This is a genomic window from Occallatibacter gabretensis (assembly GCF_001449115.1).
Classification (GTDB): Bacteria; Acidobacteriota; Terriglobia; order Terriglobales; family Acidobacteriaceae; genus Telmatobacter; species Telmatobacter gabretensis.
Window position 1 is genome coordinate 1 of sequence record NZ_LAIJ01000009.1, and the last position, 230686, is coordinate 230686.

Below are 230686 nucleotides of genomic sequence, written 5' to 3' on the forward strand. Positions count from 1 at the left end.
CGTCTTGCCATGATCAATATGACCAATCGTTCCCACGTTCACATGAGGCTTCGAACGATCAAACTTTTCCTTCGCCATTACCCTGTCCGTTCCTTCCGTTTAACTTTCAAATTTAGCTACCGGCTTTTAACCGTCAGCTCTTAAATCTCATCCGGCTCATGCGTAATACGCGTAAGCCTTGAAATACTTCTGCCGCAGATCTCCCGGCACCTTTTCCACCAACCGAAGATACCGCTCGCGCGTCAATCCCTGGTCGCTCACCGGCAGCGCGTTGTAGAGCGCCGGAGCATCTTTACCCAGCCAGCCCCGATTCAGCACTTCTTCAAAACTGCGAATCGAGAACTTCGACTTCGCCGCGCGGCTCAGAAGAACGTCCACATCTCGCGCATCGAACGCCGCATCCAGTAGCGAATGCAGCTTCGCGTAAGTCTTTTCGTCCTGTACCGCGATCGTCGCCTGCTCGAACATTTTTTCCGAACCCTCGTACAGCTTTTAAAACCCCGAGCTTTTAAAACCTGGAGCGGGAGACGGGACTCGAACCCGCGACCAACAGCTTGGAAGGCTGTGACTCTACCACTGAGTTACTCCCGCAAAAACAGTTCTCAGTGGATCGTTGTCAGTGATTCGATTTCATGCCCAGCCTCAGCAATCTAACCACGAACCACTATCCACTGATCACTTGCATTTCTGGAGCTGATGACCGGGATTGAACCGGTGACCTCTCCCTTACCAAGGGAGTGCTCTACCATCTGAGCTACATCAGCCCTACTAAAACCTACTTGCTACTGCCCCGCCGTACCCGATCCGCCTGCATGGCGATATATGTCCGAAAGGCAAACGTTCCCAAAATAAAGACCGGAATCCATCGAATCCCAATCTGCCTTCCAAACACCGCCACCGTACCGCCGCCAATCGTCCACCACGCCAGCACAGCCAGAACCGTGTACAGCAAAAGCGCCAACCAGTATTTCCGGTCTAATTCAGCACCGGCACTATGAAAACGCGCCCACCTGCGCTTTTGGGCAAGATAAATCGAAGTCTCCCACCACCAGCGCATCGTCCAACCCTCAACAAATCATGGTGCACAGGGGAGGATTCGAACCTCCGTAACTCGTTGAGTGGCAGATTTACAGTCTGCTGCCATTAACCGCTCGGCCACCTGTGCATCTGTCACCCTGCCGGTCAAAAATCAACCGTCAGGGGCCTGACCTTCCTGCTCTTACGCCTCAAACCCGGCTTTCCGCGCACCAGCGTTCCACCGGAGCCATTCCGGCTTGTCGCTGCATGGCCGTCAGTGGGATCACCGCTTCAGGACAGGCCCGGCGCCTGAAACCTCACACGCCGGTTTAATCTTCCTTGCCGTTCAGCTCCGAAATACCCCTAGAGTGGAGCTGGCGAAGGGATTTGAACCCCCGACCCTCTGATTACAAATCAGATGCTCTACCAGCTGAGCTACGCCAGCCCTACCAGACGGTCTTCACTGCTTCTCCAACCGCCCAAACCACTCCGGAAAAACTGCTCCGGAAACCTTGAAATCCGCGGACACACTGCCTCTCCGCGCACATCACGGCACAGAAATCAAGGTTAGCATAGCGCGCTCAACGGAGCAACATGTCGCATGGCAGAAAAACACCCTCGCAGAGTCCTACGGATTTATCTTGACAGACCGCCAAAATACAGCGGAACCTGCTTGTGCTGGAATCTTGCGCAATCAGGCGTTTTCTGGGGATTCTTCATACTTACCGCGCCATTTTTCCAGCCCATTTCGGCGCCTGTTCCGCCGTACGCTGCGCAAACCGTAGCCGTGGCCTCTGATGACCGCCGAAAATTAACGCTGCAGCCTCGCGGAACACCATACCCTGAGGCCATCTTGTCCTCCGAAATTTCTCCGTTTCAAAGTTTCTCCGTTGACAAAGTTTCTCTGTTTAAAGGAAGAGCCATGACGAAAACCCTGAAGTTTCTCTCTCCATTCTCTGCCGTCCTTCTACTCATAGCGGCATCCATCCCCGCATCCGCGCAACGCAAGCCACGCATCGCCGTCCTCGACTTCGATTACGGCACCGTCCGCAGCTACGTTCAAGCTTACTTCGGTACAGACGTCGACCTCGGCAAAGGCATCACGCAGATGCTCGTCACCAATCTCGTCAAAGACGGCAGTTACACCATGATTGATCGTGCGGCCATGGACAAGATCCTCGCCGAGCAGAACTTCTCCAACTCCAATCGCGCCGATCCCTCCAGCGCCGCCAAAATCGGCAAGCTCCTCGGCGTCGACGCCATCATCGTCGGCACCATCACCGAATTCGGCAATGAGACCAAGAACCAGGGTCTCGCCGGCGGCGGCGGCAGCGGCTGGACCGGAGCCCTCGCCGGCATCCATCACTCCAAATCCAGCACCAACGTCGGCCTCAACGCGCGCATCATCAATGTCGATACCGGCGAAATCATGGGCGTAGCCGAAGGCACTGGCACATCTTCACGCTCCAGCACCGGCCTCGGCGGTGGTGGCGGCAACTGGAACGGCCACGGCGGCGGAGCCGTCGACTTCGGCTCCAGCAACTTCCAGAACACCATCATCGGCGAAGCCACCAAGGCTGCCGTCGAGAAGCTCACCACAGACGTCATTGCCGACGCGCCCAAGGTCTCCGTGCGCAGCATTTCCGTCGAAGGCGTCGTCGCCGCCGTTGACAGCGGCCAGATCATCCTCAACATCGGCAAGAAATCCGGCGTTAAAGTCGGAGATCAGTTCACCGTCCTGCGCGTCACCAAGGAGATTAAAGACCCCTCCACCGGCGCTGTCCTCCGCAAGCTCACCACTAACGTCGGCGTTATCAAAGCCACCGATGTGGATGACATCTCTGCCGTCTGCAGCCCCGTCTCCGGCACAGACTTCAAGGTCGGCGACACCATCAAGACCGTCATGCAGTAAAAACAGAGATAAAGGGACAAAGAAAAAGCCGCGGATCGAAGCCTGTGCACTCAGGCCGGATTCGCGGCTTTCTTGTGGATTCAGCTTCTCAGGCCGCCATCTGATCTTCATGTAGATGTAGTCGAGGTGGCGGGAAATCTTCAGAAACTATGGATGAACTTTGTTTGTAAGATCTCGTCGGGATGAGCGACTGCATTGTAAGGAAGAAAGCTGAATTTGGAGCGGCATGGTTGAGCTGGAGAAGATCATCAAAGTCCATGCCCCGATGGTGCACCGCATTGCGACCGTTTACGAACGCTATCCGGACAGAGTCGACGACCTGGTACAGGATGTTTGGATCGCTATATGGCAAGCCCTGCCGCGTTTGCATGATCAAACGATGCTGAAAAGTTATATTGCGCGCATTACGCAGAATATCTGCGTCACGCATGTGCGGCGTGCCCTCGTGCGGCAGACGCACCCACTGACCGACACTTTGCCAGATCCGGCTCCCCCTCTTGATGAAGCAGCGGCCCATGCGGTACAGCTGGCTCGTCTGATTGAAGCGGTGCGAAGTTTGCCGGAAAATCTCAAGGCAGTGGCGAGTCTCTATTTAGAGGACATGACGATCAAGGAGATTGCCCTTGCGTTGCAGATTAGTGAAAGCAACGTCTCTGTGCGACTGCACCGCGCAAAGGCCGCCATAAGGCTTAGTTTTGGAGAACCTTCATGACTTCCATGCCCCCAAACGATCCGCTCGTCTCTCTCTGGCAAACCGCTCCAAGGCCCGACACACAACACCTTGTACAGGATTTGCAGCGGCTGAACCGGCTGCATCAGCGGCACAACCGGAGTGTGCTGACGATCGTGTGCGGCATTGCCGTACTGCTTGTTTTTGAGGAGGCGACAGGACGACTCGCGTCGCATGGGATTCTGAGCGGGATTTGGATTGCCGGGGTTGTAGCCGGCCTTATTTGGCAAAGGCGGGCTCGATGCAACCAGCTGGATGCGTTGACTTTGGATACAGTCAGACTGTTGAAGGCCATGATTGCGCGCGCAAAGAGGGATCTGTTTGAGGCGCGATGCCTGTATGCGGGAGTACCTCTTGGCGCTGCAGTGGGCTTCGCAGTGTCAAGCTTCGTAGGCATTCGTGCATCGGAGTCAGGCATAGCAGCGCATCCGCATCTTGAAATAGCGCAGACGGGGGCCGGGGTCGCCGCATTGATCGCCATGATAGCGGCCGGTGCCATCCTCGCACGTTCAAGGAGAATTCAGGTTCGGGAGCTTAGCGAAAAGCTGAAAGCGATTGAGACCGAACTGTAAGATTTGCGGCGATGGTGCGACTGGAGTACTGACGCGTGTCCACAATGACAATACGATCCGCTTCTTCAGGGGGAACCATGCTGAACAAATCGACTCAAAATATCGTCTTTGCTCTGTTTGCCAGTGCCGCTCTCGTCGGGCTGGCCTTCTATCAACGCTATGGAAGCCCGATTCACATATCGGAAGCCACGTTTTTCATCTTCGCCGCCCTCATCTGCGTATCGCCAGTGGTCTATCGCGTACTTCGCTGCAGGAGCTGCGGGAACAAGACGTCGAACGTCGGCTGAAGGCTGATTTCGTAACAATCCGCAATTTGGGAAGCAGTGGGTACTGAAGCAGATATGTCTTTAGTGCCCCAGGAACGCCTCCAGCTTCGCAACTTCCCTCTCAGCCTGTGCGATGTATTCATTCGCCGTGCTCAGATCCCTCGCATTCAGCGACTGCCGCGCCTCGGCCAGATTACTATCCATCCGGCTCATCGAGGACACAATATCCGTGCGCAGATCTAGCCCCTGCGCCTGCTGCTGCGTGCGCAACGCCTGCACTCCGCCTCGCGCCGCATCCGCCCGCGCGGAAAGATTCATCAGCTTGTCTTTCACTTCGCGAATCTGCTCAGGTGAAGGCACAGCCGGTGCAGGCGGAGCATTCGCGGACTGCGGCACATACGGCTGACGGACCGCCGGCGCATTAGTCCGTTGTCCAGATGAAGCAGAACCAGCCGAACCAGAACCGGCTTGGCCTGAACCAGCTGCTCCATTCGCAGCTGGTCTGGGAGCAGCCGGATTGGCATTCGCCGCAGGCGCGCCCGCAGCCAGCGATGACCCAACCGATCCACTCGCCGGTTGCACTGGAGTCGCCGACGCCATCTCGGCGGAAGATGGGGTAGAAGCCGGCGGAGTTGCCGGGGCTGGCGTAGCTTCCGGCTGCGCCGGGTTTGTGGCTGGCGCGGAGCTACGCTTCGCCATCAGCATCGGATAGAACCGCGGCCCAAGCGTGGCCACTGCCGCAATCGCCAGCACCGCCGCAATCGCGCCCAGCGTAATCCACAATCCCCGATTGCCCTTGCTCTTTTGCGCCGCTGGAACCACCTGCGGAACCGGAGTAAATTTCGGGGCCTCATTCGGCTGCGGCGCTGACGCCGTTGAAGGTACAGGCACGGGACCAGGCACACCAGAAGCCGCTACTGCCGCCAAAGGCACAGCCCCCGCAACCGCTGTCGCAGACGCTGCAGCCATCGCCGGCGCAGCCACTGCTGGAGCGGAGACCGGAGTAGGAGCCGCAGCCTGCGGCTCGCGCACCGAACGCAGCGCATTCCGGAACGCATCCGCGCTCTGAAACCGCGCCGCCGGGTCCTTTGCCATCGCCGTCAACACGATCTCGTTCAGCGCCACCGGCAGGCTAGGATTCACCTCGATCAGCGGCACAGGATTCTCATTGATCTGCGCATTCAAAACCGTGTACGAGCTCTCCGAGACAAACGGCTTCTTACCTGTAAACAACTCATACAGCGTCACGCCAAACGAGTAAATATCGCTCCGCGCATCAATCGGGCCGCCCTGCACCTGCTCCGGCGACATGTAGTACACCGAGCCCATCGTCGTCCCCGGCCGCGTCAGCTGCACGTCTTCGGTGCCCTTCGCAATCCCGAAATCCATCAGCTTCGCCACGCCATGCGAAGTAATCATGATGTTCGCCGGCTTGATGTCCCTGTGCGTCACCCCGTGGCTGTGCGCATAGCTCAGACCAGCCAGTGTCTGCGAAGCATAATCCAGCATCTGTTCCAGCGGAATCGGTCCCGGCGAAGCCAGCTTTTCCAGAGTCGCGCCCTCCACATACTCCATCACCATCACAAAGTGGTTCTGGTATTGGAAGGCCGTCCTCAGCTGCGCGATATTCGGATGCTCCAGCGTGCCCAGCGTGCGAATCTCCGCCAGAAAACGCGCCGCCAGTTCAGGCTGTGCCGCAAAGTCCGGAAGAAGAACTTTCATCGCCTCTTCACGGTTAGAAATCACATTGCGGACTTTGAAGACGCGGCCCATGCCGCCCGCGCCAATGGGCGCAATAATCTCATAGTCGCCAATTCGCTGATTTGCATCCGATGCCATGGGACCTCCGGAGAAGATTGTTGACCGAATATGGGTGGTGAAACTCGGCAGGGGCCCGTTACAGATCGCCGCAAGTTTATCCCACCGCAACTCCCTAAGCCCACAAAATTCGGAGAGTTCCTTCAAACACTTAGGCCGCAAATCCATCGGATTTGCGGCCTATGCTCCAATAACCAACCACTAGCCACTAACAACTACTTCGGAAACACATCCAGCGGCTCTCTCGCCTTCTGCTCCTCCGCCGGATTCGGCAGCGGCTTGCGCGGCAGCATCTGGTCCCTCTGCGCCGCGTTGTAGAGGAAGATCGCCTCCACCGTCGCAATCTGCTTTAGATCCGCCGGCTGCAGCCGCTCATACGTGTCCTGGTTCGAGTGATGCGTCCGCGTCTCGTAATCCAGCTCATCCTGAATGTACTGGAAACCCGGAATCCCCACCGCGTCAAAGCTCAGGTGATCCGTTCCGCCGGTGTTCTGGTTCGTAATCGTCGTCACGCCCAGGTCCTTCAGCGGCTCAATCCACTGCGCAAAGATCGGCGCAATTGCGCTGTTTCCCTGCGTATAAATTCCGCGAATCTTGCCCGAGCCGTTATCCACATTGAAGTAAGCAGAGATCAGTTTCTGCTCCGGCTTCAACTCCAGCGGCCCAGTCGCGCGCCGCATGAAGTCCGGCAACTGCCGCTGGTCCGGCGCATCCGAAAGCTTCGCCGAGCCATAATGCTGCACGCAGTATCCGCGCGAGCCAAACAATCCTTCTTCCTCGCCCGTCCACAGCGCAATGCGAATCGTCCGCCGCGGCTTCACTCCCAGCGCCTTCAGGATCCGCACCGCCTCCATCGCCACAATCGTGCCCGCGCCGTTATCCGTCGCGCCCGTGCCCGCAATCCAGCTGTCCAGGTGTCCGCCCACCATCACTACCTGGTCCTTCAGCGCAGGATCAGTCCCCGGAATCTCCGCCACCGTATCGAACCCATGCTCATGCTCGCCGGTAAACTTCGTCAGCACGTTAATCTCCACGCTCACCGGAGCCTTGGCCTGCGTCAGCCGGTACAGCCGCCCATAGCTCTCAATCGCCGCTACCACCACCGGCACGGTCACCTTCGTATCCGCGTGATATGGCGTCCGTCCCAGCGTCGCGCCGTTGTCGTCAAAGAACGTTCCGCCCGATCCTCCGCCATTCGAAGCATCGCGGCTCGGCTCAATCACCGCCGCCACCTTCTCGTCCGTAAAGAACTTCACAATCTTGTCGATCAGTTGCAGCCTGGCCATCCGTTCCCGCAGCCGCGCCTGCATATCTGGCGGCAATCCGCCACCACCGCCCGCGCTCACCGGAAACTCCGCAATCTCCTCCAGTTCCTTCTCCGTGTAGCGAGAAAACAGCGCCTTATCCACCGGGGGAACCTCGCGCATCGCGCCAAACAGAACTACCTTGCCCGCGAGCTGGCCCTTGTACTTGTCGAAATCCGCTTCGCTCTGGATGCTCACAAACACCACATCGCCCGTCACCGGCCCTGAAGTCGAAGGCGACCACGGCGTAGCCTGCACAATCAGCACCGCCGTATCCGGCGTCGTCATCCGCGCCCACGTATTCAGCTGCTGCCAGCCCAGTCCGAACTCGCCCCAGTCCTCCAGATGCGCATTCTCCAGGCCAATCTTCGTCAGCGTATCCCGTGTCCACTCATTTGCTTTCTTCGCATTTGGCGAACCCGTCAGTCGCGGCCCAATCCCATCCATCAGCGCCGTCCCAAACTCCATCACATGCGAGTGGTTCAGCCCCTCGTTGCGAATCCGCTGATACATCGCCAGGTCCAGCTTTTCCATCGCCGGCTGAACTTCGGCATACGGATCGGTAGCAGCGGGCGCAGCCGCAGCCTTCGGCTTATCAGCTCCATACACAAACGGCGCACACACCGTCACTGCCACGCCCAACACAGCCGCGGCCGGAATACGAAAATGCTTCACTGGCATGGGAAATCAAACTCCAGAATGTCTAAGAATTATCGTGCAAGATACTTGCGGTGAATTGTAAAGGCCCAGCCCACCTTCCGAGTAAACCTGCTGGCGCCTGACCACGTCTGAAGTTATAAGGAAATTGCCGCGCTGGCAAATTGTGAAGGAGATGACATGAAAGCTCTTGATCCTCGTAGGCTACGCATGGTTCTGTATTTCTTTCTTGTGGCACTGTTTGTGGCCGCATTGTTCGTGGCAACTCATCTGAAGGCCGGCATGGCAGCTGTGTTGCCATGCGTCTTAGGGGCGGCCCTCTTTTTACTTTTAGGACTCCGCGCTGCCTATCATCTGACCTCCGATTCCAACTGAGATACTACCGGATGCCTCTGAAGGCTACGGGCTTTAGCCCGTACATCCATGCAGCGGAAGAGTCGAGAGGCTTTAGCCTCTGAGCCCGGGAACTCCGACTACGCAGCTTTTTCCGCTTGTCGCATGAGTACACCCAGCAGGATAGCTACGATGAACAGTGCAGACACATCCCCAATCAGGTGGCCTTTTTCCATGGGGTCCCTGAAAGCCTGCACAGCCATAATGCCCCCATGCACCACGCTGGACCACACAGTAAACCAGATGAGGCTTCTATTGGCTTGTGGATTGCGCGAAGCCAGCAGCAGAAACACCCCAAGTGTGGCGTAAACGCCAATGATCATATGCAGGTAGTGAGAATGGCCATGCCCCCAAATCCAGCCGGAAGGCCATACGGTACCCAGCACATAGATACCGAAAACGAAAATCAGCCCGACGACAATTAAGGCAATCCGAAGCAAGCGATCAGCATTCATGCTGTTCTCCCTTCTGGCTAGCTATCTTACCCCTGTTTCGCTTGGCCGGTAACTATGAAAAATGTGCGCAACTTCGGCGCTTCCACCAGGGTCGTTCAGCGTCTTCCCCGAAAATCTGGCAAAATCAACTTTCAGCAAAAGAGGTCAGCATGAAACGCGAACGCATCTTGCAAATCTTCCTGGTAGCGATCGGACTTTTGTTTACTGCCTTCGTCTACTTCCTCTACACCGATCTGTGGCAAGCCAAGTGGCTCGTAAAAACGCACAATGAAACCGATCCCATGTTCCTGAGTTTCTTCATCGTACTCGGCCCGTTTCTGCTCCTGGCAGCCAGAAACCCCTCGGCACATCGCTCCCTGATCGTATTCACCGCATGGTGGAATCTCGGCCACGCCGCCGTAATGACCATCGAAACCATCCAGTCCTGGAATCGCGGAATCCACCGTGACTTCAAAGACGTAATCATCTTCGCCGTCATTGGATTGGTTCTACTGGCGCTCTTACCCCCTCGCAGCGGTCAGGGCACAGCCGTCGCGCATTGATCGCGCATAAAAACAAAGGCCGCGAACCCCACCGGGCTCGCGGCTTCTTTCGTCCTTAGTCACTCGTCCCTAGTTCCCTTTATCCATCCCAGCCGGCAGATCCAGCGCCACCATCGCAAACACTGTCTTGCCGTCTTCCTTCTTGTCCTGCACGCTCACAATGTGCTGGTGCCGCTTCGATCCCGCCTTCAGCTCAATCCCTTCATGAATGTTGAAATGCGTCCCTTTGTTCTTGTCATCATCGTCATTCACATTTACATTCACGCCCTTGTTGCTGTCGTCCGCGCAGCTCAGCCCCTCGGCCGTCACTATGGGAGTACCCACCGGCTGCTTGTTCTTGCAGGTCAGCACGTCGCCATACCGGCCCAGCGCCTTCTTGTAAAACTCAGCAACCTTGTCCCCATCGTCCGGCGTTCCGTAGCTCACGGCGCGAATCCGCAGCTGCCACTCACCAAAGCCCATATGCACATCGGCCGACTTGTGCTTTTCGTCATTCGCCACCAGCGTCGCGCCCGGATACAGCGGCAGTCCCAGGTCTGAGGCCGTCGTCTGGTCGGTATTCACATGGATGCCCCCAAACGGCGTATCCACCTGAACCTTCTTCTCTTCGCCATTCGCTCCCTTGTCCACATTGATCCGGCATCCAGCCAGCACCACCGCAGCCAAACCCGCCGCAATCCAGAATCCACGCATTCCCATCGCACGCTCTCCTCTTCCATCGCAGAATACGCTTCGCATCCAGCTCCGGTTCCCTCAAGATAACTCCCCGCGCCAACGAATTCCTTACGACTTTGCTTCACGAGCCGGGTTACGATCCTCAGGAAAGGCATATTCCATATACCCAGCCTTCCGAGTCTGCACCAGCACTCGTCCAAATCAACCAGGCTCCCGGCTCTTTAAATCGTTCTATCCATAGACAGACCGTTGCCGGTTTGTAAGTTAATCAGCAACCCGTAGGAAAGGAAACTACTTCATGCATTTCTTTCTCTCTGCTTCAAGAAAATTGCCTTCCACACGCTGGCTTCTGTTAGCAGCCGCTGTCATCGTGGCCACCGCTCAACACGTAAGCGCTCAAGCCCCCGGCACCGTCGTCAATGGGCCTTTTGTCTGGGACGGTCAACAGTGGCATCCAGTCCCGCCTCCTGCGCCACCGCCGCCATCACCCGATCAAGTCGCAATCTACGCCGACGATCCCCCGCCCCCGCTGCCCGTCTATGACCAGCCGCCCTGCCCTCAGCCGAACCTCCTTTGGACGCCCGGCTACTGGAACTTCGGCCTTCTCGGCTACTACTGGGTTCCCGGAGCATGGGTTCCAGCTCCTTACGTCGGCGCGCTCTGGACTCCCGGTTACTGGGGCTGGGCTGGCGGCCGGTACGGCTTCCATGATGGCTACTGGGGACCGCACATCGGCTTCTACGGCGGCGTCAATTATGGCGGCGGCTTCATGGGCATCGGCTTTGCCGGCGGCGCGTGGAATGGCAGCGTCTTCGCCTACAACACCGCAGTTGTCCGCGTGAACACCACGGTCATCACCAACGTCTACGTCAACCGAACCATTGTCGAACAGACCACCATCATCAACAACAACCACCTGGCCTTCAACGGCGGACCCAACGGCATCCAGCATCAGCCCACGTCCGACGAGCAAACGGCCATGCACGAGACGCACCAGGCGCCTACATCCTTCCAGCAGCAGCACATCGCCGCCGCCAAAGCCGACACCAGCAACCTGGTCAAGAACAACGGCGGCCGTCCAACCAAACTCGCCGACACCAGGCCGCTGCAATCAGAAAACCGTCCCGCCCCCGCCGGCTTCAAGCTCCCGCCACAGAGGCCCGTCACGGAGCTGGCCAAGGTACAGGCCCCGCCTGCCGCCATAGCCGCCGCAAAGACAGCAACCACAAAGACAACCGCTGTAGCTGCCGTCAAACCGGAAGCCAAGCCCGCCGCCCCCGCACCGACCCCCAAAATGGCAGCCAAGCCCGAAGCCAAGCCAGCAACGGAGCCCGCTCCAAAGATGGCGCCCAAGCCAGCAACTGGGCCTGCTCCCAAGCCCGCAGCTAAACCGGAAACCCGGCCCGCAACAGAGCCTGCTCCAAAGGTAGCGCCCCGCCCCGCAACCCCGGCAGAGAAGGAACCCGCAGCCAAGCCGGCTCCAAAGGAAAAGAGCAAACCCAAACCGCAGGAAAAGAAGCCCGAAGAAAAGAAACCCGAATAGCAACCCTGCATGAAACAAAAACAAGGGCCGCCGCGAACTCAATCGCAGCGGCCCTTCTTTACTCGAACCACTAAGAACTAGCCACAAGCCACCACTCAGTGCCCGTGCTCTTTGTATCCATCTTCCTTTGAACTGGTCGCAAACAGAATCATCACAATAAACACCACAGCAATCACCGGAACCACAAAAAACGGCGAAGTAATAAAGCTCATCTTCCCCTCCAATCACAGCCTACCAGAACAGATAAGCCACTTCCGCCACAACATTCGGCTGCCCCACTCATGCGCGGATTTTCGCGCATGGGTGGAACAGCACTCCTGACCGTTCTCTCACTATCGAGCCAGGCTAATAATCAACGCGTACCGTCAAAATCTCATACGGCTTGATCACAGCCTTCACCACATCCCCCGCAACCGTCAGCGCCTTACCCTCCGGCGCCTCCATCAGGTTCGTCACCGTGGCAGCCTTGGCCCCCTTCGGCACATGGAACTCCACCGTAGAAGACTTCCCCGCCCACTCATACACGCGGAATATAAGCCCATTCGCATCCTCAGCCTTCTTCACCGCCGTCAGCACCACATTCTCCGGCGTTACAGAAGCAAACGAGTGCTCCGCCGGCAGCGGACCCGCATGAGCAGTCGTCACCACAGCCTCCAGCGGATAGTCATACTCCCACCCATGCCGAACCGTCAGCGCATCCTTCCACGTCCCCGCATGAGGATAGATCGCATAGTGGAAGTGATGATGCCCCATATCGGCATCCGGGTCAGGCCACTTCGGCGAGCGCAGCAGCGTAATCCGCAACTGGTTCCCCACCGCGTCATACGCATACTTGTCCTGGTTCAGAATCGAAAGCCCATGCTTTCCATCCCCCAGATCAGCCCACCGCATCGCCGGAACCTCAAACTGCGCCTTCTCCCAGCTATTCGTCCGCAAAGTCGTCCGGTCAATCGATCCATAAGGAATCTCATAAGTAGCAAACTCACTCGTAGCCTGCACCGGGAACGAAGCCTTCAGCAAAACATGCGCCTCATGCCAGTCGATGTCGTTCTCAACATCAACCTGATCACCCTCAAGCCGGATAGTCTGCACAAACTTGGAGCTCTGCCAGTGACGAGTCACGCGGATTGTCTGGTCGTGATCAGGCCCAGAGTAGTAGGTGATCTTATCCACTTTTTCAATCACTGCTGGAGGTTGGTCCAAAGTCCCTGGATCGACGTTCCATGCGTCGTATTCTTTCGGCGTGTCCTTGAAGAACTGCAACTGATTACCGCAACCGCCAGGAGCTATTGATTCGACTCCGGACTTCACATCCACAAGGCTCGTGATACAACCACTTGAGTTATCTACCTTGAGACGAATCTTGCCATTTTCAAGCGTGTATGAATGGTTGTTCGGCTTGAAATCATCATCATGCATCAATATCGTATCGTCGAGTGTATGGCAAGCCATTTCGTTACAGCCCGGTGTGATTCGCAACGTCTTGTACCCAAACGCTGGTACGTCGGCGACATGAATCGCAAAGTTCCCTGAATCCGTTCCGCCAACTTCAAGCAGCTTGTAGCTGATGAAATGAGCCCCAGTGCTCGCATCATCCACCGTAAAGCCCTTCGGATAGCCCGAAATGTGAGCAACTACTGTTCCTGAGCGTTTCCACCCAAGCGGGTTGAAGACCACTAATGCCTGCTGATTCGATGTTTTACCGGATGTGTTGATCTGTTCAGCGACTGTGGTGAGCGAACCAACAGCAATCGCATCCGTCGACAACCGCACATAGTCATAATCCTTCTGCGCATCCTTATAGATCACCCCAATCCCCGACCCCGCAGCCAGATCATGGAACTGGTTAAACAGCACCTTCTTCCAATCCTCAGTCAGCTCATTCCCCGGATACTCTTTCCCATCCAGCCACGCCAGCGAAGCCCACTTCTCCGCATTCAGGACTTCCTCTTCCGAAGTCCGCATATTGTGCTTATGCATAGCCTGCGAAGTCATCACGCCGCGATGGTACTCAAAGTAAAGCTCGCTCTTCCACGTAGGAATCGAGACCTTACCCTCCACCTCTTTGGGCGCCACATACCCATGCGCAATGTTCTGGTAATTCCACACCGGACTCATCGGCGCAATCTTCTGCTCCACATCCGAAAAGAAGCTCTGCGCCAGCCCAAACGGCATCTGCGGCACCACATGCGGAGGCATCGCCGGACTCGACCAATGCACGCCCTGATCCAGAATCGCCCGCGTAGGCCCACCGCCATGATCGCCCACGCCATACAGGTCCATCATGTTCGTCAGCCCCGGCGAACGCTCCCGCGCCTGCTTCAAATCCGCAGCCAGCCGCACCGGGCTCAGGTTGCCATTCGCATAATCATGCGGAAAATAGCTCAACACCTTCGACCCATCCGGCGACTCCCACCAGAACAGCTTGAACGGCAACTGATTCGTGTCATTCCAAGTCATCTTCTGCGTCACAAAATAGTCAATGCCGCTCTTCTTATAGATCTGCGGCAACTGCCATGTATACCCAAACGAATCCGGATTCCACCCAATCCGCACATCCACGCCATACGCCTGCTTGTACCAGCGCTTGCCCACCAGAAGCTGCCGCACCAGGCTCTCGCCATCCGGCATATTCAGATCAGGCTCAACCCACATCCCGCCCACAATCTCCCAGCGCCCTTCCTGAATGCGCTGCTTGATCTCCGCATTCATATCCGGATACTTCTGCGCCATCCAGTCGTTATAAGCCGCTGCCGATTGCGTGTACGTGTACTGCGGATACTCATACATAAGCTGCAGCGCCGTACCAAACGTCCGCTTCACCACATCCACAGTCTCAGTCCACGGCCACAACCACGCCGCATCAATATGCGAGTTCCCCGTCAAATGAAACTTCGCCGTCTCCATCAGTGGCAGCAGCGCCTCAAGCTTCGCATGAGAAGCCTTCAAACTCGCATCAAACTTCGCCTGGTCCTTCGCATCCAGCGCCGTCAAATCAACCGTAGTGATCGCATCATTGAGAATCTGCAGCTTCGCGGCGTCCTTAGGCGCAAGCGAAGGCACCAGCAGCGCGCCAACAAGAAATTCTTCGCGCAAATCCTCCGGATTAGGCCGCCCATCGGCGTAGTTGATCTCAAGCGTCGCATTCTGAAAGTTCTTCTGGTCCACGGTATGCTGCAGCTTCACCGCCACCGTCACCTTCTCACCCGGCTTGGCCTTATCAATGAGCACAATCGGCTCCAGATCGTCGCCCAGCGCCACCCGCCGCCCATTGAAGTAGATAATCTCCGGCATCGGCCCATTGGCATACGCATTGAACTGGAACCAGATGCGCGCCCCCGTCAGGTCATACCCATTCAGCGTCTCCGGAACCGTATACGTCTGCCGAAACCACACCGCCTCATTCGGCGCCTTGGAATTATGCGCAATCGGCTTCCAGTCGCCCTCATTCAGATCCACAGCCTCGCCATGCGCCAGATCGCCCGAATGCATCTTCCAATCCCCATCCGGCAGCTCCCGCAGCATCGTAAGCCGCGCAATCACATTCTTCGACTGCTCCGGCAAATTCCCCGCCACGCGGTTCACCTCCGCCGCCACCCGTGCAGCCTCCACAACGGTCTGCGCAACAGCATGAACAGCAGACAAGCAAACAACCATGAGGAACGCAAACGACACCCTGCGAACTGACTGATTCCAAAGACGCATGAAAACATCCTTTCCCCGGTCATAGTAAGGCATTAGGCGTCATGTAGCGTTAACCGCGTTTCTCGCACTGAAAAAACGATAGCCGTCTCACCTGCATCTCACCTCCGATGAGCGAGGTCATCCGTACCCACATTCCCGCCCGCCTTGACCGCCTTCCCTTCTCGCGCTGGCATTGGTTCATCGTCACCGGCCTGGGCATCACCTGGGTCCTCGATGGCCTTGAAGTCACACTCGCCGGAACCATCGGCGGCGTCATCAAATCCAGCCTCCACATGTCTGACTCCCAGGTCGGCGACTCCGCCACCTTTTATCTCATCGGCGCAGTCCTCGGCGCGCTCTTCTTCGGCTGGCTCACAGACCGTCTCGGCCGCAAAAAGCTTTTCATGGTCACGCTCGCCGTGTACCTGCTCGCCACCGCGGCCACGGCCTTCTCCTGGAACTTCGCCAGCTATGGGTTCTTCCGTTTCTTCACCGGCTTCGGCATCGGCGGCGAGTACGCCGCCATCAACTCCGCCATCGACGAGCTCATCCCCGCGCGGGTTCGCGGCCGCGCCGATCTCATCATCAACTCCACCTACTGGCTCGGCGCAGCCGTCGGATCGGGCGCCACCATCTTCCTTCTCAACGGAGCCGTCGCCAATCTCAATATGGCCTGGCGCTACGCCTTCGGTTCCGGCGCGCTCCTCGGAGTCATCATTCTCGTCCTGCGAAAGTGGGTGCCGGAAAGCCCGCGCTGGCTCGTCATTCACGGGCACAACGACGAGGCCGAAAAAATCGTCTGCGAAGTCGAAGACCACGTTGCCAAAATCACGGGCGAACGTCTCCCCACACCCACAGAAGACCCAGTAGAGATCCACACCCGCACCCACACCACGCTCGCCGAAATCTGGCATTCCATGATGGGAGAGAACCGCTCGCGCAGCCTGCTCGGCCTCACTCTCATGGCCGCACAGGCATTCTTTTACAACGCCATCTTCTTCACCTACGCGCTCGTGCTCGAAAAGTTCTACAACATACCGCCCATCAAAGCCGGCTACTACATTCTTCCCTTCGCTCTTGGCAACGTGCTCGGCCCCGTCCTCATCGGCCATCTCTTTGACACCATCGGCCGCAAGAAGATGATCTCTCTCACCTACGCGCTCAGCGGCATCCTGCTCGCCATCACCGGCTGGCTCTTCGCCGCCAATCTGCTCACCGCCGTCACGCAAACCATCTGCTGGACGGTCATCTTCTTCATCGCCTCCACCGCCGCCAGCTCCGCTTACCTTACCGTCAGCGAAGTCTTCCCACTCGAAGTCCGCGCCATGGCCATCAGCATCTTCTACGCCATCGGCACACTCATCGGCGGAGCAGGCGCACCCGCTCTCTTCGGTGCACTCATTGAGAGCAACTCCAGAATCCACCTCGTCTGGGGCTACTTCGCCGCAGCCATCTTCATGGTCGTAGCCGCCATCACCGAAGCCATCCTCGGCGTAGCAGCCGAAGGCCAGTCCCTTGAAAGCATCAGCAAGCCGCTTTCATCGAAATGATGGCCACACAGGAAATCAGGCCGCGTCTGGTGAATCGGCTCTGGTCTGCTTCGTAACAGGGCACGACTTCAGTCGTGCCGCAAATGGCAGAAAAATGATTTGGGCTTTAGCCCCTGTAGGATGTCTTTGTAGCGTTAAGCGGAAAAGCATTCGCTAGATACCACTTTGCCCATCGCAGAGTGAAAGCCCGCCGACACCAGGACGGCACACACAAACGCTCGCGACGAAATAAGATAGGCACCCGACAAGCCGATCTATTTCGCGTCCTTAATTCGCAATTCATCTGGAAGCCGCAGAGCAGCGGCCGCAGGATCGTCTTTAAAGGTAAATATCAGATAATCATCGTCCGCACTGGCATCTTTTGGTTCGTAGGAAACGCTCGAAATTGTCCAGCCGAGAGCAAGTTGTTGCTCGAAAGGATTGGGGCGCCCTCCCACCGTCCAGTTTTCGAACTCTTTCACCGTCAATCTGCCTGCCATGAGCTCTTGGAGAGCCCGTCCTGAAATTCTGACCGTCATGGATTGCTTTCCTATCGACATACTAGTGGGAAGATACCGCCCTCGCGCTTGTGCAGAAAACATGCCTTGTTCGTGCCAAGATCGTGCCTCGTACCCGCTCAGATAGGGAGCCGGAAGGATATCTCGTAAATGCATAAGACAACTCAGGTCGAGATTCTTCTGAGATTTCTGTTCAAAGACGTAGAGATGCCAGATACGCGGATTCTTTGAAGAGTCCCGTGAGCCTGTCATCGCACGTTTCACGGAGAAGACGGCGACAAAATCGATTGTGCTTTCATCGGCTAGAAATGTCTCGATGACCTGCTGGCCGGAGAATGTATTGTTAACTCGGTCCACCCGGTAGATATCGTTAAACAACTGGCAGCCTGCATCTCCAAGAAAAACTCCGCGATGAGCACCATTGGAAACATTCTGTAACTGGTCCGACTTTGATTTTAGGACCTGGTAAAGTGGGTTCTCACGAAGGTCATAAGCTAAGGACGGCATTGTGCAGAATGTGTTTGACTGAGGATGCACATAGTCACGCCAACTGATCGTAACTTTGATGTCTTTGCCTGCCCAATGTAACGGATGGTCGGTGCTCCTGTTCTTAAGCCACGCTGCCAAGGCAAGGCGTAGCTGTGGATCCATCTGGAAAGACTTCGTAATCAATCTTCGCCGGTCGAACCGAGTTCTTCCAAATTCATCGCGGACATACCCACTGCGCTCTTGAAAAGTGTAGTGAAGATGGGCAGAGGAACCCGTTAGAATTTCGTCGCAAGTCCGATTGATAATTTTTGCCGCTCGGCGCATAAAGGCCTGACCAGAGAGAAGGGCATCCGAAATGGCGGCAACATCAACCGAGACTGGGGCACTGGACAGAAGATCGGGTGAATAAATATCAGGAGTTCTATTTCCCATCGGGCGATCGATTTCGAGCCGCGCAACTTTGGTCAGCGCCCAACTAAGGGCAAGTTCGAACTCCGCGGGTATAGCTTGATCAGCGCTAACGTTTTCCAAACGCTTCAGCAAATCGGTCGCTTTACTCCGAACAAGCCAAGGTCCAAGCTCATTGAGCATTTGCTGTAGTTGTCGTCGTCCGAAGATCGGCATCGTTCGTGAGACACACCTTTTGGGTCGCACTACTCATTGTAGGGGGAACTGATCTTCCGCTCCGAGTTCGACGACTTTCCGCCTTCACAGTATCTCCGCCGGGTGCGCCAGTCCTTCCGTGATAGCTAAAAAGGTTCCCCCTTCGCAATTTCTCGCAAAGGGGGAACTTGTACTGAAGCAACGTCAAGCCCGGCGTGGCCGGGACGATCCGGTTAGTACCTGTTAGCTGGACCGTGGCAGGTGCCGACGCCCTTGTCGCTGAAAGTAGCCGGACCGGTTGGCTGTGCAGGATCCTTCAACGCCGATTCATAATCCCACGCGTAGCCGTTCTCATTCAGCGTCAGTCCCATCACGCCCCAGAATTGCCCGGTTCCCGCCTCGAGATTCTCTGCATTGAACTTCGGGTTGCCGGTAGGATCAGCGGTTGTCGTGTCACTTGTGACGATTGGATCGAGTGTCTCGCCACCGGTGCCCACGACGAATTCCCGAATGCCCCTCTTCGGATCGGATTTCCCGGAGGGATCAAGCGGGCGGTAGCGGCCATAGAGGTGGTCATGTCCGTTCAGGACCAGGTCGGCTCCATGCTCATACAGTAGCTGCCAGAAGGCCACAGCGGTTGGTCCCTCGGGTACGGCGATGCCGTTGGTAGGACTGAACACGGGCTGGTGCCAGTAGGCAAGTGTGCAGGCGGAGTGATTCTCCTCAAGGTCCTTTTTCAGCCATTCAAGTTCCGCGGCAAACCATGAGCCTGAGCTCGAACATCCGCCTGGCTGCGTCTCGCACTCAATATTGAGCGAGATAAGATGCCACGCGCCCATATTGTAGGAGTACCAGCCATTTCCGACGCCCACTGGGCCGCCTGACGCGTTGGTTCCAAGTCCGCCCGTTTGCGCAAAGTGCCCCGCCTGTCCATCCGAATATGGAACGGGCTGGGTGAATGTTCCGGCGGTATCAGGGTTGCCGGAGATGGTCGCAGTCATCGGGGTTCCATCGGTATTGTGCTGCACTCCATTGAAGTAGGAGAAGTAGCCGTAGCCGGCAACGCCTACCGCGCCGTGCTCGGTATAAAACTCGTGGTTTCCGGGCGCGGGCCGCGTGATCATTTTGAAAGCGCCATAAGTCGTCTCGTACGAGTTCTCAAAGTCCGAGTATTGTCCCACTTGGTATTGCTCATCTCCAAGGAGCGCGACGCGATCAGGTTTCATATTCTCGATCTGCTGCGCGGTAGCTGCCTGGGATGCCAACAGGCTCTGAGCGGAGTCTCCGGCGCAGTTTTCACCCGCCTTTTCACCACTGGGTTCCGTCTCGCCCGGCTGGCAGGCAACATCGCCAACAACCGCCAGCACTGGCGATTTCTGCAGTGTGTTGTACGGCCAGGGATTGTCGTTCGGAACCCAATTGTCGAAGGACCAGCCCTTGAGGTTCCACCATGGATTGTCATTGGGCCTTTGATTTTGTGCGCTTGCCCCCGTTGCAAATGTCAGCACCGCGCCCGCCGCGCCCATGAGCATTGCCGCGCGGAAGCCGTCCTTGATCGTATGCATGCAGTCTCTCCCGTTAGAAATTTCTGTCGATTCTTTCCAATCGGGGACTCTATCCCTCGAATGTTTCGCGTGTGTGAAAAATTTCTAAAGGAAAAATAAGCAACGAGGAAAAGTATTCAACCGACTAACGTGGCCGTTGTTCATGCGTAGCGAAACAGCGCCATGAAACCAAAATCCATGTGCTGCTGCATGTGACAGTGAAAGAGCGTAAGTCCCGGCTGGTCGGCAACCATATCCACCGTGGCGCGCCCAAATGCAGGAACCATCACCGTGTCTTTCTTAATGCCCGCAGTCGGCTTGCCGTTGAGTTCCACAAGCTCAAACAGATGCCGGTGCATATGCAGAGGGTGCGAATCGTCACTGCGATTGCGAAACACCAGCCGGTAACGGCCTCCCTGCCGCAACAAGAATTCCCCTTCATGCGGATATTCCTTGCCGTTGATCAGCCAATGATTAATCCCACCCGGCCCGCCAGGAATTTTCTCAAAGATCATCTCGATCGTCTGGTCCGGAGCCGGGTGCGTCCCCGTCGCGCCAAAGCCCGTCGTGCCGAAGATGGTGTAGTCCCACCGCGCCTTCTGAGGTGCAATCCACTGCGCGCGCTGCTGCTGGTTGGCGTATTCCACCACCACACCCATGCCGGATTGCCGCGCAAGATCGCCGATCTCTCCTAAAATCCACACACCGGGGTTATTCATCTCCACAATGGCATCCACGCGCTCCCCCGGCGCAATCTCAATCACCTCCACCGCTTGAGGCGTCGGCACAGGATTGCCGTCCAGCGCGATCACCTGGAACTTATGGCCGGCAAGAGCCACGCGATGAATCTGCGCAGCGCTCGCGTTGAGCAAATGCATCAGAATGCGCTGACCCGTTTGCACGCGCAGCGGATCACCCGCTCCAAGCATCTTGTCATTGATCGAATAGAGAGGAGCATTGACCTCGAGTCCGTTCTGTCGCAGGTCCAGCTTTGTTGGTTTTTCGGGCTTCGGATCATTGCGATCGGCTGGCATCTCGTCCTGATCCATCGTGGAAAGAAAATATTGCCATTCCCGCAGCGCCAGAAAGACTTCCTGATCGTAGTGCCCGGGATCATTCCCCGAATCGATCATGAAAAAACCGAACTGACCGGTATACGAGCCCCGATGCAGATCCAGCATGGCTGTAGTGTGCGAGTGGTACCACCTCGAGCCCGCCGGATTGGCCACGAATTGGTAGCGCCGTCGCCCGTGCGGCGGCACCGGCGGCGCGCCTTCCTCTTCCACCCCATCCATCTCCGGCGGAACGAGCAGGCCGTGCCAGTGCACAAACTCCGGAACATCCGTTTCATTCGTAACGTCGATCGTGACGGTTTTGCCCTCGCGCACCCGCAGCAGTGGACCCGGAACTTTGTTGTTGTAGCCAATGGTGCTGATCACAACCTGCGGGGCCAGTTCCACCAGCATGGGCGCAATCTGCAGGCTGAAATCCGCTCCAGGCTCCATGGTCTTCGGCTCCAACGGCGAAGCCATCCCATGCTGTTGCGGCGCGCCCATCGACTCCCCAAGCGCGGACCCTGGCTTACCTGCCCCGGCTGCGATCATGGTGGCACATCCAAGCCGTACAAAATCCCTTCGCCTCATGCGATCCTCATCCCCGCTGCAAATAAATTAGGTTGGCGCACACCCGATTACGCACACGTAAGGATGCACAAGCCAGAACGCAGCACAGAGGGCAAAAGCGAATAATTTCCCGTCGTGGACTTCGTTCTACAGAAAGTTTCTCAGAATGCCATCAAAGCAATGTAAAGCCGGGTGCCTCATTCATGCGCGGCAGTATCGCGCATGGGTGGGGTAGCACAATCAAACTGAGCCACCACCGCTCTTTCCCATCATCTTCACAAAATAAAACGTCATCCGCGTCGTCCCTGTATTCCGCACGCCGTGCAGAACATTCGCTTCGGCAAACACCATATCGCCCGTCTTCACCTGCGTCGCAACGCCATTGATGGAAAACTCTCCAGTTCCCTCACCCACAATCATGATCTCTTCTTCGGGATGCCTGTGCGGCGGATGAGGCTGCGCCCCAGGTTCCAGCGTGACTAATCCCGTGGCAAGCGCGGCAAGCTGCATCGTCGGGCCATTGAAAGGCACATAAGCTTTAGCGCCCGGCGCAGCACCCTCTGCTCGAATGCCGTCGATCTTGACCACTCTGCTCTCAAGCGGCGAGCCATCTGTTTTCGTCTCCACATGGGTAATCTGCGACCCGGATTGCGCACCCGCTTCTGGCAACAGGGCCGCAGCCGAAAGCCCTGACAACGATGTCAGAAATCTTCTTCTATCCATGGATCCCCGCTTTCACCGGCAAGTGTATAAGATATGCAACTTCAGTTCCGGCCAGAGAAGCAACAACAACTACTTAATTCCAATCGCCACGGATTCCGCGCCGACCAGCGGTTCCGCGTGTACTTCGCGGAAGCCTGCTTCCTTCATCCAGCCGATGCAATCTGCCAGGGTGTAATCGAAACCACCTTTAGTTTCGATCAACATGTTGAGGCTCATCATCAGGCCGAAGGCGTTCTTCGAGCGGTCGTCATCAATCATGGCGTCGTAGACAACGAAGGCTCCGCCCTCTGGAAGCGCGGCGTAGGCCTTGGCGATCAGCAACTTCTTCTGCTTCAGGTCCCAGTCATGCAGAATGTGACCCATTGTGATTACATCGACCTTCGGCAAATCTTCAACGAAGAAGTCGCCGGGCTGGAAGCGCACACGATCGCTGAGGTTGTTGGCCGCGACGTACTCCTCAAAGATCGGTGCGGTAACGGCAAGGTCATAGCCGATGCCGTTGAGGTGCGGGTTGGCCAGCGCAATTTGCACAGCGAGATCGCCTTGTGCACTGCCGACGTCGGCATAGGTCTTGTACTTCGCCCATGGGATCTTGTGCGCAATTTCTATGTTCGCGCCGTGGCTTATACCTGACATGGCTGAGAGAAAGTCGCGCAGACGTTCTGGATCGGCATAGAGCTTATGAAAAAACGAGTCGTCTGGATTCTCACGTGCCTCGTTCTGCATCTGGCCCGTGCGAAGAGCCTCGGTGAGATTTCCCCAAAAGCGATAAAGCCGGTTGTTCGCCATCTCGAGGATACCGCCGATGTAGCTGGGCTTCTGCCGGTCGAGAAAGAGATCGGTCTCCGGCGTATTGGCGTAAGTGCTGCCGATACGGGTGAGAAAGTCCAGCGCGACCAGCGCGTCGAGAAAGTCGCGTGCGGCGCGCGGGTGCAGACCGAGACGGCCGGCGAGGGGTTCAAACTCCTCCGGCCCCCCGGCGAGCTCTGTGAAGAGACGCATCTCGATAGCGCTTAGCAGTATCTTCGAGGGCCAGAAAGCGAATCCCGTTTGCAAAATTTTTTCAGGGGTGATGCCCACAGTTCGCGACATGAGGTCGCTCCTTATCTTTCACGATCAGCGTGGAAACTGAATTTTGGGAGACAGGGCAATTCTATCTGTTTGGCGGGTGGCCGCAATCTCTGGTGAGGATTATTAAATTGCGGGTGCCTCCGGTCCCTCGCATTTGGGGACCGGAGATGGCGGGTGACTTGGACGTTGCTCCCGGCGTCCCACACGACAGGCCTCCGTCTAAGTCGCCGGGTCCCCCATTCATGCGGGGCATTATCGCGCATGGGTGGGGTAGCACAATCAAACTGAGCCACCACCGTTCTTCCCCATCATCTTCACAAAATAAAACGTCATCCGCTAAGCCTTAGCGCCCGGCGCAGCACCCTCCGCTCGAACGCCGTCAATCCTGACCACCCCGCTCTCAAGCGGCAAGCCATCTTTCTTCGTCTCCACATGAGTAATCTGCGACCCCGCCTGAGCCCCCGCCTCCGGCAACAAAGCCACAGCCGACACCCCCGACAACGATGTCAGAAATCTTCTTCGATCCATAGATCCCCGCTTTCACCGGCAAGTGTATAAGATTTGCGGCTTCAGCTCCGCCATGCGCGTTTATCGGAAGTGGTCTGGCGTGAACGCTGTATAGTGTAACCGTGCCCGCCGAACTTCCACCGTCGATCGCGTTCATGCTGGACGAGTTCCGGGGTAGTCAATTAGAGCTGTCCGAGATTAGTAAAAGGCTCAACGATAGGTCGTTTATTAAAGATTTCTTCGATCAGTGCAGGGCAGGGATCAGTGCTTTCAAGTATGCCGATCGCCTCCGGGCGCGACCCAGCAAGTTTGATATCTATGCAGGAAGCGGGCTAAACCCTCTCTCCTCCGCCGGAAAGTGTCAAGAGTCTCAGTGCGTAATTGACTATGCGCACCACTTTGCACGGACCGCTTGCTTTTATTCGGATCGGGTTGTTATACCAGACCCATTCAGCTTCACATATATCGAAGCTACAGCCGAAGAAATACTCTGTTCTCTAAGTGTGCTAAAGGTCCTAAAGCCCTTGCTTGAGGCCGGCGTTATCGTTTTCGGCCCAGCCGCCTTCCTGTCGTGTCCCAATTGCGCAAAAGTGATGGAATCGGAGCGAAAGCAGGTCACAAGCCAGCTTTGGCGCGAGTTCACAAATTCGTCTCCGGACGTATTCAGATACAAAGACGGCAGAAGATGGCGGATGTCTTTTGGTTCGCCGCTGTTCACGAACAGCGGCGTCCAGTTCCGATTTACAACTCCAGCGACTAAGGAAGCGATCGCTGCGACAAGGCCGGACGCATTATTGACAGGCAAAAATGCGATGAATCTCGTTCGGCAGTATCGCGATGTTATACAGAAGCATTGTGCTCATTGCGCGCATGATGTGGTGTTCGATAGCCTTACCGCCAGTCGCTGTAATACTACCGTGGTCACCAGCACGCCAGAAGAGGCCGCAGGATACCGTCTACTGGATGGGCGCAAAGTCGGCGGAACGTTACCAGACTGGTCAATGTTGCGGACCATCCGGCTGCCTGCCCTGGAGCGCCTCACCGCATCGCAAGCGTTGCAGGTGCGGGAGGAAGCACACAAAGCATTGCCCGCGTTTCGGGCGAAGGTGCAGCGAGAGCTCATGTCGCTAAAAGATGTCTCGGATGAAGGGGAAGAAAAACGTGCCTTAGCAGCAGCGGCCGACCTCCGGGTAGCTGCGCAGGAGCTGCGGGGCCAGCTCGCGAGTCTCAGCCTACCCTCCGTTCGCAGGAGAGAGAAGCTATTTGGAGGTCTGGCGGTCGCTTTTCAGATTGTTGCACTGGGCAGCCATGACCCTGCCGTCACAATTGCGGCGATCGGCACGTTTGCCGGGCTGATGGTTGCGGCGCATAAGAGTGAGAGTGACCGCCAAGAAAAGCATGAAGTACTTGTTCATCAACCTGCCTATGTTCTGCTTACAGCCGAACGCATCCACGAGGCAAGCCATTAAAGTCCGCGGATAATTTCAAGGACCACTTGCCGTCTATCTACAGAATGCGCATCCACCAAATACTCGAAGAGAGCCGATTGGTCGTCAGAAGTCGGTTTCTCGAAAGCGATAGATAGAGAACGGCACTCCTCCCACAGCAGCCTCTTCACGCCACTTCGCCATCCCACAAAGCCGCCCCAACGCCCCACAGAAATAGTTCTCAAAAACCGATCATTTACCATATTATGGAACGCCGTACCACGAAGAAGAGTACATACTTATAGATAGCTTGCAATGCGGGAAATGCCTTCTCGACGCGCTTTCCCCCTGTTTGCAACGCCCACTAGACTGTTCAGACAGTGGTTCAGGCCGCAGTGGGCCAGATAACAGGTTTATGGGAACAAATCGGTCTGAATTCGCCGTGAGCTCGCTTCGGCCAGAGAACCGGCAAGTTCTTATGCAGCAAGAGTTTTAAGCAGGAAATACAGATAGATCAGGATTGATACCAAGGGGGAACTCCATGAAAGCTCGCTATCCCGGAATCCGCATTACCGCCAACGGCAACCAGCTCGTCTCCTACCATACTGAGACCCGCATTGCCGACGCCGGCGTTTTCTACCCCATTACGCCTTCCACCGAGGGCGGCGAGCTCTTCCAGCAGGCCTACGCCGAAGGCCACCTGAACGTCTTTGGCGGCAACACCATCGCCATTGAAACCGAAGGCGAGCACGCGGCCCAGGGCGGCGCAATCGCCCACTCCGTCTGCGGCAAGCGCGTGGTCAACTTCACCTCCGGCCAGGGCATCGTCTACGGTGTCGAGCAGTATTACCACGCCCCCGGCAAGGGTTCCACCATGGTCCTCGAAGTCGGCGCTCGCGCCCTCACCAAGCACGCCCTGAACGTGCACTGCGGCCATGACGACATCTACGGCGCGCTCGACACCGGCTGGATCATGCTCTTTGGCAAGGACGCGCAGCAGGCCGCCGACCAGGCCCTCATCCTCCGCCGCGTCACCGAGCTTTCGCTCACCCCCGGCATGAACATCATGGATGGCTTCCTCACCAGCCACCTCGAGCGCACCTTCTACAAGCATGAATCCGACCTGATCCGCGAGTACCTCGGCCGCCCCGATGACGTCATCGACTGCCCCACAGAAGCGCAGCGCGTCCTCTTTGGACCCACCCGCCGCCGCGTCCCCAAGATGATGGATCTCGCCAACCCCATCCTCCTCGGCCCCGTCCAGAACCAGGAACACTACATGCAGGGCATCGTCGCCCGCCGCAACAACTTCGCCGAGCCCATCCTGGAGTTCCTCGAAGCCGCCTACAAAGACTTCGGCGACCTCACCGGCCGCTACTACGGCCTCGTCACCAAGTACAAGACCGAAGACGCTGACACCGTATTCGTCTCTCTCGGCTCCGCCGCGGAAAACATTGAAGCCGCCGTCGATTACATGCGCCAGACGCGCAACGCCAGCGTCGGCTCCATCCACGTAAACGTGATCCGCCCCTTCCCGGAAGCCGCAGTAGTCGAAGCCCTCCGTGGCAAGAAGAACGTCATCATTCTCGAGCGCACAGACGAAGCCCTCTCCGGCGACAATCCCCTGGGCCGCGACATCCGCACCGCGCTTTCAAAGGCCGTCCAAGGCACCGCCGGCATCCCCAAAATCGAGCTCGCCGAAGTCCCTCGCATCTACGCCGGCACCTACGGCCTCGGCTCCCGCGACTTCCGCCCCGAGCACATCATCGGCGCATACCAGTTCGCCGTCGAAGGCCGCGCCCGCAAGGACGGCAAGACCGCAGCCGACAACGAAAGCTTCATCGTCCTCGGCATTGACCATCCCTACTCCGTAGTCGCCGACGAAATGCCTTCCCTTCTCCCCGAAGGCGCAGTCGCCGTCCGCTTCCACTCCATCGGCGGCTGGGGCGCCATCACCACCGGCAAAAACCTCGGCGCAATCATCGGCGACCTCAACGACCTCCTCTACGAGCGCGATAAAGTCGTCGATGAGTTCGGCAATCCCAAGGAAATCATCCACGTCAGCGCCAATCCCAAGTACGGCTCGGAGAAAAAGGGCGCGCCCACCAGCTACTTCATGGTCGCCGCCAAGGACCGCATCCGCGTCAACTGCGATCTCCGCCACGTAACCACCGTCCTCTGCTGCGACCCCAAGGCCTTCACCCACACCAATCCCCTCGACGGCATTCAGGAGGGCGGCGCTTTGGTATGGGAATCTGACGTAGACGGCGAGCGCGCATGGGAGAACCTCCCCATCTGGGCCCGCAAGCAGATCATCGAGAAAAACATCCGCGTCTTCACCCTCCCCGGCTTTGAAATCGCCCGCAAAGCCACCGACCGCGCCGACCTCCAGCTCCGCATGCAGGGCAACGCCTTCCTCGGTGCATTCTTCGCCGTCTCCAGCCTGCTCACGGAGTTCGGCATCACGCAGGAGCAGTACCGCGACGTCGTCCGCAAGCAGTACGTCAAGAAGTTCGGCAAGCTCGGCGAAGCCGTCGTCAACTCCAACATGGAAGTCATGACGCAGGGCTTCGAGCATGTGCAGGAGATCAAGGTCGGCGAGCTCGCTGCTGCCGATCGCTCCACCCTCCGCGGCCAGGCTCTGCTGCCCATCCTGGAAGCCGTCCCCGCATTCGCGACACACTCGGAAGGCAGCGCAGGAGGCGGATGCACCACCGGCGGCTGCCGCAGCACACCGCCGCCAGAAGGCCAGGCCGCCCGCACGCCCATCTCATCCATTGACGCCTTTGACGCCGAGTTCCGCTCGCACTTCGGCTACGATCAGCCGGCCACGCCGCTCTCAGCCATGGGCGTCATCGCCGCGGCCACCGGCGACACGGCCAGCAAGTACGTAGCCCGCCGCGAAACCCCGCTCTACATTCCCGAAAACTGCACCCAGTGCATGGAATGCATCTCGGTCTGCCCCGACACAGCGCTTCCCAACACCTCGCAGGATCTTGGCACGCTGCTCACCACTGCCGTCACTCGCTACATCACCGACGACGGCGAGCGCCGCAAGTTCATCACCGCCCTGCCTGAGATCGAAAAGCAGACCCGCGCGCGCATGCTCACCGACATCAAGCAAGGCACGCCGCTTCCGACGATCCTGAAGGAAGTCACAGAAGGCGTAAACGGCTTCAGCGCCGAATCCAAAGCGCAGTTCTACACCATCATCGACAAGGTCCCGATGGCCTACCAGAAGGTCAACGCCATCTTCTCCTCACCCGAGCGCAAGTCGCCCGGCTCCGGCGGCATCTTCTCCATCTTCGTCAGCGATCTCTGCAAAGGCTGCGCAGCCTGCGTAACCGCCTGCGGCGATCACATGGCCCTCAAGATGGTGGCTGAAACCGAAGAGGTCAACACCGAGCACGAAACCGGCACAGCCTTCCTCAATCTCCTGCCCGACACATCGCAGAAGTACCTCGGCCTCTTCAACGCCGCCAACCCGGCCGACTCGAAGACCGCCACCCTGCGCAACATGCTCATGGTCCGCACCAACTACGACGCTCTCGTCTCCGGCGACGGCGCCTGCGCCGGCTGCGGTGAAAAGTCAGTCCTGCGCTCCATCGCCGCAGTGACGGAAGCCTACATGCGCCCCGTCTACCATGCCAAGTCCGACCGCTTCGTTTCGAAAGCCGGCCAGCTTGAAAAGGAAGGCGCAACCAAGTTAGCGGCACTCAAGGAATCCGACCCCGCCGCGTACGCCCTGCTCAAGCAGGGAGTACAGCACCTCATCCTCGGCCTCGGCGGCGAGGACGACAAGGACACCAAGGGCCGCATCGCAGCCTACGAGAAGCAAAACGGCGAAACCACTGACGCGCAGCTCATCGAAGCCCTTGCGGCAGTCCTTCTCACCGAAGCCTTCAACCACAAGAGCCTCCAGCCCGTCGATGGCCGCCTCGCCAACGGCATGAACGTCATGGCCATGGCCGCGCATACCGGCTGCAACACGGTCTACGGCTCCACCACGCCCAACAATCCGCACCCCTATCCGTGGATGAACTCACTCTTCCAGGACGGCATCACCATCGGCTGGCTCATGGGCGAAAGCTTCATCGTCGACCACGCCCGCCGCTCCGTCCTCCCCGAGCGCCTGACGGACACCATCCTCACCGGCCAGGGCCTCACCGCGGAAACCTACTACCACTTCACGCACTTCACTGACGCCCTCATGACCGACCAGGAAATCGTCGAACTCCCCAAGGTCTGGGTCGTCGGCGGAGACGGCGGCATGGGCGACATCGGCTACCAGAACATGTCCAAGGTCATCCTGCAGAACCGCCCCAACGTCAAGGCGCTCATGCTTGACACGCAGGTCTACTCCAACACCGGCGGCCAGAACTCAGACTCAACCCCCATGCTCGGCGGCGGCGATATGAACACCTTCGGCGCAGCCACGCAGGGCAAAAACACTGAGAAGAAGACCGTCGCGGAAACCTTCCTCGCCGGCCACGGCTCGCCGTTCATCGCACAGGTCTCCATGGCCAACGCGCCCAAGCTCTACCGAGCGATTCTCGACGGCCTTGAGTACCGCGGCACCATGTTCCTGCAGGCCTTCACCACCTGCCAGCCGGAGCACGGCGTAGCAGACGACATGGCGCTCCACCAGGCCCAGCGCGTCCGCGACTCACGCGGCGCACCGGAGTTCGTCTTCGATCCGCGCAAGGGCGAGAGCTATCAGGAAGCGCTCGACATCACCGGCAACCCCGCCAAGGATCTCGACTGGTACGAGACCAAGGACAAGGCCACCGGCGAAACCCGCCGCTACACCGTAGCCCACTGGTGCACCACAGAAGCCCGCTTCCGCAACCACCTGCGCAAGGTCAAGCCCGAACAAGCCGAGAAGCTCATCACCCTCGACAACATGCTCGTCCGCATCACGCAGCAGGACGTCGTCTACCGCCGCTACCTGATCCAGGGCCACCGCTCCTTCATCCCCGACTTCGGCGTATACCTCACGGTAGAAAACGAAGGCAAAAAGACCTACTACGCCCTCAGCCGTCAGTTAGTCATGTTCTGCGTAGAACGCCGCAAAGCATGGCGCATGCTCCAGTCCAAAGCCGGCGTAGTCAACCGCGAGTACATCGCCCAAAAGGCAATCCTAGCCGACGTAGACGCAGGTAAGATCAGCACGGAAGACTTCTTCGCCCACGCCAACGAAATGGTCCAGGAGAAACTAGGCAACCTCGTCCCCGCCAAGGCTTAAACAAAATCAATCACTAAAGCAAAACGGCGGGCCAATGGCCCGCCGTTTTGCTTTGGCTACGTCGACGTCTAAAATTCTGATGTGTTGGTATCGAAACAATTACTCAGAAGCAGGGGCTACTAAATTCTATTTTCCGCGTGTATCTGAGGTTGCTGCTACTTCATCGTATGTCCACTCAAACTGTCCCTGCTGGATCATCAACTGAACCTCACGCCGATAACCTCGTGCACTGTATGCTGGCACATTATCGATCGTAAAATCGGCGGTATCCAAAATATCTTCGACATGCTTTTTTCTGTAAGCTGTGATGCGGATTTTGACATCTTTTAAGTCATAGCTGCAAGAATTAGATATTTTCCCAGTTACGATCCAGATCGGACGCATGTCTCCACTTAACCTAAACGCAGTGGATCGTTCGATGGTAGCCAGATCATTTCGACCGGTGCACAAATCAATTTCCTCTTTAGTTAGAGCCCGAACGGAAGATTGTGCAGTTGGCTGATTTGCAACATGAGCAGAAGCAGGATTCGCGCTATTAGTCGAAATCCCCTCACAACCCATTAAATTTATAGCTACAGCGGAGACGGATATGAATAAGACTTCCTTGAACAGTCGCATATCGGCCTCCTATTGAACATTAGTCTTTAAGTACGTTCGCGACATTTGGTCTTTTTAGGTTTGAAGCCAACAGCGTCGACAAGAAACTTGGCATCATACCAGCCCATATTGATTTTCTTGCCAAGCTTGAGTTCTTTGTTCCACCTTATGCCTAACTCAATTTCATCGGCACCATTTGCACCAAGAGCCAGAATCACTATCAGCCCATCAATGGGAAGCCGCTCAGACACCTGATAATTGTGCAAGTGTCTAGATGGTCCATCCGATGCGATGAAATTCACGGATTCGAGCTTTCTCGAATATTGATCGACTTGTGGTTCGGCTGCTAATTGATAGTATTTCCTCATTCCAAACCCTCCACTTATTACCATAGTAACATACTATGGTTACCTAGGTTTTAAATACAAGAAGATGGGCGGGGGGCCAGCCATAATCTGGGCGGCGCGATACAGCCACAATTTGGGTGGCGGGTGGCCCAGGTCTTTAGGAAGCTTGTTCCACCCACACCGATGGGTGCCCCAGGTCCTTGCAGTTGAGGACCTGGGATACCACAAACCTCAACCTGCCGGTCTTTTCCTCTCCAACCAATCCGGTAACTCCCCACCCCTTCCCGCAGCCGTCCAGAAGGATTCAATCTCAACCCTTCCGCTCTCTCCAGTCATATAGTGTCGAAAACTCGACCACAACCAGTCTTCCGGTTTCTCCACCAGTCCGCGTCTGACGGGATTCTGATGGATATACTGCAGCTTTTCCGCCCGCTTCTCCTCGCTATGTACATTGAAATCGTAGTACCTCGTCTGCCAGAAGGGCCGTTCCTCACGTTGCACAGAAACGGATAGCTTCAGCGCCTGCACACTCCTTGCCAGCAATCCCTTTTGTGGCTCGCTCACCAGCAGATGAACATGCTCCGGCATCACCACATACCCCGCAACAACAAATCGATACCGCCCCCGAATCGACTCCAGGCTCCGCTCGAAAATCTCCCTCGCCTCCACGGAATCCAGATATGGAAGCCGATGAAAACAACTGAAGGTCAGGAAATGGAAATTTCCTGTCTCATGAAAGCGGACAAGTTCGTTAGGCATTTGCGCAAGAATATACTTCTCTTTCTCAGACCGTCATCCCTTGTTGCACTCATGTGTTTTTTGAAGTGCGTTCCACCTCTACAAATGGGTGCCCCAGGTCCTTGCAGTTAAGGACCTGGGATACCACAAACCTTAATCTCCCGGCCTTTTCCTTTCCAACCAATCCGGTAACTCCCCACCCCTCCGCGGCAGGTCGCCCAGGTCTTAGGAGGCTAGTTCCACCTACACCGATGGGTGCCCCAGGTCCCTGGTTCTGGGACATGGGATAGCACGAACCCTTCCCAGCCGCACATCCCATCCCACCAATTTCGCGCTATCCTGTTTGCAGGAACCGATGCCGTGAACCGCGAAGAGATCATCAACCGTCTGAAAGAGCACGAGAGCCTGCTGCGAGCGCGCGGCGTAGCCCACGCCGCGCTCTTCGGCTCTCGTGCGCGTGGCACCCAGCGAGCAGACAGCGACACCGACATCCTCATCGAGCTCGACCCCGCGGCCCATCTCACTGTCTTCGACTACGCCGGTCTCAAGTCCGAGATTGCAGCCCTTTTTGACGGCCCCATCGATGTGGTCAACGGCGCTGCTCTCAAATCGCGCATCCGGCCTCAGGCAGCAAAAGACGCGGTTTATGCCTTCTGACGTCGCGGACGTGCTTGCGGATATTGAGCGCCACATCGGCCTCGCGCTCGAATTCAGCGCCGGATACGAATTCGAGACTTTCCGCACCGACGCCCGTACTTTGTATGCTGTCACGCGCTGCCTGGAAATCATCTCCGAGGCATCCCGCCGTCTTCCGGAAGACCTCAAAGCGCGTCACCCGCATATCCCATGGAAAAACATAGCGGGCGCGGGCAATATCTATCGCCACGAGTACGAAGATGTGGACGCAAGGCTGATCTGGGATACAGTTCAACTGGCTTTGCCACCATTGCAAGCGGTGATCGCTGAGGAGATCGAGCGCATTCTCAAATCGATCTCGTAAAACAGCGCTTGCAGCGAGCCATCGAAATCGATCGGGAGCAGGAGGCCTGAAAATGCCGAAGAAGGAACTGGATTACGTGGTCAGCAGCGGAAACGTCTTCGCCGATCTCGGCCTGCCCAATCCCGAGGAGCTGCTCGCCAAAGCAGAACTCGTCAGCAAGATTGCAACGCTGATCCGCAAACGCGGCCTGACGCAGGCCAAGGCCGCAAAGCTTCTTGGAATCGACCAGCCAAAGGTTTCGCTCCTTCTCCGCGGCCATCTCACCGGCTTTTCGATTGAGCGCCTGATGCGTTTCCTCCTGCTCCTCGGTCAGGACATCAAAATCACGGTAGAAGCCGCTCCAAAAAGCCGGTCGCACGCCCGCGTCCTCGTTGCATAAGGAGGAAGTCCATGGACAGAATGATGCACAACCCAGCCCACCCCGGCGAGATTCTGCGCGAATACATCGGCGCTCTGCCCGTAGGCGAGGCCGCAAAGCACCTCCGTGTCGCGCGTTCCACTCTCTCTCGTTTGTTAAACGGTCACGCCTCCTTTACAGCTGCAATGGCTCTCCGTCTCTCCGATGCCTTCGGAACCGAACCCGGCCTCTGGCTCGACCTGCAACAGCAGTACGACCTGTGGCACGCCAGCCGCCGCAAGAGGCCAAAGATAGAGAAGTTCCCGCGCGCCGCTTGATTCAAATCGGCCCAGCATCGCTACAAAGAATTGGCCAAGGAGCTACACCGATGAAAGAAGAATCCTTCGACAATGTATGGGATGCCATTGAACCTGATCCGGTCAAAAGGGAGAACCTGAAACTGCGCTCGGAGTTGATGTTCAGGCTCACAAATCACATCAAGCACGAGAAATGGACCCAGGCCGAAGCCGCAAAACGTCTCGGCGTAACCCAGCCCCGCATCTCGAACCTCATGCGCGGCAAAATCAACGCCTTCGGCCTCGATATGCTGGTGAAAATGGCCACCGCCGCCGGACTCCGCATCACCCTGCGCGTGAAAAAAGCTGCTTAAGCGCCCTACGCCGGGATCATCCGGCGCGTAGCCGCTCCCTCCTCACAGAAGTGTCATCCTGAGCGAACGGGACCCCAAACGTTTTCTTCAGTTTGGGGGTGGTGAGTCGAAGGATCTGCTTTTGCTTTTTCCAAACCCTAGTCCAGCCTAAAAATCTCTCAAATAGTTTGCGTAGAATTAACCCCATTTGTGCTTCACTAATAATGAGCAGAAAAAGAAGGCCCGATTCCCACGGAATCGGGCCTTTTCTTTTCCATCCAGAACACCCCCCAGGAGCAAACCATGCGCAACATCACCATCCAGGTCACAGATGACGTCTATCACCACGCCCGCGTCACCGCAGCAAGCCGCAACATGTCGGTCTCTGCCCTCTTTCGTACACTCATCCTCACCCTTGAAAAGCAGCCCGATCCCAGTCGGCCCGACAATAAAAAATTCATGGAGATGTTCCCTGCCCTCCCCGACTCCTATCTCCAGGAAAGAGCCGAGCGCGAGGCCGACAAGTATCACTGCGAACACGATTACGGCATGAGAGAAAATTCCTGATACCACCCGAATCTGTGGTTCTGTGGTGTTTCATATCTACCCCCACCCCCCTCCCTACCACCAGAATCTGTGGTTCTGTGGGCCAAACCCTAAAATAGCCATGTGCCCCTGCTGTTATCCATTCCGTCTCCCGTAGCCCACGCCGACTACACCGCCCTCGAATGGCAGCCTCTCCTCGCCCTGATCGCCGGCTACGCCTCTTCCTCCGTGGGCCGCGAAGGCATCCTCGCCCTGGTCCCCTCCACAAGCGAAGAATGGATCACCCGCGAGCACGGCCTCGTCGCCGAACTCCGCCTGCTCCTCGAAGAACAAGTCTCAGTCCCGCTCGGCGGTCTCTTCGACCCCACACAGTTAGCCGCAAAAGCCCAGATCCCAGACGCCGCCCTCGAAGCCCCTGAGTTCCAATCCATCGCCCGCCTGGCCTACAGCATCGCAGCATGGCAAGGCCTGCTGCGCGAGCCCTCAGCCCGCCTCGCAGGCAGGCTCCCCGGACTGACAGAGCTCTCCTCCGGCCTCACCATGAACCTGAAGCCACTGGCCGAATCCATCGAACGCAAGTTCATGCCTGACGGCACCCTGACCGACGACGCCTCGCCGGAACTGAACCGCATCCGTCGCGAGCAGGAGCACCAGCAGCGCGTAATCGAGCAAAGCCTGCGCGCCGCCCTCCGCAAGCTCTCCGCCGACGGTTCAACGCAAGACGACGTCATCACCATCCGCGGTGACCGCTTCGTCATTCCCGTCCGCAGCGAACTCAAGCGCCGCGTCTCAGGCGTAGTCCACGGCGCAAGCTCCTCCGGCCAGACCGTCTACGTCGAGCCACTCGAAACCATCGAGCAGAACAACGAACTCGTCCGCCTCCTCGAAGAGGAGCAAGCCGAAATCCATCGCATCCTCGTCGCCCTCACCCGCCAGGTCGGCACATACGCTTACCCCCTGACAGAAGGCGCCCGCGTCCTCGCCCGCATAGACACGCTGCAGGCCCGCGCCCGCTTCGCCCGCGACTTTGAGTGCATCGCGCCCACATTCAACCCCGACCGCCTGCATCTTGAATCCGCACGTCACCCGCTCCTGGAAAAACGCCTCCGCACCAACCAAGGCTCCATCGTCCCGCTCACGCTCGAGCTAACCGGCAAAGCGCGTCAGCTCATCATCAGCGGCCCCAACACCGGTGGCAAGACAGTAACGCTCAAAACGACAGCCCTGCTTGCCATGATGGCGCAAGCGGGAATTCCTGTTCCCGCAGCAACCGCCAGCTTCCCCATCCTCACCGCCTTCCTGGCCGACATCGGCGACGCGCAATCCATCGAAGCTGCCCTCTCAACCTTCTCCGCACACATCACCAACCTCGATCGCCTCGCGCGTCTCGCCAACTCACACTCCCTCGTCCTGCTCGATGAGCTCGGCTCAGCCACCGACCCCGAAGAAGGCTCCGCCCTGGCCGTAGCCATCGCGCGCTTCTTCCTCGACGCGCAAACGTGGACACTAATCTCGACCCACCACACCTCACTCAAGGTCTACGGCGCAAACACACCCGGCGTCCTGAATGCAGCGGCTGGAGTAGATGAGCGCACTCTAGTGCCGACGTATCAATTGCGTCTTGGCGTACCCGGTGCCTCGGCGGGCATCGCCACAGCAGAGCGCCTCGGCCTCGACTCCCGCATCGTCGCAGCAGCACGCGAGCGGCTCGGCTCGCAGCAGGTTGATCTGGGCCGCTTCCTCGACAAGCTGCACAACGAGCTGGCGCAACTCGAAGTCGAGCGCAAGGCAGCTCGCGAGCAGCAATACGCGCTGAACCAGGAGCGAAAGCGCCTGGAGCGCGAAGCAGACATCGAGATCCGCAAGCAGACACGAGAGCTGGAGCAGAAGCTGGCGTCCCTGCTGAAGGAATTCGAGTTCCAGATGCGCGAGAATGTACGCGCTATTGAAGACCGCGCAGCGCAACAGAAGCTCTCAAAAGAAGCCGAGCGGCGCATGACTCGGTTGCGGCGCGAGTTTCAGGAGAGCTTTAACCAGACCGTTGTGGCGCATCGCACCGGCGCGGATGAGGGCGATGCGAATGCGCAGCCGCATCTGTTACGGCATATCGCGCCCGGCGATAAGGTGCTACTCAAGTCCATGAACAAGGTTGCCGTGGTGCAGCGCGAAGTGGAGAAAGACGTCTTCGAGGTTGCGCTGGGACCGATCAAGATGCGCGTCAAACGAGATGAGCTGACCGAACCAAAAGCTTCTGAAAAGGCTCCCTCGCAGACCCCACTGGAAGCAGTGCGGAAGCAGAAGAATGTCGTTGTCACCGTCACAAACGCGAATACAGATGACATGCGAATGGAGATCAACCTCATTGGTCGCACGGTAGATGAAGCGACTGAGGAGCTGGAGAAGTATCTGGACCGCGCGTTCCTGGCCGGCCTGCCGCGCGTCCGCATAATTCATGGGCATGGCGCGGGGATTCTGCGGCGTGGCGTGCGCGATTTCCTCAAGGGCCATCCACATGTGGCGACGATTGCGGAAGCGGAGCAGATTGAGGGCGGCCAGGGAGCTACTATTGTCGAACTGCGCCAGTAATTAGGCAAAACTGATGCCTTTACGTTGCGACGCTGAAGCGGTTTTTCGACATTTTGATGACAGTCTAACCACATGCTGCATGATAATAATCCGTATATTGACCGCGGAGGTCCCATGAGAAAACTAGCGTTGATGTTCGCGCTGTGCGCTGCCTCAGTTGCACTCCCTGCGCAGCAGAAAAGCATTTACAACTTCAACTTGAAATCCATTGACAACGAGCCCGTCAGCCTTGAGAGCTACAAAGGCAAGGTAGTACTACTGGTCAACGTCGCCAGCCAATGCGGCTATACCCCGCAATATAAGGGCCTCGAGGCCGTGTACGAAAAGTACAAGGACAAGGGCCTGGTCATTGTCGGCATTCCCGCCAACAACTTCGCACAGCAGGAACCCGGCACAAACGAAGAGATCAAGACCTTCTGCTCACGCAAGTACAGCGTCACCTTTCCCATGATGTCCAAGGTCTCCGTCAAAGGCGACGACCAGATCGCGCTCTACCATTTCCTTACTGATGCCTCCACGGACCCTCAGTTCGCCGGCGACATCAAGTGGAACTTCACCAAGTTCCTCTTCGACCGTAACGGCAAGCCGGTAGCGCGCTTCGAGCCCGCCACCACGCCTGACTCGCCTCAGGTCACCTCCGCCATTGAAGCCGCTCTCGCTCGCTAGCTTCTCTACTCCAAAGGAAATCGCAAAAAACAGGCTCCGCAGAGATGCGGAGCCTGTTTGGCGTGCGGAAGTTTCTCAAGAGCCATGCGCATGTGGCGACGATTACGAGAAGCCGAGCAGATCGAAGGCGGGCAAGGAGCGACGATTGTCGAGCTGCTGCAGTAGTTGCAACGTAGCTACATTGTAGCTATGATTTATAGTGCGTCCTCAGGAAAGACAGAAGCATGAACAACAGGCATTTCGATTGGGATGACGCGAATATCGCCCATCTTGCCGGGCATGATGTAAACCCGAAGAGGCGGAACGGGTTATATTTAACCGCCCCGTGGATTTAGGTTCCGAGATTCGTAATGGCGAGAAACGGTTGGCACAGATCGGTGAAACAGATGTCGGACGAATCCTCATCATTGTTTCTACAATGCGTGGTGATCGGCTACGCGTTGTCACCGGCTGGCTAGCAAACAAAAATTATCGGCGCTACTTCTCATCGCAGAAAAGGAACGGCAATGTTGGAAGAACTCAAAAATAAGACATTCGCAAGCGAAGCCGAAGAGGCTGTCTGGTGGAAGTCACACGAAGATGAGCTTCTTGAGGAATTCAAGAAGGCTACAAAAGAAGGCCGCGTGGGAATCGGCACGGCAGCGAAACACATAGCCTCGCGCTCAACTTCGATGCGTATCCCTAACAACGATATTGCAATAGCTGAGAAGCAGGCGGCGGAACGCGGACTGCGCTACCAGACTTATCTGAAGATGATTATTCACGAGGCTTTGCTGGCAGAGGAAAAGCGTAAGTCGAAGGTTGCGTGAGGTTCGTGCTATCCCAGGTCTCAAAATCGAGACCTGGGGCACCCGGCGTTAATCCGCTTCTCACGCCATGGCCTCACGGCTCATGGGTTCGAAGTGAAGCTGGTTGGTCTTGCGGTCAACGTCGATTCTGACGTGCGCGCCGTGGAGGATTTCGCCGTCGAGGATCTTGATCGCCAGCGGGTCCTGGATCATGCGCTGCAGCGCACGCTTCAAGGGCCTTGCGCCGTAGGCTGCGTCTGATCCGGCGGCGAGGATCAACTGCCGCGCGGGTTCGGTCAGCTCGAAGCTGATCTGACGGCTTTCGAGAAGCTTCTGCAGATCATCGAGGCGGAGGTCGAGAATTGCGCTGACCTGCGCGTGACCCAGCGGCCGGTAGATGACGATGTCATCGACGCGGTTGAGGAACTCCGGACGGAAGTGCTCGCGGAGCACGCGCATTACGGATTCGCGCGCCATGTCGAAGTCTTGTTCCGACTTGAGCGCGTCTCCTGTAAGCATCGCAGCACCGAGGTTCGAGGTCATAATGAGCACGGCGTTCTTGAAGTCCACGGTGCGGCCTTTGGAGTCAGTCAGCCTTCCATCATCCATGACCTGCAGCAGCACGTTGAAGACATCCGGGTGCGCCTTCTCGATCTCATCGAGCAGGATTACGGCGTAAGGGCGGCGGCGGACCGCCTCAGTAAGCTGGCCGCCTTCGTCATAGCCGATGTAGCCGGGAGGCGCGCCAATAAGGCGAGCTACGGCGTGCTTCTCCATGTACTCGCTCATGTCAATGCGCACCATTGCCTGCTCGTCGTCGAATAAAAACTCGGCGAGAGCACGCGCGGTCTCGGTTTTGCCCACACCTGTCGGTCCGAGGAAGATGAACGAGCCGATGGGTTTCTTCGGATCGCTCAGGCCCGCGCGAGAGCGACGAATGGCGTTTGCCACGACGGTCAGAGCCGCTTCCTGGCCGATGACGCGATCGCGCAGACGCTCTTCCATGTGGACGAGCTTCTTGACTTCGCCTTCGAGCATGCGGGTGACGGGAATGCCGGTCCACTTGCTGACGATTTTGGCGATGTCTTCCTCGTCGACTTCTTCCTTCAACATGCGTGCGGTGGATTCGGATGCTGCGCCATCCTGAACGGCGTTCAGCTTCTTCAGCTCGGCTTCGAGTTTGGGCAGGTCGCCATACTGAATCTGCGCGGCGCGGTCGAGCTGGCCCTTGCGGGTCTGCTCTTCAGCTTCAAACCGAAGTGATTCGATTTGCTTTTTGAGATCGCTGAGACGCGTGATGGCGTCACGCTCCGTGGTCCAGCGGGCGCGAAGCGCGGTGATCTTTTCCTTGTTCTCAGCGACTTCCTTCTCGACCTCATTGAGGCGGACGCGACTGTTTTCGTCGGTTTCACGGCGCAGCGCGGTGGCCTCGATTTCAAGCGAGGTGGTTTCACGCTCAAGCTGGTCAATTTCTGTCGGAACAGAGCCGATCTGGATGGCAAGCGATGCGGCAGCTTCATCGACGAGATCAATGGCCTTGTCCGGCAGGAAGCGATCGCTGATGTAGCGGTGCGAGAGCGTAGCCGCGGCAACGATTGCGGAGTCCTTGATGCGGACGTTGTGATGCGACTCGTAGCGCTCTTTCAATCCGCGCAGAATGGCGATGGTGTCCTCCACGTTGGGCTCACCGACGTAGACGATCTGGAAGCGGCGCTCGAGCGCAGCATCCTTTTCGATGTACTTGCGGTACTCATTGAGCGTCGTCGCGCCAATGGCACGCAGCTCGCCGCGCGCGAGGGCCGGCTTGAGCATGTTGCTCGCGTCGATGGCGCCTTCAGCAGCACCCGCGCCGACGATCGTGTGCAGCTCGTCGATGAAGAGGATGACTTCGCCATTCGATTCTTCGATCTCCTTAAGGACGGCCTTAAGGCGGTCTTCAAATTCGCCGCGATACTTTGCGCCGGCGAGCATGGAGCCGAGATCGAGCGAGATGACGCGCTTGTTCTTGAGAATCTCCGGCACATCGCCAGAAGCAACGCGTCGCGCAAGACCTTCTACGATGGCGGTTTTGCCTACGCCGGGCTCGCCGATGAGCACCGGATTGTTCTTAGTACGGCGGCTCAAGACCTGGATGACGCGGCGAATCTCTTCATCACGGCCAATGACGGGGTCAAGCTTGCCGCGGCGGGCGAGCTCGGTGAGATCTTTCGCGTATTTCTCAAGCGCCTGGAACTTGCCTTCGGGATTCTGGTCCGTCACTCGCTGCGAACCACGCACGGCGGTGAGCGCCTTCAGGATGGCGTCATGCGTTGCGCCTGCGGCGGCGAGCTCGTCGCGTGCTGCGTCGTTCTTCTGGCGCGCAATGGAGAGAAGCATGTGCTCGGTGGAAAGATATTCGTCCTTGAAGTCGTCGGCATCTTTGAAGGCCTGATCGAGCACGTGATTGAGCGCGTGGCTGATGCTCGGCTGCGTGTTGGAACCGGAGACGCGCGGCAGTTTTTCTTCCACCTGATGCAGGTCACTGGTGAGGCGCTCAATGGGCACACCGATCTTTTCCAGCACCGCCGGCACCACGCCTTCGCGGTCTTCGACAAGCGCGAGCAAGAGATGTGCCGGCAGAATCTCCGGATTGCCAAGATCGGCGGCGCGGTTCTGCGCCTGCTGCATTGCCTGCTGCGACTTGACAGTAAATTTGTCCCAACGGATGGCCATGAAAACTCCAGTAGTCAGTGGTCTGTGGTCAGAGATCAGGGATCAATGGCCGGTATCGCTACCCGAACACAGATCTTGGTAACGAAGTACAGGTAGATCGTCAGCTTCGCGAACGCCCAACTCTCTTCGTGCCGAGATGATTATCGCGTTGTGCAGTTTTGCAAGTTGCAACCGGGCTTCGGAATCGTATTGAACCGTTCCTTTTTGAATTCCGACCAGCAAATTGTTGGCGTATTGAAGATAGTCCGAGGTCGCTCTCGATAGCGCTCCATGTATTGCGAGGTCTGCGACAGTATGCGCTCTCTGGTAGGCAGAACCGCAATCTACTGATTCTTTGAGAGCCTTAGCCCTCATGCCCTTGAGATACAGACTTGCATCCTCGGTAAGGACTCCAGTTGGAGTCATAAATGCGTCGCCGAACCTGTTCACCGCCATGTCAAAGTCAGCCAGAGCTCGGATCACATCGAAAACAACATCACGCTTCAATTCCCATTGTTTTTGCCTGTCCCAAATGTCGTCGGAGATCTTGGCCTTGATCTCTTCTTGCGCCCTTGTGATTTGAGCAATGTCCTCTTTTGTCGCAAGGTTCTCGCCTTTTTGCTTGAGGTATGCGCCGAAGTAGCCGCCGATGCCGGCGGCAATTAGAGAAATTGCGGGCACTCCCAAATACGAAACCAAGGATAAGTCGAACATACCGTGCAAGACCCCCGAACCGATGCGCTCTTCATAAATCTACAGCCGGGAGAGACGGACGCGCTCCCCCGGCCGAGCTTACTGATCAACTGATCACTAGTCTTACGCCGCCAGCGATTTGCCCACGTTCACCTTGATCTGCTTCGGCTGGGCCTCGGGCTTCTTCTTGAGCTCCAGCTTGAGCACACCGGCATTGTACTTCGCGTCGACATTCTCCGCGTCCACACTGGTGGGCAAGGTAAACGAGCGATGGAAGCTGCCATAGCGGCGCTCGATGCGCTGGAAGTTTTCTTCCTTCTCCTCTTTCTCGAAGCTGCGCTTGCCCTTGACGGTGAGGGTGTTTTTTTCCACGCGCACGTCCAGGTCCTTCTCTTCGACGCCTGGGACTTCGAGCTTGAGGACGACCTTTTCGGCATCCTCATAGATATCGACAGCGGGCACGAAACCGGCAGTCAACGCTGCGCCCTGGTCAAAACCGCGGAAGAGCGGCTTGAAGCGGCTTTCGAGAGTGAAGACTTCGCGATAGGGATCCCAACGATTGATGGCCATGATGTGTTCTCCAGATGGATTAAGTGGGCTGGGAAGGTTTCTCACCAGCCTTCATAACATCTGATGAAACTATAGCACTAGAGATTCATAAAACATGAGCGCAATACGCTCATGTTTTGAAAAAATTCACTCCTGGGATTGCGAATCTGTAAGGGAAATCGGTTCACTGAAATTCTATCTGGTTATTTATCAGACGCTTAGACTACTACTAGCTTACAGATTTACAGAATTACAGATTCTGTATCGAGCGAAAATCATGCTTTTTCTGATTTTAGTCCGGCATAAAGTATTTATTTTAAAACACTTACTTCCATTTTTGCGCATAAAAAAGGGTGCGAAAATGCGGTCAAAATGCGGTGAAAACGGCACTTTTGCGCTCCAATTCATGCTGAAATGCTGTCGAAGACCATTTTGCCGCAGGAAAATACGAAGGCCCGGTCATGGATGACCGGGCCTTTTTCACTTCAAAAGAGTATGGCACAGATGCAGGTAATTTTATGCAAACTATCTTTGCAAAAGAGGATTGGACCGCCGCTGCGTCTCCCAGGGTTAGAAACTCCGCCAAAAATACATCGGGCCTACCGGCGAGTAGCGCGGCAGGCCCGGATGCGTTACGCCTCTGAGAGGCACTGACTTACTTCTTCTCAGACGGCTGATTGGCGACCTGGAGCTCATTGTCGACGCTGAAGACGCCGGGGACGGTGTTGGCGCGGATGCCGGCAGCATTCTTGTCCGCCTGGCTGTCCACGACGCCGTAGAGGGTGACGTGGCCGCCGGAGACCTGGATGCGAATCGTCTTGGCCGGGTCAATGGCGTACTTGTTCAGCATGGGGAAGCCATAGACGGAGCGAAACGTGGCTTGCCGGATACGGTCGTCCATGGGCGAGGGCGGATTGACTGTGATGTTGTCGATCACGTCCTTGACGCCCTTGGTGTTCTCCACAAGACCCACTGCCGAGGCAGCGTCTGTGGGACCGTAGGCGTAACCGCCCAATGTGACTACGCCATTCTGCACTCCGACTGAGATGGAGTTGAAGGCTGTAGTGCCGTAGCCCACGCGATCCCAGGAGACGGCCTTGACGAGCTTGTCTTGAAGCTGCGCGTCAGGAATATCTTCGCCGCCGACCTGAATCTCGTTGCGGACGCCCTGAATGCCTTTGACGTGGGTGGCTTTCTTATCAGCTCTGGACTTGGCATCGTACAAGTCGACGCTGCCGGTCAGTGTTGCCATGCCGTTTTGCACGGAAACCTGCACACCCTTGAAGCTTGAGTTGCTGAGAGCCTTCTGCACGGAGGCCTGAAGGTCAGCGTCGCTCTGCTGCGCGAAAGCGGCTGGAACGGAGAGAACCGCGGTCAAAACTGCCGCGTAAAAGAATCGAGAGAAAAGCTTCATTTTTGCAATCTCCTTACTGTTAACTTCGATGCTGTTTTCAGCGAAAAGGCTGTCTCGGGCGCTCCAAATGCGGCCGCGCTCCACTATAGCAAAACACGCAATTTTAAGCGAAGTTTTGTGAACGCAGGGTAATAACGGCAGCGGGTCTGTGAAGGCAGGGCGTTACATTGCCGCGGCCGGTCCGCACCAAGTGGTCAAAGCATCGCCGAGCCCCTGCTGGGTCCCGTCCCCCACCCATGCCACGTACCCGTCGGGCCGAATCAAAACGGCCGTCGGAAGAGTGACCTCCCCGAATGCCGGAAGTTCTAAGGCGCCCTCGTGCCTGGCGTCTATCAACTTGACCCGGCTTGCCCATCGCGCGATGTCGATGCCGCCTGGCTCACCGAGGTTGAGCAGTACCGGGCGGGCATCGTGCAGCAAAGTGAAGACCCGCAGCGGACCTTCGCTACCGACCAGATCGAGGTCAGGCATGCGGCGTCCGAGCAGCGGATGCCCGTTGCCGAAGTCATAGTGGATGTCCAGACCAGACGTCATCGCCACGTATTGTTTGCGGCTTTCGTCCTTTTGCAGCAGCTCGGACATCATTTCGCGCAAAGCCTCGATACGATCGTCGCTGTTATCGAGCGCGGTCAGCGCCATCGTGTTGCGCAATACGCGGGCGCCGACCGGATGCCGCTCGGCATGGTACGTATCGAGGAGGCTTTCCGGCGATGTCCCCGAGACCACCTGCGCTAGCTTCCACCCCAGATTGACTGCATCCTGGACCCCGAGGTTGAGTCCCTGCCCACCTTTTGGAGAATGCACGTGCGCTGCGTCGCCGGCCAGGAGCACGCGTCCCGTTCGATAGCAAGCTGCTTGCCGGGTCATATCCGTAAACCGGGAGATATAGCTGGCAGTGCGAAGGCCATAATCCGTCCCATAGACAGCGACAAGCGCCTCCCGAACGTCGAGTACGGTCGGCTTACCGTTTTGGCCGACGTGCTGTTCCGTCAACACGACGCGCGCCCCATTGCCGTCGTCTCCACCCGGCTCGAGTTTGACGATAGCGTTGATGCCTCTTTCATTCCGGTGCATGCCCCACTTTGGCTCCTGGGCTGTCGCGATCTCGGCAATCAAGTAGCTGGTGGATGGATCCCACCCTGGGAAATCGATACCAGCTTTCTTGCGGATCAGGCTGCGGCCACCGTCGCACCCGACGAGATATTCTGCTCGCATCGACCGGCCGTCGGAGAGCTCGATGTCGACGCCGCTGTCGCTCTGTGTGAAATCCGCCACCTCGCGTCCGCGATAGATGGGTACATTCATCTCGCCGACCCAGTCGGCCAGGATGCGCTCGGTGTGGCTCTGCCAGAGTGCGAGAAAGTAGCTGTGGCGAGTCGGGAGGTCGCTGCTGTCGAGAGTGGTGCCCGCGAACGGCACGCGGCGAATCATCTGTCCTTGCGAAATGAAGCGATCGGCGATTCCCCGCTGATCAAGCACCTCGATGGTGCGCGTGTGCAGCCCGCCTGCGCGCAAGCCGTCAAGATCCTGACCTTCGCGCCGCTCGACAATGGCGACGTCGACGCCGGCCAGGGCCAACTCACCCGCTAACATCAAACCCGTCGGACCTCCTCCCGCAATCACTACCGCGTGTCCTGTCATCGCACCTCCCATTTCCGTAGCTTCTTTGCTCCAGTTGGCGATAATGCGGCATGATCCGGGGCTTCCCGCAAGCTCCCTGGTGAGCGATACACTGTAGATGGGGGAAGCGAAATTCTCCTTCGTTTGTCCGGTTTGGCTGGGCAATCCCCTCACGAAGCACCGGCGCGGCGCCCGCTGCATTGTCGGTTTCCGCTTTCAGGCCAATGGGCTCAGACACCCTTGTTTGTAGATGTGGTTTGTGGCGGCAAATTCCTCCAGAAATAGATGAACACCGGATATGCTCATTGCTACGGGAGCTCACATGGGCAAGCTGGCGGATTATGAGTACCTTACCTTTGCCGTAACGCTGGTCGTTCTGTGGCTCGCGGTGGAGGCAGGCGCGTGGATTGCACGGCGGGCGGAACCGGCGAGGAAATTCGAGCGCGGATCCCTGGGACAGGTTACAGGTGCAAGTATCACGATCCTGGCGCTGATTATCGGCTTCAGCTTCTCAGCCGCAATGGACCGGTATAACCAGCGCAAGAACTGCGAAGAAGAAGAGGCCAGCGCCATCAGCTCAGAGTATTCGCTGGCGGGGCTGCTGCCGGAGGCCGATGCGGCGCAAGTGCGCGCGCTGCTGGGTCGCTACATTCAGTTGCGTATTGCATTCCATGAAACGGACGACCGGATGGAGCGAGCCTCGATCCGCGCCGAGCGGCTGAAGCTGGAAAGCGAGCTTTGGCCGATTGTGGAACGCAATGCCGGTACCAGGCCAACCCCGGTCATGGCGCAGGTAGTGGCGGGCCTGAATGCGGTGACCAGCCGATCGGGCTACTCGCAGGCTGCTGCACTGGACCGCATTCCCGATGGGACGTGGACTCTGATGGCAATGCTGGCCGTGATCTGCTGCTTGCTGATGGGCTACGGCGCGCCGGGACGGCAGTCGCTTGTGCTGCGCCTGGTGCTGCCGCTGATGGTGGCGCTGGCCTTCTTCATGATCTCGTCACTCGATGCGCAGCGGCGAGGCGTTATCCGCGTGCTTCCGGAGAACCTGCTGCGGCTGCAGGAGGACTTGAAGGCTGGGCAGAGGCAGTAGCCGGAACTGCGCCGACGATTTTGGTGACCTGCGTGGGCAGAGAAAACTCTGCGCCTGCGGACTCGACGACGCCGAGGATTTTGAGGAGCAGGGCCTCCTGCGCCTCGTAGAAGCGGACGGGGTTTTCGGCAAAGATGTAGGCGGAGATTTCGATATCGTCTGAGAACGACCGGATAGCAATGAAGTTGACGCGGGCGGTGGGGGTTTCGACGCCGGGGTCATCTTCGAAAAGTCTGCGAATGCCGCCGAGGACGGCTTGCATCTGTGCGGCGGTGGTGTCATAACGCAGCGTGAGTACGTGGTAGAAGCGATATTTGTCGCGCAGGGTAAAGTTCTCCACGTTCATGATGGAGAGCTGGCCGTTGGGGATAGTCACAATGGTGCGCTCGGGGGTGCGGATGCGCGTGGAGCGCAAACCGATGTCGAGGACATTGCCTTCAACGAGGCCGATTTTGCACTGATCGCCGATGCGGATGGGGCGATCCGAGATGATCATGATGCCGCCAAAGAGGTTTTCAAGGGTCTTCTGCGCGGCAAAGGCGACGGCCAGGCCACCGATGCCGAGGCCGGTGAGCACGGCAGTGAGATTGATGCCGCGCATATCAAGCAGCACAAGCGCGCCAATGATTACCGCGCCGATCTGTGAAAGGCGACCGATGAGACCAGCAAGGGCGATCTTGTCGGTGGACTGAAGGCGCTTGAGCCTGGCCACATAGAGTTGTGTGAAGCCACCGATGATGCGCGTGAAGAACCAGGTGACGCCGATGACGATGACGACGAGACCGACGTTACGCCATATGGCGCGAGAGAGCACTGAAGGCAGATAAGTCCCGAAGATAAACAGGACAATACCGATGAGAAGCAGGCGAAGCGGTGGGTGGATGCTTTGCACATGCTCGGCGACCTTATCGCCTGCGACGCGCCTAGCAAACTTCATGAAGATGGGGTGAAAGAGCTTATTGAGCCAGGAAGCAATGAACAGAACAAGGGGGATGGCGGCGATCAGGACAAGCCATCGCCAGATGGGGACGGTCAGGAAACGAGCCTGCAGCCATCCAGGGAGCTTCTGTTCCGTCGGCGAGAGATCGGTAAGGTTGTCATGGGCGTCGGGAATCTGCGCTAGGGTGGCGGCGGAGAAAAGCCAGACGGGAGGCTCATCGCCCAGTTTGACGCGGGTCAGCCGGATGGGAAGGTTGCCGGTGGCGGCGGATGTGGAGCCTACATGCTCCTCGTTTAGCTTTTCGGGATTGGCCTGACTTCCCTCGGGCTTGCGGCTGAGCCTGGCCAGGTCAATCGAGGCATCGCGATCGAGAACTTCTTTGAGCTGTTGGGCAAGTTTGCGGGCCAGCTGGCCATGCTGCCTGGTGTCGAGATATTGCACGGCGGTGTCGTAGTCGTCGCTGGAGGCTGCCTTGATGAAACCGAGCACGGTGCCGCGTGGCGTGGAGCGGCCGAAGGGGTCGTCGTTGCTCTGCTCATGCACGGCGGGCGCCGCGGCTTGCGACGGAACACTTAAGCCGGGAATGACAGGTGAGACCGGAGCTTTGGCGGTTCCGGGCGCGGCCGGGACCTGCGCCGAAGCAATCTGGGCGAGCAGTAGCACCGGAAGCAGGGCCGGAAACATCCAGCGCGTGATGAAAGAGGATAGCCGCATTGTGCGTCAGTGTAGCGGAAAGCAGGCAACAGGGAATAGGGATCAGCGAACAGAGAAGACTTAGTCTTCGCTGCCGTAGGCGGTGAGGCGCGATTCACTCAGATCCAGTTCTCGCTCGATTCTGCGCAGTACGGCGTCATTGATGCGGCCTTCATTGCGCAGGCCGATGGCAGTGTCACGCTCGATGCGCAGGGTTTCCAGAGAGAGCTCGGTGTAGTCGACGTGCTTTTTCGTAGCCTCCTGATTGTCTAGGTCGAGGCTCGCCAGATGGTTCTGGTAGTGGTCGATGAGATCGTCATAGAGATCCTCATTGCGTATGTTGTCGCGCTCGCGCGCCCCGGTGAGATGGGTGAGCGCAGCGCCTGCTACGATGCGGCGGGCCTCCAGTTCCTCGCAGTTCGGCCCATCTGTGCCGGACAGACCGAGCCAGCGGACAAGCGGAGGCAGGGTAAGCCCCTGTAGCACCAGCGTGACGAAAATAACGCAGAAAGTGAGCAGCACAATGGCATTGCGGTAAGGGAAGGGCGAGCCGTCCATGAGCACGATCGGCAGGGCAAGTGCGCCGGCCAGGGAGATGACGCCACGCATACCGGTCCAGCCCACCACGAAGACCTCTCGTGGACGGGGAGGGGGCAGGCGGCGATTGAGCACGCGCGTATTGAACCAGAAGGCGAGGTGCGAGCCGGGAAGGACCCACGCCAGCCGCAAGGCAATCAGGATAAGGCTGAAGAGAGCGCCGTCGAGAATGATTTTCCCAAGGCCGTACTCATGGATTGAGCCGCGAATCTGCGGGAACTGCAACCCGATGAGGACGAAGACCACGCCGTTGAGGATGAAGGTGAGCGATTCCCAGACGGACCAGAGCTTGAGCCGCGTGGCAGGCGAGAGGAACGTTGCCGATTTGACGCTTAAATAAAGCCCCGCGGTGACGACGGCAAGAACACCTGAGGCATGAAGCTCTTCTGCCGCGAGATAGATCACATAGGGGGCAAGAATGCTGAGGGTGATCTCGATGGTGGCGTCTTCCAGGCGCCGCTCGATCTGCTCAATGACCCAGCCAATGGCGAGACCTACAAGGATGCCGCCGACGGTGAGCCAGAGAAGCTTCAGCAGGCCTTCCGAGACGGTGGGAATGCGTTCCTGGACGATGATTTGGCGGGCGAACTCGAGAGCAAGCAGGCCGGTAGCATCGTTGATCAGGCTCTCGCCTTCAAGGATGTCCACGATGCGCTCCGGCAGGCCGATGCGGCGCGCAATGGCGCTGGCGGCGATAGCGTCCGTGGGCGCAACAACCGCGCCGAGGAGCATGCCGAGACGCCAGTCGAAGCCGGGAAAGACGAAGGGCGCGAGCAGGCCGACGCCGGCGACGGTAAAGACGACCAGGCCGAAGGCAAGAAGCAGGATGGTGACAAGATTGGCCTTGAAGTCGCGCCAGGAGGTGTTCCATGCCGAGGAATAGAGCAGCGGCGGCAGGAAGATGAGGAAGACCAGGTCCGGGTTGAGCTCAATATGTGGAATGCCGGGCACGAAGCTGAGCGCCAGGCCGCCCAGGACCATGACGATGGGATACGGGGTGGAAAGCTTGCGCGCAAAGATGCCGAAGATCACGACAAAGCACAGCAGCAGAAGAAAGGCTATCTCTACGGCATGAATCTCGCTCATGGGTGTGCTCCGGTTAGGCGGTACTTTCCTTGCTTGTGAGCATAGCTGAAAGCTGCTCCGGTATCATCAACTTCATGCTTCGAGTAAAACGTCTGGATGAGGGCGCCCAGCTGCCAGTGGTGGCGCACCCGGGAGAAGACCTGGGCTACGATGTCTTTGCGCTGGAAGGCGTAACACTTGCTCCGCACGCCACAGTGCGCGTCCGCACGGGGATTGCCGTAGAGGCCAGACACCCGGAAACCGGCGCGGCGCTGGGGCTGCTGGTGCGGGACCGGTCTTCCATGGCCTCTCGGGGAATTGCCGCGACCGGCGGGGTGATTGACGCCGGATATCGCGGGGAAATCCAGATTCTGCTGACAAACCTCGGCCTGGCTGACGTTGAGCTGAAGGCAGGGGAAAAGATCGCGCAGATGATTCCGGTTCCGGTGCTGACAGGGGTGGTTGAGGAAACGGAAGCGCTGGAAGCCTCGTCGCGGGCGGAAAAAGGGTTCGGAAGCTCGGGGCGGTAAAACTGCGCGCATGAAGGGAGATCGCGCATGAAAAAGAAGAACATTGGATCCACGTTTGATAGCTGGCTTCGGGAAGAAGGCATCTACGAAGAGGTAAGCGCGAATGCCATCAAGCGCGTCGTAGCTCGGCAGATTGCATCCGCAATGGACCAAAAAGGGCTGACTAAAGCCGAAATGGCCCGGCGGATGAATACCAGCAGAGCTTCTCTCGACCGGCTTCTTGACCCTGAGAACAATTCCATCACTTTGACCACACTGCACAAGGCGGCGAGTGTTGTTGGCAGGGAAATTCGTCTGGAACTCGTTTAACGCAATTTCCCCCGGGATGGCAACCATTTTGGAACCAAACACCCCAAAAGGCCGTATCCTGATTGAGACGATTCTTTTCAGCTGCAATCAAGCCAGGCGCGTGCGCACCCGGCGGAGAGTTCCAGAGAGCGAACGATGCAATGGATTGAAGCATTTCGACTGGCAATGCAATCGCTGTGGGCCAACAAGCTGCGCTCGATTCTGACGCTGCTTGGGGTCATCATCGGCGTCGCGTCGGTAATTACCGTTGTCACGCTGACCAATGGCGCAAAGCAGTTTGTCACCTCCAAGCTGAACACTTACGGCGCGGCGACAGTCACCGTAAACAAGATGCCTGACAACTTCATGACCATGGAAGAGTACCTGGAATTCCAGAAGCGCAAGGACGTGCTCTACGACGATTACAGGGCGATTCTTGAGGAATGCTCGCTCTGTGCATCGGTGGGCGCGCAGCGTACCTCCGTGGGCAAGGTTGTATACGGCAAGGAGAGCACGACGGACACGTCGATTCGCGGCTGGACGTGGACGATGCCCGCGATCTCGAACCAGAACATTACGGTAGGCCGCATTTTTACGCAGTCTGAAGACGAGCATGCTGCGCATGTAGCCATTGTGGGCGCGGATATTGTGGACAACATGCTCGGTGCGGGCGATCCGCTTGGCAAGGAGATTCGCGTGGACGGCTCGCCATACACGGTGATCGGCGTGGGCGAGGCGCAGGGCAAGATGTTCGGCAGCAGCATGGATAACTGGGTAGCGGTTCCGCTGACGGCTTATCTGCATGAGTACGGCACGCATGCCACCATGACTGTCTATGTGGATGCGGGTGGGGGCGGTTCGGTCATGGACAACGTGATGGATCAGCTCCGAACGATCATGCGCACGCAGCGGCACCTGGCTCCGGGGACAAAAGACGCTTTCACGATTGACACGAGTTCGACGTTCCAGGATCTGCTGGGCAATATTCTGAACAACTTTGGCGCAGTCGTAGCGGCAATCGCATCCATCTCACTGGTGGTAGGCGGCATTGTGATCATGAACATCATGCTGGTGGCCGTTACGGAGCGCACACGCGAGATTGGCGTGCGCAAAGCGCTGGGCGCCAAGCGTAACGACATTCTGCGGCAGTTCCTGATCGAGTCATCGATGCTTTCCGCTATGGGGGGAATCATGGGGATTCTTCTAGGCATTGCCGTGGCCAAGGGAATCACATTGGCGATTTCCTTCCCGTCGTCAGTTGAGTTGTGGTCAGTCATCCTGAGCCTTTTTGTGGCGACGGCCGTGGGCCTGTTCTTCGGCATTTATCCGGCTTACAAGGCAGCCCAGCTCGACCCGATTACCGCGCTGAGGGCAGAGTTATGAAATTTGCTGATACTCAGGAGTCCATCAAGCTGGCCTTTGACACGCTGCGCAAGAACAAGCTGCGCTCGGGGCTGACCATTCTCGGCATCAGTATCGGCATCTGTACTGTGATTCTGATTTCATCGGCCATTAACGGGCTGAATACAAATATCGACGACTTTGTAAAGCGGCTGGGCACCAATGCGCTTTGGGTCTTCCACTTTGAGCCGTTCGGCCAGCGGCCCACCACGGAAGAGCTCAATCGCAAGAGGCTTACGTATGACGACGCGATAGCCATCCGCAGCCTGCCTTACGTAGCGGCAGTGGATCCTGAGCTGACGGACCAGAACTTTCAAACTGGTCTGGGAGGACTCTCAGTCAAGGCTGGATCGCACCGCATCTCCAACACGATTGTCTCCGGCGTTACCTCGCAGATCACCGAGGTCAATGACATCAAGCTGACGGAAGGCCGCATCTTCACGGATTCTGAAGAAGAGCGCGCTGCAAAGGTTGCCGTACTGGGCCACGACGCGGCTGGGGATCTCTTCCCCGACAAGTCAGCCATTGGCCAGGATGTGGATGTGCATGGAACCATCTATACCGTGATCGGTGTGCTGGACAAGCAGCCACAGCCTTTTGGCAGCGGCCGCAACCAGCAGGACAACTCCGTCTATCTGCCGCTTGAAACCTTCCGCCAGATTCATCCAGAGGTCAAGGACTACTGGCTGGTGGTGAAGTACGACGACCCCAAGCATAAGGACGCTGTCATTGAAGAAGTGCGCGAGCTGCTGCGCGTGCGCCGCGGCCTGCGCGTGCAGCAGGACGACAACTTCGCCATCTTTGGCCCCGACTCTCTGAGCCGGCTGTGGAACTCGCTGACGGGATCGCTGTTCCTGTTCATGATTGCCGTATCGAGCGTAGGCCTGATGGTGGGCGGCGTGGGCGTGATGAACATCATGCTTGTCTCTGTCACGGAGCGCACGCGAGAGATCGGCATCCGCAAGGCAATTGGCGCGACGAAGAAAAATATTCTCCTGCAGTTCACCCTGGAAGCAGTGGCGCTGTGCGCCGTGGGAGGCATTATCGGCATCCTGGCGGGCGCACTGTTCACGCTGATCCTGCACTTTGCGGTGCCGTTCCTGCATGCGGCGCTCTCAACCACCTGGGTTGTGGTTGCCTTCTGCGTGTCGGCGCTGATCGGACTGGTCTTCGGCATCTATCCCGCATGGAAGGCGGCAAGCCTGGACCCTATTGAGGCTCTGCGGTACGAGTAAGCAGGGAGATCGAAAACAAAAGGCGTAATCCGCGAGCGCGGGTTGCGCCTTTTCTATTGCTTATAGGTTTTCTGACTACTGCTTCTTCTGACTGTGCGCGTGCACATGCTTGTGCGCTACGCCGTGGGCCGGCCTGGGCGGCGGAGGCGGTAGCGGCGGCAGACCGGAGACGGTAAGCAGAAGATTGTTGGCGGCGTAGAAGAGATTGACGTGCTGGACGGGCGCGCCTTGCCCGGGTGTTGCAGGTTTAGGCTGGGCGGGCTTGGACCGGTTTGGTTTGGGTCTGCTGGGACCATCCGTGGCGGCAAAGAAGATGGCCGCGTTGCGCGCATGGTTGATCGCGATATAGGTTACAAAACCGGCGCCGCCGCCGGTCTTTTCGACGATGTGCGAAGGGCTGCTGGGTGGCAGCAGATGCATCCATCCCAGGCCAAGGCCGGTTGGTTCACCTGCGCGATCGAGTCCCTGCTGACGGACAAGGTTCGACGCCTGGATATAGACGCCTTGGGCCGCGGGATCCTGTGCGGGCGCGCCTGTTCCGAGCAAGTATTTCAGCCAGATTTCCATATCGCTCGCTGTGGAGTAGAGGCCGGAGCTGCCCGCGGATTCTTCGGTAGAGGTGCACGGGCCGTCGTCACGCGAGCCGCTGTGGAGCAGACGATTGCATTGAGCCGCAGTTGGGAAATAAGTAGTGTTGTACATGCGGAGCGGCTTGAGCGTGCGCGCGGTAAGCAGGGCCGCATACTGCTGGTGAGCGGCGGACTGCAAGGCATCGCCCAGAAAATCGTACGCGACATTGGAATAAAGAGCGGCGGTGCCGGGAGTGGCGCTGAGATGCTGATCTGGCAGCCAGCGCCAGCGCGTAGCGTAATCCGGAAATGTAAAGTGCGGCGTGTTGCGGGGAGCGCCGCTGACCTCGCGCGGCAGACCGGAAGTATGAGTGGCAAGGTCAGAGAGCATGATGGCTCTTACGCGCTTGGGTACGATCGTATGCGGCGGAGCAAAACGCTGCAGCGGGTCCGTGAGCTTCACAGTTTTGCCGGCAACCAGCTTGGTGAGAAGATCTGCCGTGAAGATTTTCGTGAGCGAGCAGATCCGCACCACTGAATCCCGCGTGGGGATCTGGTGAGAGCCGGGAGCGGTTTCACCGTATCCGTGAAAGAAGACCTGGTTGTCATGGACGATGACGAGAACCAGGCCGGTGGCGCCGGAGTCCCGAAAGAGCTCGTCGCCGAGTGTGGTCATGGTTTGCGGATCGTAGAGCGGCGCGGGAACCTGCGCGAAGACAGGTACAAACGAAAAGACAAGCAGCGGGGTCAGAATTTTGAAGAAAGATTTCATGCGTGCTGAAAATAGATTAAAGCTTTCACTGCTCCTGGATCCTTACTGCCCCTGGATTTCGTAGGGAACGGCAAAGCGGCCGATCTGGATGATGGAGTGCTCCGACGGCGGCCAGATGTGCAGGCTTTCTACAGCCTGCGTTCCGGTCATGTGCTTGGCTTCCGCCGTACCCACCAGCACTCCTGTCTCCGCAACGTGAAAATGCACACTGAGCGCCTCGCCGGAATCATCCCGCGTCCAGCCGAATGCGTACTCGCCGGGCTTGAGCGTCACGCCGCCAATTTTGATGGGTGCCTGTACAACGAGGTAATGCGAGTACTTCCCTTCCGCGGAATAACCCGCAGTGAGCAACACCACCCCGGCGATAAAGCGTCCGTGAGAGTCCACAATGCCAGTGGCAGTGCGCATCTCGGTTTCAATGTGTTCCTTCTCCACCGTGGCGCGCGCGGGCAGAAGCGATGCAAGCTCGGATTCCGAGGCCTGCCGCCAGCCGCCGTGCTGCGCGGAGACGCCAACGCTCAGCGATACAAGAAGCAGGGCCGCCGGAATCCATCGTCGGAAAAATATCACTGGCGCTGCCTCGGCAGGGATTCGAGCGGAATAATGCCGCGTTGAATGGCAGCCGTGGCCGCCTGCGTGCGGTCGCTTACACCGAGCTTCGAGAGCAGACTGTTGATGTGAGTCTTCACGGTGGCCTCAGAGATCAGCAACTCCACCGCAATCTCCTTGTTGCTCTTGCCGTGCACAATCTGTTCGAGCACATCGAACTCGCGCTGGGTGAGCTCTTCCGTGCCCACGCGTTCGGCAAGCCGCTGCGCCACGGCAGGAGGAATATGCTGCCTGCCCGCGTGCACTGTGCGAATGGCGGCAATGAGTTCTTCGCTGGTCATGCCTTTGAGCAGATAGGAGCGCGCGCCGGCCTGCAGAGCGCGATAGATGTCCTCGTCGCCGTCGTATGTGGTGAGCACGATGAAGCGCGCGCCGGGCGACTCCATGCGAATGCGTTCGATGACGTCAACGCCGGAGAGCCGCGGCAGGCGCAGGTCAATGAGCGTAATGGCCGGCTGATGCTTGCGGAACTGCGTGATGGCCTCAACACCGTCGGCGGCCTGGCCGACAACCTCAAGTCCATCGGCAACGCTGAGCAGCGCCACAAGGCCCTGGCGCACCACGTGGTGATCTTCTACGACTAAAACTCGAATGGGTTCCGCTGTCATGACTTCTCCTTCGCATCCCTGGGCACATCCATAAGCGCGTCCTTCCGCACCGGAATTCGCAAGCGAACCGCGGTGCCTTCACCCGGCGAGCTCTCAACCTCCAGCACACCGCCAATGCCTTCGGCGCGCTCGCGCATGCCGGTCAATCCATAGTGCCCCGGAGGCGACTCGACGCGCCCGTCTGCCACCGGCGGCACAAAGCCCTGCCCATCGTCGCGCACTTCAAGCGCCGCTTCGCCGGGGATGTAATCCAGCCGCACCCACAGATGCGGCGCGCGAGCATGGCTCTTTCCATTATGGATGGCTTCCTGCGCGATGCGGAGAATCTCCTGCTCGGTGGCCGTGTCGAAAGCGCGATATGCGCCGTGAATATTGAAGCGCGCATCCAGCCCGTTGCCGCTTGCCTGCTCCACGATGCGCCGCAGACGCACGGGCAGCGTAGTCTCGCCGGCATCCTGCGAGCGCAGCGCCCAGATGGACTGGCGCGCATCGGCAAGGCCCTCCCGCACGGTTTCGCGCGTGGAATCAAGCTGCGTCTGCGCGGCGTCAAGACGATTACGGCGCAGCAGCTCGCTGAGCACCTCAAGCTGAACGCTGACGCCGACGTATCCCTGCGCCAGGGTGTCATGAATCTCGCGCGCAATGCGGCTGCGCTCAGCAAGAACTGCGCCAAACTCGCGCTCCGCGCGGCGCAGGCGATACCGCAGCGCGAGAATGATGAGCAGAATGAGCGCGAGACCGAGCAGAACGTAGAACCAGATGGTTTGATAGAAACGCGGACGCAGCTCAAAACGCAGCGCAGCGCCAGTCGTGTTCCATACGCCGTCATTGTTGGCGGCCTGCACGCGAAAGGTGTATGTGCCGGGCGGAATGTTGGTGTAATATGCGGTGCGGCGCGAGCCGGCATCCGTCCATGCCTTGTCAAAGCCCTCCAGCATATAGCGGTAGCGTACTTTTTGCGGAGCCGTAAAACTCATGGCCGCGTAGTCGAACTCGAAATGGACTCTTCCCGACTCCACACTCAACAAAGAGTCTGCCGCGTGCAACGCTTGGTCCGCGTCATCAATCGTGAAGCGCTCAATACTCACAGGCGGCGGCACTGTATTGACGGGAAAATGCGCGGGATCAACCGCAATGAGGCCCTTCGGCGTAGCGAACCAGAGTCTCCCATCGGCAGAGCGCCATGCAGCCGGATGCCCGTTGGTAGACATTCCGCGGCTGCGGAGCCCATCCGCAATCCCGAACTCGATCCAGTTGGGGCAGGCATTCGTGCTGAGTCCAGCCGCATCGCAGCGCGCGATGCCATTGCCTGTGGCGAACCAGAGATGCCCCACGCCATCATCGAGAATGGCATGAATGGCAGCGTGATCCGAACCTCCCTGCACGGGATGGAAACCTCGCTTGTCCCAGAGATTCCATCCGCGGTCCTCGGTGCCGATGAGCAGAGTGCCATCACCACGTGGATGCAGAGCCGTGATCACGTTGCTTGAAAGTCCGTCTGCCGTGGTGTAGTTCGTGATCTTTCCGCCGCTCAGGCGCGAGAGCCCGGCAAGCGTGGCAATCCAAAGATCGCCGTGCGTGTCACGAGCGAGCGCACCGACAAGATCGTTGCCGAGACCATCAGCGTGCGTAAAGGTTTTGCGGCGCACAACGGTACGCCCATCCGGCGAGAAGTTCCAGTGCGCCAGCCCGTGCCGCGTGCCAACCCACAGCGAGCCGTCGCGATCCACAAGCAGCGAGCGAATGAAATCATCCGGCAGGCCATCTGCTGAAGTGAACGAGTCCACCGCGCTGCCGCGAACGCGGTTCAGGCCATCCGGCGTGCCCACCCACAGCGCAGGAATGTCGTCAGGGCCACGTGCCGGAGCGAGCGAAAGAATCACCTTGCTGAGCAGCACATCGGGCACAACATAGGATGTGGCGAGGCCGGCGCTGTTGCCCCAGTCTTCTTTTGTGATCCGCAGCGCATTCAGGCCCCCGCCGTTGGTGCCGATCCATAGCTTGCCCGCGCCGTCTTCTACAAGAGCGGTTGTCTCGTCCGAGCTCAGGCCCTCGGGCGCGCCGATGCTCAGGAATCGCTGATCGCGCAGCACATGCAGGCCACTGGTTTCCGTGCCAATCCAGATGTTGCCTTCGCGGTCTTCAAACAAGCTAACGATGGAGGCGCTTGCCAGCGGATCCGTGACCGGCAGCTTGTCGACTTTAAATTCAGGCTTGCCGTCTACGATGCGTGCGAGGCCACGATTCGTGCCGATCCAGAGCGCGCCTTCGCGGTCCGCAAGCAACGTCTGAATGCGTGAGCCGGGAAGCTCAATATCGGTGGAGAATTGCGCAACCTTGTGTCCGTTGCGCAAAAGTTCAAGCCTGCCGAGACTTGCACTGGCAAATTCCCCGTTGGACAGCAAAACAGTGAGGTTTGCGGCATCCTCTACGACCGGCATATCTTCCATGGGCGGCAGTATCTTGCCGCCGCGAATGCCCACCGTGCCGGCCACAGTTTCAATGATGGCCATATCATTTCCAGACATCACAAGCCCGTGGATTGCATTTGCGGGCAGTCCATTGGCGGTGGTGTAGACAGTGACCGTGCCATGATCCAGCCGCGCCAGCCCGTCGGCAGTACCAATCCACAGCGCGCCATCCGAGGCAGCCAGCAGGCAGCGAACATCGTTGTCCGGCAGAGCAGGCTTTGAGGCGCGATCAAAGACAGCGAACTGCACGCCGTCAAAGCGGACCAGGCCGGCCTCCGTGCCCAGCCATAGATAGCCATCCGACGTCTGCGCAATAGCATGAACCGTATTTTGCGGCAGGCCGTTTTCCATGGCCCAGCTCTGGCGGTTCATGCTGCTGAGCGGAGTAGCGGGAACCAACGCGCATGCAGCCGCGGCCAGCAGGAACATGACAGCACAGAGCGAAGCGCAAAGACGCAGGATGGGCCACAGCGAATCAGCTCGGAACGAATTGGTCCGGAAATGGCTCAATGTGCTGCCACAAGGGTATCGCTTTGACACCCGATTGGGGCGTGCCATTGCGAATAACTCCTTGTATTTACGCGCTGATTTCGCGTTTGCAAGGTCAACCTTTGGGTGGACCCTGGCCTCACTCGTGCGGCCCATGACGCCGTTCAGGACAGGGGCTAATCTTGGGTTGTCTCCTGAAAGCCTCACACACATTTGGTGAGTCTTATTTTGGGCGGCAGCCTCAGTGCTGCCGCCCTTTCATTTTGCTGAGACGACTCCTCAGTTCTTCTCCGCGATCTGCTTCTCCGGCTTGAGCGGCAGCGTGGCTTCCAATACACCAGTGCGGTTGGTGGTCATGTCGCGCACGGCAACGCGGATATACGTGGCGCTCTCGGGAACTTCAAGCTCCTGTTCGGCGCGGAAAATCGCTCCCTGCTTCTTTCCATTTGCATCTGTGGTTGTGCCGGCGCCGGCGGGAGTGCCCTGGTTCAACACGCAGTTCAACGTCGATCCCTCTTTGTTAAATGCCGATACTGCAAACTCAATGGTGGGCGCTGTGCCGGGAACGGACTCGATGCGCCGAAGCTCGGGATCGATGACGCCATAATCGATGCGGTATCTCTGCAGATGAACAGCAGGCGGCGGCCTAAGCGGCTTGCTGGTGGGCTTGCGCGTGCGGAAGAACGCGGGCGAGTCCTGCAGCGCCAGCATCTCGGCATCTGAGGCCATGTGCAATTTGCCCACAGTCGAGAGATGCGCGCTGAAGAGCAGATCATGCACCATGGGCGCGCCGTGCTCCATGTTCGCATAGAGCGTGTCCGCAGCCTTGGCCTTCAGGAACCGCTCCTGCACAACATCTTTCTTGTGCAGCGTGTCCAGGTCCTTGTCATCATCGGCCACAGCGTAATAGAGCGTACGATAGGTGATCTTTAAATCGGAATGATTGCCCACAAGCTTTACCTGGATATGACGCGCGTCGCCGTTGAAGTCCTTCTCCGGCGCATAGGTCAGCGTGTAGTAGCTCTCTCCATGCACTACAGCCTTGTCGATCAATTCACTGGTGTGATTGTCGCTATAGTAAGCGCGGCCTCCGGTGGACTGGGCAATCATATCCATCTGGTCAAACTTCACGAGATTTCCTGTCGAGCCACCCAGATCAACAGGATAGAGAGCGACCTGGCTCTTCATCATGTTCGAGTAAGTAGTCTTCATGGTGTCCGCCAGCAGACCGGAAAGGTCAAGCATCTGTGGCCCGCCTCCGCCGGCGCTGGAGTTGGCAGGCGCGCCGCCTTGCGCCATCACATTGGACCCCACCAGCGAGGGCGAAACAGGAATAGGAAACTCCGACGATAGCCAGATCAGATTCTTGCGCCCCGGAATGCCGCTCATGTACTCAGCAATCCAGTTCAGGTTGCCCAGGGCGGAGCGCGCGTCCCACCGTCCGTAGTTGTTGCCCGAGGTGAAAACCTGCGGCACATGCGGCCCGGGCCCATTGCCCAGAAGTGCCTGTTTGATCAGATCGTGGTCCGTAGTAAAGCCCTGCAGGATATGCATCCGGTCCGTATTCACAATCAGCATCATCCGCGTGTCTGGCTGCGCGTTGTCCACAAAACTGAACAGCTGCTTGTGAAAGCTCATCTGCTCCTCCGGCGTCGTGTTTACAACGTCGTAGTACAGGATGTAGAGCGGGCCGCGCTCTGGCGTATCCGGAATATTGACAAAGGTATTGGCAGGCAGTGTGGGCAGCTTGGGCGGAGTGTAGGTGGGTCCGGAGCTATCCGTGACGTCGAAGGACTTGATTGCCTGCACCTCGCCGCCTTCTTTCACCTCAAAGTCCGCCGCGGTAAGCCCCTTCACCGGATTGCCCTGCTTATCGAGCACGACAACGTCAACGGGAATACGCCGCACTTCGAGGCGCAGAATAGGCTCCTGCTCGGCCGCGCCGGAGGAAGCCGGCGCAGGCGCGGTCTGAGAGAGGATAGGCAGTGCTGATACTGCAAGAAGAACCGAGGCAACGGTGATTGCTGCTCTTGAACGCATTCACAACTCCTAATTGGTCAAACCCGGAATGGGTCAATCCCGGATGAAAGGCCTGCTATATGCCCGACGTTTGGACTGGATGTTTGGACTCATTCCCGGGCCAGACTCCGGGATCGACAAAGCACGATTTTTGAGGCTTTCTTCCGTGCTCGCATTTTAGTATGAACCCCATGGAACGAAAGAGGTTGCGGAGAATGCTGCAATCCTTTACACAACTGAAATATGCGGGGGGTACGCCACGGTGGATACTGAATCCAATGTTTTCATCCCCGGTTTACCGTTACCTTTTCATCGCTTCGATTGCAGCAGCCGCGCTGACGTCCGTAATCGCACCGGCTCAGACTGCCACTGCTGTTCTTCCCAACGGACGCGAGATTCGCCCGGCGGGCAAGTGGATTCAGCTCGCACCGTACCCGTTTGCGCTGGCCGTGCGGCCAGATGGCGGCCAGATTGCGATTCCCTCGATCGGGTTTCCGTTTGCGCTGAACGTGGTGGATGCGCCGCAGTCCGCGAGCCTCACTGCCATGCGGATGCCAAAGGGCGAAAACAACAAGCCGGAGATTGAGGTCCATGCGGGGCTTGCCTACTCGCCGGATGGAAAGCTGCTGTACGTGGCCACGGGCGATTCGGGTAAAGTCGCCGTCTATCGCACGGCCAATTGGACCAAGGCCGGAGAACTCTCGCTGGACGGGACAATCGGGAACAAAGCCTACAAAAACAGCTTCGCGGCCACGCTTGTAGCTTCTGCGGACGGAAAGACGCTCTTTGTTCTCGATCAGGGAAACTGGCGCGTAGTGATTCTGAGCGTCGCAGGCGAGGATGGCGCGCGGCTTGCGCGGATTACATCCGTTCCCACAGGCCGCTATCCGTATGCGCTGGCGCTGTCTCCAGATGGCAAGCGGCTTTATGTGACCAACACCGGGCTCTTCGAGTACACATCGATCAAAAATTCAGATGGAAGTCCGCGCGATGCGCAGCATGATCCCGGTCTGCGCTTTCCGCCCTTTGGATACCCCTCGAAAGCCGCGCGCGAAGGCACAACGGTGGAAGGCAAGAAGGTTCCAGGTCTCGGCGATGAGAACTCCGCCGAAGGCAGCTCTCTGTGGACTTACGAGATCAGCAATCCGGCCAGCCCGGCGATTACGGCGAAGCTGCGCCTGGGCACGAAGATTACCGAAGAACGCGGCGCGACAATCGGCGGAGCAGCGCCAACCGGCTTGGCAGCCGATGCAACAGCGGTGTATGTAGCGCTGGCGCACCAGGACGCGGTGGCAAAGGTCAGCATAGACGGCAAAACGCTTCTCGCGCAGACCGAGCTGTCGCCGTTTACCGCGCCTGAGTTCAAGGATGGCAATGGCCGTCCACTGCGCGGCGTGATGCCGAGCGGCATTGCCGTCCAGGGTGGCCGCGTGTATGTGGCTGAGTCCGGCATCAACGCGGTCGGCGTTCTCGCGCCGGCGGATCCCGACGCGGCCAATCCGGATGAAACGAATCTCCGCGTGATCGAGCACATACCCGTCGGCTGGAACCCTTCAGCCCTCGCCTTTTCGCCGGACGGAAAATTCCTCTACGTGACCAACGCGAAGGGCAAAGGCGCGGGGCCAAATGGCGGCAAAAACTACGATTTGTTTTTGCCGACATATGTTGGCTCGCTCGACTACGGCAGTCTTTCGATTCTTGAACTAAGCGCACTGCCCGGCGCGGAGTCCCTGACCAAGACCGTTCTCGACGCAAACCTGGTTGCATCCCGCGAGCGCGCGCAGCTTCCGCATCTCAAGCATTGCTTCCTGATTGTGCGCGAGAACCGCACCTACGATGAAGTCCTCGGCGACGTTGCCGGCGCTAACGGAGACCCCAGCATCGCGCGCTTTGGCATGGACGGCTGGACGGCGGAGAACAGGCAGGTGCGGCATCTCAAGGTCACGCCGAACCTGCACGCGATTGCCGCGCGATTTGCCATCAGCGACAACTTCTACGTGGATTCCGATGTCTCGGCCGACGGGCATCGCTGGGTCATGGGCGCGAACCCGACGCCGTTCTTCAACACGGCATGGAGCTCCGGTTACGGCGACCGGCGCAAAGGCGGCGGCGAGGAGCCAGGACGACGCGCGATCTTTGGCGGCGCGGATTCCCCCATGCCGGAAGATGAACCGCAGTTCGGCACCCTCTGGGAGCACATCGCTAACTCCTACAAATCCGGCAAGGGCATTTTGAACTACGGCGAGAGCCTTGAAGTCGAAGGCGGCGACGAGCGTGACGGAACCTTCCCCGAAGGCCAGCGGCTCTATCTCAACGCTCCGATTCCGCGCCCGGTCTTTGAGGCAACCGACCGCAATTTCCCCACCTTCAACCTCGGCATTCCCGACCAGCTTCGCTTTGAGGAGTTCAAGAAAGATTTCTCCGCGCGCCTCGCCAAAAACGAAATCCCCGCACTGATCGTGATCCGGCTTCCCAATGACCACACCACGCGCGCCCGTCCTGAGGATGGCTACCCGTATCGCGCCTCCTACGTGGCGGACAACGACCTGGCGCTCGGCAAGATTGTGGAGTATCTCTCCACCACATCCATCTGGCGCGACTCGGCACTCTTTGTGACCGAAGACGACGCGCAGGACGGCATAGACCACGTGGATGCCCATCGCAGCATTCTGGGCATTGCCAGCCCGTGGCTCAAGCCCGGCTCCATTTCGCATTCCCATACGGATTTCGGCTCCATCACGCGCACCATGGACGGACTTCTCGGGCTTGGCCCCATGAATCTTGAAGACGCGCTGGCCGGCTCCATGACCGGCATCTTCGATAGCGTGCCGCACATGGAGCCGTTTTCCGCTGTCGCCTCCGATCCGCGGATCTTTGTCCCGGCGAACGCCAAAATCGCCAAGCCAAAGACCAAGCGCGAAGCAGCCGAGCTGCTGGATATGGACGATGCGGATGAGATCAGCAAACACCTGAATCGCACCCGGTCCACTCTTCGCAAGCCGGATAACGACTGAGGGCGTATTATTCCAAGTCATGGAAGCCCGGTTACGGAAACGTAGCCTGGGAATCGTTTTTATAACGCCGGGATTTGCACAGAAATGGCAGGGATATGGCTGCCCCCCGGTGTTGCGGGCCTGCGTTCACACGCCGCTCACGTGGAATTCATGTCGTCGTAATCAACTTTCATTACGCTGATTCCAGTTCATCAGGCTCATTCTGATCCAACTGCACTACTCCTACACTCCCTTCCACAGGGATATCTAAACGTTGCGTATCGGCCTGGCTTCGTTTCCCCAGACGTGCAAGGGCCCAAATCTACAACCTACTAACGAAACACGGTCATTCTTTTGAGGAGGCAGTAATCCATGTCTGAAAAGAAATCCACCTTGATGCGATCCGGTGCGAGATTGTTCTTCTCGTTCGGTCTGCTGATAGCTCTCGTGCTCGCATGTCCATCCGCGCGCTCGCAGGCGACGCAAGGCTCCGTCATCGGCGTAGTAAAAGACGCAAAGGGAGCGGTCATTCCGGGCGCAGTCGTTACGCTCACCAACACCGACCTCGGCGCCGTCCGTACTACTAAATCCGCCGGCAACGGAGACTACTCCTTCACCGATGCCGTCTCCGGTCACTACACGCTGACCGCTGAGTTCCCCGGATTCGAGAAGTTCGAAATCACCAATCTCACCCTTGAAGTCCGCCAGCAGCTCCGCCTCGACGCCCAGCTCTCCGTCGGCGCAGTGCAGCAGCAGGTGCAGGTTTCCGGCGACGCCGTCTCCGCCATTCAGACGGACACACCCACCATCAGTGGTACCTTTACCGCCGATGACGCCAACGGTCTCCCCGTCAACACTCGCGCCAGCTCCAGCGGCACCTCGGCCGCGGCCATTCTCGGCAGCCTGCCCGGCGCGCAGGCTGACCCGTCCGGCGTATCGCTCCAAGGCGCGCTGCCCTTCGCTATGGACGTGACCGTTGACGGCGTGACGACAAAGAACGCCGGCGGCGGCACCTACATCAACGACGCCTTCCCCTCCACTGAGGGCATCAATGAAATCCGCGCCGACGGCGTCATGTCCAACGCGGAATTCGGCGATCCGGCGCAGGTCGTCGTCACCACCAAGGGCGGCACCAACAAATTTCACGGTTCGGCCTTCGTCTACTATCAGGACAACAACTGGAACGCCTCCCCTTACAGCTTCACTCCCTACACCAAGCCTTCCTACCACGGCACCACCTTCGGCGGCTCCTTCGGCGGCCCCGTCATCCTGCCCCACTATAACGGCCACGGCAAGAGCTTCTTCTTTGTGGATTACGAAGGCTGGCGTTTCCCCGCACAGAATGTTCTGTCGGAGGTCGTGCCCTCCACCGGCATGATTCAGGGCGACTTCTCCGGCTACTCGGACGCGAACGGCAAACCCATCACCCTCCGCGATCCCAACACCGGCGCCAACTGCGGAACCAACCTTGCCAATTGCGGTCTGAGCATCAATCCCATTGCCGCCGCCACTCTCAAGCAGTTCTACCCCGCTCCCAACATCGGTAACCCCGCCATCTATGTCGATAACGACGTGCCCAACTGGACGCACAACGTCGATGCCAGCGCGCACTCCGACCAGTTCGACGTCCGTGGCGACAAGTACTTCGGCTCCAACCAGAAGTTTCTTCTCTGGGGCCGATACAGCCAGAAGAACTTCCCCGTCAATTCGGCGGAACAGCTCCTGGTTCCGTCCTCGCAGAACGTCAACACCAACAAGGTGCTCCGCGTCGATACGAACTGGACCATCTCGCCCAACCTGATCAACGAAGGCGGCTACGCCTTCACCCGCGTCTGGACCGGTAAGACCAATCCGTTCAATGGAAATGCGTGGACCAACGGAGAGGGCTTCATAGGCCTGCAGAACCTCTACTTCAACGGCATCCCTGAGATGGACTTCAACAACATCCAGACCCTCGGAGTGGATCGCCTCACCAACCTCAGCAACTCGCTCACCGGCATCTACAGCGACACGCTGATCTGGACCAAGGGTCGCCATACCATGAAGTTCGGCGTCGATATCCAGACCCTCGAAGCCAAGAGCGCCCTCGGCTTCAACGGCGCAGACAACTACGGCACCTATTACTTCAACGGTGGCGGCAATAGCGTGGGCGTTTACACCGGTATCGACTTTGCCGACTTCCTCACCGGCATTCCCAACTCCACCTTCTACGACATCGTCTCCCAGGACAACGATGGCGTCTCACAGCATTACCACGCCTTTGCCCAGGACGACTGGCGCGTCAGCGAAAACCTCACCCTCTCTTACGGCATCCGGTATGAGCTGCACCCTGGCTATCACGACAAGGGCGGCGACATCGGCAACTTCGATCCTTCCCTCCCGCTCGCAGGCCGCTCCATTTATATGAAGGGCTTCCAGAGCCTGCTCGCGCAGCCCTTCCTCCAATCGGCCAATGCCTGCGATCCCGACGGCGTGAATAACACCAACAGCGCTGTGGTCAACGGCGCGCCCTGCATGCCTGTGCTGAATAACGAGGCTGCCGGTTACCCCATCGGCCTCAAGAAGTATCCTCATCTGCGCTTCATGCCCCGCTTCGGCGTAGCGTATCGCCCATTTGGCAATGACAAGACCGCCATCCGCGCGGGCTTCGGCATGTACAACATCAACTTGCTCGGCTCCAACTTCTACTCCCTCACAGGAACTCTCCAGGCGTACACCCAGCAGTACAACAACAACCCCACTGCCTCCTGCGGCGGCGCGCCCTGCAAGCCTACCTGGACCTGGCCTACGGTGTATGCCGGCTCGGGCGGCGCGGCAGGCGTTGGCTCCTACGGCACGGGCTATTTCGGCACCGCCAACTCTGCAAACTGGAAGGATCCCTACACTGAGCAGTGGTCGCTTAGCATCGACCGCGATCTCGGCCAGGGCTATGCTGTGCGCGCATCCTACATCGGTTCGGAGACCCATCAGCTCATCTGGGCTCCCGACGAAAACTCGCTTCCCTTCTCGACCACCCTCTCGGCCTACAATGCCGATTACTCGCAGCGCCTCTTCCCCAACTGGGGTCGCATTAACAACCGCATGACGGGCGCAAATGAAAGCTACCACTCGGCCCAGCTCGCGGCTACACATCGCCTCCAGCACGGCCTCGAGTACAACTCAACCTTCACATGGGCCAAGGCGCTGGCCGATAACCAGGGTCCGAGCAACAACGGCTTCGCAGGGGAAAGCGGCGGCAGCCGTGCCACCTCCGTCATTGACCGCGCGGCCGATTTCGGCGATGTCTTCGGCACCCGCCGCCTGCGCTGGAACACCACCGGCCTCTACGACCTGCCCATCGGTCGCGGCAAGCAAATCGGCGGTGGAATGTCCCGCATCGCCGATACCTTCATCGGCGGCTGGCGCCTCACCAACATCTTCACCTGGCAGAGCGGCAACTACAACATGCCCTACTTTCCGGATGGTCAGGGTGACCCCTCCGGCACCGGCTCCGGCCTCGACGACTCGCTCGAAGGCTGGGATCCCTCCCACCGTACCCAGTACGCCGATCAGGTATCGGGAGTCAGCTGGAAAACCGGCGCAAGGAAACGCAACCAATGGGTCAACCCCTCGGCATTCACTTGCCCGGGCGATCCCTCCTGGACCCCCGGCCACGGCTGCTATACCGGCGCCGGCTTCAACGCAGACGGGTCTCAGCGCCAGGCCTTTGGCCCCGGCTCAGAGCATCCACTGCCCATCGGCCGCTTCGGCAACGCCCGCAACGGCGTCGTTGAAGGTCCCGGACTCGTCAATCTCTCGAGCGGACTCAACAAGTCCTTCGCCATCACCGAAAGGTTCCGCCTCAAGATCGAAGGAACCTTCACCAACGTCCTTAACCATGCCAACCTCGGCGATCCGAACTTGAATCTCAGCTCCGGCAGCTTCGGCGTCATCAGCGGCACACTCGGCTCTGACTTCGGCGGCGCACGTACCACCCAGGTAGCGGCAAGGTTCGAGTTCTAAGACCGTAACGCATCACAACAATGCGGCGTGGACCTTCTGGTCCACGCCGCTGTTTTTTGCCGTCATAAGTCATTTCAACTACCCAACAAAGGCCGTCATCCTGACCATAGCCGTTTTTCAGGCGGAGGGAAGGACCCACTTTTGCTTTTTCTTTGGACACCCACAAAAGCCGGGTGCCCCAGGTCTCGATTTTGAGACCTGGGATAGCACTCCCCTCAACCAGCCACCCAAAGGTCGTCATCCTGACCATAGCCGTCTTTCAGGCGGAGGACCGGGGTTCCCGGCAAGCGATCTTTGTTTGCTGGGGTGGAAAGCGAAGGACCTGCTTTGGCTTTTGCTTTTTCTGTAACCTGTCATCTTCAACCTGTCACCTGCACTCATTACCAAAGTCCAATGCCCTTTCGTAACCCAAAACTCCTCCAAATACTTTGCATAAAATTACCCCCATATATGCTCTACTCATAATCAGAGAAGAAGAACGAAGGCCCGAATCTATAGATTCGGGCCTTAATTCTTCCAATCAGTTCCGCACAAAAAAAGGAAAGAATTTGCTTTTTTTCTTAATTTGCACTAAAGTAATCGAAATTGTTTAGCACTTAGTAAACACTGCATTTGCGGCTTATATAGCTAGAAACAATAAACTTACATAGAATTCTGCCCTGAGTCTCGCAAAACCAAACGCTGCCTAAGACAAAAGCGCAACTCAGCTCTCCAGATACTCCCAGAACGAGTCCATCAGCTCCGCCCCATGCTCGTTCAAAATCCGCCGCGCCGCCCGCTCAATCTCCTCGATCATTCCATGCAGGTAATCCCGCGAACGCGAGATGGCCGCAATGCCGATAGTCGCCGACTGCCAGGTGATGTCCTCATCCATCTCCGCAACGGACGCATTGAAGCCCTGCCGCAACTGATCCTTCAGCGAGCGCACCACCTGCCGCCGGTCCTTGAGCGACCGCGAATGTTCAATACGAATCTCGAGCGTGAGCTGGGCGACGGGCATAAAATCAATCCGCAAGCTGGGCCAGTTGTTTCTCCGTAGGCTTAGGCGTGAACAAGCTTACGACAATCATCAGCACCACAGCCACGATCAGCGCAGGAAAGATCGCATCCCGCTGCGCAATGACAGCAGGCAGATTGTCGTGCACGGCTCTCAAATCCCAGGTAAGCGTCACCAGCGTGCCCCCGGCAATTGCAGCCACCGCACCCCACGCCGTAACGCGCTTGGAATAAAACGCCGCCAGCACCACAGGCGTCAGCGCCGCGGAATAAATGGTGTACGCCCAAAGCATCTTCTGCAGAATGCTCTCCGCATACACGGCCTGGTAGAGCGCCCAGCAGCCCAACAGCACCACAGCCAGCCGCGAAATGATCAGCACGCGCTTGTCGGTAGCTCCCGGCGAGATGTAGCGCACAAAAACGTCGTTGATGAGATTTGTCGCCGGCGAAAACAGATAATTCGAAGCCGTCGAGATCACCTTGGCGAAGACCGCACCCAGCAGCAGCGCACCAAGCACCGCGGGCAACCCATGACGCGCAGTGTATGGAATGATCTCGCGCGGATGCAGAGCAACTTCTCCAGTGGGATAAAGCGCACGGCCAAAGACGGCGATCGCCACAATCAGTGTCTCCAGAACCAGCGTGCCCACAATCCATCCGGCAACGGAGATCTTAGCGTCGCGCTCGGATTTGGCCGAAAAGAACTTCTGGTACATCACCTGGTTGCCCAGCATGAGCAGAAGCGTAGGCACGAGAAATTCAAGGCCCTTGATCACGCCAAAGACCACCGGCTGCTCCACCCCGTGCGAGTCGATGCGGAAGTTCCCAAGCCAAGTGAAGTACGCAGGCGGCAGCGATGTGTGCAGCGCCGCCCAACCGCCGGCCTGCATCAGCAGATAGGGCGCGGCAATCACGCAGATAACCGTCACCAGCGAGCCGATCGCCACATCCATATAGGCCACAGAGGACATTCCGGCCAGCGCTGTGGAGATAATGACGAATGCAGCAATCAGATACGTACCCAACTGCGCGGAGATGGTCTCCGGAAAGATGAGGTGCAGCACGTCGCCGCCGCCCTTGAACTGGTAGCTGGTAATGCCCACGTAAGCAAACAGGATGGCGAAGGTTCCCAGCACGCGCGCCGTCTGGTTGTAACGCGCCTCCAGCAGGTCTGGCAGCGTGAACTGCGCGAACTTTCGCGCACGTGGAGCGATGAAATAAATAAGAAGCAGCCCAAGCCACCCCCCGGCAGGCTGCCACAACGCGGCAAAGCCATTCTTATAGGCGTTCTCTGCCCCGGCAAAGAGCGAACCTGCTCCGATCCACGATGTAAGCAGCGTGAGCACCAGCACGATTGCAGGCAGCGAGCGCCCGGCCACCAGGTAATCGGCCTTGGTTTTTACACGCGAAGTGCGATAAAGCGCAACGGCCATCAGCGAGACGGAAATAATCGCCAGAACCACAACGTACAGAACAGACATGCAGGAGCCCCCACAGGCAGAATTCGCAAGTATACGTATCTCGATGCAGTGTACCGAATCGAAAAGACCGCCTGTGAACCTGGGCGCAGCGGGCACGTAGATCGCCACGCATTGACCCAGGCTGTAAAGCCTTGTTAAACTAACTCTGCGGGGTGGAGCAGCCCGGTAGCTCGTTGGGCTCATAACCCAAAGGTCGTAGGTTCAAATCCTACCCCCGCAACCAAAATAAAATCAATAACTTACGATTATTTTTTAGATTAAATAAACTACTTTCAAATCCTTAGCAACCCACTCTGATTCGGAAAATACCGCTGACTTTACCTCCCAGTAAACCGCGTGGGTAAGCACAATCTACGCAACAGCGCTGCATTTTACCGTTTGCAGGGTTGGAAGGAGCACTCCTTATCCCAGACGGGAACATCGTTCCATGATCTACTAGTCATTTTCTCGACCTCACCCGCGCCGTTATCTGGCGTGTAGTCAAGCCGAAACTCAATAGAAGAAAGTAGACTATTGGGAGCTCCACACAATTAGTAGAGAAAGGCCCAACCGACGGTTCATGAGCAAAAATACCAGTAAACATCTGGATGGATTTTTGAGAAAAATCGTCCCCTCTGTTTCCCTCCTCACTCATAATTTTTTCTTCAAGTGTTTTGCAAATATGGCAGATTTGCCGACGAAGATAATTGTTCCGGAGTTTAGGAATCTTCCTCCGAATCATTTGCGGATACGGATTGGTGTGGGAAATCGCATTTTTTCCAACCAAATGAGGTACCTCAATACATACTCTTTCTGGATGTATTGCTTGTCAGAGGGGTATATCACCCTGAACTCGTCCATCATCGACATCGGATGTGGTTGTGGACGTTATGCGCATCCGCTCCGCGACTACGAATTCAAACAAAGCAGGTTTACCGGGCGCTACCTCGGCGTAGATATCGATCAAGAACAACTCAAGTGGTGCTCGGAGAACTTTGATGCGCAGCGTTTTCGCTTTGTCCACTCCACGCATGCCAGCAAATCGTATAACACAACCGGATCCAGCCAAAGCATGACACTTCCGAAAGAGGATCAAAGTGTTGACTTTGTATTCTCCAGCTCGCTTTTGACTCATCTCCTCGAGACGGAATTACGCAATTATCTTCAGGAGACGTTCCGTGTATTGAAGCCTGGCGGACATATGTTGATGACCTGTTTCTGTCTAGACTATCCTCCGGCCACAATGGGGTCGCGTCATACGTTCAGCCACGCCATAGGAAATTCCCGGGTAGAAACTCTCGAAGTTCCGGAGGCTGCAGTTGCCTATACGGAGGCTTTTTTTCTGGAGACAGCAAAGAACATCGGTTTCAAGTCGGCGAGGATCATCGGAGTGGTTCCAAATACTGACGAAATTCAGTCCATCTTCTTAGCAGAAAAGTAAGCGCCAGTGAAAACGATTTGAAGGCGAGCCAAAGACGAGCACTGCCATGTGTGCTTCGATCTCCCCCAATTGATTTTATCGTCGAGGGTCGAGGCACACGGGACTAATGATGCACTGCAAGACTTGCCACAGAAATAAGCCGCGGAAGCGATCACGGGGTCGATGAGCAGCCGCGAGGTTCGATCGACCGCATGAACACAACCACACAGCGAAGCGGTGGTTCACTGAAATGCTCCGCTCACAACCTCCGAAAATGACCAACACCGACGCTTGTAAAGGCAGAGCACCATACTGACAACCTTCCATTGGCTTATCTTTTTGACTCCGGCATGCCCGTCCATGCACGTTCATCATGGGCTGAATCGAGGCATGAACCGTGAGTTTCTGTTGGACATTTACCAATCATTTTCAAATTAAATATAAAGTGGCGACATCTAGTCGACATATGCATTGAGCTTGCGTTCTGGTCGGTCTGCAAATCAGAAGCTGCGCACGTTGTTTCTGAATTTCGGACTCGACTGTCTGTCAAGTATTGAGCTGTTTTGCCAGCTTGATACCTTCCTTCCAGTGGCGAACCCGGGAGCTATCACCGCGTCGCAACATGGCTGCGACGCGGTAATAGCTCAAATATGCAAAGCTTAGAACAGCCGAGTGGAGAGCTCCGCAGTGTTTATGGATGTAAAGCGCATGGTTGCGAACGGCATAGTAACGCTGAAATGGTGAGTTCAACCCTGTCAGACTGCTAACCTTGTGCCATAACTTAGCTCTTGGGGCTAGAAACATCCGGAGACCGGCTCGGAGGGCGCGGACCGCAAAATCAGCGTCCTCCCAGTACGTAAAAAACGTTTCATCTAGCAGTCCGACGCGGGCAAACACATCCCGGCGCGCAAGAATAGCAGAGCCAGGGGCAAACTCGATCCTTTGATCTCTGTCAAATTGTTCCCGGTGAAACTTGCTCATCCCCAGATGGACAGGACGGTATCCAAAGAGACGCTGTAACCGTCCCCCTGCTGCCCAGATGACATTAGGTGGATCGAAATAATACGTCAGCGGAGCTATGAGGTCCGCATTGTTACCAACGAGACTTTTTACCAACTCTGCGAAGAACTCTGGCGAGAACGAGACATCGTTGTTCAGTAACAAGATATATTCGCATCCATCGGCAATCGCTTGCCTTATTCCCTGGTTTGTAGCAGCAGCGAACCCCAGATTCTCTTCGTTTCTCGTTACCACCATGTTTGCGCCAAAGCTGGCGCAAACCACTCCTGATTGGTCCTTTGAGGCATTGTCAACTGCATACACGGTGAAGCCGTTATAGGTTTGCTTTTTGAGCGACTCCAGGAAGTCAGGGAGAACCCGTTCACTGTTGAACAGAACGGTGGCCACGCCTATTCTGCCAGGCTCATGCACCTGACTACGTTCACAACTTTGAAATGGATAGGAATCCGATGAGCGATTGTGCAAAGTATCCAATCTTATGCAGCGCAGTAGGGCTGAGTGAACTGGCGCAGGAGAACACAAAGTCGAATAGCGGCTCGTTGCAGCCTATTTCTTCCACTGGCCTAGATTCCTGCAGGGGCGGCGCGGGAATCAGCTTCAGTGTTCTTCAAGCCGGACTATCCGCCCCCTGATATGATCCTATTCCAGCTTCTAGATTGACGGGGGAATGAACCTGCCGTCAAGCATACCCTCTGCCTTCAAACCAGAACTGGCCGCTCATCGAAGTCTGCCGAAGGTTGACAATAATAACTAATTCATACTGAATGAGTTGCACTAATCGTATGCTGATTTTCAAGACAACAGCCTTACGTTAGGATTCCGCCTCCAGAAATTCATCCATCCAAGGCACCAGTGGAGCTAGGCCAGTACTCTCCATATGCGTAGATAGAGTGGGCATGGGAGACCACAGGCGGTATCTACGGGTGAACAGGATATTGCGCCATCCCCAAAGCCAGGTCTTAGCCCATATTTTTAGCCGCACCGTGTCTGCCGCGTGTACCTTGAGGCTCATCAGTTCTGTCTTCTGTGTGAGCGCTAACCATAGCGAGTAGTCCATATTGCCATGGGAGTAACTGCGCATCAGTGGCTCTGTCGCTCGAAGTACCTCGCGGCTGGTCATGAAGGTAAGGCATGTTGAACTAGCTTCGCGCCAGTGCCGCTTTCCTGACGCTATTACCCGGTGCCGTTCATACACGGAGCTGGTGTAGTAACTATCCGGATGATCGTAGGGGGTGATGAAATCCACATCGGATCGACTTCTAGCAAATTCCACCATCTCAGCAAGAGCGTCGGGGCGATAGAAGTAGTCGTCTTCTGCAAACATGACGAGGTCAGCCTCCTCTTGCTCTAGCAGAAGGTCAATCTGGCGTCCCCAGGTGTGCAGGTTCCCGATTCTGTGAGTCTCCATAATTTCCAACTCATCCGGCGAAAAGATGCTGCGAAAGAGATCAACATACTCGGATGGACATCCATCCAAGAGTGCCCACACTTTGAAGCGGAGCCCTCCAAGGGCGCGGCGAAATGACCGAAGGCATAGTCGCGAAAGCTCTAATTTGCTATCAGAATGAAACGCAGGAACCTTCGATATTCCCGGATAGATACGGTAAGCAATCGCAATATCTTTCATGATGTCGATTAATCCCCTGCTGCGTAGAAGACGTAGTGATGCATATGCGAATACTATAGAATCTTCCAATACAGACACAATTTTGACGTTCCCTCAAATAGCGGGACGCGATGAAATCGCAATTGGACTGCCGCATATTTTGTACCGGCGTGTGAGCCAGTGTAGCGCAGTGTGTTTGCGCGATATGCAATCCTTTCGCTAAAAGACATCGACGATGGTCTAAGGAAACTCCAAGTGGATTGAAAACAGGATCAGATGCTAAACTGGCTCTGAAATAGCCGACGGAGCCCCTCAATAATGCAATCGACGACGGATTACAACGAGTCCATTAAGTTTCCTTACGAGCTAAAGGAAAGCCGACTCAAAAAATGCGAACGCATCATAAGCAAATTATCTCCTGGAGATTGGTTGCTCAGTGGGGGACTGGGCTGCGCACTGGATCGAGAAGGGCTGGCGAGGTAGTGGCGTAGACATTGATGATGAACACATCGCAATTTCGCGTGGACGCGGCATCGAGGCGAAGCGCTGTGACCTGAATAAAGACCGTTTGCCCTTCGCAAATGAGAGTTTTGATTTGATTTTTGCTGGGGAGGTAATTGAACACCTTATCGACACCGATGCATTTCTCGACGAACTTTACCGCTGTCTCAGAACTAATGGTCGGGTTATCATAACGAACCCAAACCTTGTGTCATTCGAAAATCGTTTGCGCGTCATGTTGGGTATCTATCCAGTGTGGGTTAACTATAATCTTTCAGGACCTGGTCATGTCAGGGCATATAGCGCTAGTGTTCTAAAGAAGCAACTGCGAGAGCATGGCTTCAAGATTTTACTTCACAGGGGGAATTGGGTGCCATTTGTGCCGCAAAAATTTTTGAACGATATTCAATTTCCGCCATTACCCACCATGCGAGACTGGTTCCCAAATCTTTCGATGGATATCATCATGGCTACACAGCGGTTATAAGAGACACTCCATAAGGTGGCGGTTATTGCATGAACCTTTGCGTCTGCCAAAACGGCGCGGCTTCTTCTTCATTCTCCCCCGCGCTGCGGATTTGGTTCTGGTTCTATTGTCCCGCACACCAAGGTTTCCCCATCAACGCTTGGACTGCGGTATCGTCGGATCAACGCTTTTGACGCCGCTTATCCAATTCACAATGGGGACGGCCTCCTATCGCAGCCTAGACGTCATGATTGATAGGCACTGATAAAAACATCCTGAAATCCGCCGCTCTCAGCCGCCCTGTCAATCTTTGCTTCAAGATGGTATTCGAACCCTGCCTCTTCCAGCACTGCAAGGAAGCCTGAGAGACAGGACGGCTCATTTCCAATTTTGTGATGATACTCGATGTACATTCTTGATATCCGGCCAATTTTACCGCTGGCAATCAGCTCACGAATCACGGCAAACTCGCTGCCTTCCACGTCCAGTTTGAGCAAGTCGACGGGACCGTCTATATAGTCTGAGAGCCTTCCTGCCTTCACACTAATCTCTCGAGCTTCTGAGCCGAAACGGGAAGAAGTAGCGCTCATCATCAAGCTGCCCGGGGTCTCCAACGGAATATAGAATTTTTCTATTCCTTCATGGTCCGAGAGCAACAAATTCGTGACAATGATATTGTCAAGGTGATTCCTCTCGATATTCAACCGAAGCACCTCAAATGTTGCAGGATCAGCCTCGAACGAGTGAATACGCGCCTTCGGGTACAGCCTCTTTAGAAAAAGCGTGGCTAACCCTATATTTGCACCGCAATCGAAAATAATCGGCGCGTCATGAGTTGCTTGAAAGTAATATTCGCCTCTGACAAACACTTCAGATGCCACAATTTTGAACGAAGCGGCATCAAGATATTTGACCTCATACCCAGCCAGACGTATGTCGTGCTTACTTCGGCCGAACCCAATTGCTCTCACAATGCTCACGATCTCCATCGGACTGTAATGCAGGTGTGATATCTCGGTTCCGCTGACCAGCAGTCTTGCTACCTTCTGAATGCTTTTCGCCAGAAAAGACGCAGGAGCTTTATCGGACACGTGAATTAACACCTTTCATTGAGTCTTGTTCGACCGCTTATTTTCATGTCCATCGTACTATAAAATAAGCAGTTGATGCTTCCACGACCGACGACTGCGCAAGACTAAATCATAAACTCGCAATATGAATTTAACCGCCACCTTATAGAAGGTGTTTGTCGCTTTTTGCCGAAAACTGAGAGGGGGGAAGAATTCTATTGTTTTATCGATAAACTTAAAACCTCGCTATTTCGGTACCTTTTCAATCCAGGGCAACCGAATCTCTGGTGGTCGCTAGCAGGCTGCCTCAATTCGTTATACAGAAAATAATGCTCTCCCCTTTGCGCAGCACAAGCGCATAGGACGCGATCTATGAATGGATTGGAGGTATAGCTGAGGAGTTGGCGATTTTCGCCAAATAGAGAAACTGCAACGCGAAAAGACCCGGAGCCAACTCGCTCGTGAAACGATCGATCCGGATCCCCAACTTACCAATCAATGGCCGAAGCGGTTTGATCAGTGGAAATTGGCCATCACACCTGCGCATCACAATTTCGTATCCAGATTCGCGGAGCAATTCGGCCGATGAGTAGAGATCGAAGAATCGAAAGTGCGTACGGTCTAGTATGCCCCAATCGGTGTACCGCCATCTGCCCAACATAAACTGAATGCGCTGCCACCAAAAGACCACATTTGGCAACGCCACTACAATTACCCCATTTGGTTTCAAGATGCTCCTGACTTGCATCAGAAATTCATCCGGACGATACAGGTGTTCGAGCACATGGCTCATCACGACGCAGTCGAATCGTCCAAGCACAGTCAGGTCGAAGTTATTGAGATCGGCACAGTAGACCGCAGAAAGACGTTTCTCGGCCAGGGTAGCTTCTTCACTGGAATACGTAATGCCGACCACCTCCCGCTCGCGCTCATTCCGCAAGACTTCACCAAAGCCGCCTGTACCACAGCCTACGTCGAGAATGCGATTCGCCGAAATAGGGACGTAGGAAAGAAGCGCATCATTGACGCCGCTGTAGATGGTGAGAGGTTGACCCATTTAAATTCTATCCTCCGGTCCGACTGTTTTCGCTCTATAAGCTCGACACTGGGTCAAAGCACGGTTTGCTGTGGGATGCCACATCACTTAAGCACCTTACTTCGAGCGAGGGAGCATAGCTTTCTTCTCTCGCTCGAAGTCATTCCCATCCTCCAGAGGATAAGGATGGTTGCAACTCCTGCTATGCTGACGAGCGTAGCTCTCAGCCACGGCTGCGGAAAGTCGCTCAAATTGTTCCATGCCAAAGCACATAGAATGGCTGGTATCCCACAGGCAAGCGGACCAAGCAATGAACGGTAGAGGTAGTGCATCGGTCTGAGGTCTACGCTCTTGCTTCGAGGAATGGTGTAAACAAGGTGGCCTCCGAGACTGATGAAAGAACCTATCAAGGTTCCCCATGCCACGCCGGCTGCTCCCAGCCAGTGCACAAGCAGCACACTCGCGCTGAGATTCACAACTCCTTCGATGAGGGGAACCAGAATTATCTTGCGCTGTTCGCCGGTCCCAATCATTGCAATGATGTAGGGACTTACGCAGATCCGGATTATATTCGCGGCAACTAGAATCTGAAGCAGTGACGCGGCATGGAGCGCATATGCCGGACCGACCCAGATGCGCAGAAGGGGTCTGGCCGCAATCATCATGAAAATACCTACCGCAAGAAGCGCGAGCATTAAAACCCGTGTCGATGTGGCTACCATCTCGCCGAGGCCTGTCCGGTCATTGCGCGCATGAAGAACCGCTGCAGGAGAGCCCAGGGCCCCATATAATGCACCAAAAAGCCCGTTAAAAAACGTTACGAGAGTAGCTGCAACAGCGTAGTATGCGACCTCGTTAAAGCGATATATACCAACAATGGTGAGGTCCAGGCCAGTGACGAACAACATGCCAATAGACCACACACTCAGACTCGTACAATAGTCGAGAATCTCCCGCACGCTGGGCCACGATAGTTGCGATAGTGAGATTGTTACCGCCGGCAGCAGTCTGCGAGTCATTACGAACAGGGTCACCATAGCTGCCACATTAACTGCAGCCGTGACAGCCCCCATCGAAACCAGATTTCCCCCGAGCCGCACGGCAAACACGACGAGAGCGGCACTCAACAGGCGCGATATTCCAATTACCGCGGCTGGAACTTCATTGCGTTGCAGTCCTACAAATGTACTGGAAAATGCCGAGCCGGGCAGGCCAAATGCCAATGATCCGCCTACGAGCAAGAGCGTTACACGCGTCTGGAGGATGAGTTGCTCATTGAGCTGATGGAACAGATTGGGAAGCAGCGCGATTACTATACAGATAGTAAGAGCCGCCAGGATTGCCAGCGCGGAAAGCATAACAAATGCCGAACTGACAATACGGTTCCGCTGAATCAGATCACCGCGTTCTGTCGAATGCGCAACAAATCGGCCGATTGCGGTCTGGATTCCGAAGTCGAAATATCCAACGTATGCGCCTAGTTGCAGAACCAAGGACCAGGCACCGAATGCTTCGCTCGACATGGACCGTGTGAGGAATGGAGGGAGAAACACTGCTACGATCGAAGCTGCACTGCCACGTGCGATATTGGCGATCGCATTCTTCACCACAATGAGTCGCTCGTGAGTCCTCGTTCTTGTGGAAGAGCCAACCGTCATTTGTCTCTAAATTCTCATCTCAATTTTAGCAAACAGAGTTTGTGGTGATCGCGCACTGCAGCTATTCATTTTGCGCCGACGGTTCTCCATGTTAGAAGTGCTCTTCAGAATTCACCTTCGAATAGAAATGAACACGAAGGCTTCAAGCAGAAGGATAGACCTCCATTACATAATGGTAAATTTGAACTACAAGCAGATTCAAGAAGATGCCGACGGAAGCCCGCATAAACACTTCACATTGATAGCGTGAGCGTTTCCAAGAAGGTTAATATAGCCTAGATGACAGCTGGGTAGAGATCCCCAACGGAAGGACAAGATCATTGGCGATCACTGTGTTTTTGATATCGACCATGTTTTTGCTTCTGGTCGCTGCCATTCGCAGAATTCCCCTGCTGTCACCCTATGGCATCTTCCTTGCTTTTCAGCTTCTCTACAATTTAGCTCCCTGGCTAACCGCAGTCTTGGGCATCGGCACTCCTATGTTCACTCTCCTTGGCGATATGCACCTAGCGAATGTCCAGCTCTACTTATCGGCAAGCGCAAATATCTGTTTCGGCGTGCCCTTCCTTCTGTTCTATAAAAGAGTTCGCCTCCAGTGGCCGCCAAACAACGACCACCGCGAAAAAGCAATTCTTTTCTGGATCATCTTCCCTTTATTCCTGGTAACGCTGGCGCTTGTACATTTTTACGGTTGGAACAAGATCACGTTTTTGACCATGGGGTCGGATGAGACGGTTGCTGGAGGAATGTTTACAATCACGTCCTATATGAAGTATGCGTTTGTATCCAGCTATCTTTATTATCTATACCGATTTGGTTTCGATAAATTTGCCGGTTTGTTGATTGTTGAACATATCATCGTCATGCTGGTCGATGGTGCACGAACCACGTTCCTTCCCATTGCCCTGCTTACAGTATTTATAGCCGGAGATACTGCTCAGAATCAAAAACGTAATATGCGTCTGTATGCTATCGCCTCAATTAGCATATTACTTTCGCTCATCACGCGCGCCCTCATTCTCGGTGGAAGCTCTACGTTTGTAGAGAAAGTGTTTGCTCCCGTAATGATAGAAGGAACCATGGGAGATTATTCCGCGCTTCAGTCTCTGGACTCGATCATGAACGGAGGTAAGTCATACCTGCACTTCACCTACGGCCTTTCCTACCTGATCGATCCAATTTCATGGTTTCTCCCTACTGGCGATCTACGCAATAATTTTTCTTTCTTTCAACACTGGGTGGATGGCATCACACCCTATCTGCAGGAAGCCTATTCTCCAATGGGCGGCTTTTACTATGCAGCAGAAGCAACCGCCGCGTTTTCATATGCCGGACCAGCAATAGTTACCCTATGTTTTGGGCTCTGGCTTGTGTGGATGGAACGAAACAAAAATCGCTTCCGAATGCTTTATATAGCGTCCTTGCCAACATTAGGATTGCTTTTTGTAAAAGCGATCTTTGGCAATCTGGTGAAGATCTTCATCATCCAATTCATGATGATTCTCTCCGTTATGCTGATATCCCGGTTCGCTCAATTATTTACCACCAAACCTCGATCCAGCACTGAAATCAGCCTCGCCTCACCAAACTATATGGACTAATTGAATCTCCTCATCAGCCTCGTCCTTTCAGCGAGGATCGTATCGATGCCAGGACGGAATGTATGAAAGGCTCTCTCTTGAGAACCATAATCAAAGCCTCGCCTGACGTCCACAGCACACCAATTATGAAAGACAGCGCGCCGATGGCAAGCCCAATCAAAAGCCGATGTGGCCCGGACTTGCGCTCGGAGGGAACTGCATTATCGACCACTTGAATTAAAGGCGCCGTCCTTGCCTCATCGATTTTTGCGGCCTCAAACTGTTTGACCAGCAACTCATAAACATCTTCCTGGAGTTTTAATTCGCGAAGCTTGCGCGTGTATTCCAGCGCGGATTGCGGTAGCTTTGACGTGGGAATTTCAATGTCACCCGGCGTGGAAGGCCTGTCACTGTTTTCCAACAAGCCAAGCTGCTTTTGCAAACCCGCAATCTGCGATTGCAGCCGTTGATATTCTGGATTGTCAGGGGTTGCATAGGACCCCAGAACGTTCAGTTGAGCCGACTCCCCAATAATCTGTGCTCGAACCGCCGCGATGTTGCGCGCAACCAAATCAACCTGGCCATTGGGCTGAATTATACCAACCCTCTTCTGCGTCTCCTGAAAATCAGTTTCAGCTTTTGCAACAAGTTCTTTTTCCTGCGCTAGCTGTTGTTCAAAGAAAGCCCGTCGCTGAGATGAGTCGGTAAGCGCCAGTGTGGTATTTAATCGGTGAAGCTCGTCGACGTAAGCATTTGCCAGTTGACTGGAAAACACGGGATCATGTGCCGTTACCGTAATGCTGATTAGGTTGTTCTTTGCAATATCAATTTCAGTGTGCTTGATAAGCTCCTTAATCGCGTCTTGCTCATACTTCTTGTGATATATAGCTTTCAAGTTGAACTGATCTACCAGGTGGCTTGTCATCGTTCTGCTGCGCAGCAAACCAACCCAAATTTCGTTTGGATTCTTCAAATTGAGTGCAGCGCCCACTCCAGAGCTTCCACCTCCCAGCGCAGCAAGCGATCCAAGCTGCCCCGAAAGTAGCGAACTTATGGATTGTTCTTGCTTAGGAGGCATAATGACCGCCGTTGCCTCATAGTTGTTCTTAAAGAAAAAAGATACGAGGAATGCAATAAGCGCGAGGGTGAGACTCACCGCCGCAATGACACGCAACCTCCCGATTAGTGGAAGTAGAATATCAAGAGCTTGGATCTGAAAATTCCTTCTGGGATCTTGGTTTACGGTCGGAGAAGAATTTTCCTTATTTACGTCTGCATCTGGCATATTCGATGTACCTTAACTGGCGACTGAAAGAGGTTAGAGCGATGCTCTTAACGAAGCATAATACACTGCACTCGGCAGAATTTAGGTCCGTTGAACCATGACGACAGCATAGCCAAAATCTTTATCCAATACAATGCTGGCAAGCACATAGATACTCCCTTGCTCCAGTTCCTTGCGATCCTCAGAAGTGGCTGAGAATCGTGGGCAGGACACAGTAACTAAAAGAAGAGTATGGTCGCAGCCAACATCAAGTTGCTTTGCAGACTCTCCGGGAGTACCTTAGAGGCCGGCTCCCAGGAATCGGCATTCTCAGCTTCCACATAAATCGGATGCTTTCCGGCTACGGCAACGTATCCGCTCGCATGCCCGCCCATGATGCGAATTATGAGATTATTAGCCGAGCAGCCCGGAGTGGAAGGACACGCAGCACGCCAGTGAAGACGGGTTTCCAGTACAGGGTGGCATAGTAAACTAATAGTCGTATGTTTCGCGTGATCGTGCCTACCTTGAATGCCGCGGGAGACTGGCCGCGATTCTCACAGTCGCTACTGGAAAATGTCGAAGCTAATCAAGTGTTAGTACTGGATTCTGAGTCTACTGACGGGACACAGAATTTGGTGCTCAATGCGGGTATGGAGTTGCGCACGATCAAACGTGCGGAGTTCAATCATGGAGCAACCCGGCAATACGGAGCCGAAGTTGCAAGCGATGCGGAGGTTCTGGTTTATCTCACGCAGGACGCTGTGCTCGCATCGCCTGACGCGATCCGTAGATTGCTAGCCGTTTTTCAAGATTCCGAAGTGGGAGCCGTTTATGGCAGGCAGTTGCCGCGGCCCGGCGCCGGGGCGATTGAGGCTCATGCGCGTGAGTTTAATTATCCCCGAATATCGAATATGCGTACGCTGGAAAGTAGGAGACATTTAGGATTAAAAGCTGCTTTTCTATCCAATTCTATGGCTGCGTACAGACGGTCGGTGTTAATAAGCACTGGAGGATTTCCGTCCAGCGTAATCTTCGGGGAAGATATGTGCGTTGCAGCACGGATGTTATTGTCCGGGAAAAAGATTGCTTATGTTGCAGATGCGTGCGCATACCACAGTCACAACTACACTTCGACGCAAGAGTTTAAGCGGTATTTCGATATTGGTGTTCTACATAGTCGTGAGGCATGGCTTCTGAAAGAGTTTGGCTCGGTGCAGGGCGAAGGGAAACGATTTGTGTTTTCCGAGCTGCATTATTTACTAAAAAAGAACCCTGCGCAGATACCGGCAGCGCTGTTGCGTGCTGGGAGTAAGCTGCTTGGTTACCGTCTGGGACAGATGGAAGCGAAGCTCCCGCAGAGTGCAAAACGGGCCATGAGCATGCATTCGAAATACTGGACTTAGCACTGGATATACTGGAATATAAGATAAAACTATCTCAAAATTACGAGTGCGAGATTGCCGACTTTTCCTGAATGCCAATACCCCAAATTTTTGCAAGTGCTACTTGAAGCGCATATCGCATCCGCTGTGGAGAATAGCTTTGAGCAACTGAAATGCCTCTATCTATTCGCTCTTGAGAATAGTAAGGCAGGGCGTCGAATGCTGCGCACCAGGATTCTGCGCTCCTAAGTCGCACAAACAGCGGAATGTCGCCATACAGTTCATGAGAGAGTTGCGTGTCGGAAACAATGACAGGGCGACCACAAGCCATAGCCTCGAGCGGCGGCAGTCCGAAGCCCTCAATGAGCGAGGGGAAGACTAAGGCCTCACACTTTTGGTACAAGGTCCGCAGTTCGTCAAGCGGAACACCCGACAAGAATTGAACATGATCGGTAATTCTAAGCTTCATGGCAAGTTGCCGTAATAGCTCAGAGTATTGACCTTCGCCTGCAACAATCTTCAGTTGATATTTCGAAATCCAACAGCGATGCATTTCAAGCAGCTCAGTTATATTTTTATGCTTCCAGGAGCTGCCAACGGTGAGGAGGAAAGGCTTACATGTGGATGCCGTGCGCCGAGCAGGAAAAAAGTAAGTAGTATCTACCACATTGGGGACGACGTGGATACGTTCCGGATTGATACCATAAACTTTGGAGAGCAGGCCTTTGCTGGTCTCGGAGACCGTCAGAATTCCATTGCATTTTTTTAGTGCTTTAGGCAAGAATGTTCGCCAATAAAATGCTTGCACAGGGTTATCAGGATAGTAATATGGGCGGACATCATGCACTGTGACGATTTGTTGTTTGTGCAGAGGCAGCACATGGTGCGTGGATGCTAGGATGCGCTCGGCGCGCATTGTGCGTAGGTCGATGAGACTGTAGAGCCCCCAAAGGATCGGGCGGAGCGGCGATACGCGGGTGGAACTGGCCAGCCATGAAGGAACTTCTTCCTGTTTGATATTGACTCTTAATGTAACCCCGCTTGGCACGACAACGGATACTCCGGGATAATCTTCGATACATCGAGTCAGAGCTTCAGTGAAGGCTCTTAGCCCCCCTACATCGCCGATGCGAGCCGCATTGATGAGCAACCGGGACCTATTCGAGCGGGTATATTTCATGTTCACTGTCACGATCTATGTGCATGGCTTCAGCGCCGCATAGCCAAGGTTAAGATAAGAAGTATCACAGCACATCCCATAAACGCCATCGAGATACCGGGTATGGAGATGGCGAAAAACCTTGATAGTATAAGTAGATTTCTTGGAGTGTGTCTCATTGGAGCCAGCCTCTTGCGGCGAGCAGAGCTACCTACGTAAGGAATGCTGTCGCATGACGCTTTCTTTGGCATGAAGCTATGTTCGCTACCGACCACTCCTGCAGAAACCATTCCCCCTGACAATGTGCGCCGTTCCTGCGCAATGGGTGCTGGATTTCATTTGAGACACAAACCTCATTGACGGAGAATACCGGCAGCCCATGCTCTGACTCATGGCATTTAGCCAGGAGTACTACCGCTGGCGGGGAATCTCCTGGAATGGGAGTCTTCATCTAATTGAAAACAAATCGGAGCCGGATGATCAAGATCCGGCCTAAGACTCTCACCGGTGGCTTCATTGAGCTTGGTGCCGCCGGAGACTGGTCAGCCATTCCGGCGCCAGGGCCTTCATGACTGTCCAGCGGCCTTTGAACTCATCAATTATGTAGATTTAGAGAATATGTAGATTTAGAGAGCTTGGCGAGCAGGTTCTATAATTCGTGAGCCAGGCCTATAGCAAACCAGCTCGACAAGTATGGGAGAACTACGCGGGGCGGCTGTAGGCCAGTTTCACGATCTTGTCGATTGCTTCGGCGTATGTGTAGCCGGCTTTTTTAGCTGCCATTGCGAACTCGGCTGTGCTTGCAAGCCATGGATTTGGGTTTGCTTCAATTACGTAAACCTCGCCCTTATCATTCAGGCGCATGTCAATGCGGCCATAGTCACGCAGTTTGAGCGCGCGATAAGCGGCCAGCGCAATGTCCTGAAGACGTTGGGTAGTCTCCTCGTCAAGATCCTCCACTGGAGCGGACTTTGTCATCTTGTACGCTTCTGTCTCGCGAAAAAACTTTACGTCCTGGCCTGCGATCCGGGGAGTTCCCTTGGGAAGCTTTGAAAGGTCAAGTTCAATCAGCGGCAGCACTTCAGGGCTTTCATTGCCGAGAATTGCGGCATAGATTTCGCGGCCTTCAATATACTCCTCGATGAGCGCTGGACTATCGAACTCCTCGTGGATGTAGTGAATGCGCTCCATGAGGTCTTTCACGCTTTCTACTACCGAACCACTGTCGATGCCAATGGAACCATCTTCGGAGACTGGCTTGATTATCAGTGGAAACTTAATGTCATGCGAGTGATCGGTGCGGCCTTTATAGGAGACTGCGAAGTCCGGCGTCTTGATCTTATGAAAGTCGAATATCTTTTTCGCAATCGCTTTGTCCTGCGCGAGATAAAGTGCCTGCGGTCCACCGCCGGTATACGGAAGATGCAGCATTTCAAGAAACGCGGCAATGTTCTTATCCATCGTGTCATCGCCGGCATAGGACTCTGTGAGGTTGAAAATGAGATCAGCACTGCATTTTGCCAGTGAGAGCAGAGTCTGGTTCCTGCCATCCAGAACATGATATGCAGGCTCGTACCCCAGCTTTGTCAGCGCATTGAAGATCTCTTCTCGCTCGTGGAGCGGATCTTTTTTCTTCCGTACGGGTTTGATCTTTTTGCCGCGTGATGGCTTGGCCAGCTCAGGTTCCGGCTCAGGCTCGGGAAGCGCATCTTCCCAGAGGTCGTACAGGATCGTGACTTTCAGTGTTTCCATAAAATGCCCTGCGCCTTTTCCGACTCACTCGAATCTTCACCCGCTTCTGCTATCAACGGCAACCGGGAAGCGCCTATCTGTACCCAATGAATCACGGCAGGATGAACTTGCCGCGCGCAATATAGGTCATTGCCAGCGCAGTTGCATACACACTGATCTCCGTCAGATACTCTCGCTCACATTGTTTGTCGGCACGCAAGCCAAGCTCGTTAACCTTCGCCTCAATACTTTCCACAAGCTTTTTCACCAGCGGACGCTGCACGCCTGTCCAGTAATTCACCTTGTCAATAAGAACCTTGCGATTCTCACGCAGCAGCTCACCGGCCGGCCGAACATTCTGCGTACGTCGCTTCGATACGTTGAAGATGTCGCGCAGATCGGTATCAAGCGGAAGGTCGCCGGGGCTGAGCTGCTGATCGAGCGCATGCTCATAAAATTCCCCAACTGTGAGATCCATTTCGTCCACAGTAATATCGGTGTTCCCGTGCGCCACCACAGGATCCGTACTGCCAAGCTCGTGGCCTATTCGATCCATATAGAGTAGCTTCCGCATCGCGCCCCAGCCCTGGTACCGCTTGCGCCAGTTGGAGCGGGGTGTGAGCCAGACCGCAAACGTCTCAGCAAAATCTTCATCAGGATGCTTCTGCGCGTACCATCCCTCCATATGCCGCACAAATTGTCGTGAGAATGGAACAGGCTTGTAGTTATCCCGGTAAGCTCTGCGAAATGGCCCGAAGAGCTCGCGCCACTCCTGTGTTTTGAAAAGCGCGTATGCGTAGTTGAAGGCGTGGCCAGCCTCATGGCGCATGTACATCATGATCTGCCGAGCGTCTTCAATGTCATTCATCGCTGCTTCCAACCGCTGCAGCTTCGGGTCAGCAAGATAAAATGGAATGCCGATTACGGGCTCCATACTTGGGCAGCCCCACTCGTCACTCAGATAGCACCGCGGACGAAATTTGGTGAGTCCTTTGGCATCCAGCTCTTTGTAAAGTTGCCGCACAAAGCGTTCGAGTGGACCGCCTTCCAGTTTCAGCCCAAGCTGCTGAATCGGCTTGGAGAGAATCTCCCGGACTTCGGCCGGCGCTTTTTCAAAGTTCGCCACAATTCTTCAGAGACTAGCACGCGTGAAGCTGGGTTCGACAGAGTCGGCTGCTCCTGCTTTCGCGCAATTGCCGAAATGGGCTGCATCGAGCCGGGAGAATATTCAGATCGGTCAACCTCAGAAGCGATACCCCGGCTTCATTTCGCACCGGTAAACGGTGGACTTTTTTTCATCTCCAGTCGTTCTGGATGTACACGTGGCCCAGCTCAGATAAAGCTCCGGCCCCAGCGGAAAGATCATCGGCTGGCCATTGACATCCGCCTCAATGCTTAACCCCTCTTTGCTTTCCGGAAGCGTAAAGTTAAGCGCGCGGTCGTAGATCACCGGGTAAGACCGGCGCACACTGGAGGCCAGGGCGGTATGAAAGACCTCTGCCTCCACAAGAAACGTAGCCGTATCCGACCAGTTCAGCGCCGAAGCAATAATAATGCGGCCTCCCTGCACAAATCCGCTTGAATCTATACGCGTAAATGGACATGGCCCGGCAATGCACGAAGCGCGAACATTGCGAAATTCATTATCCTGCCCGGCATCCAGCTTCACCGAGTCGGTTGTCGCCTTCCATTCGCCATCCGGGGAGCATGGAGCTTGCCGCCTACAGGGGATGTCACCACGATTCATCACCTGAAACGTCTTGGCCACGCTGCCAATATTGTCCGCCTGCTGCGAGTGCACGGTATAGCGGATTCGAATGTTCGATACTACGGTGAGCGGACCGCCTGATTCAGTCCTGGCCGACTGAGGAATCGGCTCCATGGCTGCGATCACCAGCCTTCTCATAGTGGAGCGGTAGGCCATCTGAAGATGCATATCAAGCGGTTCATAATCATCATTTCGAAATGTCAGATCGACCGTCTGCCCAGGCCAAATAGGCTCAGGAAACCTCAACTCGAAATATCCGGAGGCATCTGTACGCCCACTAACAGTCATTGTGCCGCGTGCCCCTGTCACGACCACATCGGCAATGGGAAGCTCCTTGCTCACATCCGCATCGTGGCGTATCACCGCGCCTCGAATGACGGAAAGATGCGGGTGCCAGATGTGCATACGCCACACAAAATACGCGGCAACTGCCCCAGCCACCGCCAGAGCGGCAACGACAAGCATGATTTTTTTGCCTCGGCTCACTCTCTCATCCTGTATGCATCTAAAGCTTGGACGCTCCGGCGGCTGATTTTGCTGCCCGGCTAGCTTACCAGGAGCTGCATTTCTGAATCTAAGCTTCTGGCCCACAATGTTTTCAGGCCATGTGTAAGTATGCTCGCAAATTCTATATGGTTATATGGACGAATGAAACTGCCAGAATTTGACGAAAAACGATTGAAAGAAAGCCTGGATTTCTCGCGCCGCAGACTATTGCGGCAGATGGCAGGCCTGTCGCTTGTTCCGTCACTCGCCCAGATAACAGCGATAGACGCGCTGGCTCAGCGGGCAGGCCGGCATGAAAAACAGCCTCCTACGCCGCCGGTGCAGTCTCCCTTCACGGCGGAGGAAGAACATTTCCTCGACGATTTGGAGCACGCAAATTTTCTTTTCTTCTGGGAGCAGGGCAATCCGACGACGGGTCTGATAAAGGACCGCTGCAACGTGCGCACCACGGATAAGAGCGTCGCTGCCAGCATTGCCTCCACTGGCTTTGGTCTCACAGCCATCTGCATTGCAGAAAAGCGTGGCTTCATCAGCCACGCCGATGCGCGCCTGCGCGTGCTTCACACGCTGTCTTTTCTCTGGCACAAGCTTCCCACACATCGCGGTTTCTTCTACCACTTTGCCAATATCAACACCGGCGAAAGAATCTGGGATTCGGAAGCTTCATCCGTCGATACAGCCATCCTCTTGTGCGGAATCCTTACTTGCGGCCAGCATTTTGAAGACAAAGACATCCGCGAACTGGCCCACGCGATCTTTGATCGCGTTGACTGGACATGGCTTTCCGAAGATACAACCCTGCTTTCGCATGGATGGACACCGGAAATGGGCTTCATCCCTTCGCGCTGGGATCTGTATAGCGAGCTGATGATGATGTACCTGCTCGGAATGGGTTCCACCACGCATCCGCTTCACAGTGAAGCATGGTTTGCCTGGAAGCGCACCACGTTTGAATATGACGGCATGCGTTATGTCGGCTCTTTTGCGCCGCTCTTTGTACACCAGTATTCGCAGGCCTGGTTTGATTTTCGCAACAAGCGCGATCAATACGCGGACTACTTTCAGAACTCGGTCATCGCCACCGATGTACATCGGCGGTTCTGCGTTGAACTGAATGTGGATTTTCCGGACTACAGCAATGCGCTTTGGGGAATTACGGCCTCTGACTCCCCGCACGGCTACGTCGCATGGGGTGGTCCGCCCGCAACTGGCCCCATTGACGGAACCATCGTTCCATCTGCCGCAGGCGGATCTCTTCCGTTTATGCCCCATGAAACCCTGCGTGTGCTGCGAACCATCCATGATCACTACCCCAATGCCTGGAGCCGCTATGGCTTTGTCAATGCATTCAACCCGCTGACTGGCTGGTATGACACGGACGTCATCGGCATCGACACCGGCATCACAATGCTTATGGCCGAGAATACCCGGACCGGGTTTGTTTGGGAGACATTCATGAAGAACCCCGAAGCGCAGCGTGGTATGACTACTGCCGGTTTTAATCCCTACACGCCGGAGTCTTCTCAAAAGCCCTCTTGACCGACCGGGACGGAAAAACAACATTCCGTGGATAAACCGCATCATACGTGCCATCACAGGGAATTTGGCGCAGACAGTGCAGAATTGCGCCACAGGTGCCCCTGTGCGAACGAATCCACAGAAACACGCGCCATACATAAAAAATTGGACGCGCGGAGTGACGAGGGGTCGTTTTACAACTATGAGTCGCGCTACACAAGTTAGTTCAGACAGTCAGACTGACAAAAAAAGCTCTCAGCGCCAAGGCGGCGCCTGGGCTGATCGTCTGGCTGCTCTCAAGAATATTCCTCCCGTGCTTCACTTCGTCTGGGAGTCTGGCCCTTACGTCGTCTTCTGGAATATTTCCATCCGTATCCTGGTTGCGTTCCTGCCTGTCGGCATTGGCATCATCGGCCGTTTCATTATCGACGGCGTGAGCCATGTATTACTACAGCACCAGCTGCTGCCGCAGCATTTCTGGTGGCTGGTAATCGCGGAGATGGTTTTAGCTGTGCTGACAGGTATGCTTTCGCGTTCTGTGGATTACTTCGACAACCTGCTCGCGGATCGCTATACGCATCACGTCAGCGTCGAAGTTATGCGAAAGGCCGCCGCTCTCGACGTAACGGCATACGAAGATCCGATCTTTTACGATCGCCTGGAACGTGCCCGTGTGCAAGCGACGGACAGGCTGGCGATGATCCAGCAGATGGGCCGGCTCATTCAGCAGACCGTTACTGCGCTGGCATTTTCGGCGGTTCTCGTTCGTTACTCACCTGTCCTGTTGCTTCTTCTAATCGCCGGAATCATTCCGGCATTTGTCGGCGAAAGCCATTTCGCATTTCTGACCTACGCGAAAAACTTTCGTCAGACACCGTTACGCCGGCAGATGGACTATCTGCGCCAGGTGGGTGGAAGCAAAGAGGCATCAAAGGAGCTAAAGCTCTTTAATCTGAGTAATTACCTCACGGAACGTTTCACCGGACTCTCGCAGCAAATCTACGAGGAGAATGTGCGCCTCAACCGTAGGCGCCTTTTCTGGGGGGGAGTGCTGTCCATTCTTGGTCAGCTTGGCTACTACGGAGCATATGCCTACTGTATTTTTCGCACCATCCAGGGACACTACACCATCGGCGACCTGACGCTGATCACCACAGCTATTTTGCAGGCAATGGGCAATATTCAGCAGGCATTCTCAACCGCATCCGGCGTTGCCGATCAGGCTCTCTTCCTTACCGACCTGCTCGCATTCTTCGAGATGAAGCCGCGTGTCGCTTCCAAACCGAATGCATTACCCGCGCCGCGTTCGATTACTCGGGGTTTTGAGTTTCGTAACGTCTCGTTCACTTACCCCGGTACTGACCGGAGAATTCTGAGCAACTTCAACTTTACCCTTTCACCCGGCGAGCGCATCGCTCTGATCGGTGAAAACGGGCAGGGTAAGACAACCGTCGTCAAACTCATCACGCGCCTCTATGATCCGACAGAAGGCGAGATTCTTCTCGATGGCGTAGACCTGCGCGAATACGATCTTGCATCGCTTCATGCCGAGATCGGCGTGATCTTTCAGGATTTCATGCGCTATGAAATGACAGCTCGTGAAAACATTGCAGTTGGCCGCATCGAAAAGCCGCACACGCAGGACGAGATCGAGTTCGCCGCGCACCGCAGCCTTGCGAGCGACGTCGTCTCCAAACTGCACTCCGGCTACGACCAGATGCTGGGCAGGCGCTTTGAAGGCGGAGTCGATCTCTCCGGAGGCGAATGGCAAAAGCTCGCCCTTGCTCGCGCCTATCTTCGCGATGCGCAACTGCTGATCCTGGATGAACCGACAGCGGCGCTTGATGCAAAAAGCGAACTTGAGGTTTTTGAGCGGTTCGCTGAGCTAACCCAGGGCAAGATGGCCCTGCTCATCTCACATCGCTTCTCTACAGTGCGGATGGCCGACCGAATCGTTGTGCTGGAAGGCGGACGCATTGTGGAGCAGGGAACGCACACGCAATTGATTGCACTCACCGGACGATACGCGGAGATGTTCGAGATGCAAGCCGCTAGTTATCGATGAGGAATTATGATTTCGCAGGACTATTCTATTAAGCCACAAATTATGACTTCAGAAACCGATGATCGATTTCTTACTGAGGCTCGAGCAGTTGCCTCCCTTGAACCTATTCTGCGTCCGTCAACTCCCTGCACATTTTTCGCGCGTGTCGATACGGCTCGGCATTCCCTTAAGCGCCTTGAGAAAGATCTTGCGGACTCCCCGGCTGCCAAGGCACTGATGGACGGGCAACAGGGAGACGAACGCGGTGCATTTCTTGAATTGCGCGCAAACTACCGCTACCTGCGTTCTGCGCTCTTCGCCATCTCCGATGCGCGTTCGCGTCTGGTCAGGCTTCCGCGCGCGGTTCTGAATTCCGGGTCTGGCACTCCACGCGTTGCTGTACTGACAGACCACTACCTTCGCGCCGTCGATTACGTCTTCACCGGGGAATCCTTTCGGACCTTTATCGAGACTGTTCAGGCGCAGGAGCCTCTCACTCTGAAAGAGCTGTGGGCGATTCCACTCTTTATCCGTTTCTCGCTTCTCGATGTCATCCTGGGCGATGCACAAGCCCTTTTGCTCGCGCAGGGATCGGCACAGGATTCCTTCTCGGCCTCTTCTATCCTGGCCCAGGTCAAGGGCCTGAAGGCAATGACAAACACCGACTGGCAGTTCCTGATTGAACCATTAATTGAATTTGACAAAGTACTACGCCAGGATCCTGCCGGGGCATACTCCGTCATGGATTTCACGACACGCGAGATGTACCGCAAGCGCGTGGCATTGGTTGCATATCATTCCGACTGCAACGAGTCTCAAGTGGCGTATGAAGCTCTTCTTCTTGCGCGGCAGGGAGAAGAAGAGACAGCTTCTGACCCGCGTATTCACATGCGCCATGTTCATGTTGGTTATTACCTTCTTGATGAAGGATTTTCGGCGCTGGCAGAGCGCGTAAACTTCCATCCCCCCGTTCCATGGCGCCTCCGGGAGTTTGTTCGGGCAAACGCCGATGATTTTTATATCAACGGGATCCTCATTCTTACCGTCTTTATCATTGCTGCGGCACTGTTTCCCGTACTTGTTCATTTTTCCGGCATGGCCGCGGTAGTCACCGCAGTCGTATTTCTTTTACTTCCCGCCGCGCAGGCCGCAGTAGATCTGGCGAATCGTACAATTACCGCTTTTTACGAGCCTCAGACACTTCCAAAGCTCAACTTTGACAAAGGAATTCCCGGCGAATTTTCCACGCTCGTCGCAGTTCCGTCACTTCTACTTAACGAAAAGCAGGTTCGCAAGCTAGCCAACGATCTTGAAGTGCGTTATCTCGCCAACCGCGATCGCAGTCTGCATTTCGCTTTACTTTCAGATCTCGGCGATTCCACGAGCAAACCAAATGAAAACGATTCTCATCCGCTCGTTGAGCTTGCCGTGCAGTTGATAGACAATCTGAATGACAAATACCGCTCCTCCGGAGAGAAACCCTTTCTCCTGCTCCACCGTCACCGCCGTTTTAACGTCCGGGAAGAAGTATGGATGGGATGGGAGCGCAAGCGTGGAAAGCTTCTCGACCTGAACAAGCTTCTGGCAGGCGTATACGATGCCTTTCCGATTAAGGCCGGCCCGCTCAATGTGCTGCATCAGGTACGCTATGTCCTCACCCTGGATTCTGACACACAGCTTCCGCGCGGCGCTGCGGCGCAGCTCGTTGGAGCCATGGCTCACCCCTTGAATCAGGCAGTCATTGATCCTGAGCAGCGCGTTGTCACTTCGGGCTACGGCATACTGCAGCCCCGCATCAGCATCACGGTACGATCAGCTACGCGTTCGCGCCTCGCCGCCATCTTCTCCGGACAGAACGGGTTCGACATCTACACGCGCGCGACATCCGACGCATATCAGGACCTCTTCGGCGAAGGCATCTTTACCGGCAAGGGCATCTATGAGGTGGCGACGCTTCATGCCGTGCTCAACAATCGCTTTCCACGGAATGCGCTCCTGAGCCATGACCTGATTGAAGGCGCTTATGCACGCGCCGGCCTCGTAACCGATGTCGAATTGATTGAAGATTATCCTTCGCACTATAGCGCCTATAGCCGCCGTGAACACCGTTGGGTGCGCGGAGACTGGCAGATTGCGCAATGGATGTTTTCACGCGTTCCCGACGAGTCGGGCCGCAGTGTCTCTAATCCTGTCTCTGCCATCAACCGCTGGAAGATCTTCGATAATCTGCGGCGTTCGCTACTTGACACATTTGTCCTGGTGCTGATTGTTGCCGGGTGGCTAGGCCTTCCAGGCGGAGCCATCTACTGGACAGTTCTTTCGGTCTTGCTGTTCATCTTCCCATCAGTGGTTGAACTCGCATTCGGCCTGATCCGGGCAATGACAACGGAACACAAGGGCGAGCTGGGAGAAACCATATCCAGCTTCTGGCACTCACTGCTCGTTTCCCTGCTCCATCTTGTGCTTCTTCCGCATAAAGCGTTGTCTGCTTTTGACGCCATTGTGCGCTCCCTTATCCGGCGGTTCATCACTGGCAAGCGGATGCTTGAGTGGGAAACGGCGGCACAGGCCGAGTCGGAAGGTGGCACCGGAAGTACGCCTGTCGATCGCTATCTCGCATTGGTTCCTCTGTTCACCATCGGCATCACCGCTTTGGTCTGGTTCTTTTCACCGCACCATAGAGCTATTCTTGTTGCGGCTCCTCTGCTTGCCTTGTGGCTCATTGGAGTTCAGGTTGCGGCGTGGCTGAACCGTCCTCCTCATCCTGACAAACAGCTGACAGGAGACGACAAAGAGTTCCTGCAGGCCCACGCGCTCCGTATATGGCGTTACTTTCATCAGTTCGGCGCCGAAGGACACAATTACCTGATTCCTGACAACGTCGAAGAAGAAGGCGAAGTAGAAGCGGCTCGTGTCTCACCCACAAACATCGGCCTTCTTCTCAACGCGCGTCAGGCTGCGTATGATCTCGGTTTCATCACAGCACCTGAGTTTGCCGATCTTACCGCACGCAGCCTCACCACCATCGCGCGTCTCGAAAAGTTCCGCGGACATCTGTTTAACTGGTATGACACCAAAACTCTTCAGCCGCTCGGCGACGCTCAATTTGTGTCTACGGTCGATAGCGGCAACTTTGTAGCCTCGCTCTACACGCTGCACGCCGGTACGCTCGATGTCATGGAGCGTCCGTTGATCGAACCACGACTCTGGAGCGGTCTGCATATACATTGGCGCATGTTGCGCTCACTTGACGCCATGCCGCCGACGCTTGCAAAACTCGGTATTCCGAATCCGAGAACCTTCACAACAGATTGGGCAGCATGGCTGCTCTCTGCTCAAACCGCCATCGTGGGCACGCCTTCTGCAAAGAAGGGAAAGCCCGGCGCGGGATGGTGGCTGGCTGAAACGCAAAACAGGATTGCGCAGCTTCGTACCATCTTCCGCGACTATCTGCCCTGGATGCTTCCGGAATATAAATCCCTTCGCTCGCTCTCAGGATTCCAATGGAATGAAGAATCTGGAACGGTCTCCATCCAGGCTGCGTTGGTGTTTGCGGAAGCTCTCAGTGCACGTCTCCCCGACTCCGCCGAGAAGTTCGCTTCCGATACCGTCCTCGCGCGGCTCTCTGAGCAGCTGCAGGCTGCACTGCGCGCAGCGGTCGGCAATCTTCGTTCCTTAGCAGACAGCCTGCACGCTGTTGCGCGCGAAGCCGAACGCTTCGCTGAAGAAACTGAGTTCGCATTTCTCGTCGATCCCGATCGTCAGATCCTCTCCATCGGCTATGAGATGTCCAAGCAGCAGAGGCATACGGCCTGCTATGACATGATCGCCTCTGAAGCGCGCATCTCCACCTTTCTGGCCATTGCCCGCGGTGATATGTCACAGCAAAGCTGGTTTAAACTCTCCCGCGATCATGTCCATGCTTTTGGCCGCTTCCTTCTGCTCTCATGGAGCGGAACCATGTTTGAGTACCTGATGCCTGCGCTATGGACGCGCAGCTTTCCAGGCACGCTCCTTGCCAATACGCAATCAGCAGTCGTACATGTGCAACGCGCTTTTGCTGAAAAGCAGGGTCTTCCGTGGGGCATCTCTGAATCCGGTGGCGCAACCAGAAACGATTCAGGCCATTATCACTATCACGCCTATGGCATCCCGCAAATTTCAGCCTGGGGCGAGGCTACCGCAGGGCCTGTCATCTCGCCATACTCCACATTCCTCGCGCTGAACATCGACACGTCGGCAGCGATTCAGAATCTCCGCAAGATGGAATCCTCTAAATGGCTCGGTGCCTTCGGACTCTACGAAGCCGTCGACTATACTGCCTCGCGCCGCTCGCCCGCTCTGGTAAAGGAGTGGATGGCGCATCATCAGGGAATGTCACTGCTCGCGATTACAAATCTTCTTTGTGACAACGTTGTGCAGAAGTGGTTTCACGCAAATCCTCTCGTGCAGGCCACGGAGTTGCTTCTGCATGAGACGCCGGTCCGAAAGTCCACACTACGAGCCCGCATGAAAGAGCTTGCTCCTCTCGGCGCAGGCAGCTGAGCCCATGAACGCTCCAGATCTTTCCATGAATGAATTCACGGCTGAGTTTTTATCAGCACCAGCGCATTCGGCATCAGCATCAGCTTAAGTCTTCCCGCCTGCAGTCGAGTCTCCTCCGGCGCGGCAAGAGCCGTTGCGCGATTCAACAGCTCTACCTGTGCAGACGTAGGAGCAAGTGGACTCCCCATCGCCTTATATGCTTTCAACACATTGCCATGATCGTCATCGACTCTTTGAATGTAGACGCGAGCATCTGCAGGCAATCCTCGAAAGTCCAGTTCCACCGTCTTCGTTTTGCCCGTCTGTCCAGGATCGACAAGGTTCCACGCGGCTATCGCTAGCCCTCCGCTCTGCGTGCGCGTTACAAGCACATCGTTCGATGCAGCAGGAAGGCGCTCCGTGCCCAGTTGATGCAGTAATCCATAGCCGTAATAGCTCGGCTTGTTAATGCCGCCCTCAGCCCGCAGGCCAAACATGCCGATGAATGGCTTCGAAATCGGACCTCCCTCTTCAAACACATCGGAGAAGGTCCAGAAGGACATCATCTCGACCTGTCCATCGCATTGACGAATCGTATTCGCAAGCGCCGGCCCCACAAACGTCGTGTCGCGCGACTCGTTCATTCCCTGCACATTCCACTCAGTCCAGAAGAGTGGAAGATTTGGCTGCGTTGAAGCGCGAATCTCGTTCCTTACCTTCGTCACAGCCTTGCATACGCGCTCATCCATCGGTACATCTTCCTTTGTGCCAAAGAGGTCCTCCGCCGTATCGTCTGCGTACCCATGCGTCGTCACAAAATCCACCGGAACATGATTCTCAGCAGTGTATTGCAAAAACTCCGGAACCCAGTGCGCCGCGGCCGTCGCTGGGCCGCCCACACGCAACCTGCTGTTGACTGCCTTCAGATCGCGCGCCGTATGCGCATATAGCTCAAAGTACGACTTGTCTCTCGGAATCCCATTCCAGAAATCAATGTTTGGCTCGTTCCAGACTTCAAAGTACCACTGCGCCACTTCATCCATGCCATAACGATCAACAAGATGCTGCGCGAAGTGCCGCATCAAATCATCCCATCGCTCCATGCTCTTTGGCGGCGAAACGTTCTGCTTGTACCAGAACGGATGCAGCGCATCCGGATTGAAGGCCAGCTTCTTTGGCATAAAGCTGATCTCCACAAAGGGGCGCACACCATCCTTCAGCAGGCCATCATAAATCTGATCCACATATGCAAAGTTATAAACCGGCTCGCCATGTTCATCTTCGTTGTAAACGCCCACCTCATCATGCAAAATCGCATGAAAGCGGACATAGCGAAAATCGGCAACCTGCTTCACCGCACGCAAATCTTCGCGGTAGCTCTCCCGAAGAGACAGAATGGCGCGCCCGGAGCCAAACATCTCTTCCCAGAAGTGCGGAAACGGTTTTGCTGCAGCCGTCGCATCGATCTCAATCGTCTCTTGCGCGCATGCGGCAAGCCCTGCAGTGGCCAGCAGCACAACCGCAATCATGGCACAGCGCAATCTACTCCATTGAATCATTTACAACCCCTTCAAACGAATCGCCGTATTTCCACTCATGCGGAATAATCATAGACAAAAATGCGGAGGACCGCAGACCGGCCCTCCGCATTCGAATGCATTCCGTTTAAAAGCTGAAGCGGGCCTGGAAATCGATGACTCTCGCTCCCAATGCCCCTGATGCCTGTCCCAGGTTACTGCTGGTAACGCTGGTTGAAATAGTGCTGGGGTTGATGTTCAGTAGATTGAACGCATTCAGCATATTCGCTTTGATCTCAATCTTCGCGTTTTCACCCAGCACACGCATCTTCGGTAAGCCAAAGGATTTGGCAAAATTCAGATCGATATCGCGGTAGCGCGGACCGGGAAATGTATTGCGGCCAAGTCCCGGCGGAGGAATAAATGCAGTTGCAAACTGTCCTGGTTGGTCTGCAACCGCATTCGCGTAGTTGGGAACGAAGAAGTAATTGTTCTCGAACTGATCTGGAGCAGGATTGGAACCGCCTGGGTTCGAGAAGTTATTGCCAGTCTCGAACGCTTTGTTGCCAGTATCGCTGCCGGCTCCGCCACGATAGTGCGGACGCAGGTTCTGGTACCCATAGTTACACTCATTGCAATAGATCTGATGCGGCAAGTTATAAACCGGGGTCCAGCCAAACCCGGAGTGAAGTGTCATGATGCCGCTGAGCGTCCATCCGCCAACAACCTTCTCGGCCCAGTTATGGTCTCCGCGAAAGATTGTTGGCTGCCAGATACCGAAGAGCTTGAAATTATCCGTGATATCGAAATCCGATCTCCCATACGTGTAACCAGTGTTGTACAGGTAGGCATCTCGAAAGTATGGGCCTGAGTTGGTATCGAAGCTATGTGCCCATGTGTACTGCGCTTCTGCCGAGAAGGTTTGCGAGAACTGATGCTTGATGCCGGACAACATCATGTTGTTGTTTGATTTTCCCTGTGCGCCGAAAGTGTTGATGCTGCTAATCAGCGGGTTTAGAGGCGCTCCGTTTATGGTTCCGTATGCATTTGCATCGTAGTTGTATACCAGGTGTCGGCTTGTACTACCCACGTAGCCCAGGTTCGCTACCCACCTGTGCCCTAAGTCAACCTGGGCTTCAAGCGAATAATGATACGTATACTGGGTGGGCATGTTGCCGGGTAGCCCACCTAGATTTGCGCCGCCCACAGTCGGCAAACCGGCAGAGTTAAAGGTAGTGATCGCAGCCGGGTTCGGCGGGTAGGTAAGCGCATATGGATTGCTCGAAGGCTCATAGAAAATATTTGGATTGATGTTCGTCGGACCTGTACTGGTGCCCGGTACAGAGCTGGTTCCCGGCGGATTGCCATCATAATTATTCGCAGTAGCAATCTGTAACTGATTGAAATTCAGGCCAAAACCTCCACGTAAATCCACCTTGTTTTTGAGAGAAGCAGGACTCCAGTTAAATCCCAGCTGCGGTCCAAAATTAAGCTTTTGCGCATTCCACGCATCGATTCCGGTACGTATCGAAATTCCCGTTAGCAGGTCACTCCCACTGCCAAACCTCAGAACTCCCATATTGCTGTCCTTGTCCGTCAGCGGACCAAAATAGTTGTAACGAAGGCCAGCATTAACGGTAAGGCTTGGGCTAACCTTCCAGTCATCCTGGTAGAAGATGGCCCACATATTTTCACGATTGTCGTTCCTGTAACCGCCAGGAAGTCCCGTTGTTGCCTGGAATGATCCGCCTTCCGCTTCCGGGGCGTCATTCAAAAAATCCCAGATGTTGTAAAAGGTATAGTTCGGCGCTCCAATCGGGTCATTCAGATAGTAAAGCCGGGTAAAGTCGAAGCCGAACTTCATTGTCTGACGACCTACGATCTTGGTGGCAACATCCTTATAGCCATAAGTCCATTGATCCAGAACACCGGGGGTTGGAACACCAAACGCCCCAATGCTGATGCTGCCAATCTGTCCGGGACCAGACGTATAGAGTTGATCTTCCGGCAAACCAAACGGAGCCTGCGGGTTACTTGCAAGCTCGTTATAGCGCCAACCCGCAGCGTTGGCGCGGGCTTCATTCAAAAACGTTGGCGAGAAAGTATGGTTCCAGATCACAGAGAAAGCGTTGTTCGTCTGTGAGTGATTGAAGAGTTGATACGCATACGCTCCGTTATAGTGCGTTGTAGATGTTGGCACCCAGTAGATCGCAAAAGCCGCGTGATCCTTGGCAGTTACATCGGCGTCAAGGCGTCCATTGTATTGTTTAAAGTCGCTGCTCGTCGGGTCAACTATCGTGTATTGGGTAATATCGGCAACATTGGAGAGTCCGCCGCCGACACCGGGAATCGCCGAGTTCTGATAAGTCAGATCCTGCGTACCCAGTCTCGTGGCCAGCGGTGAGCCAATGTTCAAGCCTTGTCCGGCAATGGTGACGCAGCTTGAAGCGTCCAGGCCGGCTTGCTGGCAAGTGACCGAAGAAATCGGCGTGCCGGAGACAGCCGATCCCTTGAAACCGAGATATTGAGAAGCAATGCTGTTCGCTGGCGCCAGACCGGCAAACGCAGAGGTCGGATACCATTCCAGGCTCGTCGCCGGGATCGTCTGGCTCTGCCCTTCATAGGCGAAGAAGGCAAAGACTCTGTTCTTCCAGATTGGACCGCCCACACTGCCGCCAAGCTGGTTATAGCGGTCTTCGTCGCGCAGCACGCCACGCTCGGCGGGCGTCCCGCTTGTCTCTGATTGAATGCCATTCCAGCGCTGATAGGCATTCAGTCCGGGGCGGGTCATCTGGAAGAAGAAACTTCCGTGCACGTTATTGCTTCCGCTCTTGGACGTAATCTCAGTCAACGCGCCTGTGAAACGGCCATTTTCAGCGTCATAGGCATTGGTGAGAATCTGCACGTTCCCAATCGAATCTTCGCTCGGCGTAATGACCGTTGCGCCACCCCAGACGGCGCTCTCCGTGCTGATGCCGTCCACCGTGTAGCCGTTGGTGTCGAACCGGCCGCCATTCGCGCTTGCAGACGCGCCATTTTCCGTGGCAAAGATACTGCTCGAGTGCCCGAGATTACCGCCGCCGCCTGATGACACATTAGCCTGCGTTCCCGGAGCCTGGAACCCACCTCCGCCAGCCGCTTGAGCGCCATCCGCCAGCACTCCCGGAGCCAATCGAATGAGACTGGTGGCGTCGCGTTCGTATACCGGCATGTGCTGGACCTCATTGTCAGAGATTGTCCGGCCGAGTGTTGCACTCTCGGTGTCAATAAGTGGAGCCTGGGAGGCATCCACGGTCACAGTCTGCGTAGTTCCTGCCACTTCAAGCTGAACATTCAGTGCATTGGCCTGCTCTGGAATGATCTGCACATTGTTGAGGACCTTGGTCTGGAAGCCCTTCATCGTAACCGTCAAAGTAAACGTCTCCGCCGGAAGCGCGTTGAAGTTAAACACGCCGGTCCCATCACTGGTTCTGACCTGCTTCTCATTGGTGGAGTTATTGACGAGCGTAAGTTGAGCTCCTGGAATAACTCCGCCCTGCGTGTCCGTTACCACGCCCTGAATGGAAGCGCGATATTGCGCGCTGGCAAAGGGCACAAATGTCAGAAGAGTAAGAGCGGCCAGCACGAGATACGTTCTCACCGTCTTCAGAATGGAATAGGGAAATTGGTTAGCCTCGAAAGGTACTTGCAGGGGGAGGAACATCTTATTTTCTCCTTGTCATTGCTCGCTTGCGTCACATTGCTTGCAATTCCTAAGACCCGCTCCATACCGTGACTGCGGGTAGAACCGGAATAGTTCTTCTTCGCATACGACGACTTACCGAGCTACTTACGCTCACAGTCAAGCCACGCTCCGATTGATTGTTACCACCGATTTATTTGCACTGTCAATTCAGTGAGATATCGGCGGAATCTTTCTAATAAGGCCATTTCGAACTGCCAACCAACCCGCCAAACTAAATCTGAATCTTAGTATCTAATTGTGAGTTATAGGTCTACATCTAATTCATAATTCAGCGTGACAGATTGAGATATTTACAAAACGCCCTGCACTGACGTTGCCCGCCCGGCAGCATCTGCAAAAATAACAAAGCCGCAGACCCCGAAGGGGTCTGCGGCTTAATTTTTAGAACCGAACTCTGTGGTTTACATTCCCGCCGGCCGCGGGTCCTTCGGATCATATTGCGCCACTTTAATCTTCCGCGCCAGACCCAGCTTCGAGAGAAGCCAGATTCCCCAAAAATTCGGATCAATCTCATACCACCTGAGCCCGTGCCTTGCGCTTACAGGATGCGCGTGATGGTTGTTGTGCCAACCCTCGCCGCCGGTCAGCAAAGCTACCCACCAGCTATTGCGCGAGTCATCTTTCGTCGGGAAGCGCCGGCTGCCCCACATGTGCGTTGCAGAGTTCACCAGCCACGTCGCGTGAAGCCCCAGCGTCACGCGAAGTCCCACGCCCCACAACACCATTGCAATCCCGTTCAGCAGCCCGCCAAAGTACCATCCACCGGCCAGGAGAAGCACGCCGCTGGCTACGAGGGGTACCCAGTGATACTTGCTCAGCCACATGTGAAACTTGTCTTTCCGCAGGTCCGGCGAGTAACGAGCCAGTGCCTCGGGCTGCGAGTGCAGGCTCTGTCCGAAAAGAAGCCAGCCCGCATGCGCCCACCATCCGCCCTCATGCGGCGTATGCGGATCGCCTTCATGATCGCTCATCTGATGATGCACGCGATGGGTAGAAACCCAGAAAATCGGTCCGCCCTCAAGCGACAACGTCGCGCACACCGTCATCACGTACTCCAGCCACTTCGGCACATGATAGCCACGGTGCGTCAGCAGGCGGTGATAGCACATGCCGATGCCCACGTTGATCGCCAGAATGTAGAGAATCGCGGAAACAGCCAGCCGCTGCCATGAAAAGAAGAACAGTGCCGCCAGCGCAGCCACATGAAACGCGGCCATTGCAATCAGGGTGCCCCAGTTCACTCCCGCGTCTGCCGCGGCATTCTTGCCCATCTTCACCTGCTCGCGCGCCGGCACAACGTGCACCACAACGGATGCGGAAGATCCTGGCGCCTTGTGCAACGGTGTGGCAGGAACAATCGTGGTGGTTTCTTCGACGGTAGAAGGGGCAGGTACGACGGTTGCCATTCGGTAGGGTGTCCTCACGCGAGTGGAATAAATATTCCACTCTTGTCTAAATTGTATCTGAGCAAAAGGTGAAGCGCCGCGGCGTAAGCCCCTATTTTTTGCTGCTCATAAGCGCCAGTACCGTTCCGGGCAAAGTTTTGCTTCTAGCACTTTTTTTCTTAATCCCCGCTTATTGAGCCGTATGCGCTGCCGCTCGTCACAAAAATCTGCTCCGTCACTCCCCGCGCCACGCGATACAGCGCAAACTGCCGCTGCGTGGCCCCTCGCAACTCAAAGAGCAGCTCCCCGCGGTTATCCGCAAGCGCGTCCACAGCATCCACCAGAATCATCCGCGGCGTCTCATCCAGATGCGCTGAATCCGTTACGCTTTTGAACAAAACCCTAAGTCCGCCATACAGATCCGGCTGCCCAATCAGCGTGACATACCGCTCCTTGCCGGGCCCATTCGATACTCGCGCCGAAAACACCAGCGTCGCACCCGATCCATACGCCAGCTCGAAGACCCGAAATTGTTCAGCCTCCAGCGCCACAGGCGTCGGAGCCGGCTTCGTCGTTTTCTTCGCAGTCGTGCTCGTCCCGGCTCCCGTCCCGCTGCGCTTCACGGTGCTGCTTGGACTCGTTTTTGAACCCGCGCTGCTCGACGCGCCTGAAGTTTTGGCCGAACTCTGCGCCTGCCCCGGCAGCTGCAGCGCAATCCGCGCCTGGTCCTCCAGCGCCTCCTTCATCTTCTCTTCGTCATCCGGATTAGCCCACGTAAATCCCCAGGGATGATCAGGCTTGTCTTTCTGGTCGGAGACTCCCACCACCTGTCTCATATCCGACGGCATCCCCATCAGGCTGGGCAACACCTTCAGGCTCTGCGAGTTATCCTTGCCCCGCTGCAATCGCGGCCTGTCCGGGTCACTTACACCTGGCAGCGCATCCGCGTGCCCGATGTCCTCATCATCCGGGTTCTTCGCTTTCTTCATCACCGGCCGGTCGCTGCCGGATTGCCCGGAATTGCTTCCAGAGCCGGTTCCAGACCCGCTCGTCGCCGAATCGTCCGAATTCTTCTTATGCAGCCGCGGCCTGTCGGAATCGTCCCCAGATCCCGAAGTCGTACCCGAACCAGAACCGGCGCTACCCGTGCTGTCCTTCGCGCTCCCCTGCCCCGCACCCGATCCAGTACCCGCCCCGCCGCTCTGCGAATCATCCGCATGCTTCTTCCGGTGCAGTACTGGCTTATCGTCATCCGCGCTATCGTCATCCAGCTTCGCAGTCGCCGCAAAAGCCGGCCGCGCCGCTACCGGAGCCTTCCACTCGCCGTATCCCACCCATGAGCCCATCTCCTGGCCCGCATTCTTTACGTCAAACCGCCCTACCGTGGCCCCGTTCTTCGTCAGCAGGTATTCAATCTCGCCCGCTAGAGCCAGTGGCTGCGGCCGCGCCAGGTAGAAACCCGCATCCTCCAGCTTTTCCCCGTTATAAATCGAAATCGGAATTAGCCGGCTTGTCTTGATCTTCCCCGGCACGCCCGGCTTCGCCTCTTCGCCCGTCCACTCCATTACCGCCACCGCGCGCAGCGGCGGCGCGTCCTTTGCCTTCTTAGCCGCCTGGCCTGCTGCCTGATTCGCCCCCGAGCCTCCGTATTGCGCCCACGTGCACACGCCCATCAGCAGCGCCGCCCATGACACAGCAAGGCCGGTTCGTAAATAATGGGCTCGGAAAGAATGCAAACTGTACCTCACGTTCTTCATCCTACTCGAGGGGTTGCGCCATGGAACTGAATCAGAAAGTCGCAAACTTCACTCTACAGACCGACGAGGATAAAACCGTCAGTCTCTCCGATTATGCGGGCTCCCCAGTTGTTCTCTTCTTTTATCCTCGCGCCGATACGCCCGGCTGCACCATTGAAGCCTGCGGGTTCCGCGACCAGTTCAAGAAACTCCAGTCCGCCGGGGCCGTCGTCCTCGGCATCAGCCGCGACACCGTCAAGGCACAGGCCAAATTCAAGGCCAAATACGATCTCCCTTACACACTCCTTGCTGATTCAGACGAGAAATTGATCAATCGGTTTGGTCTCATCCGCGATGCAACCATGTACGGCAAGCCAGTCAAGAAGGTCGCGCGGACCACTTACTTGATCGCCCCGGACGGCACACTGGTCCACATCTTTGAGAATGTTAAGCCCGAAGGCCACGCCGAAGAAGTCCTCGCGCTCCTTAAAGATTGGAAGAAATCTCACAAGGCCTAGCCATGCCACGCACAAAACAGGGCGTCCCATCCATGCAGCGCACTTTGCTGCACGGGTGGGATCAACTGACTCCGTTCCCGCGCAGTTTCTACGAACACCCTCCCGAGCTCGTAGCGCCGCGCCTGCTCGGCAAACTCCTCGTCCATCGCGTCCGGGGCAAAATCCTTGCCGGCCGCATCGTCGAGGTTGAAGCCTACCTCGGTCCGCACAACAATCCACCGGATCCCGCAGCCCACACTTATCGCGGTCCCACGCCGCGCAACGTCGTTCTCTTCGGTCCTCCGGGTTACGCGTACGTTTACTCCATCTACGGCCAGTACTACTGCCTCAACGTCTCCTGTGAGCCCGATGGCGTGGCCGGTGGAATCCTCTTCCGCGCGCTCGAACCAGTGGCTGGCCTTGACGCGATGGCGCGCAACCGCGGTCTTGCGCCGGATGGTAAGCCCAGCCTGCTCACCTCGGGTCCTTCGCGTCTTTGCCAGGCCCTCGGCCTTACGCGTGCACAACACAATGGGCTCGACTTCACCAGCCAAGGCTCGCCGCTGCAGATCGTTGACGACGGATTCCCAGTTCCCGAGCCACACGCCGAGTTGCATACCAGCCCGCGCATCGGCATCAAGCACGCCATCGACTGGCCACTTCGCTTCAGCCTCGCCGGCCATGATTGTGTCTCCGGCCCTCGTCGCGGCAATGGCGTAAAAAAATAAGCCTCTGCCTGCGAAGCAGAATTTAGCGGCTGCATAAAAGTCTTTTGGCTGGACAAAATATCGAAACTCATCGCGTAAAATTTCGTCAGCTAGACTAGCGACTCACTTCACGAGGGATTCTTCTATCTTGAAACGTACAGCCTTTGCCCTTTCCGCATCGGTCGCAGTGGTTGCGGCTGCTATTGTCTCCGCCTCAGCCTTCAGCCCGGTGAACGCCGCTCAGCAGCCCGCCACTCAAGCACCTGCTGCGCAGGCGACCGCGCCGCACGTCCATCCCCCGAATCCAACGCCCACCAATCTCCAGGTCCTGCCCAAGAACCTTACCGGCGACCAGGTTCATGAGATCATGCACAAGTGGGAAGCGGACCTTGGCGGAAGCTGCTCCACCTGCCATGCCGCCGATCCCAAGAACATTGGCCCCAACGGACGCCCACGTCTGAACTTCGCCGATGACTCCAAGCCTGAGAAAGCCACCGCTCGGCTTATGTACAAGATGACCGAGGAGATCAACACCCAATACATCAGCAAGGTGGACAACTCTGGCGATCCGGTCACCTGCGGCACCTGCCATCGCGGCCATCTCGGCCCGCAGCCCTTCAAAGCGACCGAAGATCATGATCACGATCATCCCGCCACTCCGAAGCAGTAAGTGCAGCTTTTAGCTCCTAGCTTCTAGCCACTGGCTTACGTTGCCGGTGCAAGTCACGGTTCTTTACAAACCGGCTAGAAGCTAGGAGCTGCGTTTCCACTCCCCAGATTTCCCGCCCGTCTTCGCTTCCAGCCGCACCTCGCGGATCACAATCCGCTTATCCAGCGCCTTGGTCATGTCGTAGACCGTCAGCGCCGCAACGCTCGCTGCCGTCAGCGCCTCCATCTCCACGCCTGTCACGCCCACCGTTGCCGCCGTAGATGTAATGCGCACCCCGCCAGGCACTATCTCCGCCTGCACATCCACATGCGTCAGCGCAATCGGATGGCACATGGGGATCAGCTCGCTCGTCCGCTTCGCCGCCTGAATTCCCGCAAAGCGCGCAACCTCCAGCGGATTCCCCTTTGGATTCGCAGCCATAGCTGCCAGCACCGCATCTGAGATCTCCACAAAAGCAGAAGCTGTGGCAGTTCTCCGCGTCGCCGCTTTGCCGCTTACGTCCACCATCTTCGCTTCGCCGCTTTCGTCGTAGTGCGAAAGTCTTCGCGCGTCTGTCTCCGCCATAACCTTCCTCAAAACTGCAGAGTCCTTACCATCTCACCTGCTTCCAGCCACTTCGCGCTCTCCGGAACCATCAGAAAACAGTTGGCCCGTGCAAAAGCCGCAATATCCCCGGACCCGTGCGTCTCCACTGACTGCACTCCTCCACCGGCCTCGCAATGCGCCGGAACAAACCGTGTCAACCCTGGGTTGCCCTTCACTCCGCGCTCCAGATGCGCCAGCACCCAGCGCGGCAATGAGCCCCTTCGCCCCGCCAGAGCTGCCAGAACCGGAGCAGCAAAAAGCAGAAACGTCGCCGTCGAAGAGATAGGATTTCCCGGCAGCCCAAAGACCGGCTGCGAAACATCGCCGCGCGGAATCTCCCCAAAAACTACCGGCTTTCCCGGCTGAATTCGCGCTCCGGTGAAATGAAACTTCGCTCCCAGCCGCTCCAGCGCCGGTTCCACCAGGTCAAACCGCCCCGCCGAAATTCCGCCGGAAAAAATTACCATATCCGCAGCAGCCGTCACATACAGAGCCTTGTCCAACGCCTCCGCCGAATCCCCAATCGCCGGCATCGTCACCGCGTGCCCGCCAAACTGCTCCACCAACGCGGTCAGCATTGGCGCGTTCGAGTTGCGAATCTGCCCCGGCCCTGGCTTCTCTGTCACAGCAACCAACTCATCCCCGGTGGTCAGAATCATCACCCTGGGCTTGCAAAAGACCTCAAGCTCGGCATACCCGCATGCTGCTGCCGCACCAATTTGCGCTGCGCCCATCCATGTGCCCGCAGGCACAATCTCGTCGCCCGTGCGCGCCTCCGCACCTGCGAGAACGATATTTTCCCCTACCTCAAGCTTTCTCGGAGACACCAGCCGAATCACATCCGCCTCAGCCTCCACGTGCTCCAGCATTGCCACGGCGTCTGCGCCCGGTGGAACCGCCGCACCGGTCATAATCTCCCACGCAGTTCCCTTGATAAGCGACTCTGGCGCTGGAGCGTCCCCGGTCCGCGTCGATCCGGCCACCTCCATCCATTCATACCGATTCGCATCTTCCGCCCGCACCGCATAGCCATCCCGCGTTGATCGCGCAAACGGCGGCATTTCATGGTCCGTCCGGATCGGGACAGCAAGAATCCGCCCGGCAGCCTCATGCAATCCCACGCGCTCAGTCTGCGCAACGCACGCCAGTTCCGCCGCGCGCGCCGACACAATCGCTGCCGCTTCCTCGTAGCTGGGCAATGAAGCAAGTGCTGAACTCATGCAGGAAATTCTACGTCTCAAAAACAACTTCGGCTCTCCGGCACAACGCCGAAGAGCCGAAGTTGAAAAACTAGAAGCTAAAAGCTAGCAGCTAGAGGCTATCTTTACGACTTCTTCCCTGCCTTGTATGTGCTCTGGATCTTCTGCCCGGCCGAATCCAGAATGCTCTTCGCATCGACGGCATACGTTCCAGTCGGCGCAAGCTCCAGGTACTTCTGGTAAGCCTCCGCGCAGCCAGGAGGCAGCACGATCTTGTTCGTCTTCGGGTCTACCGTCGCGTTACCCACCAGCCCCTGGCCCTTCAGGTAATAGAGCAATGGATTGGTCGGGTCGGCGGCAATCGCCTTATCCGCCGCTGCCACCTGCGCCGCCGCGTTGCCCGTCTGGTAGTAAATCACCGTCTGATTCTTCAGGTACACCGCCGCGGACTTGGGGTTGGCCGTTGCCGCAGCGTCATACGCAGCCGTTGCCTGGTCCACCTTGCCCGTGCGCGCATACAGTTCGCCCAGTCCGCTCTGCGACAGGCCCTGCACTTCCAGATTCGGCTTCTTCGATCCCGCTTCCATCTCCAGCGCCTTCTTGAACGCAGCCTCGGCCTCGTCGTACTTCTTCAGGCCCAGCTTTGCCTGGCCCAACCGCGCAAAAATAATGGAAACGTCAGTCCGCGTTCCGGCCGCGGTTGCGTCCTTCTGCATGATCGTTTCCACGTCGGTGAACTTCGCCGTTTTGATCTCGCCTACTTTGGCGTCAATTGCCTGCTTGGTAGCGCCTGCGCCCAGCTCCTGGGCCGCCGTCGCCGACGCCGCATCGGCGTCCTTGATGTCCTGCACCACCGCGGCCAGATCAGCATTGAGCTGCTTGGTCAGCGTGTTGGCTGCCATTGCCGAAGAGTTTTTCTGCTTCAGCTCCTGAAGCTGCTTCTGCTGTTCCGGAGACAGCTTTTTAATGTAGTCCGGACGGCTCAGGTCGAAATCCTGCACTATGGACTGACCTGCCTCAATCTTTATGTTGTCAAACTGGTCGACAATCTTGTCCTTCGGCGTAGTCTGATCACGATAGAGCACGCTGTATGTGCCCGGAGCCGCGTCACCCGTATAGTCGCCGTTAGCATCCACCGGGAAGGTGTACTTATCGCCCGAGCTGTCGACCCTGAGGCTCACCGTACCGTTGCCCTGCGCAGTGCCCACTGGATTGGTAATGTGTCCGTGAATCTTGCCCGCTGGGCTGGCATTCTGCGCCACCACTGGCGTTAAAGCCAAGCCGAGCAGGCCGAGGCCCAGTATAAGAATCCGCTTCATAGTATTTCTCCTTGGCAGGCAGCGGCGTCAGCGCCACTCACCCAGATATCGAAACCGGTATCCGCTCCGCGCTCTTCCGTTCCTCGCAGTTGCGGCCGGCGCATCCTGATATAGATGCGCCTGTAGCACTGCCCAAGGTAAATCAATCCCCGCGCCCACTACAAGAGCGCGCAGTATTCCGTGTCTCGCATCACGCCATAAAATAGCTGCATGGCCGAAATCACCATCCGTCCAGCCCGCCGCGAAGATGTCGCGCTCATCCTGCGCTTCATCCGTGCACTGGCCGTCTATGAGCGCGAGCCGGACGCCGTTGTCGCGACCGAAGAGACTCTCCTCGCCCACGGCTTCGGCCCCAATCCCTACTTTCACTGCATCCTCGCGGAGCTCGATGGCTCGCCCGCCGGCTTCGCCTTCTACTTCTTCGATTACTCCACTTGGCTTGGGGCACCGGGGCTCTACCTCGAAGACCTATTCGTTGATCCCGCCTTCCGGGGACTGGGCCTGGGTCGCGCGCTGCTCGAACGCCTTGCCCAGATTGCCATCGAACGCGGCTGCGCCCGCATGAAGTGGGAGGTCCTGGACTGGAACACCCCCGCCGTCGACTTCTACGACGCCATGGGCGCCGAATTCCTCGACACATGGCGTAACGTCCGCCTGAGCGGCGACGCTCTCAAGCGTCTGGCAGGTCAGGAGACTTCAGCACAATGAAAATCCGTGTCATTGGGGGCGGACTCGCCGGCCCTGAAGCTGCCCTCACCGCCGCGCGCCTTGGCTGCGAAGTTGATCTCTACGAAATGCGCCGGATGGTCAATGGCACGCCGCATCTCACTCCCGCGCACCAGACCACCGAATTCGGGGAGCTCGTCTGCTCCAACTCCCTCAAAAGTGAGTCTCCCAACACCGCGCCCTGGCTCCTCAAAGAGGAGATGCGCCGCTTCGGCTCGGTCCTGCTGAAAATCGCCGACGAAACCGCCGTTCCAGCAGGCCACGCCCTCGCCGTCGATCGCGTCGAGTTTTCCCGCCGCATCGAAGCCGCTATCGAGGCCGAGCCGCGCATCCGCGTCTTTCGCAAAGAAGTCACCTCACTCGATTCCGATGAGTGCACGATCGTTGCCTCCGGCCCGCTCACCTCGAACGCGCTCAGCCAGGAGATTCTTCGCATCACCGGCTCCCAGCATCTCGCCTTCTACGACTCCATCTCGCCCATCGTCGAGGCCGATTCCATCGAAATGGAGCGCGTTTACTTTGCCGCCCGCTGGGACAAAGGCACCGCCGACTACATCAACTGCCCCTTCACCCGCGAAGAATACGATCGCTTCCTCGACGCGCTTCTGAGCGCTGAAGCGGCGCAGGAAAAGGAATGGGAAAAGCTCGACTACTTCGAGAGCTGCCTGCCCATCGAAGTCCTCGCCAGCCGTGGCCGCGATACTCTCCGCTTCGGCCCCATGAAGCCCGTCGGCCTCACCGATCCGAGAACCGGCAAATGGCCTTACGCAGCCGTCCAACTCCGCAAAGAAAATCTTCGCGCCGACTCCTACAACCTCGTCGGCTTCCAGAACCACCTCAAGTACGGCGAGCAGGCCCGCATCCTCCGCCTCATCCCCGGCCTTGAGAACGCCAAATTCCTCCGCTACGGCCAGATTCATCGCAACACCTACATCTGCGCCCCGGCGCTGCTGGATGAGTCCCTCCGGCTTCGTCAGCAACCCAACATCCTGTTCGCGGGGCAGATCTCCGGCGTTGAAGGCTACACCGAATCCATCGCCAGCGGTATGCTTGCCGGTCTATACGCAGCGCGCCTTGCTGCCGGAGCCGAGCCCATACCGGTTCCACGCTCCACCGCCCTCGGCTCGCTGGTGCATTACATCACCCACTCCGACGCCAAGGACTTCCAGCCCGCCAACATCACCTTTGACCTGCTGGAGCCGCTCGAAGAAGACCTCCGCAAGAAAATCCGCGACAAAAAGGAGCGCCGCCGCATCCAGTGCGAACGCACTCTCGCCGCCTTTGACGCGTGGAATGCCGCGCAGCTTCAAAATGCCTGACGGATCGCCGGGAACCTTTCCAGCCTCCGCAGTGTCCAACGTAGAAGGCAGCTCCCTGCCCCACGCTGTACCCTTAAGGTTGGAGTTCTTCATGCGTTTCCTTGCCATACTCGCCTGCGCTGCCACATTCACCGCTGCCCAGGCACAATCCACGCCGAAGGCCCAATCGCCAGTACCGCCGGCTGCAAATGCAGCCCCGCAATCGCCCGAGAAACCGCTGTTGCCTGGCGCCTTTGCCGGTTGGGTGACCAATGAGGCTCCCAAGACCGTCTCCGATCCCGCCCAGATTGATGCCGCCAACGCCGCGCCGCTCAAGGAGTACGGCTTTGAGAGCGGCATGACGGCCACCTACAAGCGCGATGATGAAACTCTTACCATCAAGGCTCTGCGGTTTCCTGACGTCAGCGGCTCCTTTGGCGCGTATGGGTTTTATCGCGACGCCAAGTGGCCGAAGGAGCAGATCGGCTCCGGCGCGGTTTCGAATGGCAACCGCGTCGTTTTCTGGCGCGGAGCCACTGTCATCGACGCAACCTTCTCCAAGGTCCATCCCGAATCCGCTTCCGAACTGCGCGAGCTCGCCGACACGCTTCCCTCGCCTTCCGGCAACAAGGCGCTGCCTCCGCCCATCCTGTCCCTGCTGCCCAAGTCCGACCGCGAGGACCAAACCGCGCACTACGTCAAAGGGCCGGATGGCTTCGCGCTCATCCCCAGCAAGGGCCTGGAAGGACTGAGCCCCCATTACGCGCTTGGGCCCGCAGGTTACGCAGGCTCCGGCGGCGTGCTTCCTGCAAGTCTCGTGGGCTTTGACCGGGATGCGGAAGCCGTGACCGCGAGTTACGCGCTCTCCTCTGGCCCTGCCACGCTTACGCTTATTTCGTACCCCACTGCGCAGATAGCCACTGCTGCAGAAACCCAGATTCGCGCCTATATCCAGTCCGGCGGCAAAGGGCAGACCCCGTTCACCAAGCCGCTTCAGGATTCTGATCAGGCCTCGCTCGAAGTTCGCCGCACCGGCCCGATTGTTGCCCTTGTCAGCGGAGACGCCGTTCCCGATGACAGCCACAAACTGGTCCAGAGCGTTCACTACTCCTCTGACCTGACCAAAATGCCCATGCCCGGCATCTCCGAGGTGGCTAAAACCGGGTCCCTGCTCTACAACATCGCCATGTTTGTAGTCGTTATAGGCGGCGCGGCGGTTCTGCTGGGGCTGTTCCTTGGTGGTGGTCGCGCAATCTACCGCATGGCCCGTGGCAAGCCTGCCTCGTCGATGTATGAGGCTGAGTTCACCAGCCTCGACCTGCGCGAGTAGACGGCGCTATTCGACTTCCAGCACAAGGCATTTGAGATATTCCGTCTCCGGCAGGTTCAGCACTACCGGATGGTCAGGAGCTGCCATGCGACGCTCCAGGACCCGCACGCGCCGATGCGCGTCCGCTGCCGCAGAGGCCACCGTGCCCTCAAGGGCTGGCCAGTCCACATGATGGGAGCAGGAGCAGCTCACCAGAAGGCCGCCCGGCAGCGCCATCTTGAGCGCACGCAGGTTCAGCTCTTTGTAACCGCGGAGCGCACCTTCGACGGCCCGCCGCGTCTTGGCAAAGGCCGGCGGATCGACAACGATCGCGGCGAAGCTTTCCCGCGCATCCGACCAGTCGCGCATGAGATCGAAGGCGTCGGCTGCAATCCAATCGACTTCAGCCGAAATCTGAGCCCGATTGGCCTCAAGATTCCGCTCCGCAATTTCGAGCGAAGCATGCGAAACATCCACGCCCGTTACGCGCTGGCAAGCCCGCGCCAAATGCAGGGCAAATCCACCCTGGTAGGTGCAGACATCGAGTGCCCGGCCTGTCGCCCCGAGCTTTTGCGCCCATTCCGCGGCGGCTGCATAGTTCAGGCGTTGATCAAGGAAGGCTCCGGTCTTTTGCCCGGCATTGGCGTCAAACTGAAACATCAGCCCGTTGAGGTGAAAGCTCGTCTGAGTCGCTGGAACCTCAGGATCGGCAGCCCACAGCGGCGCCAGCGAAGGAACGGAAAGCCCTTCAAGCTCGCGGATGCGCGGATCGGGCCGTTCCAGAATGGATGCCGGCTGCAGCTCCTCGCGTAGTGCCAGGACGCATGTCTCACGCACGTGGGCCGAATCGAGCCCGCGCGCCAGAAGCTGCAGAATCACCAGGTCGCCGTACTTGTCCACTACCAGCCCGGGCAGCTCGTCGGCCTCACTGAAGCAGAGCCGGCAGGCATCGGTGCTTTCATTCATCATCGGCAGCCGTCTTTGCACAGCGGTCCGCAGCCGCTGCCCGAGCTCTTTGAGCCACTCTTCAGGGTCAATTGCCGTACGGCTTATCATTCGCAACGCAATCTGCGAGGAAGGACTGTAGAGCGCTGTGCCGAGCAGCAATCCGCGGTTGTCTGCCACGGGTATCAGTGCGGGAGTTTCGCCATCACCCACCGAAACGGATTCCACATCCGAGGCGTAGACCCACACGTGGCCCGCGCGCAACCGGTCTGACGCGCGGCGGCTTATCCTTGCGCCCAACGCGGGTGCAGGCGCTAACGGGGGCGTGATTTCTGCCGGTTTTTCTTGTTTTTTGCGTCGTGCCGCAGGCTGTTTTTCGCGTGCCATTTCGACCTCGACTCATCCTACCAAGCTCACCTGGAAGCGCCTCTTTACAGCAACGGGAATATAATGAATTATGGCGACTGTTCGGCAGTCAGTGACTTCGGGTGAGACCGGCGTTCCGCAGGGGTCTCAGGGAAATGCCGGACCCCATGCCGAATCCCGTCCTGTAGCCAAACCCAATCCCGCCACCTACACACAGGAAAGAATCAACGAGCGCTTTGAAGCGCTCGTCCGCCATGTGCAGGCCAATCGCCCCACAGAGGATAGTGCGCTCATCCGCAAGGCATGGGCCTTCTGCGTCACGCATCACGAAGGCCAGATGCGCGCCTCCGGCGAGCCTTACATCATTCATCCGCTCGAAGTAGCCGAAGTTCTCGCCGAGATGAAGCTGGACGCCACGGCCATTGCCGCCGCGCTGCTGCATGATGCCGTGGAAGACACGCCTGCCACCAGCGAGGAGATTGCCGCAAAGTTCGGCGATCAGGTGGCGCACATTGTTGAAGGCGTCACCAAAATCGACAAGATTCAGTTCGCTAATCGGGAAGACCGCCAGGCCGAGAACGTGCGCAAGATGCTGCTGGCCATGGTCACCGACATTCGCGTGGTTCTTATCAAGCTCGCTGACCGGCTGCACAATATGCGCACGCTTGAACACCTCAAGCCGGAGCGGCAGGAAGCGATTGCTCGCGAGACGATGGACATCTACGCTCCACTCGCGCATCGCCTGGGCATGGGCAAGGTTCGCGGCGAGCTTGAGGACCTGGCCTTCCGCTATACCGACCCGGTGAGCTACGAGCAGATGAGCGCTGAGGCCGAGTCACGCCGGGCGGAAGGTGAGCAATTTCTGCGCACGGTGGAAGACACGCTCGTTGAGCAGCTTCGCGAAAACAATGTTGAAGCGCGTGTCGAGTGGCGGATCAAACGCCTTTATTCCATCTTCCAGAAGATTGAGCGCGCCAAAGTCAGCTTTGACCAGGTCTACGATTTTCTCGCCGTTCGCGTCATCACGCAGGATCTCGCCGCCTGCTACGCGGTCTTTGGTCTGATTCATACGCTCTGGCGTCCCGTGCCCGGCCGCATCAAGGACTTCATCGCCATGCCGCGCGCCAACCGCTACCAGTCGCTGCACACCACGGTCATCGGCGAGGGCGGCCACCAGTTTGAAGTGCAGATTCGGACCGAAGAGATGCACCGCATTGCCGAGGAAGGCATTGCAGCGCATTGGAAATACAAGGCCCGCGAGGGTTCGATCACCACGCGCGATGAGGAGCGGCTCAACTGGATTCGCCAGCTTGTGGAGTGGCAGAAGGAGATGACCGACCCCAACGAATTTCTTTCAAGCCTGAAGATGGACCTCTACCCGGATGAGGTTTATACCTTCACGCCTAAAGGAAAGGTGGTTGTGGTTCCCGCGGACGGCACGCCGGTGGATTTTGCTTACACGATTCATACCGACGTGGGCCACTCCTGCGTGGGCGCAAAGATCAATGGGCGCATGGTGCCGCTCCGCACCAAGCTCCGCACTGGCGACATTGTTGAAATCATCACGCAGAAAGATCACAAGCCCAGCCGTGACTGGCTCACCTTCGTCAAAAGCCCGCGTGCCCGGAACAAAATCAAGCACTGGCTCAATGAGGACCAGCGCGTGCGCGCAGTCGATATTGGCCGCAAGCTGCTGGAGCGCGCTGCAAAGAAATTCAAGGTTCCGCTCAGCCAGGTTACGGATTCCGATCTCAGCCGCATTTCGAGCGAGTATGGCGTGGCTACCGCCGCAGATCTGCTGGCAACGCTTGGCCAGGGGAAACACTCCGCGCACCAGATACTGAATAAACTCGCTCCCGGCTATACCGATGTGCCGGAAGCAGAGCCCGTGGTCGAGCCCAAGCCCGGCGAAGGAGGCATGTCAGACGCCGTCCGCAAACTGCACCTGACCGGCTCAGACTCGCTGGAAGTGGAAGGCCAGAACGATCTGCTTGTTTATCGTGCGCGATGCTGTAATCCGATCCGCGGCGAAGAGATTGTGGGCTATGTCACGCGCGGCAAGGGCGTGGCAGTGCATGCGCGCGGCTGCCCCAACGTGCAGAACCTGCTCTATGAGAGCGACCGGCGCATCAATGTGGAGTGGGCACGAACGCCCGACCAGCCGACCAGCCGCCTGCAGCGCTTTCCGGTGCGCGTCACCATCTATTGCGATGATCGCGCAGGTATGTTGAAGGAGCTGACCGCTGTGATCTCCGACGACAACACGAACATCCGCAGCGTTGATACTCGCCAGACTGATGATGGCGAGGCTATCGTCGAGTTTGTTGTGGATGCTGAGGATGTGCGCCATCTGAACAAGATGGTTCTGGGCCTGCGCCGAGTTCCCGGCGTCCGCACCGTGCAGCGCAGCCAGCAGCTTTAGCTCTTCAGCACCAGTTTCGCAATTGTCATCAGCTGCATGTTCGAAGTGCCTTCATAGATTTTGCCTACCTTGGCGTCGCGATAGTATTTTTCCGCCGGATAGTCGCGGACGAAGCCGTTGCCGCCAAATATTTCCACACATTGGCTTGCCACGCGCTCCGCTACCTGGGAAGCGAAGAGCTTGGTCATGGCGGCCTCTTTCACATATGGCTTGCCTGCGTCCTTGAGCCGCGCGGCGTTGTAAACCAGGAGGCGTGCCGCTTCGATATCGGTGGCCATCTGGGCCAGCGTGAACTGCACTGCCTGAAACTCCGCAATCGCCTTGCCGAACTGCTTGCGCTCCTGCGCGTAGCGAGCCGCTTGCTGCCATGCGCCTTCCGCCAGTCCAAGCATCTGCGCGCCGATACCGATGCGGCCTTCGTTCAGTGTCTCAATGGCGATCTTGTAGCCCTTGCCTGCTTCGCCGAGCACGTTTGCGGCGGGCACTTCGCAATTGTCCAGAATCAGCTCACAGGTGCTGCTGGCGCGGATGCCCAGCTTGTCTTCCTTGCGGCCCACGGACAGGCCCGGCGTTCCCTGTTCAATGACAAACGCGGTGATGCCGCGATAGCCTGCTGCGGGATCGATCGTCGCAAAGACGATGAACAATCCTGCTTCGCGCGCATTGCTGATCCAGAGCTTGCGTCCATTCAGCCGGTAACCGCTGGCTGTGACCTCGGCGCGCGTCTGCAGGGCGAATGCGTCAGAGCCCGATCCTGCTTCGCTCAGTGCGTAGGCTCCAATGGTGTCTGCGGCCAGCTTGGGGAGCCACGTTCGCTTCTGTTCTTCGCTTGCCCAGCGACGCAGCGCATTCACCACCAGCGTGTTGTGCACATCCACCAGCACGGCCACGGCCGGATCGACGGTTGAGATCGCCTCGATCGCCAGTACAGCGTCAAAGAAGTTGCCTTCCGCGCCGCCGTAAATCTCGGGGACCTCAATTCCCATGAGACCAAGCTCGAAGATTTTATGCACAATCTCGGGAGCCATCTTCTGCTCTTCGTCCATGGTGCGAACGTGGGGAGCAATAGTCTCCTCAGCAAACTGCCGAACGGTGGAGTAAAAGAGATTTTCGTCTTCACTGAGCTGGGTAAGCGGGCCGGCGTGGGAATGAGTCAAGCAGTACATACCTCCGGAATCGGAGTTTATCAAAGGTGTCGTGGAATCCGCGTGCAATGAGAAAGGCAGGCGCCTGTTGAACGCCTGCCTTTCGAGTTTCGTGCTGGTCTTCGTGCTGCTTTGCGGTTAATCGATCACGAAGGAAAAGGTTGTGGTGGCAGTGATCGTAGCTGTCGCCGAGTCCTCCGCCTGGATTGTTGTGGTGTAGGTGCCCTTGGGCGGGTTGGAGACGGTGTTGCCGTTTGTACTGCCGCAGGCTGAGAGCGCCATACCGACGGTGGCCAGCAGCAGGACGGCAACCAGGCCGCGCAGCTTACGTGAGCGCCGTCCGATAAAGCCGATTGCCAATAGTCCGGCAAAGGCTATGCCTTCCGGAAGCAGGCTGCGAGGCTCGCTCTTAGCTGCGATCCGCTTGCCCATCAGCTCGCGCAGTTGGTGCATTCCGGTGCGCTTGACCGCGTCTGCTGTGAGGCAATCGGAGGCATTGGTGTCGAGAACCAGCTGCGTGCTCGCCGCAGAGGAGTTGCCGATCATTACCTCTCCATTGCCCGAGCTGTTGGCGCTTGTGAAGCCGCCGCACAGGTTGGCAAGCGTGTTATCGGAGGAGCCAAAATCCACACCGAGAATCACAGTGCCGGTATAACCGCCGCTGGGCGTCACGAGAATGGTTTCGCTACCCTGGCTGCCCTGGCTCACTGTCAGCGTAGAGGGAGTAGCGGAGACGGCGATGGCCCCGCTGCCGGAGCTGTTGGCCTGCACATTGACTGTCACACTGCCCGTGGACGCGCCGAATGTCGTAGTGGCCGGGAAGCTGGCAGTAATGGTATGCACGCCCGTGGTGGTGAAGGTGTTATTGAACGAAGCGGTGGCTGCGGAACCGCTCGTTGTAAGCGGGTACGAGGTTGCTGTTCCACCGTCGATGGAGACGCTCACAGATCCTGTAGGCACCGTAGTTCCGCTGGCTGCAGAGACCGTAATCGTGAAGGTATCGCTGGTATTCACCACCGGCGCTGCGTTCGAGGGCGTAATCGTCGTTGTGGTGCCGATGAGCGTGGATGTGCTCGACGGCCATGCAGTTACCAGGTTCTTCAGGTCGAGCGAGCCAAGTCCTGTCACCATGTCATAGCCCGTGCCGGCGGAGTAGCCGCCGCTGCCGGGGCAGGGTGATTCCGTGCACTCATTGGTGCCCGTTGTGATGTCATGGAAGGCCGTGGCATACGTGGCGGAGTTTGCGGCCAGCATATACAGCTGCGTGTTGGCGAGACCCTGACCCGTGGTGTATCCGTTGGCCTGATTCAGAATCGCCATCTCGCCAGCGAAGATCGGCGCGGCAAAACTGGTACCACCGGCAATGGTGAAGAAAAAGGTAAGGGAATCATAGAACTGGCCGTTGCCGCAGCTCGCTCCTTGTTGCTGACCCCAGTCGGTTGGATCGCTGCTGCAAAACAGATAGCCGGGATAGTTCGGCGAGGAATACAACGCCACATCCGGCACAAGACGAAACTTGCTGCTGGGGTTTGCCTCCCCCGTCTTGGTGAAGTACGCAGTTTGCCAACTGGGTTGAGCGGTCAGCGTACTGATTCCGCCTCCGCTGGCACTGACACATGAAAAGGACGCCGCGCAGTTGGGGTTGTCGGATGAATTTGTGTTGATTACGTCATCATTCCAGGCGACCTCAGGGATGTAGGAGAGCGCCGAAGTGAGCACAATCCCGTTGCTGGCGCTGGATGCCGAGCTCCAGTACATGCCTACCTGGTCGTTTGCTGCGGTGATCTCCGTGCCACCCACAGCGGTAACATACGCGCTGCTGGCCGGGTAATTTACTGCCACCCCATTCTGCGTCGCGGTAGGGAGGTCGGTGAATCCGTAGCAACCTGTGGCGCCTGAATCCCCCGAGGAGGCAATCACCGTCTGGCCCTGAGACATGGCCTGTGCGCCCCACGATTCAAAGGTCGTGAAGTCAGTCTGCGTCAGTTCCGGTTCGCACGAGCCGTAGCTGATGCTGATAATGTTGCCGATATTTTGATCTACGGCATACTGGTAGGACGCAAAGACGCCTAGATTCGAGCTTGCGCCTGTGTAGACAAAGTTGATGGTTGCTCCGGGAGCTGTTGCGCCGGAGTATTCGACGTCCAGGTCGCTCTCACCTTCATCGCCATCCGCATTGATCGCAGAGGCGCCTGTACCGGGAACCAGGGTCATGGTCGGGTCTTTGACTGTAAGGCCTGCCGCCTGCTGAAAGTTCTCAATGTCGCTATTTTGAATAGCCGACTGCCCCATGATGGCAATGGTCTGGCCTGTGCCGTTGTTTCCCGCACCGATGAGCGGGTTAATGTCATACGCGACCTTGATATCGCCGGGAGTGAAGAATACGTCCTCATCGCCATTGGAGTCGACGACGGTATAGAGAGGCCTGGCGGGCTTTGCCAGCAGCTTTCTATGGACAAGCATCGACCGCGGCTTAAAGTCATTGAGGCCCAGCACGCCCGAAACCAGCGGAGCTACGGCGGTGGGAATCGAAAGCGCGGTTGAAGGCGCCATGTGCTTGACGCCGGCCAGGTTGTAGTAGTGCATCTCGGTAGCGAAGGTCTGCTCCACGCTCCCAGCCGTGCCGGAGAAGTGAATCGCATTGCGGCTGCGGCTGATGGAGTCTACGGCGAATCCCTGTCGTTCAAGCCAGCTCTGCACCTTTTCGATGTCAGCATCGGCGACTCCGAAGCGCGCTGCAAACTGATCCGGCGTCAGCCACTGATGGAACTGCGGCGAGCCTGGAGTCTGTTGCGCCTTGAGCAACGTCTGCAGATTTGCTTCCTGCGCCGCGGAGCGACTGAAGGAGATAGTGACGCCGGTCAGCCTGGTATCGGCAGGAACGCGGCCTGCATCGAGCTGGGCAAGCGCCAGAGGGTGCTTTGAGCCTGGAAGCACGGATTGTTCACTGCTGTTGATTTCCGCTGAAATGCGTACCGCAGGGCTCTGGGCGACCAACGGACCAGCCGTTAGAGCCAATGCTGTAATTGCGCACCAGAGCTGCAACCGGGGGCGAAGCTGCCTCTGCTGAAAAAATGCATCTATCATCTTCATGGAATTTTCCTTGTGGCCTTACCGTAGATCGAGGAGAGGGGCTTACGTTGAGCCCACACAATCTATCTGGAGCCTGCGATCGAACAAATTCGACAGCGCAGAGCTTCATTCAGCTACTTCTTTCGGGAGACATGGACGAGAGCAGACTGAGAATCCCCCGAGTAAATAGACTCTTCTCTGGGCACAAAGTTGTGGTGACGGAGTTTTTGCCACAGCTGTACCCAAACAAAGGGCCTGAAATGTGCCCCTATTCTACTATCAGCAGATTCGCCTTAGCCTTGCCTCGGGCCACGAACCGGTTGGAGCGCCAGGCAATGGCCAGCTTTTCGCCACGCAGCAGCTTGCGAATCTGCCCGCGCGCATGGTCCGCCCAGGGGCCGTTACGGTCGAGCCGGACGTAAGACTGCCAGTGACGCAATGCGCTGCGCCGCTGCTCCTTGCGCTCATAGGCGAGAGCCAGATTATAGTGCGCGTCCGCATATTTGGGAGAAAGCACGACCGCCTGGCGGTAGGCCTCGATGGACTCGTCCGGCCTGTCCAGCTCATCCAGCACGTTGCCCAGATCGAAAAATGCCAGCACGTACTCGGGATCGGCCTTGGTGGCGCGGCGGTAGAGATCTTCCGCACGTTCGTATTTGCGCAGGTGGAAGTAGATGGTGCCGAGATTGATGTAGGCCGGGGCGTAGTCCGGATTGGAGACGATGATCTCCTCATATATAGCCATCGCCTGGCGCTTCTCCCCGGCTTCCTCGGCCTGAACGGCGGCCAGGAAACGAGTCTGCACGGGTGATGTGCTTGCATTGGCGCGGCGAAGCGGCTGCGGGGCCTTGGCGGCCTCTTTGCCTGGAACGTGCTCGAAGTCAAAGACAAGCTGACGGCGGATGGGATCAAAGATGCCGCCGAGATGGCGGAAGACGATCTGCTTGCCGGCACGGACGGCGGTTGCTTCCTGCAGCGGATTCGCCATTCCGGAGACGGCCTGCATGGCTGTAATCGAGTGACGAATTGAGGAAGCCGACACATCCTCGGCTCGAAGCAAGCGCAAGGTTCGCAGCGGGCCTAGATCCTGAACGGTGTAGCTCTCGCGCGCGGCGATGAGTCCGGCGCGTTCCCAACCCTGAAGCTGATGCGGTGTGATTTGGAGAATCCGCAAAACGTCGTGGCGGCTGAAGTTCTGGCAAGCGCTGATTTCAGCGGCGCCTGCCTGACTCACTTGACCTGGGCGGCTAAGGTACTGGCTCACTCGTCTTTGCTCCCCTGGTTTCGTCTGACGCGACCGAATCTCGATTACGATCTTCGCTCCGCCTGGACATTGCGTGGATCAGGAGGAACCGCTCTTGCTGCGATTATGCCAAGAATAAGCGTGGATAAGCTGTCCTGAATTAAGACTGAGCAAAAAAAGCTGGTGGATAACAGTACCTGACTTGGTTCACGAACTCAGCTAACCCGTCATCGGAGGGCTTCCATCCACTCCTGTTTGGCGCGGGCCATCATGGCGTCGCGGTCCTCTGGCAGAATCCAATGCTGACGGATCAGTTCATCGACGGCCTGGCTGTATCGGGTTAGATAATCTTCTTCGCTGGAATAGCGCTCGGCGATTGAGAGACGCGGGTCGCCGGTTTTCTTCCGCTCCTCGGCGTTTTTTGGGAAGGCGATCCACGAGCCCTCAAATGCGAGTCGCTCGGCAGGCGCTCCGATGGAGGGATCGCGGAGATTCCAGCCGGTGACCGTGGCGAGCGGGATCGTGATTTCGGGAAGGCGAACGCCGTCTTTTTCGTTGCCGTCGGCGTCGACCTGCGGCACCAGGACAGGAAAGGCTGCGCTTACTTTGGGAGGCTGGATGGTGGCAATTCCCTGCTTCCACTCGGGTCCGAAATCGAGATGGACGGCTCCATTGGCTTCATATGGGAGATTCACGCCGGGAAGTTTTGGGAAGTTGTACTTTTCGATTGGGGCGAGCGTGCCGTCTGCGATGCGCGGATAGCTACTGGGCGGTGGCTCCGTGCCGCTGCGTACCCAGGCGTCCATATTGGTGATCATGGCGCGCCAGAAATATCGGACTGGCAGAGGCGATTGCGGCTCCTGTCCGTCGCCGTCGCCCTTTCCGATTGCCAGCGGCCATGGGCCGGAGAAATGCTGCAGGCCGGTCAGGTGGTAGATGCGGACATTGCTGGAGATTGTTGCGTCGCGCTTGCCGTCTGCGGTGATGTGGATCAGGGCAGCGGCGCGGCCCCAGTATTCGTAAGAGGTATTGGAGAAGAAGATTTTCGGAGCTGTTTTGTCTGCTACGGCGCGGTCGAGGAGGCCGGCCTTCTCGCCGGTTGTGGGGTCGGTTTCCGGCTCGTCTGTGAAGGGGAATATGTCGACCGGATAGAAGACCGACGATGTTGGCTGCGCGTCACGCGAGGGCTGCGCGAAACGGTAATTGAAGTTTCCACGGCCGGCTCCGGCTACGTGCGCGAGGACCCCATCGAGCGCCATGCGGCCTTCTTCATCTGTGTTGAAGCCCTGATAAAGGAAGTCGCGGAGAAAGCGACCGTTCTGCGAGATACCCTCTCCGTAAACGCGCGCGGCGGGTGTGAGTGTGTTCGGATCGTGCTTGGCCCAGGAGGCGAAATCGCGGAAGGCTGCGAAGCTACCGCCTGCGACTACCGGATCGGAGGCGACGTAGACGTACTCGTAGATTTTGCCTTCTTCGAAGCCGCCGTCGAGATGAATGAAGCGGTCGCTTGGAACGAGTTTGCCATCGACTGTATGCGCGAACTGCCATTGTGCGCGCGGGATGAGCCGGCGTGGAGCGTTGCGGGAGTCGCGTACGGTGAGGGTGTTTCTCGCGTCGTCAGGGGCGCTGACGGCGTACTCTGTGCCGCCGATGTTGCCGCCTGTGAGATGGCCGAGCGGAATTTCAGGCATGGGTTTTGAGAGCATCAGGTCTCCGCGCACGAGGCCTGTGATGGTCTTGCCGTTTTCCCTGGCAATGGGCGCGTGAAAGCCTAGCGCTCCAGCTCCGGCTGCATCCCACTGCCAGCCGAGGGTCACGAAGGAAAAGCCCTGGCGCAGGAGCCATGCGTCTCCGGCGTCTTTGGCTATATTCCAGTCACCGCCATCGACGAGGTGAATGATGCCGCTGCGGCCGCGGTTGGGATTTTCAAGCAGCAGCGAGCCGTTGCCCAGCTTTGGGTTCTTGGGCTGGATGGCCATGAAATCTGCTGAGAATTCGACTTCGCCATTGCGAAGATTTATGGCGTTTTTGAGGTCTACGATGGCGGCGTTTTGAGGATTGTTTACGGGAATGGAGAAGTAGATGGTGCCCGTGATGCGCTCGTATGCGCCTGCCGCGCCGAAGATTTTGCCGTCCAGTACGTCTTCACGCGAGGCGATCTCTACGCGCTCTACGTGCGCGAATAGAGTTTTTGCAAACAGCGCCAACAGCAGCAGTGAGAGCAAGCAGGAGAGTTTTCTGGACAATTTCCCGAACATGGACGGAGGCTACCATAGGCTGCTCGGTATACCGAGGAGATACAGTCGTCCTAAGTGATAAAGAAAGAACGCGGAAGGATGGAGCCGACGACCGGAATTGAACCGGTGACCTACTGATTACGAATCAGTTGCTCTACCAGCTGAGCTACGTCGGCGCACTCTCCTGATTGTATCGTTGGCTGCTATTTCGGTAAAGTTGTGACTTCATCGTTCGGCTAGTGTCTCTTGTATCGAAAGGGGAACGCCTTGCCCGCGCAGACCATTCTTGGACAGTCCGTGCTGCTTGCTTTTCGTATCGCCCTGGTGTGGGCGGGAGGAATTCTATTTGCCGTGATTGTGAGAGCGGTGCTGCCGGACAATCTTGGCTTCAACATTCACTTGAAAGATGGCGGCATTCTGCTTCCGTTCAGCCGCGTGGCTTTCTGGACGTGCATCTGGGCGGCGATTACGGTAACGGTGCGGGTGGTGATTCGGTCGATGTTGACCGACTTTGGAATTCGGCCGCAGCCATGAAAGGCGATTGGCTCTTATACTGCTTACACTATGGAAGATGATCTGAACGAACAGTGGCGAAAGCTCTCTGAGCACTATGCGCAGATGTACGATGGCGAGCTGGTGCGGCTTGCTGGCCGGTATTCCGACTTGACCAATGTGGCAAGGGAGGTTCTGCGCGTCGAGATGGGGAAGCGTGGGCTGGGCGATCCGGAGAAGCCTGCGGAGGTGCAGCAGGATTCGGGGCGATTGCGATTTGATCGCGGTGTTGAGTTGGATGGTGATGTGGAGCACGTCGACGATGTTGAAGATGGTGCGCCGCCGCATGAGTACACGTGGAAGACGGAGTTGTGTGAGTGCGATACCCGCGAACAGGCTTGGCAGCTCAGAGAAATGCTGGACCGCGCCGGCATTGATAACTGGTTGCTCGATCCGACCCGATACTTCGCTACTCCTGCTCTCGATGTAACTGGCTTTCGCATTCAGGTTGCTGCAGATCAACTTGAGGAAGCGCGGAGAATCATTGCGCAGCCGATTCCACAAGAGATTGTGGATGATTCCAAAATGGAAGTTCCGGATTTCTCAATGGCCAAGTGTCCGCAATGTGGAACCGAAGATCCAGTTCTGTGTACTGAAGAGATAAAAGACGGTGATCGACTACCGGGTACATCAAGTTGGGCGAATTGCTGGCGCTGCGAAGCCTGTGGGAATGAGTGGTCTGATCCCATCGGAGCCGAAGGCGGCAGAAATTAGGACTTAGAAACGGAAAGAGCCGCCCCGGCAATGGGCAGCTCCTTCCTAGGGAGAATAGTTCCAACGGAGGCAAGGCCATCAGAACTTTCTGGCTGCATAGTAGGGTTGCGCGAAGGGCGTGTCAAGGAGAATTCGAAAGCTAAATATATTACTTATTATCAATAGCTTACGCGAGTTGCGGATTTTGAGACGCTGCGCAGGGCCTGACGATCTCTTCGCCTTTTATTCTATTGAATTTGTTGGGTTTTGCCCGTATTTTCTGGGGTTTTTGTCCTTTTTTCCACAGCATATCCACGCGATTTTGACCGCGCTGGCTGAAATGAACAGCGCGGTGAAAATTGCAAGCCCCCTGGTACCTGGATCGGCACGATGCCGGTCGTACTACCCAAGAGCGGTTTCGAGTTGAGACTCTTTGCACCATTTCTGGTGCAGAGGGGATGGGGGAGGGGGGTGGGGGTGGGGGTCATGCGGCGGCTTCGGTGGCTCTGGCCGGATCCTGCGCCACTGCTTTGGCCTCCGCCCGATAGGAGCTGAGGATGACCTGGGCGGCGTAGAGGAGCTTGGGGCCGTGGTTGGGATCAATGACGTCGAGCGCCATGGCGTGGGCGATGCAGGCAGCGTAGTCGCGGACGTTCTGGCGCGAATCGAGTTCGGGCAATTGGGCCAGGAAGGCGTTGGATCCGGCGGCGAAGATGGTCTGCTGAGTTGCAGCCTTGGCGATCTCTTCGCGGGAGTGGCCATGGTGATATGGATTCTTCAGGAGACGGTCGACTTCCTCTTCAGTGGCAAGGAAGAGGGCGAGGTTCCGGGCCTCGCAGCAGCTCTTGAGGGCGGGATTGCGGTACGGGTGGGTGCAGGGCTCGACGTTGTAGCTCATGGCGGTCTCCTTGAGTTTGGGCAGAAAAAGAAACGGCGCGACCTGGAGGCCGCGCCGTCTGTTTTTCTGCTCTATATTGATTGTCGCAAAAGGAAAGTTAATTATGTGCAAAGTGGACGAAAAATGTTGATCTTTAGAATCAGCGAGTTAGAAACTATTTTTCGATTTGGGGCTTGACAAGTTTTCCACAGGGGGTGGACTTGGCCTGTTTTTGTGCTGTCCTACCCGTGCGACAAAAGCAAAAGCAGGTTCTTCGACTCACCACCCCTAAACTGAAAAACGTTTGGGGCCCCGTTAGCTCAGGATGACACTTCATTGGGGTGAGCAGGCTTTGCTCAGGGTAACACTCGTTGTCTTTGGGGAGAGCAATTTCGTCCAGGATGACACTCGTTGTTGGGGCTTCAGGCGCTGCGGCGGTTGCCGAAGAGGAAGCTGAAGAGGCCGGGGCGCTGTTTTTGCGGGAGTGTGGGGGAGGGCTGCATGGAGATGCGCTTCTGGGCGTCGAAGGCTGCCTGGACGCGGGGGTCGAGGCGGAGCGTGGAGACCGGCTGGGGTGCGCGGGCGGTGAGGGGCTGCATCTGGGGGCGCGGCGTCTGGGGAGGGCGCAGCTCCGTCATCAGTTGCTGGAACTGCCGGATTTGGGCGCGGAGGGATTCCACCTCAAGGACGCAGGAGCGGACATAGGCGGAGACGGCGATGTTGTTTTCCACAGCGCGCTTGCGGAGAAGCTTGTTTTCGCCCGCGGTGAAGCGGATGGTGGTGCGGGCGTGGCGGGGCTCGATGATTTCGAGTGGTCTGAATTCCTGAGCTCTGGGTTCCAGGGATTTGGGGGAGGGCTGGATGGCCAGAGCGGTTTTGGAGGCTGGTTTTAGGGGTTGAGAGTTCCCTGCCCTGTTTGCTTTGAGGGCCGGGGTGCGGAGTGCGTTCTCGTAGCTGAGGGAGGCGAGATCTTCTTCGCCTGCCTCGGCTGGTTCGGAGGATGCGTACGTGCCGGATGGCTCGACAGCCGGATCGGAATCCCAGTCGGGCAGATCTGCGAGCCGGGCCAGGAAGGCTGCGAAGCTGTCCGGCTGGATGCCGGGGTTGGGGGAGGGTGCGAATGCTGTCGAGGTCTGCATGAGTGGAAGCATAGGACGGAGTTTGTGTACTTGAGCGGGAAATTGTGTGTGGGTGGGGTGGGGGTGTGCCGGTTTGGGATTGGGTAGTGGGTGGTGCCGGATTGGGAAGGATCAGGGTGGTTGGTGGTTTGTTCTCAGCCTGACGGTGGGAGAACGAGCGGGAGTGCTGTCCCACCCATGGCGCAAAAACGCGCCATGAATGGGGCGCCCGAATTTTGTAGCGCGGATGGGAAAGGCAAAGGCAAGAACAACCGCAGGTCCTTCGACTCACCACCCCCGAGCTGAAATACGCTCGGGGCCCCGTTCGCTCAGGATGACACGCATTTTTTTATTTAGCGCTGTTTGATTGAACGGGTAGAAGGTTAGGCGACGCGGGGGGTGGTTTGTGGGAGAGGGAGGATGCGGTTGGGAGCGCGGAGGAGGCGGGAGATGTCGGCGGCGGGCATGGGGCGGGCGAAGTAGAAGCCCTGGCCGTGGCTGCAGCCCATCTGGCGGAGGATGGTGTATTGCTCCGCAGTTTCTATGCCTTCGGCGATGACGCCCATGTCGAGGGCGCGGGCTAGCTCGATGATGGTGCGGACGATGTGAAGGGCCTGATCGCCGTCCTGGAGACGTCCGACGAAGGAGCGATCGATCTTGAGGGTGTCGAAGGGGAAGGAGTGGAGGCTGGAGAGGGTGCTGTAGCCGGTGCCGAAGTCATCCATGGAGAGCGAGACGCCGAGGCCGCGTAGGCTGCGCAGGACCTCAGATGCGGCCTGAACATCGTGGATGAAGACGGACTCTGTCATTTCAAGGCCAAGCTGGCGGCCTGTGGCTCCGGCCTGGAGGAGAAGCGAATGGACGTGATCCTTGAGGCCGGCGCGGAGAAACTGGCGCGCGGAAAGGTTTACACAGACGCGGAGCGAACCGTTGTCCGGGCTGTCCTGGGTCCATGCCTGAATCTGCGAGCAGGCTTCGGCGAGGCCCCAGTCTCCGATGGAGTGGATGAGACCGCATTGCTCGGCGTGGGGGATGAAATCCATGGGCGGGACGAGGCCGCGCTCGGGATGTTGCCAGCGGATGAGAGCTTCAAGGCCGACGATGCGCAGGGTATCGATCTCGACCTCAGGCTGGTAGTAAAGTACGAATTCATTGCGTTCGAGGGCGTGGTGTAGATCTGAGGCGGAGGGCCAGAGCGGGTGCGGGGCGGAGCGTCCGCGGTGTTGCGAGCGGCGCAGGAGTGCGGGCTGGCTGGCGGCGTCCCTGAGGCGGAGACGGCGCAGCTCGACGTGGCTCGATACCATGGCGGCCATGTCTTCGAAGGTTTCGATTTCAGAGGGCGTGAGCGGGGCGCGGGGCGTGCCGTGGAGCAGCGTGAGGGTGCCGACGATGTGGCCGGCGAGACGGATGCCCGCGCTTGCGGCGAAGTGGAAGCCGCGCTTGCGCATTTGAATGGCCTGACTGCTCTGTTCCGCGGTGCAGTCGGGAATGACGATGATGCCGCCTTGGCTGTGAACGAGATCGAAGAGCGACATGCCGCGAGGGAGTTCATCCGGCCCGTGGCCGTAGTGCGATTTGACCCAGAGGCGGGTCTGGTCGGCAAAGCCGATGGTGACGGCGTCGACGTGGAAGAAGTCGGCGGCGAGACGCGTGATGGCGTCGTAGGCGGGCTCGGGCGGCGTGTCGAGAATGCCGGCCTCATGCAGAACGGCGACGCGGGCGATCTCTGTTCCGGTTGCCGCGGAGATCTGCTTTCTCTGCTCAAGTTTGGTGGCGCCTGCTTGCGTCATGGATGATCCTGCTGCTCCCCGCCTCCCCTTTCTTGCGAGGTCGAAGGCATATTTCTTCCAAGGTAGGAATTCTTGCGTGGTGAGTTTATCGGCCAGGAGCGGCGTTGCGTGAGATTACTCAGGGACATGTACCTGAGGTAACCAGGAGGGGAAATTGCGCCGATTAGTGTCCCGATTCGGTCCAGAGTCAAGCCCCTTTTTATTTTTTCAGTAACTACGCGGGTTCGCGCTGCTGTCCAAAGAATTATGGACAGCACACTGTGGACAGCCCGCCGCGCAGCGGCGGGCTGGTGCGCCGTGCTATGACGGCGTGTGGCACGGCCAATGTGCATTGATGGCCTGTAGCGTCAGGTCGTAGGCTGCGCGTTGCTCTTGTGCGGCCCACCCGTGAAGGCAGCCCGTGGAGCAGAGGTAAAGCTGTGTGCGACCGCCGACCGCGACCGGCAGACGCAGGAAGATGTGAAGGCTACCGACTGGCTGACCGCACCAGACGCAGGGACGAAGCGAGGCGAGAGAAACGCGTGTGCTCATAGATGGCATCCCTGCACCGCCAGTCAAGGGCGGAGCGCAGCGGAGTGGCGAAGCCACGCGAAGCGCCCTTGACCAGGTGCTACACGATTGATCGAGCACACGCGCGACCGAGCCGCGCCGCGCGGCAGCGCCGCAGGCGCAGCGGTGAGCGAAGCGAATGTCTTTTACAGTCGTTTACGGTTTCTGCAAGCGCAGCGCGCAGGGCTGCGGGCCGGTTTAATCGGCCCGCACTGAGCCGAAGGCGAAGCGCGCGGGGGACGCGGGTGCGCGACGGATGGAGCGCAGGGAGTGAGCAGCGAAGCGGTGCGCGAACGACCGGCCCGCGAAGGGCCGCGCGGCCCGGAGGGGACGCGAGCGAGCGCGGCGACGAAGGAGCATGGAGCGAGCCTGGCGCGTCGGAGTCGCGCCGGGCGAAACGAGCGCGCTACGCGAGCGGGTGAGTTAGACGCGCGCCCCTGTGCGGAGTGGGCCGCGCGTGAGCGTGGCCTGCGGAGCACACAAAAAGGCGCGCCGCCGAGTAAAGGTTTGGTGTATTTATAGGCTTTTCGGGCTCGTGTATCTATAGCGCGTTCTGGTGTTCTAGCAACGTCGCCAACGCAATCCGCGTGTCCATCAGCCAGCGCCGCATTGAGTTGGGCGACACCGAAATCATGGCCGCAAGTTCACACTCGCTGATGCCGTCACGGTGAGCCAACAGAAGCAACACCTGATTTTGCTCAGGCAGCTTTGAGAACGCGCGCTCAAAGTCGAGCACTCTCACCTGGCGCGCGTCGTAGCTGCGCTCATCGCGCCGCTGAAAGCCGCGATGCTGGTAGTTGTTCCCTCTGCCGGACACCAACTTTGCGCTGTCGTAGCACCAGCGCCGAATCGCTGCGATGACTTTCACTTCGATGATGGACACTCGACCTCCAAGCCTTGCTGCAATTGCTCGGTCCACAGATCGAGCAGAGTTTTGCGCTTAACTTCCGTGCTGGTGGGGTTGGCCAGCCAGTGCGCTGCCCCGGCTGCACTGGCTGGCTGCGCGGCAATGTCGGCATGAGCAACCGACGCCAGCGCATCTTCGGCTTTCGTTGTCATGGGCTGAGTGTGGCACAGGTTGTGGTGTCTTGCAAGAGATACCACAACCTGTGGTAGTCAGCGCGGCCTTTTCGGGTCCATGAGGATGAGTGGCCGGATGACCGTCTGGAGGCAGGACGCGCAGCAGAATGGGCCGAACTCCACATCCGGCACATGAGTGCGATGGCACACCGGGCAGCGGACCACCTTGACCTCTGGCTTTTTCTTCGGGCTTTTGACGATGGGCATCGCTCTCTCAATCTGCCGGGCAAAGCGCCAGGAGGCGCGAGGCGACGACGCGGACCTGGGAGTACATCTCGTACGTGGTTTCGGCGACGGCTGCGTCCCAGATGTCCTCTGCCGCGCGGCAAAGGGCATGGGAAAGCAGCGCCGCAGCGGGAGATTGCGGCACCAGTGCGCCCATGACTTGAGGGGTGGGGGGTGGGGTGGTCATTTTTTCGTTCCTTTCGTCTGGTGGAGGGTCATGGCAACCTGTGCCGCGTAAAGCAGTTGTGAACCGTCGCGCCCGTTGAAGACTTCCAGCGCGATGCCTTGCGCGACGGCGGCAATGTGCGCTTTTATGGCCGCGCGGGAGTCCATCTTGGGCAGCGCCAGCTTGTAGGCCACCTGTGCCATGCGTAGCGCCTCAGCTTGAGTCTTGCCCTTTTCGATTGCTACGCCGTGTGCGTGATCCCAGGCGTCTTTGCAGTGCCGCAAGGCCCGTTCGATGATTGGTGTGCGGTCCCGCTCGTTCAGGACCGCATGAAGCGTGTGGATGGTGTCTGCCTCAGTTCGTTCCACCAGTGCCGATGCGATGGCCGGTCGTCTCATGCGATTTTCCTTTCTGAGTTAAAGCGCACGGCCTCCAGCAGGCTGGCTTCTACTGGCTCCCGGTCGTGGTCAAGATAGTGAACGGTTGAGCGCAGCGATTTGTGCGCCAGTAGATTTCTCACTGCGTTCAGGTCACGTGTGCGCCTGTAGACGGCGACGGCGGCGGCGCGCCTGAAATCGTGATAGCGGAGGTCGCGTTCGATGCCGATCCGCTTGCGCCATCGACTGTGGTAACGCCGCACGGTGTCTGCCCCGACCACCTTGGCATTGCCATGTTCACTCCACAATTGCTTGACGAATGGCTCGTTGCTGTCCAAGTCGCACTCATCGAGGACTGCTGCAATGTCTTCGGGAATCGGGATGGTGATGGGCGTTCCGTACTTTGTGGTTGTCCTGATTTCGCGCAGCCGCGAATCGTAATGCTCCGGGCTCAGCTTGACCGCTGTTCCGCTTCGCAATGCCAGCACCGAGCAAAAATGCAGCATGAGCCTATAGCCGCGATTACGGCTCTTGTTGACACGGTTCCACTCATCCTCTGTGGCCACAATGTTCCGAGGCCTCACGTTCAAAAAGCGAGTGAAAACATCGCTGTGATCCACAGTCCCATGCACTTTGTGCAGCCACTTGAAGACGCGCTTAGCGGCAGAGACATACAGCGCCTTAGTGCCTTGGGTGTATGGTGCAGCCTCCAGCCTTGCGCAGAACTCCGCTATGTCTGCCGCCCGGACCTCACGCGGCTTTTGCCCGCCCATCTGCGCGATGATGCGATTGATGCTATTTTGCTCACATTTTTTGCCACTGTATGCGACGCGGAGGATGTGGCTAAGAGTGCCTTCCGCGTCTGATGAGGGCGGGCAATTTGCTTTTGCTCGACCTCATAGGCGTGGGCAGCTTTGGCTGATGTGAAGGCTTTGCGGTGACGCTTGCCCTTCTTGTCGCGCCAATCTGCGAAGAAGCAGTTGCGCTTGTCGTCATAGAACATGGTTCCCCGTTTACCATGTCCACCGCCCCGATGCTGGACAGCAGTGGACAGCAAGCCGGTTTTGATTTAGCCGCTCGTTATGCGGCTCCCGGTCTGCTGTCCTTTATCGGCCCGATTCGGTCCAGAGGAAGGTCATTTCGTCGGCGTGGTCCTGGACTGCCTGCTCGACGCTGATGCCGTCTGAGTGGCCGCCGGCGAGCGAGTAATGGAGCAAGACGGGCCGGCCGCTGGTGCTGGCGGATTGGACGAGCGGGGTCATTTTACGGGCGTGGAGCGGGTCGACGCGGGTGTCGGAGTCGCCTGTAAAGAACATGATGGCGGGGTATTTCGTGCCGGCCTTTACGTTTTGGTATGGAGAATACTCCAGGAGAAACGGGAACTGCTTTTCGTTTTCGGCAGAGCCGTATTCGGTGGTCCACTGCGGCCCCTGCTCGAACTTTTGATAGCGAAGCATGTCGAGGAGCGGGTAGCCGCACCAGACGGCAGCGAAGAGCTCGGGATGCTGCGTGAAGGATGCGCCCATGAGCAGGCCGCCGTTGGAGCGGCCGGTGATGGCGAAGTGCGCGGGCGAAGTGTACTTGTTGTCGATGAGGTATTGAGCGGCGGCGAACCAGTCGTCGAAGACGTTCTGCTTTTTCTCGAACATGCCCTGCTCGTGCCATTTTTCGCCGTACTCGCCGCCGCCGCGCATGTTGGGCAGCGCGAACCAGCCGCCCTGGCTCATCCACCAGGCCCATTCGGGGTTCCAGTGGGGAGTCATGGAGAGATTGAAGCCGCCGTAGCCGGACATGAGGAGGCGGATGGAGCCATCCTGCTTGATTCCCTTTTTGCCCGCGATGAATATGGGGATTTTGGTGCCGTCTTTTGAGGTGTAGAAGGCCTGCTTGAGGGTGTATTCGGCGGGGTTGAAGGGGATTTTAGGCTGCGCGAAGATGTCGTGCTTACCGGTAAGGGTGTCGAGGCGGTAGAGGGTGGGCGGCTGGATGAAGGACTCGAAGCTGAACCAGGCGTAACGCTGGCGGGGGCGGCCGGAGATGCCGGAGGCGGTGCCGATGCCGTCGAGTGAGACTTTTCCGGCTGGTTTGCCGGCGAGGGTGTAGGTGGTGATGTCGGATTGCACGTCGTGGAGGCGGCGGAGGTAGATTTTATTGCCGGCGATGGAGAAGTCGTCGGTGACATCGGTGGACTCGGGAATGATCTGCGTCCAAGAGTCGACGACGATACCGGGATCGGCTTTCATGAGGCGGTAGTTGGGGGCTTTGTAATCGGTGAGGACGTACCAGGCGTTTTCGGCGCGGATGGCGGAGAAGCGGGAATCGACGCCCCAGATGAGGGGTTCAAAGAAAGTGTCTGGTTTGCCAGAGGCAGGCTTGGTGAGGTCCTTGAAGACGATGTCGACGCGACGCGCGGGGACGCCGCGATTGACGGTGACGACGAGGTAATGCTGGTCGTCGGTGACGGAGGCGGAGAAGAGATCGATGGGGCCGAGCGGCTCGCCGCGGAACTCATGGCCGAAGAGAAGCTCGTCCCTGGTGGGGCGCTCGCCGAGTTTGTGTTCGTAAAGGAGGGTGCCGGTGCGCTTCTGGATGGTGTAGAAGAAGGCGGTGTTGTCGGGCGTGAAGGCGACGGAGCGGTAGAGGCCGGCGGGGAGCTCGTCTTCGAGGGTCTTGCCGGTTTTGACGTTGTAGACGTGGAGGGCGGTTTCGTCGGCTCCGCCCTGACGGAGACCGTAGATGAGCAAGGTTCCATCGTGCGAGACGGCGGAGAGCGAGACGGAGGTGTTGGGGTCGCGGGAGAGCTGGGCGGGGTCGATAAGGCGCTCGTCTCGTTGCGTAGAGACGGGGCCGGTGTATGTGCGGCGGATGTAGATGGAGGATTGCTCTTCTCCGGCGAGGCGTTTGGTGAAATACAGAGCGCCGTTGCGGTCGATGGGTGTGGACCAGCGGGCTACGTGCTCGAGGGCGTCTAGGTCATCGACGACTTCCGAGCGGATGTGGGCCTGCTTGAGATAGCGCTGGGTGTATGCGTTCTGCGCTTCGATGTAGGCGCGGGTGTCGGGGCTTTTTGCGTCTTCGAGCCAGCGGTAGTTGTCGACGATCTTTGTGCCGAAGTAGTTGTCGAAGACGGGATTGGATTGGGTGGCGGGCGGTGCGGGGAGGGTGATGTTGTCGCGGCCGTGGATGGCTTGCGCGGATGCGGGAATGAGCGTGCTGGCGAAAATGAGAGCGGCGGCGACTGGGCGCATGATGGGGTGCTCCGCGAGTTTTTTGATTGGGAACAGAATACAGAAAGACGGGGACTGAGGGGTTAGGAACTAAAAGCACGCGGGGGCTAAAGCCCGGTCGCTTTTCAGTCATTTTCGGCACGACTAAAGTCGCGCTCTGACACGACGCTATCAAGGATAGCGGGTTGCTATCCCACCCATGGCGGATGAAACTGCGCCATGGATGGGGCAGCCGGCTGTGGTGGTGGAGCTGACGAAAGGCAAAAGCAAGAACAACCGCAGGTCCTTCGACTCGTTTCGCGCGGAACGCGCGAAACTTCGCTCAGGATGACAAACCATATTTATCGCTCAGGATGACACGCTGGTGGGGGCGTGTGCCTATGTTCAGGATGACACGCCTTAATGGGTGGGAGGCTCCGTTCAGGATCACAAACTTTTGTGGGAGAACGGGTAAATGATGCGCGCGGATAAAATCTAGGTTAGTGATAGAGCAAGGTTCAACCGGAGAGATAGCGCGGCCTGCGGCGATGCCGATGTGGAAGCGGGTGCTGGGCGTGCTGCGGCCTTCGCGGGCGCATACGGCTTCGACGGCGACGCTTCTGCTGATGGTTTCGACGCTGGTGTCGAGCCTGATCGGGCTGGTGCGGACGCAGTACATTGCCCATAAATTCGGCAGCGGCATGGAGGCGGATGCCTTCAATGCGGCGTTTGTGCTGCCGGACATGATTATGTACTTCCTGGTGGGTGGCGCGGCTTCAGTGACGTTTGTAACGATGCTGACGCGCTACCGCGATTCCGCGCGCGAGGCTGAGGCTGAGCGATCGCTCTCTGTGATTCTGACGACGATGCTGCTGGTGCTGGGAGCGGCGATTGTGCTGGCCGAGGTGCTGGCTCCTTATTACGTGAAGTGGTGGTTCAGCGGCTTTAGCCCGGACAAGGTGGCGTTGTGTGTAAGCCTGACGCGGATTCTGCTGCCTGGGCCGTTGTTCTTTTTTTCGGGCGGATTGCTGGGCGCTGTGCTGCTGGTGCGAAAGCAGTTCACGATCCAGGCGATCACTCCGCTGATTTATAACCTGGGCACGATTTTTGGCGGCGTACTGCTGGTGCAAAAGATGGGAGTGTCCTCACTGGCGCTGGGCACGACGGCGGGCGCGTTTTTGGGGCCGTTTTTGCTGAACTGGATCTTTGCGCGGCGCGCCGGGACGCGCGTGAAGCCGATGTTGGACTGGAAGGATGAAGGGCTGCACGAGTGGGTGAAGCTTTCGCTGCCGCTGATTGTGGGCGTCTCGCTGGTGACGGCGGATAGCTGGATCATTACCCACTTTGCTTCGTCGACCGGTGGCGCGATTTCACTGATGAATTATGCGAAGCGGCTGTTTGCCGCACCAATGGCGATGCTGGCGCAGGCAGCGGGCGTAGCGACGATGCCGTTCTTTACGAGCCTGTGGTCCAAGGGCAAGCGATTTGAGTTTGCGACGGGTGTGGCGGACTCGGTTTCACGCGTGGTGTCGATGGGATTTCTGCTGGCATCCGGGTTGATTGCGCTGGCGATGCCACTGGTGGACCTGTTGTTCCGGGGCGGACGCTTTTCACGCAGCGATTCCGGATGGTTCGTGATGTACTTCTCGATCTTCTGCTTGTCGATGTTTCTCTGGTCAGCGCAGACGATTTATGCGCGCGCGTTTTATGCGGCGGGAAATACTTTTACGCCGATGGTAGCGGGAACGATTGTGACCCTTGTTTCGCTGCCGATTTATGCGGGCATGTATCACTGGATGGGCGCGACGGGGCTGGCGATTGCTTCCGACATTGGCATTACGCTGCAGACGGTGACGCTGGCTGTGCTGCTGCATCAGCGGCGGATGGTTTCACTGGCCGGGCTGGACTATGCGGAGATTGGGCGGTGCGTGCTGGCGGCATTGGCTGCGGGCGGCGCGGTGTGGCTGGTCTTCAGCGTGGGTATGCGCGTGTTGATGCATGCGCTGCATCGGGACGGGGGTGCGACGAGCCGGGTGGGCGATCTGCTGGTGCTGGTGGCGGGGAGTGCGCTTTGGATGGCTGTGGCGTGGCTGGTGCTGGAGCGGATGGGGTCGACGCTGCCGAGGGTGGTTTGGAAGAGGTTGGGGTTGGCGCGGTGAGTTGTTCGTGGTTAGTGGTTAGCCCGATGGTGGAGAGCTAGCGGGAGTGTTATCCCACCCTTGGCGCAAAAACAAAGACGCGCCAAGAATGGGGCACCCGAGTGTTGTGGTGGGTGGACGAAAGCAAGAGCAAAAGCAACCGCAGGTCCTTCGACTCGTTTCGCGCGGGACGTGCGAAACTTCGCTCAGGATGACACTTCTTTTATTGCTATTGGGGCATTGAATTGAAGACACACGAGCCCTGCCTGAGCAGGGCTCGGTGAACGAGCTGTAATGTAAACGCGGCGGTGAGCCGCGGGGACTGCGTTTAGACGGTGGCTTTGGCCGGCTCTGCTGCGGGAGCTGCCGCCTTACCCTGCGCGTCTGACTTGCGGATGTCGATGCCGCCCTTGAAGAAGGCTCCGTCTTCAATGCTGATACGTGCTGCCGAGACGTCGCCGGTTACGGCGCCTTCCGCGCGGATGTCGACGCGATCGGTGGCCGAGACATTGCCGCGGACCTTGCCGAGAACGACGACTTCACGAGCAGTAATGCTGGCTGCGACCTGCCCATTGCGGCCGACAGTGCAGCGGTTGCCGTTGAGCACGATGCTGCCCTCTACCTTGCCATCGATGGTCAGCGATTCCGTACCGGTGATTTCACCCTTGATGAACAGCCCCTTGGTAATGGTGGCCTGCTCACCGGAGACCGCGGCAGTGGCGCGCGCGGGCTCATGCGAAGCCACTGGCGGCGCTGGTGAGCGCGGGGCCTCGGGGGTGGGGGTGGCATTCGGGGTCTCGGGCTGGCTGGGTTTCCACATACGATTCAATGTAATTCCTTTCCAATAACTTCCAAAATAAGATGGCGACGGGGGAAAATCGTGCGAATCCGCGCGGCTGCTGCCATTCTACTCGGGTTGACGCGGTATGCGCCCGGGACGCTCGCGGAAAAATATTTGAAAAGGTGCTGAGCAAGATACTGCTGTGCACGTCGGTTTCGGAGTGGGAATAAGGATGGATTCTGGGTTCAGGCGGGCTGCGTGGGATGGGTTTTCACCAGCAGCAGCGCGGCTGTGAGCCAAAGGATGGCGGCCATGATGAGGCTGGCGCAGAGTGTGCGTGTTCCGGAATCAGGGATTAGAGAAGATGCGATCATGCCGAGCAGGGAGAGCGCTCCTGTCCAGTAGTAGAGCGGCACTTCAAAGAGGCGGGCCAGGGGCAGGAAATGCAGGCCGATGATGACGGCGGCGGCGATGGGAATCCAGTCGCCGAGGCCGAGATGGTTGAGGAGCCCCGCTGCGAGTCCGATCAACAGGCCTTCGGCTGTGAATATGATTCCGAACCACATGCCGGCACGTTTGCCTTTGGCTGCAGCGATGGGGTCGTCAATGCTGGGAATTTTTCTCCAGGAGATGAGGCGCTGGAGGCATAGCGTGATGAGTACGATAGCAACGACAATGCCGGCGGGGATGGACCAGATGGGATGCGCGTGCCAGAGAGCCAGGGCGAGAATGCACCAGACGGCTCCGAAGAGTGTGAGGATGGCTGCGCCTGCGATAACTCCGCGCGCGTGGGCGACGGTGGACATGGGCTCACCATACATGAGTTGTTGGGTGGAGGCGAATTTTGGTCGTGGGTCAGTTTGAACGCGGGGGCTAAAGCCCAATTCTTATTTCAGCTCTTTTCGGCACGACTAAAGTCGTGCCCTGACACAAAAGCAATTTGAGTTGAGACACTATCGGTGTTTTTTTGGAGTTGACTTGCGAGCCGAGAACGGCGGGGGCTGTAGGCTGGTGCTATGACGGATCGAGAACTGATTAGCCGCATTGCGCGGTCTGCGGGTGGCAAGGCTGGATACAAGCAGCTGGTACGCGAGCTGGGGTTGGGCGGCGGGCGCGAGCGGAGGCTGCTGCTGGAGCAGCTGGCGCGGATTACGGTGTGCGGCGAGCTGGTGAAGCTCGATCGCGAGCTATGGGGCGTGCCGGGGGCTGTTGCCGGCTCAGGCGGAAGCGGGTCAGGTGGGAACAGGCCTGTTGGGGGTCGCGACAACATGGCGGCGGGACGGCTGGATTTGCATCGCGATGGGTATGGGTTTGTGCGGCCAAACCCGAGGCAGCCCTCGGGAATTACGGACGATATTTTTATTCCGCCGGATGAGATCAATGGCGCGATGCAGGGCGACCAGGTGCTGGTGGATGTGGGTCCGCCACGTAACGATGGGCGACGGGTGGGGCGCATTACGCGTGTGCTAACGCGGCGCAATGCGACTGTGGTGGGGACGTTTCGGTATTCGAAGTCGGAACGGGTGCAGGGGAATCTTGTGATTCCGTTTGATGAGCGGATGACGCAGCCGATTTTGATTCCACCGGGTGCAGAGATTCCTAAAGCTGAGGAGAGTGTTGCTTCGCATCGCGTGCTGGGGAGTGAAGCGCGTGTAACGGATGCGCATGACGATCTAGATGGGCTGATTGTGGATGTGGAGATTACTAGTTGGCCTACTCCGACCAAGCCTGCTGTTGGCAGAGTCATTGAGGTCTTAGGCTCTCCCGACGATTTTGGCGTGGATGTGGAGATGATGATTCGAAAGCATCAGCTTCCGCGCGTGTTTCCTGAGAATGTACTGGCGGAGGCGCGGAGCGTGGCGCGGCTCGATCTGGAAGAAGTGGCGCAGAGACGCGATTTTCGCGGGCTGCCGATTGTGACAATTGATGGCGAGACGGCGCGCGACTTTGACGATGCGGTGCTGGTGCGTGAGCTGAAGAATGGCGGGTATGAGCTGCAGGTGCATATTGCCGATGTGGCGGAGTATGTGCGCGAGGGAAGCGATCTTGATCTAGAGGCAAGGCTGCGTGGGACGAGTGTCTACTTTCCGGATCGCGCGATACCAATGCTGCCGCAGGAGCTTTCGACCGACATATGCAGCTTGAGACCTGAAGAAGACAGGCTGGTGCTGAGCTGCGTGATGCAGCTTGACGCGAAGGGCAATCTTGAGAGCTACGAGATTGTTGAAGGTGTGATCTGCTCGGCGGCGCGGATGACGTATACGAAGGTACACATGATCCTCTCTGGCGATGAGGAGATGCGCGCGCAGTATCCGGAGATGACGGAAGATTTTGAGCTGATGCATCGGCTGGCGATGCTGATGAACAAGCGGCGCAGTGAGCGCGGGTCAATTGATTTCGATTTGCCGGAGCCTTTGATTGAGTTTGATGAACAAGGGCAGATGCGCGGCGTGACGAAGGCCGAGCGGACGTGGGCGAACCGGCTGATTGAAGAATTTATGCTAGCGGCGAATGAATGCGTAGCGACCTGGTTGGAGGATCTGGGCGTGCCTTCGCTATATCGGATTCATGAGCGGCCGGAGCCGCGGCGCGTTGTGGAGTTTGAAGAACAGGCGGCGAGCTTTGGTTATTCGCTTGGTCTGGGCGCGCTGCCGGTGAAGAAGATTCAGACACGCGGGGATCGCAGAGAGGCTGAGCGCAGCGGACGGAAGGCGCGAACGCATGAAGTGGCGGAAGAGATTGCGGTGACGCCGCGGATGTACCAGAAGCTGGCTGGGCGGATTGAGGGCAAGCCGGAGGAGCGGATTCTGAGCTACCTGATGCTGCGGTCATTGAAGCAGGCGAAGTACTCGGAAGCGAATGTGGGGCACTTTGCGCTGGCTGCGCCGAGCTACACGCACTTTACTTCGCCGATTCGGCGGTATCCGGATCTGATTGTGCATCGGATTACGAAGGCGCTGCTGCGGAGGGGTGTGAACGGCGAGGGTGAGATTGCGGCGGGGAGATTGGATTCGCCCTGGACGCATGTGAATGAGGGGCTGCCGGGGGGGATTGTGCTAGCCCACCCTAGCCGCAAAAACAAAGGCGCGGCGAGGATGGGGCACCCCATGCCTAGCGATTTGTTGGAGCCGGTGATTGCGGAGGACGAGCTGGCGCAGATTGGCGATGAAACGAGCTTGACGGAGCGGCGGGCGGCTGAGGCTGAGCGCGAGTTGGTGGAGTGGAAGAAGGTTCGGTTTATGCAGGACCGCGTGGGCGAGGAGTTTGCCGCGCTGGTGCTGAATCCGGCGAAGTATGGGCTGTTTGTGGAGTTGACGGACCTGTTTGTGGAAGGGCTGGTGCCGATTGATTCGCTGCGCGACGACCGCTACACGTGGCGCGAACATACGCACGAGATTGTGGGCGACCGGTGGGGACGGGTTTTTCGCGCGGGACAACGTGTGCAGGTGATTCTGGACAAGATTCTGGCGCAGGAGAGGAAGCTGCAGTTCTCGATTGTTGAGGAAGGGATTCCGCTGACGGGCGCGAAGCCGCGGAAGACTCCTGCCGCCACGAAGACCAGAAAAGGCCCAAAGAAGAAAAACAAGGATGGTACGCCGCGAGTGGCTCCAGCTGCGCCGAAGCGCAAGAAGCCCAAGCATACAAAGCGCAAAGGCAAGCGGCGCTGAAGGAATGCGTTCAGCGCCGAGCCTGAAATACGAAGCGCGATTAGGAGTTTGCCTGCTTCTCGGCGAAGTTGCCAATGACGGGGATCTTGTACATCACGCCCTTATAAGCGTTGATGATGGCGAGAAGCCAGAAGATGAAGAGCACGATCATGCCGAGGAAAAGGACGAGCCATCCAAGGATCGGAATGATTCCGATGACCCCGAGCACAAACATGCAGAGACACAGGAAGACGTTCTGCCAGGCATGGAACTTGATGAACGGGTTCCTGTTGTATGGCTCCATCACGAGGAAGATGATGGCCGGGATGATGGTGACGTAGGCGAGCGCGCCTGCGGAGTTGTCAGAGAGGCCTGAGGATGCGGGTACGGGAGTGGGAAAATCGGACACGGTAGCTCCTTTTAATTTTTGGCAAATGCTTTGAGGGCCACGCGGGGCCGGGAAATCTACGGGAGGGCCTTTAGCTGTTGGCCTGCTTTTCTGCGATGGCACCGATGACAGGAATCGAGAACTTCTTGCCGTTGAAGGCCTGGATGATAGCGATGATCCAGAGGATGAAGAAGCCTACACCGACCACAAAGCCAAGCAGCGAAATTAGCAATCCCAGGCCCAGGGTGCCCCTCAACACAATCGTGAGGATCACGTAAACGATGTCCCACGCAATGACCGCGCCGGTGAGCAGGATGGATTGCCAGGAGTGGAACTTGATGAACCGGTTCCTGTTATAGGGCTCCATCACCAGGAAGATGATGGCTGGGATAAACGTGAGGTAGGCGAGTCCTCCTGCGGAGTTATCCGAGAGGCCTGAGGAACTGGTTACGGGTTGAATCTGGTCTGTCATTGCGTTCTCCAAGAGAAGGTACACTTCATGCCGTGGGAGCGTGAATCCGGAGGGACGGCATTTCAATCTGATAGGAGCTGGTGCGGTAGAAATGCTCCGGTCCAGCGCGCATGTGTGCGCAATTCGCGAATGGATGGCATCCTGTCCGATTTCGGTACAGGCACCATCTTCGGATTGCCCAAAGATTGTGTCGATGGCATTGGAAACGTTACAGATGACAGAATGGAACGCCTAAAAATGGAAATCTTTGGACGCCCTCAGGAAACAGGGAAAAATGGGGGTTGTCAAGAATATTCTAGGGATGCACGGGAGTAACCATCGAGTTATAGCTGTACGCAATCCTTCGTACAGGAAGGATTCGCGGGAGTCGCTGCATGATGCTGCTCATCCCATACAATGGCTAAGGAGAGTTTGAACGATGGCGCACATGGTTTTTTGCGTTCGCAACAAGCGCGAGATGGAAGGGCTGGACGAGCCACCCTTCGACTCAGAATTTGGGCAGAAGATTTTCAAGAACGTTTCGAAGGCGGCATGGGGTGAGTGGGTGGAGCGGCAGAAGATGCTGCTCAACGAGTATCGTCTGCAGCCGTGGACGCCGCAGGCACAGCAATTCCTGGTGGAGCAGATGGAAGAATTCTTCTTTGGCGATGGCTCGGCGCTACCGCAGGAGTATGTTCCGCCAACGCAGTAAGGCGCCGTTGGCGCTTTTACGTGGAGAAATTTGCGACCAAAGCGTCGATGCAAGTTTTCAGGGTTTGTCTGCATATCGAATCGCTTTGCTGTTGTAAACTGATAAAGACCCTAAAGAGCCGGCTCGTCCTGGGCCGGCTTGATCGTGTCGGGACGTGGCTCAGCCTGGTAGAGCACTCGCTTGGGGTGCGAGGGGTCGGCAGTTCGAATCTGCCCGTCCCGACCATTTAGATCAGTAATTTCCATCCTCATCCATTCTTTCCGCTGCTGGAATTGTGGGGATTTGTGGGCCCCTGCGGGGATGCCTGCTGTTCCTCCATATCACCCGCTTTCCACGGGTGGTTTCACAGTCTTGTGGCGTGCCTTGCCCCGCATGTGCGCAGGTGTTCGACCATTCCATCCGTCAGGCGGCTGGTGAGATTCCTGGAATGGATACAGGAGCATCCGCTCCGAATTGGGGCGGCGAGGATGTTGGGCTGGAAAGTCCGGCATAAACCGTGATACAACGCTAGAAGTCGATTTGGTACTGCTCTCCGCACAGGGAGCATTTGCACCGGGGGCATGAACCAATCCCAAGTCGGTCCAACGCAAGGGCATCTCGAAAATTCTCCAAAATGGAAATAACCCAAATGTGGCCGTGAGTACCTGTGCTCGAGTCATCATTAGGGCGATCACAAATCAAGGTTTCGGAGCTTCTGGTGGAGATCGATGGGGCGATCGGCGACCTGCCGTTCATTGAGAGATCCAGTTCATTGACGAAAGCGGTAGAGCTTTTTTCCGGCGGAGGAGAGCTGGGAGCTCGAATGCGGCAGACGGACTGGGCGGCGACGCCGCTCGGGCCAGTCGATCAATGGCCGCAGAGCCTGAGGACGTGCGTCCGTATCATTCTGACGTCCCGTCAGCCCATGTTCATCTGGTGGGGCGATGACCTCATCAACCTTCATAACGATGCGTACAAGAGCATTCTTGGCGGGAAGCACCCAACTGCTTTGGGCCAGCCGGCCCGGCTGGTATGGCACGAAATCTGGGACCAGGTGGGACCGCGCGCTGAATTTGCGATGCGGACCAACGAAGGAACCTACGACGAATCCCTTCTTCTGATGATGGAACGAAATGGGTATCGCGAGGAGACCTATTACACCTTTTCCTACAGCCCGGTTCCAAACGACCAGGGCGGGACCGGCGGAATCATCTGCGCCAATACCGATGACACAGATCGCATCATCAGCCAGCGGCAGATTGCGGCTTTAAGGGATGTTGCTTTTCGGACGGCGGATGCGCGGAACTGGCGCGAGGTTTGCAAGCTTACGGCGGAAAGCCTCAGAACCAGCCGGGATGTGCGGTTCGGATTGATTTACATCTCTGCCGAGAACCAAAGTGATCTTGAGTTAGCCGGAACGGTGCGGGTAGCTGAAGAGGATGCGACTGTGCCGGGGGTGATCCGGCGCGAAGAAGCGAACCGCTGGCCGATTGCCGAGGTGATCCGAAGCAACGATATCCGCATCGTTTCTGACGCTCAATATCTCTTTCCTCAAACTGCGGAAAGCGATGAAGGCGAGTCCGTGGAATGCGCGGCGATCGTTCCCATTTCCCAAGTGGGAAATACGGCGCACAATGGCGTGCTGATCGTCGGCCTGAATCCATTTCGCCTTCCCGATGATAATTACAAGGGCTTTCTGAAGATGCTGGCGAGCCAGATCGGAGCGAGCATCGCTAATGCCGAAGCCTACGAGCAGGAACGGCGGCGCGCGGAGGCTCTCGCTGATCTCGATCGCGCCAAGACCATCTTCTTCAGCAATGTAAGTCACGAATTCCGGACCCCTCTGACCCTGATGCTTGCGCCGCTGGAGGATCTGCTGGCGCGCAGGTCAGAACTTGCGCCGGCCGATGTTGCGAATATCGAGACGACACATCGGAACGGGACGCGTTTGCTGAAGCTGGTAAACACGTTGCTCGATTTTTCGCGTATCGAGGCGGGTCGAATCAGCGCGCGTTATCGCCGGGTAAACCTGGGAGAATATACCGCCGAGTTGGCGAGCATCTTTCGTTCGGCCATGGAGAAGGCCGGGCTGCGCTACACGATCGAATGCAATCTCTCCGATGAGGCAGCCTATGTAGATCCAGCCATGTGGGAGAAGATCGTGCTCAACCTGATCTCGAACGCGTTCAAATTTACGCTTTCGGGAGAGGTGCGGGCGGCGCTGGAATATCGCGACGGGAGAGCGGAGTTCAGCGTTGCGGATTCGGGCGCAGGAATTTCTGAGCAAGAGCTGCCGCGAATCTTTGACCGGTTTCATCGCGTGGAAGGAGCTATCGGGCGAACCCACGAAGGAACCGGCATTGGCCTGGCGCTGGTAAGTGAACTGGCGCGACTGCATGGCGGCGAAGTGCGGGTGGAGAGCAAGCTGGGATCGGGATCGACTTTCACGGTTTCTATTCCGACCGGTCGCCAGCATCTGCCCGCTGACAAGATGGCCGGCGATGAAGATGAACTCGCACTCAGGGAAGGGTCGACTGCATTTGTTCAAGAGGCACTCCGCTGGCTGCCTGATGAGGTATCCGAGGTGGAGGCGGTTGGTGATCCGCTGGGAGCGCACGCGTGTCCGGTATTGCCTTCCGCGGATGATACGAGTGTAGCGAGACCACGAATACTGTTAGCCGATGATAATCGCGACATGCTGGAGTACCTGCAACGGCTTCTTTCGCGTCGCTTCGACGTAACAGCGGTTTCAGACGGCCAGCAAGCGCTTGAGGCAGTTCTGAAGCAGCCACCAGATCTGGTTTTGACCGACGTCATGATGCCGCGCCTGGATGGCTTTGGGCTTTTGCGCGCGCTGCGCTCTCATGCCGAAACAGCGGCAATCCCGATTGTGATGCTGTCTGCGCGGGCGGGCGAAGAGGCAGAAGCCGAAGGGCTGGAAGCTGGTGCGGACGACTACCTGGTGAAACCGTTCACCGCGCGAGAATTGTTGGCCCGGGTGCAAACCCATGTCAGTATGCACCAGCTGCGCACGGAACTAACGGCGCGCGAGCAGGAGCTTCGCCGCAAGGCAGAGGACGCTGAATATCGATACCGGAGCATGCTGGAGAGCATCTCAGAGGCATTCATCTTTGTCGACCGCGATTGGCGTATTTGCTATGCCAACTCCCAATACGCCGCGCTTATCGGGGTCGACATTCCACCGCTGCTGGGTAAGAATCTTTGGGAGGTTTTTCCTGAAGCAGTTGATACCGCTTTTGCGCAGATGTACCGTCTTGCCATGAGTCAGGGCACGGTGAAGCGGCTGGAAGACTACTATGCTCCGCTTGAAAAATGGTTCCAGGTCAACGCCTACCCATCGGCAGACGGACTCTCCATCTTCCTGATGGATGTGACGAATCGCAAGGAGAAGGAACAGAAGCTACTTTTGACCGAGAAGCTCGCAGCTACGGGCCGCCTGGCCGCGACAATCGCTCATGAGATCAATAATCCGCTGGAATCTGTGCTGAACCTCATTTATCTAGCCAGAATTTCGCGGGGGAGCATTGAAAAAATTCGCGACTACCTTGCTACCGCAGAGAAGGAAGTGGCGCGCGTGTCGCACATCGCGCGTCATACGCTCGGATTCTATCGAGATACTTCGCGGCCGGTGCTTATCAACTTGCCATCCCTGATCGACGAGGTTTTGTTAGTTTATGAAACCAGACTTCGGGCGTCTGCAATCGATGTGGTGAAGTCGCTTTCTGACATTCGTCCGATCGAAGCCCTCAAAGGAGAATTCCATCAGGTGTTCTCAAACCTCATTTCGAATTCCATTGATGCGATGCCATCAGGGGGCGCGATCTCTATCTCTGTTAGAGAGGTTGAGGAAGAGATCCATATCACTGTGGCCGACACTGGCAGGGGAATTCCGCAGGAACATCAGAGCAGAGCTGGCGAGCCTTTCTTCACAACCAAACAGGGCTCAGGGACTGGATTAGGGTTGTGGATCGTGAATCAATTCGTAAAGGGCTGGGGCGGCATGCTTCAGATTTCAAGCAACACCGACGAAGCTAACCACGGGACGAGCATTACTATCACCCTTCCCGCGACGTTCGTCTCTCCCTCACAAAAATCAAATCAATCTTCGCAACATTTGATGTGAAGACAAAGGGAATACGATGCTCGACAGATTTACCTATTATTTTGGCGACCAACCTCCACATATTCCGCTTGTGCAAGGTATTCGCCCGGGATCCGATGGCGATCACAGCAAGATTTCAGTGCTGGTTGTGGACGATGAGACACTTATTGCCGACACGCTTGCGGACATACTCTACGAACATGGATTCGAGGCGAGGAAGGCGAACAGTGCGGAGGAAGCGATTGAGATTGCTCTCCGGGTGCGGCCCGACATCGTATTGACCGATGTTCTTATGCCCAGAATGTCTGGAGTTGATCTTGGGATCCGCATTCGCCGGGAATTGCCCGGAACGCAAATTGTTTTGATCTCCGGCCAGGCATCCACGGCCGATCTTCTGCAGAAAGCTCAGGACGAAGGAAATATCTTTGAACTCCTTCCGAAGCCCATTCATCCCGAAGAATTGATCGCGCGGCTAAGAGGCCTGGTGAACTGATGTGCTTTGGAATCAGGTACTATGCCTACAAGTTCCGTGCATGAAACGGACAGTGGCCGGTTTCAGGTGAGTTATCGTCCGGCAATGCGTACTGCTTCCACTCGCGATTCGTTGCTTGACCATAGAAGCCAATGTCTGGGTGGACGGGTATTTCATCGTAGGCGAGCATGCGTTTGTGAATCCGCTGGCGGACTTCAGCTGCGATGGGGGCTGAGGTCGATGGATCGATAAACAGAATGCGCGGCTGAAAGATGATCACGATTCCGGGGCCAAGATTTCTGCTGCGCCGCTGAGTGTAAGTTGGCGATGTGCCGACGGCGAACATCTCGCAGCCTTCAAACGAAAATTCCCAAAGAGGGTCATCGGGGCTTCGACTGATGGCAGGCTGAGAATCGTGCTGGTGGAGAAACTGTAATGTTTGCCAGAAACGATCCACGAATGCGGAATGGCTGGTGAGGCTCTGGTCCGGCTGAAAGAATGCGACGAGGCTGCAGCGCGCGTACTCTGGCACCGCGAGCAAATGAACGAACTGGCGCATGCTTGTGACCATGTTGATGAGTGCGTCTTGCGGGATGAGGGTATAGATCATTTCTCCGCGTAACTCAGCGGTCTGACCAAAGAAACATGGATAGTTTGCAGCGTTGAGCTTTGCCTTGTAATGTTCATAGGCTCTGAGCTTCCAGTCTTCTTTGGAAGATGCGCCCAGGACTGCCTGATCAAGGACGCGGCTGGTCCACTCGGAAACTTTTGTGTCTGATACTGCTGCGCTAATCATGATGCCACCTTGGCAGTGTGAGTTTTCTTTGCACGACGAGCTAAGCGAACCATGCGACGAAAGCCTGCTGCCTGTTGCGCAGCCCATGAGCCGGTGACCATGGCAGGCTCTGCACCCGCGTCGCCGGTTTCGATGGTGCTGTCATTGAATTTTGCGGTTCCAAATATCTGGTCCCACCATGAGAGTGCTGTGCCGAAGTTGCAACTGCGGCGGCCAGCTGCTTTGAGGGCGTGATGCGTGCGATGGAACCGGGGCGAGATGAAGATGTGATCGCCGAGCCAACCGTAGCTGATGCGAGTATTGGAATGCGCCATGCTTGCGATCAGACGCAGACCGAGGATGAGAAACGGAAACTGGAAGGACGGAATTCCGATGGCAAGGCCCACGGCGATGAGCCAGAGGTAGGTAATGGTGTCCTCAAGGATATGAGAGCGCTCATCGGACCAGAAGGTGAGTTGATCTTCCGCATGATGCACGGAGTGGATGCCATACCACCATCCATATCTGTGCGATAGCCGATGCTTCCAGTAGTCTGCGCAATCGAGGATTGCGAAGTTTGCGAAGAAGACCAGGGCAGGCAGGGATGCAAGCCCTGGAATCAGTGTGGTGAGGGATGGCTGGGTGATTGCATGTGCGAAGAGAAATCCATCGAGCTGCTGGCTGAGCCAACTGAACTCGAAATATGCGACGAGCGGAAACAGAACGATGCGGACGACAAATGCGTAGGTAACATCGGCCGCAACGGGATTGCGTTCGGACCAACTTGTGAGCGGCCACAGATGCTCGATGGGTGTGCAGATGAGGATGCTGATGCAGAGTTCAAGAACTCCGCAGCCTGCGAAAAACAGCCACAACGCGAACGTATGGCTCTGCTGTTCCAGTCCGGATGTTGCGAGAAGTGACTGGATGAAATTGATGGCGCTGTCGATAATGACTGCACCCGACGGGCCGGCCTGAGATGCCAAACACATATGCCCCTCCGCGTTCCTGGCTTCCTTGTTCTTAAAAGAGACGAAGACGAGAAACCAGATGTTTGCAGGAAAGGGTGAATTTTATGCAGGGAAACAACGTATTTTTATCAGATCGATATGAAGGAAGGAATTTGAGATCTATCCATGAAAGTGTGCGGCGTGAGAAAGGTTGTTTAGACGTGCATTGGTTTGAAGCGGGAGCCTGACGCTAGCCTGTTCCCTGCGTAAAGTGCAGAATTCACTGCATAGTTCTTTGGCGGAATGCGATACGTGCTGCATTCTGGATAGAATTGAGATGAAGCGGCGCATTGGCTGGCGTGGCTCGCCTCAAATCTCTTCCATGTGCTGATTGTGCGCCGTCAGCAGGAAACGGAGGCACAATGCAAAGTCAAGAGACAGCAACTTCAATCGAGAGCATTCCGCGTTCGCAAACCAGGGGGATGGCAACGTCTGCAGGACGCGCAAGAACGGCACTCAGCGCGTTTGCGGTGATCTGGTGTGCGGCTGGAGCGCTGACTCTGATTACTGCGTATGAATGCAGCTCAATCTTTCATCCGTCTTCCCTTTACTATGCGGTGGTGCTCTGGGGTTGGTGGGGCTTTGTAGCCTGCGCCCTGTGGAAGATCGGCGAGCACAAACCGTTTCTTTCCGGATTTTCTGCGCGATCCATCCTGCTGCATGCGGGTGCTGCAGCCGTACTCGGCTATGCTCATCTGGTCGGCTTATGGAGCCTTGGGTTTATGGGACTGGGCTGGTACGCAGGCTTCGATAAATGGAAGGCCTTTCATGCGCTGCTCTGCATCAACCGCTTTGGGATTGAAGTGCTTGTGTATGGCTTCGTCTTCGGATTGATTGGCATTGTGCAATATCAGCTTCACGCGCAACGGGAACGAATCCGCTCCCTGGAGCTTGAGCGGCAACTCTCCGCTGCGCAACTGCGGGCTTTGCAGATGCAATTGGAGCCGCACTTCCTTTTCAACACTTTGAATGCAATTACTACGCTTGTGGAACTGGGCCGGCAAGAGGAAGCGGTGGAGATGCTGGCTCACCTCAACACGATTCTCAAGAGTACGCTGAAACGCACGACGCCGGAAAAGGTTCCGCTGTGGCAGGAGATGGAAATTGTTGAAAACTATCTTGCCATTGAGCAGGTGCGTTTTGCGGACCGCCTGCGCATTGAGATCAAGGTTGAGCCGAGCGCGCTCGATAGTCTGGTTCCCTGCTTTTTGCTTCAGCCTATTGTGGAGAATGCCATTCGCCACGGCATTGCGCATTGCGAAAGCGACGGCATTGTTGAAGCTTCCGCGCGCCGCGATGGAAACCTGTTGCGCCTGGAAGTGCGCAACAATGGTTTGCGCGGAGGTACGCCGTCCAGACCCGGTAATGGCATTGGTCTGAAAAACACGCGTGAGCGGTTGATACATTTTTATCGCGATGCGTTTGATATGCAGGCTGCTCCGCTTGATGCCGGCGGCTTTCAGGTTGCGATTGCTATTCCTTATGAGCGACGCTGAATGAAACTTAAAACGATAGTTGCCGATGACGAGCCGCTGGCCCGCGAGCGGCTGCGGTTTCTACTTTCCGCGGATGAGGATTTTGCGATTGCCGCCGAGTGCCGCACTGGGAAACAGGTTGTGGACGCGCTGAAGGCAGAGCGATTCGATGTGCTCTTTCTCGATATCCAGATGCCAGGCGGCGGCGGATTCGAGATCATCGAGCAAGTGGGTGCAGCAAACATGCCTGTCACAGTTTTTGTGACCGCACACAACCACTATGCCGTGCAGGCCTTCGAGGTCCATGCTCTTGATTACCTCACCAAGCCGGTAGAGCCGGAGCGGCTGAAAGCTACACTGGTGCGCGTGAAAGAACGCATGGCATTTGAAGCGGCGCGGTTGACGCAGGAGCAGATGCAGTTGGCGCTTCGAGCTCTTCGCGATGAAAACGAAGAACGTCGCGAATATCCAACACGGCTCGTTGTACCCAATGGCACGCGCGATGCTTTTGTGAACATAGATGAGATTGAATGGGTTGAAGCGGCAGACTACTATGCCTGCCTGCATGTTGGCGCGCGAAGCCTCATGCTGCGTGAGACTATCAAGCAGTTAGCCGAGACTCTCGATCCCAGAAAGTTTGTGCGTGTGCACCGCTCCGCCATTGTGAACATTGCGCATGTGCGCGAGATTTTGCGCGAAGGACGGAATGAAGGCTGGGTCTTTCTCTCGAACGGTCAGCGCGTGAAGATGAGCAAGGCTGGCTGGCAAAATCTGCTGAGCGTCAGCCGCTCCTGATCCGGCCTCATTTCCATTTACGAGCTTTGCGCGGCATTTTATCCTTTGCCGCACGCGCATAGCTTGCTCCCTGCATGAATGCAGGGCTCCACTGCAATCCGCTCGTTTTCCCTGTTCACTTCCGCGAGTGTGATGCATGGGAGGTTGCTATTCCATGAGCAGCGAGTTACGGAAACGATGCCGGATCGACTTAAAACTACTATTTTTGTTTTCCGCATTGTTGCTCGCGCCACCTGTATACGCGCAACCGACGTGCGTTGAGGGATTGCGTGTCGAAGGTATTGTTACTGACCCAAGCGGAGCAGCCATTTCTAGCGCTCAAGTGCGATCCGCTGACAATCAGCAAGTCGGCACGGATACAAATGGTCATTTCGTTTTTACGTGCGTTCCTGCAAGCTCCGCTGTGTTCACCGTGCAGGCGGATGGGTTTGCGACGGCTACTGCACGTGCGAGCGCAGCTTCGGGAGGAATCGCAGATCTCACTGTGCAACTGACCATTGCTGACGTGCAGGCAAGCGTGCAGGTTACAGCTGACGTGGATACCATGGACCCGGAGCGCGGCGCAGGCACAACTACGCTGTCAGCCACAGATGTGCAGCAACTTCCTGATGATCCGGATGATCTTCTCCAACAGCTTCAACTGCTAGCGTCTACCGGCGGCGGAGCGGCGACATCCGCTACTGTTGTGGTGGATGGATTTCAGAACGGCAGCGCGATGCCACCGAAGAGCGCCATTGCGTCTATCCGCATCAATCCCGATCCGATATCGCCTGAATATCAGCGGCCCGGCATGGAAGGCGGCCGGATTGAAATCATTACAAAACCAGGCGCCGATAAATATCACGGCGCTGTCTTCTTCACCGACAGCAACTCCATCTTTAACGCTACCGATCCGTTTTCCGTAACCGCAACCCCCGCGGGCAAGCGCCGCTATGGCTTTGAGTTTGGAGGGCCGATCCTCTCGCAAAAAAGCGGCTTTTCTCTGGCGCTTGAAAAGCGCGACATCAACGAGTTCAACGTGGTCAATGCAATCACACTCGATGCAAACCAGAATCAGGTTGTGGAACAAGAGACCGTCGCAGCGCCGCAAGAGCGCTGGATTGGCTCAGCGCGTGCCGACTGGCAGCTGACAGAGAAGAATGCTGCCGTGCTTTCATACTCCGGCGATGTGAACAGTCTCGGCAATCAGGGTATCGGCGGACTGGTGCTGCCCGAGGCAGGTTACTCGAACTACATTGCGGAGTATGACCTACGTTTTGCCGACACCTACACCGTTAGCGCCAACATGCTGCATGAGACGCACATTGGCTATACATGGAAGCGTACGCAGCAATCACCCAACTCTACTGACCCTGCGCTGCAGGTGGAAGGTTACTTCAGCGGTGGCGGGGCCACCAGCCAGAACCTGAACAACCGCGAGCGTGATCTTGAGATCGATGACGACATGATGATTACACGAGGCGCGCATTCACTTAAATTTGGCGCGCAGTCGCTGGGCTTCTTCATTCACGATTACGATCCTGACACTTTTAATGGGTCTTATATCTTTGGCGGCGGTAGCGCGCCGGTGTTAGACCCTAACAACAATCCAACTGGCGCGACTACTACCATTACGCCGATTGAGCAGTACCGCCGCGCGCTACTGAAGCTGCCCGGCGGCGCACCGACTACATATCAGGTGACTAACGGAACGCCGCTGGTTCCGTTCACGCAATGGCAGCTTGCTCTCTACGGACAGGACAGTATCAAGTTACTGCCGCGACTTACTGTCACGGCGGGGCTTCGCTACGCTTTTCAGACGACGCCCGCCAGCTTTAACAACTTTGCACCGCGCTTCGGCCTGGCATGGTCACCGGACAAGAATTCCAATTGGACGATTCATTTCCGCGCCGGCATCTTTGAGATTCCGCTCACTACGACGTATGCGGCACAGGCTTATCGGCTCAACGGCACTCGCCAGCAGCAGGCTACGGTCTACTCGCCGAGTTACAACGACCCGCTTACGCCCGTCTCCGGATCGATTCAGGTTGGTACGATCTGGCAATTCGCCCCAAGCTCTGAAGAGATTCCTGTGAGCGAATATGCGATCGGCATCGAGCACGAGCTGCCACATCACTGGCATCCTGATTTCTGGTACACGGGCTACTCAGCCTGGGGTGATCCGCGATCCGTGAACGTGAATGCGCCTATGGTTGCCAGCATTACCGGGCCGCCGCCTGATCCTACGGCCGCGCTTCTGGCACCGCGCCCTGGAGCGGCCAATCTCAATATCTTTGAGTATCAGAACTCCGCACATAACCGCGGCGGAATTATCTCCGTGGGAATCTCACAGAAAAGCTACAAACACTGGACGCTGAATCTGGGCTGGTGGGCCGCTCACTTTCACACAGATGGCGATACGCCGCAATCCAGCTATAGCGATAAGGGCGAGTCTGCGCGCACCGACTGGCAGTCAAGTGGCGCGCTTGTGGAGAGCGAGTTTCATCTTCCGTGGAAGATGAACTACGGCATCTGGGCTTATTGGCATTACGGAACGCCCTATAACATCACCACCGGAACCGATGCCAATGGCGATGGCACTTTCAATGATCGTCCCTCTTATGCTTCGGCCCTGGGCAACGGAACTTATGCCACGCCCTTTGGTTTGATGACGGCCAACGCTGTAAATGGCGATGTGCCGCGCAACATTGGCACGATGCCTACCATTGTGCACACGTACTCCAACCTGAGCCGCGATTTCAAATTCAGCTCCGACAAGGACCGTCCGCGCACACTGACGCTGAATGCGCGCGCCGCGAACCTGCTCAATCACACCAATGTCACAGCCTTGAACACGGTGCTATCGTCGGCGGCTGTTGGACAATCTGTTGCGGCTGAGGCTGCACGGCGCGTGGAGTTTGGAGCTCGCTTGTCGTTTTAAGCCAAAACGGCACCGGCGCGAGGTTAGACCTCGGCCCACTCACGCAGCAGATTGTGATAAATGCCGGTCAGTTCGACGAGCGAGGGATGCTTCTCCATATCCATGCCGACCTTCTGAATGGCTACGTCGAGATTGAGCAGAAGAGTACGGTGTGCGTCATGGCGGATCATGCTCTGAAGCCAGAAGAAAGAAGAGACGCGGCTGCCGCGTGTGACGGGAAGGACGCGATGCAGGCTGGTGGATGGATAGAGCACCATGTGGCCCGCGGGCAACTTGATTGAGTGCGCGCCGTAGGTGTCATCAATGATGAGCTCGCCGCCGTCATACTCTTCAGGGCTGCTGAGAAATAACGTGACGGATAGGTCGGTCCTGATCTGCTCGCCGGTCATAGGGATGCGGCGGATGGAGTTATCCACGTGATTGCCGAATGCGTGTCCACCGTCATAGCGATTGAAGAGAGGTGGAAAAATCTTTGCGGGAAGAGCCGCTGAGATGAAGAGAGGGTTGCGGTGCAGGGCCTGCACGATGCGCTGGCCAAGCGAGATGGCGACGGGGCTGGTGTCCGGCAGTTGCATATTGTCTTTTACGCGCGCGGACTGATAGCCGGCGGTGACTTTTCCATCGACCCAATCGGTGCTATCGAGCTCGTTGCGAAACTGAACCACTTCTTCCTGGCTCAGCACTTCAGGAATCTGAATCAACATTGTCCTACCTCAAACAAAATTACGACTGCTGGCTCTCAGACAGGCTGAGCGCGAAGTCTTTGATTTCGCCGTGAGAGAACGTGGCGAGAAAGGCTTTCATTTTGGCCATGAACGCGGGCGTTGCTGTGCCGGGAATCTGGCGGAGCCAATGCAGCGCGCCGAGGAGGTCGCCCTCCTGAAGGAGGAAGCGCGCGTAGTTGAACTGGCCGCGGAAGTCTCCGCCGATTGCGGCCCGGCGATAGTGGTCGCGTGCGATTGCACGATCACGGTGGACTACCCAGCCATCTTCATAAAAGCCGCCGAGGATGTTCATGGATTTCGCGTGACCGAGATCCGCTGCTTTACGAAACCAGTACAAGGCGGCCAGTTTGTCTTCGCGAATGCCGTCTTCCCCAAGCGTGAGCAGAGTGGCGAGGTTATACATGCCCCAGTCGAGACCACGCTCGGCGGCTTTACGAAACCATTGTTCGGCCATATAGGAGCTTCGTGCGACGCCCCATCCCTGATCGAAGCAGCGGCCCACCATGTTGACGGCCATGAGATTGCCGCCCTGTGCGGCACGCTCAAACCAGTGCAGCGCCGCTGCCGGATTGCGCTCGATAAGTTTGCCATCGAGTAGCATTTGCCCATAGAGAACCTGTGCCTGATGCACGCCGCGGAGAGCCGCGGCGCGCACCAGTTCCAAGGATTCTTCATTCTGTTGCTGCATCATGCGGACTACCACTTCATGTTGAGGCCAAACAATGCAGTGCGGCCCGGCCCTGGAATGGCATAGTGCGTCTGGTATGCCTGCTGGAAGTAGTACGTGTTGCCAACGTTCTGAATGTTTAACTGCAGGTTCAGATGTTCGTTGAGTTGATAGTTGGCATAGATGTCCCCGCGGACATATCCCGGCACCCACTTATTGTTGGGCTGGCTGCCCCACACCTTGGTCATGGCATAGATGCCGCCGCCGGCGTAGAGCCGTGGAAGAATCCGATAGTTGCTGGTGACGCTGACGCTATGCCGGGCTGTGTTCGGCATGGCCTGGCCGTTGGTCGTTCCATTGGCCGCTCCCGCGCCGCCGGCGTTTACCAGGATGGCATCGATGTAGTCGTATCCACCTGTGAGCTGCCACTTCTTTGTCACCTGACCGCTGATGCTGGCTTCCGCGCCGAGCGAGCGATCAGTGCCGGCTGCGGCAATGGTTCCATCCGCCTGCGTGATGCGGACGTTCTGGATGTCCATGTGAAAGAAGTCGATGCGCACCAGAGACCCGCCACCGGAGAGTTCCCGCTTGGCTCCGAACTCTTCCTCGCGGATGAATTCTGGCTGTAATAGATCGTTGTTGATCGTGCTCAGGTTTGAGGTATCCACGCCCTGGGCAAGCGAGCTGCCTGTAGGAATGGCCGCCGTGCTGACCGTGCCGTAGATGCTGGTGGCATTGTCCGGCTTGTAGATGAGGCTGGCCAGATAGGTTCCTATGTTGTTCACCACCTCCTGGGTCGGAATCGCGGTCGCGGACTTCGCGGGCGTGAAGGTGGAGTCATAGTGGTCATAGCGCCCGCCCACCGTGCTCTGGAAATGCGAGTTGAACTGGATCGTGTCGAAGCCATATACGGACTGCGTTACAGACTTCGAATGCGTTGGATTGTGATTCAGCGGGAGGGTATTGGCCGCAGTCCACGCATCGTGATAATCGGGCGCGAATAGCAGCGTACAGTTGTATCCGGAGGCCGCTCCGGCTCCATTTGGACAGCTTTCCGTACCACCACTGAGGTTTGTCGAACTACTCACGTTGTAGGCATCGTTGTTGCCACGTTCCGACGAGAACTCCATGCCGGTTGCATAGGAATGCTTGACTTTTCCGGTCTTGAAATCTCCGGAAAGATCCGTCTGGTTGTCGGACGTAAAGACCGTGCTGACACGGTCATTGATGCGACGGAAAAGCAAGCCATAGTAGATATTGCCTTTGCTGTCGTCGGGCAGCGTCCATACATAATCCGTCTCCGTACGCTCATAGCGGTACGAGTCGCGGAGGAGGGCATGCCCATTCCAAAGATCCCTCTCTACGCGCCCGGTGGCGACCTTTGCAGTGGCATCGTTATGGTCACGGTCCGTCACGCCCCAGAAAATACTGCGATGAGGGACCTTGAGCGGAGAACCGTCGCCGGGCTGGAGGACGCGCTCGCCGGGATCGTTCGTCGGCACGGCGCTGGGATTGTTGTACGGGATGCCGGAATCGGGCATGTTGTTTGAAACCAGATGGTAGTAATCGAGATAGGCGCGCGTAGGACCGCCCAGGCCGATGGCGAGGCTCGGAGCCACGCCCCAGCGGTTATTGTGGACCGCGTCGCGGCCTGCCACATCCGCGTCATGCCAGACGCCCGTCAAACGGCCGGAGAAGAGGCTGTTCAGCTTCGCATTGGCATCAATCGTTCCACGCTTATAGTTCGACGTGCCCGGCGTGAAACTGCCCGCAATAAAGTTGTCGCGGCGCGCCATCTTGCTGTTCATGTTAATGCTGCCGCCGCCGGTTCCACGGCCACCATAAGCTCCACCGGGGCCTTCTTGCACTTCGACACTCTCTATATCGAATATCTCGCGCGACTGCGCCGCGATATCGCGTATGCCGTCGATATAGGTGCTCGACTGAGCGTCCATGCCGCGAATAAACGGGCGGTCGCCGAGCGGGTTGCCGCCTTCGCCCGCGCCGAAGGTGATGCCGGGAACGGTGCGCAGCGCTTCCATTAGAGTGCTGGAGGCGGTGCTCTGAATTGTCTCCTGTGAAATCACCGTGACAGTCTGCGGCAGGTCGACCAGAGGCGCGGTGTATTTGGGAGAGGGCACAGCATCGGCATGGACTTCGACCGTGCTGTTGTCGCCGGTGACATTGAGGGCCACACGGTCCGGGCTCTCAAAGCGGGCCGAGACGCCGGTGTTTGCCAAAATATGGGTCAAAGCTTCCTGCGCGGAGAGGATGCCGGTGACTCCGGGAGACTGCAGGGCTCCGATCTTGTCAGAGGCGAGAACGAAGGAGATGCCGGTCTCTTTTCCGAGGGCGGCAAGAACTTCACTCAGCGTGCCCGCTGGAATCTTGAAGTTGTGGACTGTCTGGGCGGGAGTTGCCTGATTGCTGCTGCCGGGGGCGGGGGCCTTTCCGGTTTCCGAAGAGTCTTTGACGTCTTTGGCTACGGGACTCGCGTCGGCGCTTTGTGCCGTGAGACCGACAAGTGTAAGCGCTGCCATGGCGAGCAATGAGCCGCGTTTCTTACGGGTTACAGGCGAGGCGAGGGAGTCGCTGGAGGATTCTTCGGCGGGGGCGGGCTGGCAAGACGTTGCTCCGCGAAATTCAATCCCCATGCCTTTCCATGCGCGTACATCCACTCCTTGAAAGACCCTTCCTACCAGACCGCTTGTACTTTCCTTCATGATGGCTTCCTTATTAATTTTGAAAAACTGCTTTTAAAACAGAGAGATAGGTAGATTTCTGGAGTCTTATATACGACCGAAATTGTCGTATATAGGGTCACAGAAATACGACCTAATTTGTCCTTATTCAATATAAACGCGGCAGGCGGGAAATGCGACCCTTTTAGTCGGAATCTTATTGAGGTGTCTCACAATGGAAGAAGACCCCCAAAATGCGTGAATGGCAGTCCTACTTCAGCCGCTTTTGAAATGAGATCTCAGTGACTACGCGGACCTGGGGGGACCGTGGCTGTGGCGCGGCTTTGGAGGTAGGGGAGGGCGCGTAATTAAGGATGTGCCATGCCCGCCGTTTCCGGACCTGAGCATGGCTTTTCATCGTTGTATTTTGTTGGACACTGCACCGTATACGCGGCGCGGTGATGGTTACTCGGCGGAGGGTATTGTGCCTGTTACGTTGGCTGCAACGGATGCTATGACAACTGAAGAAAAGCTGGCCATTGTAGCTACTGTGGGAACTGAGAGTGGGTTGGATCCGGATGCGATGAACGGGCCGAGCGCAGCCGCCGCCGTGGTGGTGGTGTCTCCACTCACGCTGGTGATGAGCCCTGTCAATCCGTCGGTGATCTCATAGTTCACGTTGTTGGCAGGAATCAGATTGATGCCTGCATACATTGGCGACGCAATGGTGGGACCGGGAATGCTGCGGACCAACGCGCGGTGTTCCGACTCAACGCCGAGAATGGACGATGCCACCTTTGCGTAGAGAATCAGGTCAGCCTGGGTCAGATTCGACCCGCTCATTGCCGGATTGGACTGAGTTGCGCTGAAACCGTTAAAGCCGGCGGCCATGGATGCGAACTCCTCCACTGCGGTCATGTATGCACCGATGAAGGCAGTTTCAAGAGCGATCAGCACGGGCAGGAAATTTGTCAGAGCGGAAAATGTGTTGGCAGGATAATAAAACGTCTGCGGCACACCAGCTGCCGCGTCTCCGCTGCCGTCTGTCGCAAGGCCGAGAAGGGAGCGAAGCAGTTGCGCGTGCTGAACCTCTTCAAGGAGAGCTGCCTGCAGGTAGGCAACATTGTCGGACTGTCCACCGGCGCTGATGTTGATGGCCGTGCCACCACTTCCGGCAAGGTTTGGATCGGTAATGACACCGGAGCTGGATAGTGCGGTGTAGTACGTGGTGATGGCGAGGCTTTCAGCGATGAGCGCGGCGGTGAAGATGTTTGCTGCCGTGTCTGTTGCCGAGGCAGCTGAGACTGTTTTCGGGGATGATGAGCCGCCGCAGCCGACGGCAATTGCTGAAGTTGCGGCGCCAAGGCCGAACATCGTTGCTGAGGTCATGAAGGAACGGCGGTTGAATCCGCTCGGGTTCATGACTTTCTCGATCAAAGAATCTGCTTTCATGTTCTTTCTCCTTGTGCGTTTTGCCGCGTGGTGCGTTTGCCGTGTACATCAGGAAGAAACGTTGCCGTACACTTCACGTACGCGGGCTCTTGCACTTCGGATTGCTTTCGTGTTTGATTTAGGCCAGAAATCTGATGCATGCGCCGTTCACAGGCCAAAGAAGCCCAGCGCCAAAAATAATTCGGCAATCTGAAAATCCAATGTGCGATGTGGCGCGTACTTTAGCTAGAGGGGTAGTTAGCTTATATTGGATTGCGGCTGCCGGATGGATCATATTGAGTTTTGAATACCGAGGATGAGCGGAGATAATTCCAATCCGATATCGCCCACCGGGCGTTCCTCATTTAACCAGGAGAGAACCCGCGTCGCTGCGGGTGATGATGCTCTGATGGACGGCGTGCGTTCCAAAGATCAGGCTGCCATGGCCGAGATCTTTGATCGCTATGCGGGGCTGGTTTATTCCATTTCGCTACGCGTGCTGAACGATCAGGGATACGCAGAAGACGTTATGCAACAGATTTTCTTTGAGGTATGGGAGCGTCCACAGTCCTTTGTGCCTGGACGCGGCTCACTTGCCGGTTGGCTTTCGGTAGTGGCTCGCAATCGCGCGATCGATCATCTTCGCCGCGGAAAGCCGTCGGATTCAATTGACGAGGTGGTTCTCCCGGCCCAGTCCAATCTTTCGGTGGAAGCAGAACGCCGACTGATGATGGAAAAGGTCCGGACGAGGCTGGAGCTGCTTCCTAAAGATCAGCAGGAATCGCTGGAGCTGGCATTTTTTGAAGGGCTCAGTCACTCTGAGATTGCAGCTCAAACAGGGATTCCGCTAGGCACGATCAAGACCAGAATTCGGTCTGCATTGCATTTGCTGCGAGAGGCTGTTCAGGCATGACGGATAGCATTCACATTTCGCTGGAAGACCTGACGCTTTATGCGATGCAGGCGCTTTCTTCCGCAGAGCGTGTGCCCATCCGTCTGCATCTGGCCGAGTGCGAGATATGCCGCGCCGAGCTGGCTGCAGTTTCCGGCGACCTTGCATTGATGGCTATGAGCGCGGAACAACATGCCCTGCCGGAGGGAGCTCGGGATCGCTTCCTTACGCGGATCGGCGCGGCAGCTACGCCGGCAAACAAGATTGTCGAGATTGATGCTTACCCTGCCGGGCCTAAACCGCAGACGCGGCGTGTGCAAAGCTGGATTCCCTGGACGGCTGCTGCCGCTCTGCTCGTTATCGCGGCCGGCCTCGGTTCTCTACTCTATCGCACGCGTCTGGATCTTCAGCATGAGACTGCGCTAACCTCGGCGCAGACGGACGAGAGCCGCCGTGCCCGCGAGGTGCTGGAAGTTCTTACCTCGCGCGATGCGCAGCGGGTTGTTCTCACAGCGGGCACGCCTCATCCCGTGCCGACTGCGCGCGCCATCTACCTAGCATCACGCGGCGCGCTGGTTTTGCAGGCCAACAATCTAGCGCCGATTGAGGCGGGCAAGACCTACGAGCTGTGGATCATTCCCGCAAATGGAAGCGCGCCTATTCCGGCAGGATTGTTCCGCCCGGATGCCGCAGGCAGTGCGAGCGTAGTCATGCCGCAAATACCTGTCGGAGTACAGGCCAAGGCTTTTGGGGTCACGATTGAGAATGCGGCAGGTTCTTCGGCTCCCACTTTGCCCATCGTTCTTGTCGGCGCGGTCCCCAGCGCTGGGGAATAACAAGCCCGGGTTTCCTGCACGCGAAAGAAGCGCCATCTATGAGATGGCGCTTCACATTTGTGTGGGGATGATTAGCGGGGCAGGATGACGTTCTTGTCCTGCGGAGCCTGGCGGATGATGGAGCGGTCGAGCTTGAGGTGGGCTTCAGCCATTTTATCCGGCATGCGCGCGATCCACTGGTTGAGCGAGACATCCTGGTAGCGGCTGGTCTTGAACATTTCAAGGAAGACGAGATCTTCCGTGCCGGTGTTTTCGATGCTGTGACCTGCCATGCTGGGCACGTAGCCGACATCGTTGGCGTTGAAGTCCATGGTGCGAGCGGTGCCGCCGGTGGTCACGACGGTCATGCGGCCTTTTCCGCGGATCCAGTACTGCCACTCGCTTACGTTGGGATGCCAGTGCATCTCGCGGATTGCGCCGGGCTTGAGAGTGACTATGGCTGCGGCGATGCCTTTGGAGACCGGAAAGTTGGTGGAGTCGACGATGCGCGCCTCGCCGCCGGCAGTCTTCTTTGTGGGCTGCATGGCAGTCATCTTGAAGGTGTACTTGTTTTCGGTTTCGAGGTTCTCGCCGAGGAAGCGCTTTTCGGCTTCGAGCGAATCGGGCAACGATGCCTCAAAGATGTAGAGCTGCGTGGGCGGGAGTTTGTCGAACTGCGCGCGCGGCCAACTGGTGTTTTTCTGGACGATTTCGGGCGAGGTGTGGGCGAGGAACTCGGAGAGCAGGAAGGTGTCATCTTCAGAGAAGTTGCCTTCGTCGAAGACGAGGAGGAACTCGCAGCCATCCTGACCGAGACCCTGAATGGAGTGCGGATAGCCCGCGGGAAAGTACCAGAGATCGCCGGCTCCAAGATCATCGAGGAACATCTTGCCGTCCGGCTGCATGACGCTGACGCGCGCTTTACCGGTGAGCATGATGGCCCACTCGTTGGCGGTATGCCAGTGCAGCTCGCGGAAGGAGCCGGAGGTGAGGCGCATGTTGACGCCTGCCAGGTCGCGGAGGGCGGCAGCTCGCGCTGCGTGATCTGGTGGGTCCAGCCGCCGCCCTGTATGCGCTTGGGCGCGAGATCGAAGGAGTACCAGATGGGGCCGGGATTACCGTGATCGGTGAAGGGCGGGTTGTTGGAGCTGGGATTCATGTCGAGCAGGCTTTTGTTTTCGGGGCCGGGATCGCTGGCGCTATCCCCCTTGCGACCGGCGAGCTGTTCAGAGCGGGTCTGTGCAAGGGCCGGTACGCCGAAGAGCCCTGCTCCGGCGAGCGCGGCGGCACCGACAAACAAGCGACGTGAAAGAGGTTTGTGAACAGGTTCGAATTCGAGGTTTTTAACTTCCGATTCCGTTGTGAAAATCATGTGAACTATCTCCTTCTCCAAGGGAACTCGCGAGCTTTTGTAATCTCGCAACACGTCCATTAGATACCCGGGGAACTTATCGTGATTACTGTATTTATTGAAGTCAGTGATTTGAAAATCGAATAACTAAATCAACGACCGGAGCGGGTTTGCATCACTGGAGCGAACTGACGTGCCGTGAGGACGAGGTGATCGAGGAGTGGCGTTCTGCCTTCCCGAAGGGTGGCGATGCCGATCTCCGAGTAAGTCTTTTCCTGCTGAAGCGTCTTTATGTGGAAGACTCGGTGATGGCGTCGGGCCATGCCTTCAGGCAGGATGGCAACGCCTAATCCCGCGGCTACCAGCGCAAGCGCGGTTTCCATTTCGCCGGTTTCCTGGACGACGGCGGGAGTGAATCCGGCGCGGCGGCAGATGCCGGTCCAGCTCTCATAAAAGGATGGTGCCCAGCTGTGCCCGTAGGCGACGAAAGGCTCACGCGCCAGATGCCGGACATAAAGATTCTTTTCGCGGGCGAGGGGATGGTTTTTGGCGAGAACGATAGCGAAGGGCTCGCGGTGAATGAGGCTGACGGTCAGGTCTTCTTCCTGCAGGGGCATGCGTACGAATCCGGCGTCTAAAATACCGGAACGTAGAGCTCCCACCTGCTGCGAGGTGGGCATATTTTTGAGGTCGAGGCTAACGCCAGGGTATTTTTTGCGGAAGGCAAGGACGATGGCAGGAACGATCTCAGCGGTTGCGGAAGCGACGAATCCGATACGGAGGTGGCCAGTGTCACCGGAGGCTATTTTTGCGACACGCTGCTCGGTATCAGCGACCTGCTGCAGGAGGTTGGCGGCGTCAACAAGGAGGGCCTGGCCGGCAGGAGTCAGGCGAACGATGCGGCGGTTTCGATCAAGCAGGCGAACCCCGAGGTCGGTCTCCAGTAACTTAATCTGGGTGCTGAGCGCAGGCTGTGAGAGATGCAACTGGCGCGCGGCGCGGCTGAAGCTGAGCAGCTGCGCGACCTTTACGAACGACCGTAGATGCTTGAGTTCCAAGACGTGATTCCTGGCTTGACGTCCGGCTAATGCAGCCAGGACGGTGACAAATTGATCGTATCGTTTTCGGAGCTGGGTAAGAAGCCTTTCCCCCGCGGGATATGGGATGCGGTATATTCTGGATTGCACATGACGGATTTTCGCATCTGACGGAACATATCTCCTGTATTCGTATGATTCTGCGTACTTAACCGAAGTGTGAGGCTGGCCCGTGACACCTGATGAAGAGGTAAAGAGCGGAGTTCCGCAGGGTGGCCTGGCAAAAGATGTCGCCAAGCTATATTCGTATGCGCACATTGAAGAAGGAAACTATCGCAGCTTTTCGCGCCCTTCCAAGCTGGCTGGGCGTCCGCTTGCGGAAGTAACCCAGGATTCGACTGCTGTGGCCACAGAGGCTCCTGAATCGGTTGAAGAAGAGCAACGATTGACGGCCGCACCGGCCGAGCCGGTTGCGCCTCAAGTCGAACCGGCTTCGCGGGTACGAACCGCATCGCCGTCCAGAACGCCGGCTACGATCCAGGGCGAGGCGGTACGGAGTCCAGCCCGTCCTGTGTGGAGCGAGGCCAGCAGCAAGCCGTCGAGCGCACAGAAGACTGCGATTGCCATCTGCTCCATTGCGGGCGGAACAGGCAAGACTACCTTTGTGGCAAATATCGGCCGCATTCTGAGCGCGCAACATGAGAGCGTACTGCTGGTGGACACGTCTGGAAGTACGCTGCTGCCGTTTTACTTTGGCGCGGAGGACACCCGCAGTGGTATGCGTACTTTTCTTTCGCCAGAGCCCGGATCTCAACCGATGTACGTGATTGGGAATGAGAGCCCGACGAGCGAGTGGCTGAAAGATGAGGTGAGACCCGCCATGCAGACGGTGCAGAGGACGATCTTCGATCTGGGGCCGGCATCGTTCAGCTTGATACCTGAGATTTTTCCGCTATGCGCGGTGGTTGTGGTGCCACTGCTGACGGATCTGAACTCAATCATGAGCATTCCGCGGATTGAGGGCTATCACCGAATGATGGACGAACAGGGAGTGGTGGCACCGTGGCCGGTGTATGTCTCAAATAAGTTCGACATAGAGAGCGAGCGCGAACGAAGCGGTCGCGAGCTGATTGCACGCGAAGTGGGCGAGCGCCTTTTACCGATCACAATACGCCGCAGCCCGAAGGTCTCTGAAGCAATTGCACAACGCATGACGGTGATCGACTATGCCGGAGAATCCGCCATTGCGCAGGAATTTTTGCAGCTTGCCTTATGGCTCAAAAAGGCCGCCCCGGTGGCTCAACTTGCGAGGACCACAGGACGGTGGAGCGAAGCATGACGACAACGACGACGCGCCTTGTGAACCAGTGGGGTTCCGTTGGCGAGAAGACCGGCTACTGGGCCATGCTGTTGAGACTGCTTATTTACTGTGCGCTTCTGGGGATGGCCTGGGAATGCATTTCCATGGTGTATCGGTGGCCGGAGCAGGCAATTCTGGCGATAGCTACGATTCTTGTGGGTTACTTGATTCATCGCATCTCCGGCTCGGAGGCGATTACGCTTGCGCTGATGCTGGCTTCCCTGATCTCGACAGCACGCTACGCCTACTGGCGCATTTCGACCGTGTGGGTGGCGATTACGACGAATGCCCAGGGCATTGGCATCATCAATATCATCTTCATGCTGATTCTGCTTTCGGCAGAGTTCTATGCGTTTGTCATCCTTACCCTGGGCTACTTTCAGACCATTCGGCCGTTGCGTAGGCCGCCGATCGCCATGCCGGACGATATTGATGAGTGGCCGCATATCGATGTGCTGATTCCTACGTATAACGAGGATCTGACCATCGTTCGCACTACGGCTATTGCGGCCATGAACATGGATTATCCGCATGACAAGCTGCATGTGTTTGTGCTGGACGATGGACGGCGCGAGGCGTTCCGGGAGTTCTGCGAGAGCGCAGGCGTGGGTTACATTACGCGCAACGACAACAAGCACGCCAAGGCCGGCAATATCAACGCGGCGCTGAAGACGATGAATTCGCCGTACGCAGCAATCTTCGACTGCGACCATATTCCTACGCGCAGCTTTCTGCAGATGACGCTTGCCTGGTTTCAGAAAGACCACAAGCTGGGAATGATGCAGACGCCGCACTTTTTTTATTCGCCTGACCCGTTTGAGAGAAATCTGCATTCGTTCATGGAGATTCCGAACGAAGGCGAGCTATTTTACGGGCTGATCCAGGATGGCAACGACCTGTGGAACGCGACCTTCTTCTGCGGCTCGTGCGCGATTCTGCGGCGCACGGCAATTGATCAGATTGGCGGCATTGCGGTGGAGACGGTGACGGAAGATGCGCACACTTCGCTGCGGATGCAATCCCTTGGATGGAACACGGCGTATATCAACATTCCGCAGGCGGCTGGGCTGGCGACGGACAGCCTAGCGGGCCATGTGGGGCAGCGCATTCGCTGGGCACGCGGCATGATTCAGATTCTGCGCACCGACAATCCGCTCTTCAAGAAAGGGCTCGCCCCATCGCAGCGGCTCTGCTACACGAACGCGATGATTCACTTTCTGTATGCCGGTCCGAGGCTGATCTTTCTTACTTCTCCTCTGATTTACATGGTTCTGGGATGCATCAATATCCCCGGCTACTGGGCGGCGATTCTGGTTTACGCGGCGCCGCACTTGTTTTTATCGAACCTGGCCAACTTCCGCATGCAGGGCAAGTACCGCTACTCCTTCTGGAACGAGGTGTATGAGACGGTGCTGGCACCGTACATCATCGGACCTACGCTGCTGGCTCTGATCAATCCCAAGCTGGGTAAGTTCAACGTGACGGCGAAGGGCGGCATTGTCGACAAGAGCTATTTCGATTCGGTGATTGCGCGGCCCTATGTCTTCCTGATTTTGCTGAACGTACTTGGCCTGCTGATGGCACCCGTACGCTTTTTCTGGTTGAATCCAGGCCATCCCGGCACCATCGTGATGAACATCATCTGGATCCTGTTCAACATGGTGATTCTGGGCACGGCTAATGCGGTGGCGTACGAGTCGAAGCAGACCCGCGGGGATGTGCGCGTGAACACGCGCAAACGGGTGGAGATTGAGCTGGCAGACGGCACCAGGGTGGCAGGCGAAACGGTGGATCTTTCGCTGGGAGGTGCGCGGCTTACGGTGCCGCAGATGCCCGCACTCGCCGGCGACATGGCGGTCAAGCTGGTGTTTCCGCAGCGTGATGGAGAGGCCGTATTACCGGCGCAGATTGTGGTCGCCAAAGATAAGGATGTGAGAGTTACGTTTGCATCGCTTTCGGAGGGAGAAAACGAGTTGCTGACTCTGGTGCTTTATGGGGATGCAGACGCGTGGCTGAGCCGCATGGAGTATCGCAAAACAGACCGGCCCATGCACAGCTTTGGACGCCTGATGAAACTTTCAGTTCGCGGCGTTTACTGGGCTCTGTTTAGCTGGGTGCCGAGAAAGAAACAAGCAGCGGCTGCGGCGGCGATTCTCGGATTTCTGGTGGTGCTGGCCGGAGCGGCGTGCGCACAGACACCGTATATTCCTCCGCTGAAGCCGGCGTTTGGGCAGGCAGCTGTGCCGGGCCTTTCGGCGACGAACAGCGGCGTCTACTCAAGCTCTTTCACGCTCAAGGACGTTGGCGTACCGCAGGCGATTATTTTTCGCGGCATCGATGCGTCCCAGAGCATTCCATTCTCACTGCCGCAAACTGCCGTGGTGAGCAAAGCGGTGCTCAAGCTGCACTATGCATTTTCTCCCAGCCTCATTCCACAGCTCAGCCACCTGAATGTCATGCTGAACGGCGCGCTTGTGGCGACGCTTCCGGTTCCACAGAATACGGGTCAGATGCAGAAGGAGATCGATGCTGATATTCCTCTGCCTCCTGAAATGATTATCCGCGACAATGTGCTGCGGTTTCAGTCCGTTGCCCACTACACGATGCAGTGCGAAGACCCTGGGCATTCCGCGCTGTGGGGCCGCGTTGAGAACACGAGCCGGATTGAGCTCTCCGGCGCGATGACGGATGTGGCCGATGACCTGAAAATTCTGCCGTTGCCGTTCTATGACGGCTCGGTGGGCAAAGATACCGCGACCATTCCTGTGATCTTTGCTTCGCAACCAGACAAGCCATCCCTCAACGCGGCGGGAGTTGTAGCTTCCTGGTTCGGCCTGCAGATCAAATCCAAGCCACTGAATTTTCCGGTTATCTTTGGCTCGAATTTCCCCAAGGGAAATGCGGTGCTGCTTGTCGAGAATGCTCAAGCGCTGCCGCCGGGACTGAATCTTCAAGTAAATGGTCCGGTACTGGCGATGCGGACCAACCCGACCGATCAGTACGGCAAGATTCTGATTGTGGCGGGCTCAAATCCGGAACAATTGCTCACTGCGGCGCAGGCGCTTGCGACCGGTAGCATGACACTGCAAGGAGATACCGCGCAGATTAGTCAATTTAAGTTACCCGATCCGCGCAGTGCGGATGATGCGCCGCTATGGCTACCGACAAGCCGCAATGTTCCCTTCTGGGATTACTCGAGTACGACACAGTTGCAGAGTGATGGATCAGGCCCTGTGGCGGTGTATCTGCGCATGCCACCGGACCTGTACTTCGGCGACCGGACAGTATTGCCGATGCGCGTGAATTACCGCTATAACGCCGTCTCACTGGCCAATGCGTCGACGCTGCGCATTGACGCGAACGGCTCGATGGTGCAGCAGCTTCCGATGCCGCATGAGGACAATCCGCACAAGCAGCTCACCAATGAGGTGTCGGTACCGCTGGTGAATATGCGACCCTTTGCCAACACCATGCTCTTCAATTTCTATTTCCAGATTGTCAAGAAAGGTAATTGCCAGGACACTCCGCCCATCAATCTGCAGGGCGCTATTTTGCGCGATTCCTACCTGGACATCAAAGGTCTCTATCACTGGGCGGCGATGCCGAATCTTGAGCTATTTTCCAACGCCGGCTTTCCTTTTACCCGCTATGCCGATCTTGCGGAGACGAAGATTGTGCTTCCTACGCAAGCGACGGGATCGGAGGTGGGACTTTATCTCTCACTGATGGGCTACTTTGGCGAGCGGACCGGCTATCCTGCGTTGCGCGTGCAGGTGGTCGATCCATCGGAATTGGGACAGGATGCGGACTACCTTGTGCTGGGCACCGCGACCGATCAGCCTGCTTTCGACAAACTGAATGACAAACTACCGGTGGCCGTACATCAAAATGGCTACACCGTTCAGGATTCCAGCGGCATCTTTCGCGCTCTTGAACATGAATGGTGGCAATTGGCCGAATTGCGCCCGCAGTGGTGGTGGAAGCTGGGTAAGGATGCAGGCCGCAGCGGAGCGATTGAGAGCGTGGGGAGTCTGCCGGACGCCATTATCCAAGGCATTGAGTCGCCATGGACGCATGACCGCTCCGTAGTGACAATTACGCTCAAGCAGAGCGAGTCAGCCGCGCCGTTTACCGAAGCGTTCTGGAAGGTATCGGAGGCAAGCGACATCAGCGAATCCGTGAGCGTGCTGCATGGAACCACGTTTACGTCGTATCGCGTGGGCGATCGCTTCTATCATGTAGGCGATCTGCCGTGGTGGGAGCACCTGCGGTACTGGTTCGTTGAGTTCCCGTGGATTATTGTTCCGCTCACGTTTATTCTGGGCCTGTTTGTGGTGCCTTGGATCCGCCTGAGGTTAAACAGGCGCGCGAAGGAGCGCCTGAATCCGCCACCTGCTATGACTGTCTGATCGGGGTTTCGCCGGCTCTGGATGCAACAGTGCCGGCGAATTTGCATTTGCTTGTGAAGTGCTTCGCGACAGCCGCTTCAGACTGGCTGGAGCCACACACTTGATCCCTTTCGTATGAGGTCATCAACAAAACTCCGTCGAAATGACAATCGAAAGACACCTGTCTGACAAATGTTAAGCCCCTTGCTCATAGGCTGACGGCTAGTGACATTTCATGGCAAGGCGGCCCAAACGATGAGAACTATCTTCTGGCGTAGATTATTCCCTGCTCTCGCCGGATTGCTTCCTCTGCAAGCATTCCTTATGGCACAGGCCCCCGGAACCGGCGCCATTCGCGGAATGGTATTCGACCCTGCGGGCCGCGCGCTGCCCAGTGCCGCCATTGTCATCGACAATGACGCAACGCATATCAGGCGCTCGGTGGTCACAAACGGCTCCGGCGAATACAGTGTTGCCCTGTTGCCTCCCGGCAATTACAGCGCCGTAGTCCGTGCAATCGGCTTTGCCGATGCAAAAGCCGCCGGCATTACTATCGTCGTCAGCGAGACCAGTACGGTGGATTTCCATCTGACCCTGGCTTCGGCGACGACCAGCGTGGAAGTCACCGCGAACCAGGAACTTGCCCAGGTAGAGAGCGCCGCACTCGGGCGCGTTGTGGATGAAGTGGCCATTCAGTCTCTGCCCCTTTCCAACCGGAACTTCACGCAGATCCTCTCACTCTCTCCCGGAGTGACCGTCGGCCTGCCCGACGCCACACAGCCCGGCCGCGGAACGCAGGACGTAAACGCAAACGGCAGCAAGACCACGGCGAATAACATCCAGTTCAACGGCGTGGATGCCAACAATCTTTCGCAAAACTCCGCGGCATCGGACGGCGAAGAGGTCGGCGTGGCGGTTCCCGCTCCGGACACTATTCAAGAGTTCAAGGTCCAGACCGGAAATTACGATGCCACCTATGGGCGCGGCACAGGCGCTAACGTCGATCTCGTCAGCAAATCCGGCACGAATCGTTTTCATGGGACGACGTGGGAGTTTCTGCGCAACGATCTCTTCAACGCGAGCGATTTCTTCTCGAATCTCACTGGGCAGCCCAAGCCGGTCCTGAAACAGAACCAGTTCGGAGGCGCAGTTGGCGGGCCGATTCTGCACAATCGAACTTTTTTCTTTGCCGCTTATCAGGGCCTTCGCTCCAGCAACGGCGAAGGCGTACAGATTACTACTTTGCTTCCTCAGCTCACGAACGATCGTTCTGCCGCCACGCTCGGCGCTCAGTTCTGCGCCTATCCCACCTCCGTCGGCGGCACGCAGATTGCGTGCAATGGCTCGAATATCAACACGGTCGCGCTTAACCTGCTCAACTTCAAGCTGCCGAACGGCCAGTATGCCGTTCCCAATCCGCAGATCCTGCTTCCTTCCACGGATCCGACACAGCTTCCTCTCGGCGAATCGAGCTACTCCACTCCTGCCACATACAAGGAAGATCAGTACACGCTTGACCTCGATCACAAGCTGACGGAAAAGAACTCTTTCGCCGCGCGACTTTTCTACTCCCGAGCTCCGACAGTCAACCCATTCTCGCCGAATGCCGCTAACGTCCCCGGCTGGGGCACCAATGAAGTCGACAAGAACGTCATGGCCGTGCTCTCTGATACGCACGTCATCAATTCAAACCTGATCAATGTCGCCCGTGCCGGTTACATGCGCTTCGCCGGGATCTCGTCGGTCGGAAATCCCATCAGCACTACCGATCTTGGCACGCAATCACCCACAGGTCTCTCAGGCGCGGGAATCGTGGCCCCCGGCATCAGCATCAACGGCCTGTTCACCGTCGGTGATGCCGGAACCCCCTCGCAGTCGCAGACGACCAACAGCTTCATCGCGCAGGACATGATCTCACTGACGCGCCATAACCACTTCCTTCGCTTTGGCGCGGAGGTCAAGCGCCACCAGGTCATGGTCGATGCACCCTTCTCCACAGACGGGCTGCTCCAGATAGCCACTTTCTCCGATTTTCTTCTGGGACAGAGCGCACAGCAGAACGGCAGCCCCTCAGGCCAGAGCAACGTCACGCTTAGCAACGGCAGCTCCGGCATCTTTCGCAAAGACGAGCGCTACAACGACTTCGCCTTCTTTGCGCAGGACGATATAAAGATCACACCGCGCCTTACCGTAAACGCAGGCCTGCGTTATGAAATCTTCGGCACACCTTCCGAAATTAACGGGCGTCTGGTTACATTCGATCCGTCTCTCGCCACGCTTACCGCTCCAACCACAGGCACGCTGAGCGGATTCGCCGTAACTTCCAACTTTCCCGGCTCCGTTCCGACTGGCGCTACCCAATTGCCGGGCCGCGGCCTCTGGCCTACGCGCTTTGGGGATTTGTCGCCACGCCTTGGCTTCGCCTATCGTGTGACAGAACATCCGGAGATCGTCTTCCGCGGAGGCTTCGGTATCTACTTTGATCGACTCGCAGCCGGCCTTGCGGAGAACCTCGTCTCGCAACCTCCCTTCTCCAGCTCTCAGTTCGCCTTCGGTGAGCAGAATGGGGCAGCTACGCTGGCCGCACCCTTCGTGCCGCTCTTGCCCAGCCTCACGAGCTATCCCATCTTCCCGCAGCGCATTCCTGGAGCAGGGCCCACCGTCACCGGTATCTCCACACGTATCGTTGACCCCTACACCGAGGAATACAACGCCAACTTTCAGTTCGGCCTTGGCTGGAACACCCTCGCAGAAGTCGGTTACGTGGGCACGCATTCCATTCACGTGGCCGGCTGCTATCAGTTCAATCAGTCCCTGCTTGCAAGCCCTGAAAATCCCATCAACGGTGCGACTACCAATTCCGTCTCGAATGTGATTCAGCGCGTCCGCTACTCCGGCATTGCTCCGTCCTCTCTTGAGTGCCAGACTGCCTACTCGGCGAACTACAACTCGCTGCAGGCCAGCGTAACGAAACGCATCAGCCGCGGCTTGCAGTTCCTCGGCAGCTATACCTGGTCGCGCATGCTTGATCAAACCAGCGGCTCTTCTGGCGGAGCTGTCTTCGAACTGTGGCTGCTGACCAACGATCAATACAACCCCAGCTATGCGCCCTCCGACTTCGACCGCACCCACCGCGGCGTATTCAACTTCACATACGACCTTCCCGCTGTGAACAACATGTCGCCTGTTCTGCGTTACGCAACGTCCCACTGGCAGGCATCGGGCATTCTTGTCGCTCAATCTGGCTCACCCATTACTGTCCTCGATGAGAGCGCCGGAGCGGTCTACGGAAACTACTCCTTTGAGAGCCGCGCACAGCTGAGCGGAGGCAGCACCACAACCAGCGGCTCCATTTATTCGCGAGTCATCGGCAACTACCTCAGCGCCGGCGGCTTTACCTCCGCGCCGTTAGCTCCCAACGCCGTCACCTCGGCTGACACAAATTTCGGCAACAGCAGCGTGGGCTTGATTCGCGGTCCGGGCCAGCGCGACATCGACATGGCGGTGGAGCGCAGCTTCCCCTTCGCCGAATCGCAGAGTGTTCATTTCCGTGCTGAGTTCTTCAACCTCTCCAACACACCAAACTTCGCCAACCCTGCCGATAACATCATCAACACGGGGGAAGCCTTCGGAAAAATTACGGCCAAAGCCAACAACCCGCGCATCATCCAGTTCGCGCTCAAGTACCAGTTTTAGTGAGGCAGCTTATGAAATCAGTAGCAGCCGATCAGGCGGTCAACCTGGCAGCCGCTTCAGACCAGCTCTCCACTCAGCAGCTGAGGGATATGTGGGAGCGCAATGAACCTATCCACTTCGGCGATCCGATTCTCGCCCTAGTGAAGATGAAGTTCCATGCGACTTATTTTCCGCTTGGCTTTCCGGTTTCCATTGCCACCAACTCGCCTGCAGTCCTCGATGCTGCTCAGCAGAGCTGGGGCCGCTTTACGCGCCAGTTTGAAACCGAACCCATTCGATTGCAGATTGGGGTTACCGAAGGCGACTCGCACAGCTGCCCCCCCATGCCCCTCTGCCGAATGCGCGATCACCTGATCACCAACATCGCCGACGGAGAAAACTTCACCGTGTGCGATCACTCGCAGGGCAGCGGCATGATTTGGGTCACGCAAGCTGCGCTTGACCATACGGACTACTTTCGCTACTTCTTTCTCGAATCTTGTGCCCTGTCCGCTGTTTCAGCCCGCTATGCCCCTGGTATCCATGCCGGCTGCGTCGCTCTCGACGATCAGGCTGTTCTTCTCTGTGGCGATTCCGGCGCAGGCAAGTCCACGCTCTCCTATGCTTGTGCTCGCGCCGGCTGGACCTACACCTCAGACGACGGCTGCTTTCTCATTCACGGCCGCACAGATCGACTGGTCGTCGGCAACTGTCACCAGTTCCGCTTCCGGCCTACCGCCGAGTCTCTCTTTCCTGAGCTTCACGGCCTACCCACTATGCAGCGCGCCGGAGTAGGCAAGCCTTCCATCGAGTTTCCTACCGCACCGTTCGAGTCGATCCACACATCAAGTACCGCCCAGATAAAACACATCGTTTTTCTCAAGCGCAACGTTCCCACGCAGGTCCTGACAGAATTTCCTCTTCCCGTGGCGCGCCTCTATATGCAGCAAGTGGTGGATACAATGCCCTACAACTCAGCTATCAAAATGCAGTCCATCGATCATCTTCTCGCAGCAGGCGTGTATGAGCTTCAGTACAACGACCTTGACTGGGCTATTCATCGTCTCGCCCGGCTGGTACGCGAGGGCTGCTGATGCCCTCTGCGCTGTCCATCGCGCGTTTGCGCGCTGCAGTCGGCGGTTTCAGTCGCGGCTACTGGACCTTTTACGCCGCGGCATTTTGCATGGACATTGGTTTCGGCCTCTTCTTCTTTCTCTTCAATCTCTACCTTACGGATCTGCATTTTGATGAAAGCGTCATCGGGCGCGCCATGGCGTGCCTCACGCTCGGCAACGTAGCTGCGACCATTCCCGCCACCATCCTTGTGCGCCGCTACGGATTGCGCCCTCTTCTGCTGATTACATTCACAGTTTTGCCGCTTCTCTGCGTCATGCGAACTACTATTCTCTGGCTGCCGGCGCAATATGGTCTTGCATTTCTCACTGGCGCTGCCCTCTGCGGCTGGCCCATCTGCTTCTCCCCTGCCATTGCCGCTCTTACCACGACAAAGAACCGCGCCACCGGATTCAGCATCGCCTTTGCTACCGGGATCGGCCTCGGCTCACTCGCCGGCATTGCCGGAGGATTTCTGCCGCGGTTCTTTCAGAGCGCTCTACCGCACGCCACACTCATTGATGGCATTCGCATTGTGCTCCAGATGGCCTGCGTGCTTACTTTTCTTGGCGTGCTGCCGCTCCTGCGTCTTTCCTTTCCACGCAATCCGGAGCCACGCGAGCCGGCATCACCGAAAAAACGCATACGAATCTTTCATCCGTTCCTCCTTCGCTTCCTGCCTCCGTTTGTGCTGTGGAATGTGGTGACGGGCTCTTTTCCCATCTTCGGCGCAATTTATCTGCAAAAATCCATCGGAATTCCGCTCACCAGTCTCGGCGCTGTTTTCTCCGGCTCGCAACTGCTACAGTTCTGTGCCGTGCTCCTTGCGCCCTTCCTCTTCCGGCGCATCGGTCTTACTCGGGCAATCGCGGCAGCGCAAGTCACTACCGCAATTTTTCTGATTCTCATTGCCATTACGCGCTTTGCGCCTTTTGCAGTGAGCTTCTACCTGCTTTACTTCGCCGCGCAGTTCATGTGCAGTCCAGGAATCTACAGCCTGCTCATGGATTCGGTACCGGAGGAAGAACGCAGCACCGCCTCCGCCACGCAAAATCTGAGCGGGGCTCTCTGCCAGGCGGCTACGCAGGCCGTTACCGGCATCTCAATCGTCGCCTTCGGCTATAGACCTGTCCTCTTTGCCAATGCAGGAGCAGCGCTTATCGCCGCGCTGCTTTTTCTCGGCTTGAAAATACAAAACAGCACAGCTGCCGAAGGCCCCGGATACGAAACCTTCCCTTCGCAGCCTGATCTGAACATCGAAAAGGCCCTCTAGTGAGATCGCACCTCTCCAACGCGGCTTTCGGAGTTCTCGATTACCTGGCGTGGCCCGCTGGCATGATTCTCGCTGCCCCGCTTATCCTGCGTACTCTTGGCACAGAGCGCTATGGAGTGTGGGCTATGGCCACCGCTGCGCTGAACATCGGCGCTATTCTCGCCTCAGGCTTCGGCGATTCCAATATTCGCTCAGTAGCTTCCGCTCTTGAAAAACGCACGCTGCTGATCGGCGCTGTGCGCAGCACGCTGGGAATCCACATCGCTCTGGGCCTGGCCGTAGCCGTTATCGGCTGGCTTGCTGCTCCAGCCCTCACGCGCCATGCCGTGCTGTCGCACACAGAACTTGCGGATGACTGCCTCTGGTCACTTCGCATCGCGGCCATTCTCATGTTCGTTCGCGCCATCGAGACAGTCTGCGTCAGCACTCAGCGTGCTTTTTCACGCTACGGAGCAGCCATTCAGGTTAGTGTTGTTGCACGCCTTCTCTCACTCGCCGCAGCAGCACTCGTTCCTCTGTTCAGCAAAACAGTTTCAGCGGTATTGCTGGCAACACTCGCCATTACAATGCTCGCGCTCTTCATTCAATTCCATCAATTGTGCCGCCTGCTCGGCGTCTCCACGATCATGCCCTCATTGGAGCGTACTGCCACATCTTCGCTGCTTCGCTTCGGCGTCTTCACATGGCTCCAATCCGTCGCAGGACTGCTGTTCGGCCAGGCAGACCGCCTACTTGCGGGAGTTCTCTTCGGCGCGGCCGCAGCCACGTCCTATACCTTCTGCACGCAGCTTGCGCAGCCGGTTTACGGAGTTGCCGCAGCGGGTCTGCATTTCCTCTTTCCCCATATCGCCTCACGTGCACATCGCGGCATGGGGCGCGAGCTACAGCGCTCCATTCTCGCCGCCTTCAGCGCCAGTCTCCTCTTCGTCTCATTCGCCCTTGTAGCGCTGCTTCTCTTCGGCAAGGAAATTCTGCGTATCTGGGCGGGCCCTGCTATCGCTGCCTCGGCTGGTCCGCTTCTGCCCGTCATCGCATGGAGCACTGCGCTCTCCGCTCTCGCCGTTACCGGCAGTTATGGGCTGCTCGCGCTGAACAAACCGCGCTTCGTAACCATGTTCACCATTCTCGGCGGACTTGCCATGCTTGCCGCAATCCCCATCCTCATTCCGCGCGAGGGCCTAGCCGGAATCGCGAACGCACGGCTCTTTTTCGGCCCTATCACCTTGCTCGTCTATCTGCCGCTCTTTCTCCATTTAAAGAACCGCACGCGCCAGGATGCCTCCATCTCCATTCCCTCAGCCCAGCAGCGCCCTTGCGCAAACATCCTCGGAGTATCGGTAGATGCCTTCGATATGCAACGAGCTCTTTCGCTCATCGCGGAGCGACTCGAAAACGGACCCAAAGGTTACGTCTGCGCAGTCGGAGTGAGCGGAATCCTGCACGCTCTCGAAGACCGCGAGGTTGCGGATGTCTTCAGGCATGCAGCTTTCGCGCTTCCTGACGGAGCACCAACTGTCTGGGTAGGCCGCCTGCAGGGCTGCCGCGAGATGGATCATGTCACCGGCCCAGCCACGATGCACGCGATCTTCAGCCGCGCTGAGTTCGCCAGCTATTCCCACTTCTTTTATGGCGGAAAGCCCGGCGTAGCCGTGGATCTTGCAGATACACTGCGCCATCAGTTTCCGTGGACAAAGGTCTCAGGCACAATGACGCCGCCCTTTCGTGACCTGACACCCGCGGAAGAAGAATCTCTGATCACTGAAATCAACGCCAGCGGGACAGACATCCTCTGGATCGGCATCAGCACGCCCAGGCAGGACCTTCTTATGCGGCGCATCCTTCCTCGTCTCAATGTCCGAATGGCCTTCGGCGTAGGCGCCGCGTTTGACTTTCTGACTGGCCGTGTTCGCCTTTGCCCGGAGTGGATGAAACGCGCCGGCTTGCACTGGCTGCACCGGCTGGCGCAGGACCCTATGCGTCTCTGGCGGCGCAACATGCACAACACAGCATTTCTATGGCACATTGCCCTGCAGCTGTCAGGCCTGCGCTCTTACCCTCCTGCGGTGGCGCACGACGCTGCGGAAGATGCCGTATCTGAATACAAGCCCTAATAGACCTGTCCAGCCTCGCGGTCATAAGGCTTTCCGAATTTATTCAGGTGCTCACCTTCGGCTTGCGGCAAGTTCAATGCATCTACCGCTATCTCTGCCATTCCTGTGTGAACTCGCACTCGCCGTGTCAGCCGATCAAGAGCCTCCTGTGGCGCTCCCTCGATCCACACATGCAGCTCATACTCGCCCGGCGGCACAGCGTGAATACCAAACCGGCCTGAAGTATTGGCAATTGCATGCAACGGAGTGGAGAGAGAAAGCACCACGGCGCTCATCTGGGGATGAATATTGCAGAAGATATAGGACACGCCTTCGCGCGAAAACACCACATCCCGCGTACTACCCGCCTCATATAGCCCAAGATCAAATCGTTTTCCATTGAACAGCGAAAAAACATTGTGAAAGAACGGGTCATGGTTCGGGAAACTCACCGTGCTCCCCACTGGAATTATCAGTAAATGCGGGGAAAACATCTTTTTCTTCTGCGCCAGCGTATATCTTCCGGGCAATGGAACAGGCACATCTTCCGCATGATCCATTGGCTTGAGCCACACCACAAGACTGGACAGATTCAGAGCGCTCTTTCCCTCAGACTGATCCACATGACCGGTCACATCCATCGGCACCGTCGTACTCTCCTGTGCGCAGGCAGGCACCGCGCCGGAAATGGCGAACAGAACCGCAGCCACCCACCCTTTCGCAGCATTTCTGCAGAAGCCCATCAAAATCTGTACCCCGCGCCAAGGCCGATCACGTCAGTCGACTGTGTCGGCGCTGTCACATATGAAGACATGATGTGCCGGTACTCCAATGAAAATACAAGATACGCGCTCGGGCTATAGATTACGTTGGCAGTCGCTGTACGGTTGCGCGCAAGATTTGAAAAACTTATCGGAGTGCTTACGGCATACGGCAGCAGCTGATGACCCGGAACATTATCTATGCCAAAGGCTTCATTGAATTCCAGCCTGTCCGCTATTTTCTGCTTCCACTGGAGCCATCCGCCGCCATCATCCAGTGCGCGGTAATACATTTCGTTTCCCTCGCTCTTCCACACGTAGTCCTTGTATGCACCGCCACCCAGTCCGCCTAAAGCTGAGCCATAATACGCGTTTCCTGAAAGCTGCATAAACCGCGTCATCGGGAGACGGAAATCGGCTGCGCCCGCCCATGAATCAAATCCGAATCCAAGGGCCTGCACGTGGTGCGGAGCAAAAAATCCGCTCACGCCAATCCGTGCGCCATCTTCCTGCTGCGTGCTGCTATAGGAAAGCCTAGTCTCGACACCAGGCCAGCGCGAGCTCTCCGCGGAAGAGGACGGCGAATAAATGCCGCTCAATGCGAGGTTACTCCACGGCGCATCCGCTGTATCGATCAGTGCGCTCTGAATCCGAAGCGTGCCTTGCTGCGTTCGCAGCAGATCGAACGACCCGCCAACCTGCGGGTTCCACGCCCACAGATTTCCCGACCAGGCCAGCGCCGGCTGCGCCACTGCTGTGAGCGACGCAGGCGAATCCGGGCTCAAAATCGACCTGTCCAACGCAAAATAAGCTTGTGCATGATCCCAATCCAGCTCTGCATGCGCGGTGCGCAAACGCACCAGCCCGAGCGAGTATGTAGAGATATTTGCTGTCTCCGAAGCATCTGCACTGAAATCCACTCGCACATCGCCATGAGTGCGGGCGCCAAAGAGCCGGGGTCCCTCCCCATCCAATCCCAGAACCGTCTGCTTGACCGAAATGCTCGTAGACCCACTGCCACCGTATGCTACCGCTGGCGTCTGCGATGAATCGGTTCCACGAGTGTTCACCACGCCTGTCATTAGAATCATTCCGCTCACCTTGAGCGGGTATTTTGATGCACTCTCCACTTTCATTTGTCCGAACGTGGCAATCTGCGATTCGTCAACAGCCTGAGTCTCACGCAAGTTCGCGACCGCTTCTGCAAGCTCCCTTGCCGCATTCGGAGTTTCAGATACTTGCGGAATACTGGCCGCCGAGGAGCCGCGCAAAGCGGCAAGTTGCTGCTTGATCTCCGCCAGTTCGCGCTGCGACTCCTGCATCTGCGATTCGACCCGCTCCATTGCGCTCGTCAATGCGCGAATACGCTCCTGCTCTGTTGCATCCGTCGCTGCCTGGGCCTGTGCAAAGACCGCCGGACAAGCCGTCAGGCAAGTTACACAAATTGCAAGAAGGAGTATCCATCGATTTTCTCGCTCTTCGCACGCGACAGAATTCTTGTTATTCATCTCTCCCCCACTTCGGAACGGCTGCGCACCGGAGATTCAGCGCTGCGGCTTGTGCGCGCAATGCTAAAACGAAAAACCGTTTCGCCTGGATGACTGTCTACAAGCGCAACTCCTCCCCCGTGGTCAGCGGCAATGCTCTGCGTCAGGGTAAGGCCAAGGCCAGACCCCTTATGCTTCCCTTCGCTGACGAACGGGTCAAAGAGCGTGGACTGAATATTCGGTGGAACGCCTTCTCCGTTGTCGATCACGTCTACGGCCACCTCGGTGTCGCGCCCCGTGACGGCGACCAGCACTGTTGCTTTCACGCCTTCCCGCCTTGGCGCCTGGCATGCATTGAGAATCAGGTTATAGATTGCGCGCTCCACCTGCTTTCTCTCCACCATGGCCTCCGTCTCCGCCGCCTCGCCCACGCGCAGGGTCATCTTGACGCCGACGGCATCCGGATGCGCTCGAATCAGATTGATCGCCCGCTCAGCCAGGGCGGCCATCGACTGCTGCGTACGCGGCATTCCCCTGCCAGTGCGGCTGAACATCAGCAGGGACTCCAGCATCTCCGTCGTGCCGTCCACTGCCGCGCGAATCTCCGCAAGCACCTCGTTGCGATCCGATAGCGGCAGCTTATCTGACGCAAGAAACTCCGAATTGGCATAGATTGCTGCAAGGTAATGCCTCAGATCGTGGGAGACCGAACTCGCCATTCGTCCAATTGTCGCCAGCCGCTCTGATTCGAGCAATGCCTGATTCGTAACGTTAATCTCCCGCCGCATCCGCACAAGCGCCGCGCTCAGTTCACGCACTTCGCGCGTTCCGCGATAAGGAAGAATGTGTACGCTGTCTCCACTTGCAAAGGCGCGTACTCCAGCCGCCAGTTGCTCCAGCGGCTGGGTTACAAATCGTGACAGCGCCGACATCAGCGCGGCGCCAAGCGCAAGTGCGAGCAGCCCAGCCAGCAACACCAGACGGTCTATCTGCCGTATAGCGCGCTCCTCCTGGTCCAGCGACTTGAGTTCGATCAGCCTCAGCGGTGCTGTCGCGCGTGAGGAGAGATCCTGCGACATGGCCAGAAACCGTTCTCCGCCTACCTTGAGTTCGAAGGTCTCTGTAGGTCCGTGAACTGTACCAACTTTTGCAGCGGTAATTCCGGCTTCATCCTTCGCTCCAAGCGAGCTTGCAATATTACGCTCTCCACTCTGAAAGACCGCCTGCACATTCGTCGCGCCGCTCAAATTTGTTACCGCGTTGTGATCGATTGCGAATCCGCTTATCACATATCCAAGCAGGGTGCCGCTGCTTCGGCTTCCAAAGTACAGCGGCTGTATGGAACAACCATAGAGCCCACGTGCACTTACCAGGTAGTTTGCTTTCGGCACCGCGAGAAAGCGGCTCAACTCCGCGCGAAAGTCCGCATCTACCGGGCTTCCGGTCGCATACGCCGCCTTCACGTTTCCGTCGCGGTCCACCAGCGCAAGAAGTTCGTTTCCACTTATCTTCCAGAACTCTTCACCACCATCGACGATGGTGCGCTCATCGCTCGTCGTCATCAATGCCTTCAGGCTTGGCAAATCGGCAAGAAGAGCATTCTCACGGTCGAGTGCCGCAAGGCGCTGCGCCTGAACGCTTTGGAATGTAGCCAGAGAGTGAGCGAGATCAGCGGAAAGATTTTGCGTTATCAGGTTTTGCAGCGGTCGCCGAATCGCCAACAGGCTTACAAATATTGTCCCCATCGTAACCAGGGACATAGCCAAAATGAGCAGGACGCGAGTTCGCACGCCCGGGTCGTGCTTCCGTGCGCCAAGTATCCGACCCGCATCTGTGCGATGCTCGTGGACACTCGTCTGCTTACGGGATGAATTTATATCCCGCTCCATAGATGGTAAGAAAATGTGTTGGGTTCGCGGGATCGGATTCCAGCTTTTGGCGCAATTTGAGAATCTGATTATCCACCGTGCGTGTGGTGGGGTAGCAGTTATAACCCCACACCTCGTTCAGCAGCTCTTCCCGGCTCAGAACACGCTCGGCGTGATCCGTAAAGAACTTCAACAGGCGGAACTCATGCGAAGTAAGCGCAACCGCCGTACCTTTCCGCGTTGCGGTCATTTTCTTGAAATCGATCTCGCATTCAGCAAAACGATAAGAATCTGCAAGAGGTGTTTTTCTGCGGCGCCGAATGGCAGCTTGCACGCGCGCCATCAATTCTCGCGGGCTGAATGGCTTTGTCACGTAATCGTCAGCGCCCAACTCAAGCAGTAGAACTTTGTCGACAACTTCCGAGATAGCACTGACAATTATCACCGGCGTCTCCGGCGCGGTCGATTTGAAGCTCTGGCACAACTCCCGGCCTGATACATTTGGCAAGATCAGGTCCAGCACCACGGCAATTGGCTTCTTTGTACGGAACAGCTCCAGCGCTGTTCTCCCATCCTCTGCTTTGATCACCTCATATTGCTCGGCAGAGAACATCCGTTGCAGCACCTGCTGCATCCTGGGATCATCCTCGACAACGAGGATCGTTCCCAGGTCGTGAACTCCAGGCAAAAGCGCCGATTCGCCGGTGGAAGATTCTCTGCTGATCATAAGTCTATTTTCCCCTGAATCGTAGTTGATCCATCCAGGCACCAACGAGAAATGACAATGGCGTGACATTTCATGCCGTACGGGAACCCACCGGATTGGCCTGATTCGCGGCTGCTTCGGGTGGTCGAAGTATATCAAATCCTGGAATGCGTGAGCAGATCACATCCTGATAAAAAGATAGAAAGTGCCGGCCAACATGCGCGACGGAAAGATGCGGTAGCGCCATGCCCATAGGTTTGGGCTGTGCCAGTGCGCAGCCAATAGCATCCGCATATGCTTCAACAAGGCTTCCCTCCCAGGGCACAAACCAGCAATGCTCACCACCGACTTCGCGAAAAGCCGGAATGTCAGAGCAAACAATCCTGCAGCCTGCCAAGGTCCCTTCTGCGACAGGCAATCCAAACCCCTCCATGCTTGAAGGAGCCAGCAGCACGATGCAATTCTCATAGCACCACTGCAATTCATCATCGGACAAGCCGCTTAGCAGCATTACACGCCCATCCAGCTTGAGGGCGCGTATCTCTTCCTGTATTCTCTTTGTCTCCGGTCCCGTAATCCCAACCACAACCAGTCGCGAATCAGCGGGAATAAGTCTTCTCTCCAGCGCTCGTTCAAAGACTCGAATCGCCAGAGGCACGTTCTTATTGCATCTATGTTGGGCAACACAAAGTACAAAGCTTTCGGTTTCGATGGACACCGGCCTGTATCTGGTTCCATGCAAAGGCCGAGTTTCCACTATGTTGGGTATCACGACTGACTTTCTCACTTCTGCTGAAAACCGGCTCTCAAGCAATAGCCGCGTACTCGTTGATACACATGCAATAGCATCCACCTTCTGTAAACAGCGCGCCAGAGTCCATCGAGCCAGCACACCTCTCCATCGTCCGAAGTTCTGCGGAATGTCAAATGGATACATATCGTGCAAGCTAAGAATCGTCGGGCAATGAAAGGCATGCGACGCCATCGGCGCGGGGAAACTCAGATGTACAAGATCCGCTCCGAGCTGTGCGGCAATCAGCGGCAATTCGCGGTAGTACCAAATCAGTCGGCTCCAGTTCGCATCCGCAAGAGAGATCCAATGCGTGTGCAGCCGAGCGTCCATTTCGCCGAGCGCGCTTTGAAACATCTCCCTCTGCCATTCGCCTGCCAAAAAATGCAAATCGGTTACGGTCCGCGTAGATAATAATGCACGCACAAGGTTGACGCTGTGGCGTGACACCCCATTGAGCTGTGCAGGGGCGGACAAAGCGGCTATAACGATTTTCATTTGTTCTTCCTTAACAAGCCTGCACGGCAGGAGTTGGCAAACTGGCTGATTGAGGGTCCAGTTTTGGCCCCGCGTGCATTAACAGCGCCAGTGTTGTTATCAGCCATAGAGGCAGCAGCAGATCGAACGGTTCAGCTTCGGTAAGGCCACGCACAGTCACATACACCAAAAAGGCCATCAATGAGATCCGCTCAGGACTGCGCAACCTGCGAATCTTTCTATACAGGCTTCCGTATACGCCGATCAGGAGTGCAATACCGCAGACTCCGTACGCAAAGAACTGTTGCAGCAATTCGTTCTCAGCATGGCGTGCCTCAAATAGGTCCCCACCAAACGGCGGTGCTACCTTCCACATCGCGTCAAAACCGTTGCCAAACCATGGCTTGCTCAGACCCGCATCCAGCGTCCATGCCCAGATTGCCGTACGTCCGGTAAGCGACTCCGCTTGATTTCCCGACGCATAGCTGCCAACGTAGGCTTCGAGCACGCCCCAGAAAACCACAGTCATAACAACCGCAGTGGCAACCAGAAGCTGCTTCCGTCGCAGGCTCATGCTCTTGTCGCGCAGCAACACATAAGCCTGCGCCGCTATATATGCAATCAGGGTGGATTTACTCAAGCTGCGAAAGAGAGTAATTCCAAGAAACAGCATCGCAATCCGCCAGCGCCCATCGCTGCGGCTCGCAAGCAGAGCGCACATCAGCATTGCCAACGCGCATAGATTGCCGATCTGGTTTGTGTTGAAGTATTCCAGGTCGCCGAGGCGCAGATCGGACGCAACCGGCATCATCCACGCAACTGCTGCCAGCACGCACGTTCCGCCAATGAAGCCTCGCATTAGCGAGTGCGCTGTGCGCTCCGCTCCATAAGCTCGGACCAGCAGCAGAACAGTTCCCGCATCACAAATAAGGCCGACCCAATAGATTGCCGATGAAGCAGGCGAAGCCAACGCTCCCCATAACAAGCTGCATCCTGCGAAGGTGAGATAAAACAGCACCCACAACACCGGCCGCACTCTTACCATTCGCGCAATCGGAGTGGAGCTATTACCCATCGCAGCAAGCATTGCAGCAATCGCAAGCACCGCAGAGAGCACCAAACCCCCAGTCACACCCGGCTCCGGACCCAGATTGAGCCAACGTGCCGATACCAACGCAAAGGCAGCGCGGCACGCAAATAACGCGCCTGTGCAGATGGCGAGTCCGCACGCATCTGCGCAGACTGCGCTTGATCGCGTCATCGCAATCGGCAACGTCATTCCGCCTTGCTTCATCACGACGCCACGCCTCTTGTTCGCGGCACCCAGCGCCAGCCGCGAACCGTCTCAAAGACCTCTTGCGCAAAGGCCCTGCGCGGATCCGCAGGATCGATTGCCTGCCAGTGGTGGCTGCCAATCACAACTACTGAAGCCGCAAACACTCCTACCATCGTCAGCGCGAGAGCCAGAATTGCACGTGGAGGAAAGGATTTCTTCTCCGGAATTACAGGCGCATCAATCACGCTGACCGCCGGCACATCCTTTGCTTCCTGGATGCGCGACATCTCGTATTGCTGTGTCAGCAGGTCATATACAGTTTCCTGCACGTGCACTTCGCGATACAGATTCGCCCACGGCACCGCCAGCCGCGGCACCTGCCGCAGCGGAAGATAAGAAGACGGATCCTGTTTTTGTTCTGCCTCCTCATCTTTGCCCGTAGTGGCAAGCGGCGCGGAAGAACCTTCCATCTTGCCCAATTCGTGCTTCAGTTCACCAATCCGTGCTTCGGCGCCTCGCACACGCACATTTGCATCACCATAAATCTGCCGCAGGGACTCCAGTTCCGCCTGCGCCACAATCATTTCTCCCTGCACCTTCGCCTCTGACTCAACGGTTGCGCGCGCCTGCTCTCGCAGATCGATCGCGGAGTGCGTACTTGAAAACTCGCTCATCGCCTCTTGAGCCCGCTCCAAGTCACCCTTTACAGACTGCAACCTCTTCTCGATAAATAGCCGCTCCTGCCGCGCCGACGAGTTGTTTGTCCGCAACACCAGCGTGTTGAGCTCCTCCAGGTACGCTTGCGCCATATCGCGAGCACGTTTCGGGTCTGTATCCTTCACGCTCAGTGTCAGGACGCCACTCTTCTTGTCCTGCAAGATGTTCGTTCGGCGTGCAAGAGCCTTCGCAGCGTCCACACGGTACCGTTTGTGATACACCTTCAACAGGTCGAAGCGATCTATCATTCTGTCCGCAACCGATCTGCTCCGCAGCAGATCCATAAACAGCGCACCACTGTTATGTCCGCCCATCAGACTCGCCGCCAGCCCACCCAGCACATCGTTTCCAAGGGCTTTTCCCGCCAGGGCCGAAAAGATCGCCGAGTTCGAACCACCCATCTCCGGCGGCATCAACCTCGCCTGCGAAACATATGTCTTCGGAATCACACACACCAGCACCGCGCTCAATACAAATGCAATGCCTGCCACATACGACAGTATCCGGCGATGCTCCCATAGCAGGCGTAGATTGTAGAGCCAGTTCGGCGCTGGCCTGTAATTCGCCATCTCTTCCTCAAGGATGGCTATAGGCTGATTTTCAACGGGCATTACTCACCTACAGTCCTACCGCTACCGCGGCGGCAATCGCCAGCGAAGACACTACCTGGGCTGATCCCAACAGGTTCCGCCAGGTCACCGACGGCCCGATAATTTTCTGCGGCACTACGATCGTGTCGCCCGCATTGAGCCTCGTCGAAAGCACTCCATGACCCGAGCCGCGCCCTACAACCTCTCCATTTGCCCGGATGATAAAAATCTCTTTCTTATCCGCAATTCTCGTCGGGCCGCCGGCGAGGCGCAGATACCAACCCGCCGTGCTGCCCGGCTGAAACGTAATGGCAGAGGGGTTATAGACCTGTCCGCTCATCAGCACAAATCCCGGCCGTTTCGGAATATGCAGCACATCTCCGGTGCGAACTTCAATATCGGCAGCCGTTCCCGCCCAGCTTTCCACTGAGGAGCTTAGCTGAATTACGAGTCTTCCTGAAGCTGGCTGACTGCGCAAACGAGCTATCATCTGGTTCTGCTGCTGCTGAATCAACTGCAATGACGCCCCCTGGTTGCTGTCCGAAACCCTTGACATCTGTGCCGCCGTGGAACTGGCTTCAATCTGCCGGATCAACTCATCGCGGCTTTTATCCTCAAGCGCTGCCACCTCAGGCCGCGTCAACACCGCACCCTCCGGATACGCCGTCTCCCGAAAGCCGCCGGCACGCCGTAGCACGTCGCTCAGATGTTCTCCCTGCTGAAATCCATAGCTGCCCGGATGCGACACCTCGCCCTCGATCAGGATCGACGCACCGATGTCATTCCATCCTGTCAGTTGATGCACCGTGAGCACATCGCCCGGCCGCAATGCTGTATCTGCCTGCTTGTCCGCCTTTAAAACCGCATCGCCAATCGCAACATCCCGGCGCTCAATCGAAACGCGCGTGCCATCCACGGTCTGATAACTCGCCAGGTCGGCCTTGCCCATCAGCGCGCCACGCTTGAAGCCGCCCGCTGCGCGCACTAATTGTGCCGCCGTCATTCCGTCAAACAACGGATAGACTCCCGGCCGCTCTACTTCACCGCGAATCGACACGGTAGGGGAATCCTGTTCATAGCGCCCGAAGATGCGGATCGTATCAAATGGCTGTAACGCAATCGCCGCGTTGCCGATCAGCACATCCTGCACACTGAATTCAATTGTCTCCGGATGCAAATCCGGCGCAACCAATCGCACAATCTCACCGCGCGCCGCCGGCTCCGGCAACAGGTCCTGATAGCTGTGTAGCACATCGCTCAGTTGCATCGCGTCGCGATAGGCAATCCTTCCCGGCCTTGCCACATGCCCCATCAGATACACCGCGCGCTCGTTATACGTGAGCACCGTCGAAATTCGCACGCGATCCCCATCGTGAACTTCTGTCGTTTGCAGCCGTGCGCTGATAGCCGTTGGATCTTCCTGTGCTCCCGCCGGCACCGTCACCTCTTCACGACGCTGGTTGGCTACCACGCGGTCAATGGTGATATGCGTCAACGCCGCCGCTACCGTGAGGCCGCCCGCATCCGCAAGCACAGAGGCCAGGTCTTTTTTATCCCTCAGCTCATAAATTGCCGGACGCTTCACCGCGCCAAATACCGCAACCTGCGCTCCAACCGGCGGGACCAGCAGTGTATCTCCGCCCTCCAGCTTGTCATCGCCCGGCTTTACTCCATGCAGCATAAAATCGTAAAGATCGATTTCGCCGATCAGCGTCTCATTCCGGTAGTGCCTCACTACTCGCAGCGACCCCGATGCAGTTGGCCCTCCCGCCGCAAACAGCGCACTCAAAGGAGTGGCCAGGGAGCTCACCTCATACGCTCCCGGCCGCTGCACATCCCCGACAACAAAAACCCGGATTGAGCGCAGGCGCGAAACCGTTACAGAAATGTGCGCATTGCGATACTGCGTCCGCAAGGCATCGCTAATCATCGCCTCCGCTTTTCCCATGCTCAATCCCGCTACCTGAAGCAGACCTGCTTCTGGCAGCGCAATGCGCCCTTCGCGATCCACCATGCGCTGTACGCTCTGCGAGACGCCGCCCCACAGAGTGATGCTCAGCTCATCTCCAGGCCCCACGACATAATCGGGCCCGAGCGGAACGTCCAGCGATCCAATCGCACTGGTGCGTTCCGCATTGATTCCCAGCGGCACAGTTGTATTGCGCTTCACAAACAGATCCGATCCGAAACGCTTCAGAACCTCATGCGGCTCCGGTGTCTGCGTATACAAATCACGCAAAGACGGCAGATTGTACGGAGCCGGACGATGCAGTCCGTGCGGTTCGTCTGTCACGTTCGGTTGCCGCTGCCGGCTCGTCGCCGTGTCATTCGTCCCGCGCTGGGCCGATGTACTCGATCGTTGCGCGAGGCCGCCCGTTCCTGCTCCAAAACCACCTGCACCATAATCACCAACGCCTGGCGCACGCGCGGCCATACTCCTCTGCGTCAGGGCATCCATTCCGTCGATATTCTGCATGTCGCTGAAATCGCTGTCCGAGTCACGGCCAGAACTGAACTGCGACCGCTCCTGCGCCGCCTCTATCTCGTCCTCCGTCACATATCCGCGTGCGCGCAGAAACTGCGTCAGGTTCGCACGCAGCTCTTTGCTCGTAGAAATCTGGTCATACACCTGCTGGTCGGTGATCGAGTCCGCCTGCGTCGTTAGCCCTCTCTGCTGCGCGGCATCCGCCAACATCGATTTCACCTCGACCATCACCTCCGGGTTCTCCCGCAGCAACGTAATCAATTGTGCCGCGGGCATCGTCACCGTGCGATCAGCCGAATCGCTTTTTAGCGGATCAGAATCACTACCCGCGGCTTCGGGTGGACTCACAGCACCCGCCGGCTGATAGCCAGGCAGCGCTTGCGCGTTGCCATGCGTGGCCAAACCGTTCTGCAGAATCATTACAAGAGCTGCGACAACCATCCAGCGCATCGTGGCTGACATCAAATACTTCATAGCCCGTACCTCTCCAACGCCCTGCGCCATCGCGAAGCCTCGATGCCGAAACGCACTCCTTCTATCACATGAAACTGCAGCCGCCGGAAAAAGAAATCCGTCTCCACCACGTAACGTTGCAGCCTTTCCGCAAGCTTCTCCCGCGGCTTCGACCGCAGAATTGGAAGAGGCAGATAATGCGGAAACAAAATCTTCTGCGTGCTTCGCTCTTCGATCACGCCGCTCGGCATCTCCCGGTTCAGGAGCACGTACAGCTTGCTTCTTATCTCATCGCTCATCAGCTGTGTCCGTGTATATCGTTTCAGCCACAGCAGCACACGCGCCGGCAACGCCTCCGCGCTCCATTGCCTCGGCATCTCCATCGGCACCTTTCCAAAGAACTCCTCCGCAACCCACAGCGCCACGCCCATTGCCAGATCGCCATGCATCTCTCCGGCGGCAATCGCCTCGACCTCACGCCAGTAGCTCCAGTCGCCACATCTGGCCTGCACATGACGCCGGAACTCGAGTGCCCATGAGAGCCTAGTGAATTCGCTGCACAGGTGCTTCATCAGATGTTTTGCCTGCTGCACCAGAATGTCCGCGGCAGAGAGAACGGCAATCGGCGTCTCGTCAAACACGCGCCATGTTCTGCGCGTCAGCAAGCCCGGCTGCTCATCCCTCTCCGCCAGCAGATGCAGGTCCAGCGCCCGCTCCGTGCGCTCAGAGTACATATTCGCCATATCCGGAAGGTCGGGCTCGCCAGCCACAAGCTCGAGCGTGCTTCCGCTCACAGCATGAAGCCGATAGCCCCTCTTGCGGAAGAAATGAATCGCCCGCCTTCCGTGACGCCGCGTCACCATAAAATCCAGATCGGCCTGGCTACGGTATGCGCTGTCCAGCACGGACTCCGGAGCAAGCGTCATGCCCTTCAGCAGCGCGTAGCGCACGCCGCTGTCTTCAAGCAGTTGGGCAAGCTCGCATGCCTCCCGCCTGAACGCTGCCGTGCGGATTCGATTATTTCCGAGCCGTTGTTTCAAGTCGTCGACCAGCCATTCCGGAAGCAGTCTTCCAGCGTCACTTTCCTGGCACTGAACCAAAAAGTAGATGGCAAGCCCACTGATGTCGAGCCACCGCAAAACGCTCTTCCAGTCCGCATCGCTGAATCCGATTACATGATCAGCCGCATACTCAGGAGTCGCAAATGAAACCACAATTGCCTCCTTCAGCTCCTGTGTGCGTGCCGTCTTCTTATTGCTTCGTGGAGATTTTTTCCTGCTCATAGTCAGTGGCTGTACATCTCCGGCTCTCCGAGGCTTCCGGATTTTGGCAAATGACGAATGTACGTCACAATCGACCAGATTTCGTCATCGCTCAGAATTCCCTTCGAGCCCGGCATTCCCGAAGGCCAGATACCTTCGTCAATCACGCGCTTCAACTGCCCGTCCGTGTACTGCTGTACCTCGCTCGATGCCAGCGACGGAACCGGCGGAGCAAGCCGATCCGCAAATGGCACACCCGTGTTCTGCCCATCGAGTCCGTGACAGGCAGCACAGTAATGTGAGAATGCTTCCTTGCCGTCCGTCGCTGTCTGCAGCGTCGCGGACAGCGGATTCTTCTCCGCCTTGTTGCCGACAATGCGGTGCTTGATGGACCACATCATCTTCGACTCCGTCTTAGAGGGAGCCTTCGCCTTGCATCCGCAGAATGCTGCTGCGATCATTGCCAACAGCATGAACCGGCGCATCTTAATCCACCACATGCAGCGTGATTGACATGCTGCCATGTCCCGCTCCGCAAAACACCGAACAATGCCCCACAAAATCACCGGTCTTATCCGGGGTGAACTGCACTTCGCCTTGTCCGCCCTTGGCTGCCTTCACTTCCACGTTGAGTTCGCGAAACCGCACGCCATGCGGAACATCACTACTTTGCAGTACAAGATCGACCGGTTCGCCTTTCTTCAACGTCACGGTGCCAGGGTCAAATGAATAGCGCTTTGCTACAATCACCACGCGATGCGGATCCACAGACGCTCCCGACGCATGCAACCCAAATCCTTTGACAATCACCAGACCGCTCAATACGGTTATCAGTGCAAGAGTTCGTTTCAGATGCATCATGACTCCTCGATTATGCTCATGTTGAGCTTTGTTCCAGTCTCAAGATACTTCTCGCCGTACTGCTCGGTGTCATGAGGCTGTCAGGAGATTGTCAGCGATTTGTCGAAGTGGCTTGAAAAGCGCGCTCATTCCAAGGCCCGGGCCCAAATGACAATCCACTGACATTCGCCAGACTCTGCCCTGACACTCCATCTGGCGGCGCGGGCGAAGCTGGATTCATGTCACGCTTCTCGTCACTTAACTCGTATTGGAAGGGGAGAACGCTGGGCCTGCTCGCGGCGCTGGCAGTCTCGTCCATTTCCTTTGCAGGTGCGCAGAACGTTCCGGCCATCTCCGGCGGCGTTGCGTTCCTTACCAGCACAAACGGAGGCAATACAACCTATACGCCTCTCATCGAGCCTTTGTTGGCTGCGCCGATAGGCAAGCATATTCTTATCGAGTCGCGGGCTGCCATCCTTGAAACCTTCTCGCCTGACAGCACCGGTTACAACCACACCCATTTCGCCGGCCTTACCTATCTTCAGGGAGACTATATTGCCTCGCCGCACCTTACCATCGTCGGCGGCAGTTTTCTGCTTCCCTTTGGAACCTACAATGAACGACTGTCACCTGTCTGGATTGGGAATTTTCAAGACGGACCGTTGATTGCAAGCCTGGGCCTGCTGTCAACCGGAACTGGAGTCGGAGGAATGCTGCGCGGATCTGCTATTTCACGGCGCAAATACTCCATCGACTACGCCACGTGGTTTTCCGCACGCAGTGGCAACGAACAATTCAATTCGGAGCGCTCTTTCGGCGGACGCGCCAGCCTTTACCTGCAGGATAGCCGTCTGGAAGTGGGCCTCTCGTATGACCGCTCACTGCAGGGAACGCAGGAAAACTTCTACGGAACGCATGTCTGGTGGGAGCCGAAGGATACCGCGTTTCGCCTGCGCTCCGAGTTCGCGCGCGGCCATCATGCGCAGGGCTATTGGATTGAAGCCGACTATCGCACGCAGGCGTTTGGCGGCCTCAATAGCTGGGTCGGACGCTTCGAGCCACTGTTCCGGATGCAGCAGACCTTCCGCCGCGACACCATCATCAGCGACGGCCTGCCGCTAGTGAACACGCAGCGCGCCGACTTCGGGCTTGATTACAACCTGCCGCACAACACAAGAATCCTGACCAGCTATTCGCGGCAGTTCTCTTCCTCCAACAACACAAACATCTGGGAGACGGGCATCGTCTATCGGTTCCTCTTCCCTGCCTGGAAAGGAAAATCGCAATGAGTCAGAAATATTTTTTCGCCGCTGCCGTTGCGCTGGGAGCGCTCCTCATGTCTTTGCCAAAGATGCAATCGCAGGCGACGCAGCAAACACCGGCTCAGACAAGCAAAAAGCAGCCATCTGATAAGCATAGACCTCAGCCGTCTGACAATGAAGGACAACGCATCTTTGATGGGCAATGCGCGCGCTGCCACACGGCCCCGGATGGCTTTTCTCCTCGCATTACTAACGCCATCGTGCGCCACATGCGCGTGCGCGCCAATCTGAGCGCCACCGACGAAAAGGCGATCCTCCGGTTCATGAACCCATAGCAAATTCACGTTGTACGAGGCAGAGCATGTCGACCCAGGACAATCCCATTTCAGCAGCTTTCGCTCCCGATTCATTGAGTGGCGCTAGCGAGCAGGTTTTGAGTCACTGGACTACATCGCCTGCCAAACGTATCTTCGATGTAACATCCCTACTTGTCTTCGCCCCGCTTTGGATTCCGCTGCTCTTTGTTCTCGCGGTCATAGTACGGGCTTCTTCTCATGGTCCAGTTATTTTTCAACAAAAACGGATTGGCCGATCTTGCCGTCCGTTCACTATCTATAAATTCCGCACTATGCGCCATGATCCTCATGGCCGCAGAAATGCCATTGCCGCCGTCGCCGCGAATGAAATAACTGCGGCAGGTCACATTCTCCGCCGCTTCAAGCTAGACGAATTACCGCAGCTCATCAATGTGCTTCTCGGCCACATGAGCCTAGTCGGCCCGCGTCCTAAAGTGCCCGAGCAACAACTAGAACCGCTCGCATGCCATCCCGGCATAACCGGGTCCGCAACGCTCGCCTTCGCCCGCGAAGAAATCCTCTTCTCACAAATTCCAGAACCTGAGCTCAATGCCTTCTACCGCGACAGTGTTCTGCCCACAAAGCATAGGCTCGACGCAGAGTACATGCGCTGCGCCACCTTCGCTGGAGACCTTGCCATCCTGATGGACACAGTCCTGGGCAAATGGGGGTCCGGCGAGTCCGTTAATTTGCATACGCGGCTCGATAGATAACGCTCGACGGTTTTGAAGTCAAGTTCGCTACATGCACCATTACAAATCAATAATTGACGATGAAGACTAACCCATCACGCAAATGCACCCACATCCCAGTTGTTAATGGGCGTGGATTGATGAGAAGAACTGCCAAGACAAACTTGTGAAGTTGAGATCGGCCGCAGGATGGCGCCTCCGATTCTTATTCCAATCGATGCTTCCCTCCCATTCATGGCCGACTCCTTTCAGAAAATAAGCAACCACTGGAACGTCTTGCCTGCAACCGAGCCATGCGAGCTCAACGCCCCAGTCCTTCTTTTCTGCAGTCTGCCGTTGGCATCCATTGAGATAGCCCCACGTGACCCAGTTTCCGTGCGGGGTTGTCGCAAACTGTGGGCTGTTGGCTTCGAATGCCGTGAACTGCTCGTCTTCATCTCCGTGGATATAAAGAATCGGCACCGGAGGCGAAAGCTTCGGCGGCGGGTCCATGAGCGGTGTGGCCACGGCGACAACAGCGCTAACGAATTGCGGATGCCGCGATGCGAATAGCTGCACCATGCCTGAGCCGCTGGAGAAACTTGCGAAGAAGACCCGTTTCGGGTTCGGGCGGTCGCGGTGCAGCACGTCTTGAAGCACAGCGCAGAGATAACCGTCATCATCGACAGGAAGCATATTCGGGCCAAGAATGTGCGTGCGCGATCCTTTCATTTCCCAGAAAGTGATATTCTTTTTTTCGTCGGGCGGCAGGCTTACATTCGTTCTCACCGGTTCGGGAAAAACAACGAGGAATCCATTCCGATCGGCCTCGTCTGTCCATCCATATTCGCGGGATGCCGATTCGGCTGTGCTGGTGACGCCTCCAAGCATGAATACAACTGCAGGGTGAGCGGAAGGATTCGCCGGACGATACAGCAGATAGGGCCGATCATACCCATTGTGTGTGAAGGGCTCAATTTGAATTTGAGCGGTAGCAGACGCCGTCAGGAGAGCAAATGCAACCACAAGAAAAGTATTTCGAGGTTTTGCAGCTTTCCTCAATCGAGATCCTTTCTCAAAACAGCCGATTTCTGACGTGAGTTATGCTTGCAAGCTATCGTTTGGACTTGATCTTCGTGGCGCGCGCGCTCCTGGGGGAGGCCGCGAGCACTGGAACTGCCACTGAATCGCGAATTTTCATGGATGTCTCGATCACGACATGCTTCGCCGGTCCGGAGTCGCCCGCGATTCGCTCAAGAAGGATACGAGCGGCTGTCATTCCAAGTTGATAGCCTGACTGAGAGACCGAGGAGAGCGCCGGATTCGTGATCTCGGCAATATCCAAGTCATCGAACCCCATCACCGATACCTCGTCGGGGCAGCGCAGACCAGCTTCGCGAATCGCGGTCAGTACGCCTAGAGCGATCATGTCATTGCCGGCGGAGATTGCCGTAGGCGGCGGGATCAGCCGCAGCAACAGTTTGGTCTTCGAAGCGCCACCTTGTTTGTCGAAGGTTGTTTCCTGCACATACTCGGGCGGAAGCTCCAGCCCCGCCTCTTCTACCGCCTGTTTGAAGCCATTCAATCGCTCTTCGGCATTCGTCAGATGCAAGGGCCCGGTAATCACCGCCAGCCGTTTGTGCCCCATCTTGATCAGATGTTGTGTGGCCCGGTAAGCCCCGGATTGATTATTAGCGGTAACACTGTCTCCATCCCAACCCTTGGGCAGACGGTCAATGCACACCACACCGGCACCGGCTGCCCGATAGGACTGTGCCTGCGCGGTGAGATCGCTAAAATTCGAAGGGATGACAATGAGGCCGGCGGGAAGAAAGGTGCGCAGTTCATTGAGATGCGCCAGTTCCTTGGAGTGGTCATTATCCGTATTGCACAAAATCAGCCTATAGCCGTTTGAAAATGCGAGATCTTCGGCGCCGCGGACCACGGCAGGAAAGAACGGGTTCGTAATATCAGGAATAATCATCCCGATCACATTTGTCTGCACTCGCCGGAGGCCCCGCGCAAGTTGACTCGGCTGATAGCCGATCGATCGCACTACTTCGAGAACGCGGCGACGTACCGGCTCGCGAACTCCCGCAGTTCCGTTTAAAACATGCGAGACGGTCCCCAGGGAGACCTCCGCAATTCTCGCAATGTCTTTCATGTTGGCCATAAAGTTATCTGGAAGAACCGCAGCAAAGCGTCCGAACTACAGAGTGAGTATAAGAGCAAAGTGAAAGCTTTCAATCACACCTTTTGGAATGAGACAGAAAGAGAGCGCGCCGGACGCGACGAGATACAAAAAATACCCATTAATATGCTTATCTTACCGCAAATTACAAAAACCTTATTTCCGCGCAGAAATTCTATTGACAAAAGTTGTACTGCAAAGATTACAATTGCTCGAATTTTTGAAAGCTTTCAATTAGTACCGGAGGCACTATGAACTCTCGCCGGATGACGTGGATTTTCCTGCTGTTGTTGACGGCTTCTCTCTCTTCTGCATGGGCCCAGTTTGCACAACGTGGCGGACTGGAAGGAACAGTAGTCGACCCAACCGGAGCCGTGATCCCCGGCGCCCGGATTACGTTGCTTGATATTGCGCAGAAGCAGACACGCGAACTGAAATCCGATACTGCCGGCCACTTTGAGTTCAACAATCTCGCCGCGGGACAATACCAGTTAACGGCCGCAATACAAGGGTTCAACACAGCTGTATCAGAGCCGGTTGCGGTGAACATCGGCGCGATCTCGCACTACGACTTCAAGCTGCAAACGGGCTCTGTGCAGCAGTCCGTGACGGTAACGGAAGAATTCAGCGGGCTCGAGACCGACAAGACCAGTATTGACACGAATATCACGACGCAGCAGGTTGAAGATCTTCCGCTGAATGGACGTAATTTCACTTCCATCGCCGCTCTTGCGCCCGGAGTTTCGACCTATCCACAGTCGAACATCAATCCCGGCGGAACGTATTCGGTGGGTGCGCAGTTTGCGATGGGCGGCACGCAGTTCACTGCCGGAGGAGCCTTCCAGGGATCACGAGACAGCGGCTTCTACGTCAACGGCGTCAACATCAACGACAACTACGAAAGCAGCATCAGCTACGAACCGTCCGCGGAGGCGCTGGGCGCCGGAACTGTGCAAGTGGCGGATTTCTCCGCCGCAATCGGACACGATATCGCCGCGCTGACCATGCAGACCAAAGGCGGCTCAAGCAGTTTTCACGGGGAAGCTTACGACTTCTTAGAGAATACCGATCTGAACGCAGTGAATCCGTGGACGAACGCTAACGAGATCATCACAGGCACACCGGCAGTAAAGCCGATTCTGCACCGCAATCAGTTCGGCGGAAACCTGGGCGGCCCGATTTACATTCCCAAGCTGCTGCCGGGTCTTCGCAATCGGCTTTTCTTCTTTGCCAACTACGAAAAGATGCTGGAGGCAGACGGCAACCAACTGATATCGACTTCGGTCCCCTCGGCCGCCGAAATTGGGGGCAATTTCAGCGAGCTGCTTGCGCCAAACCCTAACCCAATCCAGTTGTACAACCCGTTTACTACCACGTATCTTGCGGACGGAACCAGCACCCGTCAACCGATTCCCGGTAACCGTCTTGATCAAGCAACTAAACCTGATGGTTCACCTTTGATTGATCCGAATTCGGCCAAGATCATTCAGGCGCTCTGGCCAACTCCTAATCTTCCAAACAATCCGAGCAACGAAGTGAATTACGTCACCTATCAGTCACTCGGCATCTCTCAGTATCACCTCGATACGCGATTCGACGCAAAGATCACGAACTCAGACTCGATGTTCGTCACCTGGTCGAAAGCATACGGCTCGAATTCGTTGAATGGTGGTATTCAGCCCCAGAACCTATATAACTTCCCGGTTGCAGACCAGGCGTTTCTGGTGACGGTGAACTATGTTCACATCTTCACGCCTAACCTTACCAACGAATTTATCTTTGGCCTGGGCGATGGTGCGCTGGTCACTATGTCCTCCAGTTTATTCAGTTGGTACAACAGCAGCAGTAACCCTCTCAATACGCTCTTCCAGAACACAGGCGATGGACTGAGCAAGGGCGTCTTTGCCGTCAGTGCGTCCAATCCAGTTACAGGCGGTTATGCTACTCCAGGAATCGGAGAGGTCTTCCGCGCGGAAAACGAATCTTACCAGGTGTCAGACAATCTTGACTGGGTGCGCGGACGTCATAGCATCACGGCCGGAATGAACTTCTTCCGCAAGAGCGAAATCGACTGGGACATGCAGAGAAATACATCTTTCGGCGGCTTCACGACCAGCGGTGGCGATCTTGGCTATGTTGGCGGCGATGGAATCGCTGACCTGCTTCTCGGCCTTCCGAGCAACATGTGGGTGCGCTACACCATTAACGGCGGCAATGCCACTTCGCCTAACTACAACATCATCTTTCCTTCATGGGGTCTGTATGTGAACGACAAATTCCGCTGGAGCCCCAAGCTCACGGTCTCTGCCGGGCTGCGGTATGAACTCAGCATTCCGGACTATACGCCAAATCCTTCCATTGCTCCCTGCTGTGCTATCTATTCGGCCACCTCTGACGGCGGCGTATTGAAATATCCGGGTATCGCGCAAGGGCTTAGCACCCACTACTTGAGCGCGCCAAAGCTCGCCTACGCTCCGCGTGTGAGCATCTCCTACAGCTTTAATCCTCAGCTCGTGGTGCGCGCCGGCTATGGTATTTTCTACGACACCGGCGCGAGCCAGATCTCGAACAACGTGGGCAATGCTATCTACGGCACGTCGGCCGCGGTGAATTACAACGTGAACAACACCACGCTTGGCGCGCCGCCTGATACGCCGGTCATCAATCTGTCGAACATCTTCCCTGCGCCGCAGACTACGACGCTTGGATCGTTTCCAGTCTCCACTGGCACCGGCCAGGGATATGAAGGCGATGGGCAATACGCTTCCATCACTTACTACGACCAAAAATCCACCGCGCTTCCTTATTACCAGCGTATGATGCTCGATGTACAAAAGCAGCTTGGCGGCCGTGACGTCCTCACCCTCTCCTACGCGGGCGCCCAGGGGCGCAAGGGACAGAACGAAACCAACATTAATCTGCCCGCTTATCAAACCGGCTGGACATTCGGTGGAGGAGTCTCCGATCCGACCTACAATGCAGCCCGTCCGAACAATGCAGGCCGTTTCGGCGATATCTACGTTTTGCGTCCTCGGCTCAACGCTTTCTACAACGCACTGATCGTGCAATACCGGCACGATTTCTCAAAAGGCTTCCAGATGTTGTCCAACTACACCTGGGGCAAGACCGTCTCCGATTACCCGTGGGTGAATACGCTTGGCGCCAACGGAAGCTCCGGCTCCGGTACAAGCGGGCTTCAGTATGCCAACCTGTACAATCGCGGAGAATCCAACCAATCCCATCGACATCGTTTTGTCTTCAGTGGAATCTGGGAACCCAAGTACGGTCAGAAGTGGTCCGAATGGATGAAGGCGCCTTTCACAGGATGGCGGCTTGCCGGGATCATGACGCTTGAGTCAGGCGATGCGCTGACCGTGGTGAATGGAGGTCCGGGAACTGCATGTCCGGCCGGTGACGCGGGAACTTCGATTTGCCCAAACGGTTACGGCTCCAGTGCACAGGACGGCGCGGGTTTTGATCAGCTGAATGTTTCCGGCAATCCGAACATCGGCCACGGCTCAAAATCCTTTTCCCGTCAGTTCGACACATCCAAGTTCTCCTTGCCCCCGATGAATGTTCGCGGAAACTCGGGTCTGGGAACCGTGCGCGGCCCGGGACAAAACAACGTGGATCTCTCACTCAGCAAAACCTTTCAGCTTTATGAGAGGCTTCACCTTGAACTCCGCGCCGATGCATTCAATGCCTTCAACCACACTCAGTGGACCGGTATAAATACAACCTATCCAAGTGGAAGTGCGCAATATCCTTTCGGTCAGGTTAATAGCGCACGGGAAGCGCGCATCGGACAAGTCGCGGCTAAGATTGTTTTCTAGCTCAGGACCAGGCTTATTGGAGCGGACTCAATGTATCAGCCGGAATCGTATGCCATAACACTCGTGTTCATGCTCCTCAGCATGTTCTGCTGGGGATCATGGGCAAACACATTCAAGCTGTGCCCAGGTTACCGCTTTCAGCTTTTCTACTGGGATTACATAATCGGCCTGATCGTAGCCGCAGTGGCGTGGGGGTTCACGCTGGGAAGCTTCGGTTCGAGCGGTGCGCCATTTCTGCACGACCTTGCAAGCACCTCGAATCACGCGATGTTGCTGGCTGCAGCGGGTGGCGCAGTCTTCAATGTCGCAAACCTGCTTCTGGTCGCAGCGATTGAGATCGCCGGACTAGCCGTTGCCTTTCCAGTCGGAATAGGACTTGCACTGGTTGTGGGAGCGATCAGTAATTACGTCCTTGCTCCCAAAGGCAATCCATTTCTGCTCTTCGGCGGCATTGCTCTCGTCGTTGCGGCCATCATCTTTGATGCGCTGGCCTACAGCCAGCGCGAGATCGGGAAATCGCGCTCTACTCGACGCGGACTCTTCATCAGTCTTCTTTCCGGTCTGCTCATGGGTAGTTTTTACCCAATGGTGTCCGGAGCCATGAGCGGCAAAGGCGCTGCCGGACCTTATTCAGCAGCATTCTTCTTCGCTATCGGAGTGGCAATATGCGCCGTCCCGGTAAATTATCTTCTGATGCGCTTTCCCCTCGATGGCGACTACCCGGTTGCATTAGGCGGATATCAGCGTGCTCCCATGCGATGGCATCTGGCCGGCGTTCTCGGAGGAGCCATCTGGTGTACTGGAGCGCTGTCTAACTTTCTTGCCTCCAGAGCAAACATGGTCGGCCCCGCTGTCTCCTATTCAATCGGCCAGGGAGCCACGATGATCTCTGCGGGTTGGGGCGTTTTCATCTGGCATGAATTTGCCAACGCTCCGGCAAAAGCCAGAATCTTTCTTACCTTCATGTTCCTGCTGTTTCTCTGTGGGCTGGGAACAATCGCCATCGTCCCGCTTTTCTAAACCGTTCTGGATTCCGATGAGGAGATGCCATTGTTGGGGCTCAAGCCTATTGTCGTTGTCGGCAGCATCAACACTGACCTGGTCTCGCTGACCGAAAGAATTCCGCTTGCAGGCGAAACCGTGCTCGGGAGCGATTTCAAGATTTATCCGGGAGGAAAAGGCGCCAACCAGGCGGTTGCCATAGCGCGGCTCGGCTATCCGGTGCGGATGATCGGCCGCGTTGGCACGGACTCCTTTGGAAGAGACGCGCTCCAGCACTTGAAAAGTGCCGGCGTTGACGCAGAGCTTGTGGGAACAAGCGACGGCTCTTCCGGAATTGCAGTGATATGCGTCTCCGCCAAAGGCGAGAACAGCATTATTGTCACGCCTGGCGCAAACGCGACTCTGACGCCACCGGATGTCGATGAGCATATCTCGGTGATTCGCGGCGCCAGCGCCGTACTTGCGCAGCTTGAAATTCCAATCGAAACAGTCGAACACCTCGGCGAGCTTTGTGCGCAGGAAGGAGTGCCATTCCTTCTCGATCCTGCGCCTGCTGCCGTTCTGCCTGGCAGATTGTTTTCGCGCATAACCTGGTTCACGCCCAACCAGATGGAAGCAGCTTTTTATGCGAACGGAAAGGCGGACGGAACGCAGTTCAAATCCTCCTCCATAGCCGACGAACTTCTGCGTAAAGGAGTCCACGGTGTAGTGCTCAAAATGGGAGCCGATGGCGTTTCCGTGTTCACCAATGAGCGCGATCTTGAATCTATTCCGGCATACGCAGTCCAGGCGGTTGACACAACAGCCGCGGGAGATGCCTTCAATGGAGGCTTTGCCGTGGGACTTGCGAAAGGGATGAGCCCGATAGAAAGTGCCCGCTTTGCATCTGCAGTGGCCGGCATCTCAGTCACTCGCCGCGGGGCGCAGTCTTCAATGCCGACCATCCAGGAAGTCGAAGAATTCCTGGTGCAACAAACTTCGGGGGCCGTATGATGCGCTTCACGTACCAACTCTTCGCAAAGCAGGCTCGCTGGCTCATCCCGGCTCTTTTCGGTTCAGTTTTGACTCTTGCGCAATCAACCGTTATTCAATCGACCCTAATTCAATCGAATAGAGGCGCGCATGCATCCGCGAATCCACTGCATTCTTACCCATGGTATGTAACGGCTGCGGCCATTCATCGGGTCAGCCTTAAGCCAAACACTCAGTTTTGGCGCTTCGAGCATCTATCTCTTGATTCCGCCGAAACGAAACGACAACTCAGCGACTGGAAAGCGGAAGGAGTTGATGCAATCGAAGTTTTCGCGCCGGAGGAAGGCGGCAACAGCTATGATGGGCTCGACGCGAAAAATCGTTATGCCCTGGACCCAGGCTTGGGTACGATCGCTGATTTCCGGCGCATGGTCGCACAGGCGCATTCAGCGCAGATGCACGTTGTAACTTTCCAGAATCTTGGCTATGCCGCGCTTGATGCAGGCCAGTTTCAGAAAGCCGAGCAGGATGTTCGCGCGGGCAAGACCAGTCGTGAAAGCCAGTTTTTCTTTTGGAGCAACAGCAAAGACGCGCCGCCGCCTGCTCACGGAGATTCTTACTTCTTTGTCCGACCCATCAAACCAGGATACGATCCGATGAAGAAAGAGATCTGGCAGTGGAGCGAGCCTGCGCAGCACTATTATTGGTCTCGATGGACCGGCAAAGATGCGCACGGCGATACAACGCACCTTCCCCATTACAACTGGATTGCGGATGCCTGGCCGGCGGAAGCGCGCCACGTCATTGATTTCTGGATGGCAACCGGCCTCGATGGCATGGTGGTCGATGCCGTGAACTGGTACACCGGCTACGACTGGCAGGAGAATGCGAAGCTGCTTGCCGGATACCGAAAATTTCACGGCGACAAGCTGCTCGTTCCGGAAGGCGGAGGTGCTTTCCACTCCGATGATCCGGTGGGCTGGATCAAGGACGGCACATGGCCGGCGCTCTACGACTACGGTCTCGACATCTGGTGGGAAGAGCAGAGCCGTCCGATGCGTGACAGCATTCAGCAGGGCAATCCGGCGCTGTTTGAAGACGCGCTCCGCAGGTATCACGACCGGGTCGTTGCAGCCGGCGGAGTGCTCATCCAACCTGTACTGAAAATGCCGGACGACGGCAGGCAGAGGCTTGAAGAAGCTCTGCTAGCCACCTCAGGAGACATGCTCTGCTATTGCGAGCCCGTTAACTCCATCTTGCGGCCTGCGAATGGCATTCCTGATCTTTTGCGCTTAAAGGTGCGTCATGCCGCTTTTTATCAGAACAGCATGCGCAGACGTATCGCAACCGATCATGATCAAAGCGCCTATGCCACCGTACGCGATGCCGCTGATGGCTCTGAGCGCCTGCTGGTGGTCTTCAATTTTTCGCCTGAAACACTTCATGTTGCGATCGATGCGCGCGCAGTTCGCGGGTCAGCGTATCGTGATCTCGAATCGAATGAAGCGCAACAATCGGCCGGAACAAAGCTCGAGCTTGAGCTGTCTGGATATGGCCACAGAATTTTTCTTGTCGAAGACGACAGATTATTGCATGCAGGGGAGAATCGATGAGTTTGAAGTTTCGCAGCACAACAGGTGTCATTGCACTTGCCCTCATCGCGGCGCTTTTTGTGGTTGCGGCCGCTGCGCAGGACACCTTTAACGCGCCTCGCGGGCAGCAGATCCCTCCTCCCGCCTGCTTCACCATTCGCGGTGCATGGGAAGGCGGTTACGTTCCATGCACGCCCGCCAGCCATGCAGAATGGCTAGCAGATATCACGCACTGGCGTATGGAGCGGCTGATCCGCGTTGGTTACGATCCTGCCCGCTATGAGATGTCTGAGCTGAAATGGTCGCAATCCGCCTTCATGCAGCCCCAGATGATGGTGCACGACCGTTACTTCTACGATCCCGTCGAGCACCGATACACCGTAGATCGCTATCTGAATGATCTCACCGCTCGCTACGGCGGCATTGATGCCGTGCTCCTCTGGCCAACCTATCCAAATATGGGCATCGATGATCGCAATCAGCTCGACATGGTGCGCTCGATGCCTGGAGGCGTCGAAGGTCTGCGGAAGATGATCGAAGAATTTCATCACCGCGGCGTGCATGTCTTGTTTCCGATGATGATGTGGGATCAGGGCACGCATGATCCAGGTAAGCCATGGCCTGATGCTATTGCGGAACTGATGAAGGAGATAGGCGCCGACGGCATCAACGGCGACACGCAGGATGGTGTTCCGCTGGCGTTTTCTCTGGCTGCTGAGAAGATCAACCATCCACTGGTCTTTGAGCCGGAAGGCAGCCCGCATGACGAAGCCCTGGCGTGGGACGTAATGACCTGGGGACAGTACACATTTCAGTTTGTTCCCACAGTCGACAGGTACCGCTGGCTTGAGCCGCGTCACCAGGTCAACATTCAGGGCCGCTGGGTGCGCGAAAAAACAGACGAGCTCCAGTTCGCCTTCTTCAATGGTGAAGGCTGGGAGAGCTGGGAAAATGTCTGGGGCATCTGGAATGGTGTCACGCCGCGTGACGGTGAAGCGACGCGCCGGATTGCAACCATCGAGCGCGCGGTAGCGCCTTTCTTAGCCAGTCAGCAGTGGGAGCCGTTCTATCCCATGCTCCGTTACGGTGTCTACGCGAGTCGTTGGCCGTTGAGCTCCGAAACCGTTTGGACAATTGTGAATCGCAATGAATACGACACAAGTGGCTCGCAGATGACAGTGCCTGTGCAAAGCGGCATGCGCTACTTCGATCTCTATCGCGGTGTTGAGCTGAAACCAGTCACGCAAGGCAGCGATGCGGTGCTGCAATTCGATATCGAAGCACACGGTTACGACGCGGTGCTGGCAACCACAGGCGAGCCGGGCGCGCGCTTCAAAGAGCTAATGACAACAATGGCCGGACTGACGGCGAAGCCGCTGTCCTCCTACTCGCACGAGTGGACGCCGATCCCGCAGAAGCTTGTGGAAATCGCCTCCACCCAGCCGGCCAGCTCCACACCCGAGGGAATGATTCGCATTGAAGGAGGTGACTACCTCTTCAGAGTAGAGGGGATCGAGATCGAAGGCTCGGATGATATCGGGGTGGATGTGCAGTATCCATGGGAGAATAGTCCGCGGCGCTTTCATGAACACCCATTACAAATTAAGCCGTTTTACATCGACAAGTATCCGGTCACGAACGCGGAATTCAAGAAGTTTTTGGACTCATCGCACTACCGTCCGAAAGACGATCAGAACTTCCTCAAGGACTGGGCGAACGGCACCTATCCGGACAGCGCGGCAAATAAGCCTGTCACATGGATATCTATTGAAGACGCGCGGGAATATGCAAAGTGGTCCGGCAAGCGGCTTCCGCACGAGTGGGAGTGGCAGTACGCCGCGCAGGGAAGCGACGGCCGGGTATATCCATGGGGCAACTGCGACTGGCAGCCAAGCGTGAATCCAGCTGCGGGAGCTGCTGCACCACCTGCCGCGCAGCCTGCTGCGCCTCCCGGCCCGAATCCGGCGAGAAGCTTGGTTCCATCGCCAGCACCGCCAGTTCCGCCCTGCAACTGGAGACCGGATCCGGCAAACGCGCCCGCGCCAATTGCTGATCACGGTCGCGTACTCACTCCGCCCAGCAACGTGGACATGCATCCGAACGGTACGAGCCCATTTGGTGTCATGGACATGGTGGGGAACGTCTGGCAATGGACGGACGAGTATTTTGACGACCATACACGCGCCGCAATTCTGCGCGGTGGCAGCCACTATCGTCCAATTGGTTCCATCTGGTACTTTCCGCAGGCATACAAAAACAGTCAGCACGGAAAGCTGCTGCTCATGGCCCCAGGCTATGACCGTTCCGGCACAGTTGGCTTTCGCTGCGTGAAAGATGCCGAGTGAGGGAAAAGTGAGCAGTGTGGTTGAGCCCGCAATTCGGTGGTTCAAGCAGGAGCGTGTGATTCCTCTGCAACTGTTGCTCCTGCTTGCAGCCGCCGTGGCCGCGCTCTCCGCCAGGGGCGCGATCAATCCCAATCTGCCCACCATGATCGGAGTCCTCGCCGTCGGCGGATTTACGTGCGCTGAAATCGGCGGCATCATTCCCTGGATCAAAAGAGCCGGCGGCCCGGCTCTCACTGCGGCCTTTCTACCGTCTTATGCTGTCTCGCGGCACTGGCTCCCGGACAATATCGTGGATTGCGTCACGAAATTCACGTCATCCACGCAATTCATCTACCTCTTCATCACCGCCATTGTTGTGGGAAGCATTCTCCGCATGCCTCGCCGCCAGCTCATCGCCGGAATGTTGAAGATATTTGTTCCTCTCATAGGCGCATCCATTCTGGCGCTTATCGTTGCCGCGCTCGGCGGAATGGCCATCCATGTCCCCCCATCTGAGGCCCTCTTCATGGTCGCAATTCCCATCATGGCCGGTGGCGTTGGTGAAGGTGTCCTCCCGCTATCGACCGGCTACGCGCAACTCCGGCACATGAACGCCGGAATTCTCATCGGGCAGCTCCTTCCCGTCGTTCTCTTCGGAAATCTGGTCTCCATTGTCTTTGCAGGCGCCTTGAACTCACTTGGCCGTCGTTTCCCGCATCTCACCGGGAACGGAATACTTGAGCCCGAACCGGCAGATGCGGCACAGCCCGCAGCACTCCCGCCTGACCCTTCGCACCACGACACACTCGATCTGCACGCCATTATCATCGTCATCTTCGTTTGTATTTTGCTTTATATGATCGGGCAGATCTGCCAGTCCCTCACTTCTTTTCCGGGGCCAGTTGCGACGCTGATTCTCACCGTTCTATTGAAGCTCACCGGAGTCCTTCCCCCCCACATCGACAACGCAGCAGGCGCAGTCGGCCGCTTCTTTTCGACTGCTGTAACCTATCCGCTTCTCTTCGCCGTAGCCGTCGCCTTGACGTCGTGGAGCGCAATTGTGACGGCGTTACGCCCGGCAAACCTCCTCATCGTCATCCTAGTTGTTACTACACTCGTCGTCTCCGGCTTTTTCCTGGGTCGAGCGATGGGGCTCTATCCCATTGAGGCAGCGCTCATCAACGCATGTCATAGTGGATCTGGCGGCACTGGCGCCGTCGCAATTCTGACTGCTTCCGACCGAATGGAGCTGATGTCGTTTGCGCAGATTGCCACGCGTGTAGGTGGCGTAATCACAGTGGCCTCTGCGTTCTTCGCTGCACGATGGTTCGGCATCTGGTAGGTTCTCATGTTTACACTTCAGGAATTTCGTAGTGATAATCCCGGAGCGCTGAAGGGCGTACGCGTTGTCGATCTCTCGCGCCTGGTCGCCGGCAATACATTGACCATGGCGCTCGCCGACCTCGGCGCTGAGGTAATCAAGGTCGAGCCACCGCGTGGAGACAGCTTACGTGAGTGGCGTGTGCATGGCATCAGCACGGCATGGAAGGCCTACTCCAGAAATAAGCGTAGCATCTGTTTAGATCTTCGCCAGCCTGCAGGCGTGGAGGTTCTTCAAAAACTCCTAGCGAGCGCTCACGTCTTTGTAGAAAATTTTCGTCCCGGAACACTTGGGAAGATGGGACTCGCGCCCACCGATCTGTTGGCACTCCATCCCAGGCTCATCATTGCGCGCATCTCCGGCTGGGGGCAGAGTGGCCCGTACGCCGACCGCCCCGGCTTCGGCACGCTCGTCGAAGGAATGTCAGGTTTCGCTGCTATGAATGGCTTTGCGGACCGCGAACCCGTACTCCCGCCGATCTATCTAGCCGACATGACAGCCGGGCTATACGGTGCGATTGGCGTTCTCGCCGCTCTCCGAGCAGTTGAGAACGGAAGTGGGAGCGGGCAGGTCATAGATGTCTCGCTCCTGGATTCCGTCTTCTCCATCCTTGGGCCTCAGGCAGCAAACTTTCGGCTTACGGGAAAGGTTAAGCCAAGAACCGGTAGCTGTTCCACCAACAGCGCGCCACGCAACATATACAAGACAAGCGATGGACATTGGGTCAGCCTTTCTGCATCCACGCAGGTCATGACAAAGACCTTGTTTCGCGCTATCGGCCGTCCGGAGCTTATCTCTGATCCGCGCTTTCTCAACAACGAGGCACGGGTGCGGAACGTCGTTGAACTCAATCGCATTCTCGCTGGGCACATAGAGGCTATGACGCGTGACGAGTGCCTGACGCATTTTCAGAGGGCCGGCGTCACCATCGCGCCTGTCTACGACATGCGGGAGATTGAAGCCGATCCGCACTTCATTCAACGCGAAATTGTTGTTGAATTACCTGACGACGAGATGGGAACAGTGCCGGTTCATTCCATTTGCCCGCGCCTGTCCAATACCCCAGGTGTCTTTCGCAATTCTGCGCCGCGTCTCGGGCAGGACAGCGAAACAATTCTCGAAGAGCTTGGCTTTTCCGTATCCGGTATCGAGAGTCTGAAAGAGAAAGGGGTGATCAGCCGTGTCGATTCAGAATATCCGCCGGTTGATGCGGAGTAAGCTGTTTGTGCCGTCCGTCCGTCCGGATTTGTTTCTCAAAGCGACCTCTAGCGGAGCCGATGCCGTCTGTTTCGATCTGGAAGAAGGAGTTCCGACAGATCGCAAGGCTGAGGCTCGCGAAAATCTCTCTGCCTCTCTCCGCACTTTCAATTCTGCTGGTCATCCGGCTCTGTTAGTCCGCGTGAATCGCGCAGCCTCCGACAATCTGCAGTTGGACATTGAAGCTGTTGCTGGATCGCATCTGGCGGCAATCGCCTTGCCAAAGGTCGAAACCATTGAGGAGATAACCCTTGTCGATGAGCTGCTTACAAAAATAGAGCGTGAGCGTGGCCTTATAGATCCAATTGCGCTGCTGGTTACGATTGAATCCCCGCGTGGGCTCCGCTGTGCGGCGGAGCTGGCTCAGAGTTCGCCGCGAGTCATCGGGCTGCAATTGGGATTCGCCGACCTCTTCGAACCGCTTGGAATCTCTTCTACCGATGCGCTTGCGCGGAACAATGTTCGCCTCATGCTCCGTCTTGCCGCTGCGGAGGCCAATGTCGATTGCTACGAATCAGCGTACCCATTATTTAGGGATGAGCCAGGCTTTCTCGCTCAGCTGGAAGATGCTCGCTCGCTTGGCTTTGCCGGCGCAAGCTGCATTCATCCGTCGCAGATCGGCCCGGCAAATCGCGTCTTCGCTCCGACAGTCGAGGAAATCCAATATGCAAAGGGAGTTTTGAATGCTGCTGAAGAAACCAGCCGGCAAGGTAGCGCAATCGCGCAGTATAACGGCAAGATGATCGACGCCCCATTCCTTCTGCGAGCCAGATCGATCCTTGCGGCAAGTGGCTTGCATTGAGATTCGCATTTCTAGGTTGGCAATAGCGAGCTGATGATATCTATTCGCGATGCACGTGTAGATGTGGTTCAGCGAAGATTAAGCGGAAGACGAGCGTTGTTTTATCGTTGACAGGCTGCTGAGACAAGATCATATAGTCGCGATACGCATTCGACACCCGCCTCTCAACAGGCAGCGGAACATTCAATTCCTGATGACAGCACGAGAATTGAGCCAGTCCGCTTGTCGGTCCACACGCAATACTGATGCTATGCAGGGTCAAGGTCGGCGTGGCCCGTCGGTTATCGGTCGACAGCAGCCTGTTCAATCCATACGAAATGTTAATCGAGGATAAAGTTTCAGGAATCGCTTTGATTCAGGGACTGAAGCGCGAAAGCATTTTCTATGTAGCGCCATGTAAACGGGAATCAGAAAGTGACAAATATATGCGCCTGACTGTGCAGTAGATTAAGTTCGAAAATAGGCGTGCTCTCCTTCCGCACACCATTCCTTGGCTTGACGAATATCTTCATGAGATCACTTTCTTTTCCGGGGCTAAGCACGACGACCAATTAGACTCGGCTACACATGCTCTAAGGTGGCTTACGTCTAGCGCGGATGTAGCTTCAGGCCCCCATGATTCCATATTTCCCTATGCAATTACCCGGCTATCGCCCCTGATGGTGTCACAGATCGACTCGATATGCTTCCGCTGAAGAGTATGGCAAAGGCATTCACTTGTTTGTAGATGGGGCATGCAGCAGCTTTTTTACAGGCGAAAGGACTGGAGACGCCCAGTACAACAAGCTAACCAATACTTTCCTGAAGATCAGGTTGTCCCTAGGTCGACAATTCGGGAAAGCTTTGAAGGTGTGATTGCAAGAAATCGATTTCTCAAATAAATTGATCCGTAGTGCGCTGCTGGATAGCGAGATCCAGTGCGTTCAATGCATCTAGCTCTGCAACGAGCGCTTATCAAAGAATTTTCTGTGCACCTTTCGGATGTGTCTACTATGAGTGCGAAGGTTCCTGCGGGGAAAAAGATACGGAGCAATCACGTAGACATTGTGCAGGTTGCGCAGCACGCCGGTGTTTCTCCGGCTACGGTTTCTCGTGTCGCGAACGGTCAGTCTACAGTGGCCAAACACCTGGCGAAGCGGGTCTGGAAAGCTATAGAGGAGCTAGGCTACACGCCCAACCCGCAGGCTCGCGCGCTTGTCTCCGGCCGCAGCCGCGTTCTGGGACTTCTGGTTTCTGAGATTACCAATCCGTTTTTTCCGGAATTGATGCAGAGCTTTGAGGATGTGGCCGGCGAGCACGATTTCGAGGTCATGATCGGATCCACCAATTACAACCGTGAGCGTGCAAAGCTTTTTATCCGCCGGCTGGTACAGCGGCGAGTGGAAGGTGTAGCCGTAATGACCTTCCGGGCCGAATCGCATCTGTTGGATGAGCTGGTCGCGCAGGATATACCCCTTGTGACGATCGATGTGAGCGCGAACTCGGCAAGATCGCTGGTGCTTGAGGTCGATTACGCATACGGAATCGATCAGACCATTCAACATCTGGCACTATTGGGCCACCGCCGCATCGGGTTTGCAAGCGGCCCCCTGCCACATCTCACCAATGTGCGCCGCAGGGACGCTTTCTTGAACTCCGTTAAGAAGATAGGCCTGTCCGCACAGAACACGCCCATTTTTATCGGTGATCATACCTTCGAAGGCGGGACCCTGGCTGCGCTCCACTTTCTTAAGTGCAAACCGCGTCCAACGGCAATTGTGTGCTCTAACGACATGATGGCTATTGGTGTGCTGCGGGTGATGACGGAGCGCGGCATCCGTGTTCCCAGGGAAGTGTCCGTGGTGGGGTTTGATGATATTCACCTGGCAGAATTCACTAACCCGCCTTTGACTACTGTGTGTATGTCGCGGCAGGAACTTGCTCACGCCGCCTTCCGGGGATTGGAGCAGTTGTGGGCTGGAAGTTCCCCGGATTCAAACAACTCGATTCGTGTGCGAACCGGCCTTGTGATTCGGCAATCTACGGACCCACCTCTTGAGCTCGCTGATTCCCTGCGGACCCGATCGCGCTCGCGCAAGGTAAAGGTGCGATCCGCAGCTATTTGAGCCATCCGCCGGCCGCTGGAGAAAGTTTCGCTACCACCACAGGATATTCAGCAACCCGCAAAGCCCGAGTAGTAATACGCTCAGCAGCACAAGAGCCGGCGAGGGATGTAGTGCCTTGCGTAGAGCCGCTCCGGATACTGCATGCGCGCTCACTGAATGTTCGTCTTGCTGCTTGAAAGTCAGGAGGCAAACAACTACAGCTACCATAAAGCTTACTGCTGCTCCGTAAAAGTTTGCCGTCATCTGGCTCCCGAAGCGTACCCACCCCATCCAGAAGCTAGATTGCAAGGCTAGAGCAGAGGCCAGACTGGCGCAGATGCCTGCAAAGGCACCTCGCTCCGTAACTCGGCGGTCGAGCAAGCCGACCAGAACCACGGCAAAGACCGGCACGTAGGAGAGCGCAGCGATGAGTTGCAGGAACTCCATCATGTCGCGAAAGAGGAAGGTAGCGTAGGCGGCCAGCTGCGCCAGAGCCAGGCATACCGGTACAGCGATTCGCCCTGCCTGTATGGTCTGCTGCTCCGTTCGGCCCGGGCGCAGGTAACGGCGATAGATTTCCTCGGCCCATAATGCAGCAAAGCCCGAAATATTTCCGGCCAGCCACGCCATCAATCCGGCCAGCAGCGCCGCGGTTCCCAAGGCCAGCAAAGCCGGCTTGAATTCGAGCATCATCAGAGCCGGCATGGTCTGATCGAAGGACAACCCGCTGCGAAGCAGGGCAGGCGCGGCCACCCCAGGCAGAACCACGAGAAATGCGATTCCCATCTTGCCGAAGCCTGCCAGGAGCGGCACCATGCGCGCATCTTTGATCGATCGCGCTGCCAATGTTCGCTGAATCATCACAAAATCTGTACACCAGTAAGAGAAATTGATCGCAAATCCCAGCCCCAGCAGTACCCCGAAGCGATCGAGTGAGGCGTGCGGCGAGAACCACGGCAGCGGCTTCCATAAATGCCAGCGCAGAGAGCGCTGCGACCAGCTTGCCGCATCAAAATGAACAGTGAAAAATAGCAGTGGCGCGAGGCCGGCAATCATCACGAAGAACTGAAAGACCGACGTAAAGATGGACGCGCGGACGCCGCCGCACAGGACGTAAATCAGCACAACTGCGGCGCACGTCAGCCCGCCGGCAAGAAAACTCCAGCCCACGATGACATGCAGCACCTCCGCCAAGGTATAAGACGCCACACCCGCGAAGCAGACCGTTCCGAAGATCGCCATGCAAACGTAGAGAAGCCGTATGCGAGGCCCAAAACGTATCCCTAGATATTCGGGCAGGTTGCGTGCGCCGGTCTTGATATAGACGGGAAGAACGACCATAGCAAGAAAGATCATGCCTGGAATGCCGCCTATCCAGTAGAAGTGCAGAGCCTGTACGCCGTATTGCGCGGCCATGGCGCTCATTCCCACCACCTCGATGGATCCGCAGTTGTAAGCCAGAAAAGCGAGCGTGGCAGCCCACAGCGAAATCGAGTGGGAAGCATTCAAATAATCGTTTGCTGAGGCGCTACGGCGCCGTGAACTCCACCCAATCCACAAAATGGCGGCCAGGCAAAGCAAAAAAATGACAAGGGCCCACGGGCCCAGGTGACTTGCATTCATGCACGCACTCAAAGAGCGCTTCCTTCTCACGAATGGATTCGAGAAAGCACTCGAACCCTTGTACACAAGACCGGGAAGGTCCGTCCACCGGGCCAAGAAACCGTCGACCTTTGACAACCGCAAGAAAAGATTTGCTAGACGGGGAATAAGGCTTGACGGTCGTTGTGCGGCAGGCGTAAATTGCATAATCGATCAGGAAAACGATTTCTCAGTACTTTGCAAAGCGAATCGCCAAGACAAATAGTCAGTGATTTGCGAGCGAAAACGATTTCCGATGATCGCTATTTCGTGGGGGCATGGATTGAGGCGCATGCTAGACACGTATGTCTCGCACGGTCGCCATATTCGGAGGCATGGATGAAGTTCGTAAATCAAGATCGAATTGGGTTCTGGGCTCGCTGTTTCTTAGCCGTTGCCGGTTTCACCTTGGCGGCGATTCCTTGTCTCGGTCAGGCCACTACCGGTCAGATCATCGGCCAGGTGGCCGATCCCACAGGAGCTGTCGTTGCGGGCGTCAGCATCACTGTGACCGATGAGGAAAAAGGAGTCTCGTTCAGAGGCCGAAGCAACGCGGCAGGCAATTACACGGTAGTCAGCATTCCGCCCGGAGTGTATTCGGTGACGGCCAATGCGACCGGCTTCAGTCAGACCCGGTTCAGCCACGTGGTTCTGGCGATTGACCAGCAACTGGCCCTCAATTTCAAACTCAAGGTAGGCGGTGTCGATGCAACAGTGACAGTCACAGACGCTCCTTCGGTGTTGCAGACACAAAGCGCCGAGGTGGGCACGGTGATCAGCGGCAATACCATCACCGACATGCCGTTGGCGGGACGTGAGTTTTCCGCGCTGACTTTCCTGGTGCCGGGAGTCACTCAGCTTCCCCCTCAGAGCGGAAGCATCAACGGCCTGGGAGCTTCAGTAAGCGGCCAGCGCGAATACGGCAACTCCGTCCAGCTGGATGGAATTGAGTCGACAACAAACCGCACCCAGGATATTACCGTTGATCCGAACGTGGATTCAGTCCAGGAGTTCAAGGTAATCACGTCCTCGTTCAATGCTGAATTCGGCAATGCTGCTGGCGGAGTCATCGCCATTCAGACCAAATCGGGGAGCAATTCCATCCACGGTGATATCTTTGAGTTCTTCCGTCCCAACTATCTCGCCGCAAAGGAAACATTGCCCGGCGTAAGCTCCCCGCAACCGACTTCTGAGCTCAAGCAGAATAACTTTGGCGGCACGGTAGGCTTTCCCATCAAGCGTAATCGATCGTTTTTCTTCGCGGCATATGAAGGCATGCGCCAGACAAACCCGTACGCATACGTCGATTCCACCGTTCCCTTCGGGCTGATCAACAACGGCAATCCTATTGTGGCGGGCCAAGACATCAGCTTTGCGAGTTTGCTCGATCCCTATGCCGGAGTTCCTTCTGCGCCAGGAGGTGGAGCGGCGCCAGGCACCATCGATCCGATCTTTGATCCGGTTGTTTCTGTCGAATCTTATGGCGGAGCAGAACAGCAGTTTCCGGGTAATGTTATTCCAGCTTCGCGCGTGAGCCCAGCCGGACTCAATGCGCTGTTGAATTTCTATCCGAAACCGAATCTTCCAGGCATCGATAATGGCTGGTTCCGGAATTATGAGGTCTATTCGCCCACGAATACAAGTTTCGACAAGGTGGATGCGCGGTTTGACCAGGTCATCACCGACAAGGACCGGCTCTATGCGATCTATCACTGGCAGGGCTTCAACACGCTAGTGACCGACCCGTACTGGGGACACACCACTGTGCCCGGTGGCGGTGATGCCGACCAGGCGAACAAGGAAGATACGCAGCCGCAGTCCATCTCTGCGACCTATGACCATATCTTCAGTCCGAACCTGCTCAATGAGTTTCGCTTTGGCTATCTGAACTATGTAGAAAATCTTTACAGCCTGTTAAACGACACTGACTACTCCACCAAGTATGGAATGGGCAACGTCATGGTTCCGGGTTACTCAGCAACGATTGGCTACCCACAGGTGTATCTTGCCGATGGTTATCTTGCCGGCGGATCTACTTTCAAGCCGTATCACGTACATGACCAGAACTTGCAATTTACCGACACGCTTACTTGGAGCGGATGGAAGAGCCACGAGTTAAAATTTGGCGCCGATCTGCGCCCGCTCAATTCACATCCTAATTTTTCGCTCTTCCCCACGGGGTTCGATTACTTCGAAAGCTTCGGCTATGCGGAGACATCTAACTATTACTACAACAATATTCCTGGAGCCTATAACTGGGCCGGTGGTTCCGACCTGGCCGATCTGGTTCTTGGCCTGCCCACGGATGTCGACATGGGTCTACAGTTGACGAACCCGCACACGAAAAGCTGGAACCTGGACTGGTTTGCTCAGGACACATTTAAGGTCACACCCAAACTGACTATCAACTACGGACTCCGCTATGAGTACCAGAACCCATGGACCGAGGCGAACAACAACATATCCAATTTTGACATGGCCAGCGGCAATATCCTGGTGGCAGGCCGCGGCGGTAACTCCGACTCTCTGATGGTCGCCCGCAAGAACGATTTCTCACCGCGATTCGGCGTCGCCTACCAATTGACCCCGAAGACTGTGCTCCGCTCCGGCGTTGCCATCTTCTACTCGCCGGAAAACGATGCCCGAGAAGATATCCTCACACAGAATTATCCCTTTGCCACCCAGGCAGCCTACACAAACTGGGTCTATGATGGCCCCTGCACCTGCGCGACTGCGCCCTGGGAATATCAACTGGATACCGGCGTGGCCCGTAGTACGACGATCAATGTTCCGACCGCGGGCGGCGCAATTACCCCCTCCGAGGTGGTGAATGGAAACCTTGAAACCACCTATGCCGTCAATCCCAGGATGAAAACCGGCACAACCGGATCATTCAATATGATGCTCGAAGAGCAGATCACAAAATCTACATCGGTTGAAGTCGGCTATGTGGGCTCTGTTGGCAGACACCTGTCCTATGGAATAGGAGACATCAACGCCAACCCGAACGATTCCACAAATAATTACAACAACCGGCTTACTCCGTTGCTCGGCAATATTCAGTATCTGACGGATGCGGGTATGAGCAGTTACAACGCGATGCAGGTGAAGGTCACTAAGCAGGCTTCGCGCAACACCAGTTTTCTGCTCAGCTATACCTGGAGCCATAACCTGGATAATGGTCCCGCTCCCTTCGATCTGGGCCACGTGAATAACGATGCTCCTCAAAACCCATACAACCTGGATGCGGAATATGCGAGAGGCGATTTCGACGAGCGTCATATGCTTGTGTTCAGCGGATCGCTCATCATGCCTGTCGGCAAAGGCCAGCGGTGGGGTTCCAACTGGGGCCGCGTGCCAAGCGCGATACTTGGCGGCTGGCGCTTAAGCCCTATCTTCTCGGCTCACTCCGGCACACCGGTCAACATCACTCGCGGAACCAACCCTGCTTCCATCCTGCCTGGTCTACGCCCCGATGTCACAGGCGATCCGACCATATCACGCAGCCAGCGGAGCATCTACCATTGGTTCAACACTACGGCTTTCTCCGTGCCTGCGAATCTTGGCGGCTTATCCTTCCTTCCTGGCAACGCGGGCCGCAACCTCATAACCGGGCCGGCGTATGTGAACCTCGACGCCTCGCTGGCAAAGGACTTCAAGATCATGGACCGGTACACGCTGGACATCCGCGCGGAAGCTTTCAATACCGCGAACACCGTGCATTTGGCGAATCCTGATCCCAACTTCAACAGCGGCACCTTTGGCCAGATCAGTAGTGTTCTTGCCAGCTCGAATCGCGTAGCCCAGCTCGCAGCTAAGATAATTTTCTAGATCAAAGGAACAGATCCTTTTGCAGGATGGAGAGGCGTTATTGCTGCAATCGCTACTGAATCTTCTGCGTATGCTCTGGCCTGGTTATATTGTTCAGGGAGATTGCATTTTATGATTCGCCTCTCGTCCAGCCGCCTTGCAAACACACGGGCTGGGTTGCGTGCTGCGGTCGCTTTGCTATTACTTCTGATGGCCTATTCAAGCTGTTGCACTTTTGCGCAGGAGCCAGATCGATCGTTGCACTCGTACTTTATTGACTGTTCCAGACCGGCACAGGGCGATGGTACGAGTGAACATCCATGGAACAGCATTGCGGCGGTAGAAGCACACGCATTCACACCAGGCGATCGCATCGCGTTTGCGCGTGGCACAGTCTGTCGTGGAACATTTACTCCTTCTGGTTCAGGCACTCCTGCGAAGCCAATCCGACTAACCGCCTATGGCAAGGGCCCACGGCCGCGCATTGTGGCTGCAAACACCGATTTGCAGGTACTCGGTTTGTCCAGTCAGGAGTACTGGCAGATAGATTCGCTCGATCTCTCCGGCGCAAATCATTACGGCATCTTCATCACCGGCGATAAGGGCACGCTGCATCATCTTTATCTCAAGAATCTCTATGTTCACGAAATCCGCGGCGGCGAATTGAAGAACAAGGACAACGGACTGGTGGTTATTGGCGCGAGCAGTCATGACATGCACTTCGAAGATGTGCTCGTCGATGGCGTGGATGCTGCGCATACCGATCAATGGGCCGGTATCCTCATTGGCGGTGGCAACTTCGGTATGGATATGCCGCTTAACCAGCATGTGACCGTCCGCAATTCGACCGTGCATGATGTTTACGGCGACGGAATCGTTCTCTTCCGCGACTCCGACGGAGTCATCGAAACAAGCGCGGCGTGGGAGACTGGTATGCAGCCTACGGAGTCGGTTGGTACGCCCAACGCCATTTGGACCTGGACCTGCACCGATTGCATCGTTCGCGACAATGAGGCATTTCTTACTGACAGCCCCGGCGTGGATGGCGGAGCCTATGATATCGATTGGAACAACACCCGCAACATTGTGGAGCGCAACTACGGGCATGATACGCAGGGTTACTGCATTGCGGTCTTTGCGGCTGGCTATGTGACAAGCGATAGCATAGTGCGAGATAACCTGTGCACAGCGAATGCGCTGAGCCCGAGGCAAGCCGCGCAGGCAGGCGCTCTCTATATCTACACATGGAACAACGGAGTGATTCGCGGTTTGCGGATCGAAAATAACCGAATCGAGTGGAACCCGCCGGTAAGCACGGGGGCGGCCATTGTGGACCATTCGAACACCGGTGGCGAGTCGATTCTCTTTACTGGAAATCGCATCGAATCGCAGGCTCCATTCTTCTACAACACGACCGAAAAGTTTGCGCCGTCAAGCAACAGCTACAGCTATTTCGGCAAGAGCGAGGCACGATTCACGCTTGGCGAGCGGCATGAGGTAACACTTGGGAGCCTCCAGGCTGCAGGTTTTGAGAAAGGATCGAAACTTGATGTGCAAAGTCCTTCTCAGCCAGCGGAGATTGGATTGCGACTGGATGCCACAATCGACTTTGCACTCGATGGAGATGGTTTGCTTGCACCCGCGCCACGCGCGCAAATACTGGTGCTGCGGACTCTGGCTGCGCAATATGGAAATGGTGTACTGACAGTTACGGTGCACCTGCACGAAGCAGCAAATCCCTCACCAGCTGAAATGCTGGCCCTGGCCAACGCTCTCGGTGACCTGAATGCACATCAGATCCAGTTTGCACAGGATGGGCAGAGTTCACAAACCATTCAGCTCAGAACGCTGGATGGTCGTCTGCTCAATGAATGGCACGGGTTTCAGAATGCGGCCGCGCTTGGAGACGCAATACGCGCGCGCGTGGGACAGCCGCAATATGCCACGATGGAGGACCGGCCATGATTCGCAATCGTATGCCGGCGGGAATAATAAGTCTAGCGATGTTGACAATAGCCATGTCCTTCGCAGTAAACACAACGACGGTATGCGCTCAGAGCTTTGTGCTCAAAGATGGAGATACTGTTGTCTTCTACGGCGATAGCATTACCGCGCAGCGGCTTTACACCAAAGCCGTGGAGGAATTCGTGCTTACACGATATCCGAGGATGCACATTCGCTTCGTAAATGCAGGCGTTCCCGGCGATATAACTACAGGAGGCTATGCCGGTTCCATGGCGGAGCGTGTAGCCCGGGATGTGGCACCCTGGGAACCCAGAATGGTTGTTGTGATGCTGGGCATGAACGATGGTGGATGGGGCTATGGATCGCCCGATCAGATCGAAGATAACTTCAAGACCCAATACGAGGCATTGCTGCATGCGATTCATGAAGCTGCGCCTGGTGCCACTCTTACACTCGCTACGTCTCCGCCCTATGACGAAGTCACGCACGGCACGGAGTTTCCCGGTTACTCAAAAATGATTGACCGTCTCGCCACGGATGTTTCCCGCATTGCCGCTCAATGGCAGAAGTCTGGCGAACAAAAACCTCTGTTCGCAGATTTTCACCGGCCGATGGTGGATGCGCTTGAGCGCGCCAAGGCGAGCGACCCACAGTTGGCGGCACTGCTGATCCCAGATCGGATTCATCCAGGCGAGGCCGCTCATTGGATCATGGCTACGGCGCTGATGAAAACCTGGCATGTTGAACCGGTAATCAGCAAGGTGGATCTGCGCGAGGCCGACGTTACGTCGACGAACAGCGAGCATACCGCGGTGAGTGATCTGAAGAAATCTGCAACGGGGATTGAATGGGCGCAACTGGATGAAGCATTGCCTTTGCCCCTTGACTTAAACAATGCCATGACCACGCTTCTCCTCAACGCTTCAGATATAAGCGAAGTTGACCGGCAAATGCTGCGCGTGGATGGCTTGAAACCTGGAAATTACGACCTCAGGATTGATGGCAAGCAAATTGCTTCGTTTTCGACAGCCGAGTTACAGCATGGAGTTAATCTCGCGCTTTACAGGACGCCGATGCTCGATCAGGCACGAGAGATCGCTTCAAAGGAAGAGGAGCGGGCAGAGTTGGATCGGGCACGATTCGCTCTAAGCGCCAATGTAAAGCAGATCGCGACTACGGGCATCGCCGAGTCTACGCTCCGAGCAGCACAAGGCGATATCGATGCCGAAATTCGGAAAGAACTCAGTCCGAAGCCACATCATTTTGAACTTCAGTTGGAGCATCCGGTTCAACAAAACAGTGCTGCCGTGGGTCACTGAAGTAAATCTTTTATGAAAGGAAGCAATGCATGAGGATGCTTCGTATCTGTCTTTTCCTATCTGCGCTGACTGTTCTTTCACGCGGCTATATGGTGTTATGGGCGCAACAGGGAATATCTGAATCCCCCGCTTCAAACTCAAGCGAGATTCCGGCTGTTCCCAACATCCTTTACGGTGCCGCTTACTATCCAGAGTACGAACCTTATGATCGGCTCGATAAGGATATCGCCATGATGAAGGCGGCAGGGCTCAACGTGGTGCGCATGGGGGAATCGACATGGAGCCTTTGGGAGCCGGAAGACGGACAGTTCGAGTATACGTGGATGGACAGGGTCGTCGACGCCATGAGCAAGGCCGGCATTCGAGTCGTCCTTGGCACGCCGACATATTCGATTCCCGCTTGGATGGCACACCAGCATCCAGAGATTCTGGCGCGAACGCTGAATCATGGAGTCTATGGCGGACCTTCGGTACCCGGCGTATATGGCATGCGTCAGAACATGGATACTGATTCGCCAGCCTATCGTTTCTACGCGGAGCGTCTGATTCGTCATCTCGTTGCGCATTACAAAGACAATCCCGCCGTCATTGGCTGGCAGATCGATAACGAGACTTCTAGTTATGACGCCGACAATCCCGACTTGTTCATCGGTTTCCAGCACTATCTTGAGAAGAAATTCGTTACGCCAGAGGCCTTGAGCAAAGCATGGTTCCTCAGCTATTGGGGAGAAAACCTACACCGGTGGGAAGACCTGCCGACGCGTGACGGTGCTCAGAGCACGGGTTACAAGCTTGAGTGGACACGCTGGAGCCAGATGCGTGTTACGGATTTTCTGCATTGGCAGTCAGTGCTTGTACGGGAATGCACATCTCCCCGCCAGTTCGTCACAACGGACTTTGGCGGCATGATGAGACACGACGTAAACGAAGATGCAGTGGCACAATTCCTGGATATTACTGCGGTCAACAACTATCACGGCACTCAGGATCACTTCGACGGAGCCGAACAGGCTTTTCATGAGGATTTCGCGCGTTCCCTGAAGCACAATAATTTCCTGGTCACCGAAACAAATGCGCAGACGATCGGCTGGTCATCTGCATTTCAATTCCCTCCCTACGATGGCCAGTTGCGCGAAGACGTCTACACACATATAGCCAACGGCGCCAACATGGTGGAGTACTGGCACTGGGCATCGATTCATGCCAATCAGGAAACATACTGGAAGGGAGTTCTCTCGCACGATTTTGAACCGAACCGTGCCTATGCTGAAGTGAGTCGCACCGGCCACGAGCTTGAGAAGATCGGCCCACATCTCATCGACATGAAGATTCATAACAAGGTTGCGATCCTCTGGAGCCGTGATTCGATGAATGCGCTCGGCTTCATGCCATTCTCCTCATCGGGACCGCAATGGAGCGAAGCTCCTCCGACTGTTACCTATGCAACCCTCGTGCGCCAGATGCACCGGTCACTCTACGATCTCAACGTGGGTACGGATTTCGTCTTTCCCACAACTATTGATTTCTCAGCCTACAAACTCCTCATCGTGCCTGCGCTCTACATCTCCGATGATGTACTTCTCAAGCGAATTTCGGATTATGTAAAGAGCGGCGGCCACGTCGTCATGACTTTCAAGAGCGGGTTTGCGAACGAGAATTCCGCTGTGCGCTGGGTGCAGGCACCGGGTCCGTTACGCGATGCTGCGGGCTTCAGCTACCAGGAGTTTTCCAGCCTCGAGCATCCGCTGCCACTCAAAGGCGATCCATTTCATGTCGGTCCTGCAAACTCGGTTCAGACTTGGGCGGAGTTCATCAAGCTTGATCACGCCCACGCACTTGCCTACTACGATCATCCGTTCTTCGGCCGCTGGCCGGCAATTACGGAAAACCAGTTTGGATCCGGGACGTTGCTCTATGAGGGAAGCTATCTCTCCGACGAGTTGCAGACTGCAGTGTTGCGTGGCGCACTAGATCGGGCCGGGATCCTTGGCTTCGATCAACAAGTTCCGGCAAAGGTTCATACGCAGCAAGGCACCAATCGCATGGGTAAGCGAGTCCATTACTACTTCAACTACTCGGATGCGGAAGAAAGTGTTCGCTTCGCATATACCAACGGAGTTGATCTGTTGAATGGCAAAACCGTTGCCACGGGCAGCGAACTCAGGCTTGCGCCGTGGGATCTGGCAATTGTCGAAGAGAATGCGACCGCAGCACCGGCGGATCAGCCGCATCAATAAACTCTGCATTCTTATGAACCGCACCTGGGAGCGATCATGAATAGGAATCGATACAGCATCACGATGACGCGCTTGCTGGCGGCTGTGTTGGTCACGTGTGCGATAACGCCGCTTATCTCGTCGGCACAGAACGAGCCAATCCCTCCGATGCTCTCTGAACCTATTTCTGTCTATAACAATTGGTCGTCCTACGACGAGCTTTCCGACAACATCCAGCTCACAGAATCGCTGGCCATGCGTGAACTCGACGAGTTGTTACGCCTCAAGCGTGCGGGCGTGCGTTTTGACTACTACATGATGGATGCATTTTGGTTCACTCCCGAAGGTGGTTATCGCACATGGCGCAAACCAAGTTGGCCCAATGGACCCGATGCGTGGATCGCAAAATGCCAACAGAACGGAGTCCGGCCCGGTCTCTGGTTCAGTACAAATACCCTGGTAAAAATTCAGGCAGCGCCTTCGTGGCGCGATTCGCTGAATAAGGACGGCAGTGCCATGTCGCTCTTTGAGGGCGGCTTCCTGCCGGACTTCATGGATGTCCTGCAATTCTGGTATGACCACGGCATCCGCATGTTCAAGTTCGATTTTCTCGATCTTTATGCAGCAACGCCAGCGACTGCTGCGCGGCTGACTCGCGAGGAAATCAAGGAGCGCAATACAACGGCGCTGCGAGATGCCTTGTTCAATTTCCGAAAGAAGAATCCTGACGCCGTGCTGATTGCCTTCAACGGATTTGGCGGCGTTCTCGATAATACCTTCACGCCTTTGCCGTTTAAAGATCCCGCCGACCAGCGATGGTTGAGTGACTTCGCCATGGAGTACACCGGTGATCCGCGCCCCTCGGACGTTCCCGAAGCTAGCTTCTGGCGCTCCGTGGATATTTACGGAGATCACATGGTGAGGCGCTTCGAGCAGCTCGGATTCCCGCTCGAACGTGTCGACTCCACCAGCTTCATGGTGGGCAATACCGGAACCATTTACTACCGGGGAATGCATGAGTGGAAGGGAGCCTATCTGTTGATGATGGCCCACGGCGGATGGGTGAATACAGTACACGGCAATCTGGAGTCCATTCGCGGCGACGACGCCAGCTGGATGGCTCGCGTCCAGGCACTCTTCTTTGAATTGCAGGGCGCAGGCCGCATCCATAGCTTCGGCGGAATCCCCGGCGACATTGAACCGTATGGATTTTCCGGAGTCACAACACGCGGCGCAGTTTACGTGGCAGTGAACCCGGCTCAGCGCGTTGAAACTATCACGCTTCCCCGGATTATTTTTAACCAGGCACCGCTCGGTACAGGCCGCGTGCAATTCCGCGATGCTGGCTTCGTGCCCATTCTTTCCGGCAATCGCGTCACCCTTGGCCCAGGGCAAATGGCAGTTGTCGGCTATGGCGCGTACGCTTCACCGAAGTATGAATTTGGCGTCCAGCAGGATGTCGTCATCCCCCGCTCTATCGAGCCGGTGCCCGCGGAATTTCATTCCACGGGCATCGGCACCATTGAAGCCACAATTGATCCGCCGTCGCGAGGTGTTCTCCGTGTGATCGTCTGCCAGAAGACTCCGGACGGAGTAACTCGCCGCACCTGGGCCGGCGGACCCCCCACAGGCGAGAACATGGGCAAGGTCTTCGCATTCTCCGCCACACAGGGCAGCCGCGCAGTTCCAGTCCGAATCGATTACAACAAAATTATCTGGAGCGGACTGAGTTGGGCAGTCGGTGAAATCGATGCGAGCGGTGTCTTGCCTGGGAAGCCAATGACAATTCAATTTCATTCGTCGGAGAAGGGTCCTATTCAACTGGAGGCAAAAATCTACGTGGTCACTTACTAACGTCGCATTCTAGGGAGATTGCACTTTGTGAATGCCGCTTCCGATTGGCAGACCGACTGGGCATTTCTCAACATCAGAACGCTTAGCGGGAGCTGGTGAGACTGTTCGATTTTGGACAATTGCAGGAGTTATCCTGTGCAGCACAGATTTCTAAGCGATTTTATTTCTTAAAGATACGAACGATTGCACAGTTCTTATAGAAATCTTTATACGATCTTCATTCGGGGACTGTGCAACTACAGATTTACAGAATTTCACTTTGCCAGTGAAAGGGGGTGGGGGAGGGGTCCCCTCCCCTCCCTTAACGACGACGGCCCGAATCCATATGGATTCGGGCCGTCACTTTTCTCTGCTGATTATGAGTGTTTCATAAACGGGCTTAATTCTACGCAAACTATCTGAAGAGCCAGACGGTACGAAAGGACAATGGACTTTAGTAATGAGGGACAAGCAAAGCAGGTCTTAACAGTCCATGTGCCGAAAGCCTCCACACGCTCAAAACTTTGGGTGAGAATTCAGCCGTCCACCGCTATTCTCGTAGGATGAGCCAAATGGATGTCAGCCTCACAGACTATGGTTTGGCGGTCGAGTGTGTGTGCTTCACATGTCTGATGGCACGGAGTCGTACGGGGACCTCTTCGCTTCCAGCAGTATTCATGCTATTTTTCTTCTCTATTGCCGTAGCAGCAGCGGCAGGCGGTACAGTTCACGGCTTTTTCCTGGATGAAAGCTCGCTTGGATATCGAATTTTGTGGCCTTTCACCCTAGTGGTCATGGGGATTACTGCTCTAGCAGGAGTTCATGTAGCTACGGCTCTGCACTTCTCACGTTCGAAAGCCATCCCAATCAACCGAATTGCGCTGGCGGTTTTCATAGCGTATTCCGCTATTGTCCTATTCATCCGAAGTGATTTCCTGATCGCCATTCTCGACTATCTTCCGGCCTTAGTCTTCGTTGGAGTCGCATTTCTGCTTTCTTACCTGAGGCAGAGGAAACCACGGTTTCTGATAGGATTTTTGGGCGTCAGCACCATGCTTTTTGCAGCCGTTGCTCAGCAGGCGAAGCTTGGGATCAATCCCCGGTACTTCAATCACAATGCGCTTTACCACCTTCTACAGGCCATCGCATTGTTCATGATTTTTCTCGCAGCACGAGAAGCTATCATCTCGAGGGAGCCTATCAATTGATCAATCGACGCGAATTCCTTGCTGGATCGGCGGCGTTCTGCCTCGGTTCGCAACTATCGTTCTCGGCCGTAGACGATCCCCTGCTCGTTAATGACATTCATTCGCAACTCAATCCCACACATGTCAACCGCATCCTAAAGCCTGAAAGCATCAGCGATCTCCAGGCTGCAGTGCGAACAGCGAAGGCCGCCGGGAAGCCATTGTCAATAGCGGGCGGGCGTCATGCCATGGGAGGTCAGCAGTTTGGCACCGATATGATCCTGGTCGATATGACCGGGCTAAATCAGATCGTCAGCTTTGATCCGCAAAGCGGATTGGTCGAGGTGCAGGCGGGAGCATTTTGGCCCGAGTTTATCAGGGCTTACCTTCAGCGGCAGCAAGGTGCGTCGCGGCAGTGGGGTCTCGCCCAGAAGCAGACCGGTGCCGATAACATCAGCATCGGTGGAACTCTGGCAGCGAACGCTCACGGACGCGGTCTTTCCATGCAGCCATTCGTCAGTAACATCGAGTCATTCAAGCTGGTCAATGCCGACGGCAATCTCGTTCAATGCAGTCGTCAACAGAATCCGGAACTTTTCCGTCTGGCGATCGGCGGATATGGACTATTCGGAGTCGTTTCTTCAGTGACCCTGCGTCTGGTGCCAAGGCAAAAAATTGAGCGAGTCGTAGAGGTACGAGAAGTAGACGGCTTGATGAATGCATTTCGAGAACGCATCCATAGTGGATTCCTGTACGGCGACTTCCAATTCGCAATCGACCCGACCTCGGACGACTTTCTGCATAAGGGAGTCTTTTCCTGTTATCGCCCCGTCGATCCGGCAACCCCGATGCCGACAGGCGAGAAGAGCCTCTCCGATGAGAACTGGAGAATGATGCTCTATCTCGCGCACGAAGACAAGAAGCAAGCGTTTCGCCGTTATGCGGATTATTATCTTTCGACGAATGGCCAGCTTTACTGGTCGGACACTCATCAGATGGCCATCTACCCCGTCAACTATCATCTGGAGATCGATCAAAAGGAACACGCAAAGAGTCCTGCCACAGAGATCATCACTGAGATCAACGTGCCTCGGGACACATTGAGTTCGTTCCTGGCCGAGGTTCGAGATGACTTTCGCAAGAACAATGTTGACTTGATTTATGGAACGATCCGGCTCATAGAGAAGGAGAATGAGACCTTTCTGCCTTGGGCTAAACAGTCTTACGCCTGCACCATCTTCAATCTTCACACCGTTCACACACCGGAAGGAATCGAGCACTCCGCAGAAGCCTTTCGCAGACTTATCGACATGGCGGTGAAACGTAACGGGACTCACTACCTGACCTACCATCGCTACGCGCGGCGAGAGCAGGTGCTGGCATGCTATCCGAACTTCGCCGAGTTTCTCAAGCTCAAGAAAAAGTACGATCCATCCGGGCGCTTTCAGAGTGATTGGTATCGCCACTATCAAACCATGTTTGGAGAAGCGGTGTGACCGAAGCTCCGCTGGTCGATCAATTTAAAAATCGTGAAGCTCTGAAACGGCGTTATCTCTGGGTGCTCGCAACGCTTCTGTTTCTGTTCTGCCTCCGCGTTCTCGGTCAGTTTCTGGTGGCATTCCTTCACGTTTCCTTCCTGCCTCCGATGGAAGAGTGGATGTCGGGGCTCGTACCCTACCCCGAGTTGCTCACTGCGCAGATTCTCATCATTGCTCTATACGGAAAGGTCTGCCTTGATTTCTTTCGTGAACATGGCTTTTTCGCTGTCCCTCGCAGATTGCTGGGCACAGGTCTCCTAATCTTTGGATCTCTGTACTTTGGCGTGATGGTAATTCGCTACACCATTCGCATGAGCCTTTACCCCCACGAGCGTTGGGTAGGGGGATGCATCCCAATCTTCTTTCATTGGGTACTCTCATCATTCATCCTCGTGCTCGGCACCTACCATTGGCGGACCACTCAAAGGCCACCGAGACCCGGTATCGGCAAACGGCTTCTTCAGGGAGCCGCAGCAGTTGCAGCACTGCTGTGCATCTCCGCTTGGGCGACTTACCAGACGGGCCCATCTCTTCTAGCTTATCGGCTCGGGCTTCGCCGATCCCAATTTGCGGTCCGCGAACAAAAGGGAGCCGCGCTACTTACTTCCGATGGCATCTCACTTGTTGCTGACATCTATCATCCTCAACACGCTGCCCGTACCCCGACAATTCTGGTACGCATTCCCCTTACCAGAGACTTCAAAAACTCTCTTTTCGCCAGCATGATTGACAAGATGTGGGCGGAGCGTGGCTATACAGTCGTTATCCAGGGGACGCGCGGCAGATTCGGCTCTGGAGGCACCTTCTATCCATTGCGAGGGGAACGACAAGACGGAATCGAGACCCTGCAATGGATCGCCAAGCAGTCGTGGTTCGATGGCCACGTTCTTACGTGGGGAGGATCAGCATTTGGTCAAACACAATGGGTGATTGCCGATCAATCTGCGCCGGGGCCGTCCGCGCTTATGGTTTACTTCGCCAGTACAGATTTTCACGATATGTTCTATCCCGGCGGCGCATTCTCGCTCGATAGCGCCTTGAGCTGGGCGGTACGGAGCCATGGCGTCAGGGACCAGCCCGATTGGCCTTCAGCCGACGCGGTGGAACGAGCGGCCACCGGATTCCCGCTGCTCGATGCAGATCGGCGTGCTACGGGTGCAAACATAGACTTCTTCAAGGATTGGGTTGAGCACCCCGATCGAGATGCCTTTTGGGCTGATATCGATGATCAGAATCGAGTACAGTCGCTCAAAGCACCCGTCCTTCTCATGGCTGGTTGGTACGATCCATTTCTCCCCACGCAGCTGAATGACTTTATTCATATCCGGCAATCATCGGAGCCTATCGTGGCTACGCGCAGCCGTCTGATTATCGGGCCATGGACGCACGCGAGCGAAATTACATTTCCAGATGGAACAAAGGGGGCAAATTTCAGGCTGCAAAGTTTAGCTGCAAGTCTGCCGTGGTTCGATGAAAACTCGGGGAAGACGATGCCGTCATCGGCCAGTTCCCCTGTCAGAATCTTTGTGATGGGCAAGAACGAGTGGAGAAATGAGCAAGAATGGCCGTTGGCCAGAACCCGGTACACTCCATACTTTTTAGGTAGCACGAGATCAGCGAACAGCGTTACGGGAGATGGAACGCTGAATACCCTGGCTCCAACCGCCGAAGAGCCGGCTGATTCCTATGCGTATGATCCTCTGCATCCGGTGCCGACGGCCGGCGGAGCCATGATTGGCCCAGCCGCTGGCATAGCGCGTCAAAATGACATTGAGGGCCGAAGTGATGTGCTTGTGTATACAACCCCATCCTTGAATGAGGATTTGGAGGTGACCGGACCCATATCCCTGGTCCTATACGTCTCGACGACCGCTCCGAGTACAGATTTCACTGCCAAGCTGCTAGATGTTCACCAGGACGGTTCCGCCTTCAACATCTCTGAAGGGATATTGCGGCGTTCCTATCAGGAGGCACAAGACCAGTCCGCCGCCCAGAAGGTATATGAAATCCATCTTGATCTTTGGCCAACCAGCATGGTGTTTTTCAAGGGACATCGAATACGACTAGAGGTCTCAAGCAGCAATTTCCCGCGCTTCGATCGCAATCCTAATAATGGGAACAGGATTGCAGCAGAAATGAATACCATCTCTGCAAAACAGACTGTAAGTCACGATCCGAAGTATCCATCTCGTCTTATTATGCCAATCATCCCGATACGCTAAAACAAGGCCCCCGCCATCACACTATTCCGCAGGACCTGTCTGTGAACTAACGCTCGCGAGACCACCCCATCTTCAATTGTTGCAAAATCGCCATACACTCATCGACACCGATTAGTAGCGATATGTTGGCTTATCGTCAGTAATCCGGCAGGAAGGTTTCTGGCCATGGGCTGAAGCCCGTACCTTCTTATGCTTGTTGCTTCTGGTCCAAGCCCGTATCTGACAAATCACGCGGTACATCCTTAAAACACCCCTCAGGGGCTAAAGCCTTGTTCATTTTTCAACCGCTTTCGTCACGGTTGAAGCCGTGCCCTGGCACGAAGCAAAAACAAAAGCGGGTCTTTCCCCCGACTTGGTGCTATTCGCCGCGCAATGCGCGCATGGGATCAATGGACGCTGCTCTGAGAGCGGGCAGGGCCGAAGCCGCCAGGGCGAGCAG

General features: G+C 56.7%; 170 protein-coding genes and 7 tRNA genes (1 of these 177 cut by a window edge). 82 read left to right on the plus strand and 95 right to left on the minus strand.

The window, feature by feature from the left end:
• Window positions 1-156: 156 nt before the first annotated feature.
• The 6 genes from VO84_RS06460 to VO84_RS06485 all read right to left on the minus strand — a co-directional run bounded on the left by VO84_RS06460 (window position 157) and on the right by VO84_RS06485 (window position 1462).
• Entirely contained in the window at window positions 157-468 is a 312-nt protein-coding gene (locus VO84_RS06460) for a hypothetical protein (protein WP_058186633.1), read from the minus strand.
• 48 nt (window positions 469-516) lie between these two features.
• Window positions 517-591: transfer RNA gene (locus VO84_RS06465), tRNA-Gly, on the minus strand.
• Window positions 592-688: 97 nt separating this feature from the next.
• A tRNA-Thr gene (locus tag VO84_RS06470) sits at window positions 689-764 on the minus strand.
• Window positions 765-775: 11 nt separating this feature from the next.
• A complete protein-coding gene (locus tag VO84_RS06475; RefSeq protein ID WP_058186635.1) occupies window positions 776-1057 on the minus strand; it encodes a hypothetical protein in 282 nt (93 codons plus the stop codon).
• Window positions 1058-1078: 21 nt separating this feature from the next.
• A tRNA-Tyr gene (locus VO84_RS06480) sits at window positions 1079-1165 on the minus strand.
• Window positions 1166-1386: 221 nt separating this feature from the next.
• Window positions 1387-1462: transfer RNA gene (locus tag VO84_RS06485), tRNA-Thr, on the minus strand.
• Window positions 1463-1939: 477 nt separating this feature from the next.
• Between VO84_RS06485 and VO84_RS06490 the strand changes: the two genes are divergently transcribed.
• From VO84_RS06490 to VO84_RS06505, 4 genes are all read left to right on the plus strand, one after another.
• A complete protein-coding gene (locus tag VO84_RS06490) occupies window positions 1940-2929 on the plus strand; it encodes a CsgG/HfaB family protein (RefSeq protein WP_157439761.1) in 990 nt (329 codons plus the stop codon).
• Window positions 2930-3155: 226 nt separating this feature from the next.
• On the plus strand, window positions 3156-3641 hold the full coding sequence (locus VO84_RS06495) for an RNA polymerase sigma factor (RefSeq protein WP_058186639.1): 486 nt from the start codon (window positions 3156-3158) through the stop codon (window positions 3639-3641).
• On the plus strand, window positions 3638-4231 hold the full coding sequence (locus tag VO84_RS06500; protein WP_058186641.1) for a hypothetical protein: 594 nt from the start codon (window positions 3638-3640) through the stop codon (window positions 4229-4231). Before VO84_RS06495 ends, VO84_RS06500 begins: the two co-directional genes overlap by 4 nt.
• A 77-nt stretch (window positions 4232-4308) precedes the next feature.
• On the plus strand, window positions 4309-4518 hold the full coding sequence (locus VO84_RS06505; protein ID WP_058186643.1) for a hypothetical protein: 210 nt from the start codon (window positions 4309-4311) through the stop codon (window positions 4516-4518).
• Window positions 4519-4578: 60 nt separating this feature from the next.
• Here VO84_RS06505 and VO84_RS06510 read toward each other — a convergent pair whose 3' ends face one another.
• Both VO84_RS06510 and VO84_RS06515 read right to left on the minus strand, forming a co-directional pair.
• Window positions 4579-6336 (minus strand): serine/threonine protein kinase, encoded by a 1758-nt coding sequence (locus VO84_RS06510; RefSeq protein WP_058186645.1) that lies wholly within the window; start codon window positions 6334-6336, stop codon window positions 4579-4581.
• 194 nt (window positions 6337-6530) lie between these two features.
• The gene (locus tag VO84_RS06515) at window positions 6531-8300 is read right to left on the minus strand and encodes a M20/M25/M40 family metallo-hydrolase (RefSeq protein WP_058186647.1); all 1770 of its coding nucleotides are present in this window, start codon (window positions 8298-8300) and stop codon (window positions 6531-6533) included.
• A 156-nt stretch (window positions 8301-8456) separates the two neighbouring features.
• On the opposite strand from VO84_RS06515, the gene VO84_RS22425 reads away from it, so the two are divergent.
• Window positions 8457-8651, plus strand: a complete 195-nt coding sequence (locus VO84_RS22425) for a hypothetical protein (RefSeq protein WP_157439762.1) — start codon at window positions 8457-8459, stop codon at window positions 8649-8651.
• 98 nt (window positions 8652-8749) lie between these two features.
• On the opposite strand, the gene VO84_RS06520 is transcribed toward VO84_RS22425, so the two are convergent.
• Window positions 8750-9124, minus strand: a complete 375-nt coding sequence (locus VO84_RS06520; protein WP_058186649.1) for a DUF6632 domain-containing protein — start codon at window positions 9122-9124, stop codon at window positions 8750-8752.
• Window positions 9125-9273: 149 nt separating this feature from the next.
• On the opposite strand from VO84_RS06520, the gene VO84_RS06525 reads away from it, so the two are divergent.
• Window positions 9274-9666, plus strand: a complete 393-nt coding sequence (locus VO84_RS06525) for a DUF6632 domain-containing protein (RefSeq protein WP_058186651.1) — start codon at window positions 9274-9276, stop codon at window positions 9664-9666.
• Between the two features lie 69 nt (window positions 9667-9735).
• On the opposite strand, the gene VO84_RS06530 is transcribed toward VO84_RS06525, so the two are convergent.
• The gene (locus tag VO84_RS06530; RefSeq protein WP_231737811.1) at window positions 9736-10365 is read right to left on the minus strand and encodes a hypothetical protein; all 630 of its coding nucleotides are present in this window, start codon (window positions 10363-10365) and stop codon (window positions 9736-9738) included.
• Window positions 10366-10639: 274 nt separating this feature from the next.
• Between VO84_RS06530 and VO84_RS06535 the strand changes: the two genes are divergently transcribed.
• Entirely contained in the window at window positions 10640-11884 is a 1245-nt protein-coding gene (locus VO84_RS06535; protein WP_058186653.1) for a YXWGXW repeat-containing protein, read from the plus strand.
• Window positions 11885-12229: 345 nt separating this feature from the next.
• On the opposite strand, the gene VO84_RS06540 is transcribed toward VO84_RS06535, so the two are convergent.
• Window positions 12230-15589 (minus strand): alpha-mannosidase, encoded by a 3360-nt coding sequence (locus tag VO84_RS06540; protein WP_231737812.1) that lies wholly within the window; start codon window positions 15587-15589, stop codon window positions 12230-12232.
• A gap of 107 nt (window positions 15590-15696) precedes the next feature.
• Between VO84_RS06540 and VO84_RS06545 the strand changes: the two genes are divergently transcribed.
• Window positions 15697-17118: an MFS transporter gene (locus VO84_RS06545; RefSeq protein WP_058186656.1), complete on the plus strand. Its 1422-nt coding sequence runs from the start codon at window positions 15697-15699 to the stop codon at window positions 17116-17118.
• 254 nt (window positions 17119-17372) lie between these two features.
• Here VO84_RS06545 and VO84_RS06550 read toward each other — a convergent pair whose 3' ends face one another.
• The 6 genes from VO84_RS06550 to VO84_RS06575 all read right to left on the minus strand — a co-directional run bounded on the left by VO84_RS06550 (window position 17373) and on the right by VO84_RS06575 (window position 24150).
• The gene (locus tag VO84_RS06550; protein ID WP_058186658.1) at window positions 17373-18728 is read right to left on the minus strand and encodes a hypothetical protein; all 1356 of its coding nucleotides are present in this window, start codon (window positions 18726-18728) and stop codon (window positions 17373-17375) included.
• A 212-nt stretch (window positions 18729-18940) separates the two neighbouring features.
• Window positions 18941-20272, minus strand: coding sequence for a metallophosphoesterase family protein (locus tag VO84_RS06555; protein ID WP_058186660.1), 1332 nt, complete (start codon window positions 20270-20272; stop codon window positions 18941-18943).
• 140 nt (window positions 20273-20412) lie between these two features.
• Window positions 20413-21855, minus strand: a complete 1443-nt coding sequence (locus VO84_RS06560; protein ID WP_231737813.1) for a multicopper oxidase family protein — start codon at window positions 21853-21855, stop codon at window positions 20413-20415.
• Between the two features lie 258 nt (window positions 21856-22113).
• Complete coding sequence (locus tag VO84_RS06565; protein WP_058186664.1) at window positions 22114-22596, minus strand: cupin domain-containing protein; 483 nt, start codon at window positions 22594-22596, stop codon at window positions 22114-22116.
• A 69-nt stretch (window positions 22597-22665) separates the two neighbouring features.
• Window positions 22666-23688, minus strand: coding sequence for a methyltransferase (locus VO84_RS06570; protein ID WP_197413929.1), 1023 nt, complete (start codon window positions 23686-23688; stop codon window positions 22666-22668).
• Window positions 23689-24003: 315 nt separating this feature from the next.
• On the minus strand, window positions 24004-24150 hold the full coding sequence (locus VO84_RS06575; RefSeq protein WP_197413930.1) for a hypothetical protein: 147 nt from the start codon (window positions 24148-24150) through the stop codon (window positions 24004-24006).
• 146 nt (window positions 24151-24296) lie between these two features.
• Between VO84_RS06575 and VO84_RS06580 the strand changes: the two genes are divergently transcribed.
• A complete protein-coding gene (locus VO84_RS06580; protein WP_058186669.1) occupies window positions 24297-25643 on the plus strand; it encodes a hypothetical protein in 1347 nt (448 codons plus the stop codon).
• A gap of 499 nt (window positions 25644-26142) precedes the next feature.
• Window positions 26143-30846, plus strand: a complete 4704-nt coding sequence (locus VO84_RS06585) for a 2-oxoacid:acceptor oxidoreductase family protein (RefSeq protein ID WP_058186671.1) — start codon at window positions 26143-26145, stop codon at window positions 30844-30846.
• Between the two features lie 126 nt (window positions 30847-30972).
• Here VO84_RS06585 and VO84_RS22430 read toward each other — a convergent pair whose 3' ends face one another.
• The 3 genes from VO84_RS22430 to VO84_RS06600 all read right to left on the minus strand — a co-directional run bounded on the left by VO84_RS22430 (window position 30973) and on the right by VO84_RS06600 (window position 32549).
• Window positions 30973-31464, minus strand: a complete 492-nt coding sequence (locus tag VO84_RS22430; RefSeq protein ID WP_157439764.1) for a hypothetical protein — start codon at window positions 31462-31464, stop codon at window positions 30973-30975.
• Between the two features lie 26 nt (window positions 31465-31490).
• Window positions 31491-31811: a hypothetical protein gene (locus VO84_RS06595; RefSeq protein WP_058186675.1), complete on the minus strand. Its 321-nt coding sequence runs from the start codon at window positions 31809-31811 to the stop codon at window positions 31491-31493.
• 210 nt (window positions 31812-32021) lie between these two features.
• Window positions 32022-32549 (minus strand): REP-associated tyrosine transposase, encoded by a 528-nt coding sequence (locus VO84_RS06600; RefSeq protein ID WP_058186677.1) that lies wholly within the window; start codon window positions 32547-32549, stop codon window positions 32022-32024.
• Between the two features lie 339 nt (window positions 32550-32888).
• Between VO84_RS06600 and VO84_RS06605 the strand changes: the two genes are divergently transcribed.
• From VO84_RS06605 to VO84_RS06645, 9 genes are all read left to right on the plus strand, one after another.
• Complete coding sequence (locus VO84_RS06605) at window positions 32889-33185, plus strand: nucleotidyltransferase family protein (RefSeq protein ID WP_082661785.1); 297 nt, start codon at window positions 32889-32891, stop codon at window positions 33183-33185.
• Window positions 33175-33528: a HepT-like ribonuclease domain-containing protein gene (locus VO84_RS06610; RefSeq protein ID WP_058186679.1), complete on the plus strand. Its 354-nt coding sequence runs from the start codon at window positions 33175-33177 to the stop codon at window positions 33526-33528. Before VO84_RS06605 ends, VO84_RS06610 begins: the two co-directional genes overlap by 11 nt.
• A 52-nt stretch (window positions 33529-33580) precedes the next feature.
• Complete coding sequence (locus tag VO84_RS06615; protein WP_058186681.1) at window positions 33581-33907, plus strand: helix-turn-helix domain-containing protein; 327 nt, start codon at window positions 33581-33583, stop codon at window positions 33905-33907.
• Between the two features lie 11 nt (window positions 33908-33918).
• Window positions 33919-34203: a HigA family addiction module antitoxin gene (locus VO84_RS06620; protein WP_058186683.1), complete on the plus strand. Its 285-nt coding sequence runs from the start codon at window positions 33919-33921 to the stop codon at window positions 34201-34203.
• Window positions 34204-34253: 50 nt separating this feature from the next.
• Window positions 34254-34535: a helix-turn-helix domain-containing protein gene (locus VO84_RS06625; protein ID WP_058186685.1), complete on the plus strand. Its 282-nt coding sequence runs from the start codon at window positions 34254-34256 to the stop codon at window positions 34533-34535.
• A gap of 282 nt (window positions 34536-34817) precedes the next feature.
• Window positions 34818-35081 (plus strand): hypothetical protein, encoded by a 264-nt coding sequence (locus tag VO84_RS06630; RefSeq protein WP_058186688.1) that lies wholly within the window; start codon window positions 34818-34820, stop codon window positions 35079-35081.
• Window positions 35082-35183: 102 nt separating this feature from the next.
• Window positions 35184-37646 (plus strand): endonuclease MutS2, encoded by a 2463-nt coding sequence (locus tag VO84_RS06635; protein WP_058186689.1) that lies wholly within the window; start codon window positions 35184-35186, stop codon window positions 37644-37646.
• 114 nt (window positions 37647-37760) lie between these two features.
• Window positions 37761-38312, plus strand: coding sequence for a glutathione peroxidase (locus VO84_RS06640; RefSeq protein WP_058188619.1), 552 nt, complete (start codon window positions 37761-37763; stop codon window positions 38310-38312).
• A 506-nt stretch (window positions 38313-38818) separates the two neighbouring features.
• Window positions 38819-39121 (plus strand): hypothetical protein, encoded by a 303-nt coding sequence (locus tag VO84_RS06645; protein WP_058186691.1) that lies wholly within the window; start codon window positions 38819-38821, stop codon window positions 39119-39121.
• Window positions 39122-39181: 60 nt separating this feature from the next.
• Here the strand turns inward: VO84_RS06645 and clpB are convergent, their stop codons facing one another.
• From clpB to VO84_RS06670, 5 genes are all read right to left on the minus strand, one after another.
• The gene (gene clpB / locus VO84_RS06650) at window positions 39182-41812 is read right to left on the minus strand and encodes an ATP-dependent chaperone ClpB (RefSeq protein ID WP_058186693.1); all 2631 of its coding nucleotides are present in this window, start codon (window positions 41810-41812) and stop codon (window positions 39182-39184) included.
• A 42-nt stretch (window positions 41813-41854) separates the two neighbouring features.
• Window positions 41855-42505 carry a hypothetical protein gene (locus VO84_RS06655; protein ID WP_058186695.1) on the minus strand — a complete coding sequence of 217 codons (651 nt, stop codon included), beginning with the start codon at window positions 42503-42505 and terminating at the stop codon, window positions 41855-41857.
• A 102-nt stretch (window positions 42506-42607) separates the two neighbouring features.
• On the minus strand, window positions 42608-43054 hold the full coding sequence (locus VO84_RS06660) for an Hsp20/alpha crystallin family protein (protein WP_058186697.1): 447 nt from the start codon (window positions 43052-43054) through the stop codon (window positions 42608-42610).
• A 634-nt stretch (window positions 43055-43688) separates the two neighbouring features.
• A complete protein-coding gene (locus VO84_RS06665) occupies window positions 43689-44447 on the minus strand; it encodes a BON domain-containing protein (RefSeq protein ID WP_058186699.1) in 759 nt (252 codons plus the stop codon).
• Window positions 44448-44609: 162 nt separating this feature from the next.
• Entirely contained in the window at window positions 44610-46100 is a 1491-nt protein-coding gene (locus VO84_RS06670; protein WP_058188620.1) for an FAD-dependent monooxygenase, read from the minus strand.
• 265 nt (window positions 46101-46365) lie between these two features.
• On the opposite strand from VO84_RS06670, the gene VO84_RS06675 reads away from it, so the two are divergent.
• On the plus strand, window positions 46366-47163 hold the full coding sequence (locus VO84_RS06675; protein ID WP_058186701.1) for a bestrophin-like domain: 798 nt from the start codon (window positions 46366-46368) through the stop codon (window positions 47161-47163).
• Here the strand turns inward: VO84_RS06675 and VO84_RS06680 are convergent.
• Together VO84_RS06680 and VO84_RS06685 are read right to left on the minus strand one after the other, a co-directional pair.
• Window positions 47096-48817 (minus strand): mechanosensitive ion channel family protein, encoded by a 1722-nt coding sequence (locus tag VO84_RS06680; protein ID WP_082661786.1) that lies wholly within the window; start codon window positions 48815-48817, stop codon window positions 47096-47098. The two genes, VO84_RS06675 and VO84_RS06680, sit on opposite strands and share 68 nt — an antisense overlap.
• Window positions 48818-48877: 60 nt before the next feature.
• Window positions 48878-50479 carry a Na+/H+ antiporter gene (locus VO84_RS06685; protein ID WP_058186705.1) on the minus strand — a complete coding sequence of 534 codons (1602 nt, stop codon included), beginning with the start codon at window positions 50477-50479 and terminating at the stop codon, window positions 48878-48880.
• 74 nt (window positions 50480-50553) lie between these two features.
• On the opposite strand from VO84_RS06685, the gene VO84_RS06690 reads away from it, so the two are divergent.
• The 4 genes from VO84_RS06690 (at window position 50554) to VO84_RS06705 (ending at window position 53912) form a co-directional block, all read left to right on the plus strand.
• A complete protein-coding gene (locus tag VO84_RS06690; protein ID WP_082662034.1) occupies window positions 50554-50988 on the plus strand; it encodes a dUTP diphosphatase in 435 nt (144 codons plus the stop codon).
• A gap of 27 nt (window positions 50989-51015) precedes the next feature.
• Window positions 51016-51297: a helix-turn-helix domain-containing protein gene (locus VO84_RS06695; RefSeq protein WP_058186709.1), complete on the plus strand. Its 282-nt coding sequence runs from the start codon at window positions 51016-51018 to the stop codon at window positions 51295-51297.
• 135 nt (window positions 51298-51432) lie between these two features.
• Window positions 51433-52659, plus strand: coding sequence for an ABC transporter permease (locus VO84_RS06700; protein ID WP_058186711.1), 1227 nt, complete (start codon window positions 51433-51435; stop codon window positions 52657-52659).
• Window positions 52656-53912, plus strand: coding sequence for an ABC transporter permease (locus tag VO84_RS06705; RefSeq protein WP_058186713.1), 1257 nt, complete (start codon window positions 52656-52658; stop codon window positions 53910-53912). The genes VO84_RS06700 and VO84_RS06705 overlap by 4 nt, the downstream gene beginning before the upstream one ends.
• Window positions 53913-53987: 75 nt before the next feature.
• Here VO84_RS06705 and ampH read toward each other — a convergent pair whose 3' ends face one another.
• From ampH to VO84_RS06730, 5 genes are all read right to left on the minus strand, one after another.
• The gene (gene ampH / locus VO84_RS06710; protein WP_058186715.1) at window positions 53988-55253 is read right to left on the minus strand and encodes a D-alanyl-D-alanine-carboxypeptidase/endopeptidase AmpH; all 1266 of its coding nucleotides are present in this window, start codon (window positions 55251-55253) and stop codon (window positions 53988-53990) included.
• Window positions 55254-55295: 42 nt separating this feature from the next.
• Complete coding sequence (locus VO84_RS06715) at window positions 55296-55823, minus strand: hypothetical protein (protein ID WP_231737815.1); 528 nt, start codon at window positions 55821-55823, stop codon at window positions 55296-55298.
• Window positions 55820-56470 carry a response regulator gene (locus VO84_RS06720; protein WP_058186717.1) on the minus strand — a complete coding sequence of 217 codons (651 nt, stop codon included), beginning with the start codon at window positions 56468-56470 and terminating at the stop codon, window positions 55820-55822. Before VO84_RS06720 ends, VO84_RS06715 begins: the two co-directional genes overlap by 4 nt.
• Window positions 56467-59370: a sensor histidine kinase gene (locus tag VO84_RS06725; protein WP_058186718.1), complete on the minus strand. Its 2904-nt coding sequence runs from the start codon at window positions 59368-59370 to the stop codon at window positions 56467-56469. Before VO84_RS06725 ends, VO84_RS06720 begins: the two co-directional genes overlap by 4 nt.
• A 339-nt stretch (window positions 59371-59709) precedes the next feature.
• The gene (locus VO84_RS06730; protein ID WP_058186720.1) at window positions 59710-61470 is read right to left on the minus strand and encodes a VWA domain-containing protein; all 1761 of its coding nucleotides are present in this window, start codon (window positions 61468-61470) and stop codon (window positions 59710-59712) included.
• 257 nt (window positions 61471-61727) lie between these two features.
• On the opposite strand from VO84_RS06730, the gene VO84_RS06735 reads away from it, so the two are divergent.
• The gene (locus tag VO84_RS06735) at window positions 61728-64463 is read left to right on the plus strand and encodes a bifunctional YncE family protein/alkaline phosphatase family protein (RefSeq protein WP_058186722.1); all 2736 of its coding nucleotides are present in this window, start codon (window positions 61728-61730) and stop codon (window positions 64461-64463) included.
• Window positions 64464-64814: 351 nt separating this feature from the next.
• On the plus strand, window positions 64815-68444 hold the full coding sequence (locus VO84_RS06740; protein WP_058186725.1) for a TonB-dependent receptor: 3630 nt from the start codon (window positions 64815-64817) through the stop codon (window positions 68442-68444).
• A 703-nt stretch (window positions 68445-69147) separates the two neighbouring features.
• Here VO84_RS06740 and VO84_RS06745 read toward each other — a convergent pair.
• Window positions 69148-69444, minus strand: a complete 297-nt coding sequence (locus VO84_RS06745) for a DUF503 domain-containing protein (protein ID WP_058186727.1) — start codon at window positions 69442-69444, stop codon at window positions 69148-69150.
• Between the two features lie 4 nt (window positions 69445-69448).
• On the minus strand, window positions 69449-70921 hold the full coding sequence (locus tag VO84_RS06750; protein ID WP_058186729.1) for a sodium:solute symporter family protein: 1473 nt from the start codon (window positions 70919-70921) through the stop codon (window positions 69449-69451).
• 146 nt (window positions 70922-71067) lie between these two features.
• Here VO84_RS06750 and VO84_RS06755 point away from each other — a divergent pair.
• Both VO84_RS06755 and VO84_RS06760 read left to right on the plus strand, forming a co-directional pair.
• A tRNA-Met gene (locus VO84_RS06755) sits at window positions 71068-71144 on the plus strand.
• Window positions 71145-71480: 336 nt separating this feature from the next.
• Window positions 71481-72341, plus strand: a complete 861-nt coding sequence (locus VO84_RS06760) for a class I SAM-dependent methyltransferase (RefSeq protein WP_082661789.1) — start codon at window positions 71481-71483, stop codon at window positions 72339-72341.
• Window positions 72342-72866: 525 nt separating this feature from the next.
• Here the strand turns inward: VO84_RS06760 and VO84_RS06765 are convergent.
• Both VO84_RS06765 and VO84_RS06770 read right to left on the minus strand, forming a co-directional pair.
• A complete protein-coding gene (locus tag VO84_RS06765) occupies window positions 72867-73727 on the minus strand; it encodes a glycosyltransferase family 2 protein (protein ID WP_058186733.1) in 861 nt (286 codons plus the stop codon).
• Window positions 73728-74151: 424 nt separating this feature from the next.
• A complete protein-coding gene (locus VO84_RS06770; protein ID WP_197413931.1) occupies window positions 74152-74748 on the minus strand; it encodes a hypothetical protein in 597 nt (198 codons plus the stop codon).
• 622 nt (window positions 74749-75370) lie between these two features.
• Between VO84_RS06770 and VO84_RS06775 the strand changes: the two genes are divergently transcribed.
• A complete protein-coding gene (locus VO84_RS06775) occupies window positions 75371-75934 on the plus strand; it encodes a class I SAM-dependent methyltransferase (RefSeq protein WP_269431416.1) in 564 nt (187 codons plus the stop codon).
• Window positions 75935-76158: 224 nt separating this feature from the next.
• Here VO84_RS06775 and VO84_RS06780 read toward each other — a convergent pair whose 3' ends face one another.
• The 3 genes from VO84_RS06780 to VO84_RS06790 all read right to left on the minus strand — a co-directional run bounded on the left by VO84_RS06780 (window position 76159) and on the right by VO84_RS06790 (window position 79677).
• Window positions 76159-77004, minus strand: coding sequence for an FkbM family methyltransferase (locus VO84_RS06780; RefSeq protein ID WP_157439765.1), 846 nt, complete (start codon window positions 77002-77004; stop codon window positions 76159-76161).
• A 349-nt stretch (window positions 77005-77353) separates the two neighbouring features.
• The gene (locus VO84_RS06785; protein ID WP_058186741.1) at window positions 77354-78040 is read right to left on the minus strand and encodes a class I SAM-dependent methyltransferase; all 687 of its coding nucleotides are present in this window, start codon (window positions 78038-78040) and stop codon (window positions 77354-77356) included.
• 83 nt (window positions 78041-78123) lie between these two features.
• Window positions 78124-79677 (minus strand): oligosaccharide flippase family protein, encoded by a 1554-nt coding sequence (locus VO84_RS06790; RefSeq protein ID WP_058186743.1) that lies wholly within the window; start codon window positions 79675-79677, stop codon window positions 78124-78126.
• Window positions 79678-79997: 320 nt separating this feature from the next.
• Here VO84_RS06790 and VO84_RS06795 point away from each other — a divergent pair, with 320 nt between their 5' ends.
• Complete coding sequence (locus VO84_RS06795) at window positions 79998-81278, plus strand: hypothetical protein (RefSeq protein ID WP_157439766.1); 1281 nt, start codon at window positions 79998-80000, stop codon at window positions 81276-81278.
• Between the two features lie 13 nt (window positions 81279-81291).
• Here the strand turns inward: VO84_RS06795 and VO84_RS06800 are convergent, their stop codons facing one another.
• On the minus strand, window positions 81292-82542 hold the full coding sequence (locus tag VO84_RS06800; RefSeq protein WP_082661792.1) for a GumC family protein: 1251 nt from the start codon (window positions 82540-82542) through the stop codon (window positions 81292-81294).
• A gap of 482 nt (window positions 82543-83024) precedes the next feature.
• On the opposite strand from VO84_RS06800, the gene VO84_RS06805 reads away from it, so the two are divergent.
• Window positions 83025-83927, plus strand: coding sequence for a glycosyltransferase (locus VO84_RS06805; protein WP_058186748.1), 903 nt, complete (start codon window positions 83025-83027; stop codon window positions 83925-83927).
• 40 nt (window positions 83928-83967) lie between these two features.
• Here VO84_RS06805 and VO84_RS06810 read toward each other — a convergent pair whose 3' ends face one another.
• From VO84_RS06810 to VO84_RS06825, 4 genes are all read right to left on the minus strand, one after another.
• Window positions 83968-85098, minus strand: a complete 1131-nt coding sequence (locus tag VO84_RS06810) for a glycosyltransferase family 4 protein (protein WP_197413932.1) — start codon at window positions 85096-85098, stop codon at window positions 83968-83970.
• 669 nt (window positions 85099-85767) lie between these two features.
• A complete protein-coding gene (locus VO84_RS06815; RefSeq protein WP_058186753.1) occupies window positions 85768-86817 on the minus strand; it encodes a D-alanine--D-alanine ligase family protein in 1050 nt (349 codons plus the stop codon).
• Window positions 86818-86908: 91 nt separating this feature from the next.
• Window positions 86909-87922 (minus strand): putative zinc-binding metallopeptidase, encoded by a 1014-nt coding sequence (locus VO84_RS06820; protein ID WP_058186754.1) that lies wholly within the window; start codon window positions 87920-87922, stop codon window positions 86909-86911.
• Window positions 87923-88039: 117 nt separating this feature from the next.
• Window positions 88040-89050, minus strand: coding sequence for a carboxypeptidase regulatory-like domain-containing protein (locus VO84_RS06825; protein WP_157439767.1), 1011 nt, complete (start codon window positions 89048-89050; stop codon window positions 88040-88042).
• Between the two features lie 162 nt (window positions 89051-89212).
• Between VO84_RS06825 and VO84_RS06830 the strand changes: the two genes are divergently transcribed.
• The 3 genes from VO84_RS06830 (at window position 89213) to VO84_RS06840 (ending at window position 97178) form a co-directional block, all read left to right on the plus strand.
• The gene (locus VO84_RS06830) at window positions 89213-90610 is read left to right on the plus strand and encodes a glucoamylase family protein (RefSeq protein WP_058186758.1); all 1398 of its coding nucleotides are present in this window, start codon (window positions 89213-89215) and stop codon (window positions 90608-90610) included.
• Window positions 90611-90902: 292 nt separating this feature from the next.
• Window positions 90903-92654 carry an ABC transporter ATP-binding protein gene (locus tag VO84_RS06835; protein WP_231737816.1) on the plus strand — a complete coding sequence of 584 codons (1752 nt, stop codon included), beginning with the start codon at window positions 90903-90905 and terminating at the stop codon, window positions 92652-92654.
• 42 nt (window positions 92655-92696) lie between these two features.
• Window positions 92697-97178 carry a glucoamylase family protein gene (locus tag VO84_RS06840; RefSeq protein WP_197413933.1) on the plus strand — a complete coding sequence of 1494 codons (4482 nt, stop codon included), beginning with the start codon at window positions 92697-92699 and terminating at the stop codon, window positions 97176-97178.
• Window positions 97179-97213: 35 nt separating this feature from the next.
• On the opposite strand, the gene VO84_RS06845 is transcribed toward VO84_RS06840, so the two are convergent.
• From VO84_RS06845 to VO84_RS06860, 4 genes are all read right to left on the minus strand, one after another.
• Window positions 97214-98686 (minus strand): GH39 family glycosyl hydrolase, encoded by a 1473-nt coding sequence (locus tag VO84_RS06845; RefSeq protein WP_231737817.1) that lies wholly within the window; start codon window positions 98684-98686, stop codon window positions 97214-97216.
• 136 nt (window positions 98687-98822) lie between these two features.
• Window positions 98823-102377, minus strand: a complete 3555-nt coding sequence (locus VO84_RS06850; protein ID WP_082661795.1) for an outer membrane beta-barrel protein — start codon at window positions 102375-102377, stop codon at window positions 98823-98825.
• Between the two features lie 443 nt (window positions 102378-102820).
• The gene (locus VO84_RS06855; RefSeq protein WP_082661796.1) at window positions 102821-103825 is read right to left on the minus strand and encodes an acyl-CoA desaturase; all 1005 of its coding nucleotides are present in this window, start codon (window positions 103823-103825) and stop codon (window positions 102821-102823) included.
• A gap of 158 nt (window positions 103826-103983) precedes the next feature.
• Window positions 103984-105540 (minus strand): hypothetical protein, encoded by a 1557-nt coding sequence (locus tag VO84_RS06860; protein WP_157439768.1) that lies wholly within the window; start codon window positions 105538-105540, stop codon window positions 103984-103986.
• 41 nt (window positions 105541-105581) lie between these two features.
• Between VO84_RS06860 and VO84_RS06865 the strand changes: the two genes are divergently transcribed.
• The 3 genes from VO84_RS06865 (at window position 105582) to VO84_RS06875 (ending at window position 107414) form a co-directional block, all read left to right on the plus strand.
• On the plus strand, window positions 105582-106058 hold the full coding sequence (locus VO84_RS06865; RefSeq protein ID WP_058186766.1) for a peroxiredoxin: 477 nt from the start codon (window positions 105582-105584) through the stop codon (window positions 106056-106058).
• 2 nt (window positions 106059-106060) lie between these two features.
• Entirely contained in the window at window positions 106061-106765 is a 705-nt protein-coding gene (locus VO84_RS06870) for a DNA-3-methyladenine glycosylase (protein ID WP_231737818.1), read from the plus strand.
• A gap of 127 nt (window positions 106766-106892) precedes the next feature.
• Window positions 106893-107414: a c-type cytochrome gene (locus VO84_RS06875; RefSeq protein WP_197413934.1), complete on the plus strand. Its 522-nt coding sequence runs from the start codon at window positions 106893-106895 to the stop codon at window positions 107412-107414.
• An 81-nt stretch (window positions 107415-107495) separates the two neighbouring features.
• Here VO84_RS06875 and moaC read toward each other — a convergent pair whose 3' ends face one another.
• From moaC to VO84_RS06890, 3 genes are all read right to left on the minus strand, one after another.
• Complete coding sequence (gene moaC / locus VO84_RS06880) at window positions 107496-107978, minus strand: cyclic pyranopterin monophosphate synthase MoaC (protein WP_058186770.1); 483 nt, start codon at window positions 107976-107978, stop codon at window positions 107496-107498.
• 8 nt (window positions 107979-107986) lie between these two features.
• A complete protein-coding gene (locus VO84_RS06885) occupies window positions 107987-109219 on the minus strand; it encodes a molybdopterin molybdotransferase MoeA (RefSeq protein WP_058186773.1) in 1233 nt (410 codons plus the stop codon).
• A gap of 104 nt (window positions 109220-109323) precedes the next feature.
• Entirely contained in the window at window positions 109324-110517 is a 1194-nt protein-coding gene (locus tag VO84_RS06890; protein ID WP_058186775.1) for a tetratricopeptide repeat protein, read from the minus strand.
• 210 nt (window positions 110518-110727) lie between these two features.
• Here VO84_RS06890 and VO84_RS06895 point away from each other — a divergent pair, with 210 nt between their 5' ends.
• From VO84_RS06895 to VO84_RS06905, 3 genes are all read left to right on the plus strand, one after another.
• Window positions 110728-111225 carry a GNAT family N-acetyltransferase gene (locus tag VO84_RS06895; protein ID WP_058186776.1) on the plus strand — a complete coding sequence of 166 codons (498 nt, stop codon included), beginning with the start codon at window positions 110728-110730 and terminating at the stop codon, window positions 111223-111225.
• Window positions 111222-112562, plus strand: a complete 1341-nt coding sequence (trmFO, locus tag VO84_RS06900) for a methylenetetrahydrofolate--tRNA-(uracil(54)-C(5))-methyltransferase (FADH(2)-oxidizing) TrmFO (protein WP_058186778.1) — start codon at window positions 111222-111224, stop codon at window positions 112560-112562. The genes VO84_RS06895 and trmFO overlap by 4 nt, the downstream gene beginning before the upstream one ends.
• Before the next feature lie 91 nt (window positions 112563-112653).
• A complete protein-coding gene (locus VO84_RS06905) occupies window positions 112654-113871 on the plus strand; it encodes a DUF6599 family protein (protein ID WP_058186781.1) in 1218 nt (405 codons plus the stop codon).
• A gap of 6 nt (window positions 113872-113877) precedes the next feature.
• On the opposite strand, the gene VO84_RS06910 is transcribed toward VO84_RS06905, so the two are convergent.
• The gene (locus VO84_RS06910; protein ID WP_058186782.1) at window positions 113878-115182 is read right to left on the minus strand and encodes a class I SAM-dependent rRNA methyltransferase; all 1305 of its coding nucleotides are present in this window, start codon (window positions 115180-115182) and stop codon (window positions 113878-113880) included.
• A 70-nt stretch (window positions 115183-115252) separates the two neighbouring features.
• Here VO84_RS06910 and VO84_RS06915 point away from each other — a divergent pair, with 70 nt between their 5' ends.
• Complete coding sequence (locus VO84_RS06915) at window positions 115253-117583, plus strand: RelA/SpoT family protein (protein ID WP_082661798.1); 2331 nt, start codon at window positions 115253-115255, stop codon at window positions 117581-117583.
• Here the strand turns inward: VO84_RS06915 and VO84_RS06920 are convergent.
• The 5 genes from VO84_RS06920 to VO84_RS06940 form a co-directional block, all read right to left on the minus strand.
• Complete coding sequence (locus tag VO84_RS06920; protein WP_231737819.1) at window positions 117580-118740, minus strand: acyl-CoA dehydrogenase; 1161 nt, start codon at window positions 118738-118740, stop codon at window positions 117580-117582. The genes VO84_RS06915 and VO84_RS06920 overlap by 4 nt on opposite strands.
• A gap of 126 nt (window positions 118741-118866) precedes the next feature.
• On the minus strand, window positions 118867-121821 hold the full coding sequence (locus VO84_RS06925) for a protease pro-enzyme activation domain-containing protein (protein ID WP_058186786.1): 2955 nt from the start codon (window positions 121819-121821) through the stop codon (window positions 118867-118869).
• 247 nt (window positions 121822-122068) lie between these two features.
• A complete protein-coding gene (locus VO84_RS06930; RefSeq protein ID WP_231737820.1) occupies window positions 122069-123064 on the minus strand; it encodes a tetratricopeptide repeat protein in 996 nt (331 codons plus the stop codon).
• 206 nt (window positions 123065-123270) lie between these two features.
• The gene (locus tag VO84_RS06935; RefSeq protein WP_058186788.1) at window positions 123271-125301 is read right to left on the minus strand and encodes an alpha/beta hydrolase domain-containing protein; all 2031 of its coding nucleotides are present in this window, start codon (window positions 125299-125301) and stop codon (window positions 123271-123273) included.
• A gap of 79 nt (window positions 125302-125380) precedes the next feature.
• Window positions 125381-125456: transfer RNA gene (locus VO84_RS06940), tRNA-Thr, on the minus strand.
• 91 nt (window positions 125457-125547) lie between these two features.
• On the opposite strand from VO84_RS06940, the gene VO84_RS06945 reads away from it, so the two are divergent.
• On the plus strand, window positions 125548-125814 hold the full coding sequence (locus VO84_RS06945) for a hypothetical protein (protein ID WP_058186790.1): 267 nt from the start codon (window positions 125548-125550) through the stop codon (window positions 125812-125814).
• A 30-nt stretch (window positions 125815-125844) separates the two neighbouring features.
• Window positions 125845-126546 (plus strand): DUF2007 domain-containing protein, encoded by a 702-nt coding sequence (locus VO84_RS06950; protein WP_058186792.1) that lies wholly within the window; start codon window positions 125845-125847, stop codon window positions 126544-126546.
• A 463-nt stretch (window positions 126547-127009) separates the two neighbouring features.
• On the opposite strand, the gene VO84_RS06955 is transcribed toward VO84_RS06950, so the two are convergent.
• The 4 genes from VO84_RS06955 to VO84_RS22440 all read right to left on the minus strand — a co-directional run bounded on the left by VO84_RS06955 (window position 127010) and on the right by VO84_RS22440 (window position 130841).
• Window positions 127010-127423 (minus strand): hypothetical protein, encoded by a 414-nt coding sequence (locus VO84_RS06955; RefSeq protein ID WP_157439769.1) that lies wholly within the window; start codon window positions 127421-127423, stop codon window positions 127010-127012.
• A 401-nt stretch (window positions 127424-127824) separates the two neighbouring features.
• The gene (locus VO84_RS06960; protein ID WP_157439770.1) at window positions 127825-128541 is read right to left on the minus strand and encodes a hypothetical protein; all 717 of its coding nucleotides are present in this window, start codon (window positions 128539-128541) and stop codon (window positions 127825-127827) included.
• A gap of 362 nt (window positions 128542-128903) precedes the next feature.
• On the minus strand, window positions 128904-130310 hold the full coding sequence (locus tag VO84_RS06965; RefSeq protein ID WP_058186798.1) for a sensor domain-containing phosphodiesterase: 1407 nt from the start codon (window positions 130308-130310) through the stop codon (window positions 128904-128906).
• A gap of 300 nt (window positions 130311-130610) precedes the next feature.
• Window positions 130611-130841 (minus strand): hypothetical protein, encoded by a 231-nt coding sequence (locus VO84_RS22440; RefSeq protein WP_157439771.1) that lies wholly within the window; start codon window positions 130839-130841, stop codon window positions 130611-130613.
• 288 nt (window positions 130842-131129) lie between these two features.
• Between VO84_RS22440 and VO84_RS22445 the strand changes: the two genes are divergently transcribed.
• A complete protein-coding gene (locus tag VO84_RS22445) occupies window positions 131130-131381 on the plus strand; it encodes a hypothetical protein (protein WP_157439772.1) in 252 nt (83 codons plus the stop codon).
• Between the two features lie 19 nt (window positions 131382-131400).
• On the opposite strand, the gene VO84_RS06970 is transcribed toward VO84_RS22445, so the two are convergent.
• The 7 genes from VO84_RS06970 to VO84_RS06995 all read right to left on the minus strand — a co-directional run bounded on the left by VO84_RS06970 (window position 131401) and on the right by VO84_RS06995 (window position 135955).
• On the minus strand, window positions 131401-131742 hold the full coding sequence (locus VO84_RS06970; protein ID WP_058186800.1) for an RNA polymerase sigma factor: 342 nt from the start codon (window positions 131740-131742) through the stop codon (window positions 131401-131403).
• Entirely contained in the window at window positions 131724-131918 is a 195-nt protein-coding gene (locus VO84_RS06975; RefSeq protein ID WP_058186802.1) for a hypothetical protein, read from the minus strand. Before VO84_RS06975 ends, VO84_RS06970 begins: the two co-directional genes overlap by 19 nt.
• Window positions 131919-131975: 57 nt before the next feature.
• Window positions 131976-132146: a hypothetical protein gene (locus VO84_RS22450; RefSeq protein WP_157439773.1), complete on the minus strand. Its 171-nt coding sequence runs from the start codon at window positions 132144-132146 to the stop codon at window positions 131976-131978.
• Window positions 132147-132153: 7 nt separating this feature from the next.
• The gene (locus VO84_RS22455; RefSeq protein WP_157439774.1) at window positions 132154-132351 is read right to left on the minus strand and encodes a hypothetical protein; all 198 of its coding nucleotides are present in this window, start codon (window positions 132349-132351) and stop codon (window positions 132154-132156) included.
• Window positions 132348-132728: a hypothetical protein gene (locus tag VO84_RS06980; RefSeq protein ID WP_058186803.1), complete on the minus strand. Its 381-nt coding sequence runs from the start codon at window positions 132726-132728 to the stop codon at window positions 132348-132350. Before VO84_RS06980 ends, VO84_RS22455 begins: the two co-directional genes overlap by 4 nt.
• Window positions 132725-133480, minus strand: coding sequence for a tyrosine-type recombinase/integrase (locus VO84_RS06985; RefSeq protein WP_058186805.1), 756 nt, complete (start codon window positions 133478-133480; stop codon window positions 132725-132727). Before VO84_RS06985 ends, VO84_RS06980 begins: the two co-directional genes overlap by 4 nt.
• A 333-nt stretch (window positions 133481-133813) precedes the next feature.
• Window positions 133814-135955, minus strand: a complete 2142-nt coding sequence (locus VO84_RS06995) for a prolyl oligopeptidase family serine peptidase (RefSeq protein WP_058186808.1) — start codon at window positions 135953-135955, stop codon at window positions 133814-133816.
• 178 nt (window positions 135956-136133) lie between these two features.
• Here VO84_RS06995 and VO84_RS23135 point away from each other — a divergent pair, with 178 nt between their 5' ends.
• Both VO84_RS23135 and murJ read left to right on the plus strand, forming a co-directional pair.
• The gene (locus VO84_RS23135; protein ID WP_269431406.1) at window positions 136134-136265 is read left to right on the plus strand and encodes a hypothetical protein; all 132 of its coding nucleotides are present in this window, start codon (window positions 136134-136136) and stop codon (window positions 136263-136265) included.
• Between the two features lie 151 nt (window positions 136266-136416).
• Window positions 136417-138072, plus strand: a complete 1656-nt coding sequence (gene murJ, locus VO84_RS07000; protein ID WP_157439775.1) for a murein biosynthesis integral membrane protein MurJ — start codon at window positions 136417-136419, stop codon at window positions 138070-138072.
• 307 nt (window positions 138073-138379) lie between these two features.
• Here murJ and VO84_RS07005 read toward each other — a convergent pair whose 3' ends face one another.
• Both VO84_RS07005 and VO84_RS07010 read right to left on the minus strand, forming a co-directional pair.
• Window positions 138380-138871, minus strand: a complete 492-nt coding sequence (locus tag VO84_RS07005) for a bactofilin family protein (protein WP_058186812.1) — start codon at window positions 138869-138871, stop codon at window positions 138380-138382.
• Between the two features lie 206 nt (window positions 138872-139077).
• Window positions 139078-139638 (minus strand): hypothetical protein, encoded by a 561-nt coding sequence (locus tag VO84_RS07010; RefSeq protein ID WP_058186815.1) that lies wholly within the window; start codon window positions 139636-139638, stop codon window positions 139078-139080.
• A 210-nt stretch (window positions 139639-139848) separates the two neighbouring features.
• Here VO84_RS07010 and VO84_RS07015 point away from each other — a divergent pair, with 210 nt between their 5' ends.
• Complete coding sequence (locus tag VO84_RS07015) at window positions 139849-142500, plus strand: ribonuclease R family protein (protein WP_058186817.1); 2652 nt, start codon at window positions 139849-139851, stop codon at window positions 142498-142500.
• 40 nt (window positions 142501-142540) lie between these two features.
• Here VO84_RS07015 and VO84_RS07020 read toward each other — a convergent pair whose 3' ends face one another.
• Window positions 142541-142888 carry a DUF4870 domain-containing protein gene (locus VO84_RS07020; RefSeq protein ID WP_058186819.1) on the minus strand — a complete coding sequence of 116 codons (348 nt, stop codon included), beginning with the start codon at window positions 142886-142888 and terminating at the stop codon, window positions 142541-142543.
• 70 nt (window positions 142889-142958) lie between these two features.
• Window positions 142959-143339 (minus strand): DUF4870 domain-containing protein, encoded by a 381-nt coding sequence (locus VO84_RS07025; RefSeq protein ID WP_058186821.1) that lies wholly within the window; start codon window positions 143337-143339, stop codon window positions 142959-142961.
• 418 nt (window positions 143340-143757) lie between these two features.
• Between VO84_RS07025 and VO84_RS07030 the strand changes: the two genes are divergently transcribed.
• The 4 genes from VO84_RS07030 (at window position 143758) to VO84_RS07045 (ending at window position 148625) form a co-directional block, all read left to right on the plus strand.
• Window positions 143758-144030, plus strand: coding sequence for an oxidative damage protection protein (locus VO84_RS07030; RefSeq protein WP_058186823.1), 273 nt, complete (start codon window positions 143758-143760; stop codon window positions 144028-144030).
• 148 nt (window positions 144031-144178) lie between these two features.
• Window positions 144179-144255 (plus strand) — tRNA-Pro (locus VO84_RS07035).
• Between the two features lie 577 nt (window positions 144256-144832).
• Window positions 144833-148153, plus strand: coding sequence for an ATP-binding protein (locus VO84_RS07040; protein WP_157439776.1), 3321 nt, complete (start codon window positions 144833-144835; stop codon window positions 148151-148153).
• A 16-nt stretch (window positions 148154-148169) separates the two neighbouring features.
• On the plus strand, window positions 148170-148625 hold the full coding sequence (locus VO84_RS07045; RefSeq protein WP_082661800.1) for a response regulator: 456 nt from the start codon (window positions 148170-148172) through the stop codon (window positions 148623-148625).
• A 25-nt stretch (window positions 148626-148650) separates the two neighbouring features.
• On the opposite strand, the gene VO84_RS07050 is transcribed toward VO84_RS07045, so the two are convergent.
• A complete protein-coding gene (locus VO84_RS07050; protein ID WP_058186828.1) occupies window positions 148651-149400 on the minus strand; it encodes a YqcI/YcgG family protein in 750 nt (249 codons plus the stop codon).
• Window positions 149397-150371: a sterol desaturase family protein gene (locus VO84_RS07055; RefSeq protein ID WP_058186830.1), complete on the minus strand. Its 975-nt coding sequence runs from the start codon at window positions 150369-150371 to the stop codon at window positions 149397-149399. Before VO84_RS07055 ends, VO84_RS07050 begins: the two co-directional genes overlap by 4 nt.
• Before the next feature lie 440 nt (window positions 150372-150811).
• Here VO84_RS07055 and VO84_RS07060 point away from each other — a divergent pair, with 440 nt between their 5' ends.
• The 3 genes from VO84_RS07060 (at window position 150812) to VO84_RS07070 (ending at window position 155579) form a co-directional block, all read left to right on the plus strand.
• Complete coding sequence (locus VO84_RS07060) at window positions 150812-151885, plus strand: sensor histidine kinase (RefSeq protein ID WP_197413935.1); 1074 nt, start codon at window positions 150812-150814, stop codon at window positions 151883-151885.
• Window positions 151886-152659 carry a LytR/AlgR family response regulator transcription factor gene (locus VO84_RS07065; protein WP_058186834.1) on the plus strand — a complete coding sequence of 258 codons (774 nt, stop codon included), beginning with the start codon at window positions 151886-151888 and terminating at the stop codon, window positions 152657-152659.
• 154 nt (window positions 152660-152813) lie between these two features.
• Complete coding sequence (locus VO84_RS07070; RefSeq protein ID WP_197413936.1) at window positions 152814-155579, plus strand: TonB-dependent receptor; 2766 nt, start codon at window positions 152814-152816, stop codon at window positions 155577-155579.
• Window positions 155580-155602: 23 nt separating this feature from the next.
• Here VO84_RS07070 and VO84_RS07075 read toward each other — a convergent pair whose 3' ends face one another.
• The 4 genes from VO84_RS07075 to VO84_RS07090 all read right to left on the minus strand — a co-directional run bounded on the left by VO84_RS07075 (window position 155603) and on the right by VO84_RS07090 (window position 161104).
• Window positions 155603-156283: a Fe2+-dependent dioxygenase gene (locus VO84_RS07075; protein WP_058186838.1), complete on the minus strand. Its 681-nt coding sequence runs from the start codon at window positions 156281-156283 to the stop codon at window positions 155603-155605.
• 19 nt (window positions 156284-156302) lie between these two features.
• Window positions 156303-156995, minus strand: coding sequence for a tetratricopeptide repeat protein (locus VO84_RS07080; RefSeq protein ID WP_231737821.1), 693 nt, complete (start codon window positions 156993-156995; stop codon window positions 156303-156305).
• Between the two features lie 5 nt (window positions 156996-157000).
• Window positions 157001-159694 carry a TonB-dependent receptor domain-containing protein gene (locus VO84_RS07085; protein WP_058186840.1) on the minus strand — a complete coding sequence of 898 codons (2694 nt, stop codon included), beginning with the start codon at window positions 159692-159694 and terminating at the stop codon, window positions 157001-157003.
• Between the two features lie 423 nt (window positions 159695-160117).
• Window positions 160118-161104, minus strand: a complete 987-nt coding sequence (locus VO84_RS07090; RefSeq protein ID WP_058186842.1) for a ferritin-like domain-containing protein — start codon at window positions 161102-161104, stop codon at window positions 160118-160120.
• 295 nt (window positions 161105-161399) lie between these two features.
• On the opposite strand from VO84_RS07090, the gene VO84_RS07095 reads away from it, so the two are divergent.
• Both VO84_RS07095 and VO84_RS07100 read left to right on the plus strand, forming a co-directional pair.
• Complete coding sequence (locus tag VO84_RS07095) at window positions 161400-161996, plus strand: sigma-70 family RNA polymerase sigma factor (RefSeq protein ID WP_082661801.1); 597 nt, start codon at window positions 161400-161402, stop codon at window positions 161994-161996.
• Window positions 161993-162811 carry an anti-sigma factor gene (locus tag VO84_RS07100; protein WP_058186843.1) on the plus strand — a complete coding sequence of 273 codons (819 nt, stop codon included), beginning with the start codon at window positions 161993-161995 and terminating at the stop codon, window positions 162809-162811. Before VO84_RS07095 ends, VO84_RS07100 begins: the two co-directional genes overlap by 4 nt.
• Window positions 162812-162882: 71 nt before the next feature.
• On the opposite strand, the gene VO84_RS07105 is transcribed toward VO84_RS07100, so the two are convergent.
• Complete coding sequence (locus tag VO84_RS07105; protein WP_231737822.1) at window positions 162883-163788, minus strand: cupin domain-containing protein; 906 nt, start codon at window positions 163786-163788, stop codon at window positions 162883-162885.
• Window positions 163789-164293: 505 nt separating this feature from the next.
• The gene (locus tag VO84_RS22460) at window positions 164294-165199 is read right to left on the minus strand and encodes a LysR family transcriptional regulator (protein ID WP_058186845.1); all 906 of its coding nucleotides are present in this window, start codon (window positions 165197-165199) and stop codon (window positions 164294-164296) included.
• Between the two features lie 211 nt (window positions 165200-165410).
• On the opposite strand from VO84_RS22460, the gene VO84_RS07115 reads away from it, so the two are divergent.
• From VO84_RS07115 to VO84_RS22085, 6 genes are all read left to right on the plus strand, one after another.
• Window positions 165411-166517, plus strand: a complete 1107-nt coding sequence (locus tag VO84_RS07115; RefSeq protein WP_058186848.1) for a cellulose synthase operon protein YhjQ/BcsQ — start codon at window positions 165411-165413, stop codon at window positions 166515-166517.
• Window positions 166514-170947: a UDP-forming cellulose synthase catalytic subunit gene (gene bcsA / locus VO84_RS07120; protein ID WP_058186850.1), complete on the plus strand. Its 4434-nt coding sequence runs from the start codon at window positions 166514-166516 to the stop codon at window positions 170945-170947. Before VO84_RS07115 ends, bcsA begins: the two co-directional genes overlap by 4 nt.
• Window positions 170948-171181: 234 nt before the next feature.
• The gene (locus tag VO84_RS07125; protein ID WP_058186853.1) at window positions 171182-174622 is read left to right on the plus strand and encodes a TonB-dependent receptor; all 3441 of its coding nucleotides are present in this window, start codon (window positions 171182-171184) and stop codon (window positions 174620-174622) included.
• An 11-nt stretch (window positions 174623-174633) separates the two neighbouring features.
• Complete coding sequence (locus VO84_RS07130; RefSeq protein ID WP_058186855.1) at window positions 174634-175695, plus strand: hypothetical protein; 1062 nt, start codon at window positions 174634-174636, stop codon at window positions 175693-175695.
• Window positions 175695-176987 (plus strand): MFS transporter, encoded by a 1293-nt coding sequence (locus VO84_RS07135; protein ID WP_058186857.1) that lies wholly within the window; start codon window positions 175695-175697, stop codon window positions 176985-176987. The genes VO84_RS07130 and VO84_RS07135 overlap by 1 nt, the downstream gene beginning before the upstream one ends.
• Window positions 176987-179098, plus strand: coding sequence for a WecB/TagA/CpsF family glycosyltransferase (locus VO84_RS22085; RefSeq protein WP_082661803.1), 2112 nt, complete (start codon window positions 176987-176989; stop codon window positions 179096-179098). The genes VO84_RS07135 and VO84_RS22085 overlap by 1 nt, the downstream gene beginning before the upstream one ends.
• On the opposite strand, the gene VO84_RS07145 is transcribed toward VO84_RS22085, so the two are convergent.
• From VO84_RS07145 to VO84_RS07195, 11 genes are all read right to left on the minus strand, one after another.
• A complete protein-coding gene (locus VO84_RS07145) occupies window positions 179095-179787 on the minus strand; it encodes a hypothetical protein (protein WP_157439778.1) in 693 nt (230 codons plus the stop codon). The genes VO84_RS22085 and VO84_RS07145 overlap by 4 nt on opposite strands.
• Window positions 179788-179819: 32 nt before the next feature.
• Window positions 179820-181346 (minus strand): hypothetical protein, encoded by a 1527-nt coding sequence (locus VO84_RS07150; RefSeq protein WP_058186860.1) that lies wholly within the window; start codon window positions 181344-181346, stop codon window positions 179820-179822.
• The gene (locus VO84_RS07155; protein WP_197413937.1) at window positions 181343-183115 is read right to left on the minus strand and encodes a sensor histidine kinase; all 1773 of its coding nucleotides are present in this window, start codon (window positions 183113-183115) and stop codon (window positions 181343-181345) included. The genes VO84_RS07150 and VO84_RS07155 overlap by 4 nt, the downstream gene beginning before the upstream one ends.
• Window positions 183116-183185: 70 nt before the next feature.
• The gene (locus VO84_RS07160) at window positions 183186-183920 is read right to left on the minus strand and encodes a response regulator transcription factor (protein WP_082661805.1); all 735 of its coding nucleotides are present in this window, start codon (window positions 183918-183920) and stop codon (window positions 183186-183188) included.
• Window positions 183921-183990: 70 nt separating this feature from the next.
• Complete coding sequence (locus VO84_RS23015) at window positions 183991-185187, minus strand: glycosyltransferase family 4 protein (protein ID WP_082661806.1); 1197 nt, start codon at window positions 185185-185187, stop codon at window positions 183991-183993.
• A 10-nt stretch (window positions 185188-185197) separates the two neighbouring features.
• Complete coding sequence (locus VO84_RS07170) at window positions 185198-186460, minus strand: O-antigen ligase family protein (protein WP_058186866.1); 1263 nt, start codon at window positions 186458-186460, stop codon at window positions 185198-185200.
• Window positions 186460-187770: a GumC family protein gene (locus VO84_RS07175; RefSeq protein ID WP_231737824.1), complete on the minus strand. Its 1311-nt coding sequence runs from the start codon at window positions 187768-187770 to the stop codon at window positions 186460-186462. Before VO84_RS07175 ends, VO84_RS07170 begins: the two co-directional genes overlap by 1 nt.
• A 7-nt stretch (window positions 187771-187777) precedes the next feature.
• On the minus strand, window positions 187778-190708 hold the full coding sequence (locus VO84_RS07180) for an SLBB domain-containing protein (protein WP_157439780.1): 2931 nt from the start codon (window positions 190706-190708) through the stop codon (window positions 187778-187780).
• Entirely contained in the window at window positions 190705-191901 is a 1197-nt protein-coding gene (locus VO84_RS07185; RefSeq protein ID WP_197413938.1) for a nucleotidyltransferase family protein, read from the minus strand. Before VO84_RS07185 ends, VO84_RS07180 begins: the two co-directional genes overlap by 4 nt.
• A 71-nt stretch (window positions 191902-191972) precedes the next feature.
• A complete protein-coding gene (locus VO84_RS07190) occupies window positions 191973-192422 on the minus strand; it encodes a c-type cytochrome (protein ID WP_231737825.1) in 450 nt (149 codons plus the stop codon).
• A 13-nt stretch (window positions 192423-192435) separates the two neighbouring features.
• Window positions 192436-192810, minus strand: a complete 375-nt coding sequence (locus VO84_RS07195) for a cupredoxin domain-containing protein (RefSeq protein ID WP_231737826.1) — start codon at window positions 192808-192810, stop codon at window positions 192436-192438.
• A 218-nt stretch (window positions 192811-193028) separates the two neighbouring features.
• Here VO84_RS07195 and VO84_RS07200 point away from each other — a divergent pair, with 218 nt between their 5' ends.
• Genes VO84_RS07200 through VO84_RS07210 form a run of 3 tightly spaced genes read left to right on the plus strand, consistent with a single transcriptional unit; the run spans window position 193029 to window position 195120 of the window.
• Window positions 193029-194078, plus strand: a complete 1050-nt coding sequence (locus VO84_RS07200; RefSeq protein ID WP_231737827.1) for a hypothetical protein — start codon at window positions 193029-193031, stop codon at window positions 194076-194078.
• Complete coding sequence (locus tag VO84_RS07205) at window positions 194075-194386, plus strand: c-type cytochrome (RefSeq protein WP_058186873.1); 312 nt, start codon at window positions 194075-194077, stop codon at window positions 194384-194386. The genes VO84_RS07200 and VO84_RS07205 overlap by 4 nt, the downstream gene beginning before the upstream one ends.
• A 26-nt stretch (window positions 194387-194412) precedes the next feature.
• Entirely contained in the window at window positions 194413-195120 is a 708-nt protein-coding gene (locus VO84_RS07210; protein WP_058186875.1) for a sugar transferase, read from the plus strand.
• Window positions 195121-195222: 102 nt separating this feature from the next.
• Here VO84_RS07210 and VO84_RS07215 read toward each other — a convergent pair whose 3' ends face one another.
• The gene (locus VO84_RS07215; RefSeq protein ID WP_058186877.1) at window positions 195223-196104 is read right to left on the minus strand and encodes an alpha/beta hydrolase family esterase; all 882 of its coding nucleotides are present in this window, start codon (window positions 196102-196104) and stop codon (window positions 195223-195225) included.
• Window positions 196105-196192: 88 nt separating this feature from the next.
• Window positions 196193-197242, minus strand: coding sequence for a LacI family DNA-binding transcriptional regulator (locus VO84_RS07220; protein WP_082662037.1), 1050 nt, complete (start codon window positions 197240-197242; stop codon window positions 196193-196195).
• Between the two features lie 278 nt (window positions 197243-197520).
• On the opposite strand from VO84_RS07220, the gene VO84_RS07225 reads away from it, so the two are divergent.
• From VO84_RS07225 to VO84_RS07270, 9 genes are all read left to right on the plus strand, one after another.
• Window positions 197521-201102: a TonB-dependent receptor gene (locus VO84_RS07225; RefSeq protein WP_058186881.1), complete on the plus strand. Its 3582-nt coding sequence runs from the start codon at window positions 197521-197523 to the stop codon at window positions 201100-201102.
• Between the two features lie 30 nt (window positions 201103-201132).
• On the plus strand, window positions 201133-202122 hold the full coding sequence (locus VO84_RS07230) for a GRP family sugar transporter (RefSeq protein WP_058186883.1): 990 nt from the start codon (window positions 201133-201135) through the stop codon (window positions 202120-202122).
• 33 nt (window positions 202123-202155) lie between these two features.
• Window positions 202156-203097, plus strand: a complete 942-nt coding sequence (rbsK, locus tag VO84_RS07235; RefSeq protein WP_231737828.1) for a ribokinase — start codon at window positions 202156-202158, stop codon at window positions 203095-203097.
• On the plus strand, window positions 203094-204689 hold the full coding sequence (locus VO84_RS07240) for an alpha-amylase family glycosyl hydrolase (protein WP_058186887.1): 1596 nt from the start codon (window positions 203094-203096) through the stop codon (window positions 204687-204689). The genes rbsK and VO84_RS07240 overlap by 4 nt, the downstream gene beginning before the upstream one ends.
• Entirely contained in the window at window positions 204686-207013 is a 2328-nt protein-coding gene (locus VO84_RS07245; protein ID WP_058186889.1) for a formylglycine-generating enzyme family protein, read from the plus strand. The genes VO84_RS07240 and VO84_RS07245 overlap by 4 nt, the downstream gene beginning before the upstream one ends.
• Before the next feature lie 7 nt (window positions 207014-207020).
• Window positions 207021-208334 carry a 2-hydroxycarboxylate transporter family protein gene (locus VO84_RS07250; protein ID WP_197413939.1) on the plus strand — a complete coding sequence of 438 codons (1314 nt, stop codon included), beginning with the start codon at window positions 207021-207023 and terminating at the stop codon, window positions 208332-208334.
• Between the two features lie 6 nt (window positions 208335-208340).
• Window positions 208341-209591: a CaiB/BaiF CoA transferase family protein gene (locus VO84_RS07255; RefSeq protein WP_058186893.1), complete on the plus strand. Its 1251-nt coding sequence runs from the start codon at window positions 208341-208343 to the stop codon at window positions 209589-209591.
• A complete protein-coding gene (locus VO84_RS07260) occupies window positions 209581-210432 on the plus strand; it encodes an HpcH/HpaI aldolase/citrate lyase family protein (RefSeq protein ID WP_058186894.1) in 852 nt (283 codons plus the stop codon). The genes VO84_RS07255 and VO84_RS07260 overlap by 11 nt, the downstream gene beginning before the upstream one ends.
• A 992-nt stretch (window positions 210433-211424) precedes the next feature.
• Window positions 211425-212537, plus strand: coding sequence for a LacI family DNA-binding transcriptional regulator (locus VO84_RS07270; RefSeq protein WP_082661807.1), 1113 nt, complete (start codon window positions 211425-211427; stop codon window positions 212535-212537).
• Window positions 212538-212567: 30 nt separating this feature from the next.
• Here VO84_RS07270 and VO84_RS07275 read toward each other — a convergent pair whose 3' ends face one another.
• On the minus strand, window positions 212568-214139 hold the full coding sequence (locus VO84_RS07275) for a sodium:solute symporter family transporter (protein WP_058186898.1): 1572 nt from the start codon (window positions 214137-214139) through the stop codon (window positions 212568-212570).
• A gap of 357 nt (window positions 214140-214496) precedes the next feature.
• Between VO84_RS07275 and VO84_RS07280 the strand changes: the two genes are divergently transcribed.
• The 8 genes from VO84_RS07280 to VO84_RS07315 all read left to right on the plus strand — a co-directional run bounded on the left by VO84_RS07280 (window position 214497) and on the right by VO84_RS07315 (window position 230247).
• Complete coding sequence (locus VO84_RS07280; RefSeq protein ID WP_058186900.1) at window positions 214497-217988, plus strand: outer membrane beta-barrel protein; 3492 nt, start codon at window positions 214497-214499, stop codon at window positions 217986-217988.
• Between the two features lie 237 nt (window positions 217989-218225).
• Window positions 218226-219932, plus strand: a complete 1707-nt coding sequence (locus VO84_RS07285; RefSeq protein ID WP_197413940.1) for a right-handed parallel beta-helix repeat-containing protein — start codon at window positions 218226-218228, stop codon at window positions 219930-219932.
• A gap of 53 nt (window positions 219933-219985) precedes the next feature.
• The gene (locus VO84_RS07290; RefSeq protein WP_058186904.1) at window positions 219986-221251 is read left to right on the plus strand and encodes an SGNH/GDSL hydrolase family protein; all 1266 of its coding nucleotides are present in this window, start codon (window positions 219986-219988) and stop codon (window positions 221249-221251) included.
• A gap of 29 nt (window positions 221252-221280) precedes the next feature.
• A complete protein-coding gene (locus VO84_RS07295) occupies window positions 221281-223488 on the plus strand; it encodes a beta-galactosidase (protein ID WP_231737829.1) in 2208 nt (735 codons plus the stop codon).
• Between the two features lie 36 nt (window positions 223489-223524).
• A complete protein-coding gene (locus VO84_RS07300; protein ID WP_157439781.1) occupies window positions 223525-225321 on the plus strand; it encodes an alpha-amylase family protein in 1797 nt (598 codons plus the stop codon).
• A gap of 542 nt (window positions 225322-225863) precedes the next feature.
• A complete protein-coding gene (locus VO84_RS22470; protein ID WP_058186908.1) occupies window positions 225864-226508 on the plus strand; it encodes a DUF6962 family protein in 645 nt (214 codons plus the stop codon).
• Complete coding sequence (locus VO84_RS07310) at window positions 226505-227983, plus strand: FAD-binding oxidoreductase (RefSeq protein WP_058186910.1); 1479 nt, start codon at window positions 226505-226507, stop codon at window positions 227981-227983. The genes VO84_RS22470 and VO84_RS07310 overlap by 4 nt, the downstream gene beginning before the upstream one ends.
• Window positions 227980-230247 (plus strand): CocE/NonD family hydrolase, encoded by a 2268-nt coding sequence (locus VO84_RS07315; RefSeq protein WP_058186912.1) that lies wholly within the window; start codon window positions 227980-227982, stop codon window positions 230245-230247. The genes VO84_RS07310 and VO84_RS07315 overlap by 4 nt, the downstream gene beginning before the upstream one ends.
• 358 nt (window positions 230248-230605) lie before the next feature.
• On the opposite strand, the gene VO84_RS07320 is transcribed toward VO84_RS07315, so the two are convergent.
• Window positions 230606-230686: the end of an ABC transporter permease gene (locus tag VO84_RS07320; protein WP_058186914.1), read on the minus strand. The gene runs 2415 nt beyond the window's last position; 81 of the gene's 2496 nt are visible here — the last part of the coding sequence; its start codon lies off the right edge, out of view; its stop codon occupies window positions 230606-230608.

Bases quoted from the DNA above. Each gene is read 5' to 3' on its own strand.
- VO84_RS06460 (WP_058186633.1), bottom strand. From the start codon at position 468: ATGTTCGAGCAGGCGACGATCGCGGTACAGGACGAAAAGACTTACGCG.
- VO84_RS06475 (WP_058186635.1), bottom strand. From the start codon at position 1,057: ATGCGCTGGTGGTGGGAGACTTCGATTTATCTTGCCCAAAAGCGCAGG.
- VO84_RS06490 (WP_157439761.1), top strand. From the start codon at position 1,940: ATGACGAAAACCCTGAAGTTTCTCTCTCCATTCTCTGCCGTCCTTCTA.
- VO84_RS06495 (WP_058186639.1), top strand. From the start codon at position 3,156: ATGGTTGAGCTGGAGAAGATCATCAAAGTCCATGCCCCGATGGTGCAC.
- VO84_RS06500 (WP_058186641.1), top strand. From the start codon at position 3,638: ATGACTTCCATGCCCCCAAACGATCCGCTCGTCTCTCTCTGGCAAACC.
- VO84_RS06505 (WP_058186643.1), top strand. From the start codon at position 4,309: ATGCTGAACAAATCGACTCAAAATATCGTCTTTGCTCTGTTTGCCAGT.
- VO84_RS06510 (WP_058186645.1), bottom strand. From the start codon at position 6,336: ATGGCATCGGATGCAAATCAGCGAATTGGCGACTATGAGATTATTGCG.
- VO84_RS06515 (WP_058186647.1), bottom strand. From the start codon at position 8,300: ATGCCAGTGAAGCATTTTCGTATTCCGGCCGCGGCTGTGTTGGGCGTG.
- VO84_RS22425 (WP_157439762.1), top strand. From the start codon at position 8,457: ATGAAAGCTCTTGATCCTCGTAGGCTACGCATGGTTCTGTATTTCTTT.
- VO84_RS06520 (WP_058186649.1), bottom strand. From the start codon at position 9,124: ATGAATGCTGATCGCTTGCTTCGGATTGCCTTAATTGTCGTCGGGCTG.
- VO84_RS06525 (WP_058186651.1), top strand. From the start codon at position 9,274: ATGAAACGCGAACGCATCTTGCAAATCTTCCTGGTAGCGATCGGACTT.
- VO84_RS06530 (WP_231737811.1), bottom strand. From the start codon at position 10,365: ATGGGAATGCGTGGATTCTGGATTGCGGCGGGTTTGGCTGCGGTGGTG.
- VO84_RS06535 (WP_058186653.1), top strand. From the start codon at position 10,640: ATGCATTTCTTTCTCTCTGCTTCAAGAAAATTGCCTTCCACACGCTGG.
- VO84_RS06540 (WP_231737812.1), bottom strand. From the start codon at position 15,589: ATGCGTCTTTGGAATCAGTCAGTTCGCAGGGTGTCGTTTGCGTTCCTC.
- VO84_RS06545 (WP_058186656.1), top strand. From the start codon at position 15,697: ATGAGCGAGGTCATCCGTACCCACATTCCCGCCCGCCTTGACCGCCTT.
- VO84_RS06550 (WP_058186658.1), bottom strand. From the start codon at position 18,728: ATGCCGATCTTCGGACGACGACAACTACAGCAAATGCTCAATGAGCTT.
- VO84_RS06555 (WP_058186660.1), bottom strand. From the start codon at position 20,272: ATGCATACGATCAAGGACGGCTTCCGCGCGGCAATGCTCATGGGCGCG.
- VO84_RS06560 (WP_231737813.1), bottom strand. From the start codon at position 21,855: ATGATCGCAGCCGGGGCAGGTAAGCCAGGGTCCGCGCTTGGGGAGTCG.
- VO84_RS06565 (WP_058186664.1), bottom strand. From the start codon at position 22,596: ATGGATAGAAGAAGATTTCTGACATCGTTGTCAGGGCTTTCGGCTGCG.
- VO84_RS06570 (WP_197413929.1), bottom strand. From the start codon at position 23,688: ATGTCGCGAACTGTGGGCATCACCCCTGAAAAAATTTTGCAAACGGGA.
- VO84_RS06585 (WP_058186671.1), top strand. From the start codon at position 26,143: ATGAAAGCTCGCTATCCCGGAATCCGCATTACCGCCAACGGCAACCAG.
- VO84_RS22430 (WP_157439764.1), bottom strand. From the start codon at position 31,464: ATGCGACTGTTCAAGGAAGTCTTATTCATATCCGTCTCCGCTGTAGCT.
- VO84_RS06595 (WP_058186675.1), bottom strand. From the start codon at position 31,811: ATGAGGAAATACTATCAATTAGCAGCCGAACCACAAGTCGATCAATAT.
- VO84_RS06600 (WP_058186677.1), bottom strand. From the start codon at position 32,549: ATGCCTAACGAACTTGTCCGCTTTCATGAGACAGGAAATTTCCATTTC.
- VO84_RS06610 (WP_058186679.1), top strand. From the start codon at position 33,175: ATGCCTTCTGACGTCGCGGACGTGCTTGCGGATATTGAGCGCCACATC.
- VO84_RS06615 (WP_058186681.1), top strand. From the start codon at position 33,581: ATGCCGAAGAAGGAACTGGATTACGTGGTCAGCAGCGGAAACGTCTTC.
- VO84_RS06620 (WP_058186683.1), top strand. From the start codon at position 33,919: ATGGACAGAATGATGCACAACCCAGCCCACCCCGGCGAGATTCTGCGC.
- VO84_RS06625 (WP_058186685.1), top strand. From the start codon at position 34,254: ATGAAAGAAGAATCCTTCGACAATGTATGGGATGCCATTGAACCTGAT.
- VO84_RS06630 (WP_058186688.1), top strand. From the start codon at position 34,818: ATGCGCAACATCACCATCCAGGTCACAGATGACGTCTATCACCACGCC.
- VO84_RS06640 (WP_058188619.1), top strand. From the start codon at position 37,761: ATGAGAAAACTAGCGTTGATGTTCGCGCTGTGCGCTGCCTCAGTTGCA.
- VO84_RS06645 (WP_058186691.1), top strand. From the start codon at position 38,819: ATGTTGGAAGAACTCAAAAATAAGACATTCGCAAGCGAAGCCGAAGAG.
- clpB (WP_058186693.1), bottom strand. From the start codon at position 41,812: ATGGCCATCCGTTGGGACAAATTTACTGTCAAGTCGCAGCAGGCAATG.
- VO84_RS06655 (WP_058186695.1), bottom strand. From the start codon at position 42,505: ATGTTCGACTTATCCTTGGTTTCGTATTTGGGAGTGCCCGCAATTTCT.
- VO84_RS06660 (WP_058186697.1), bottom strand. From the start codon at position 43,054: ATGGCCATCAATCGTTGGGATCCCTATCGCGAAGTCTTCACTCTCGAA.
- VO84_RS06665 (WP_058186699.1), bottom strand. From the start codon at position 44,447: ATGAAGCTTTTCTCTCGATTCTTTTACGCGGCAGTTTTGACCGCGGTT.
- VO84_RS06670 (WP_058188620.1), bottom strand. From the start codon at position 46,100: ATGGGAGGTGCGATGACAGGACACGCGGTAGTGATTGCGGGAGGAGGT.
- VO84_RS06675 (WP_058186701.1), top strand. From the start codon at position 46,366: ATGCTCATTGCTACGGGAGCTCACATGGGCAAGCTGGCGGATTATGAG.
- VO84_RS06680 (WP_082661786.1), bottom strand. From the start codon at position 48,817: ATGCGGCTATCCTCTTTCATCACGCGCTGGATGTTTCCGGCCCTGCTT.
- VO84_RS06685 (WP_058186705.1), bottom strand. From the start codon at position 50,479: ATGAGCGAGATTCATGCCGTAGAGATAGCCTTTCTTCTGCTGCTGTGC.
- VO84_RS06690 (WP_082662034.1), top strand. From the start codon at position 50,554: ATGCTTCGAGTAAAACGTCTGGATGAGGGCGCCCAGCTGCCAGTGGTG.
- VO84_RS06695 (WP_058186709.1), top strand. From the start codon at position 51,016: ATGAAAAAGAAGAACATTGGATCCACGTTTGATAGCTGGCTTCGGGAA.
- VO84_RS06700 (WP_058186711.1), top strand. From the start codon at position 51,433: ATGCAATGGATTGAAGCATTTCGACTGGCAATGCAATCGCTGTGGGCC.
- VO84_RS06705 (WP_058186713.1), top strand. From the start codon at position 52,656: ATGAAATTTGCTGATACTCAGGAGTCCATCAAGCTGGCCTTTGACACG.
- ampH (WP_058186715.1), bottom strand. From the start codon at position 55,253: ATGAAATCTTTCTTCAAAATTCTGACCCCGCTGCTTGTCTTTTCGTTT.
- VO84_RS06720 (WP_058186717.1), bottom strand. From the start codon at position 56,470: ATGACAGCGGAACCCATTCGAGTTTTAGTCGTAGAAGATCACCACGTG.
- VO84_RS06725 (WP_058186718.1), bottom strand. From the start codon at position 59,370: ATGTTCCTGCTGGCCGCGGCTGCATGCGCGTTGGTTCCCGCTACTCCG.
- VO84_RS06730 (WP_058186720.1), bottom strand. From the start codon at position 61,470: ATGCGTTCAAGAGCAGCAATCACCGTTGCCTCGGTTCTTCTTGCAGTA.
- VO84_RS06735 (WP_058186722.1), top strand. From the start codon at position 61,728: ATGTTTTCATCCCCGGTTTACCGTTACCTTTTCATCGCTTCGATTGCA.
- VO84_RS06740 (WP_058186725.1), top strand. From the start codon at position 64,815: ATGTCTGAAAAGAAATCCACCTTGATGCGATCCGGTGCGAGATTGTTC.
- VO84_RS06745 (WP_058186727.1), bottom strand. From the start codon at position 69,444: ATGCCCGTCGCCCAGCTCACGCTCGAGATTCGTATTGAACATTCGCGG.
- VO84_RS06750 (WP_058186729.1), bottom strand. From the start codon at position 70,921: ATGTCTGTTCTGTACGTTGTGGTTCTGGCGATTATTTCCGTCTCGCTG.
- VO84_RS06760 (WP_082661789.1), top strand. From the start codon at position 71,481: ATGAGCAAAAATACCAGTAAACATCTGGATGGATTTTTGAGAAAAATC.
- VO84_RS06770 (WP_197413931.1), bottom strand. From the start codon at position 74,748: ATGGAGACTCACAGAATCGGGAACCTGCACACCTGGGGACGCCAGATT.
- VO84_RS06785 (WP_058186741.1), bottom strand. From the start codon at position 78,040: ATGGGTCAACCTCTCACCATCTACAGCGGCGTCAATGATGCGCTTCTT.
- VO84_RS06790 (WP_058186743.1), bottom strand. From the start codon at position 79,677: ATGACGGTTGGCTCTTCCACAAGAACGAGGACTCACGAGCGACTCATT.
- VO84_RS06800 (WP_082661792.1), bottom strand. From the start codon at position 82,542: ATGCCAGATGCAGACGTAAATAAGGAAAATTCTTCTCCGACCGTAAAC.
- VO84_RS06805 (WP_058186748.1), top strand. From the start codon at position 83,025: ATGTTTCGCGTGATCGTGCCTACCTTGAATGCCGCGGGAGACTGGCCG.
- VO84_RS06815 (WP_058186753.1), bottom strand. From the start codon at position 86,817: ATGGAAACACTGAAAGTCACGATCCTGTACGACCTCTGGGAAGATGCG.
- VO84_RS06830 (WP_058186758.1), top strand. From the start codon at position 89,213: ATGAAACTGCCAGAATTTGACGAAAAACGATTGAAAGAAAGCCTGGAT.
- VO84_RS06840 (WP_197413933.1), top strand. From the start codon at position 92,697: ATGACTTCAGAAACCGATGATCGATTTCTTACTGAGGCTCGAGCAGTT.
- VO84_RS06845 (WP_231737817.1), bottom strand. From the start codon at position 98,686: ATGATTGCGGTTGTGCTGCTGGCCACTGCAGGGCTTGCCGCATGCGCG.
- VO84_RS06850 (WP_082661795.1), bottom strand. From the start codon at position 102,377: ATGTTCCTCCCCCTGCAAGTACCTTTCGAGGCTAACCAATTTCCCTAT.
- VO84_RS06855 (WP_082661796.1), bottom strand. From the start codon at position 103,825: ATGGCAACCGTCGTACCTGCCCCTTCTACCGTCGAAGAAACCACCACG.
- VO84_RS06865 (WP_058186766.1), top strand. From the start codon at position 105,582: ATGGAACTGAATCAGAAAGTCGCAAACTTCACTCTACAGACCGACGAG.
- VO84_RS06870 (WP_231737818.1), top strand. From the start codon at position 106,061: ATGCCACGCACAAAACAGGGCGTCCCATCCATGCAGCGCACTTTGCTG.
- moaC (WP_058186770.1), bottom strand. From the start codon at position 107,978: ATGGCGGAGACAGACGCGCGAAGACTTTCGCACTACGACGAAAGCGGC.
- VO84_RS06885 (WP_058186773.1), bottom strand. From the start codon at position 109,219: ATGAGTTCAGCACTTGCTTCATTGCCCAGCTACGAGGAAGCGGCAGCG.
- VO84_RS06890 (WP_058186775.1), bottom strand. From the start codon at position 110,517: ATGAAGCGGATTCTTATACTGGGCCTCGGCCTGCTCGGCTTGGCTTTA.
- VO84_RS06895 (WP_058186776.1), top strand. From the start codon at position 110,728: ATGGCCGAAATCACCATCCGTCCAGCCCGCCGCGAAGATGTCGCGCTC.
- trmFO (WP_058186778.1), top strand. From the start codon at position 111,222: ATGAAAATCCGTGTCATTGGGGGCGGACTCGCCGGCCCTGAAGCTGCC.
- VO84_RS06905 (WP_058186781.1), top strand. From the start codon at position 112,654: ATGCGTTTCCTTGCCATACTCGCCTGCGCTGCCACATTCACCGCTGCC.
- VO84_RS06910 (WP_058186782.1), bottom strand. From the start codon at position 115,182: ATGGCACGCGAAAAACAGCCTGCGGCACGACGCAAAAAACAAGAAAAA.
- VO84_RS06915 (WP_082661798.1), top strand. From the start codon at position 115,253: ATGGCGACTGTTCGGCAGTCAGTGACTTCGGGTGAGACCGGCGTTCCG.
- VO84_RS06925 (WP_058186786.1), bottom strand. From the start codon at position 121,821: ATGAAGATGATAGATGCATTTTTTCAGCAGAGGCAGCTTCGCCCCCGG.
- VO84_RS06935 (WP_058186788.1), bottom strand. From the start codon at position 125,301: ATGTTCGGGAAATTGTCCAGAAAACTCTCCTGCTTGCTCTCACTGCTG.
- VO84_RS06950 (WP_058186792.1), top strand. From the start codon at position 125,845: ATGGAAGATGATCTGAACGAACAGTGGCGAAAGCTCTCTGAGCACTAT.
- VO84_RS06955 (WP_157439769.1), bottom strand. From the start codon at position 127,423: ATGAGCTACAACGTCGAGCCCTGCACCCACCCGTACCGCAATCCCGCC.
- VO84_RS06960 (WP_157439770.1), bottom strand. From the start codon at position 128,541: ATGCAGACCTCGACAGCATTCGCACCCTCCCCCAACCCCGGCATCCAG.
- VO84_RS06965 (WP_058186798.1), bottom strand. From the start codon at position 130,310: ATGACGCAAGCAGGCGCCACCAAACTTGAGCAGAGAAAGCAGATCTCC.
- VO84_RS22440 (WP_157439771.1), bottom strand. From the start codon at position 130,841: ATGAGCACACGCGTTTCTCTCGCCTCGCTTCGTCCCTGCGTCTGGTGC.
- VO84_RS06975 (WP_058186802.1), bottom strand. From the start codon at position 131,918: ATGACAACGAAAGCCGAAGATGCGCTGGCGTCGGTTGCTCATGCCGAC.
- VO84_RS22450 (WP_157439773.1), bottom strand. From the start codon at position 132,146: ATGCCCATCGTCAAAAGCCCGAAGAAAAAGCCAGAGGTCAAGGTGGTC.
- VO84_RS22455 (WP_157439774.1), bottom strand. From the start codon at position 132,351: ATGACCACCCCACCCCCCACCCCTCAAGTCATGGGCGCACTGGTGCCG.
- VO84_RS06980 (WP_058186803.1), bottom strand. From the start codon at position 132,728: ATGAGACGACCGGCCATCGCATCGGCACTGGTGGAACGAACTGAGGCA.
- VO84_RS06985 (WP_058186805.1), bottom strand. From the start codon at position 133,480: ATGGGCGGGCAAAAGCCGCGTGAGGTCCGGGCGGCAGACATAGCGGAG.
- VO84_RS06995 (WP_058186808.1), bottom strand. From the start codon at position 135,955: ATGCGCCCAGTCGCCGCCGCTCTCATTTTCGCCAGCACGCTCATTCCC.
- VO84_RS23135 (WP_269431406.1), top strand. From the start codon at position 136,134: ATGGCGGATGAAACTGCGCCATGGATGGGGCAGCCGGCTGTGGTGGTG.
- VO84_RS07005 (WP_058186812.1), bottom strand. From the start codon at position 138,871: ATGTGGAAACCCAGCCAGCCCGAGACCCCGAATGCCACCCCCACCCCC.
- VO84_RS07010 (WP_058186815.1), bottom strand. From the start codon at position 139,638: ATGTCCACCGTCGCCCACGCGCGCGGAGTTATCGCAGGCGCAGCCATC.
- VO84_RS07015 (WP_058186817.1), top strand. From the start codon at position 139,849: ATGACGGATCGAGAACTGATTAGCCGCATTGCGCGGTCTGCGGGTGGC.
- VO84_RS07025 (WP_058186821.1), bottom strand. From the start codon at position 143,339: ATGACAGACCAGATTCAACCCGTAACCAGTTCCTCAGGCCTCTCGGAT.
- VO84_RS07030 (WP_058186823.1), top strand. From the start codon at position 143,758: ATGGCGCACATGGTTTTTTGCGTTCGCAACAAGCGCGAGATGGAAGGG.
- VO84_RS07040 (WP_157439776.1), top strand. From the start codon at position 144,833: ATGCGGCAGACGGACTGGGCGGCGACGCCGCTCGGGCCAGTCGATCAA.
- VO84_RS07045 (WP_082661800.1), top strand. From the start codon at position 148,170: ATGCTCGACAGATTTACCTATTATTTTGGCGACCAACCTCCACATATT.
- VO84_RS07050 (WP_058186828.1), bottom strand. From the start codon at position 149,400: ATGATTAGCGCAGCAGTATCAGACACAAAAGTTTCCGAGTGGACCAGC.
- VO84_RS07055 (WP_058186830.1), bottom strand. From the start codon at position 150,371: ATGTGTTTGGCATCTCAGGCCGGCCCGTCGGGTGCAGTCATTATCGAC.
- VO84_RS07060 (WP_197413935.1), top strand. From the start codon at position 150,812: ATGGCAACGTCTGCAGGACGCGCAAGAACGGCACTCAGCGCGTTTGCG.
- VO84_RS07065 (WP_058186834.1), top strand. From the start codon at position 151,886: ATGAAACTTAAAACGATAGTTGCCGATGACGAGCCGCTGGCCCGCGAG.
- VO84_RS07070 (WP_197413936.1), top strand. From the start codon at position 152,814: ATGAGCAGCGAGTTACGGAAACGATGCCGGATCGACTTAAAACTACTA.
- VO84_RS07075 (WP_058186838.1), bottom strand. From the start codon at position 156,283: ATGTTGATTCAGATTCCTGAAGTGCTGAGCCAGGAAGAAGTGGTTCAG.
- VO84_RS07080 (WP_231737821.1), bottom strand. From the start codon at position 156,995: ATGATGCAGCAACAGAATGAAGAATCCTTGGAACTGGTGCGCGCCGCG.
- VO84_RS07085 (WP_058186840.1), bottom strand. From the start codon at position 159,694: ATGAAGGAAAGTACAAGCGGTCTGGTAGGAAGGGTCTTTCAAGGAGTG.
- VO84_RS07090 (WP_058186842.1), bottom strand. From the start codon at position 161,104: ATGAAAGCAGATTCTTTGATCGAGAAAGTCATGAACCCGAGCGGATTC.
- VO84_RS07095 (WP_082661801.1), top strand. From the start codon at position 161,400: ATGAGCGGAGATAATTCCAATCCGATATCGCCCACCGGGCGTTCCTCA.
- VO84_RS07100 (WP_058186843.1), top strand. From the start codon at position 161,993: ATGACGGATAGCATTCACATTTCGCTGGAAGACCTGACGCTTTATGCG.
- VO84_RS07105 (WP_231737822.1), bottom strand. From the start codon at position 163,788: ATGCGCCTCACCTCCGGCTCCTTCCGCGAGCTGCACTGGCATACCGCC.
- bcsA (WP_058186850.1), top strand. From the start codon at position 166,514: ATGACGACAACGACGACGCGCCTTGTGAACCAGTGGGGTTCCGTTGGC.
- VO84_RS07125 (WP_058186853.1), top strand. From the start codon at position 171,182: ATGAGAACTATCTTCTGGCGTAGATTATTCCCTGCTCTCGCCGGATTG.
- VO84_RS07130 (WP_058186855.1), top strand. From the start codon at position 174,634: ATGAAATCAGTAGCAGCCGATCAGGCGGTCAACCTGGCAGCCGCTTCA.
- VO84_RS07135 (WP_058186857.1), top strand. From the start codon at position 175,695: ATGCCCTCTGCGCTGTCCATCGCGCGTTTGCGCGCTGCAGTCGGCGGT.
- VO84_RS07150 (WP_058186860.1), bottom strand. From the start codon at position 181,346: ATGAATAACAAGAATTCTGTCGCGTGCGAAGAGCGAGAAAATCGATGG.
- VO84_RS07160 (WP_082661805.1), bottom strand. From the start codon at position 183,920: ATGATCAGCAGAGAATCTTCCACCGGCGAATCGGCGCTTTTGCCTGGA.
- VO84_RS23015 (WP_082661806.1), bottom strand. From the start codon at position 185,187: ATGAAAATCGTTATAGCCGCTTTGTCCGCCCCTGCACAGCTCAATGGG.
- VO84_RS07170 (WP_058186866.1), bottom strand. From the start codon at position 186,460: ATGAAGCAAGGCGGAATGACGTTGCCGATTGCGATGACGCGATCAAGC.
- VO84_RS07175 (WP_231737824.1), bottom strand. From the start codon at position 187,770: ATGCCCGTTGAAAATCAGCCTATAGCCATCCTTGAGGAAGAGATGGCG.
- VO84_RS07180 (WP_157439780.1), bottom strand. From the start codon at position 190,708: ATGAAGTATTTGATGTCAGCCACGATGCGCTGGATGGTTGTCGCAGCT.
- VO84_RS07190 (WP_231737825.1), bottom strand. From the start codon at position 192,422: ATGCTGTTGGCAATGATCGCAGCAGCATTCTGCGGATGCAAGGCGAAG.
- VO84_RS07195 (WP_231737826.1), bottom strand. From the start codon at position 192,810: ATGATGCATCTGAAACGAACTCTTGCACTGATAACCGTATTGAGCGGT.
- VO84_RS07200 (WP_231737827.1), top strand. From the start codon at position 193,029: ATGTCACGCTTCTCGTCACTTAACTCGTATTGGAAGGGGAGAACGCTG.
- VO84_RS07205 (WP_058186873.1), top strand. From the start codon at position 194,075: ATGAGTCAGAAATATTTTTTCGCCGCTGCCGTTGCGCTGGGAGCGCTC.
- VO84_RS07210 (WP_058186875.1), top strand. From the start codon at position 194,413: ATGTCGACCCAGGACAATCCCATTTCAGCAGCTTTCGCTCCCGATTCA.
- VO84_RS07220 (WP_082662037.1), bottom strand. From the start codon at position 197,242: ATGAAAGACATTGCGAGAATTGCGGAGGTCTCCCTGGGGACCGTCTCG.
- VO84_RS07225 (WP_058186881.1), top strand. From the start codon at position 197,521: ATGAACTCTCGCCGGATGACGTGGATTTTCCTGCTGTTGTTGACGGCT.
- VO84_RS07230 (WP_058186883.1), top strand. From the start codon at position 201,133: ATGTATCAGCCGGAATCGTATGCCATAACACTCGTGTTCATGCTCCTC.
- VO84_RS07240 (WP_058186887.1), top strand. From the start codon at position 203,094: ATGATGCGCTTCACGTACCAACTCTTCGCAAAGCAGGCTCGCTGGCTC.
- VO84_RS07245 (WP_058186889.1), top strand. From the start codon at position 204,686: ATGAGTTTGAAGTTTCGCAGCACAACAGGTGTCATTGCACTTGCCCTC.
- VO84_RS07255 (WP_058186893.1), top strand. From the start codon at position 208,341: ATGTTTACACTTCAGGAATTTCGTAGTGATAATCCCGGAGCGCTGAAG.
- VO84_RS07260 (WP_058186894.1), top strand. From the start codon at position 209,581: ATGCGGAGTAAGCTGTTTGTGCCGTCCGTCCGTCCGGATTTGTTTCTC.
- VO84_RS07270 (WP_082661807.1), top strand. From the start codon at position 211,425: ATGAGTGCGAAGGTTCCTGCGGGGAAAAAGATACGGAGCAATCACGTA.
- VO84_RS07275 (WP_058186898.1), bottom strand. From the start codon at position 214,139: ATGAATGCAAGTCACCTGGGCCCGTGGGCCCTTGTCATTTTTTTGCTT.
- VO84_RS07280 (WP_058186900.1), top strand. From the start codon at position 214,497: ATGAAGTTCGTAAATCAAGATCGAATTGGGTTCTGGGCTCGCTGTTTC.
- VO84_RS07290 (WP_058186904.1), top strand. From the start codon at position 219,986: ATGTCCTTCGCAGTAAACACAACGACGGTATGCGCTCAGAGCTTTGTG.
- VO84_RS07295 (WP_231737829.1), top strand. From the start codon at position 221,281: ATGAGGATGCTTCGTATCTGTCTTTTCCTATCTGCGCTGACTGTTCTT.
- VO84_RS07300 (WP_157439781.1), top strand. From the start codon at position 223,525: ATGAATAGGAATCGATACAGCATCACGATGACGCGCTTGCTGGCGGCT.
- VO84_RS22470 (WP_058186908.1), top strand. From the start codon at position 225,864: ATGAGCCAAATGGATGTCAGCCTCACAGACTATGGTTTGGCGGTCGAG.